Annotated in this window: 192 protein-coding genes, 2 pseudogenes and 6 riboswitches (2 of these 200 cut by a window edge); of the genes and pseudogenes, 53 read left to right on the top strand and 141 right to left on the bottom strand. The window is 45.0% G+C overall.

The window, feature by feature from the left end; genetic code table 11:
• The 3 genes from gerR to RUW00_RS01595 form a co-directional block, all read right to left on the bottom strand.
• A protein-coding gene (gene gerR, locus RUW00_RS01605; RefSeq protein ID WP_014417712.1) for a sporulation-specific transcriptional regulator GerR crosses the window boundary here: on the bottom strand, positions 1-198 show its beginning. Its footprint begins 378 nt before the window's first position; the window shows 198 of its 576 coding nt (coding positions 1-198); its start codon is at positions 196-198; its stop codon lies off the left edge, out of view.
• A gap of 158 nt (positions 199-356) precedes the next feature.
• Positions 357-536 carry a 50S ribosomal protein L32 gene (gene rpmF, locus RUW00_RS01600; protein ID WP_003154457.1) on the bottom strand — a complete coding sequence of 60 codons (180 nt, stop codon included), beginning with the start codon at positions 534-536 and terminating at the stop codon, positions 357-359.
• Positions 537-557: 21 nt separating this feature from the next.
• The gene (locus RUW00_RS01595; protein ID WP_014417711.1) at positions 558-1,076 is read right to left on the bottom strand and encodes a YceD family protein; all 519 of its coding nucleotides are present in this window, start codon (positions 1,074-1,076) and stop codon (positions 558-560) included.
• Between the two features lie 208 nt (positions 1,077-1,284).
• On the opposite strand from RUW00_RS01595, the gene RUW00_RS01590 reads away from it, so the two are divergent.
• Entirely contained in the window at positions 1,285-2,532 is a 1,248-nt protein-coding gene (locus RUW00_RS01590; RefSeq protein WP_280145080.1) for a nucleotidyltransferase, read from the top strand.
• Between the two features lie 18 nt (positions 2,533-2,550).
• Here RUW00_RS01590 and RUW00_RS01585 read toward each other — a convergent pair whose 3' ends face one another.
• Positions 2,551-3,573 (bottom strand): SepM family pheromone-processing serine protease, encoded by a 1,023-nt coding sequence (locus RUW00_RS01585; RefSeq protein ID WP_012117493.1) that lies wholly within the window; start codon positions 3,571-3,573, stop codon positions 2,551-2,553.
• Between the two features lie 5 nt (positions 3,574-3,578).
• Positions 3,579-4,358, bottom strand: coding sequence for a patatin family protein (locus RUW00_RS01580; RefSeq protein WP_014304961.1), 780 nt, complete (start codon positions 4,356-4,358; stop codon positions 3,579-3,581).
• Between the two features lie 179 nt (positions 4,359-4,537).
• Here RUW00_RS01580 and ylbJ point away from each other — a divergent pair, with 179 nt between their 5' ends.
• Complete coding sequence (gene ylbJ, locus RUW00_RS01575; protein ID WP_021493722.1) at positions 4,538-5,764, top strand: sporulation integral membrane protein YlbJ; 1,227 nt, start codon at positions 4,538-4,540, stop codon at positions 5,762-5,764.
• Between the two features lie 18 nt (positions 5,765-5,782).
• Here the strand turns inward: ylbJ and coaD are convergent, their stop codons facing one another.
• The 8 genes from coaD to RUW00_RS01535 form a co-directional block, all read right to left on the bottom strand.
• Complete coding sequence (gene coaD / locus RUW00_RS01570; RefSeq protein ID WP_025649487.1) at positions 5,783-6,265, bottom strand: pantetheine-phosphate adenylyltransferase; 483 nt, start codon at positions 6,263-6,265, stop codon at positions 5,783-5,785.
• A 4-nt stretch (positions 6,266-6,269) separates the two neighbouring features.
• Entirely contained in the window at positions 6,270-6,824 is a 555-nt protein-coding gene (rsmD, locus tag RUW00_RS01565) for a 16S rRNA (guanine(966)-N(2))-methyltransferase RsmD (RefSeq protein ID WP_007409693.1), read from the bottom strand.
• 298 nt (positions 6,825-7,122) lie between these two features.
• On the bottom strand, positions 7,123-7,395 hold the full coding sequence (locus RUW00_RS01560; protein WP_003154470.1) for a YlbG family protein: 273 nt from the start codon (positions 7,393-7,395) through the stop codon (positions 7,123-7,125).
• Between the two features lie 58 nt (positions 7,396-7,453).
• The gene (ricF, locus tag RUW00_RS01555) at positions 7,454-7,903 is read right to left on the bottom strand and encodes a regulatory iron-sulfur-containing complex subunit RicF (protein ID WP_003154472.1); all 450 of its coding nucleotides are present in this window, start codon (positions 7,901-7,903) and stop codon (positions 7,454-7,456) included.
• A 70-nt stretch (positions 7,904-7,973) separates the two neighbouring features.
• Positions 7,974-8,213 (bottom strand): YlbE-like family protein, encoded by a 240-nt coding sequence (locus tag RUW00_RS01550; RefSeq protein ID WP_003154475.1) that lies wholly within the window; start codon positions 8,211-8,213, stop codon positions 7,974-7,976.
• Positions 8,214-8,228: 15 nt separating this feature from the next.
• Positions 8,229-8,639, bottom strand: coding sequence for a YlbD family protein (locus RUW00_RS01545; protein WP_045207344.1), 411 nt, complete (start codon positions 8,637-8,639; stop codon positions 8,229-8,231).
• A gap of 163 nt (positions 8,640-8,802) precedes the next feature.
• The gene (locus RUW00_RS01540) at positions 8,803-9,843 is read right to left on the bottom strand and encodes a CAP domain-containing protein (RefSeq protein ID WP_014417703.1); all 1,041 of its coding nucleotides are present in this window, start codon (positions 9,841-9,843) and stop codon (positions 8,803-8,805) included.
• An 84-nt stretch (positions 9,844-9,927) separates the two neighbouring features.
• Complete coding sequence (locus RUW00_RS01535) at positions 9,928-10,371, bottom strand: CBS domain-containing protein (RefSeq protein WP_014417702.1); 444 nt, start codon at positions 10,369-10,371, stop codon at positions 9,928-9,930.
• A gap of 140 nt (positions 10,372-10,511) precedes the next feature.
• Here RUW00_RS01535 and RUW00_RS01530 point away from each other — a divergent pair, with 140 nt between their 5' ends.
• Complete coding sequence (locus RUW00_RS01530; RefSeq protein WP_204530538.1) at positions 10,512-10,871, top strand: YugN family protein; 360 nt, start codon at positions 10,512-10,514, stop codon at positions 10,869-10,871.
• Positions 10,872-10,904: 33 nt separating this feature from the next.
• Here RUW00_RS01530 and ctaG read toward each other — a convergent pair whose 3' ends face one another.
• The 6 genes from ctaG to cyoE form a co-directional block, all read right to left on the bottom strand.
• Positions 10,905-11,789, bottom strand: a complete 885-nt coding sequence (gene ctaG, locus RUW00_RS01525) for a cytochrome c oxidase assembly factor CtaG (protein ID WP_021493723.1) — start codon at positions 11,787-11,789, stop codon at positions 10,905-10,907.
• A gap of 24 nt (positions 11,790-11,813) precedes the next feature.
• Positions 11,814-12,146, bottom strand: coding sequence for a cytochrome c oxidase subunit IVB (gene ctaF / locus RUW00_RS01520; RefSeq protein ID WP_007409686.1), 333 nt, complete (start codon positions 12,144-12,146; stop codon positions 11,814-11,816).
• 2 nt (positions 12,147-12,148) lie between these two features.
• The gene (gene ctaE / locus RUW00_RS01515; RefSeq protein WP_003154482.1) at positions 12,149-12,772 is read right to left on the bottom strand and encodes a cytochrome c oxidase subunit III; all 624 of its coding nucleotides are present in this window, start codon (positions 12,770-12,772) and stop codon (positions 12,149-12,151) included.
• Positions 12,772-14,640, bottom strand: a complete 1,869-nt coding sequence (gene ctaD / locus RUW00_RS01510; RefSeq protein ID WP_014417700.1) for a cytochrome c oxidase subunit I — start codon at positions 14,638-14,640, stop codon at positions 12,772-12,774. The genes ctaE and ctaD overlap by 1 nt, the downstream gene beginning before the upstream one ends.
• A gap of 31 nt (positions 14,641-14,671) precedes the next feature.
• Positions 14,672-15,742: a cytochrome c oxidase subunit II gene (coxB, locus tag RUW00_RS01505; protein WP_014417699.1), complete on the bottom strand. Its 1,071-nt coding sequence runs from the start codon at positions 15,740-15,742 to the stop codon at positions 14,672-14,674.
• A 217-nt stretch (positions 15,743-15,959) separates the two neighbouring features.
• Positions 15,960-16,877 carry a heme o synthase gene (gene cyoE, locus RUW00_RS01500; RefSeq protein ID WP_003154486.1) on the bottom strand — a complete coding sequence of 306 codons (918 nt, stop codon included), beginning with the start codon at positions 16,875-16,877 and terminating at the stop codon, positions 15,960-15,962.
• Between the two features lie 343 nt (positions 16,878-17,220).
• Between cyoE and ctaA the strand changes: the two genes are divergently transcribed.
• Positions 17,221-18,147 (top strand): heme A synthase CtaA, encoded by a 927-nt coding sequence (gene ctaA, locus RUW00_RS01495; protein ID WP_017417720.1) that lies wholly within the window; start codon positions 17,221-17,223, stop codon positions 18,145-18,147.
• Between the two features lie 95 nt (positions 18,148-18,242).
• On the opposite strand, the gene pyc is transcribed toward ctaA, so the two are convergent.
• The 4 genes from pyc to glsA all read right to left on the bottom strand — a co-directional run bounded on the left by pyc (position 18,243) and on the right by glsA (position 24,500).
• Positions 18,243-21,689, bottom strand: coding sequence for a pyruvate carboxylase (gene pyc / locus RUW00_RS01490; RefSeq protein ID WP_280145079.1), 3,447 nt, complete (start codon positions 21,687-21,689; stop codon positions 18,243-18,245).
• Positions 21,690-21,764: 75 nt separating this feature from the next.
• Positions 21,765-22,976, bottom strand: a complete 1,212-nt coding sequence (locus RUW00_RS01485) for an FtsW/RodA/SpoVE family cell cycle protein (RefSeq protein ID WP_280145078.1) — start codon at positions 22,974-22,976, stop codon at positions 21,765-21,767.
• 205 nt (positions 22,977-23,181) lie between these two features.
• A complete protein-coding gene (locus tag RUW00_RS01480; protein WP_003154494.1) occupies positions 23,182-23,463 on the bottom strand; it encodes an Fpa/YlaN family protein in 282 nt (93 codons plus the stop codon).
• Between the two features lie 107 nt (positions 23,464-23,570).
• Positions 23,571-24,500 carry a glutaminase A gene (gene glsA / locus RUW00_RS01475; RefSeq protein WP_029973703.1) on the bottom strand — a complete coding sequence of 310 codons (930 nt, stop codon included), beginning with the start codon at positions 24,498-24,500 and terminating at the stop codon, positions 23,571-23,573.
• Positions 24,501-24,603: 103 nt separating this feature from the next.
• Between glsA and RUW00_RS01470 the strand changes: the two genes are divergently transcribed.
• The gene (locus RUW00_RS01470) at positions 24,604-25,080 is read left to right on the top strand and encodes a hypothetical protein (RefSeq protein WP_007409680.1); all 477 of its coding nucleotides are present in this window, start codon (positions 24,604-24,606) and stop codon (positions 25,078-25,080) included.
• Here the strand turns inward: RUW00_RS01470 and RUW00_RS01465 are convergent.
• Complete coding sequence (locus RUW00_RS01465) at positions 25,075-26,403, bottom strand: PhoH family protein (protein WP_014417660.1); 1,329 nt, start codon at positions 26,401-26,403, stop codon at positions 25,075-25,077. The genes RUW00_RS01470 and RUW00_RS01465 overlap by 6 nt on opposite strands.
• A 154-nt stretch (positions 26,404-26,557) precedes the next feature.
• On the opposite strand from RUW00_RS01465, the gene RUW00_RS01460 reads away from it, so the two are divergent.
• The gene (locus RUW00_RS01460; protein ID WP_012117484.1) at positions 26,558-27,181 is read left to right on the top strand and encodes a YhcN/YlaJ family sporulation lipoprotein; all 624 of its coding nucleotides are present in this window, start codon (positions 26,558-26,560) and stop codon (positions 27,179-27,181) included.
• A gap of 102 nt (positions 27,182-27,283) precedes the next feature.
• The gene (locus RUW00_RS01455) at positions 27,284-27,493 is read left to right on the top strand and encodes a YlaI family protein (protein WP_007409677.1); all 210 of its coding nucleotides are present in this window, start codon (positions 27,284-27,286) and stop codon (positions 27,491-27,493) included.
• 41 nt (positions 27,494-27,534) lie between these two features.
• Here the strand turns inward: RUW00_RS01455 and RUW00_RS01450 are convergent, their stop codons facing one another.
• On the bottom strand, positions 27,535-27,855 hold the full coding sequence (locus RUW00_RS01450) for a YlaH-like family protein (protein WP_007611192.1): 321 nt from the start codon (positions 27,853-27,855) through the stop codon (positions 27,535-27,537).
• 56 nt (positions 27,856-27,911) lie between these two features.
• Positions 27,912-29,750, bottom strand: a complete 1,839-nt coding sequence (gene typA, locus RUW00_RS01445) for a translational GTPase TypA (protein WP_014417657.1) — start codon at positions 29,748-29,750, stop codon at positions 27,912-27,914.
• A 111-nt stretch (positions 29,751-29,861) separates the two neighbouring features.
• On the opposite strand from typA, the gene RUW00_RS01440 reads away from it, so the two are divergent.
• The gene (locus tag RUW00_RS01440; protein WP_003154504.1) at positions 29,862-30,050 is read left to right on the top strand and encodes a YlaF family protein; all 189 of its coding nucleotides are present in this window, start codon (positions 29,862-29,864) and stop codon (positions 30,048-30,050) included.
• 311 nt (positions 30,051-30,361) lie between these two features.
• Positions 30,362-30,979 (top strand): hypothetical protein, encoded by a 618-nt coding sequence (locus tag RUW00_RS01435; RefSeq protein ID WP_061862160.1) that lies wholly within the window; start codon positions 30,362-30,364, stop codon positions 30,977-30,979.
• 38 nt (positions 30,980-31,017) lie between these two features.
• Here the strand turns inward: RUW00_RS01435 and RUW00_RS01430 are convergent, their stop codons facing one another.
• Genes RUW00_RS01430 through RUW00_RS01415 form a run of 4 tightly spaced genes read right to left on the bottom strand, consistent with a single transcriptional unit; the run spans position 31,018 to position 34,026 of the window.
• Positions 31,018-31,311 carry an anti-sigma factor family protein gene (locus RUW00_RS01430; RefSeq protein ID WP_007409673.1) on the bottom strand — a complete coding sequence of 98 codons (294 nt, stop codon included), beginning with the start codon at positions 31,309-31,311 and terminating at the stop codon, positions 31,018-31,020.
• Positions 31,308-31,829, bottom strand: coding sequence for a sigma-70 family RNA polymerase sigma factor (locus RUW00_RS01425; protein ID WP_280145077.1), 522 nt, complete (start codon positions 31,827-31,829; stop codon positions 31,308-31,310). Before RUW00_RS01425 ends, RUW00_RS01430 begins: the two co-directional genes overlap by 4 nt.
• Positions 31,830-32,099, bottom strand: coding sequence for a hypothetical protein (locus RUW00_RS01420; protein ID WP_280145076.1), 270 nt, complete (start codon positions 32,097-32,099; stop codon positions 31,830-31,832). It abuts the gene before it with no gap.
• On the bottom strand, positions 32,089-34,026 hold the full coding sequence (locus RUW00_RS01415) for a hypothetical protein (RefSeq protein WP_280145075.1): 1,938 nt from the start codon (positions 34,024-34,026) through the stop codon (positions 32,089-32,091). Before RUW00_RS01415 ends, RUW00_RS01420 begins: the two co-directional genes overlap by 11 nt.
• 322 nt (positions 34,027-34,348) lie before the next feature.
• On the opposite strand from RUW00_RS01415, the gene RUW00_RS01410 reads away from it, so the two are divergent.
• Complete coding sequence (locus tag RUW00_RS01410; protein ID WP_280145074.1) at positions 34,349-35,914, top strand: M4 family metallopeptidase; 1,566 nt, start codon at positions 34,349-34,351, stop codon at positions 35,912-35,914.
• 51 nt (positions 35,915-35,965) lie between these two features.
• Here the strand turns inward: RUW00_RS01410 and RUW00_RS01405 are convergent, their stop codons facing one another.
• The 3 genes from RUW00_RS01405 to RUW00_RS01395 form a co-directional block, all read right to left on the bottom strand.
• Positions 35,966-36,418, bottom strand: coding sequence for a GNAT family N-acetyltransferase (locus RUW00_RS01405; protein WP_014417654.1), 453 nt, complete (start codon positions 36,416-36,418; stop codon positions 35,966-35,968).
• Positions 36,405-37,202: an inositol-1-monophosphatase gene (gene suhB / locus RUW00_RS01400; RefSeq protein WP_007611181.1), complete on the bottom strand. Its 798-nt coding sequence runs from the start codon at positions 37,200-37,202 to the stop codon at positions 36,405-36,407. Before suhB ends, RUW00_RS01405 begins: the two co-directional genes overlap by 14 nt.
• Before the next feature lie 133 nt (positions 37,203-37,335).
• Positions 37,336-37,524 carry a hypothetical protein gene (locus tag RUW00_RS01395; protein ID WP_003154513.1) on the bottom strand — a complete coding sequence of 63 codons (189 nt, stop codon included), beginning with the start codon at positions 37,522-37,524 and terminating at the stop codon, positions 37,336-37,338.
• 235 nt (positions 37,525-37,759) lie between these two features.
• Between RUW00_RS01395 and RUW00_RS01390 the strand changes: the two genes are divergently transcribed.
• Positions 37,760-38,392, top strand: a complete 633-nt coding sequence (locus RUW00_RS01390) for a DUF1054 domain-containing protein (RefSeq protein ID WP_007409668.1) — start codon at positions 37,760-37,762, stop codon at positions 38,390-38,392.
• 34 nt (positions 38,393-38,426) lie between these two features.
• Here the strand turns inward: RUW00_RS01390 and RUW00_RS01385 are convergent, their stop codons facing one another.
• On the bottom strand, positions 38,427-38,693 hold the full coding sequence (locus RUW00_RS01385) for a UPF0223 family protein (protein WP_007409667.1): 267 nt from the start codon (positions 38,691-38,693) through the stop codon (positions 38,427-38,429).
• Positions 38,694-38,872: 179 nt separating this feature from the next.
• Here RUW00_RS01385 and RUW00_RS01380 point away from each other — a divergent pair, with 179 nt between their 5' ends.
• Entirely contained in the window at positions 38,873-40,345 is a 1,473-nt protein-coding gene (locus RUW00_RS01380; RefSeq protein WP_032868029.1) for an aminotransferase class I/II-fold pyridoxal phosphate-dependent enzyme, read from the top strand.
• A 47-nt stretch (positions 40,346-40,392) separates the two neighbouring features.
• Here the strand turns inward: RUW00_RS01380 and RUW00_RS01375 are convergent, their stop codons facing one another.
• Together RUW00_RS01375 and RUW00_RS01370 are read right to left on the bottom strand one after the other, a co-directional pair.
• Positions 40,393-40,512 carry a GapA-binding peptide SR1P gene (locus RUW00_RS01375; RefSeq protein WP_003154518.1) on the bottom strand — a complete coding sequence of 40 codons (120 nt, stop codon included), beginning with the start codon at positions 40,510-40,512 and terminating at the stop codon, positions 40,393-40,395.
• 113 nt (positions 40,513-40,625) lie between these two features.
• Positions 40,626-41,426 (bottom strand): polysaccharide deacetylase family protein, encoded by an 801-nt coding sequence (locus tag RUW00_RS01370; protein ID WP_280145073.1) that lies wholly within the window; start codon positions 41,424-41,426, stop codon positions 40,626-40,628.
• A gap of 248 nt (positions 41,427-41,674) precedes the next feature.
• On the opposite strand from RUW00_RS01370, the gene RUW00_RS01365 reads away from it, so the two are divergent.
• On the top strand, positions 41,675-42,049 hold the full coding sequence (locus RUW00_RS01365; protein WP_014417650.1) for a hypothetical protein: 375 nt from the start codon (positions 41,675-41,677) through the stop codon (positions 42,047-42,049).
• 47 nt (positions 42,050-42,096) lie between these two features.
• Here RUW00_RS01365 and lpdA read toward each other — a convergent pair whose 3' ends face one another.
• From lpdA to RUW00_RS01295, 14 genes are all read right to left on the bottom strand, one after another.
• Positions 42,097-43,509 (bottom strand): dihydrolipoyl dehydrogenase, encoded by a 1,413-nt coding sequence (gene lpdA / locus RUW00_RS01360; RefSeq protein WP_007409663.1) that lies wholly within the window; start codon positions 43,507-43,509, stop codon positions 42,097-42,099.
• Positions 43,510-43,513: 4 nt separating this feature from the next.
• Positions 43,514-44,842 carry a pyruvate dehydrogenase complex dihydrolipoyllysine-residue acetyltransferase gene (gene pdhC / locus RUW00_RS01355; protein WP_014417649.1) on the bottom strand — a complete coding sequence of 443 codons (1,329 nt, stop codon included), beginning with the start codon at positions 44,840-44,842 and terminating at the stop codon, positions 43,514-43,516.
• A gap of 123 nt (positions 44,843-44,965) precedes the next feature.
• Positions 44,966-45,943, bottom strand: coding sequence for a pyruvate dehydrogenase complex E1 component subunit beta (gene pdhB, locus RUW00_RS01350; RefSeq protein WP_003154528.1), 978 nt, complete (start codon positions 45,941-45,943; stop codon positions 44,966-44,968).
• Positions 45,944-45,946: 3 nt separating this feature from the next.
• A complete protein-coding gene (pdhA, locus tag RUW00_RS01345; protein ID WP_007611171.1) occupies positions 45,947-47,062 on the bottom strand; it encodes a pyruvate dehydrogenase (acetyl-transferring) E1 component subunit alpha in 1,116 nt (371 codons plus the stop codon).
• 470 nt (positions 47,063-47,532) lie between these two features.
• A complete protein-coding gene (locus RUW00_RS01340) occupies positions 47,533-48,624 on the bottom strand; it encodes a serine hydrolase domain-containing protein (protein WP_280145072.1) in 1,092 nt (363 codons plus the stop codon).
• 32 nt (positions 48,625-48,656) lie between these two features.
• A complete protein-coding gene (locus RUW00_RS01335) occupies positions 48,657-52,508 on the bottom strand; it encodes an alpha/beta fold hydrolase (protein WP_280145071.1) in 3,852 nt (1,283 codons plus the stop codon).
• Between the two features lie 50 nt (positions 52,509-52,558).
• Positions 52,559-59,941 (bottom strand): SDR family NAD(P)-dependent oxidoreductase, encoded by a 7,383-nt coding sequence (locus RUW00_RS01330; protein ID WP_315956445.1) that lies wholly within the window; start codon positions 59,939-59,941, stop codon positions 52,559-52,561.
• A complete protein-coding gene (locus RUW00_RS01325; protein ID WP_315956444.1) occupies positions 59,941-65,649 on the bottom strand; it encodes a type I polyketide synthase in 5,709 nt (1,902 codons plus the stop codon). Before RUW00_RS01325 ends, RUW00_RS01330 begins: the two co-directional genes overlap by 1 nt.
• Before the next feature lie 23 nt (positions 65,650-65,672).
• Entirely contained in the window at positions 65,673-72,677 is a 7,005-nt protein-coding gene (locus RUW00_RS01320; protein WP_095271832.1) for an SDR family NAD(P)-dependent oxidoreductase, read from the bottom strand.
• Positions 72,670-81,381 (bottom strand): type I polyketide synthase, encoded by an 8,712-nt coding sequence (locus RUW00_RS01315; RefSeq protein ID WP_315956443.1) that lies wholly within the window; start codon positions 81,379-81,381, stop codon positions 72,670-72,672. The genes RUW00_RS01320 and RUW00_RS01315 overlap by 8 nt, the downstream gene beginning before the upstream one ends.
• Before the next feature lie 47 nt (positions 81,382-81,428).
• A complete protein-coding gene (locus RUW00_RS01310; protein WP_280145069.1) occupies positions 81,429-86,201 on the bottom strand; it encodes a type I polyketide synthase in 4,773 nt (1,590 codons plus the stop codon).
• Positions 86,201-98,458, bottom strand: coding sequence for an SDR family NAD(P)-dependent oxidoreductase (locus tag RUW00_RS01305; RefSeq protein ID WP_315956442.1), 12,258 nt, complete (start codon positions 98,456-98,458; stop codon positions 86,201-86,203). Before RUW00_RS01305 ends, RUW00_RS01310 begins: the two co-directional genes overlap by 1 nt.
• A gap of 21 nt (positions 98,459-98,479) precedes the next feature.
• Entirely contained in the window at positions 98,480-100,786 is a 2,307-nt protein-coding gene (fabD, locus tag RUW00_RS01300; protein WP_280145068.1) for an ACP S-malonyltransferase, read from the bottom strand.
• Between the two features lie 458 nt (positions 100,787-101,244).
• Entirely contained in the window at positions 101,245-101,883 is a 639-nt protein-coding gene (locus RUW00_RS01295) for a YkyA family protein (protein ID WP_280145439.1), read from the bottom strand.
• Positions 101,884-102,127: 244 nt separating this feature from the next.
• Between RUW00_RS01295 and RUW00_RS01290 the strand changes: the two genes are divergently transcribed.
• The gene (locus tag RUW00_RS01290; RefSeq protein ID WP_315956441.1) at positions 102,128-102,307 is read left to right on the top strand and encodes a YjcZ family sporulation protein; all 180 of its coding nucleotides are present in this window, start codon (positions 102,128-102,130) and stop codon (positions 102,305-102,307) included.
• A 112-nt stretch (positions 102,308-102,419) separates the two neighbouring features.
• Positions 102,420-102,974, top strand: a complete 555-nt coding sequence (gene def, locus RUW00_RS01285; protein WP_003154544.1) for a peptide deformylase — start codon at positions 102,420-102,422, stop codon at positions 102,972-102,974.
• Positions 102,975-103,008: 34 nt separating this feature from the next.
• Here def and RUW00_RS01280 read toward each other — a convergent pair whose 3' ends face one another.
• The gene (locus tag RUW00_RS01280) at positions 103,009-103,782 is read right to left on the bottom strand and encodes a Cof-type HAD-IIB family hydrolase (protein ID WP_280145067.1); all 774 of its coding nucleotides are present in this window, start codon (positions 103,780-103,782) and stop codon (positions 103,009-103,011) included.
• Positions 103,783-104,136: 354 nt separating this feature from the next.
• Between RUW00_RS01280 and RUW00_RS01275 the strand changes: the two genes are divergently transcribed.
• Both RUW00_RS01275 and rnjA read left to right on the top strand, forming a co-directional pair.
• Positions 104,137-104,346, top strand: a complete 210-nt coding sequence (locus tag RUW00_RS01275) for a DNA-dependent RNA polymerase subunit epsilon (RefSeq protein ID WP_003154548.1) — start codon at positions 104,137-104,139, stop codon at positions 104,344-104,346.
• A 5-nt stretch (positions 104,347-104,351) separates the two neighbouring features.
• The gene (gene rnjA, locus RUW00_RS01270; protein WP_003154550.1) at positions 104,352-106,019 is read left to right on the top strand and encodes a ribonuclease J1; all 1,668 of its coding nucleotides are present in this window, start codon (positions 104,352-104,354) and stop codon (positions 106,017-106,019) included.
• Between the two features lie 33 nt (positions 106,020-106,052).
• Here rnjA and ade read toward each other — a convergent pair whose 3' ends face one another.
• The 5 genes from ade to RUW00_RS01245 all read right to left on the bottom strand — a co-directional run bounded on the left by ade (position 106,053) and on the right by RUW00_RS01245 (position 111,231).
• Positions 106,053-107,786 carry an adenine deaminase gene (ade, locus tag RUW00_RS01265; protein ID WP_280145066.1) on the bottom strand — a complete coding sequence of 578 codons (1,734 nt, stop codon included), beginning with the start codon at positions 107,784-107,786 and terminating at the stop codon, positions 106,053-106,055.
• A 148-nt stretch (positions 107,787-107,934) separates the two neighbouring features.
• Positions 107,935-108,600 carry a Ktr system potassium transporter KtrC gene (ktrC, locus tag RUW00_RS01260; RefSeq protein WP_003154554.1) on the bottom strand — a complete coding sequence of 222 codons (666 nt, stop codon included), beginning with the start codon at positions 108,598-108,600 and terminating at the stop codon, positions 107,935-107,937.
• Between the two features lie 40 nt (positions 108,601-108,640).
• Complete coding sequence (locus RUW00_RS01255) at positions 108,641-109,468, bottom strand: gamma-glutamylcyclotransferase family protein (RefSeq protein ID WP_014417635.1); 828 nt, start codon at positions 109,466-109,468, stop codon at positions 108,641-108,643.
• Position 109,469: 1 nt separating this feature from the next.
• Complete coding sequence (locus RUW00_RS01250; RefSeq protein WP_014417634.1) at positions 109,470-110,774, bottom strand: ATP-binding protein; 1,305 nt, start codon at positions 110,772-110,774, stop codon at positions 109,470-109,472.
• 172 nt (positions 110,775-110,946) lie between these two features.
• Positions 110,947-111,231, bottom strand: a complete 285-nt coding sequence (locus RUW00_RS01245) for a transcriptional regulator AbhA (protein ID WP_024085249.1) — start codon at positions 111,229-111,231, stop codon at positions 110,947-110,949.
• Positions 111,232-111,501: 270 nt separating this feature from the next.
• Between RUW00_RS01245 and mreBH the strand changes: the two genes are divergently transcribed.
• The 3 genes from mreBH (at position 111,502) to RUW00_RS01230 (ending at position 114,048) form a co-directional block, all read left to right on the top strand.
• Positions 111,502-112,509, top strand: a complete 1,008-nt coding sequence (gene mreBH, locus RUW00_RS01240) for a cell shape-determining protein MreBH (RefSeq protein WP_014417632.1) — start codon at positions 111,502-111,504, stop codon at positions 112,507-112,509.
• Between the two features lie 71 nt (positions 112,510-112,580).
• The gene (locus tag RUW00_RS01235) at positions 112,581-112,715 is read left to right on the top strand and encodes a protein YkpC (RefSeq protein WP_003154559.1); all 135 of its coding nucleotides are present in this window, start codon (positions 112,581-112,583) and stop codon (positions 112,713-112,715) included.
• Positions 112,716-112,815: 100 nt separating this feature from the next.
• Complete coding sequence (locus RUW00_RS01230) at positions 112,816-114,048, top strand: aminopeptidase (protein WP_007409644.1); 1,233 nt, start codon at positions 112,816-112,818, stop codon at positions 114,046-114,048.
• A gap of 31 nt (positions 114,049-114,079) precedes the next feature.
• Here the strand turns inward: RUW00_RS01230 and RUW00_RS01225 are convergent, their stop codons facing one another.
• A complete protein-coding gene (locus RUW00_RS01225; RefSeq protein ID WP_280145065.1) occupies positions 114,080-114,988 on the bottom strand; it encodes a ketopantoate reductase family protein in 909 nt (302 codons plus the stop codon).
• Between the two features lie 112 nt (positions 114,989-115,100).
• Positions 115,101-116,720, bottom strand: a complete 1,620-nt coding sequence (locus RUW00_RS01220) for an ABC-F family ATP-binding cassette domain-containing protein (protein WP_007409642.1) — start codon at positions 116,718-116,720, stop codon at positions 115,101-115,103.
• A gap of 162 nt (positions 116,721-116,882) precedes the next feature.
• Here RUW00_RS01220 and RUW00_RS01215 point away from each other — a divergent pair, with 162 nt between their 5' ends.
• The gene (locus tag RUW00_RS01215) at positions 116,883-117,152 is read left to right on the top strand and encodes a hypothetical protein (protein ID WP_021493749.1); all 270 of its coding nucleotides are present in this window, start codon (positions 116,883-116,885) and stop codon (positions 117,150-117,152) included.
• 37 nt (positions 117,153-117,189) lie between these two features.
• Here the strand turns inward: RUW00_RS01215 and sipT are convergent, their stop codons facing one another.
• From sipT to RUW00_RS01145, 14 genes are all read right to left on the bottom strand, one after another.
• Entirely contained in the window at positions 117,190-117,771 is a 582-nt protein-coding gene (gene sipT / locus RUW00_RS01210) for a signal peptidase I sipT (RefSeq protein ID WP_003154568.1), read from the bottom strand.
• A 130-nt stretch (positions 117,772-117,901) separates the two neighbouring features.
• The gene (locus RUW00_RS01205) at positions 117,902-119,806 is read right to left on the bottom strand and encodes a PTS fructose transporter subunit IIABC (RefSeq protein WP_063636613.1); all 1,905 of its coding nucleotides are present in this window, start codon (positions 119,804-119,806) and stop codon (positions 117,902-117,904) included.
• Positions 119,807-119,820: 14 nt separating this feature from the next.
• Entirely contained in the window at positions 119,821-120,732 is a 912-nt protein-coding gene (gene pfkB, locus RUW00_RS01200) for a 1-phosphofructokinase (protein WP_003154572.1), read from the bottom strand.
• Complete coding sequence (locus RUW00_RS01195) at positions 120,729-121,484, bottom strand: DeoR/GlpR family DNA-binding transcription regulator (protein WP_014417627.1); 756 nt, start codon at positions 121,482-121,484, stop codon at positions 120,729-120,731. The genes pfkB and RUW00_RS01195 overlap by 4 nt, the downstream gene beginning before the upstream one ends.
• Positions 121,485-121,765: 281 nt before the next feature.
• A complete protein-coding gene (locus RUW00_RS01190) occupies positions 121,766-122,959 on the bottom strand; it encodes an ABC transporter permease (protein WP_014417626.1) in 1,194 nt (397 codons plus the stop codon).
• On the bottom strand, positions 122,956-123,648 hold the full coding sequence (locus RUW00_RS01185; RefSeq protein WP_007409637.1) for an ABC transporter ATP-binding protein: 693 nt from the start codon (positions 123,646-123,648) through the stop codon (positions 122,956-122,958). The genes RUW00_RS01190 and RUW00_RS01185 overlap by 4 nt, the downstream gene beginning before the upstream one ends.
• On the bottom strand, positions 123,649-124,785 hold the full coding sequence (locus RUW00_RS01180) for an efflux RND transporter periplasmic adaptor subunit (RefSeq protein WP_280145064.1): 1,137 nt from the start codon (positions 124,783-124,785) through the stop codon (positions 123,649-123,651).
• Between the two features lies 1 nt (position 124,786).
• The gene (gene yknW / locus RUW00_RS01175) at positions 124,787-125,485 is read right to left on the bottom strand and encodes a YknW family membrane protein (protein WP_014417624.1); all 699 of its coding nucleotides are present in this window, start codon (positions 125,483-125,485) and stop codon (positions 124,787-124,789) included.
• Positions 125,486-125,808: 323 nt separating this feature from the next.
• Positions 125,809-126,042 carry a molybdopterin converting factor subunit 1 gene (gene moaD, locus RUW00_RS01170; RefSeq protein WP_007409633.1) on the bottom strand — a complete coding sequence of 78 codons (234 nt, stop codon included), beginning with the start codon at positions 126,040-126,042 and terminating at the stop codon, positions 125,809-125,811.
• Complete coding sequence (locus RUW00_RS01165) at positions 126,039-126,509, bottom strand: molybdenum cofactor biosynthesis protein MoaE (protein WP_007611116.1); 471 nt, start codon at positions 126,507-126,509, stop codon at positions 126,039-126,041. The genes moaD and RUW00_RS01165 overlap by 4 nt, the downstream gene beginning before the upstream one ends.
• On the bottom strand, positions 126,510-127,031 hold the full coding sequence (mobB, locus tag RUW00_RS01160) for a molybdopterin-guanine dinucleotide biosynthesis protein B (protein ID WP_021493752.1): 522 nt from the start codon (positions 127,029-127,031) through the stop codon (positions 126,510-126,512).
• Positions 126,992-128,284, bottom strand: a complete 1,293-nt coding sequence (locus tag RUW00_RS01155) for a molybdopterin molybdotransferase MoeA (protein ID WP_014417621.1) — start codon at positions 128,282-128,284, stop codon at positions 126,992-126,994. Before RUW00_RS01155 ends, mobB begins: the two co-directional genes overlap by 40 nt.
• A 17-nt stretch (positions 128,285-128,301) precedes the next feature.
• Positions 128,302-129,321 carry a molybdopterin-synthase adenylyltransferase MoeB gene (locus RUW00_RS01150; RefSeq protein ID WP_007611113.1) on the bottom strand — a complete coding sequence of 340 codons (1,020 nt, stop codon included), beginning with the start codon at positions 129,319-129,321 and terminating at the stop codon, positions 128,302-128,304.
• Positions 129,322-129,372: 51 nt separating this feature from the next.
• Positions 129,373-129,975: a molybdenum cofactor guanylyltransferase gene (locus RUW00_RS01145; protein ID WP_025649507.1), complete on the bottom strand. Its 603-nt coding sequence runs from the start codon at positions 129,973-129,975 to the stop codon at positions 129,373-129,375.
• Positions 129,976-130,120: 145 nt separating this feature from the next.
• Between RUW00_RS01145 and RUW00_RS01140 the strand changes: the two genes are divergently transcribed.
• Complete coding sequence (locus tag RUW00_RS01140) at positions 130,121-131,113, top strand: coiled-coil domain-containing protein (protein WP_315956440.1); 993 nt, start codon at positions 130,121-130,123, stop codon at positions 131,111-131,113.
• A 20-nt stretch (positions 131,114-131,133) separates the two neighbouring features.
• On the opposite strand, the gene rok is transcribed toward RUW00_RS01140, so the two are convergent.
• Together rok and RUW00_RS01130 are read right to left on the bottom strand one after the other, a co-directional pair.
• Positions 131,134-131,730: a transcriptional regulator Rok gene (gene rok, locus RUW00_RS01135; protein WP_003154591.1), complete on the bottom strand. Its 597-nt coding sequence runs from the start codon at positions 131,728-131,730 to the stop codon at positions 131,134-131,136.
• 451 nt (positions 131,731-132,181) lie between these two features.
• Complete coding sequence (locus RUW00_RS01130; RefSeq protein WP_014417617.1) at positions 132,182-132,640, bottom strand: TlpA disulfide reductase family protein; 459 nt, start codon at positions 132,638-132,640, stop codon at positions 132,182-132,184.
• A 287-nt stretch (positions 132,641-132,927) separates the two neighbouring features.
• On the opposite strand from RUW00_RS01130, the gene RUW00_RS01125 reads away from it, so the two are divergent.
• On the top strand, positions 132,928-133,734 hold the full coding sequence (locus RUW00_RS01125; protein WP_021493755.1) for a mechanosensitive ion channel family protein: 807 nt from the start codon (positions 132,928-132,930) through the stop codon (positions 133,732-133,734).
• A 33-nt stretch (positions 133,735-133,767) separates the two neighbouring features.
• Here the strand turns inward: RUW00_RS01125 and RUW00_RS01120 are convergent, their stop codons facing one another.
• From RUW00_RS01120 to fadH, 14 genes are all read right to left on the bottom strand, one after another.
• Entirely contained in the window at positions 133,768-134,013 is a 246-nt protein-coding gene (locus RUW00_RS01120) for a YkuS family protein (RefSeq protein WP_003154596.1), read from the bottom strand.
• A gap of 60 nt (positions 134,014-134,073) precedes the next feature.
• Positions 134,074-135,198 carry an N-acetyldiaminopimelate deacetylase gene (locus RUW00_RS01115; protein ID WP_017417680.1) on the bottom strand — a complete coding sequence of 375 codons (1,125 nt, stop codon included), beginning with the start codon at positions 135,196-135,198 and terminating at the stop codon, positions 134,074-134,076.
• Positions 135,199-135,268: 70 nt separating this feature from the next.
• Positions 135,269-135,979, bottom strand: coding sequence for a 2,3,4,5-tetrahydropyridine-2,6-dicarboxylate N-acetyltransferase (dapD, locus tag RUW00_RS01110; protein ID WP_007409623.1), 711 nt, complete (start codon positions 135,977-135,979; stop codon positions 135,269-135,271).
• 81 nt (positions 135,980-136,060) lie between these two features.
• Positions 136,061-136,516 (bottom strand): flavodoxin, encoded by a 456-nt coding sequence (locus RUW00_RS01105; protein ID WP_007409622.1) that lies wholly within the window; start codon positions 136,514-136,516, stop codon positions 136,061-136,063.
• A gap of 26 nt (positions 136,517-136,542) precedes the next feature.
• A complete protein-coding gene (locus tag RUW00_RS01100; RefSeq protein ID WP_191389705.1) occupies positions 136,543-137,436 on the bottom strand; it encodes a WD40/YVTN/BNR-like repeat-containing protein in 894 nt (297 codons plus the stop codon).
• Entirely contained in the window at positions 137,426-137,899 is a 474-nt protein-coding gene (locus RUW00_RS01095) for a flavodoxin (RefSeq protein ID WP_012117440.1), read from the bottom strand. The genes RUW00_RS01100 and RUW00_RS01095 overlap by 11 nt, the downstream gene beginning before the upstream one ends.
• Positions 137,900-138,011: 112 nt before the next feature.
• Positions 138,012-138,893, bottom strand: coding sequence for a transcriptional regulator CcpC (gene ccpC, locus RUW00_RS01090; protein ID WP_007611101.1), 882 nt, complete (start codon positions 138,891-138,893; stop codon positions 138,012-138,014).
• A gap of 140 nt (positions 138,894-139,033) precedes the next feature.
• A complete protein-coding gene (gene cbpB, locus RUW00_RS01085) occupies positions 139,034-139,477 on the bottom strand; it encodes a cyclic-di-AMP-binding protein CbpB (protein ID WP_003154608.1) in 444 nt (147 codons plus the stop codon).
• A gap of 143 nt (positions 139,478-139,620) precedes the next feature.
• Entirely contained in the window at positions 139,621-139,812 is a 192-nt protein-coding gene (abbA, locus tag RUW00_RS01080; RefSeq protein ID WP_003154609.1) for an antirepressor AbbA, read from the bottom strand.
• A gap of 140 nt (positions 139,813-139,952) precedes the next feature.
• Positions 139,953-140,471, bottom strand: a complete 519-nt coding sequence (locus RUW00_RS01075) for a ribonuclease H-like YkuK family protein (protein ID WP_012117439.1) — start codon at positions 140,469-140,471, stop codon at positions 139,953-139,955.
• A gap of 122 nt (positions 140,472-140,593) precedes the next feature.
• Entirely contained in the window at positions 140,594-140,833 is a 240-nt protein-coding gene (locus tag RUW00_RS01070) for a YkuJ family protein (protein ID WP_003154613.1), read from the bottom strand.
• Positions 140,834-141,276: 443 nt separating this feature from the next.
• Positions 141,277-142,497 (bottom strand): EAL domain-containing protein, encoded by a 1,221-nt coding sequence (locus tag RUW00_RS01065; RefSeq protein ID WP_209388182.1) that lies wholly within the window; start codon positions 142,495-142,497, stop codon positions 141,277-141,279.
• A gap of 141 nt (positions 142,498-142,638) precedes the next feature.
• Positions 142,639-143,187 (bottom strand): hypothetical protein, encoded by a 549-nt coding sequence (locus tag RUW00_RS01060; protein WP_021493756.1) that lies wholly within the window; start codon positions 143,185-143,187, stop codon positions 142,639-142,641.
• 113 nt (positions 143,188-143,300) lie between these two features.
• Positions 143,301-144,065 (bottom strand): 2,4-dienoyl-CoA reductase, encoded by a 765-nt coding sequence (fadH, locus tag RUW00_RS01055; RefSeq protein WP_003154618.1) that lies wholly within the window; start codon positions 144,063-144,065, stop codon positions 143,301-143,303.
• A gap of 143 nt (positions 144,066-144,208) precedes the next feature.
• Between fadH and RUW00_RS01050 the strand changes: the two genes are divergently transcribed.
• The 4 genes from RUW00_RS01050 (at position 144,209) to RUW00_RS01035 (ending at position 147,596) form a co-directional block, all read left to right on the top strand.
• Positions 144,209-145,072, top strand: coding sequence for a metallophosphoesterase (locus RUW00_RS01050; RefSeq protein ID WP_021493757.1), 864 nt, complete (start codon positions 144,209-144,211; stop codon positions 145,070-145,072).
• A 74-nt stretch (positions 145,073-145,146) separates the two neighbouring features.
• Positions 145,147-145,641, top strand: coding sequence for a L,D-transpeptidase family protein (locus RUW00_RS01045; protein WP_088056573.1), 495 nt, complete (start codon positions 145,147-145,149; stop codon positions 145,639-145,641).
• A gap of 75 nt (positions 145,642-145,716) precedes the next feature.
• Entirely contained in the window at positions 145,717-147,009 is a 1,293-nt protein-coding gene (locus tag RUW00_RS01040; protein WP_014417606.1) for an MFS transporter, read from the top strand.
• 122 nt (positions 147,010-147,131) lie between these two features.
• The gene (locus RUW00_RS01035) at positions 147,132-147,596 is read left to right on the top strand and encodes a YkyB family protein (RefSeq protein WP_003154622.1); all 465 of its coding nucleotides are present in this window, start codon (positions 147,132-147,134) and stop codon (positions 147,594-147,596) included.
• Between the two features lie 42 nt (positions 147,597-147,638).
• Here the strand turns inward: RUW00_RS01035 and cheV are convergent, their stop codons facing one another.
• Complete coding sequence (gene cheV, locus RUW00_RS01030; protein ID WP_029973673.1) at positions 147,639-148,550, bottom strand: chemotaxis protein CheV; 912 nt, start codon at positions 148,548-148,550, stop codon at positions 147,639-147,641.
• Between the two features lie 188 nt (positions 148,551-148,738).
• Here cheV and RUW00_RS01025 point away from each other — a divergent pair, with 188 nt between their 5' ends.
• On the top strand, positions 148,739-148,900 hold the full coding sequence (locus RUW00_RS01025) for a hypothetical protein (RefSeq protein ID WP_007409608.1): 162 nt from the start codon (positions 148,739-148,741) through the stop codon (positions 148,898-148,900).
• A gap of 200 nt (positions 148,901-149,100) precedes the next feature.
• Positions 149,101-150,314, top strand: a pseudogene (locus RUW00_RS01020) (aminotransferase A).
• Here the strand turns inward: RUW00_RS01020 and RUW00_RS01015 are convergent.
• A complete protein-coding gene (locus RUW00_RS01015; RefSeq protein ID WP_021493759.1) occupies positions 150,295-152,115 on the bottom strand; it encodes a PAS domain-containing protein in 1,821 nt (606 codons plus the stop codon). The pseudogene RUW00_RS01020 and the gene RUW00_RS01015 sit on opposite strands and share 20 nt — an antisense overlap.
• A 177-nt stretch (positions 152,116-152,292) precedes the next feature.
• Positions 152,293-154,425 (bottom strand): peptidoglycan D,D-transpeptidase FtsI family protein, encoded by a 2,133-nt coding sequence (locus RUW00_RS01010; protein ID WP_095271753.1) that lies wholly within the window; start codon positions 154,423-154,425, stop codon positions 152,293-152,295.
• Positions 154,426-154,761: 336 nt separating this feature from the next.
• Here RUW00_RS01010 and RUW00_RS01005 point away from each other — a divergent pair, with 336 nt between their 5' ends.
• Positions 154,762-155,538, top strand: coding sequence for a CAP domain-containing protein (locus RUW00_RS01005; RefSeq protein ID WP_280145061.1), 777 nt, complete (start codon positions 154,762-154,764; stop codon positions 155,536-155,538).
• Between the two features lie 35 nt (positions 155,539-155,573).
• Here RUW00_RS01005 and RUW00_RS01000 read toward each other — a convergent pair whose 3' ends face one another.
• The 9 genes from RUW00_RS01000 to RUW00_RS00960 all read right to left on the bottom strand — a co-directional run bounded on the left by RUW00_RS01000 (position 155,574) and on the right by RUW00_RS00960 (position 166,342).
• Positions 155,574-156,440 carry an NAD(P)-dependent oxidoreductase gene (locus tag RUW00_RS01000; protein ID WP_280145060.1) on the bottom strand — a complete coding sequence of 289 codons (867 nt, stop codon included), beginning with the start codon at positions 156,438-156,440 and terminating at the stop codon, positions 155,574-155,576.
• An 80-nt stretch (positions 156,441-156,520) separates the two neighbouring features.
• Positions 156,521-158,488, bottom strand: coding sequence for a methyl-accepting chemotaxis protein (locus RUW00_RS00995; protein ID WP_280145059.1), 1,968 nt, complete (start codon positions 158,486-158,488; stop codon positions 156,521-156,523).
• A 125-nt stretch (positions 158,489-158,613) separates the two neighbouring features.
• On the bottom strand, positions 158,614-159,642 hold the full coding sequence (splB, locus tag RUW00_RS00990) for a spore photoproduct lyase (protein WP_280145058.1): 1,029 nt from the start codon (positions 159,640-159,642) through the stop codon (positions 158,614-158,616).
• An 84-nt stretch (positions 159,643-159,726) separates the two neighbouring features.
• Complete coding sequence (gene splA, locus RUW00_RS00985) at positions 159,727-159,966, bottom strand: splAB operon transcriptional regulator SplA (RefSeq protein ID WP_003154646.1); 240 nt, start codon at positions 159,964-159,966, stop codon at positions 159,727-159,729.
• Positions 159,967-160,053: 87 nt separating this feature from the next.
• A complete protein-coding gene (gene ptsP / locus RUW00_RS00980) occupies positions 160,054-161,769 on the bottom strand; it encodes a phosphoenolpyruvate--protein phosphotransferase (RefSeq protein WP_159354085.1) in 1,716 nt (571 codons plus the stop codon).
• Positions 161,769-162,035 carry a phosphocarrier protein HPr gene (locus RUW00_RS00975; protein WP_003154654.1) on the bottom strand — a complete coding sequence of 89 codons (267 nt, stop codon included), beginning with the start codon at positions 162,033-162,035 and terminating at the stop codon, positions 161,769-161,771. Before RUW00_RS00975 ends, ptsP begins: the two co-directional genes overlap by 1 nt.
• Before the next feature lie 96 nt (positions 162,036-162,131).
• Positions 162,132-164,228, bottom strand: a complete 2,097-nt coding sequence (gene ptsG / locus RUW00_RS00970; protein WP_007409599.1) for a glucose-specific PTS transporter subunit IIBC — start codon at positions 164,226-164,228, stop codon at positions 162,132-162,134.
• 231 nt (positions 164,229-164,459) lie between these two features.
• Positions 164,460-165,326 (bottom strand): glucose PTS transporter transcription antiterminator GlcT, encoded by an 867-nt coding sequence (gene glcT, locus RUW00_RS00965; protein WP_012117426.1) that lies wholly within the window; start codon positions 165,324-165,326, stop codon positions 164,460-164,462.
• A gap of 50 nt (positions 165,327-165,376) precedes the next feature.
• A complete protein-coding gene (locus tag RUW00_RS00960; protein ID WP_061862138.1) occupies positions 165,377-166,342 on the bottom strand; it encodes a LacI family DNA-binding transcriptional regulator in 966 nt (321 codons plus the stop codon).
• 99 nt (positions 166,343-166,441) lie between these two features.
• On the opposite strand from RUW00_RS00960, the gene RUW00_RS00955 reads away from it, so the two are divergent.
• Entirely contained in the window at positions 166,442-166,567 is a 126-nt protein-coding gene (locus tag RUW00_RS00955) for a hypothetical protein (RefSeq protein ID WP_014721086.1), read from the top strand.
• A 57-nt stretch (positions 166,568-166,624) separates the two neighbouring features.
• On the opposite strand, the gene RUW00_RS00950 is transcribed toward RUW00_RS00955, so the two are convergent.
• From RUW00_RS00950 to RUW00_RS00925, 6 genes are all read right to left on the bottom strand, one after another.
• Positions 166,625-167,719: a M24 family metallopeptidase gene (locus RUW00_RS00950; RefSeq protein ID WP_007611047.1), complete on the bottom strand. Its 1,095-nt coding sequence runs from the start codon at positions 167,717-167,719 to the stop codon at positions 166,625-166,627.
• 112 nt (positions 167,720-167,831) lie between these two features.
• Positions 167,832-169,745: a heavy metal translocating P-type ATPase gene (locus RUW00_RS00945; RefSeq protein ID WP_202331656.1), complete on the bottom strand. Its 1,914-nt coding sequence runs from the start codon at positions 169,743-169,745 to the stop codon at positions 167,832-167,834.
• Positions 169,746-169,987: 242 nt separating this feature from the next.
• Positions 169,988-170,482 (bottom strand): endospore biogenesis thiol-disulfide oxidoreductase StoA, encoded by a 495-nt coding sequence (gene stoA / locus RUW00_RS00940; protein ID WP_021493768.1) that lies wholly within the window; start codon positions 170,480-170,482, stop codon positions 169,988-169,990.
• 62 nt (positions 170,483-170,544) lie between these two features.
• Entirely contained in the window at positions 170,545-171,885 is a 1,341-nt protein-coding gene (locus RUW00_RS00935) for a polysaccharide biosynthesis protein (protein WP_003154663.1), read from the bottom strand.
• A gap of 115 nt (positions 171,886-172,000) precedes the next feature.
• Positions 172,001-172,624 (bottom strand): cell wall hydrolase, encoded by a 624-nt coding sequence (locus tag RUW00_RS00930; RefSeq protein WP_014417591.1) that lies wholly within the window; start codon positions 172,622-172,624, stop codon positions 172,001-172,003.
• Between the two features lie 276 nt (positions 172,625-172,900).
• On the bottom strand, positions 172,901-173,095 hold the full coding sequence (locus tag RUW00_RS00925; protein WP_280145057.1) for a hypothetical protein: 195 nt from the start codon (positions 173,093-173,095) through the stop codon (positions 172,901-172,903).
• A gap of 163 nt (positions 173,096-173,258) precedes the next feature.
• Between RUW00_RS00925 and RUW00_RS00920 the strand changes: the two genes are divergently transcribed.
• Positions 173,259-173,444: a YkvS family protein gene (locus RUW00_RS00920; RefSeq protein ID WP_003154669.1), complete on the top strand. Its 186-nt coding sequence runs from the start codon at positions 173,259-173,261 to the stop codon at positions 173,442-173,444.
• A gap of 71 nt (positions 173,445-173,515) precedes the next feature.
• Here the strand turns inward: RUW00_RS00920 and RUW00_RS00915 are convergent, their stop codons facing one another.
• The gene (locus RUW00_RS00915; RefSeq protein WP_280145056.1) at positions 173,516-173,791 is read right to left on the bottom strand and encodes a DUF3219 family protein; all 276 of its coding nucleotides are present in this window, start codon (positions 173,789-173,791) and stop codon (positions 173,516-173,518) included.
• Between the two features lie 699 nt (positions 173,792-174,490).
• Here RUW00_RS00915 and RUW00_RS00910 point away from each other — a divergent pair.
• Positions 174,491-176,245: an AIPR family protein gene (locus tag RUW00_RS00910; RefSeq protein ID WP_017417662.1), complete on the top strand. Its 1,755-nt coding sequence runs from the start codon at positions 174,491-174,493 to the stop codon at positions 176,243-176,245.
• Between the two features lie 1,187 nt (positions 176,246-177,432).
• Here the strand turns inward: RUW00_RS00910 and RUW00_RS00905 are convergent.
• Positions 177,433-177,645: pseudogene (locus tag RUW00_RS00905) on the bottom strand (tunnelling fold family protein); the annotation flags it as partial.
• Positions 177,646-177,780: 135 nt separating this feature from the next.
• Positions 177,781-178,527: an SDR family NAD(P)-dependent oxidoreductase gene (locus tag RUW00_RS00900; RefSeq protein WP_017417660.1), complete on the bottom strand. Its 747-nt coding sequence runs from the start codon at positions 178,525-178,527 to the stop codon at positions 177,781-177,783.
• Between the two features lie 168 nt (positions 178,528-178,695).
• On the opposite strand from RUW00_RS00900, the gene RUW00_RS00895 reads away from it, so the two are divergent.
• Positions 178,696-179,064, top strand: coding sequence for a winged helix-turn-helix transcriptional regulator (locus RUW00_RS00895; protein WP_017417659.1), 369 nt, complete (start codon positions 178,696-178,698; stop codon positions 179,062-179,064).
• Between the two features lie 494 nt (positions 179,065-179,558).
• Here the strand turns inward: RUW00_RS00895 and queF are convergent, their stop codons facing one another.
• The 6 genes from queF to RUW00_RS00865 form a co-directional block, all read right to left on the bottom strand.
• The gene (gene queF, locus RUW00_RS00890) at positions 179,559-180,053 is read right to left on the bottom strand and encodes a preQ(1) synthase (protein ID WP_003154673.1); all 495 of its coding nucleotides are present in this window, start codon (positions 180,051-180,053) and stop codon (positions 179,559-179,561) included.
• A 17-nt stretch (positions 180,054-180,070) separates the two neighbouring features.
• The gene (queE, locus tag RUW00_RS00885; protein WP_003154676.1) at positions 180,071-180,802 is read right to left on the bottom strand and encodes a 7-carboxy-7-deazaguanine synthase QueE; all 732 of its coding nucleotides are present in this window, start codon (positions 180,800-180,802) and stop codon (positions 180,071-180,073) included.
• Complete coding sequence (queD, locus tag RUW00_RS00880) at positions 180,795-181,235, bottom strand: 6-carboxytetrahydropterin synthase QueD (protein ID WP_014417585.1); 441 nt, start codon at positions 181,233-181,235, stop codon at positions 180,795-180,797. Before queD ends, queE begins: the two co-directional genes overlap by 8 nt.
• On the bottom strand, positions 181,236-181,895 hold the full coding sequence (queC, locus tag RUW00_RS00875) for a 7-cyano-7-deazaguanine synthase QueC (RefSeq protein WP_003154679.1): 660 nt from the start codon (positions 181,893-181,895) through the stop codon (positions 181,236-181,238).
• Between the two features lie 96 nt (positions 181,896-181,991).
• Positions 181,992-182,036: riboswitch (PreQ1 riboswitch) on the bottom strand.
• Positions 182,037-182,144: 108 nt separating this feature from the next.
• Positions 182,145-183,266, bottom strand: coding sequence for a hypothetical protein (locus RUW00_RS00870; protein ID WP_280145055.1), 1,122 nt, complete (start codon positions 183,264-183,266; stop codon positions 182,145-182,147).
• Positions 183,267-183,363: 97 nt separating this feature from the next.
• Positions 183,364-184,401 carry a YkvI family membrane protein gene (locus tag RUW00_RS00865; RefSeq protein ID WP_280145054.1) on the bottom strand — a complete coding sequence of 346 codons (1,038 nt, stop codon included), beginning with the start codon at positions 184,399-184,401 and terminating at the stop codon, positions 183,364-183,366.
• A 401-nt stretch (positions 184,402-184,802) separates the two neighbouring features.
• On the opposite strand from RUW00_RS00865, the gene clpE reads away from it, so the two are divergent.
• From clpE to motB, 3 genes are all read left to right on the top strand, one after another.
• Positions 184,803-186,899, top strand: coding sequence for an ATP-dependent protease ATP-binding subunit ClpE (clpE, locus tag RUW00_RS00860; protein WP_017417653.1), 2,097 nt, complete (start codon positions 184,803-184,805; stop codon positions 186,897-186,899).
• Between the two features lie 169 nt (positions 186,900-187,068).
• Positions 187,069-187,884, top strand: a complete 816-nt coding sequence (gene motA, locus RUW00_RS00855; protein WP_007408461.1) for a flagellar motor stator protein MotA — start codon at positions 187,069-187,071, stop codon at positions 187,882-187,884.
• The gene (motB, locus tag RUW00_RS00850) at positions 187,856-188,641 is read left to right on the top strand and encodes a flagellar motor protein MotB (protein WP_017417652.1); all 786 of its coding nucleotides are present in this window, start codon (positions 187,856-187,858) and stop codon (positions 188,639-188,641) included. The genes motA and motB overlap by 29 nt, the downstream gene beginning before the upstream one ends.
• 35 nt (positions 188,642-188,676) lie before the next feature.
• On the opposite strand, the gene mhqR is transcribed toward motB, so the two are convergent.
• Positions 188,677-189,123, bottom strand: coding sequence for a MarR family transcriptional regulator MhqR (gene mhqR / locus RUW00_RS00845; protein ID WP_003154686.1), 447 nt, complete (start codon positions 189,121-189,123; stop codon positions 188,677-188,679).
• Between the two features lie 198 nt (positions 189,124-189,321).
• Between mhqR and RUW00_RS00840 the strand changes: the two genes are divergently transcribed.
• Complete coding sequence (locus RUW00_RS00840; protein ID WP_029974827.1) at positions 189,322-190,839, top strand: sporulation kinase KinD; 1,518 nt, start codon at positions 189,322-189,324, stop codon at positions 190,837-190,839.
• 210 nt (positions 190,840-191,049) lie between these two features.
• Here the strand turns inward: RUW00_RS00840 and spo0E are convergent, their stop codons facing one another.
• From spo0E to RUW00_RS00810, 6 genes are all read right to left on the bottom strand, one after another.
• Positions 191,050-191,310, bottom strand: coding sequence for an aspartyl-phosphate phosphatase Spo0E (spo0E, locus tag RUW00_RS00835; RefSeq protein WP_003154690.1), 261 nt, complete (start codon positions 191,308-191,310; stop codon positions 191,050-191,052).
• Positions 191,311-191,590: 280 nt separating this feature from the next.
• On the bottom strand, positions 191,591-192,127 hold the full coding sequence (locus RUW00_RS00830) for a 1,2-dihydroxy-3-keto-5-methylthiopentene dioxygenase (protein WP_029974828.1): 537 nt from the start codon (positions 192,125-192,127) through the stop codon (positions 191,591-191,593).
• Between the two features lie 15 nt (positions 192,128-192,142).
• Positions 192,143-192,772: a methylthioribulose 1-phosphate dehydratase gene (locus tag RUW00_RS00825; RefSeq protein ID WP_095061345.1), complete on the bottom strand. Its 630-nt coding sequence runs from the start codon at positions 192,770-192,772 to the stop codon at positions 192,143-192,145.
• The gene (mtnX, locus tag RUW00_RS00820; protein ID WP_022553437.1) at positions 192,730-193,434 is read right to left on the bottom strand and encodes a 2-hydroxy-3-keto-5-methylthiopentenyl-1-phosphate phosphatase; all 705 of its coding nucleotides are present in this window, start codon (positions 193,432-193,434) and stop codon (positions 192,730-192,732) included. The genes RUW00_RS00825 and mtnX overlap by 43 nt, the downstream gene beginning before the upstream one ends.
• Positions 193,431-194,645 carry a 2,3-diketo-5-methylthiopentyl-1-phosphate enolase gene (mtnW, locus tag RUW00_RS00815; RefSeq protein WP_029974834.1) on the bottom strand — a complete coding sequence of 405 codons (1,215 nt, stop codon included), beginning with the start codon at positions 194,643-194,645 and terminating at the stop codon, positions 193,431-193,433. The genes mtnX and mtnW overlap by 4 nt, the downstream gene beginning before the upstream one ends.
• 81 nt (positions 194,646-194,726) lie before the next feature.
• Positions 194,727-194,826: riboswitch (SAM riboswitch) on the bottom strand.
• A 36-nt stretch (positions 194,827-194,862) separates the two neighbouring features.
• Positions 194,863-196,059 carry a pyridoxal phosphate-dependent aminotransferase gene (locus RUW00_RS00810; RefSeq protein ID WP_280145053.1) on the bottom strand — a complete coding sequence of 399 codons (1,197 nt, stop codon included), beginning with the start codon at positions 196,057-196,059 and terminating at the stop codon, positions 194,863-194,865.
• 92 nt (positions 196,060-196,151) lie between these two features.
• On the opposite strand from RUW00_RS00810, the gene RUW00_RS00805 reads away from it, so the two are divergent.
• The 3 genes from RUW00_RS00805 (at position 196,152) to mtnA (ending at position 199,540) form a co-directional block, all read left to right on the top strand.
• A complete protein-coding gene (locus tag RUW00_RS00805; protein WP_060561770.1) occupies positions 196,152-196,931 on the top strand; it encodes a carbon-nitrogen family hydrolase in 780 nt (259 codons plus the stop codon).
• A 92-nt stretch (positions 196,932-197,023) separates the two neighbouring features.
• Positions 197,024-197,178, top strand: a riboswitch (SAM riboswitch).
• Between the two features lie 109 nt (positions 197,179-197,287).
• A complete protein-coding gene (gene mtnK / locus RUW00_RS00800; RefSeq protein WP_021493785.1) occupies positions 197,288-198,472 on the top strand; it encodes an S-methyl-5-thioribose kinase in 1,185 nt (394 codons plus the stop codon).
• Positions 198,473-198,478: 6 nt separating this feature from the next.
• Entirely contained in the window at positions 198,479-199,540 is a 1,062-nt protein-coding gene (gene mtnA / locus RUW00_RS00795) for an S-methyl-5-thioribose-1-phosphate isomerase (protein ID WP_017417644.1), read from the top strand.
• A gap of 241 nt (positions 199,541-199,781) precedes the next feature.
• Here mtnA and RUW00_RS00785 read toward each other — a convergent pair whose 3' ends face one another.
• Positions 199,782-200,279 carry a methylated-DNA--[protein]-cysteine S-methyltransferase gene (locus RUW00_RS00785; RefSeq protein ID WP_007610941.1) on the bottom strand — a complete coding sequence of 166 codons (498 nt, stop codon included), beginning with the start codon at positions 200,277-200,279 and terminating at the stop codon, positions 199,782-199,784.
• The gene (locus RUW00_RS00780; RefSeq protein ID WP_280145052.1) at positions 200,276-202,495 is read right to left on the bottom strand and encodes a PAS domain-containing sensor histidine kinase; all 2,220 of its coding nucleotides are present in this window, start codon (positions 202,493-202,495) and stop codon (positions 200,276-200,278) included. The genes RUW00_RS00785 and RUW00_RS00780 overlap by 4 nt, the downstream gene beginning before the upstream one ends.
• 255 nt (positions 202,496-202,750) lie before the next feature.
• Between RUW00_RS00780 and RUW00_RS00775 the strand changes: the two genes are divergently transcribed.
• Entirely contained in the window at positions 202,751-203,773 is a 1,023-nt protein-coding gene (locus RUW00_RS00775; protein WP_029974694.1) for an acyltransferase family protein, read from the top strand.
• Between the two features lie 41 nt (positions 203,774-203,814).
• Here RUW00_RS00775 and RUW00_RS00770 read toward each other — a convergent pair whose 3' ends face one another.
• The 4 genes from RUW00_RS00770 to htpX form a co-directional block, all read right to left on the bottom strand.
• Positions 203,815-203,985 carry a hypothetical protein gene (locus tag RUW00_RS00770; protein ID WP_007610936.1) on the bottom strand — a complete coding sequence of 57 codons (171 nt, stop codon included), beginning with the start codon at positions 203,983-203,985 and terminating at the stop codon, positions 203,815-203,817.
• Between the two features lies 1 nt (position 203,986).
• Positions 203,987-204,661 carry a DUF421 domain-containing protein gene (locus RUW00_RS00765; RefSeq protein ID WP_072177543.1) on the bottom strand — a complete coding sequence of 225 codons (675 nt, stop codon included), beginning with the start codon at positions 204,659-204,661 and terminating at the stop codon, positions 203,987-203,989.
• A gap of 94 nt (positions 204,662-204,755) precedes the next feature.
• Positions 204,756-206,108 (bottom strand): TrkH family potassium uptake protein, encoded by a 1,353-nt coding sequence (locus RUW00_RS00760; RefSeq protein WP_007408478.1) that lies wholly within the window; start codon positions 206,106-206,108, stop codon positions 204,756-204,758.
• Positions 206,109-206,266: 158 nt separating this feature from the next.
• A complete protein-coding gene (gene htpX / locus RUW00_RS00755; protein ID WP_007407207.1) occupies positions 206,267-207,160 on the bottom strand; it encodes a protease HtpX in 894 nt (297 codons plus the stop codon).
• A gap of 148 nt (positions 207,161-207,308) precedes the next feature.
• Between htpX and RUW00_RS00750 the strand changes: the two genes are divergently transcribed.
• Complete coding sequence (locus tag RUW00_RS00750) at positions 207,309-208,010, top strand: DUF1836 domain-containing protein (protein ID WP_012117404.1); 702 nt, start codon at positions 207,309-207,311, stop codon at positions 208,008-208,010.
• A gap of 135 nt (positions 208,011-208,145) precedes the next feature.
• Positions 208,146-208,340 (top strand): alpha/beta-type small acid-soluble spore protein, encoded by a 195-nt coding sequence (locus RUW00_RS00745; protein ID WP_003154717.1) that lies wholly within the window; start codon positions 208,146-208,148, stop codon positions 208,338-208,340.
• A gap of 6 nt (positions 208,341-208,346) precedes the next feature.
• Here RUW00_RS00745 and RUW00_RS00740 read toward each other — a convergent pair whose 3' ends face one another.
• The 4 genes from RUW00_RS00740 to RUW00_RS00725 form a co-directional block, all read right to left on the bottom strand.
• Complete coding sequence (locus RUW00_RS00740; protein ID WP_103526947.1) at positions 208,347-209,516, bottom strand: anti-sigma factor domain-containing protein; 1,170 nt, start codon at positions 209,514-209,516, stop codon at positions 208,347-208,349.
• Positions 209,513-210,268 (bottom strand): RNA polymerase sigma factor SigI, encoded by a 756-nt coding sequence (gene sigI / locus RUW00_RS00735; protein WP_003154719.1) that lies wholly within the window; start codon positions 210,266-210,268, stop codon positions 209,513-209,515. Before sigI ends, RUW00_RS00740 begins: the two co-directional genes overlap by 4 nt.
• A gap of 277 nt (positions 210,269-210,545) precedes the next feature.
• Positions 210,546-211,328: a TerC family protein gene (locus tag RUW00_RS00730; protein ID WP_017417639.1), complete on the bottom strand. Its 783-nt coding sequence runs from the start codon at positions 211,326-211,328 to the stop codon at positions 210,546-210,548.
• A gap of 245 nt (positions 211,329-211,573) precedes the next feature.
• Positions 211,574-212,209, bottom strand: a complete 636-nt coding sequence (locus RUW00_RS00725) for a DedA family protein (protein ID WP_369878818.1) — start codon at positions 212,207-212,209, stop codon at positions 211,574-211,576.
• Between the two features lie 542 nt (positions 212,210-212,751).
• Between RUW00_RS00725 and ku the strand changes: the two genes are divergently transcribed.
• Positions 212,752-213,633, top strand: a complete 882-nt coding sequence (ku, locus tag RUW00_RS00720; RefSeq protein ID WP_007610913.1) for a non-homologous end joining protein Ku — start codon at positions 212,752-212,754, stop codon at positions 213,631-213,633.
• Between the two features lie 2 nt (positions 213,634-213,635).
• The gene (locus RUW00_RS00715) at positions 213,636-215,471 is read left to right on the top strand and encodes a DNA ligase D (protein WP_109566896.1); all 1,836 of its coding nucleotides are present in this window, start codon (positions 213,636-213,638) and stop codon (positions 215,469-215,471) included.
• A 9-nt stretch (positions 215,472-215,480) separates the two neighbouring features.
• On the opposite strand, the gene RUW00_RS00710 is transcribed toward RUW00_RS00715, so the two are convergent.
• The 4 genes from RUW00_RS00710 to RUW00_RS00695 form a co-directional block, all read right to left on the bottom strand.
• Positions 215,481-216,035 carry a YkoP family protein gene (locus tag RUW00_RS00710; RefSeq protein WP_007407215.1) on the bottom strand — a complete coding sequence of 185 codons (555 nt, stop codon included), beginning with the start codon at positions 216,033-216,035 and terminating at the stop codon, positions 215,481-215,483.
• 178 nt (positions 216,036-216,213) lie between these two features.
• Positions 216,214-216,678, bottom strand: coding sequence for a MarR family winged helix-turn-helix transcriptional regulator (locus tag RUW00_RS00705; protein ID WP_007610911.1), 465 nt, complete (start codon positions 216,676-216,678; stop codon positions 216,214-216,216).
• 142 nt (positions 216,679-216,820) lie between these two features.
• On the bottom strand, positions 216,821-217,003 hold the full coding sequence (fbpA, locus tag RUW00_RS00700) for a Fur-regulated basic protein FbpA (protein ID WP_003154731.1): 183 nt from the start codon (positions 217,001-217,003) through the stop codon (positions 216,821-216,823).
• Between the two features lie 89 nt (positions 217,004-217,092).
• The gene (locus RUW00_RS00695) at positions 217,093-217,248 is read right to left on the bottom strand and encodes a hypothetical protein (protein WP_003154733.1); all 156 of its coding nucleotides are present in this window, start codon (positions 217,246-217,248) and stop codon (positions 217,093-217,095) included.
• A gap of 194 nt (positions 217,249-217,442) precedes the next feature.
• On the opposite strand from RUW00_RS00695, the gene RUW00_RS00690 reads away from it, so the two are divergent.
• Positions 217,443-217,775 carry a MerR family transcriptional regulator gene (locus RUW00_RS00690; RefSeq protein ID WP_014417562.1) on the top strand — a complete coding sequence of 111 codons (333 nt, stop codon included), beginning with the start codon at positions 217,443-217,445 and terminating at the stop codon, positions 217,773-217,775.
• A gap of 35 nt (positions 217,776-217,810) precedes the next feature.
• On the opposite strand, the gene mgtE is transcribed toward RUW00_RS00690, so the two are convergent.
• From mgtE to RUW00_RS00675, 3 genes are all read right to left on the bottom strand, one after another.
• Complete coding sequence (mgtE, locus tag RUW00_RS00685) at positions 217,811-219,166, bottom strand: magnesium transporter (protein WP_012117400.1); 1,356 nt, start codon at positions 219,164-219,166, stop codon at positions 217,811-217,813.
• Positions 219,167-219,400: 234 nt separating this feature from the next.
• Positions 219,401-219,566: riboswitch (M-box (ykoK) riboswitch) on the bottom strand.
• Between the two features lie 106 nt (positions 219,567-219,672).
• On the bottom strand, positions 219,673-219,810 hold the full coding sequence (locus RUW00_RS00680; protein ID WP_003154740.1) for a transcriptional regulator SplA domain-containing protein: 138 nt from the start codon (positions 219,808-219,810) through the stop codon (positions 219,673-219,675).
• 88 nt (positions 219,811-219,898) lie between these two features.
• On the bottom strand, positions 219,899-221,161 hold the full coding sequence (locus RUW00_RS00675) for a glycoside hydrolase family 18 protein (RefSeq protein ID WP_280145051.1): 1,263 nt from the start codon (positions 221,159-221,161) through the stop codon (positions 219,899-219,901).
• Positions 221,162-221,309: 148 nt separating this feature from the next.
• Positions 221,310-221,423, top strand: a riboswitch (TPP riboswitch).
• 179 nt (positions 221,424-221,602) lie between these two features.
• Between RUW00_RS00675 and RUW00_RS00670 the strand changes: the two genes are divergently transcribed.
• The 3 genes from RUW00_RS00670 to RUW00_RS00660 are packed head-to-tail and all read left to right on the top strand — an operon-like array spanning position 221,603 to position 224,562.
• The gene (locus RUW00_RS00670) at positions 221,603-222,202 is read left to right on the top strand and encodes an ECF transporter S component (RefSeq protein WP_014417560.1); all 600 of its coding nucleotides are present in this window, start codon (positions 221,603-221,605) and stop codon (positions 222,200-222,202) included.
• Positions 222,189-223,826 (top strand): ABC transporter ATP-binding protein, encoded by a 1,638-nt coding sequence (locus RUW00_RS00665; protein WP_280145050.1) that lies wholly within the window; start codon positions 222,189-222,191, stop codon positions 223,824-223,826. The genes RUW00_RS00670 and RUW00_RS00665 overlap by 14 nt, the downstream gene beginning before the upstream one ends.
• On the top strand, positions 223,801-224,562 hold the full coding sequence (locus RUW00_RS00660; protein WP_022553447.1) for an energy-coupling factor transporter transmembrane component T family protein: 762 nt from the start codon (positions 223,801-223,803) through the stop codon (positions 224,560-224,562). Before RUW00_RS00665 ends, RUW00_RS00660 begins: the two co-directional genes overlap by 26 nt.
• 45 nt (positions 224,563-224,607) lie before the next feature.
• On the opposite strand, the gene RUW00_RS00655 is transcribed toward RUW00_RS00660, so the two are convergent.
• Positions 224,608-225,441 carry an STAS domain-containing protein gene (locus RUW00_RS00655; RefSeq protein ID WP_103526950.1) on the bottom strand — a complete coding sequence of 278 codons (834 nt, stop codon included), beginning with the start codon at positions 225,439-225,441 and terminating at the stop codon, positions 224,608-224,610.
• A 219-nt stretch (positions 225,442-225,660) separates the two neighbouring features.
• On the opposite strand from RUW00_RS00655, the gene RUW00_RS00650 reads away from it, so the two are divergent.
• A complete protein-coding gene (locus tag RUW00_RS00650) occupies positions 225,661-226,620 on the top strand; it encodes a S8 family peptidase (protein WP_029974679.1) in 960 nt (319 codons plus the stop codon).
• Positions 226,621-226,759: 139 nt separating this feature from the next.
• A riboswitch (SAM riboswitch) is annotated at positions 226,760-226,914 on the top strand.
• 83 nt (positions 226,915-226,997) lie between these two features.
• Positions 226,998-229,286, top strand: a complete 2,289-nt coding sequence (gene metE, locus RUW00_RS00645) for a 5-methyltetrahydropteroyltriglutamate--homocysteine S-methyltransferase (RefSeq protein ID WP_103526951.1) — start codon at positions 226,998-227,000, stop codon at positions 229,284-229,286.
• A gap of 48 nt (positions 229,287-229,334) precedes the next feature.
• Here metE and yeiL read toward each other — a convergent pair whose 3' ends face one another.
• Entirely contained in the window at positions 229,335-230,006 is a 672-nt protein-coding gene (gene yeiL, locus RUW00_RS00640) for a transcriptional regulator YeiL (RefSeq protein WP_029973055.1), read from the bottom strand.
• 81 nt (positions 230,007-230,087) lie between these two features.
• Between yeiL and RUW00_RS00635 the strand changes: the two genes are divergently transcribed.
• Positions 230,088-230,686 carry the 5' portion of an MFS transporter gene (locus RUW00_RS00635; RefSeq protein WP_014417553.1) on the top strand. 586 nt of this gene lie beyond the right edge of the window, so the window shows 599 of its 1,185 coding nt (coding positions 1-599); it begins with the start codon at positions 230,088-230,090; its stop codon lies beyond the right edge, outside the window.

Raw genomic sequence — 230,686 nt, 5'->3', positions numbered from 1 at the left:
TTCTATCCCTGACTGATATTGTTTTCTGACATAAGAATTCCATCTGAACCCGCAGGCGGCAGCCGTTCTCGTCAGCGCTCTGCCGACTTCTTCAAAAGCGGAAAGCTGGGTCCCGCCTTCCCGAATATGCCTGAGCACCACTTCGGCCAGCAGCAAATCTTCATCTTGCGTCCACGCGTCTTGTCTCGTTATCGTCAATCGTATCTCCCTCCATATTTGCTCATTTACCTCATACATATGCCGCTGATAGATTAGATAGACTACTGGGGCTCACAATTTTTTCGGCGGAAGCAGGCCGGAGGGGCAAAAAAAAAGAAAAGCGCAGGAACCGAGATTCCCGCGCTTTTCTTCATACATTAATTGCTTTTAACATTTATGTCTTTGCCGTTGTATGATCCGCATGCTTTACATACACGGTGAGACAATTTCATCTCTCCGCATGACGGGCATTCTGTCATACCAGGTACATTTAGTTTGAAATGTGTACGGCGCAATCTTTTTTTCATTTTAGAAGTTCTTCTAAAAGGTACAGCCATTATTCCCACCTCCTTAAAGAGTTAAGATTCATCATCTTGTGTTAAGAGCTTTTTCAGATCCGCAAGTCTGGGGTCGATTTGATTTTTCTTGTCTTCCTCAGAAATCACTTGCCAATCCTTCCCCACTTGGGGAGCGGCTCCTTCTTTTTGTTCAGTTTCACAAAAGACTTGCATAGGAATTTCTAAAAGAATCTCTTCTTTTACGATCGGAGTTAAGTCGACGGTATCGTCTTCAGCAATATGAACGTCCTCATCTTCTATATCATCCGACTTATGAAATCTAAACAGTTCTTTTGTCGCGATTGTAAATGGATACGGCACATCAACTAAAGTTCTTGAGCACGGCAAAACCATTTCGCCTGAAATCGTAAAGTCAAACGAAACTTGCTTGGATTCAATCTCCGCGCGGCCCTTCACCCGGACGGGAGAAATGCGGCGGATGTCAGAATTCAATTTTGTCAGCTCATTTAACTCAACTGTTTCATCAAATTCAAAGCTCTTTTTCGCCATTTGATGAAGCTGATAAATCGTCCATTTCATTTGTATCACCTCAGGAAAGCAACAAACATGATTATAGCTTTTCAGAATGTTTTTGTCAATATTTTTTCTTTACAGCATAATGCCGCCGTCATGCAATCGTTGACAGCCGGATAGGCTATGCATACACTAAACGAAACGGACTAAAATATGCACTTCATTTGCAAATGTACCACACGAAGCAAAACATAGCAAGAAAGGCGGGACAAATATGAAAGCAGTCGGCCTGGTTGTTGAATATAATCCCTTTCATAACGGACACCGCTATCATGCGGAACAAGCAAAAATCAAAACGGACAGCAGCGTCGCGGCGGCGGTGATGAGCGGCCCTTTTTTGCAGCGCGGGGAACCGGCCGCCGTCTCAAAGTGGGCCCGGACAAAAATGGCGCTGGAAAACGGCGTGGATATCGTCATTGAGCTCCCTTATATATATGCCGTACAAAAAGCGGAATTATTCGCGCGCGGCAGCGTTTCGCTTCTTCATCATTTAGGATGCAGCAGCTTGTTTTTCGGCAGCGAAAACGGGCGGATCGAACCCTTTATTGAAGCGTCTGAAGCGTTCAGCCGAAAGGAAGATGACTGCAGCCTGATTCTGAAAGAGGAGCTGAAAAAGGGTCTCAGCTATCCGGCCGCCGCCTCAAAAGCTTTTTCACACATATTCAAAGGGTGGGACATGCTCGATTTGTCCAAGCCGAACAATATTCTCGGTTTTCACTACGTTAGAGCGATACACACCTCCGGTTCCGCTATGAAGCCTTATACAACAGCCAGAATCGCTTCCCAATATCATGACGCCGAGCTTCCCGGAGATAACAGCCGGATAGCCAGCGCAACAAGCATCCGGAAAGCGCTGATAGAAAAAGGAACGGCGGCCGCAAGGAGCTTTCTCCCGGAAGCGTCTGCGCGTGAGCTAGAGGCATACAGAAATTCATACGGAATATGGCACAGCACGGAAGACTATTTTTCATATGTAAAATACAGCCTCAGCACTCTTTCCGCTGAAGAATTGAGCCGAATCTATGAAGTGGAAGAAGGCCTTGAGCACAGAATTCTGCGCACCATCAGACAAGCCCGATCCTATCGCGAAATGATGGAACGATTGAAAACAAAACGATACACGTGGACGAGGCTGCAGCGGATGAACACGCACATTCTGACACGGACGAAAAAAGAAGACATGCATCGGCTCTTGCAGCCTTCAAGCGCTCCTTATATCCGTCTTCTCGGAATGACGAAAAAAGGACAGGCGTACCTGTCGGCAAAGAAAAAAGAGCTTACCGCACCTCTCGTCAGCAAGCTCTCTTCTTTCTCTCATCCCGCTCTGGATCTGGACATACTGGCGGGACGGGTTTACAGCCTGCCGATAAAAGAACCTGAACGCACATTGTTTGAGAAGCAGGAATTTTCACAAGCCCCGATCCGCTATGATGAAGACGAAAAGCGTTTTTTGAATGCGTAAAAAAAGCACCTGACTGTATCAGGTGCTTTTTACTTTCAGCTGATCCAAATAGTCAAGTGCGTCCTGCATGGTGTCGACAGGGACGATCTTCATATCGGACTTGATTGCTTTCGCCGTTTTTACCGCATTTTTGTAATCAGAATTTTCAGCTCCGTTTTGATTCGGCGCAAAGAAAATATCTTTTCCCGCTTTGTCTGCGGCGACGACTTTCTGATCGATTCCGCCGATCGGTCCGACTTTGCCGTCCACGTCGATTGTCCCCGTTCCGGCTATATTATAGCCTTTTGTTTCGTCAGGTTTTGTCAGCTGGTTGTAAATTTCTAAAGACATCATGAGACCCGCAGAAGGCCCGCCGATGTTTTCAATGCTGAAATGAAGATCCGGCTTCACTTTCACGTTCCGGTCCGTATATAACGCGACGCCGATTCCCGCTCTTTTCGGGTCGTCCGGGAATGATTTCAGCACAATGTCAACGGTCTTTTCTTTCGTGTCCCGTTCAATGTGAAACGTTACTTTTTCCCCCGCTTTTTTGCTGCTGATATAATCAATCAGCTTTTCAGCGGATTCGTATGTTTTCCCGTCCGCGCTGATGATTTTATCACCGACCTCTATTTTTCCTTTTGCCGGCATGTCAGAGACGACTGAGCTGGCATAAATGCCGTTAAATGAGTATTTCACCTGTTTCCCGGCTTTTTGATAAGCGGCAATGACCGCGTTTTCTTGGGAGCTTTTCATCATTTGCAGCTGGCGCTTCATATAATCCGAGTCCGATTCGCCCTCTTCTTTTATGCTTTCGTCAGGGACGATTTCATCGTAAGGATGCACTTTCGCCCAAAGATATGTATACGGATTGGCAGGGCCTACTTTGACAGTCATCAAGGAAAGGCTTCCTTTTTCAGGATAGCCTCCGTCCACCTTAATCAGCGGTCTCAGCTCTGATGCTTCTCCCGGCTGTGTGATGTAATACGGAAGCTTAATAAATGTAACAGCGATTAATAAGATCAGGATGATAAACACCCAGCGAAAATGTTTTGCTTTCATATGAGTTAGCCCTCCCAGTTCTCTATTTCTTGTTTAATCCGGCCGATCATCCGGTCTGCGGCTTCTTCGCCCGCTGTGATCATATGATCAATGTTGGCAAAAGAACTTGAGCTGAATGATTCAAGAGAAGGGCGGATCATGACGTCTGCGGCAATGGTCTGGTGACGGACCAATTCATTTTGCAGTATATCCATACTTTGCATGATTACATCAAAAATATGTGCCGCCTTTTCCGTTTTTTTCACCCGGGATACGTCAGAGGCGATGACGATATCAGCACCCATATCTTTTACGGCGGAAACCGGTATTCTGTCGACCACCGCGCCGTCGACTAACATACGTCCGTTCATTTTTTGCGGGACGAAAACGCCCGGTATGCTGATGCTCGCTCGGACGGCTTCGGATACTGAACCTTTCGTAAAAACAAGCTTTTCGCCGGTCTGAAGGTCGCAGGCCACAATGCCGAGCGGGATCCGCAGTTCTTCTATCGGCTTGCCGTACGTATAGGCATGAACGAGCTGCCTGATGCGGTCTCCTTTTAAAAAACCAAGCCTCGGCATCGTATAATCCGCGTACAGCCGCCGCTTAAATGCTTTAGCGACTTTTTTCATCGTGGCCACGTCATGCCCGGCCGCATAAAAGCTCCCGACTAATGCTCCCATGCTGCTGCCGGCAATCATATCAATTGGAATCTGATGCTTATGTAAACTGGATAACACTCCGAGATGAGCGATGCCTCTTGCCCCTCCCGAACCTAACGCTAACCCGATTGTAGGTTTGGCCAACGCGACGAACCCCCTAATAGACATCCTATACATGAATTCTATGGTCTAAATTGAACCCCTATGCTCGTATATTAGTACAGGATGACAAATAGGTACTTGCCCGGCCGCCTTTAAGGTCTGTTCTATATTTTATCATGATATAAATGTCAGTGTGCAATTTTAGCATCGGGGAGGTAAGAATGAATTTGTCTAAGTTTCATACATTTTTGATTTCATTGTTTTTCATTTTTTTGACGGCGACGGTTATTTCACACCCTCAGGCCTCATTCGAAGCCTCCAAAACCGGTCTTTCCATGTGGTGGGAGGTAGTTTTTCCTTCATTGCTTCCGTTTTTTATTCTATCTGAGCTTTTAATCGGATTCGGCATTGTCAAGTTTGTCGGCCTTTTACTCGAACCCTTTATGCGTCCCATTTTCAGAGTGCCGGGGGTCGGCGGATTTGTACTGGCTATGGGCATGGCTTCAGGCAATCCGGCCGGCGCGAAGCTGACTGCACGGCTGCGCCAGGATAAACAAATCTCCAGAGTAGAGGCTGAACGCCTCGTCTCTTTTACCAATTCATCCAATCCGTTATTTATATTCGCTGCTGTAGCAGTCGGCTTTTTTCATAACGCGTCTCTCGGCATTCTGCTGGCATCGGCTCACTATCTCGGAAACATCGCCGTCGGCCTGACGATGCGTTCATACGGACGGAAAGAAGAAGCGGCGTATACCGGTAAAAAGACGATCGCTCTCCCTTCTCTGAAGGAAGCATTTCTGGCCCTCCACAAGGCGCGGCTTTCGGAAAAGCGGCCGCTCGGAAAAATTTTGGGCGACGCCGTCACCTCTTCTGTACAAACCTTGCTGATGGTGGGCGGTTTTATTATATTGTTTTCGGTTTTCAGCCGGTTATTATCAATCGTACAAGTCATGGATGTGCTTTCTGTATTTACAAACGCGCTGCTTTCGCTTTTTCATCTTCCGGCAAATCTGGACATCCCTCTTATCAGCGGGATGTTTGAAATTACACTTGGGAGCAAACTGGTCAGTGAAGCTGATGCCGACTTGCTGCCGAAAGCCATGATTGTGAGTTTTATTCTCGGGTTCAGCGGCCTTTCCGTACAGGCCCAGGTAGCCGGCATTTTATCGGAAACAGATATCCGCTTTAAACCGTTTTTCGCGGCGCGTATCCTTCAGGGCATTTATGCCGCACTCTTTATTCTCTTACTGTGGAAGCCGCTTTACCTTGCGTTGGACGAACCTTACCAGTCCGTATTCCTCCCTTTCCGCGATCAGGAAGCGGTATCTGCTGCCGTCAGCGGTTGGAATACACTTGTTGAAACCGGTCCCGCCATCACGCTGTCAGCTCTCGCCGTATACGCATTGATTTATTGCTACAGGCTGTCAGCACGGACAAAAAAAGGATGAGACGCCAATCAGCGCTTCTCATCCTTTAAATTTCTGCTTCAGCGCCTGTTCAACTTCCGGAGGAACAAACTCTGAAACAGGCCCGTTATATTTTGCGACTTCTTTTACGATGCTTGAACTTAAAAAAGAGTACTGATTGTTCGTCATCATAAAAAAAGTTTCTATTGATTCGTCGAGCACGCGGTTGACGGAAGTCCCCTGCATCTCATATTCGAAGTCAGAAACGGCTCTGAGCCCCCTGATAATCGCCTTCGCCCGCTTTTTTTTCGCATAGTTGATTAACAGTCCCTGTGACGTCTCGACCGTAACATTCGGTATGTCTTTTGTCACTTCTCTTAACAGCTCACATCGTTCCTCAACTGTAAACAGCGGCTGCTTAGAAGAATTATTGAGCACGCATACGTACACCTGCTCAAACACGTTTGCCCCCCGTCTGATAATGTCCAGATGTCCGTAGGTAACGGGATCAAAACTTCCGGGACATACAGCTATACTTGCCACATCACTACCCCCTATTTCGGTATATCGTCACTCCTGTAAGCCCGTAAATTTCCCTTCTTGTTACGGAAAGCGCGCCGACGGCTTCAGGAAGCGCAACGGCTTTATCATGCTCGGCTACGACAAAACCGTCTTCATTCAGCATGTTCTGCTCATCAATCATTTCGATAAGCGCTTTCAGCTTTTGCTCCTTATACGGAGGATCTAAGAAAATTCCGTCAAAACCTTTTTCCCGTTTCGCCGCGGCATAGAGAGCCCGCTCTGCATCATTGCGGTATACTTCCGCTGAAGACAGCAGATCAAGCGCTTTGATATTCGCTTTTACCGTTTGGATGGCTTTGAAATCACGATCCACAAAGATACAGCGGTCAAATCCGCGCGACAGCGCTTCAATCCCGAGACCGCCGCTCCCCGCAAATAAATCCAGCCCCGTTCCTCCGTCAAAATACGGGCCGATCATATTAAAAATAGACTCTTTTACTTTATCCGTCGTCGGCCTTGTTGATGTGCCCGGCACAGCCTTTAAGGCTCGTCCTTTTCTTGAACCGGAAATTACTCTCATTATTCACACCACTTTTTCTGAAAACTTTGATGTTTCTCATCGGCTGAGCCGTTATGTATCAAAACAATCCTTATCTTATCATAAAGCATTCTTTCAAACAATGAACGTGAAACCGTGTATACATATTCACATTCCTGTCAAGACTACGTGTAACAGCATCAATGAATGATGTTGTTGCCAACCGCGGAGAAGACTTACGTTTCCCCATAAGTTCTTCCTCCGGTTTCTCCTCTCCCTTTTCCTTCTCCTTAACTTGTTAAGGAATAGAAGGACCCCGCAGGTATCTGCGGGGATTTTTTTATATACCGACTTTATAATCGTACTCTTTCGCTTTATCAAGCTTTGATTCAAATTCCAGCTTTAAAAAAGGTTTATAAGAAGGCTCTACCTTCTTCACATAAGAATAAGAAGAAATCTTTTCCATTGTTTTTTCGATTAGATCCATATCGCAATACAGCACAACGTATTTCAGCCGCTTGGAAACATAATGAACGTTGCCGAATTTTCTCAGCATTTTGCTGTGTTTTAAAGAATGCAGATATACGATTATGCCTTGGCGCTTATTTTCCATCATGATCACCCGCCTGACTTTCTGTTCATTTTATGTAAAAGACGAGACGGCCGTCTCGTCAGGAAACTTTGCATCCGCAGCCGCCGCCGGAACCGCACCCGCCGCCGCAGGATGACAGGCCGTCAAAATAAGGATTCCCCGTCGGAACTTTTACATGCTCCGAGACGGCCGTTCCGAGTTCAATGCTGATCTCGTCAAGCAGCGACTGAAGCTCAGTCTCCGCTTTTTTAAATTCGGCCACCTTATCGTTTAAATCCAGTTCCCGCTTCATTTCTCTCATTTTGCGGGAAATCTCTCTATAATCAGGATGGTATTTGCCAAAGCGCTGCACATCCTCATACTGCTCTTTAACGCTCATAAAAGAACGAATGATCCGCCCTGCCTCTTCATCTTCACGGAGACGCTTGTAACAATCGCGGTAATTTTCAGCCGTCTCAGACTGCAGAATCATGCCGGCAAGCTGCTCCGCTTCACTTTGAAGCTTGACGGACTCAATTGTTGCATACATAAATACGCACCTCCAGTTGCTAGTTTACCATGAAACCACCCAATTGGAAAATGCGGCGTTTAAACGCTTTTTAATCCTGTGAACGCATGGCGTGAACCATCTGCATCATCATCTGCGCCATTTGAATCCCGTTTGAGAATTGGCTTACCCGATGCGGTATCGTCTTTTCATAAAAATTCATCATGTCAAGCTGAAAGGAATTGAGATCGTCCGGTTTTCTCGCAAGTCTGCGGTACCAGACGGGACGCTGCCGTATAAACCGTTTCCGTTCCTCATCTGCGGATATGAATTCCTGAACCTCTTTTCGCATACACGATCCCCTTCTTTAATCCTTCCTGAACGAAAAAGGATGTTGTCCGGAGCCTTGCCGGGGCTGCTTCGTGCTGCTCCCCGAAAATTGGCTTAAAAGGCTTTGCAATGATGAAATGGATTGGCTCATTTTATTGATCTGCTCATTCATTTGGTTGATATCCATCTTTTTGACGGCAGTGACCATTTTTGAAACGAAATCGTTTTTTTCAGCTGGTTCCTGTTTGGTTTCCGCGTCGGAAGAAGGCTGAACGGCCTCGTCTTTAAAAGGGGTCCATATCGGATCATCCTCGCCCAGAAGAACCCAGTTTTCATAGACTTCCTGCCAGCTTCTTTGTTCCTTGCGAACATTTTGGATCAGTTTGGGATGCTTTTTTACGAATTGTTTAAAATCATCGATTGATTGCCGTGATTGCTGATTCGCCACAATTCTCACCCCCTCCGAAAAGTTTTGCCTGCTATAATGTATCGGTTCATTCGCCTTAATGTTCGCCTAAATTGCGAAAAAAAGCAGGTATATTTTTTTCAGCAGGAGCGCCGCTCGCGAAAAAACATAAAAAAACCGCGGGGGACGCGCCCCTCTGCGGTTTTTACTGCCAAGGCTTAATGAAGTTTTGCGTATAATACTTCCGGTCCACGCCGACACCGAGGTGCGTATAATCCGGGCTTAACAGCGCCTTTCTGTGGCCTTCGCTGTTCAGCCAGCCCTCCACGGCTGCAGGACCGTCCACATAGTTGTAGGCAATATTTTCACCGGCCTCCCGGTATTTCACATCGCCTTTTTCCAAGCGGTCCTTCAGAGTCCCGTATTTCTTTGAGACGTGAGAGAAATACTTGTTATCCTTCATGTCCTTGCTGTGGCCGAATGCCACTTTTGCGGCGCCTTCGTCCCATTTCAGCCTTGCCAGTCCGTGTTTCACGCGGATGACATTTGTAATGTCGAGAATCTGCTGCTCACTCGCTCGTTCAATGTCGTTCCATTTTTCATCAGAAACTGGCTCGGGTTCTGTCAGCTTTCCTCTGTACATGACTTCATACGGCCTTTGTTTCACAAGTGTTTCCGCATCAAATGCCCTGATGCTTGACAGATTCCCGTCAAATTTGTCCATGTACAGCTGAACATACATCCCGCCTATTTTAACGGTGGGACGGGTATTGATATCTTCTTCAGAAAACTCGAACCGATACGTGTTTCCCTTGTCAGTCACATTGACAAAAGGAGAAACCTGCGTCGTTTTAAAAACTTCGCCCGTCGATTCGCCGATCTTAAACGGTTTTGCGTTGATGCCGCTTCCCGAAGCATATAAAGTCACGGCTTTATCATTCAAAATACCGACTTGTACGTATTGGTCTTTCCCCTGGTTGTACACCCACCACTCGTAATCGTAGGCAGAAGGATCTTTCCGGGACGGTTCCCCAAGTTTCTTTTTCACATCGGCGGCAGATTTCCCCATGAGAGAAAGCAGTCCGGATGACGGCATTTTCAGCCGTTTTCCGCTCTCTTCTTCATTGGAAACCTGAGGCTCCTCCTGATCCGTCTTTTTCTGAGGAGCCGATCCATATTGTATAAACAGAACATACGCTCCGTAAATAAGCAAAAGGATAACGAGAGCCCTTGCGATATTTTTCAACCTCTCACCCCCATATGTTCAAACCGTTCTGTTTTTGTTTACTCTTATACAGTACAGCCTATTTGCATCGTCCGTGATTTATGTTTAATGGATAAACCCCTCCGGACCGCCGTCTTCAGAAATGTCAGACAGCGCCCGGCCTGCTTGCTCATTTGATTGCTCGGCCAACGAAAGATCGCCGAGCGTAACAATGCCGACCAGTTTTTTATCCTTTGTGACGGGAATTCTTCTGAGCTGATGTTCAGCCATCAAATGGAGCACCTCCTCCACAGAGGCGTCTTCTTCTGCACTGATAACCCGCTCTGTCATTGCGTCGGTTATTTTTTGAGAGTTCGGCTTTTTTGAAGCAATTCCCCGTAATACGAGATCTCTGTCTGTCACGATCCCGACAAGTGTGGCGCCGTCTTCATCCACTATCGGAATGGCGCCGACATCCGCGTCTTTCATCTTCACCGCAGCTTCATATACATTATCTAATACTGTACAATATTGCAAGTCTGACGTCATGAGCTTATTGATCTTTGTCATTGCGGAATTCCTCCTTTTTTCTGCTACTATTGTCGTCAAATTTTTCTTTTTGCATACTTTCACCGTATGAATCATTGAAAGTGTAACGCTTTCATACTATGATTGTCAGGAAAGGGCATTTTTAAAAGGAGGGGGAAGGTTTGAAGTTTGAAAACAGCGGTCTTGAAGGGGTAACAGCGGAGCTCAGCCGCTTGAATGATCTGATGGAAGGCAAAGGGCTCATTCTGGCTGGACAATGGGATTATGAAAGAGTGACTTACGACAAAAAGTTTTCAGTACCTGAGGGAACATTTTATCTGCGGATTCAAGGAACGGCAAAAGAGGGCGATGTCGGCGGCAGCCGGGCCGTGATTCAGCTGAAGGCCCCTCTTTTAGGAAAGCATTATTATCCGCACGGCGTAGAATACGGCGGCGCTGAAGAATTTCCGGAACATGTCGTCGCTGAAAGCAAAGCTTTACTGCTTGAATTGGAAGAGTCATTAAAAACAGTGCAAATGTAATAAAAAAGTACAGCATATTCTGCTGTACTTTTTTTATGAGACGGTATGCTCGATATACGGCGGCTCTGACAGCGTATCTTTTTCCCGTTCCGTTCTGACCCACTGAAAAAAGATGACAGCCAAATATGTTCCGTAGACCGCCTCTTGAATGATTTTCATCAGCACTGCCCCAAGCTGCTGATCTTCCAGAGGAGGCAGCGTGTTAAACATCTCCGGTCCGGATAAAGGAATCTCCTCCAGCAAATCTAAAGGAACGCAAAGCTTCATTGCTTCGGCCCAAGCCGCCGGATCTGTATACGTGGCATACATGGGCGCCCCGCTGAACATAATGAGCGCGCAGGCCGGCGTTAACAGAATCCCGTCTGCCATAATATACCCCAGCTTCATTAAACCGCTGAGACGGGGCAGACCGTCCACCTTATGCACGAGCGGCCACCACATAAAAAACGCCGTTACAAAGATGAGTCCGTTCATCAGCGTGTGATACAGCGAATCCGTTTTGACGAAATCAAATATAAACGGGATGTGATACAGTGAAAAAATACCGTTAAACAGCACTAATGCGATAAGCGGCATTGAAAAGAACGAAAACAGCGGCTTTACGACAGGACGGAAGATCAGTTTTTTCCATGCCCAGCCGGGAATTCCGGAAATCAACAGCGGCGGTACGACTAAAAACAGAACCGCCATCTGCGCCATATGGGCGCTGAACATCACATGGCCCAATAAATCAACCGGACTTCCCGCAGCCGCGTAAAAAAACAGCGCAGAAAGCACAAACAGCACCTTCTCCTTAGCGGCCACACGTCCTTTATGCCGGCTGCACCAGTAAAAGTAAACACCTGTTATCACGGCAGTTATGCAAAACAGATACGGGCTCCACATTGCGCGAAACCCGAACATTTCTAAATTAATCAAATCTCTCACTCCCCGCCGCCCCGATTACCACCAAATAATCGTGACAAATGCAAGCACGGTGATAAACGCGACAAATATTCCCGAATACAGAAATAATGACGGCGCTTCATGCCCTTTCTGGCTCATATGCATAAAGTAAAACAGCTGAAAGATGACCTGGATGACCGCAAGCAGGATCAGAAACGGCATCGTAAACCATCCGGCAATGCCGTCTGCAGCCACCGTCAAAAACGCGACAAGCGTAAGACCGATCATCAAACCGAAGGATATGACCTGATATTTCATCTCCTCGGCATTTTTCTTTTTCCGATATTCGAGATCCGTACTGACAGTTCCTCTGTTTTTGTTATCGTCCATCGTTATCCCACCATCCCCATCAAATATACAACGGTAAAGATAAAGACCCACACGACATCGATAAAATGCCAATATAAGCTGGCCACATAATATTTCGGCGCATTATAAAGGCTGAGCCCTCTTTTCGCATTCCGGATCATAAGCGCGCTGATCCACAACAGCCCGAACGCCACGTGTGCTCCGTGTGTGCCGACGAGCGTGTAAAACGCTGAGCCGAGCGCAGAGCTTGTAATGGTAAAGCCGAATTCGTGAGTGTAATGCATAAATTCATAGATTTCTACCCCTAAAAATCCCGCTCCCAATAATACGGTAACCAGAAGCCACACCTGCATTTTTTTAAAAGAGAAATTTTTCATATGATACATCGCATACACACTCGTTAAGCTGCTCGTTAAAAGAAGCATCGTCGCGATAAATACGATCGGCAGCTCAAACATCTCAGCCGTTGACGGCCCTCCGGCTTTAGATTCCCGTAAAGCAAGGAATGTTGCAAATAGCGAGGCGAACAGAACCGTTTCGCCGCCGAGAAACAGCCAAAATCCCAAAAACTTATTTTTCCCCTCCAGCGTTGCTTTTTCAGGAGAAGCCGGAAAGGTTTCAGCCGTCATTTTTTCCTGCAGCTGCATTACGCCTTCACCCCTTTATCATCATTCGGCAGATCTTCTTTGTGAATATGATAGCCGTAATCATCGACCACAGAGCGAAGCAGCATGGTAAAGAATGTGATGCCGAGCCCTATGAAGATAACCGGAAGCCCCCATGAATAATCGGAGTGGTATAAAAACCCAAACGCTGCGACAAACAGCCCGAAAGATATGATAAACGGCATGATGGAGCCGTTCGGCATATGAATGTCCTCTACAGGCTCTGCAGGCGCCATCCCTTCATTTCCGGCCTGCTTTTCAATCCACAGCGGGTCAAGTCCCCGGACAAACGGAAGCTGTTTAAAATTATATTCCGGCGGCGGCGAAGAGACCGCCCATTCAAGCGTACGACCGTCCAGCCACGGGTCGTTCCCGACGTATTTCCCCTTTATTGAGGTATAAATAATATTGACGACGAGTAAAACAGCCGCGCCCGCCATGAAAAACGCGCCGATTGAACTGATCAGGTTGCCGGTATCAAGCCCCTGGCCGGGCAGATATGTGTAAACGCGCCGCGGCATTCCCATCAAGCCGAGGAAATGCTGAATGAAGAAGGTAAGATGAAACCCGATAAAAAATAAGACGAACGAAATTTTCCCCATCGTTTCATGAAGCACCTTCCCGAACATTTTCGGCCACCAGAAATGCACGCCCGCCAGGATGCCGAACACAACGCCGCCGATAATGACATAGTGGAAATGCGCTACGACAAAATACGTATCATGGAACTGATAATCTGCCGCTGCGGCCGCCAGCATGACACCCGTGACTCCTCCGAGTACGAAAGAAGGAATAAAGGCGACGGCATACAGCATAGGCGTCGTGAATTTGACATTTCCTCCCCAGATGGTCAAAAGCCAGTTGAAAATTTTAATGCCCGTAGGCACCGCGATCGCCATCGTCGCAACCGCAAATATCGCATTAGCGATCGGTCCGAGTCCCGTCGTAAACATGTGGTGAACCCAAACCATGAACCCGAGAAAGCCGATCAGCACAATCGCAAAGACCATAGACGAATAACCGAACAGACGTTTCCTCGCAAATACGGGAATGATTTCTGAAAAAATCCCAAAGGCGGGAAGAATTAAAATGTATACTTCCGGATGCCCGAAAATCCAAAACAGATGCTCCCAGATTATCGTATTGCCGCCCAATTCAGGATTAAAGAAATTCGTTCCGAACAAACGATCCAGCATCATTAGCGCCAAACCGACGGTGAGCGGAGGAAATGCGAATAAAATGAGTGCCGACGCCACAAATGTCGTCCACGTAAACAGCGGCAATCTCATATACGTCAAACCCGGCGCCCTCATATTAATAATCGTGGCGAGAAAATTGATCCCCGCAATCAGCGTACCTAAGCCTGATATTTGCAGGCCGAGCACGAAAAAGTCTATGCCGTGCCCTTTCGAATTCAGCGCAAGTGACGCGTACGACGTCCATCCTGCATCAGGAGCGCCCCCTAAAAACCAGCTCAGATTCAAAAAGATGCCTCCGAAGAAAAACAGCCAAAATCCGAGCGCATTCAAAAATGGGAATGATACGTCACGCGCCCCGATCTGCAGCGGCACAACCGCGTTCATCAGCCCGAATAACAGCGGCATCGCCGCCAGGAAGATCATTGTCGTGCCGTGCATCGTCATAATTTCATTAAACTGCTGCGCACCCATAAAATCGTTCCCCGGCCTCAAGAGCTGAATCCTGATAAGCATGGCCTCAAGTCCGCCGACGACGAAGAAAAATCCCCCGGCGATCATATATAAAATCGCGATTTTCTTATGGTCAACCGTCGTCAAATAATCCCAAAGCAAAGAGCTTTTTCTTTGCTGTCCTGTAAGCGTATTCATCATTTGCGACCTCCCCCCTGATATCTCCCTGTCCTCACTTGTTCTCCGCTTTCAGCCCTTTTAAATATTCATACAGCGCATCCGTTTCAGCGTCCGAGAGCTTCGGATAAGTGCCTGTCATTTTATTGCCCGGTTTAATGCTGTCCGGATTTTTCAGCCAGGCTTTTATATTCTCTTTATTCGCATCCTTAATGCCGGCCACTTTGACCCGTTCACCGAAGGTAGCGAGGTTCGGAGCCGTTCTTGCCGCTTCAGCCCGTTTATCATTGGGCTCAACCGCATGACAGCTCAGGCAGTTTTTTTCCTTAAACAGCTCTTCTCCTTGCGCGGCTAAACCGGAATCTGTTGTATGCTTATAATTTTTCATCGCTTTCGTCCATTGTTTAAATTCTTTTGACGGCAGCGGTTTCACTTTGAAATCCATCAGCGCATGTGAAGGTCCGCACAGCTCTGCGCATTTCCCGAAGAAATATTCTCCCGCTTCTTTGCTGCGTTTAGAATCGAAGGTCAGAAAGAAAGTATTGTCATTATCCGTATTCGTATCGATTTTCCCCCCGGCTGACGGAATCCAGAAAGAGTGTTTCACATCTGAGGACTTCAGCTTGAAATAGACGCGTTCATCTGTGGGAACGATCAGCTCCTGACTTGTCACAAACCCGTAATCAGGATACTCGAATTCCCACCAGTATAAATTCGCCCTTACATTAATCACGAGCGCATCCTCTGCTTTACGGTTTTTCTTATCCATCGGCGACGTATCCGCCAGCGCCAATGTGTCGATGACAACCGGAATGACAAGAATAATCAGAAGCAGGATCGGAATAACGGTCCAGGTGATTTCTAAAAAACGGTTCCCCTCCACCTGTTTCGGTATCGTGTCTTCCCCTACACGCGACCGTCTGAATCTCACAATGACGTAAAAGAAAATAACTGCTACGACCGCAACGACGACAACCATGATAAGTGTGCTGAGCACCGTCAGATCATATTGTTTATCAGCCACTTCGCCGGCAGGCTTGAGTGTGGACAGAAACGGTTTTCCACAGCCGCTCAATAAAAGCGGCACTAAGGCTAATAATGATAAAAGACGCCAACGCTTTAACATTTCACCCAACCCCTTTTTTGAATCAGTACGAGATGCACAAGCAGTAAATCTGCTTCCAGCCGAAATACTTCATTTCCTCATTTCTTAAAATATGAGATTTTTTACTTAAAATTCCATCTATGTATAAAAGCAAAGCCGCCTGATTAAACAAAAGGTCAAGGCGGCGTTTACTAGTTGTCATTGTTTGTTTTGGCGATCAAACAAGCTCATTATTCAATTAAAACAGCGTGAAGACCACCATCGCTACAAAATAAATGGTCATGTAATTAAGCGAATAGACAAACATAAGAGTTGCCCACTTCATGATGTTTTTCATGCGGAATCCCATCAGTCCGAGAACAAGCCATCCGACATTCAGCAAAGTGCCGAGAATGACGATCGGAAGACCGAGACTGCCGAGGAAAAACGGAAGAGGCAGCAGGCATGCGACCCAGACGATAATCTGTCTTTTCGTCACTTCAAAGCCGTGCACTACCGGAAGCATCGGAATATTCGCTGCTCTGTAATCTTCCGTCTTTTTAATCGCAAGCGCTAAAAAGTGCGGAATCTGCCAGATGAATAAAATCATGAATAAAACCCACGCGACAACACCGATGTGCCCTTCAACCGCTGTCCAGCCGATTAACGGCGGCACGGCGCCTGATACACTTCCGACAACCGTATTAATCGTATAACGGCGTTTCGTCCACATTGTATAAAGAACAACGTACGTAAACACGCCGATAAAACCGATGACTGCTGCCATCACAGTGGTCATCAAGAGCATGATAAGTCCTAAAGCAATGAGTAAAATTCCTGACCACAGCGCTTGATTCGGCTGAATCTTTCCGGTTACCGTCGGTCTTACTTTCGTGCGTTCCATTAAATGATCAATATCACGATCGTAATAGTTGTTAACCGCACAAGAACCGGCGATGATCAAAGAAGATCCTATTAATGTAAGAAGCACGGTGTTTAAATTGCCTAAAAAACTCAGACCGGATATATGTAACGCAAGCCACATGCCGGTAAAAGTCGTAATTAAATTCGAATTGACGATTCCTATTTTGATAAGCGAAAGGAAATCCTTCCATGCCGTCGTCTCTTCAATCTGTCCGTCTATAGCTGTATCGTTTAAAATTCTGGAATTAGCCATAACGTAAACCTCCCTTACAAACCTAAAGCAGGTTTTTTAAGACCTGCAACTCTATCATACAAGATAATGACCTGTAAAAAAACATCCTCTTAAATATTAAACGAGAAACAGGAATTTATTTGTGAACTTTTTATGAATTTTACCAAATCCGCCGGTTTCTTAATAAAGCGGTTACTTTATTTCTATCAGACCCATCTGGAATAATCAACCCCATTATCTAAGAAGTCCTGATTCTATTATATTTTTGTGAACAAACAGAATTGAGAATTGCCACAAAACACATATTCGCTTACACTTGGTACGTATATCATTTTGTCCAGTTTGTTAAGAAGGTGAATGTAAAATGAATAAAGCTTTGAAAGCGCTCGGCGTACTGACGACATTCGTCATGCTCGTCGTGCTGATCGGCGGCGCTCTTGTCACAAAGACAGGATCGGGTCTCGGTTGCGGAAGGCAGTGGCCGCTTTGCCACGGCCGGTTTTTCCCGGAGCTTAACGCCGCTTCTATCATTGAATGGAGCCACAGACTCGCAAGCGGTGTCTCAATCGTTCTCGTGCTGAGTCTCGCTTTTTGGGCATGGAGAAAAGTCACGCCTGTTTTCCGTGAAACAACCTTTCTCGCCATTATGTCCATTATCTTTTTATTTTTACAGGCGCTTCTCGGCGCATTAGCGGTTGTTTTCGGATCAAATGCGCTCGTTATGGCGCTTCATTTCGGCATATCGCTGATTTCTTTCGCTTCTGTTCTGATTTTGACGCTGCTCATATTTGAAGCTGATAAATCAGACAAAAAGCTCGTCAAGCCGCTCAGAATCGGCAGAAAAATGCAGTTTCATATGATCGGTCTTTCGATTTACACGTATATCGTCGTTTATACGGGGGCTTATGTACGCCATACGAAATCAAGCCTTGCCTGCCCTGACGTTCCGCTTTGCAGCAGGCTGAATCACGGGCTTCCGTCCCATTTTCAGGAATATGTGCAGATGGGCCACAGAACGGCAGCACTGCTTCTGTTCGTATGGATTCTTGTCGCTTTTGCACATGCGGTGCGCTCCTACAAAGATCAAAAACAGATTCTTGGGGGCTGGATAGCGGCTCTTGTCTTTGTTTTATTACAGGCGCTGTCCGGAATCATGGTTGTTTATTCAGAAATGGCCACCGGTTTTGCACTTGCCCATTCGCTCTTTATTGCCGGCCTGTTCGGCGTCTTATGCTATTTCTTATTATTAATCGCCCGCTTCCGCTATGAATCAAAACAGCGGAACATCTGAGGCACATGAAAAGGCCGAAGCATTAGAGCTTCGGCCTTTTTACATATAAAAAACCTGATCGCACACGGGGGCGGATCAGGTTTTTTATATTCATTTTACGCTTTTTCAATTTCGATCAGTAAATCGCCTGTCTGAATCGGTTCACCGTTTTTCACATGAATCTGCTGTATCGTCCCGGAGAACGGCGCCTGTACCGTCGTCTCCATTTTCATCGCTTCATTAATCATCAGATGATCGCCTTTATTCACCTTTGCCCCGGTTTCCGTTAACAATTTAATGACGGTTCCCGGCATGGATGCCGCAATGTGGCTTGGGTTTGTCCGATCTGCTTTTAATTTTTCCTGTACGGACGATTTAATGCTTTCATCTTTAATGACCACCTCGCGCGGCTGGCCGTTCAATTCGAAATAAACGACACGTGTCGCATCTGGCTGCGGTTCACCGATAGATACAAGCTTCACGATCAGCGTTTTTCCGCGCTCGATTTCCACTTCAATTTCTTCACCGAGCGTCATCCCGTAGAAGAAAGTCGGTGTGTCTAATACGGAAATATCACCGAAGCGTTCAGCCGTTTTAACATATTCAGTAAACACCTTCGGATAAAGAGCATACGCGATTGCGTCCTGATCACTCAATTCCATCTGATGTGTTTCTTTCCATTCTTCTTTAATACCTTCAAAAGATACCGGTTCAAGCAGCTCACCCGGTCTTACCGTGATCGGCGTCTGTCCTTTCAGAACGAGCTTTTGCAGTTTTTCCGGAAATCCGCCGTGCGGCTGGCCGATCTGCCCTTTAAAGAGCTCAACGACTGAATCCGGAAAATCAAGCATTTCGCCTTTATCATAAACATCTTGTTCTGTTAAATTGTTTTGCACCATGTAAAGCGCCATATCTCCGACGACTTTGGAAGAAGGTGTTACTTTCACGACGTCGCCGAACATGCGGTTGACGACGCTGTACATGTCTTTCACCTCATTCCAGCGATCACCCAGGCCGACTCCTTTTGCCTGCTGCTGCAGATTGCTGTACTGGCCGCCCGGCATTTCATGATTATAAATCTCAGTATGAGGAGACTTCATCCCGCTTTCAAATTCACTGTAATACTGACGGACGGATTCCCAATATTGCGACAGTCTTTCCACCTGGCGGACATCCATTTCAGGACGGCGGCTGTTCCCTTCAAGGGCATGATAAAATCCGCTTGCGCTCGGCTGTGAAGTCAGACCCGCCATTGAGCTGACGGCGACATCCACGATGTCCACACCCGCTTCAACAGCTTTGGCATAGAGAAAGACGCCATTGCCGCTCGTATCATGCGTGTGAAGATGAACGGGAATATCAATCGTTTCCTTCAGCGCTGAGATAAGTTCGTATGCGGCTTGAGGTTTCAAAAGACCGGCCATGTCTTTAATGCCGAGAATGTGGGCACCAGACGCCTCAAGCTCTTTCGCCATAGAAAGATAATACTTCAAATCATATTTCGTCCGGGTCTTATCAAGAATATCTCCCGTGTAACAAATCGCAGCCTCCGCCACTTTTCCGGTTTCACGGACGGCATCGATGGCCAGCGTCATCCCTTTTACCCAGTTCAGGCTGTCAAAGATCCGGAATACGTCAATACCTGACTCCGCTGACTGCCGGACAAATTTTTGGATGACATTGTCCGGATAGTTTGTATAACCGACGGCATTTGATGAACGAAGCAGCATCTGGAACAATGTGTTCGGCACTTCCTTGCGAAGATCTTCAAGGCGTTTCCAAGGGTCTTCTTTTAAGAAACGGTACGCTACATCAAATGTCGCGCCTCCCCACATTTCAAGGCTGAACAGTTCAGGCCACAGGGCAGCAGTAGGATTCGCGATTTTTTTCAAATCATTGGATCTGATCCGGGTTGCAAGCAGGGACTGATGGGCATCCCTGAACGTTGTATCGGTCAGGAGCACGGATTTTTGCTCTTTCACCCAGTCTGCAAGCCCCTCAGCGCCTCTTTCATCAAGGATCTGTTTCGTACCGCTTGCCGGCTTTTCCCTGATATCTAACGTAACGGTCTGAGGCTTATCAAATGCAGGTTTTTCTTTTTTCCCGATTCCCGGAAAACCGTTCACTGTGACATTGCCGATATAGGAAAGCATTTTTGTTCCGCGGTCCTTCTGTTTTGGGAAAACAAACAGCTCAGGCGTTGTGTCGATAAATGATGTGTCGTATTGGCCCGTCAGGAATTTTTCATGCTTTGCCACGTTTTCAAGAAACGGAATATTGGTCTTAATGCCTCTGATCCTGAATTCCTGCAGGTTGCGGACCATTTTCGCTGATGCCTGTTCAAACGTCAGCGCCCATGTCGACAGCTTGACGAGCAGTGAATCATAATAAGGCGTGATGACGGCGCCCTGGAAGCTGTTTCCCGTATCAAGGCGGACGCCGAAGCCGCCGCCTGAGCGGTAAGCCATAATTTTACCCGTGTCAGGCATAAAGTCATTCAGCGGATCTTCAGTGGTCACACGTGATTGGATCGCATACCCGTTTGTAAAAATGTCTTTCTGCTCAGGGATATTGACGGCACGGCTGTGCAGTCCGTGGCCCTGCGCGACGAGGATTTGCGTCTGAACGATATCAACCCCCGTTATCATTTCCGTAATCGTATGCTCCACTTGTACGCGCGGGTTCACTTCAATAAAGTAAAATTCACCGCCCGCTACGAGAAATTCCACGGTCCCCGCGTTGATATAGCCGACATTTTTCGCAAGCGCCACAGCCGCTTCACAGATTTCGTCCCTTAATTCAGGCTGCAAAGATACACTCGGCGCCACCTCAATGACCTTTTGATGGCGTCTCTGAACGGAACAGTCCCGCTCATACAGATGGACGACATTGCCTTCTTTATCTCCGATCACCTGAACTTCAATATGCTTAGGATTTTCGATCAGTTTTTCAACATACACTTCATCGTTTCCGAATGCAGCTTTCGCTTCTGATTTGGCCCGCTCAAACGATTCTTTCAATTCGCTTTCGCTTCGGACGATTCTCATTCCGCGGCCTCCGCCTCCGAGCGATGCTTTAATAATAAACGGAAATCCGTGGACTTTTGCGAATTGTTCGACATCTTTTAATGTTTCAGCCGGTCCGTCACTCCCCGGAATAACGGGGATGCCGGCTTTTTCTGCCTGCTCCCTCGCCTTTACCTTATCTCCGAACATATCCAAATGCGCTGACGTCGGTCCGATAAATACGATGCCCTCTTCTTCACAGCGCCTCGCAAATTGGATATTTTCAGAGAGAAATCCGTAGCCCGGATGAATGGCATCTACGCCGTTTCTTTTTGCGATCTCAATAATCCCTTCAATATCAAGATACGCGTCAATCGGTTTTTTGCCTTCTCCCACAAGATAAGCTTCATCCGCTTTATAGCGATGATAGGAGCCCGAATCTTCTTTTGAATAAACGGCTACCGTTCTGATGTTCAATTCTGTGCACGCCCGGAAAATCCGGATCGCAATTTCTCCCCTGTTTGCTACTAACACTTTTTGGATGGATTGTTGTGACAAACTTTTCTCCCCCTTGGCCTAATAAATATGTAGTTTATAATAAAGGAATATCCGTCCTGTGTATACACTTGTTTTTTAGAGATACACAGATTTTTCCGTCTGCCGTCTTTTTACCCCCTTAGACGGAAAGGGCTCCCTCTTTTTCTTCTTTTCTGAGTACTTGACATGCATGCTGACATTCACCAATATACCGGCGCTCGTTAATAACAAAAACATTGATGAGCCCCCGTAGCTGATAAACGGCAGCGGAACACCTGTGATCGGAATTAAACCGCTGACACCGCCGAGATTGATAAAGGTCTGAATCGCAATCATGCTGGATATCCCGATTGCCAAAAGGCTCCCGAACGGATCTTCACATTTTCTCGCAATATAAAAACCTTTTAACACGACAAAAGCCAGCAGCACAATGACAAACAGGACGCCGAAAATGCCGAGCTCCTCTGAAATAACCGCCATAATAAAGTCTGTATGCGATTCAGGCAGATAACCGTATTTTTGAATGCTTTCTCCAAGACCGAGACCGAAAAAACCGCCTGAGCCGATCGCATAATACGAATTTATAATCTGCAGGCCTGATGTGCTGGCATATTTAAAGGGATTTTCAAGGCTTTCAAACCGGCTCATACGCCCGGGTGTCAAAATATCGTCCCATTTCAGATAGATGATCGGGCTGACAAGGAGTAATACGATTCCCGCCATGAGAACCAGCTTGAGCAGGGTCCTTCCGCTGAATCCCGAACACATAATAACGCAAAGCGCGATCAGACCGATAATCATCGCCGTTCCGAAGTCAGGCTGAATAGCGATAAGCGCACAAATGACTACGGTGACGATCACCGGCGGCGCAACCCCCGTCAAAAGCTGATCGATATAGCTTTGTTTCTTTGCGTATACCGCGGCAAGGTACAGTATCAGGGTCAGCTTGACAAATTCCCCCGGCTGAATGGCCATTCCGCCGATTTTAAACCAGCTTTGCGCGTTTCCGGCAACATGTCCGAAAACAAACAGCGCGCAAAGCGCAGCCACTGACGCAAGCAGTATGAATTTCTGAATCTTTTGATGGGCGAACACTTTGTACGGAAAAACGGCCGCGATAATAAACAGCACAAACCCCGCGATGACGGCGAACAGCTGCCGTTTAAAGAAATAGTCGCTGCTCACGCCGTAACGCATAACGGCGGTAATCATGCTTGAGCTGTATACCATTACCAATCCGAAACTGCACAGCAGAATGATAGCGCATATCAATGAATAATCGTAAGATTTTAACATTCTTTTAAACATAACATCCTCTTTCCTGCTTAAAGCTTACGTTTAATACCTATTGCGTATTATATTTTACTATAATTCATAAACAATTTACGCAGTTTCTTTATAGTTTTTCGGATGAAATGCAGATTAAGAGACCGTCTTACGAAAAGAAGATGCAAAAAAAACGGTTTACGGTTATAAAAAAACCCAAACCGTTGAATAGTTTGAGTTTGATCATTTATTTTCCTGTAAACGCGTCATGCAAAGCAGACAGTTCTCTTTCAAGTCTGTCCAGCAGCTCTTTGCCGTCGTTTTCGTCAACTAATCCCAGGCGGACAGCAAAATCGATTTCCCTCGACAGTCCGAACATCTGAGTATCCAAGACCTCTTCATACAGAGGACATTGAGGCATCGTTAAGTTATCCATTTGTACTCGGATCAGCTTCAAAATCTTCTCAGCATCTAACTTCAACAGCTCGAATGCTTTCTGCTGATGGTCGACTATAATCTCTGAAGCCAAAAGTATCCCTCCGTTCCCCAGGCGAGTACCTAATTCTTCTATTTATCATAAAGGGTATCAGGTGAAATTGCAAGAGGATTTAAGCAGATGTTATGATAAAAAATGTTTCAAAAAATACTCAGCCTGTATTTCTCAGACATGATTTCCAAAAGCTTCACACCCGCGATGCTGTTGCCTTTTTCATCAAGCGCCGGGCCGAATATACCGATTCCGAAGTTGTACGGCGAAATGCCCATGATTCCTCCCGAAACGCCGCTTTTAGCGGGAATGCCGACCTTGATTGCGAATTCCCCGCTCGCATTGTACATGCCGCATGTCACCATAAACGTCTTGCAGATTCTCGCCACATCTTTTTTAATGACCTGCTCCCCGGTTTCCGGATGCTTGCCGTCAAGGGCGAATACACAGCCGATTTTGGCTAAATCCAGACTGCTCATCTTAATCGCGCACTGTTTTGTATACAAATCCATGACCCCTTCAACATCGCCTTTAAAAATGTCATACTGCTTCATGTAATAACACATGGCCCGATTAATCATGGAAGATTTGAATTCCGATTCCGCGACATGGCTGCAATATGTAATGTCCTGATTATTCGCAAGTCTTCTGATGAATCCGAGCAGGTAATCCAGGCGGTCTTTCGGCGAATGCCCTTTAATTAAACCCGTAACGACGAGGGCTCCCGCATTAATCATCGGATTTAAAGGCTTGCCCGGATTCATTGTTTCAAGCTTAATCATGGAATTAAACGGGTCGCCGGTCGGCTCCTGACCCACGCAGCTGAACACCTTTTCCTTTCCGTAATCCATCAGTACGAGCGCCAGAGAAAGCACTTTCGAAATGCTCTGCAGCGTAAATGTCCGGTCGGCGTCTCCTGCCGACAGACATGTATTTTCCGCATGATAAATCGTGACCGAAAGGCTGTCTTGTTCAGATTCAGCCAGAGCCGGAATATAGTCTGCCACTTTGCCTTCTTCGGTCCTTTTTTTCGCTTCCTGAACTAATGCGTCCAGCTCTTGGTAATGCCGGCATACCATGTCGATCACCCTCACTTCGCTGCCGTTGTATACATCTAATTTGCGACGCAAAGTGACAATTCATGCGAAAACTTTTATACTTTAAGTAAAGGGGGGCTTCACCATGAGCGTTATTCAAGTAAAAGGCAATGTTACATACCCGATTACAATTGATCCGAGTGTCTGGATTTTCGATGACCGTAAGTTTCCGTTTGAAAAAAATCAGCCCGTTCATCCGGACGGCTCTGCAGAAACCCAGGAGCATACGCTTGATCCGGAACGGGTGATCAGAGAAGGGCGCATTTCGCCGCCGACTTTAAAAAGCGAAAAACGTTATGAAAAAGAAAGACTGATGAACGGCAGCTTCGCCATGAAGCTCGGCGCTGTTTTAGCAAATGCCGAGCCGAAAGAAAGCGCTGTCCTGTGCGCATTTATTTCAAAATCAGAAAGAACCGAAGTGCCGCTCGAAAAGGCGATGGACGCAATCGCGCATTTCAGCGATGCGGGGAAACCCCTTCAAGACGGCGGCCCGGTCCATTTTTACGTGGACGGAGACTTTGAAAAACCAATAACGGGCGTCACAGAAATCGAAGTTTTATAACAAATCGGCGGCAAGCTGTGCAAGGCCGGATCTCTCACCTTTCACAAGCTTCACGCTGCCGGAGACGGTTTGTTCTTTAAACCGTTCTACAACATAAGCAAGTCCGTTGTTTAAACTGTCTAAGTATGGGTGATCTATTTGCTCCGGATCGCCCATCAGGACAATTTTGCTGCCCTCTCCCACCCGAGTCAAAAGCGTTTTGACCTCGTGCCTCGTCAGATTCTGAGCCTCATCAATAATAATAAATTGATCCGGAATGCTTCTTCCCCGAATGTATGTCAGCGCCTCCACCTGAATCGATCCGATTCCTGCCAAAATCGCTTCAAGTTCACCCGGCTTTTTCGCATTGAATAAAAATTCAAGATTATCAAAGATCGGCTGCATCCACGGCTTGAGCTTTTCCTCTTTTTCGCCCGGCAAATATCCGATATCCTTTCCCACCGGGACGATGGGACGCGCGACGATCAGTTTTTTATAAATACCGAGATCCTCCGTCTGCAGAAGCCCTGCCGCGAGAGCAAGCAAGGTTTTTCCCGTTCCCGCTTTTCCGATCAGGGTGACAAGCGGGATATCTTCCCTCAGCAGGAGTTCAAGCGCCATTGTCTGCTGGACGTTCTTCGGCCTGATACCCCATACGTGCTCATCATCGAAAACGAGTCTTTTTACGGTCTCGCCTTTCTTATCTGCCATGCCGACCGCAGACGAAGATCCTCCTAATTCATCTTTCATCAGCACAAATTGATTCGGATAAACCTGATGCTGCTGAAGCTCCTTGACTGAAATTTGTTTGTTTTTATAAAACGAGGCAAACCGCTCTTTATTCATAAATATATCTTTGTACCCGCTATATATTTCATCATGGTCAACGACTCTGTCGTTTAAAAAGTCCTCCGCCAAAAGCCCGATGGCATCCGCCTTTACCCTGACAAGCACATCTTTGCTGACCAGGATGACGAGGCGGCCGTTTTCTTTCGTTTCCTCCTCAAGGCTTAAATTTTTTGCCACCGCCAAAATGCGGTTATCATTCGTTTTTTCGATAAAAATTTCTTGGAGCTGGTGAAATGACCGGTGGTTCAGTTCAATTCTGAGCGTTCCTCCGCTTTCAAGCGGAACTTTCTCGTGCAGCCTTCCTTTCTCCCTGAGCCCGTCTATCAGCTTAGATACGTGCCTCGCATTTCTCCCGACCTCGTCCATATACCGCTTTTTTGAATCGACCTCTTCCAGCACGACGGCGGGGATGACAACTTCGTTTTCTTCAAAGGAAAAAATGGCGTTAGGATCCTGCAAAAGTACATTCGTATCTAACACATAAATTTTACTCAAGTCTCAGCCTCCTGAAATAAGGATCAAAGCCCATCGTGTGCTTCTCTTTCCGCGAAAAACGGGGATGCCTGCTAAAATATATGATTTGGTGAATAAAGATAGAAGGTTAATTCAACAATAAAATAAATGAAAGCATTCAAGGAGGAAATCTGACGTGCGAATTCTTTTCATTATCATACAAGCCTTATTTATCCTTACCGGCTGCACTGCTGTACAGGACGGCCGCGGCCGCAATATTCAGAACGAATCAGCCGATCAGCGCGATGCAAAACCGATCCATGTGAAAAATACGGCTCCTGAGACAGCTGAAAATCCCGGCCGGACAGACATCGCTAAGCATCTCGTCGAGGTAACCGAAAAAATCCCCGGCATTTCAGATGCCACCGCGGTTGTACTCGGAAGATACTCCGTTGTCGGTATCGATGTGGATGACAATTTAGAAAGAAGCAAAGTGGAGAGCATTAAATACACGGTTGCCCAGGCGTTAAAAAACGATCCTTACGGTGCCAATGCCGTTGTCGTGGCTGATCCTGATACGGTTTCCCGTCTGAGAGGCATGGGCAGCGACATTAAGGCCGGCCGCCCTGTTTCAGGCATTTTGGACGAACTTGCCGCCATCGTCGGCCGCGTCATGCCGGAAGTCCCGAATGATGTGACCGACAATGAAAAAGAATCACCGACTCAATCGAATGATGATCAGCTGAACCAAAGAGACCAGAACAAGCTGCAGAACGAACAGAACGATCAATCGGATCATCATATGAAAAACCGCCGGTAAAAAGCAGCGCCCGCTCCAAAGGAAGGGCGCTGCTTTCTTTCCCTTTGGCAGGAGGGGCATCCATGATATAATGCTTGTCATAGTGAAAGAGGTGAAAAATCAATGAGAGTAAAATGTTCCATTTGCGACAAAATCGAACAAATTGATGATGAAACACTGACAGCCAAACGCCTCCGCAATCGTCCGATTCATACATATATGTGCCGGGAATGCCATGACCGAATCAAAGTCAAAACGGAGGCGCGGCTGAATACCGGACACTTTTCCTTTCATCCCGGACAAAAAGCGAAAAAAGATAAACTGAAAAAATAAACCGAATAAAAAATGACCCGCCGGAAGGCAAGGTCATTTTTTTATTGCGGTTTAGCTGACTGGCTTTTTTTGGACTGGTGCAGACGGATTTTGTAAACGATCAAAATCAAGGCGGCGACAACAAGCCCTTCTCCGACCGGCAGAAACACACCGAAAAAAGTCAGCACGGTGCAGCCGAGCACGAGAAAGAGATAAACTGCCGCAGCCTTCAAAACCGGCAGCCGTTTGGCAAAGCCGAGTTTAAATACAATCACCGAAAGCACGACGATCGTTCCGTATAACAGCCACATTCCCGTCAGCGGATGCTCATCCACTTGGTAAAGAGCCGCAAAGAACGACAGCCGTTCACTTACTTCATTCAAAAGGATCCCCCTCCCCTTTTCCGTTCGGGTTCTACCTTTTCAAATTCTGCAAGTGATTAAGACATTCCTGCTGTTTTTTTCTTTTTCGCCGCTTTTTCACGTTCGTTTTTATTCAGGATTTTCTTTCTTAAACGGATGGATTCCGGCGTTACTTCACAGTATTCATCTTCGTTTAAGTACTCGAGTGATTCTTCAAGCGACATAATGCGCGCTTTCTTAATCGTAGTCGTTTGATCCTTCGTAGCGGAACGGACGTTTGTCTGCTGTTTCATTTTGCTGACATTGACGACAAGGTCATTGTCACGGTTATGTTCGCCGACAATCATGCCTTCATATACTTCTGTGCCCGGCTCAACGAAGATGACGCCGCGGTCTTCAATACCTTGAATTCCGTAAGATGTCGCTTTTCCGTTTTCCATGGAAACGAGCACACCCTGACGTCGGCCTCCGACTTGGCCTTTTTGCATCGGCTGATAGCTGTCAAACGTGTGGTTCAGGATACCGAAACCGCGTGTCAGTGACAGAAACTCAGTAGAATAGCCGATGAGTCCGCGTGAAGGTACGGTAAAGATCAGGCGGACCTGGCCGTTTCCGTTATTAATCATATCAAGCATTTCGCCTTTTCTCGCACCCATTGATTCCATAACAGAACCGGTATGCTCTTCAGGCACGTCAATCTGCACGCGCTCTACAGGCTCGCAGCTTACGCCGTCGATTTCCTTAATGATAACTTCAGGCTTAGACACTTGAAGCTCATAGCCTTCACGGCGCATGTTTTCAATTAAAATGGACAGGTGAAGCTCACCGCGTCCTGAAACAACCCATGCGTCAGGTGATGCAGTCGGTTCGACACGGAGACTGACATCTGTTTGAAGCTGCGCGTTCAGACGCTCTTCAATTTTACGGGATGTGACATATTTGCCTTCACGGCCTGCAAACGGGCTGTTGTTTACGACAAATGTCATTTGGAGCGTAGGCTCATCAATGCGCAGAACCGGCAGCGGCTCATGGTGTTCAGCCGGACAAACCGTTTCACCGACGTTGATGTCTTCCATGCCCGAAACGGCAACGAGGTCTCCCGCTCTCGCTTCTTCAATTTCCACGCGTTTCAATCCTTGGAAACCGAAGATTTTCGTTACGCGGAATGATTTTACCGTTCCGTCAAGTTTCATCAATGAAACCTGCTGACCCACTTTCATCGTGCCGCGGAAAACGCGTCCGATACCGATACGGCCGACATAATCATTGTAATCAAGCAGCGCCACTTGGAATTGAAGAGGCTCTTCGGCGTTATCAACCGGGGCAGGGACATGTTCAAGAATCGTTTCATACAGTGATTCCATATTTTCGTCCTGCTTTTTCGGATCCAGACTTGCCGTTCCGTTAATCGCAGAAGCGTAGACGACAGGGAACTCAAGCTGTTCTTCGTTTGCGTCAAGCTCGATGAACAAATCAAGCACTTCATCAATGACTTCTTCCGGACGGGCGAAATCACGGTCGATTTTGTTTACGACGACAACCGGATTTAAGTTCTGCTCAAGGGCTTTTTTCAGTACGAAACGGGTTTGCGGCATGCAGCCTTCATATGCGTCAACGACTAACAGAACGCCGTCAACCATTTTCATAATCCGTTCTACCTCTCCGCCGAAGTCGGCGTGTCCCGGAGTGTCCAAAATATTAATGCGTGTATCTTTATAGTTAATCGCAGTATTTTTCGCAAGAATTGTAATACCGCGTTCACGTTCAAGATCGTTTGAATCCATTGCGCGCTCGGCAATATTTTCGTTGGCACGGAATGTTCCGGCTTGGTGAAGCAATTGGTCTACCAAAGTCGTTTTCCCATGGTCAACGTGGGCAATAATCGCGATGTTGCGAAGATCGTTTCGAAGTTTCACATTTTCATCTCCTAAAAAAATTAGATAACTTTCATATTATACCACACATCCTCTTTAAAAGCGTTACGTTTTTCTGTAAACTGAAAGTATGACGTTAAAGGGGATGGAAATATGAAAAAATTGAATTGGCTCTTATTATTATTTGCATTCGCAGCAGTCTTCAGCATGATGCTGATCGGCGTATCAATCGCTGAGAAAAGCGCATGGGGCATCATCGGAAGCATTGTTCTCGTTATCGCCATGATGGGAAGCGGTTTCACCGTAAAGAAAAAAATGCGCGAACAGGGACTGCTTGATTAAAAGCATGGCCCTTTGCAAAATTCGGTAAACATGGAAAGCACAATATCTAATGAAGCCTGAATCAAAGATTCAGGCTTTTTCACATCCTCAAAACAGGCTTTAGATGTAAGGCTTATCTCCCCCGCCGCCTAGTCAGGAAGCCGGAAATGACAGCTCCCATTCTAGTTACATCAGCAGATTCCCTCAGAAGATGCAGTCTGAAATAGTCCGGCATCGTTATGCAGAAAATACCATACCTCCTATATCAATTCCATCATTGTCTTTTTATACTTGTGGCTGTAAGCAAATACACATGACAAGGAGAGAACGAAATGAAAACATCTTTTTTGAAGAAAACCGCTGTAACTGCCGCCGCAACCGCCTCAGCCGCCTTGCTTGCATTCAGTCCGCTTGATTCTGCCGGCGCAAAAACGATCCAGGCAAATGAACCGCATGTCCTGCAGGCTTCCGCAGAGAAAACACCGGAAGACGCGGCAAAACTCATTGACATCATCAGCCAATCGATTTACGAAAAAGACGGTGTCTATTATTTTGACAGCGAAAAAGCGGTGGAATTGGGATTAGATCAAGAACAAGCCCAGATCATTCAAAAGCTGTGGGACAGTTCAACCGAATTTTTAACTGTTCTTTCCCAATGTATTGAGAAAACGGACGGCGAATATACATTTAATAAAGAAAAAGCGGTGGAGCTCGGCTTTACGGAAAAAGAGGCCCTTATCGTTGATCAGCTGTTCACCGCTTTTTCCCAAAGTCTTCATATCCTTCAATCTGCGCTGATTGAAGAAGACGGTGTGTATACGTTTGATCAGAACCTTGCTGAAAAAGCAGGAGCAGGAAAAAAAGAAGCAAAGCTGTGTGCCGGATTCTTTAATTCACTGCCCCAGGAATTGCTTGAAGGCATTTATACAGCCTTTCATCCGGCTGAGTAAACGGATTAAAACGCCCGGTCATTCAGCCGGGCGTTTTTTTAAATCAGCAGTTTAAGGATCAGCATGATAAAGAAAACAGCGCCGAACAAACAGGCTGCTTTTATCAGCAGCTTCCCGTAATACCGTTCCTTAAACCGCCTTTCTTCTTCTGCATAACAGGCTGGCGCCTTCATCTCAGGGCTGCCGAGGTCAAGCGGCTCCTTCATCATATGATATAAACTCCCGCACTTACCGCATGATTCAAGATGGCGGGAAATAAACCGCTCCGTTTCTGTTTCACAATCGCCTTCAATATATAAAGGGAGTAAATCTCTCACTAAACAGCAAGTCATATCTGTCCGTCCTTCCTTTTTTCCGCCAAGTGCTGTTTCAGCTGCATTCTCGCCCTGTACAGGGTGCTCTTCACCTTCGAAAGACTCCAGTCCAAAACATCAGCAATCTCTTCGTAAGACAGCTCTTGAAATTCCCTTAAAATTAAAACGGTCTGCTGATCGCTTTTCAGACGCTGAATCTGCCTGGTCAGCGCATTCTGAGTGTCTGTCCGGGCGACGTAATGCTCCGGCAGTTCATATGTTGTTTGCTGAAGCCCTTCATTCAGGGTGATATCTGAAAATTGATATTTTCTATCACGTCTGTACCAATTGATGAAGGTATGATGGGCAATTGCATAGAGCCACGTTCTGATAGACGAATGGCCCTTAAACGACTTAAGCCCGTTAAATGCTTTCATAAATGTATCCTGAGCGAGGTCTTTAGCGGTCTCAGCATGTTGTGTGCGTCTGTAAAGGTAATACATAATATCTTGATAATGTTCACGGTACAGCTGTTCAATTGACATCTTGTTTTTCATTTAAAAGTAAAACCACACTGTCATCCAGATTGAGAGCACAATGAAGAATCCGTACAATCCATACGTCAGGCATTTCATGTACTTAATCTGGCGGATATCGCCGGACGGCGCATTCAAACCATGTTCATTCTGCCCTTTTCTGTTTTCCGCCTCAGCTCCGAATAAAGGCTCATGTTCTTTCATCCACTGGAGCGTGCCGCCTTCGAGTTCCCCCTCCTTATATAGGTCGTATAAATCGAAGAAGACAGCCTTGTTTTCTTTATTGTTCATAAAGGTTCACCGCCTCGTAAGTATCCGCGTTCACTACATATACGTCATGACGGTTTGAACCGAACGGCTGAATAATGACAAGCCATGCGTTATATGTTACGCCGTCTTTCACCGCTATGACAGGCTTCACCCGCTTTTTGTAAATGATGCCGTTATAAGCTGCCGCCACTTTTTTGAATGCTGTTTGTCCGTCTCTGTATGTATGCGGGAATGTTTTGGCACTTCCCTGTCCGTAGAATGAGGCCTCTTTCATGCCTTCTTCATTCCGGAGCGTATAAACGAATGTGCCTTCAGAGTTTTCAAAAACGAGATTGCCTTCCGATTTATCAATTTGTCTAAGCTTTGAAGTATCCGCGTCCAGCAATGAAAAAAGCTTCTTCTGAAGTTCTGTTTTTGTTAAAACGGTGCTGTCAGGTGAAACTCTGATTTTCATAAGACGTCCGGATACTGCATCAAATATCAGCTCCGTTCCGTTATTCGCAGTTACGGTCAAACTGCTGCCGATCAGGCTGTTTATATCTGTATTTGTGATTTCAAATGTCTGATCAGGCATTTGAAGCGTACGAAAGGCGGCTTTTGATGCTTTGACTATGTCTTTTTCCGTCATATGCACCTGCGGTAGTGACTCAAGCTGATAAATAGACGGATCTTCTGAAAAACCCATAATGGTGTCTTTTTCCCAGTAAAATACTGTGCCCGAATCTTCGTGTTTCGTCCCTTGTGTTTTCGGCGCAATCTCCACGACAAACTGTCCGTTTTCTTTTCTCACTGTTGTCTGAATGCCTTGTGTTTTTATTTTTCGGCCGTGCGCCGACAAGAAATCCAGCGACTTTTTCCGGTATTCCTCTTCTGTTAAAGTGCGGCCTTCCGGTTTTTTAAGATATTGATAATTTGTAATCAATCGGGAAACCTCGTCCACTTCCGCTTCGTAATCTTCCGTTTTAAAACGGTAAAAGTAATGGAGGTCCTGATTGGTTTCTGTTAAATAAATCGGATTCTCAGCCGGAAAAAATGAAGTAAGGATCCGTTCCGCTTGGTCTGAAGTGATATGTTCACCCACATTATCAACAGAATCTTCAGCTATCGGCTTTGAAACCGCAAAAGCTGCATCGCCCGCATTGTATACCGGATTCAAAAAGACAATAAAACCAGCGGCCGTTGCCGCCGCAAGAAAGCTTTTCGTCCGCTGTCTGATCCTGTCTGACCGATGAAATAAATGATGGGTCATCAGAAAACCGGCCATCGTTAAATACACCGTAAATGGGAGAAGTCTGCCGTAATCTTTTGTTACACCGGCCGAGGGCGCAGCGAGCACCCATACCAACAGCCCGATGACCCCGGCATAAAACACGCCGATAAAAACGGGTCTCGGTTTCCAATACATTTTAAAGAATAAAACATTCATAGAAATCAGCAGAAGTAAAACAACCGTAATAAAACATAGCATCGAAACTATATCCTCCCCCGCCATCGCATCGGGACTGATATTCCAGAAAGCGAAAAAGCTGAAGATCAGCTGAATGACGGGCAGTGTCACCACAGTGAGATCAAACGTATAAAACATGCCCTTTCCCCTCTGCTCCTGCGGCATGAGGATATAGTGAAACGCGGTGAGCAGCACATACCCATACATTAAGAGATGAACGATCGGCAGAAGCTCGCTTTCTTCCGATATCAAATAGTGCGCGCTAAAGTGAGTACTCTGCACCTGATGAACCAATTCGACTGTTATGCCCGCTAATAATACGGCCCTGAGCAGAATTCCTGAATAAAACCAAACTCTCTCACGACTGATTTTCGGATGAAAAGTCAGCGCGTATAAAACAGCAAGGCAGACGGATGACCACTGAATGATCAACACGCTCTGTCTGCTTAAAATGAAATATCTGTCGAAATGCTGAATAAAATGACTGAAAATCTCTGACATCTGAAACAATCCTTTTCGTTTATTAAGGCCTCACCCGTTTAGACAAACGGCTATAAAAAAAGTTTTACAAATCGGAACATTTTTCCCCTATCATTTTTCCCGACTTCATTTGTCATTTTTTTCAGAATAAATCGCATCATTCGACTCATGTCTGATTCAACACGTGCCTCTCGGCTTATCCCCCGATGCTGGCCTCCGGAAGCCTTTCCGGGACGATTCTATCAATTCATCAGCGGAGTCTAGTTTTATATTGCAGAATGAGAGAATGCTGGTTTATTATAACAATATAAGTTTTCATTATTTTCAAAAAGGGGGATTTATTGTGGGTTTAGGTAAGAAATTGTCTGTTGCTGTCGCCGCTTCCTTTATGAGTTTAACCATCAGTCTTCCGGGTGTTCAGGCCGCTGAGAATCCTCAGCTTAAAGAAAACCTGACGAACTTTGTGCCGAAGCATTCTTTGGTGCAATCTGAATTGCCTTCAGTCAGTGACAAAGCAATCAAGCAATACTTGAAACAAAACGGCAAAGTCTTCAAAGGCAACCCTTCTGAGAGACTGAAGCTGATTGACCACACGACCGATGATCTCGGCTACAAGCACTTCCGTTATGTGCCTGTCGTTAACGGTGTGCCTGTGAAAGACTCGCAAGTCATTATTCACGTCGATAAATCCAACAATGTCTATGCGATTAACGGAGAATTAAACAACGATGCTTCTGCCAAAACGGGAAACAGCAAAAAATTATCTGCAAATCAAGCGCTGGATCATGCTTTTAAAGCAATCGGCAAATCACCTGAAGCCGTCTCTAACGGCAACGTTGCAAACAAAAACAAAGCCGAGCTGAAAGCAGCGGCCACAAAAGACGGTAAATACCGACTCGCCTATGATGTAACCATCCGCTACATCGAACCGGAACCAGCTAACTGGGAAGTAACCGTTGATGCGGAAACAGGGAAAGTCCTGAAAAAGCAAAACAAAGTGGAGCATGCCGCTGCAACCGGAACAGGTACGACTCTTAAAGGAAAAACGGTCTCATTAAATATTTCTTCTGAAAGCGGCAAGTATGTAATGCGTGATCTTTCTAAACCTACCGGAACGCAAATTATTACGTACGATCTGCAAAACCGACAATATAACCTGCCGGGCACGCTCGTATCAAGCACTACAAACCAGTTCACAACTTCTTCTCAGCGCGCTGCCGTTGATGCGCATTACAATCTCGGCAAAGTGTACGATTATTTCTATCAGACGTTTAAACGCAACAGCTACGACAATAAAGGCGGCAAAATCGTATCTTCCGTTCATTACGGCAGCAAATACAACAACGCGGCGTGGATCGGCGACCAAATGATTTACGGTGACGGTGACGGCTCATTCTTCTCGCCTCTTTCCGGTTCAATGGACGTAACGGCCCATGAAATGACACACGGTGTTACACAGGAAACAGCCAACCTGAACTATGAAAATCAACCGGGTGCTTTAAACGAATCCTTCTCTGATGTATTCGGATACTTCAATGATACTGAGGACTGGGATATCGGTGAAGATATTACGGTCAGCCAGCCGGCTCTCCGCAGTTTATCCAATCCGACAAAATACGGACAGCCCGACCATTACAAAAATTATCGAAACCTTCCGAATACTGATGCCGGCGACTACGGCGGCGTGCATACAAACAGCGGAATTCCGAACAAAGCCGCTTACAACACGATTACAAAAATCGGCGTGAAAAAAGCGGAGCAGATTTACTACCGTGCACTGACGGTATATCTCACTCCGTCATCAAGCTTTAAAGATGCAAAAGCAGCTTTGATTCAATCAGCGCGGGACCTTTACGGCTCTCAAGACGCTGCAAGCGTAGAAGCGGCCTGGAATGCGGTCGGCTTGTAAACAAGAAAAGAGACCGGATTTCTCCGGTCTCTTTTTTATATCTGAAACATTTCACAATGGCTTCACCATGATCATATATGTTTTTTCCCGATCGTCTTTTTCAAGCTTAAGCTGTTCAAAGCCGCATTGGCTTAAAAACAAAACCCATTCCTGCCTGTCCAGGGGAACGGCTGAAAACATCGCTTTATGCTCCCCTCTCAGCCGGCCCGCAATCTCTTCAATGACCGCGCGTCCGATTCCTTTCTCTTTTGCCTCCGGAGCGACGGCCACGGTTCCGAGCCACGGTTTTCCGTTTGAAGGCGCCCATTCCAAATGAAAACTGACGGCGGCAGGAGCGCCGTCAATCTCCCATACGAGCCACGTTCCATTGTACATGGAGTATGCAAGCATAAACTCCGCCGCATTTTTTGTTCCGAACTCTTCGCTTTTCCACACCGGGTGTGATGCCGCCAGCTGCTCCAGAAACCCGAGATCTTCTTCTTCAAAATCTCTACCTGTCAGCATGTAAATAGTCGTCAAAGATAATTTTATGTATTGCCGGATTGCCCGCAAGCACGCTGTGGTTGTCTAAAAACGTAAACGGTTCGCCGTCTGTGGTCGTGTAAATGCCCCCGACTTCGTTCAGCAGCACGCAGCCGGCAGCGTAATCCCACGGCGCGAGCCTCATCGTAATGTATGCGTCAATCCGGCCGGCCGCAACACTGGCCAGCTCAAGTGCCGCCGAACCGTAGGAACGCGTTCCTCTGACCCGTTTTACGAGCGGCGCCAAAATACTCGGGTCAATCCTTCTGTTTTCCGTCACCCATGTGGCATTGATTGCAATAATGGCTTCTTCAATGGAAGCTTCTTTTAAAGGAGCAAGCGGCGTGTCGTTCAGATAAGCCCCTTTTCCGCTGAATGCGTGATACAGTTCGTCCTGCATCACATCATAAATTAAGCCGATTTTGCCTTTTCCGTCTTCAAAGATGCCGATGGAGATCGCGAAATGCCGCTTTTGATGGACAAAATTCATCGTTCCGTCAATCGGATCAATGATCCAGACAATTCCGTCAAGGGAGCGGAGTTTATCCCCCTGCCCTTCTTCTCCGAGAATCCGGTGTCCGGGAAAAGTTCCCTGTATACGGTCAATGAAAAAGCGTTCCGTCTCTTTATCAATATTTGTGACTAAATCATTCGGATTTGATTTTGTTTCAATCGTCAAGCTTTCCTGCATGGATTGTCTGATTCTCGTTCCGGCTTCTTTTACCCATTTTTTTGCGATATCATCAATTTCCGTCCAATTTGTCATACCGTGTACCTCTTTTCTATGTATAGCTTATTCTATAGCATACTGATAAAGGCGATGAAAAAGCAAGGAAAATGAAAAAAATGCCTTCTCACGTAAAAACGAACCATTTCCTGCGGTTCGTTTTTACTATTCTTTATCCGTTAAGCCGAATCCATTCTTTTCTGAGACGTTCCAGTTTTCTTTTGCTGAGATCGATTTGATCTTCATTCTCTTTTTGCATGGCCTCATACAGGGTTGCCAATTCATAATCAACCTCTAGTCTCCAGACAGCTACACGGTTATTTTTTTCCTCCCTGAATCCTTCCTTCACCACTTGCCTCATTGTCTTTCGCCCCTTCCAGAGATCATTTGTTAAAAAAGCATCCCATTTTTCCAATTTATTAATGATACTTCTTATATCGTATGGAAACTTATATTCGGCTGTAACAACATTCTTAAAATTGTGTGTTTACCTATTCGTTTTTTACCCCAATCCTCTCGGCTCAAACGTTCTCAATGTTTTTGCGGCCGGCGGCGGCTGTGGTAAAATATGAATACTTACGATAAGGAGGAAAAAGATGACTCAGATGCGTTTTACAAAAGAAGACTTCGATACATTTACAATAGAAGGTTTAGATCCGCGCATGGAGGTGTTAAAAGAACAAGTCCGTCCGAAGCTGACCTTGTTAGGAGAGCATTTCGCACCGACATTGTCAGCATTGACAGGAGATGAAATGTTCCCGCATGTCGCCAAGCACGCGAGAAGATCTGTCAACCCGCCGGCTGACAGCTGGGTTGCCTTTGCCAACAGCAAACGCGGTTATAAGAAACTCCCTCACTTTCAGATCGGTTTATGGGACACCCATATGTTTGTATGGTTTGCCATCATTTATGAATCTCCGATAAAAGAGGAATACGGCAGATTGCTGGAAGCGAAGCAGGAGGACATCACAAAACAGATTCCCGGTCATTTTGTATGGTCGCCGGATCATACGAAGCCAGGTGCGTACAAGCAGTCCGACATGGATCAGGAGCAGCTGAAAACATTATTTGAACGCCTGCAGACAGTGAAAAAAGCAGAGCTTTTGTGCGGCATTCAGCTGCAAAAAGAAGACGTGATCAACATGAACAACAATGAATTCCTGCAAACCATTGAAGACGCTTTTAGGAAGCTTTCCTTTTTATACACACTGACTCAGAAAGTCTCATAACATAAAAAGCGGGCCGATTGCCGGCTCGCTTTGTCTACATTTTGATAATCGCTTGATCTGATTGTTTCGCCTGTTTCACAGTCCGATACGGGGAATAGGTGCTGTCAGCTTCAAATTGGCTGCAGATTTTCTTTTCTTCCGCTTTCCCGGGAACGATTTCTTTAAAGCGGCGGTACGCATTCAGAAGTCTGTCTCGGTCAGCTCCTTTTTCATAGGCGTTTTCCACCTGCTGAAAAAAAGCAATGACATCCACGGCCTCCTCTGTCGTCCAGTCCTCATTCATCGGATATTGATATTCCAAATGTCTTCACTCCTTTATAATCATGCTCAAAATAAGCATCTTCCATAGATCATAAATTGTTCTTTACTTTCTTTCAAGTTCATAATATAATTCATTTGTTTTACGTTTAAAAAACGGGTAATAAAACTGAATGTAATACAAACTAATCCGTAGGTATTATGATAAAGGTGGGAAAACAATTGCCGCAACATGAAACACCCCTGTACAGCGGACTGAAAAAGCACGCGGACAGACAGCCTGTCCAATTCCACATTCCGGGCCATAAAAAAGGCGCGGGAATGGACCCGGAATTCAGACAATTTATCGGAGAAAACGCGTTAAGCATAGATTTAATTAATATCGAACCTCTGGATGATTTACATGCGCCAAAGGGCATTATTAAAGAAGCCCAGGATCTGGCCGCTCGAGCATTCGGCGCAGACCATACCTTCTTTTCCGTACAAGGGACGAGCGGCGCCATTATGACGATGGTCATGGCCGTATGCGGACCCGGAGATAAAATCATCATCCCGAGAAACGTTCATAAATCCATTATGTCGGCCATTGTATTTTCCGGAGCGGTGCCGATTTTTATACACCCGGAAATTGACGATGAGCTCGGAATTTCTCACGGCATTACGCTTGAGTCCGCCGAGCGGGCTTTGACGGAGCACCCTGACGCAAAAGGCCTGCTTGTCATAAATCCGACGTACTTCGGTGTGGCAGCGGACTTGAGCAGCATTGTAAAGCTCGCGCATTCTTTCGATGTGCCTGTGCTTGTCGATGAAGCGCACGGCGTGCATATTCATTTTCATGATAAGCTTCCTCTGTCCGCCATGCAGGCGGGCGCTGATATGGCAGCCACAAGCGTGCACAAATTGGGAGGCTCCCTGACGCAGAGCTCCATTTTAAATGTGAGAGAAGGCCTTGTTTCCAAAGAAAGAGTACAGTCGATTTTAAGCATGCTGACGACAACGTCAACATCCTATCTGCTTCTCGCTTCACTGGATGTCGCAAGAAAACGCCTCGCTACAGAAGGCCGCGATCTTCTTGAAGATACGATTCTGCTGGCGGATCAGACACGGGAACGCCTCAATCAAATTGAAGGCATCCGCTGTGTCGGCGAAGAAATCACAGGGTCTAAAGCTGCCTTCAGTTATGATCCGACTAAATTAATCATTTCGGTCAAAAACCTCGGCCTGACGGGTCATGACGTTGAAAAATGGCTCCGCGAATCATATAATATCGAAGTCGAGCTGTCCGATTTGTATAATATTTTATGTATTTTCACCCCCGGAGACAGAGCAGGAGATGCCGACCGTCTTGTAAGCGCGCTTACAGACATTTCAAAGCAGGCTTCCGCCAATGACTATGCTCATCAGCAAACCGAAGTTCTGCTTCCTGAAATTCCTCTGTTAGCGATGACGCCAAGAGACGCGTTTTACGCAAATACGGAAGTCATTCCGTTAAAAGAATCCGCGGGACGGATCATCGCAGAGTTTGTCATGGTGTACCCGCCGGGAATTCCGATCTTTATTCCGGGTGAGATTATTACTGAAGAAAATATCAGCTACATTTTTAAAAACTTGGACGCCGGCCTTCCTGTGCAGGGTCCCGAAGATGCAACGCTTGAAATGATCAGAGTCATCAAAGAGCAAAAAGCCATCCAATAAATATAAAGAAGCCCGAAACGAAATCGTTTCGGGCCTTTTTACGCTTTTTACTCTTCTTCAAGATGACACTGGCATTGTCCGCAGCATGTTCCGTATAACGTCGTGACCTTCTCATCCTCAAAGTAATGAATCGCTTCGTTACAGTCTTGGCAAACAATTGTACCCATCTGTCATTCCCCATTTCTCAGAATTTGAAAACGCTTAATTTTTACTTGTTGTTATTATATTATTATGTCACATTTAATATGTCAACTGATAAATTGTATAACACATTTATTTTTTACGGTCTTTTTATAGCTCGAGGGTCAATCACGGTATATCCTTTATGACGCAATCCTTTTACAATGTCCGGCATGGCTTCCGCCGTCCATTTGCGGTCATGCATCAATATGTTGGCCCCGTCCCGCAGATAAGGACTGCTCAGTGTGATATCGGTAAGCGCTTTTTTGGATTGATATTTCTGATCCCAATCATACCCGAAGGTCCAGTTCATTTTCACCATACCTTCTTTTTTTATAAGTCTGTCACTGTAGTCCGTATTGCTTCCGAAAGGCGCCCTGAAAAATGCGGGTTTCTCTCCTATTACCTTTTCAACCTCTTTATTGACGCCAATGATTTCTTCCCGTTGTTTTTGTTCGGAAAGATCTTTTAAGTTTTGATGAGTCATTGTATGATTTCCGATCATAAAACCTAACTCATGAATATGCTTAAGCGCTTTCTTATTTTCATCTTTTTTCAAAAAATGTCCGTTTACAAAAAAGATCGCTGACGCATTGAGATCATGCAGTTTGTCCGCAATCTCAGCGGCATGCTGATCAGGCGCGTCATCGATCGTTACCAATGCGATCGGTTTTTTCTCTTTCTGTTCATCCATTTTTTCCACAGAAAAGGTTTTCGGATTGATATAGTAACGAGGCTCCGCCTTCTGTTTTTTCTGTTTTTCCTCTTTTGTATGGTGGTTTTCCCGTTTGGCATGATTGGCCGCGGCTTGAGAATGGGGTTTGTTTGTTTGCATTTTTTCATTTGATTGGCAGCCGGCGAGTAAGCACATACATACGACGGCTGCAGCGGCTTTATACATGACAATCCCTCCTGATACGGTTTTGCCCCCAGTATAACGAAAAAACAGCGCTCTCACGAAAAACAATGTGCCTTTTTTACACATCGGCTGCGCAAGTTGTCACACGTATTATTTCTTCATTAAAAACGGTTTCAATTATATAACAATTCAGTAACAAGCCTTAGGTTTTTCACCTCTCGTGATACACTTGATATAGTCCTTATAAATGGATGAACCAATATATTATATAAAACAGAGGAGTAAGATAGATGCGCTACCGTACGGTGATTCCCTTTTTTTTAATGCTGTTCGTTCTGTCAAGCTGTTCGGTTTCTACTGTCAGTCCATTCAAAAAAAACCGGATCGACAGCATTCATCACACTCAAATCTTGTTTTTTTCCGATGAAAATCATATAGATAAAGAAGTGCCTTATTACGATGCGATCCTTGATTTAGAAAAGAAATATCCCCATCATGTCGATCAAATGAAGGTTTATGACAACAGAAAGGGATGGGAAGAGGAAATCAACACGTTCCCTGCGCTGATGGTGATCAATCATCGGCATGTGGTCATGAAGATTGAGGGATCCGTAAAGAAAAAAGAGGATATCATCAAACCTATGCAGCATGTGCTTGCACAATAAAAACAGCCCCCGCTTTTACAAACGGGGGCTGTTTCTTTGTTACATTATTATTTTACGATATGGATCGGGCTTCCGATTGCTACTTCGGCAGCTTCCATAGTGATTTCGCCCAATGTCGGGTGAGCGTGAATTGTCATTGCGATATCTTCAGCAGTCATTCCGCCTTCGATCGCCAGGCTCAATTCAGAAATCATGTCAGAAGCGCTTGCGCCGGCAATTTGCGCACCGATTACAAGACCGTCTTCTTTACGAGTGATCAGCTTCATGAAGCCGTCAGTTTCGTTAAGAGACAGCGCACGTCCGTTTGCTGCAAACGGGAACTTAGCTGCAACGACTTCAATGCCTTCTTCTTTCGCCTGTGCTTCAGTGTAACCGACAGAAGCCAGTTCAGGCTCAGAGAATACAACCGCCGGAATACCGAGGTAATCGATTTCAGCCGGCTCTCCTGAAATAGCTTCCGCAGCGATTTTACCTTCGTAAGACGCTTTGTGAGCCAATGGAGGTCCGTCAATGATGTCACCGATTGCGTAAATGTTCGGTACGTTTGTGCGGCACTGCTTGTCTGTTTTAATGACACCGCGGTCAGTCATTTCGATACCGACTTGCTCAAGGCCGAGCTCATCAGTGTTCGGACGGCGTCCGACAGTGATTAATACGTAATCAGCATCAACCGTTTTTTCTTCGCCTTTTACTTCGAATGTAACTGTTACGCCGTCAGGTCTTTCTTCAACGCCTTTAGCCATAGCGCTTGTATGGATTTCAACGTTGCCTTTTTTCTTCAGTCTGCGGGTAACGAGAGAACTCATTTGTTTTTCGAAGCCAGGAAGAATTTCATCTCCGCCTTCTAAAATAACCAATTCAGTTCCGAAGTTCGCATACGCTGTTCCAAGCTCAGTACCGATATATCCGCCGCCGATAACAACGAGCTTTTTCGGAATTTCTTTAAGCGCAAGTGCGCCTGTAGAGTTCAGAACGCGTTCGCTATATTTGAAGTTTGGCAATTCGATAGGGCGAGAACCGGTAGCAATGATTGCGTTTTTAAATGTGTATGTTTGCGCAGAGTTCTCATCCATTACGCGGACAGAGTTGCTGTCTACGAAATAAGCTTCCCCTTTTATAACGTCCACTTTATTTCCTTTTAAAAGACCTGCAACACCGCCGGTAAGCTTATTTACAACAGAAGCTTTCCATTCTTGGACTTTTGTAAAGTCAACCGTTACGTTCTCAGCAGTGATTCCCATGTCATCTGAATGTTTTGCATTCTCGTAACGATGGCCTGCATTGATGAGCGCTTTTGAAGGAATACAGCCGACGTTCAGACAAACGCCTCCAAGAGTTGCTTTTTCAACGACTGTTACTTTTTGTCCAAGCTGAGCAGCGCGGATGGCAGCTACATAGCCGCCAGGTCCCGCACCAATCACAAGAGTATCTGTTTCAATAGGGAAATCTCCTACTACCATAACATTACGCCTCCATTAAAATAAGTTGTGGATCGTTCAGTAAACGCTTGATGTGGTTTAACGCATTTTGTGCAGTTGCTCCGTCAATCATACGGTGGTCAAAGCTGAGAGAAAGAGCTAAGACAGGAGCAGCTACAATTTCACCGTCACGGACGATCGCTTTTTCAGCAATACGGCCGATACCGAGAATCGCAACCTCTGGGTGGTTGATAACCGGTGTGAACCATTGGCCTCCGGCAGAACCGATATTTGTGATCGTGCAAGAAGCGCCTTTCATTTCCGCAGGTGCAAGCTTGCCTTCACGCGCTTTTGTAGCAAGGCTGTTGATTTCATCAGAGATTTCGAAAACGGCTTTACGGTCGGCATTTTTCACTACCGGCACAAGCAGGCCTTTTTCGGTATCCGCTGCAATTCCGATGTTGAAGTAATGTTTTTGGATCACTTCATCTGTTTTATCATCAATAGATGTGTTTAAAACAGGGAATTTTTTCAAAGCGGATGTTAATGCTTTGACGACGTAAGGCAGATAAGTCAGCTTGATGCCTTGATCAGCAGCAACTTGTTTGAACTGTTTGCGGTGAGCAACAAGATTTGTTACGTCAACTTCATCCATAAGAGTTACGTGCGGTGCAGTATGCTTAGAGTTCACCATTGCTTTCGCGATCGCTTTACGGATACCGCTCATTTTTTCGCGTGTTTCAGGGAATTCGCCTTCAGGAGCCTGAGCCGCTGCAGGTTTAGCTGTTTCCTGAGGTGCAGCTGTTTCTTGCGGTGCCGCTTCTTGAGCCGCTCCTCCATTTGCAAAGCTGTCGATATCTTCTTTTACAACACGTCCGTTATTGCCTGAACCTGTTACTTTACGGATATCCACGCCTTTTTCACGGGCATATTTGCGTACGGAAGGCATCGCGATCACGCGTTTGTTCGGATCAGCTTCCGCTTGGTCCTGCTGTCCTGCGCCGGTTTCTTTTGCAGGCTCTTTAGGAGTCTCTTCTTTAGCGATATCCTGCCCTGCTTCAGCAGACGACTGAACTTGAGCTTCAGTTTTCGCATCTCCTGAATCATGGCTTCCTTTAAATTGAAGATCTTCGTAACCAGGTGCGTCAAACGTAATAATCGTTTGTCCAACAGTTGCAACTGTTCCCTCTTCAACTTTTAATTCTAATACTTTTCCTTTAACAGGTGAAGGAATTTCTACCACTGCTTTATCATTTTGCACTTCAGCCAGAACATCGTCTTCTTCTACCTCGTCGTTCGGCTTAACAAACCATTTTACGATTTCGCCTTCGTGGATACCTTCCCCGATATCCGGAAGTTTAAATTCAAATGCCACAGTTTTCGACCTCCTAGTTGATTAAGCAAATTTTAGCTATGCATTCGCAAGCATTGAACCTAGTAAACAGACTCCTTCATATAGAGAAAAGGATCTCTCTTTACCGTCTTTTATGATGCCTGATTAAAATTCAAGAACTTTTTTCGCAGTTTCAAGAACGTCTTTATGGTTTGGAAGCCATACGCTCTCAGCAAGCGAGAAAGGAAATACTGTATCAGGCGCCGCAACACGCAGAACCGGAGCTTCCAGGCTCAGAATCGCGCGGTCATTGATTTCAGCTACAACGTTGGCAGCGATGCCGGCTTGTTTTTGAGCTTCTTGCACGACAATTGCGCGGCCTGTTTTTTCAACAGAAGCAATAATCGTATCAATATCAAGCGGACTTACAGTGCGAAGGTCGATAACTTCAGCAGAAACGCCTTCTTTTTCAAGCTCTTCAGCAGCCTTAAGCGACTCATGAACCATCGCGCCGTATGTGATGATAGAAAGGTCAGTACCTTCGCGTTTCACATCAGCTTTGCCAAGCTCGATTGTGTATTCCTCCTCAGGAACTTCCTGACGGAAAGAACGGTAAAGTTTCATATGCTCTAAGAAAACAACCGGATCATTGTCTCTGATAGAGGCAATCAGCAGTCCTTTTGCATCGTAAGGAGTGGAAGGGATAACAACTTTAATACCCGGCTGCTGAGCGATAAGGCCTTCCAAACTGTCAGCGTGAAGTTCAGGTGTATGAACCCCTCCGCCGAATGGAGAACGGATTGTCACCGGAGAAGTCCAGCGTCCGCCGGAACGGTAGCGGAGACGAGCCATTTGTCCTGAGATTGAATCCATTACTTCATATACGAATCCGAAGAATTGGATTTCCATAACAGGACGGTAATCTTGCAGGCCTAAACCGAGAGCGAGACCGCCGATACCGGATTCAGCAAGCGGCGTGTCAAATACGCGGTCCTCACCGAATTCTTTTTGAAGGCCTTCAGTTGCACGGAATACGCCTCCGGCAACGCCTACATCTTCCCCGAAAAGCAGAACGTTTTCATTGTTTTTCAGTTCTGTGCGTAACGCATCAGTGATCGCTTGAATCATTGTCATTTGCGCCATGGCTTACTTCGACTCCTTCGCTTTGTAAATTTCAAGTTGTTCTTTTAAGTTGAACGTCGGCTCTTCAAACATATTCTCAATCAGCTCTGTTACTTTCGGTTTTGATTCGCCGTCAGCCTTTTTGATAGCTTGTTTGATTTCTTCTTTGGCCTGTTCAATCACTTTGTTCTCTTCTTCTTCAGACCATAGTCCTTTGTTTTCCAAGAACTTGCGGAAACGTACGAGCGGGTCTTTTTGCTCCCATTCATTTTCTATTTCTTTCGTACGGTATTTAGTCGGATCGTCACCGGACATTGTATGAGGTCCGTAACGGAATGTAAGAGTTTCGATCAGAGTCGGACCTTCACCGTTAATTGCGCGCTGGCGTGCTTCTGCGGTTGCAGCGTAAACGGCAAGTGCATCCATTCCGTCTACTTGAACACCTGTAATACCGACGGCAACTGCTTTTTGGGCAATTGTCTGTGCGGATGATTGCTTTTCTACAGGAGTTGAAATCGCATAGCGGTTATTCTGAACAACGAAGATCGCTGGCGCTTTAAATGCTCCGGCAAAGTTCATTCCTTCATAGAAGTCACCTTGAGAAGCTCCGCCGTCACCAGTGTAAGTAATAGCTACCGCTTTTTTACCGCGCTTTTTAAGACCTAAAGCTACACCTGCGGTTTGGATAATTTGAGCACCGATAATAATTTGAGGTGATAAAGCATTTACTCCCTCAGGCATCTGATTACCTTTAAAATGGCCTCTTGAGAACAGGAATGCCTGATGTAAAGGAAGCCCGTGCCAAATCAGCTGAGGAACGTCACGATAACCCGGAAGGATAAAGTCGTCCTGTTCAAGCGCGAAGTGTGATGCAATTTGAGAAGCTTCCTGGCCCGCTGTCGGTGCATAGAAACCTAAACGTCCTTGACGGGAAAGAGAAATTGAACGCTGGTCTAAAATGCGGATATACACCATTCTTCTCATTAATTCCTTTAACTGATCATCTGAAAGATCAGGCATTGCGTCTTTATTTACGACTTCTCCTTCAGCATTTAAAATTTGGAACGTTTCAAACTGCTTATGAATAGCATCAAATTGTTTTTTGCTATCAACAATTGAAGTTTTTGTCTTTGCAGCCATTTTTTAAACCACCTCTTCTTTTGATTTAACAGGGTTAGGATACCGTTTAGCCATCCGTATTAAAAACAGTCTTATCATGCTCTGCAATTCTAAAATTAATCATTCAGAAATTCACATAGCGCTTAAGCAAAGATAATGACGTTTAAACTGTACTAATAAAAAAAGATTTTTTATTAGTACAATATGATCAACAACCATAGTTTACAGTAATTAAACAAAGCCGTCAATTATTTATAACCTTATTTTGAAACCGCTTATAAAACTTAAGATCATATTGCGCCAAACTGTACTATAAAAGACTTTAAACTGTATTATAAAAATGCTCTACTGTACTATAATTAAAAAAAATTACAAAGAGTAAATTAAGTTATTTAACTTAGGGGCAGGCTTTGAAAAGATGCCGCGGGATAAAAACGGGCAGTTAGCAATCGTCCCGCCTGCCGAACAGACGGGACGATGGTTTTGTCTAATTATTCAATACCCGCCCACACGATATTCAGCGGCGTCAGCACGGCATGAGGATGAAACTCGGAAATCGGAGTGAAAAATACATACGTAAAATCTTCGGCTGGATCAGAAAACATGCCGCACCAACCCATTCCAAGATGTGAGAAGGTGCCTTCTGTCATGAAATAATGGTCCCCGGCCGGCCACAAATTAACGCCTAAACCAAAGCCGCCTTCCTCTCTGGGCGCTCCGAAGAAGTAAAAAGGAAGACCGGGCTTTATTTGATTTCTCAGCATAGCTTCGACTGTTTTTCTTCCAAGCAGCTTCTTATCTTTCAATCTGCCTTTATTTCTAAACATTTCAGCCAACTTCCAAATATCCCGCAACGAAGAGTACAGACCGCTTGTCGCTTTATTCGGAAAATACGGGTGATGACTTTTTTCCAGCTGTACGCACTCGTGTTCATTGATCACACAAACTTCTTCTTTTAAAGCATCAGGCACATAAAAATACGTTCTTTCTAATCCGAGCGCTTCAATAATATGCTTTGTTACATACTGTTCGTAGGATACGCCTGTTACTTTTGAAATAATGATGCCAAGTATAACAAAACCGGTTCTGGAATAGTTCCATGCTTCATCCACTCCGTACTCCAAAGGCGTACTGACGAGATAGTTTATCCATTCTTCCTCATTCGTTAAGTCAATGCCTTCAGCCTTTTGAATATCCAGCTCAAAACTTAATCCCGCCGTATGAGTCAAAAGGTGCAAAATTTTAATTTCTCCGAAACCCGATTTATCAAACGCAGGCAAAATGAGCTTGACCGGCATTTTCAGATCGAGCAAACCTTTTTCGACGAGCTGCATGACGGCTACAGCGGTAAACACTTTTGTCAAAGAACCGATTTCTCTGATTGTATCAAGCTGAAATGTTTGCTTTTCGTTTTGTCCGCCGGTAAATTCCCCTAACGACTCAGCTGCAAAAACCTCACCTCCTCTTGACATCATATAACTCGCACATTGCAGATCTCCATTGTCTATCATCGTCTGATAATGGCTGTTAAGAGCGTTAATTTGTTTCATATCAAATGCCGGATTGCTTATTGTTTGTTTCATTGTTTTCTCCCCCTGTACTGTATGTATCGTTTTCATCCTTTACTTACCGATTTCTTGATGAATTCTGACACCGCTTTATTAAATTCTTCCGGATGTGTGATGTTCGGAAGATGCCCCGCTCCCTTAATTTTCTTTAATTCTGCATTGCTCAGCAGTTTCTGCAGCCTTTTTGTTTCTTTCTGATCAACTACGCTTTCCTTCTCACCCGTAAGGATAAGCGTTCTTGTATGAATGTCTTTTAAAAAGCCGATCGTAGAATAGCCTTCTTGTTGATGTATCTTCATAAAACGTTCAATAGAAGCATTTAAGAATTGATTACTGTATAAACTTTCATATTCATGCGACTTTCCTATAGCTATAAAATCATTTTTCAGTTTTTCCTCGACACTGCTTTCAGGGTCTTCTTCGTATTCGGTGTAACTTCCGGAAAGAATGAGCGTTTTTACTTTTTCAGGGTATTCATAGGCTATCCTCTGCCCTATCATGCCTCCCCAAGAAGCTGCCGCAATGTGGATCGGCCAAGCAACCCCTATCTCGTTCAGCACTTCGATAAAAGTCTGAGCCAGCCCGCTCAGTGTAAAATCGGCGCTCCCCTCACTCAGCCCGTAACCCGGTGTGTGTATGACAATTACATTAAATTGATCTGCCCACTCTTTCATTTGTTCTTTCCACATGTAAGCAGTGGTAGCAAAACCGCAAATCAGTAAAATTGTTTCGCCCTTACCGCTCATCAATATCTCCATATGCCGGGCATTTTCTGTGTTTGCCAGAAAATGAACGGTTTCCGTTTCTTCTGTCTGGTAAAAAGCGATGAGTTTTTTTGCGGCATCGCTTTGATTGTGCTGAAGGGCTCCTTTCTTCAGTCTGCTCCAATAATGCAAATAATCATCGAGATGACGATTGGAAGCTGTGCCGAGTATCCGGAAAGGACTTTCAGCTCCTTCCGTAACGATTGACGAAGCATCAAAATCGGCTGCAATCGCTGAATCTCTTACCAGAGGCGGTGCTGAACGGGCGGATAACGGCTTGAAATCGTTTTGTATTTTTTCTTTTTCTCCGTATAACACGATCAGCTGGTGGCCTTGGCCGAGAAGCGAGTGTTCAAAAGCTTTGATTCCGGCAGTATTTTCTAATGGGTGAAGTCCGTACTCCCTTTTCATAATATCTTGGATGCCGGGATCAACTGTCATGCCTCCGTCTTTCCAGAAAGGCCAATTTACAGCGATGGTTTTTCCTGATCTTCCCCCCGCCTTTCTCATACATTCCCTCCACTCGGCAAAATGCTCCAGAAAACGATTGGCGTAGGCATAATCGGCTTGACCCAGACTTCCGATTTCTGAGGAGATGGAAGAAAACAAAACAAAAAAGTCTAAAGGCATATCTCTGAGCGCTTCATCCAAATGAATCACACCATTGACCTTTGATTGCAGCACCGCTTGAGCTTCCGCGTCTGTTTTATTCATAATGAGAGAGTCTTTTAACACGCCTGCACTGTAAATGACCCCGTTGATTTCGGAATAATCAGCACGAATTTTTTCCGCTAACTTGATGACCTGCTGCTTATCTGACATGTCAGCCTGGATATAAGAAATGCTTGCCCCGTCATATCGGATGCTGTCTAATTTTTCTTCCATGTCTGCTGTCATTTTCGATCGCCCGGCAATGATAACGCTGGCTCCGTGATTTGCATAAAGAAACGCTGAAATAATCCAGCCGATGCCGCTTAACCCTCCGATGATGAGATACACCCCGTTTTTTGCAAACTTTGCGGCCTTTTGTCCTGTTTGCAGCGAAGCGTCTCTATATGCTGTCACCCACCTTTTTTGATCGCCGTCATATTTCACAGCCTGATGATGTCCGGCACTTAATTCATTGAGAAGCAAAGGTGCTTTTTCAATGGTTTGTCTTGAAGAAATCTCAACCGTTTTACACTTTATATTCGGCTGCTCCGCATTCAGCGTTTTAAAAAAGCCTCCAATCGCGGCGTAAACCGGATTTGTATATTGATCCTTGTCATGCACGTACAGAATGTTGATGTTTTCTTTTGTTTTTTGACGGATCAAAGCTTTACTTAAATAAAGAATTGAATAAAAGCTGTGAGTCAGGTCTAACGCCGCTTCAGTATAAGCTTTTTTTGACAGGTAATGAATGATTGACGCCGGAAACGCTCCGGACTTTTTCATATCATCTAACAGTCTGGTGTAATGAGCAGACTGCTCCGGGTTAAATTTATAATGCTTTTCATTTACCATTTCATATTCAGCGGCGGCTTCCGCATAAATAACATTTTCACTGCCGGTGTAGTTGCGGATTTCATCACTCAATGAACTGTCGAAATCGAAAATCAAAGTATTTTCCTTAGACACTTCTCCGGACTTTAATGGCGACTCAATCCATTCTTTTTGTAAATACAAAGATTCAAGCATCGGCTTTTCAGACGGCTCTTTCGTTTGCGTTTTTTCTTTAAAAGCTGCAGCCGGTGTATTACGCACATTATATTTTTCTTCTAAATAAGCCGCTAAATCATGAATATTGTTATAATCAAAAAGCAATGTCGGATACAATTGTGTATCCAATCTTTCCTCGAGCATTTTCGATATATGCAGCAGCTGTTTTGAGTCAAGACCCAGTTCGTAAAAAGATTGGTGTTTGTCCGCTTTATTTGGCGGTGTGTCTGTAACCTCTCCAATAATGGATGACAGCTCATCTGTTAATGTTTTTTGACTGTCTTGGTGCAAAACTGTATCAGAGATAGAGTCTGTAATGTCAGCTCCGTATTTCTCCTGCAGATATTCCGTCAATTCACCGATTGTGGAGTAATCAAATAATAAAGTCGGGTACAGCTTTGTATCTAACATCAGTTCTAATTTTTTGGATAAGTCTAATAATTGTTTAGAATCCAAGCCCATCTCGTAAAAGGAAATATCATTCTTCACTGTTTCAGCAGGTTTTTCAATCATGCCGGCTATCTCTTGGATCAAATTATTTCTGATCATTTCTTTATTGTTCGTTGCGCTGCCAACCTCTTTAGCTTTTTGGGAATGCTCCAGCCTTTGTATTGATTTTTCATTTCTGACTCTTTTCACACCGAATCGCTCATAATAAAAAGCGAGCTCTCCATCAGGCCTGTATACTTCTATGTCCGCATATAAAATGTCTTTAGAAGGCGGCTGCGTTATACTGTTTTTATCAATATACACAAAACAAGACCCAGTTGTTTTATGCAGTGCCCGGAATGTCTCAATATATATAGGGATAAACGCATTTGTTCCTTCATCCGGCAAGTCTGATGTAAGGATTCCCAACAAGCTGAGAGACCCATCCAAAAATGCGGGATGCATGTAAAAGTCATCTGTATATTCTTTTGAAAGTCCGCTTAAACTGACCTCTCCCAGAATATAATTTTCACCTTCATATACCGTACCTTCCAATTTCATAAAATCTTTATGAATCAGGCCGCCCCTGCGCAAATTACGATAGGCGGATTCAGCATCCGAAATCCGGACGGCTCCTTTCTTTAATTCTTCGATTGAAATTGTCTTTTCGTTTATCGCATTTTTTCTTATGATTTCCGCCTGCAAGTTGACTGACGCTTCACCTTCCGCCTTTTCAGCGACCCATTTCCTGCTTGTTGTTTCAACAAGCCAGCCGTTTTCTTGTTCCGTAAACTGGAAGGTGACTTTTTTATCAAAATGGACTGACGTCGCAACAGGTTCACGGAATAAAACATGTTTGATTTCAAAACTTCGGGGGGATATCCCTTTCTCAGCTAAAAATCGTGTTATTAAATCCAGATACGTTACGCCGGGTATCGTACGCACTTGATGAAGGACATGGTCTGAAACAATATAATCGTCATGTTTGACTAATACGCTGAACCTCATGCAACTCGACAACCTTTCTTCTTTTACAAAGTAAAGAAACAGAGCAGGTGCTACTCTGTTTCATCAATAATTTCAAGAAGCCGTTTTTTATTCTGTTTGATTTGTTTTTTCCGATTTGAATCCGGCCAGTACTCTTTTCTGACAAACTCGGCAGGCGGCAGCGGAGTTCTGACGGAATGATATGAATCATCCAGGCCGCTTACCAAAAGGTGGGCGTTTGTTCCGCCAAAACCGAAAGCGCTGATGCCCGCCCTCCGTTTTCCATCCTTCCAGCTTCTCAGCTCTGTATTCGGATAAAAAGGCGACTTTTCAAATTCAAAGCGGGGATTTGGCGTTTCACAATTCAATGTAGGCGGAATTTCCTTATGCCATATTGATAAAATCACTTTAATGAAACTTGCCGCTCCGGCAGCGCTTAATAAGTGTCCGATATTGGTTTTTACACTTCCTACTCCGCAAAATTGCGTTTTGTTTGTGTCTCTTCGGAATACTTTTGTCAGAGCCTGTAGCTCAATCGGATCTCCAATCATCGTGCCTGTGCCGTGAGTTTCGACGTAGCTGACTGATCCGGGAGTGATATCGGCTTTTTCAAATGCATCTTGAATAACCTGCTCTTGAAGCTTAGGATTCGGGGTCGTAATTCCCATTGTCGCACCGTCGTTATTAATAGCTGATGCTTCAATGATACCGTATATCCGATCTCCGTCCGCTTTCGCTTTCTCGAGCGGTTTTAACAGAACAGCGCCAAAACCCTCTCCGGGTACAAAGCCGTTTGCCCTTTCATCAAAAGTAAAACACTGACCGTCCGGCGAAAGAGCTCCTCCTTCTGTTAACATCAGGTAAGGAATTTCATCCAAAAGCAGATCCGCCCCTCCTGCCAGCGCCATCTCTGAATCACCGTTTTTTATGCTTTGGCAGGCTAAATGAATGCTGACTAATGAAGAAGAACAAGCGGTATCAGAAACCATGCTTGGACCGTGAAAATTAAAGAAATGCGACACATGTGAAGCAATAAAGTTTTGACTAAGCCCGACGATGTGGCTGCTGCTTTCTTTCGGCAGTTTGTGACCGTAGCCGCCCATTCTGGAACCGACAAATACGCCGACTTTTTTTCCCGATAATTCTGTTTCTTCATAACCGGCATCCCGTACAGTCTGTACACTCGTTTCTAAGAAATGTCTTATCAGCGGGTCCGTTTGGATGGCTTTCTCCTCTTCCATGCGGAAATACTCCGGATCAAAGCTGCCGATTCCATTGATAAATCCTCCCCATTTGCTGATGCTTTTTCCCTTTTGCTGCACCGGAGAGTAATTTTCTTCTATATTCCACCGGGAATCAGGTACTTCTTTAATATGATTCTTCCCTTTTCTCAGATTGTCCCAAAATTCCTCTTTATCAGCCGCTCCAGGGAACTTACATCCGATTCCGATAACAGCTATCTTTGCAGAGGAAGCCGTCTGCGGTTCTGTATTTCGGCTCGTCACAGACTGCATATCATGCTGATTGCTGCTTTGAGAATCAGTCTGTTCGATTTGTTTTTTCAACGGCGGCGCCGTCTTACCGATATATTCCGCAAGACCATGAATCGTGTTGTGTTCAAGAAGCACAGTAGGGTCAATTTTTTTCTGAATCATTGCTTCTATACGATGTATAATGCTGACAAGAAGTATAGAATCCACACCGTATTCCTGAAAATCCGTATTTGGGTTAAGCTTTTCAAGGGGAATGCTCAATTCCTCGGCAAATACGGCAGAAAGTTCACTGACAAGCCCTTCTGAATGATCAAAAGTGTCGGGAGTCTCCTGTCTTCGCACTGGAAATGAAGCCTTGCCGGTTTTATTGATATTCAGGAGACTGTCTGCATGAAACACTGTTCCTTTTTTCACGATAGGAATGATATTGGCCGATTTTCTCTCCAGTGCATGATACAAAATCGCCAGTCCTTCCCGTGTGGAAAGAGAGTCCAATCCCAATTCATCATATAAAGGACTCGTCACAGTACCCATTCCGACTTCTTTCCAGCTCGGCCAATTGATGGACGTGAAATACGTTCTCCCCTTTTGAAAATGATAAGCCGCGAAATAGTCCATATATGCGTTTGCAGACGCGTAATCAGTCATTCCTTTCGACAGTTTGGGTGACTGTGCAGCAATTGATGAAAATAGAATAAAGAAATCCAGCGGCCTATTATTAAAAATCCGCTCCAAATTCTGAAGTCCAGTGACTTTCGGGCCGTACACCGTCTTAAATTCACTCATTCTTTTATGAATAAAGGCCGGATTTCCGCCGCTGTGCAGTCCGGCACAGTGTATGACACCGCTTATATCTTTAAATTCAAGGCTTACTTGGTGAAAGAATGAACGCAGCTTCTCTTCATTTGTGAGAGAACCGCTGTAATACAGATAGTTGACACCTTTCTCTTCAAAACTTTGAAACAGTTTGATATTGCTGACTGTCTTTTCGTCCTGTCTGCCCTCTTTCAGCAAATGATCCCATTCAATTCGCAAAGGTAATGGACGCGTCCCCGTCAGCACGAGTTTTTTCACTCCCCGTTTCACCAAATCTTCAGCTATTGCTCTGCCAATGCCCCCTGTCCCGCCGGTAATCACGATGGCTTTATCCGCAGGAAATGAAACAGGCCCGCCGGTATGGATTCTTTCTTCTTCAAAATACGGAACATATCTGACGCCGCTGCGGTAGCATACTTCATTCTCTCCGGTACATTGCGCCCTTTCATTCTCAAAGATTTGTTTCAGCTCATGCGTTTCTTTCATGCTGTCTATATCTATTGTTTTCACATGAACAAAGCCGTATTCCGCAGAAAGGGCTTTCAGAAAAGCCGCTGATTCCGCCCCCGTCAGCTTTGGTTTTTCCGCTTTAAATACCTGCAAGCCATTGGTGATTTGTAAAATGGATAATGGTGTTTCCTTTTTACTCCGCTTAATTATTTCTTGTATAAATAAGAATTTACCATATGGGATGCCGTTCTGATTTTCACTCTGGTTTCCGATATCTGAGAAATCAAATATATTTTCGACCTGCCGCTCACCGCCCGAGAAGATCTCACGGATAACGTCGTATGCGTGGTTTTCATCTAATAAAGAACACTCAAACATTTGATCAGAGTGTTTTATAAATGAAGAGTGATGTTTTATGACAATCAGATTCTCCTGATCTATATCCGAACAAATGGTGCGGGCAATTGATTCTGTGTCTTGATTTACAAATGCTACTGTCAGTCCGTACTCTTTTGTTTCGGATGGATTTACAAACGGATTCTCCCTCCATTTTTTTTGCAAATGATGTTGAAAAGAATGCTGAGGGATCTCTGCCTTCTCAGTCCTGGACGGAACCCAATAACGTTCTTTCGCAAACGGATAAGTCGGAATTGAGATCCGTTTACCCGGCTGCTGTAAATGTTGATGAACGGATTTCCAGTCGATATCCGCCCCCCAAACCCATAATTGAGCCAGCTTTTCCGCTTCACCGGTCTCAATAATGGTCTTTACAAACAATTCACCTGCTCTGCCTCCCGTTAACGCCTTCATTTTTTCAGCAAATGCATCTGCTGATGGCTGATTAACATATACGCCTGGAACTTGCTTGTCACCGCGGCAAAACTCAAATAATTTATCTTTCATTTCTTTAAGAGAGGTACCGGTAATCGCCGCTCTGGCCTCCATCGCTTCTCTGCCCGATTGTGTAGTGTATGCCAGATCCCGTAAAAAGACGCTTTCCGATTGGCTGCCTTCCATCACTTCATTCGGGAACAGGTTTCTTATCGCTCCGGCATATTCCTTCAATAAGTATTCAGTAACCGCTTGAATGGAGGCGCAATCAGTTAATTCATACATCGTGAGTTCAATATGAAACATTTCGTTAATAAAATCCGCCATCCGGCTTAATTCCAAAGGCCCTACGCCAAATTCACTCAGGTGATCAGCAATATTAATTTCTTCCGGATGGATATGAAGCAATTCCGAAACAAACGGTTTGAGTACTTCATTCACCTTTTCTTTCATATCAGGCTGTTTATCCTTTACTTCAGTACTTAGTGAACGTTGAATAAAATCTTTCATGTTTTCGGCATACTCAAGAAGACGTTCATTGTCTTTGGCAGATAACAGGACAATATGCGGTTCGTTCTCAACATGTTCTGTTGAGACGTTTGTTTCTTCATATTCTTCTATAATGATATGAACATTCGTTCCTCCGGCTCCGAATGAGCTGATCCCCGCTCTTCTCGGAACAGTTACTGTTTTTCCGTTTTCCTGCAGTTTCGGTTTCTTCCAGTCTTGCAATGACCGCTGTACATAAAAGGGAGATGCTTTAAAATCAATATTTGGATTCAACGTCTCCGCATGTATGGAGGGAAACAGTTTTTTCAGTTTCATTTGCAAAAGAACCTTTGTCAAACCGGCAATTCCCGCTGCGGCCTCAAGATGGCCGATATTTGATTTGACAGAACCGATTGAACAATATTGAGTGTGCTCCGTAAATTCCCGAAACGCTTTTGTTAATCCGGTGATCTCAATCGGGTCTCCCAGAGAAGTTCCCGTTCCGTGAGCTTCAATATAACTAATTGTACGAGGGTCAATACAAGCTTTCTGAAGCGCGTCCTGTATCAGTTCAGACTGACCATTTGGATTAGGAACCGTAAAACCGTTTGTTCTCCCTCCGTGATTGACCGCTGTCGCTTTAATCAGCGCATAAATATGATCTCCGTCCCTTACCGCTTCCGCCGCCGGCTTTAAAAGTACGGATCCCACTCCTTCTCCCGGTACATAACCGTCACCGCCCTCGCCGAATGTACGGCATCGGCCATCACTTGCAAAGAAGCGGCTTTGATTTAATAATGTATATTTATTCGGATGAAGCGTAAGATTGACCCCGCCCGCAACAGCAAGTGTGCTTTCTCCTCTTCGTATACTTTCACAGGCTAAGTGAATGGCGTTAAGAGAGGATGAACACATTGTATCAACCGCCATACTCGGCCCCTTAAAATTAAAGAAATATGATATTCTGTTTGCTATTGCAGAAAATGGAGACCCGACGGCCAGTTCATTTCCTTTAAGTGATTCTTCAACGCCGAAAAATTGATAGCTTCCATATGTGACGCCTGCAAATACTCCGACCTTTTTGCGGGTCAGATCTGAAGGTTTATAACCCGCATCCTCTATGGTATTGTACACTGTCTCTAAAAAGAGGCGTTCCTGAGGATCAAGAAAAGCCGCTTCTTTCGGTGATATCCGGAAAAATAAAGGATCAAACCGGTCTGGATTTTTCAGAAAACCTCCCCACTTATAGCAGCTTCCCTCCAGCATTTCCTTCCGGTCATCGGGAATTTCGCTTACGCAATCCCGTCCATTCATCAGCACATTCTGGAACTCCCTGATGTTTTCCGCACCCGGGTATCTGCCGCTGACACCGATAATGGCTATATCAGCAGAAAGGGGGTCGGCCGCAATGTGCTCTTTTGAATCTTCTTCTTCAGAGCGTACCGGCGCTTTTGTTTCCACTGGTTTTCTTTTTTGCTTTTTTTGATATGAAACAAGTTCAGATGTGCCGGCCGGGTTCAGCAGTTTCATCATTCGTTCGCTGTGATGACTCAGGAAATATTCGGCTAACTGCGATATTGAATGATATTCAAAAAATAATGTTTTCGACAATCTGCCGATACTTTGCTCCAGCTTTTTGGTCAGACGCATGATCATCACTGAATCAATGCCGTATTTCTCCAGATATTGTTTTTCATCTATGAGTGAGGCCGGTAATTTCAATTCCTCTGACATTATATTTTTCAGATAACTGATTATATTTTGTCTTAATTCATCGTTTTGCAAATCAGCATCTTCCTGCTGCTCTGAATGAAAGCTGATTGTGCCGGCACGCTTCAGCACATCCTCAATCTTTTCTTTACGGCCTTTCAGGGCAATCAGCTGTTCAGATGATTGACACAAGCTGTTCTCCAGAGCCTGTATTCCGTCACTGTCATCTAACGGGTCAAGACCGAGTTCCTGTTTCATGTAGGATACTCCTTCATCGTCAATATTCATCCCGCCGGAAGTCCATAGCGGCCAATTGACTGACACTACCCTTTCGGCAGACTCTGTCGCGCTCATAACTGCTGCATACTGATCCAGAAAGGCATTGGCGAAAGCATAGTCACATTGGCCGGCTGAGCCGAAGACTGCCGATGTGGATGAAAACAAGACAAGTAATTCAACTTTCATTTTTTTGATTTCTTCCGCCAGCCACAGCGTGCCATAAACTTTCGAACCTGTGACTTGATCAATTTCTTCTTTTGTCTTTCTTAAGATAAAAGAGTCACGGAGTACGCCGGCACTGTGAAATACTCCATGTAAGGTGCCGAACTGCTCTTTTGCAAAAGCAAATATCCGTTCAGCATCACTTTGTTTTGAAACATCAGATCGGATATATTCAACTGTTGAACCTGAACTTCTTAAATATTCGATCTTTTTCTCCTGCTCTTCAGTTAAATCAGAGCGCCCCGTTAATATGAGATTCGCTTTCCATTTTTCCGACAGATGTTTTGCCAGAATATAACCGAGACCGCCCAGGCCTCCTGTAATCAGATAATTCCCATGATGTTTCAGCGGCTGAGTTAAATCGAATGAGCCGGCTTTATTATAGCTTTTCGTAAAACGTCTGCCGTTTTCATAGCGCACTTCAAAACGGATATCCCGTTTTTCGTCACACTCTCTCTGATATATGTCCGCTATTGCTGGAAGAGCGGCTCCCGCACCCTCTGATTGCGTGATATTGATAATCTGATAGTGAAAATTGGGGTGTTCTTGGTGAACGGTTTTCACCAATCCGCCGAGCGCATGATGCAGCGGCAGTTGTTCTTTATTCTCAGTTTGAAAAATATGCGTCAGCTTTATTATCTTTTTCCATTTTAGTTCAATCAGCGCCTGTGTAATATACAGAAGAGAAAACAATCCGTTTTCCAATTGTTTCTGTATACCTCCTTTACTCATGTCAGCCTGAGAATCAGACCACAAGTGAAGAATCTTTTCGGGCAGCTGATAATGATCATGAATGTATCGGAACAGCTTTAGATAATCGTGTTTTTTCACGTGGTTCATACAAATCGTATCATCATGTAAAACAGCAAATTCTTTTCCGCGGATGACAAACAAGAGAGTACAGCCCTTAAACAAACCGCTCAATTCTTGTATTTGCCGTTCATTTTCTGCAAAAATCAGGAGCAATCCCGTCAAGGGTACGCTCTTCTTACTCGGAATGAACGATTCTGTCCATTCCGGCTTGTAATATAAAAGCGGATGGTTCGATGCCCGTGATTTTTGATTCTGAATGGATGTCACACGGGCATAGCCTTCGTCAGCCGACATTTGTCCTGTTTGAATCAGATCAAGAATATCGCTGATTTGTTCACGTTTTCCGTTCATCATTCTTCCCCCATTAATTGTTTCAATACAGCCTTCTGATCAATATCATTGGTTTCCAATTGACGCAGGAGACGAATGAGTTCATCGTCCGTCTGAACAGTATCTTTTTCATGACCATACCTGAATCTCACATCTCTGCACTCTGCCAGAATGCTTCCGTTTCCATCTGTAAATGTCATATGACACGTTACATCACGGCTGTTCTGCCGGTTCTCTTTTTGAGTATAGACATAAAAATTTTGAGCGAGAGGCTGATAGACATCCGCCGCTCCCATTCCGATCAATTCCGGGAAGGTTTCTCCGCTGACAAAAAACGCACTGGCTTGAATCGCGGACTCAAGCGCTTCAGGAGAGATCGTAAAATTCTCTCTTTTTGCATAAAGCTCATCCGGCAATGAATGAAACGACAGCATTCCGTCACTGTTTTTCGCTGATTCAATGACAAAAGGCGATTCAGCAGGATGTTCAGTCATTTCTGATTTGACTTCAGCAATATCAAGCGCTTCAGGAAGCATACCGCTTTCAGGCTTAACAATATGCGCATTTCCCCTGGCAAGACGTACTTTATTCTCATTTTTTGTGTTTGCATATATGTCAAATCGCGCAAAGTCGCGCTCAGGCGTCAGCGTAATCATCAGTTCCCGTACAGTCATTCCGTTCATGCTTTCGGTCCACAATAAATCAGTTAATGTATGAACTGGTTGTCCAAATGCCTCCGCTGCATTGACGATAGCCATTTCAGCCAAAGATGCATAAGGGAAAAAGGACACGTTTCCTTCAGACAGACTTAGTGCAAACGGATGATTACGGCTGATTTTTTTCGTGAAACTGAACTGATTAAAATCGGACGTGTTACTCCCCAAGAAAGGGTGACCCGGCTTACTCACATCCGCTGAAACAAGTGCGTCCCCTTTTTCCGCTATCCAATACCGCTGTTTGATCAGCGGTTGTCCCGGAATAGAAATCCTGCGAGCATTCCGATTCACCTCAAAAGTCTCCCAATCTATCTTTCTTCCATTTACCCATTTGGATGCTGCTTCGGCGTAATCTGAACAAACGTGAGGTATTTCATTGTGAACTTCTGATTCGAATGTATGACCGGTATGGCTCAAGCTGCTTTTTTCACCCCTGATATAAGCTGAAAGCTCTTCAGCAATGACCTGCCCGGAATCTGCCACTATCGCCAGCCGTTCTTCCATATGATCGCGTCCCGTCTGAAGTGTATAGGCAATATCCTGAAGACGCAGTTTATGATTGTTATCCTTCGATTCATTTTCTGATAGAAAATCAGCCATAACCTTTGCATATTTTATCAGCCGTTGTTTGTCTTGGGCCGATAAAACAAAGATCACTCGGCCGCTTTGATGATCAAAAGCTTTTGGCGGCTCATACGCTTCCAATATAAGATGCGCGTTTGTCCCTCCTGCCCCAAAAGCGCTTACCCCGGCTCTCAAAGGATGAACAGCATTGCTGTTTTGCGGAATATTCCATTCAGCCGCTTTCCGCTGCACTTGAAAAGGAACCTGATCAAAATCTATAAACGGATTAACAATATCGGAATGCAGAGAAGGAACAAGCTGCTTATTCTTCATTTGGAGAAGCACTTTCGTTACCGCAGCGATTCCTGCCGCAGATTCTAAATGTCCGATATTTGATTTCACCGAACCGATGGCGCAAGGATGGTTCAATTGATAGGAATCTTTCAGTCCTTGAATTTCAATCGGATCGCCTAATGACGTCCCTGTTCCATGCGCTTCAATATAATTGACGGTGTTCGGATCAATGTCAGCTTTACGAAGCGCTTCTGAAATGACCTCCGCCTGCGCATCCGGATTCGGTATGGAATATCCGCTCGTCTTTCCTCCGTGATTAACGGCGCTTCCCTTAATCACACCGTATATTTGATCTTGATCTTCTATTGCTTTTTTCAATGGTTTTAACAATACGGCTCCGACTCCCTCACCGGGAACATAACCGCTTCCGTCTTTTCCAAAACTCCGGCATCTGCCGTCACTTGATAGAAACTGTCCCATACTGAGGAACTTATATTTATTCGGATGTATTGACAAATTCACTCCGCCGGCTAATGCCATATCGCTCTCTCCGCAATGTATGCTTTGGCATGCGTAATGAATAGAGGTCAGTGATGAAGAGCACATTGTATCCAGAGCCAAACTCGGACCTTTTAAATGAAAATAATAAGACACCCGATTGGCTATTGAAGAATAGACGGACGCCGGCGAGAAAGCCACTCCATTTTCTTCCCCTTCAAATAGTTGATATTGGCCCCACATTGCACCGACAAATACACCGACTTTCATCTTTTCCAGCATGTTTCTCGGGTACCCTGAGTCTTCAAAACAATTTTTGGCCGTTTCTAAAAAGAGCCTTTCCTGGGGATCCATAAGTTCTGCTTCCCTTGGGGAAATATGAAAGAAAAGCGGATCAAATTGATCGGCTCCGCTGATAAAACCTCCCCACTTGCTGTAAGACTTCCCTTTCATATCTCTGTCTTCGCTGAAGAAATCATCCATATTCCAGCGGTCAGGCGGGATTTCTGTAATACAATCTTTTCCGCTCTTTAAATTCTCCCAAAATTGAGATAAGTCTTCAGCCATCGGATACTTCCCGCTTAATCCGATAATGGCAATGTCACCATGCCTTGTATCAGCTTTCTCATTTATTTTGATCTCGCAGTTTTCATCCTCTATGAAGGTATCTTGAAGTGCAGATTCTAATTTTTCTTTGTCACCTTCAAACACTATCAGCTGTGATGCGTTCAGAGAGAGTGAATCTTGAAAAGCTTTGATCCCATTGGTTTTACTAAGGGGAACCATACCGATTTTTTGTTTCATCCATTTTTCAGTTTGTTTATCCACTTTCATGCCGCCGTCTTCCCATAGCGGCCAGCCGATGGCTACTGAGACGCCGGAGCGTTCTTTTTTCCGCCTCATTCCTTCACGCCACTCAGCGAAAAGATCGATGAACCGGTTGGCCAATGCGTAATCCGTCTGTCCGATATTCCCGTACATCGAGCTGCTTGATGAAAACATCACAAAGAAGTCCAAAGGTTCGGTTTGCAGCAAGCTGTCCAATAAGACCGTCCCATTTATTTTCGGGGCGATCACTTCCTGAATTTCATCTTTTGATTTTTGAATCAATAAAGCGTCGTGCGTCACACCGGCACTGTGTATCACACCGTTGATTTCTCCGAATTGCCTTTTAATGGTTTTTATGATTCGCTCTGCATCGCGGCTATCTGAAAAATCACCTCTTATATATTGAACCGAAGAACCGCCTGCTTTCATTCGGCTGATTTTGTTCTTTTTGTCTTCCGTAAGTTCAGAACGGCCCGCTAAAATAATATTGGCTTTCGTTTGGGCTGCGATATGTTCTGCAAATATAAGGCCTAAGCCGCCGGCCCCTCCTGTAATCATGTATACTCCGTTTTCTTTAAAGGAGAAATCTGAGTTTGGAGCCGGTTCTGCTTCCCGTAAGGCACGGACCCAGCGCACATTTCTTTCATAATAAAGATCGGTTTCTCCCGGATGCGCTTCCGTAGATTCGACTCTGATGATTTCAGCTGTAAGTTCCGGCAACGATGACTTGTCTGAAACTGATATCCCGATTGTCTTAAGGGCCAGTTTCGGGTTCTCAAGCAAAATAGACTGCCCTGCGCCATGGACTGAAGCGTAAAGCGGCTGATCATTTTTATGGTCCGCCGGATAAAGGAAAAGCGATACAACCTTTTTTTCCGCCTTGCTGCGCATCAATGCCCGGCTGAAAAAGAATAGCGGGTAAGCCCCCTTAGAAAGCTGTTCACTTATTTTTTCCGGGCCGGCAAATGACCCTTCCGGCCACCCGTAAACCACGGTGTCGGGCATTTGCCCCCTTTTTTTCAGATCAGCTGCAAGCCTGTCAAAGTAAGCTTCCTCCCTGTGATCTATCTCATAAACACCGTCTCCGTGATAGGAGAAACGATTCCCTGATAAAACGAGAATGATCTGTGTATTTTCGAATCCATTTTCAGCATTTTCCCGCATAAAATGAAAAAGTTCTCTGTCATATTGAAACAGCAGGCATGTTCTTTTCTTTTTATTTCCGCAATTCGGGTCCCAAGCGGCAGCCTTTTGTCTCCAATGCGGCGTTAAATAGGTCAGAGCCGTATGATTCTCTCCATGATGAAGAGGGCGGTCTTTTTCAACGGAAGTCTTTTCGCCGCTCTCTGTAAAATAATTTGCAAGTTTTTGAATCGTCGGATACTCAAACAATAAAGTAGGGTACAGTTCCCTGCCTGTTTTCTCTTCCAATGCCTTTACGGCTTGCATAAGTGTTACGGAATCGAGGCCTTGTTCATAAAAACCTTTTACCACAGAGAGTGTTTCAGGGGCAGTCCCTTTGATATCTGCGATCAGCTGCTGAATGTCTCCTTCTGTTATAAGAGCGGAAAGATTTTCGTTCTTACTTTCTTTCATGTCAGGCTTTTCAGCCGGTTGATTTCGCGTTAAGAAATAACTGGACATTTTTTGATTTTCTTTAATATACGCGGCGAGTTCCCGGATCGTTTTCTGCTCAAACAGGAGTGTAGGATACAGCTGTTCCCCTGTTTTGTTTTCAAGTTCTTTGACAATGGCAAGCAAAGAAGCTGAATCCAGGCCCTGTTCATAAAAACCAATGTCTGTCCTTATGTCACGCAGATCTATATTTGAAACCCCGGATATTAATTCTTTAAGGTGTGTCTCGATGCTTTCGCTTCGATTTATGATTGAATCTTCTCTGATCAGGCTGTCTTTTGGCTGAGAAGCCGCTTCAGTTTCCAAACGAGTCTGCTTCAGGTTTTCAATTAAATCTTTTGAGCGAATATGTTTCACAGACAGCCGCGTAAAATAAGCGATCATCTCCCCGTGTGCATCGTACAAACCGTAACTTACTTGGATGACATCCCCTGAATCATGATTTTGGTCTTGCTTCTCTATGTACACATAACACCTGTCTTCCAGGCGCTTCGTCATACGGAAAGATTCAATATGAATGGGAATATACGTTTTCATCCGGCTTGCCGGAGATCCTTGTGTAAAATATTCGGGACATGCCTGATAAAGGATCGATATGATGGTAGACGCATCAAGAAAAGTGGGATGCAATTGAAAATAGCCGGTATATTGATTGGCAATTTGGCTGAGCGTCAACTCTGCAAGTACAGAATGGTCAGACGCATAAACCTTCCCCAGACTCTTCATAAATTCAAAATGCTCTATATCAACCTTTTTTAAATAGTCATAACATATCTCCATTTCGGCTTCACGGACGGAGGCACGTTTGATTTCATCGATATGAATTGAACTCATGCTTTCCGGAATTTTCGGCATGAGCCTGCAGTTCATATTCTCATCCCAGCTTTCATCCAGAATGCGGTCATCTTTTACTTTTCTGCTCTTCGCCTGAATTTCCCATCCCTGTTCCAATCCCTGAAAACGGATGCGGATTTCTCTGTCAAAGGTATCCGATGTTGCTACAGGTTCCAAATACAAAATATTCTGACACTCGAGTTCTTCAATAGGCAAACCTTTGCTCAGCGCCATACGGTATATCATATCTAAAAATGTGACACCGGGTATAATCCGGGTGCCATGCACCCGGTGATCCCTGACAATATAGTCCGTATGTTTAATTGTTAATGTGAACTGATAGTTTTGATTACTGGCCACCTGTCTCATTCCTTTTCTTTTCTTTATAATTCTTTGAAATCAAGTAAAGGAATCAGCAATTCTGACTCTTCCTTTTCTGGAGTTTCTCCATTGTCGATCCAGCATTGTTCCTTATTGAATATAACCGGAGAAAGCGGGTGTCTTTTTGTCTCTCCATATCCTAATGTGAGATGGCTGTCGCTCAATATCATATGTGCGTTCGTGCCCCCGAATCCAAAAGAACTGATTCCGGCTCTCAAAACCCCTTTTCTGGGACGCCATTCTTTTAAAGACGTGTTCGGAAAGAATGGCGACTGATCAAATTTAAAACGCGGATTTGGCGTTTTACAATGTAATGTCGGCGTGAGCATCTGATTTTTTATGGATAAGGCAACCTTTATAATACTCGCTATCCCCGCTGCGCTCATTAAATGTCCGAAATTCGTTTTTACGCTGCCTACTCCGCAAAATTGCGTTTCTTCCGTAACCTCCCGGAACACTTCAGTCAGCGCTTTTAATTCAATCGGATCTCCTATCATCGTACCGGTGCCATGCGTCTCGACATAACTGAGAGTATCTGCATCAATTCCGCCTTTTTTCAGGGCTTTTTTTATCACTGCGCTTTGCGCTTTCGGATTAGGTGTTGTCATTCCCATTGTCTGTCCGTCATTATTAACCGCGGATGAGTCAATTACCGCGTAAATTCTGTCACCTTCGGCAAGAGCGTCATCAAGTCTTTTCAAAAGGACTGCGCCGCATCCCTCTCCCGGTACAAATCCATCTGCCTTCTCATCAAATGTATGACATTTTCCTTCAGGTGAAAGCGCCCGAGCCTCACTCAGCATGACGTAAGGCTTTTGATCCAGCAAAATGTCAACCCCGCCCGCAATCGCCATATCTGACTCTTTTGACATCAGGCTTTGACAAGCGAGATGGACGCTGACCAATGAAGAAGAACAAGCCGTGTCTACAACCAGATTCGGTCCTTTCAGATTAAAAAAATGTGAGATATGCGCGCCTATGAAATTTTGTCCTATACCAACGATCGTATTTTTTGAAGGGGAACCTATTTTGGACATAAACGTCCCGGTACGCGAACCGATGAAGACGCCGACTTCTTTGTTTGATACTTCTTCTTTTGTATAGCCGCCGTCTCTCAATGTCTGGACGCTGACCTCAAGGCATTTTTTGATTAACGGATCAAGCTCTGATGCCTCACTTTTGTTCATATTAAAAAACGCGGGATCGAAAGACTCAATATCTTGAAGAAATCCGCCCCACTTACTGATACTTTTTCCCTTTTCATAGGTGTCAGAGTAGTATGAAGAAATATCCCATCGCGACGCCGGGACTTCGCGGACACTATTTTGTCCTTTCTTCAAATTTGTCCAGAACGTTTCTGTATCCGGAGCATCCGGAAACTCACAGCCCATTCCGATAATAGCGATTTGGTTCAGACTGGTTTGTTGTATTTGTGATCCGTTGTCCCGTATTTCGGAAGCATTTTGATTTATATGTTGCTCTTTTTTCCGAACCTCAATGTTTTCCGAATCAATTTGAGGACTGATCCCCTCACTTGCAAATAACTCGTTCAAATAGACGCCCAGTTGTGAAAAACTCGGATACTCCAGAAAAGCTGAAGGTTCAATTTTTATTTGAAATACATCTTCCGCTTTTTTGACAAGCTGAACCAGTAAGATTGAATCAACTCCGTAATCCGCAAAAGACGTATCCTGATCTAAATTCCCGTAAGGTATTTTCAGCTCCGCGGAAAAGATCTCCATCAACTTCCTGATAATGGATTCATTGTCTCCCTGACCAGAAATCACTTTTTCCTCAGCATCCGGGTTATTTTTAGCAGCTTGAATTCTTGTCTGAAGCAGCTGCTGCAGCATGAATTTCTCCGGATGTGTCTTTGCCGGTATAAGGCAGGGGTATCCGTTTATCGTCATCATTTCATCCAGCATGGCAATACCTGTTTCTGTTGAGTGTGAAAGTAAACCAAGTGCCTGATATGATGGACTTGTCACCTCGCCCATCCCAATGTCCTTCCAGCTCGGCCAGTTAATTGATTGATAATACGTTCTGCCGGCTGCATGCTGATACGCCGCAAAGTAATCCATAAAAGCGTTCGCCGCGGCATAGTCACTTGTTCCGGCGCCTAATAAAGGAAAAGCGCTCGCAACAGATGAAAACAAAATGAAGAAATCAAGTTCGTCATCAATAAAAATGTCATGAAGTACCTGCATCCCCTGCACCTTTGGCTCAAATACTTCTCTTATTTCTTTATCAGATTTATGAATAAAAGCCGGATTCGAATGATTGGCTGCACCAGCGCAATGAATCACCCCGCCGATTTTGCCGAACTTCAGTCTCACCTCTGAAAAGAAGCGATGTAATGTTTCTTTTTCCGTGAGCGGCCCGGAATACACTTCCACCTGAACTCCCTTTTGATCCAACTCATGCAGCAGTTGTAATTTCGAATAAAGAGGTGACTTTTCATCGGTGTCTTTTAACATGCCGGCTATTTTATCAGATTCCGGAAGGTCGGTTACTCCCATCAACACAAGTTTTTTGACTCCCTTGCCGGCATAATGTCTGGCAAGTTCTGCTCCGATCCCTCTTGTTCCCCCTGTAATAACCAGGGTTTGATCCGTACGGCATACTGGCAGACCGGATAGTTTCCGGTTCAATTCTGCTACATATAATTTCTCGACGTATGGAATATAACGTTCACCGTTCCGGTAGCAGATTTCACTATACAGACCGTCAGCGCAAGCTTCATCTGTGATTATCTGTCTCAGTTCCGCCGCAGTCCCGACATACCCGTCTACATCTATTGTTTTTGATTTTATCTTTTGATACTCCGCACTCAGCATTTTATATAGTCCGGCTGTTTCGGCTCCGGCTAACGACGGCTTGTCATTCAGAAATGTCTGCAGCCCTCTGGTCACATGTAAAACGAAAAGCTGTTTACGTGTCTTTATGATTTCCTGCAGCAGTGTCAGCTTCCCGATTGTGCCGGTGCGTGCCCCGTTTTGATCACTCCGCAAATCTGACAGGTCAATCATGCCGATGATTTCCGGATTTTCTTCTATGACCGCTAAAGCCGTTTTTTTGGCTTCCCAATCCGAATGATCCCAGTTATCTGCGCAAATGACAGCGGCTTCAATCATAGGGTCTGAATCAAACAATTCGAATGCAAGCCGCTCACTTTCACTATTAGCCAGGATCATCACCTGTCCTTTCGTAAAAGCGGAAGGCGCAGCCTTTTGTTTTTTCCACGATTTTTTTAATACATCAAATGATAAGTCAGTCGGTGCATGGGGCAAACTCTGCGGTACGCCTGTTTTTTTCTGTTTCTGTGCTGCTTTTGCGGCAGGCACCCAATATCTGTTCCGTTCAAAAGGATATGCAGGAAGAGAGATAAGCTTCGGTAATTCTGAAGTGTACATCTCTTCCCATTGAACGTCTCCTCCGTTCACCCAGTGAATGGCCATTTCTCTTGCACTATTAAAGTGAGCGGCTGACAGGGCATCCTTTTGACCAGTGCCTCGGCGGGCCTTTCCCCTATATAAACCGTTTAACTTATGATCTGACCGCAAATACATCGTCAGCTTATTGCGAAGGTCGTCAATGCTGCTAACCTCAACAGCGAGCCGCTCTTCCATAGCGTTTCTCCCGGTCTGCGAGGTGTACGCAGCATCAGCTAGTGACGTTTTTGGCTCGAGTTCTTTTATATATGCATCAATCAAGAGTCTGAGCCGTTCTTCATTTTTGGCAGAAAGCAGAATAATTTGCGTCTTGTTGCTCTTTACCGTTTCCACCTTTTCTTCATTCTTATACTCTTCGATGATAATGTGGGCATTAGATCCTCCAGCGCCGAAAGAACTGATGCCTGACCTTCTGGCTTGATTTTGCGGCGTCTCCCAATCGGTCAGTTCAGACTGCACGTAAAACGGTGTTTCCTCAAAATCAATATTAGGATTTAAGTGATCGGAATGAAGGGAAGGAGCAAGCTGTTTATATTTCATTTGCATCAGCACTTTTGTAATAGAAGCAATTCCCGCCGCAGCCTCTAGGTGTCCGATATTTGACTTAACCGAACCAATTGCACAACGATAATCGCTTTTCGAGCTGTGCAAAGCTTTGGTTAATCCTGAAATTTCAATCGGGTCTCCCAAAGATGTCCCGGTGCCATGCGCTTCAATATAACTTATGCTGTCTGCATCAATCCCCGCCTTATCAAGAGTTTCACTGATGACGTTTGCCTGCTCGCCCGGATTTGGCACAGTGTATCCGTTTGTTTTTCCGCCGTGATTTACAGATGTTCCCTTAATCACACCGTAAATCCTGTCCCCGTCAGCCTTTGCGGCAGAAAGCGATTTCAAAAGAACGGCCCCGACTCCTTCTCCCGGCACATATCCGTCTCCTCCCGCTCCAAAGCTTCTGCAGCGCCCATCGCTTGAAACAAAATGATTTTGTGAAAGCAAAGTATATTTATCAGGGTGTAAGGATAAATTCACTCCTCCGGCAATAGCGAGGGTGGATTCTCCCCTTTTTATACTTTCACATGCAAAATGAACAGCAGAAAGTGAAGAAGAACACATTGTATCAATTGCAAGGCTGGGTCCGTGCAGGTCAAAGAAATATGACACCCGGTTTGCGATAGACGAATAAGAAGACAAGAGCGCCTGACGTTCCTCATCATCTGAAGCACCGGCTGCAAATAACTGATAGTGGCTGTAGGTGACACCGACAAATACACCTGTCTTATGCCGTTTCAACTTTTTCTTTGTGTAACCCGCATCTTCAAACGTGTGCCACGCTGTCTCTAAAAATAACCGTTCCTGAGGATCAATTAACTCGGCATCACGGGGCGAAATTGAGAAGAACAGCGGATCGAATTTATCAGCGTCTTTTATAAAACCTCCCCATTTGCTGTCATGACGGGCATTGTCACCTGTGTGATAATATTTCCGAAAATCCCAGCGCTCTTTCGGTATTTCCGTTATACAATCTTTTCCGGAAGAAATATTTTCCCAAAACTGTTCCACATCCTTCGCCATCGGGTAGCGGCCGGCTATACCGATAATTGCAATATCTTCCTCGGAAGGTGCGGATGGTATGCGGGAAACGGAAAGCTTCTCCCGTTTCGCCGGCGCCGAATGATCAATTCGCTGTTCGGCTGCCGGTAAAAACGCCTTCTTCAACTCATGATGATAGTGTTCAAGAAAATACTCTGACAGCTCTTCAACACTGCTGTATTCAAAGAAAAGAGTCTTAGACACTCTTCCAAAATATTTTTCCAGACGTGAGTTAAGACCTAAAATCGTTAGAGAATCAATTCCGTAACGGTCAAACGTATCCTCGGGTAAAATACTGTCCGCCGGTCTTCCCGTTTCCGCACCGACAATCTCTGTCAAAAGACGGACCGTTTCCTTTTTCAGATCTTTTTCATTTAATTGCGGCAGATTACTGTTGTTTTCAGGCACAGTCTCTATCTTTTTATGGTCAGTTGAGAGTAATTCACTTATTCTATCTTTGTCTCCGCTGATAACAGCCAGCTGAGAAGCAGAGCGGCTCATACTGTCCTGAAAAGCGGCAAGCCCTGCTTGGGCGGATAAAAGTTCCAGCCCTGCATGTCTTAAAGCTTGCAGCTCTCCCGGCCCGACTGTCATATTGCCCGCATCCCATAACGGCCAATTAATAGAAAGTGTTTTCCCGGGACGTCCTTTAATGCTTCGATACTGAGTGAATCCATCCATACATCCGTTAGCGAAGGCGTAGTCGCTTTGACCCGCATTAGGCAGAACGGCCGAAAGGGACGAAAACATAACGAAGAAATCAAGAGGCTCTTCTTCAGCTGCTTTATCCAGCCAAACGGTTCCGAATACTTTAGGCGCTATAACTTCTTCTATGCTTTCTTTCGTTTTTTTTATGATAAATGCATCCTTAACAAGTCCGGCACTGTGCAAAATTCCGTTTAATTCTCCGAATGTCTGCTTAATGTGCTTAATCAAAGCGTCCGTCTCTTTTTCCTTTGAAATATCTGCCGGGACATATAAGGCTTCAGCGCCAAGATTTTCAAGAGCGCTCAATTTTTGCGCCGTTTCACTGGAGGCCGGGGAACGCCCGGTTAATACCAGCTTGACTTCTGCCTGTTTCGCCAGATATTCAGCAAACAGATACCCAAGACCGCCGGCTCCTCCCGTAATTAAATACACACCGTTCTTTTTTACACTGAAACTATGTTTCTCCCCATCTTCTTTTTTTACTCTTTGAAGCTGCCTTTTATAATAATGCCTCGGCTCATAGCAGGTAAAGTGGTCCGTTTTACATTGATTGTTCCATTCAAAAGAGATGACATCTGCAATATGCTGCTTTGTAAACGGCTCGTCAAACATTGATTTCAGCTCTGCAGCCTTACATGTGAAATTCGGATTTTCGGCCTGTACGGTCTTAAGAAAACTTTCAACCGCGTTATAAATCGGCTGAACCTCGCCCTCGGTATTTTCATACAGGTACAAAATTTCTGCTTTCGGACAAAGTTTGTTCGCCATTAAGGCCTGAAACATTTGAAACAAGGAATACAGACTTTTATTGAGCTGCTTTCTCATTGCATCTTCTGTATTTTTGAAGATCCCGGCAGCCAAAAAATGAATAATATGGCGGGGTCTTATATTTTGAGAACGCAGAACCCCGCATAACGCATCATAATCCTCACCTTTTGTAAAGTTCATTGTAAAACGACCGTTCCGGCAATCTTCGAAACGCTCGCCGGAAGTCACGTAAATGAAAGGTGCCTCATAGCCTTCAAGCTGTCTCTTCATTACGGTATACATGCTGTCGTCTTCGCAAAAAAATAAAATTGGCTCTTTCGTATGCGGGAATTTTTCACTGCCTTTAAATTCATGTCTATCCCATACCATTTCATATAGATGGGTTTTCCCCAAGCTCTTAATGAATTCCAGCCCTTCTTCAGGCGTCAGGCTGCATTCTTTCACCTTTTTCACGATTTGCTCAATTTGCATCGTTTTTTCATTCATGGAAAAGCAACTCCTCTATCAGCTCTGACGTCTCTTTCGTATTCATCTCACCTGTTTGTGCTTTTTCAAGAAGCGACATGATTTCTCCATCTGCTGTATCTTTATTTGAGTTGTGAAGCTCAGTGTTCGAGAAAGCCTCAGCCTTCTGCGCTTCATCTTTATTTAAATGAATCCAATGTCTGTTCTTGCTGAAAGGATAGAGAGGAAGAGACAGTTTAACCGGTTTGAGTTCCTCCTCATACAAGTCTTCCCAGCTGATTTCACAACCGATCGTCCACAACTGAGCCAGTTTGGCTGGCTTGTTTTGCTGAATTAGTGATTGAACATATGCATGACCTTCGGGGCCGCCGAATAAAGGAGCGTACAGACTATCAAAATCCGTTACATTTCCTTCATAAACACCTTGCAGCCTGCTCCCCTGGATGTAACCGTTTAATTTTTCAAGAAGATCTCCGGTATTCGAGCAAGTGATCGCAAGGCGGCATTCAAATGGTTCCCTTCCGGTTTGCAGCGTATATGCTATTTCTTCAAGACCGAATCCGGACTTTTCTCTAAAATTGCCGTTATGCGGTTTATCAGCTGATCGATTCCGGATGCGGCTGATATAGCGGCACAGCTCGCTCAGTGTCTTTAATTCCTGAAATATGTCAAGTGATATTTCTGTGCCGTACATTTGGTTTATAAAAGAGATTAATTCGGAATAAGCCAACGGATCAAATCCGAATTCCGAAAGAGGTGTCTTTGCATCTATATCTGCGGTATCTAAACGCAGGATACCCGCTGCCGCTTCCCGAACCGCCTCTTGTAAATCACGTTCCTGCACCTCTTGCTGACTAAATTGAACTGATCGTTCTTCATGTAAAAACGTTGTTAACTCTTTGGCTTTAACAATCAGCCTTTCCTTTGTTTTGGCCGATAGAACAATGATTTGTTCCCGCTCGGCAGTTACTGCTTTATCTTGGCCGTATTCAAATTCTTCCACGATGACATGAGCATTTGCCCCGCCGAATCCAAAGGAACTGACTCCGGCACGGCGCGGAATTTCATTTCCTTTTCGATCTTTTAATCTGGCCCACTTCATCGTTTTATTGACAATATGAAACGGTGTTCCGCTTAATTGAATGTAAGGGTTCAGCTCCTTGACATGAAGTGTGGCAGGCAATGTTTTATACTTCATGGATAGTAATACTTTAATCAGCCCCGGCATTCCAGAGGCGGGCTCTAAATGACCGATATTCGTTTTTACTGAACCGATGCCGCAATATTGGTCATGATTCTTTCCTGAACGCGGCTCAAAAGATCCAAACGCTTTTTTCAAGCCTTCAATCTCAATCGGATCTCCCAGTTCTGTCCCGGTTCCGTGTGCTTCAATATAAGATATCGTATCAACAGGAATACCGGCATTTTTGTAAACAGACGTTAACAGTTCAGCCTGAGCTTCCGGGTTCGGAGCGGTCAATGAAGCAGATCTTCCTCCGTGATTTTCTCCGGTTCCTCTCAGGACTCCGTAAATATTGTCTCTGTCATTCATTGCCGCCTGCAATGGTTTCAATAACAGAACAGCTGCACCTTCACCGCGGACATAACCGTCGGCAAGTTTATCAAACGTCTTACACCGGCCGTCCCTAGACAAAATACCGAGTTTATCAGTATACATATGCGTGACTGGATCTAAGAGCAGCGAAACCCCGCCTGCTACCGCCAGCTCACTTTCGCCATTTTGAATCGAGCGCACAGCTCTGTGGATTGCTGCAAGACTGCTTGAGCAGGCTGTATCAATGGACTCACTCGGACCTCTGAAATTAAAATAGTGGGATACACGATTGCTGATGAGCGCCTGGCTGTTTCCGGTTCCCGCAAACGCATGCGCCCCGTCCGAATGCCTCATCAGCAGCTGGCGGTAATCATTAAATTGAATGCCCGTAAACACCCCGATATTTTTGCCAGACAGCTTTGAAGCTTTGTAACCCGCATCTTCTATCGCTTTCCAGGTTTCCTGCAAATAAATTCTGTGCTGAGGATCCATGAGTTCTGCTTCCCGCGGATTAATATTGAAAAACGCCTCATCGAATTTATCGGCATCTGTGATAAAGCCGCCCCATTTCGAATGTACTTCGCTGCTTCCTTTGCCTTCGGCGTATTTTTTCCAATCCCAGCGATCCGGGGGAATTTCCTGAATCAAATCTTTTTCATTGATTAAATTGAGCCAAAACTCATCTGCATTTTTTGCTCCCGGAAAAACACAACTCATCCCGATAATGGCAACTGGCTGCTTCTCTGGATGATGGTCAGCCTGTCTTGTTGTCTTTTTTTCAAACGGAAAACTTCGCGGCGGCTTCACGGTTTTCCCGGCGGTTTTCCCAGCGTGCACTACTTTCCTTTTTTCAGAAATGTTTTTTTCTGCATCTGTATTCCCTTTTGCAACAGTACGCAGTTCACTGTTTAGAAATTCTGAAAGAGACTTAATATGGCTGTAAGTAAAGAAAACGGCAGGTGTCAGCTTAAGCTTGTATTTTTTATTCAGCCGGACAGCTAATGTTTTCAAACTGATAGAATCAAAGCCGAGATTGCCGAAATTCTCTGCCGTATCCAGCTGTTCAATGTTAATTTTCAATAATTCCGATACCATTTGCTTCAGTTCTTCCAGGACATTGTCTGTATAAGCCGGTGCTGTATAAGAAATTTCCTCTTGACGAACCGGAAGCGTATTTACTTTTTGATGCGGCAGATCTTTTTTTGCTTGTGTTGTTTCGGCATCCCCGGTAACAACCGAAATTTGCGGACAGTCACTTGCCAAAATCGTCTCAAAAGCCGCTATCCCTTCTTCCGTTTCCAAATAATCAAACCCGGATGCGGAAAGATATGCTTCTTCAGCTTCTTTGTTTAAATGCATTCCGCCTTTACGCCACAACGGCCAGTTAATCGAAATGCTCTTGCCTTGTCTCTCTTGCCGGCGGCTCTGTTCGGATCTCCAATTTATATATTGATCTTGAAAATAATTGCCCAACGCATAATTAACCTGTCCAAAATCTCCGAAGACCGAAGAAATAGAAGAAAATACGATAAAGAAATCAAGCGGCTCATCTTTCGTTAATTCATCTAAGCATACCGTTCCTTCAATTTTAGCAGTCATGCCTTCTGAAAAATCAGTCAGATTCATCTCTGTAAATAACCGATCATCGGCATGACCAGCTGAATGAATAACGCCTTGAATGGAGCCCCAAGTCCGTTTCGTTTCTTCTATGACCCGTCCCATCGTCTTTTGATCTGCGGCATCAGCTTGATAATATACCGCATCTCCTCCAAGCGCCTGCAGCCGGTCAATGTTATGTCGTTTATCAGCTGTTAACGGTGACCTTCCCGTCAATACTAATTTTGCTTGATACTGAGAGGCTAAATATTTTGCAAAAATCAGGCCCAGACCGCCCAAACCGCCCGTTATGAGGTAAATCCCTTTCTGTTTCAGCTGATGAGAGTGCTCTGTATGATTGAATACATACTCCTTTAATGTCTTAACATACCTCTTGTCATTTATATATTTAACTTCTTCCGCCTGCCGTTCCACGCCTGAAACCATTTCGTTAAGACAAAATTCAGCCATTTTTTCAATTGATATACGTTCTGAAAAACCGATTGACTTCACATTCTCTGCGGATGGCACCAACATATTTGCCGTTTTTAAACAGCCTGCAAGAGCGCCCGTATACGGATCATTCACGCCTTCTTTAAAAGAGTGAACAAGAAGCAGAGAATGAAGATAAAGAGAGGCGTCACTGCGGGCGCTCAGCGCTTTTAATAAATAAAAAATTGCTTCCAGGCCGCTGAGAAGGCGGTCACCCGCGTAAAATGTTTCTCCCGTGTGCAAGATGACATCAGGAGAAAACCCCTTTTTCTCCAATTCTTCGAATAAACGAATGTAATCTGACGTCACTTCCGGGTTTATACAGAATGTCAGCAGATTTTGATCGGTCTGCCGCTGATCCGGCGTGACGAGAATGATACGGCTGTCTGATTGATTTTTCAGAGCTCCAGCCAATGCTTCATCTTTTGCAAAGACCAGAATTGTTTTTGGCTCCCTATCTTTCATTTCAATCAGAGGGTTTTTTTGATCCCACTTATGCTCATAAAAACGTACATTTTTATTAGGCTTTCCGCCAAAAACCAGTCCGCTCAGTTCCATCAAAATCCCGCCGGCATTGTCTAATACATACACATCATAAGCCGAATCGCTTTCTTCAGTTTGTTCTGCATATACATAAACGGGTTCAGTCTCATGATCAAAAATCGTACATTCTTTAATATTTTCCGGGAGCTCTCCGGCATTTTCCCCCGCAAGGTATATGACGGCTTGATATACGCTCTCAATAACTACCGGTTTGATTATGCACCCTTTCGGCTCGGCCTTTGCTTTTATCTTTAAAAGTACCTGTCCGTTCCTGCTGACGCAGTGCTCTGCGGCTTTCAGACTGTCACTGCAGCTGTATCCGAATTCGGCAAGCCGCTGATAAAACGCTTCGTACGGTATGCGGTCTGCGCGCTGAGACAGGAACGGCTCAAGATGAATATTTCCGTTCTCGTACGCCCCGCCTTCTAATTCGATCCGCCCTGAGGAATAAATGGATGAGTCGCTCTGTTTTTCTATAGAATACGATGCACCCTGATTATCCGGGGTTAATACAATCCGGATCTGCTCATTGCTTCCGCTTTGTAACATCGGTTCTCTAAAGGAGAGCTCTGTTAATTTAATAATCGGATTCCCTGAAGCCATCGCTCCGGCAGCTCTCGCCATTTCAATCTGGCTGAGAAACGGAAACATTTCCTTGTCTTGATACTTTGTTTTTATATACAAACCGGTATCGCTTACATTGATAAGAAACTTCTGTGCTTTAAAATCAGATATATTGCATGAAATGTAAGGATGCAGATCGTTATTACCGTTCATCCGGCGGCTTCCCGTATTTTGCGCATCTATTCTGCACAGCTCTTTGGCAAATGGATATCCGGGTGCTGATACCCGTCTCAGAGTAGCACCTTTATAAAGTGACGGCCAATCTACCCCGTTTCCGGCAACCCAGTATTCAGCAATCTTCACAAGATCCCTGTTTGCGGCTGCTTCTTCAATCTCAGCTTTGTTCATCCTTTTTGCTTCTGTTGTGTCTTTGCCGCTTGTAAAAATATGATCCATCGCGTTTCCGAGGGTATAGTCTGTCAGTCCTTTAAGCAATTCATCTCTTGTGGAGGCGATAACAGCCAATCTGTGCGGCATTTCTTCTCTGCCGGTTTGTAAAGTAAATGCTGTATTTCTAAGTGTTTCTAATGGATAATCTCTGGCTGCTATATGTTCTTTTGCGCGTTTTGCATATTCTTCCAGCCTGTCGGCATTTTTTGCAGAAAAAACAAATAAAAGCTGTTCAGGTTCTTCAGCCGCGAGAGGAGAGATAGCTTCATCCGCAAATTCTTCTAAAATAACATGGGCATTAGCTCCTCCTGCCCCGAAAGAACTGATTCCGGCACGCCTGGGAACGGATGACTCCCATTTTTCGGCACTGTCCGGTACATAAAAAGGTGTTTTTTGAAACGGTATATTTTCATTCAATTCAGCAGAATGAGTCAGTGACGGAACAATTGTTTTATGTTTCATTTGAAGAATAACTTTCGTAATGCCCGCTATGCCTGCAGCAGCCTCAAGATGTCCGATATTTGATTTAATCGACCCGATCGCGCATGTCTTCTTATCGCGTTCGGCACCTGAAAATGCTTTGGTCAGACCGGTGATTTCAATCGGATCTCCTAACGCGGTGCCTGTTCCGTGAGCCTCTATATAGCTGATGCTGTTTGGATCAATAAATCCTTTTTTTAAGGCTCTCGTAATGACCTCACTTTGAGCTTTGGGATTCGGCACGGTATATCCATTCGTCTTAGCACCGTGGTTGATGGCTGTTGCCTTAATAACTGAATAAATCTGATCACCGTCAGCAATAGCCTTTTTTACGGGTTTCAGCAGCACGGCACCTGTTCCTTCTCCCGGCACATAGCCGTCTCCTCCTGAACCGAAGCTTCTGCACCGGCCATCACTGGATAAAAATCCGCCTTGGGTCAGGAGTTCATATTTATGAGGATGAATGGATAAATTGACGCCTCCTGCAATTGCAATTTCACATTCATTCCTGATTAAACTTTCACAGGCAAAATGAACAGCCGTTAATGATGAGGAACACATCGTGTCCAAAGCAATACTTGGCCCGCTGAAATTAAAGAAGTAGGATACCCGGTTGGCGATTGATGCATATGAGGAAGAAACGGCCGCTTCGTGACCAACGCTGTACAGCTGATATTGGCCGTACATAACCCCTGCAAAAACACCGACGTTTTTTCTTTCAAGCGTTTTCTTTGCGTACCCCGCATCTTCTATGGTGTGCCAAACCGTCTCTAAAAACAGTCTCTCCTGCGGATCAATTAATTCAGCTTCGGCAGGAGAAATATTAAAGAACAACGGATCAAAATGATACACATCGTCAATAAATCCCCCCCATTTGCTTTGGTTTTTTACTTCATCGCCCGCTGCGGGCTGATAGTGCAGCCCCGAATCCCACCGATCCTTAGGTATCTCAGTTATACAGTCTTTACCGTTCAATAAGTTTTCCCACAGAGTATCAAGATCATTTGCCATCGGGTAACGTCCGCTGATACCGATAATCGCGATATCATTGTCATGATACTTCTCCTGCTGCTGCACCTGATTTTTCATCTGGATTTTCTGTTTCCCGTTAACTTCGGCTGTCTGTTTATTGTCTTTTTTCTTCTGAGATGGGGTGCTGCTCCCGTTTTCTCCTAACCGGAGTTTATGAAGAAGAGTATCCCTGTGCTCCTCAACGAAATACTGTGACAATTCTGCCGCAGTCTGATATTCGAATAACAGCGTTTTTGAGAGCGCGCCGAAATGTTTTTCAAGCTCATTCGTCATATTGATAATCATAACGGAATCAAGTCCGTATTTTTCCAATGCCTCTTCTGCATCTATTTTGTCCGCAGGCATCCTGAATTCTGCAGCAATCATTTTTATAATAAAATCAGATGTTTCAGCTGTCAGTTTCTCTGAATCAAATGATTCGATATTTCTCCCTGTTCCTTCATCTGCCGGAATATTGTCTTTTCGTTCATATAATTGATGAACATGATTGTCAATTTGCTCATCTCCGTAAAATACAGTAAATTGCGAAAAACCGGAGGACAATGCGACTGCAAACGCTTCTTTACCTTCTTCTTTTTCTAAAGGATAAAAACCCGCCTTTTTCATTGTCTCTACCGTGCGCTCATCCACTTGCATGCCGACTTCTTTCCACAGCGGCCAGTTCAGAGAGAGAGAAATCGTATCAGAATCCTGGGCAGAACGCATATTCATGAAATGATCCATATAACTGTTTCCGAACGCGTAATCAGATTGCCCGACATTTCCCAACACTGCGGAAGTAGAGGAGAAGCAAATGAAAAAGTCAGGATTTTCTTTCTCAACAGCATCATTCAGCCACATCGTACCCAATACTTTCGGTCTGATTACCTGATCGAATTCCTCTCGTGACTTGTTAAGAAGGAAAGAATCACGGATGATTCCCGCGCCCTGAATGATCCCGTTTACTTTTCCATAAGAAGTTTTGGCTTTTTTGACTACATATTCGGCTTCTTCCTTATTGGTAATATCAGCCTGAACATAAACAGCTGAAGAACCGGCATCCTCCAATCGTCTCAGCTGTTTTCTTATATGATCTGAAAGCGGAGATCTCCCCGTTAAAACAAGGCAGCATTTTGTTTGAAAAGCCAAATATTCTGCAAAGGTAAATCCTAATCCGCCCGCGCCTCCCGCGATAATATATACTCCATTTTCTCTCAGCGGCACATCTCCGCTTCCGGAATTTTTTTCGGGTTCATACGTTTTGAGCTGTTTAACATAACGCTGCATGTCTTTATAACGGATCTCTACATCTGAAGGCTGGAAATCACTCAGCTCATTGCGTATGATATCAGCCGCGTGAACGGCTGCTATTGACTGCTCCAATTCAATGCTTTTTGCTGAGATTAACGGATTTTCCAGCTGCAATGTCCGCAAAAATCCGCTTGCCGCCGCGTAAAGAGGCTGTTCTCCAGAAAGATGCGAAAAATATCCGTATAACAGCTTGATCGGTTTGCGGCAGTTATTTTTGAAGAGCGCCTGTTGCAGTAAAAACAAAGAATAGACTCCGCTGTCGCATTGTTCACGAATCGCTCTCTCAGTCTTTTCAAACGGCATGTCTGACCATAAATGCACCGCTTCCCGTATATCTGACTTCTCTTCTTCTATAAGCCATCCTAACAGGTTTATGTAATCTCTTTCAGAGCGGGGGTCGATTTCAAATACACCGTCCCCGGTTTTTCGAAACTCTTTCCCCGGCTTAACCAAAATAACCCTTGTATCATGCAATGCAGCAAGTTCATTTCTCACAATTTCATTTTTATCAAATAATAAAAGGCTGCCCTCACGTCGGCCGCCTTTTACATGAATGCTGAGATCTGTCCGCTGCCAGACCGTCTGATAATATATCGCCTGTCCGTTACCCCCTGCGGAATGAGAACCAAGCTGCTGTATCCGCTTTACTCCTTCTTCCAAAGAAATAATGCCGCTTTCTATGTCAGAAAGTACTTTTTTTCTAATATGACGGGCTTCTTTCATAAAAATCTTCATCCCCTTTACAAATGGCACTGCCGCAAAATGATAAACTAATCCTGCATACGCTCCAGCGCATAATCTGCTTCCTCCGCAGTCAGTTCGCCCGCTTTTAATTGTCTGAGGAGCTCTTTTACTCTCTCGTTCTTTCCATTGGAATCCGCTGTTGCACGAGTCTGCGCCTCCGCGGAAAACGTTTCTTTTTTACGAATGGTTACATCCTTCAAACCTGCAAGTCTCTCTCCTTGTTCATTAAGCAGCTGAATATCGTAAATAAGCTCGGATTGACCTTTTTGGCCTGTTTTACGCGCATAAGCCCAGCATTCTGCTGAAACTTTTTTCCGAATCGTAATCTCTCCTATTGAAAAAGGAACATAAACAGATGCCTCTTCTCTTCCGTCGGTAATTCCGAACAAAGATTGCAGAGCCCCATCAATTAAAGACGGATGCAATGTATAATTTTCAAGTGCATATGCGGCTTCTTTTGGCAGCAATAAGTGTGCAACCGCTTCCGTTCCGCTGCCCCATAAACGTTGAATCGGCTGAAAAGCGCGCCCATACAGGAACCCGTTTTCCCGAAAATACTCGTAACATTCATCTTGTTCACGGACAAAAGCACTTCTGTTTATCATCTCTTGTCTGTCGATGTTCTCTATATCATCATCACTGTAATGATGATCATAATCTAATTCCCCCATCACAAATCCAGTCCTTACAGCAGCATCCTCGTCAGGTGACATGTTAAATAATATGCTGCCGTCTTTTACGGAAATGTGAGTGTAAATGGTCAGGCTCTCTTGCAAAAGCATGGCCGGTCTGGCAAATATCACGTTTTTTAAACGAGTGACCTTTTTCTTTCGATATGACCGCGTTCCCGCTGCGCATGCCATTTCAAGAAAAGCAGCTGCCGGGAGAATGCTCTTGTTTTTTACAATGTGGTCTTTTAACCAAATCTCTTTTTCTCTTAATGTCGTTTTAAAAAACTGCTGTTCCAGAGTAGATTCATTCGAATCCAGAAGCGGGTGCAGTGAAGACTGCTGCGGCAATGTTTCCGGAAATACTGCACTTTGGCTTCCAGGCACCCAGTAAGACTCCTCAGCAAATGGATATAAAGGAAGCTTGACCTTTTGCGGGGTATATTCTTCATATAACTCTCGCCATTGAATATCAGCCCCGAAAGACCATAATTTTGCAAGAAGATTCAAGTCCTTTGTCTCCATCATCGCCTCGAGGAATTTATCTTTCATCTTTTGATCATGAAAGATAAAGACTTTATCAAAATCTTTCGTAACATTGCCTTTGTATACGCCCTCTCCAATTGTTCCTTCGGTACAGAAAGTTCTCAGCTTCTCCTTAAGCTCCGGCAAATCGGAAGCTACAACAGCAAGTCTGTCTTCCATCGGTTCCCTGCATGTCTGCAATGTAAAAGCGATATCAGCTGCCGAGGCCTTTGTCTCCCGCTCTGTGAATTGCAGAAGGCGCCGAGCGTATTCTTTCAGTCTGTCTTCATTTTTGGCAGAGAGAACTGCGGCAAACGGCCCGCTTATTGTTTGTGTGTCCGCATGGTTTTGATATTCTTCCACAATGACATGGGCATTTGCTCCTCCCGCTCCGAACGAACTGATTGCTGCTCTCCTGTTGGAGGCGCCTGATTCTTTCCGCCACTCTTCTTCTTTCCGCTGAACGTAAAAAGGCGTCTTTTCAAATCGGATATTTTGGTTCAGCTGTTCCGAGTGAATGGATGGCGCCAATTTCTGATGCTTAAATTGTAAAAGAACTTTTGTAAGAGCTGCTATACCTGCAGCAGACTCCAAATGTCCGATATTAGACTTCACTGAACCTATAGCACAAAATTGTTTATCATCCGTAAATTTCTCAAACGCTTTTGTCAATCCTGCGATCTCAATCGGATCTCCGAGCGAGGTACCCGTTCCGTGTGCTTCCAAGTAGCTGACGGATCGCGGACTGATGCCCGATTTCTTAAAATTTTCAGCAATCAGCTCAGCTTGTGCATTCGGATTCGGAACCGTAAATCCATTGGTTTTTCCGCCATGATTTACAGATGTTCCTTTAATCACTCCGTATATATGATCCTGATCAGCAATTGCTTTTTCCAGAGGTTTCAACAGGACGGCTCCCGAACCTTCTCCCGGGACATAGCCGTCTCCGCCCTCTCCGAAACTTCTGCACAATCCTTCGGTGGAAACAAAATTACCTTGACTCAGCCAAAGGTATTTGCTGGGATGTATGGACACATTAACGCCGCCCGCAAGCGCAATTTCACTTTCCCCTCTTTTAATACTCTCACATGCCAAGTGAATGGCCGTCAGCGATGATGAACACATCGTATCCAGTGCAATGCTCGGGCCGGAGAGATTAAAAAAGTATGAAACCCTGTTCGCAATAGATGAAAAGAAGGAACTGAGCGCAATCGGATTGCCCCGCGCAGTTTCTTCTGCGCCGAATAATTGATATTGTCCGTACATGGCTCCGACAAACACACCGGCTTTCATACCGTCAAGCTTCTCTTTTGTATATCCTGAATCTTCAAACGTATGCCAGGAGGTTTCGAGAAAAATTCGCTCCTGAGGGTCCATCAGCTCAGCTTCTTTATGAGAAATGTGGAAAAACAGCGGATCGAATTGATCAACACCGCTGATAAAACCGCCCCACTTACTGTTGATTTTCCCCTTCTCCATTCTGTCGGGACTGTAATTCGATCTGAAATCCCAACGTTCCTCGGGGATTTCAATAATACAGTTTTTCCCTCCGGCAATGTTTTCCCAGAACTCCTCAAGAGTATCGGATTTCGGATATCTTCCGCTCACACCGATAATGGCAATATCCTCACCCGGCGGAACCATGCTCGGTGCAGATGTATCCTTCTGCTGCCGGTGCTGTTTTTCACTCAGATTTTCTCTTTTCTTCGGCACTCTTGTTACCGGAGCTGCCCCTGCGGCCTTAAGCACTTTTTCTTTAAAAGATGTTAGGAAGAAGTTTGAAAGCTCTTCAATGTTCTGATATTCAAAAAAGATTGTTTTTGGAAGATCCCCGAAAGTATCTTCAAGCTTTGAAATAAGTGACATGATCATAAGTGAGTTGATTCCGAATTTCTCAAAAGAGTCTTTCGCATTTATTTTATGAGATTGGATTTTCAAGACACCGCTGATGATCTTGATTAAATAGTCATTGACTTTTTCTTTCGCAGCATATTCCTCTTCTTCATCGTGTTCCGCCGTGAGTGTATCTTGATCTGCTGCAGCTGTATTTCTTTGAATCGAAAGCGCTTTTATCATTTTATCCCGCTCTCCTTCTGCAGGCATTAAGCTGGTAAATGAAGACCGCAGCATTTTCAGAAACGCTTCCAAAACAGAGGAAGTTCGCATCGGAGTCATTCCGTATTTTTCTTTTATTTGAATGATTCCACTGCTGTCGAGACTCATCCCGCCATCTTTCAATAACGGCCAATTGATTGAAAGGGTTTTTCCGTTTCGGGAGAGCTGAGATCGAAGCACTGCAAAACTGTCCATAAAATGATTTGCGTACGCATAGTCACTTTGGCCGGCATTTCCGTAAGCCGAAAAAGAAGAAAAGAGAACAAAAAAATCAAGATCTTCGTCTTTTGTCAGCTCATCCAGCCAGATTGTCCCGTAAACTTTCGGTTTCAGTACGTCCGTAAAATCACTGAGGCTTTTGTTTACAAGAAATGAGTCACGAAGGATGCCGGCAGCATGAATGATCCCGTTTATGCTGCCGTACCGCTGTTTAACGCCGAAAATGAATCGCTCTGTCTCTGTTCGATCTGTTATATCCGTCCGCTGATATTCAACAACAGAGCCGCTCTCATTAAGCTTACTGATCCGTTCTTTTTGATCAGCGGTTAAAAAAGAACGGCCTGTAAGTATAATCACGGCTTGGTTTTCTTTAGCGATGTGTTCCGCAAACAGCAGCCCGAGTTTTCCCGCTCCTCCGGTAATGATATATATGCCGCCTTTTTGATACGTTACAGATCCGTTATCGTGTTCCGGATTATCAATATGCTGCAGCCCTTTCACATAACGGGTATGTGAGTCTATTAAAACCTCACATTCATCGGATTGAAAGTGCTGTATTTCACTGATTGCAGCATCCCACACCTCGGAAACTGGAGGATTTATCTCAGAATGCTCATGGCGAATCTGTATGGTTTTCGCTTTAAGCTTAGAGCTTTCCATGTTTACCGTTTTCATGAACCCTCCGACAGCTTCGTGAAACGGCTGATTCAGACCGCTTGTCCAATAAATATGCAATAACGTAACAGGTTCGTTTCTTCGCATTAAAGCTTTTAATAATAAAAAGAGCGAGTTTATCCCTCTGCGAAGAGTTTCGTTAACGGATTCTTCAGTGAATTCTCTGATTTCTCCGTTCCATAAATATAGCACGACATCAGGTGTAAATCCGTTTTCAGCCAAATCAGACAGCAGCATTTCGACATGATTTTCATCAGAAGGATTGATTGTGCATCTATTCCGCTCAATTCTATAATCAGAATCGGGCGTTACGAGAATGACACGGTTATGTTCTCCATTCATCATCTCGGCATGCTGAAAAAGACGGTTATCCTGATCAAAAATCAGCATATTTCCCGGTGCCTGCTGATTCGGCCTATCAATGTTATTTGTCCTTACCCATTCGTTCTTAAAAAAAATGGTTGGGGACGGAGCTTGTGATTCCGGCTCCGCCTTTTTTTCCATTTGTTCTTTTCTGTAAGTGCGAATTAGCTCCAGTCCTGCATCAGGAGACATTTGCTGTTCTTCAATTAAGGAAAGTATTTGTTTGATCTGCACTATTTTCCCTCCAGCAGCTGATAAACTTGGTCAGCAGAAAGTTCACCGTTTTTCAATCGTTCTAATAAGAAGAGAATTTCCTGATCTTCATTTTTACGTCCTGCGGTTAATTCTCCCCCGGTCACTTTTCTGACAGAAAAGTCTTTCATGCTCACGGCTATTTCGCCGCTCTCGTTAATAAAATCAATGTTATACGTATAAAAACCGGTTTCTTTCACCGAAACATGGCATCGGGCAGTAAGCGCCCTCTTAATGTGAAGCTCTCTAAGTGAATATGGAACAAATAAGCCCTCTTTCTCATTATCTCTTAACAAAAATGCCGCCGCTTGAAAACCGCCGTCAATTAATGAAGGATGAAGTGTAAAATGTGAAAACCCGTTCGCTAAATGAGCAGGAAGCTCCAATTCTGCCATTAACTCCATATCACCGCGATATACGGCTTTCAATGTTTGAAAACTGCTATGATATGTCAGGCCCATACGGCTGAAGCGGTGATAACACTCTTCCCGGCTTATGACCGGCTCACTGCTGCGTATGAACTGATCAATATCGACATACTCAGGATTGCTGTTTATGTCTCCGAATACTGTTTCACTTTGTGTGCAGATTTGCTGCACGCCATCCGGACCCTCTTTACATATCATTACGTTCAACTTATCTTGTTTCATTTCCAAGTCGGTATAAATGTGCAGCGTTTTTCCTTTATATAATATAGGTCTGTTCCACATCACGTCTTTTATTTTATATACTTTACTTTCTCCGCTTATTTCCGCACAAACAAGAGCCATTTCAAGCGAAGCGGCTCCTGGCAGCACATAGTCTCCTGAAACAAGATGATCAGTGACGAAAAATTCAGTTCCGGAAATAACAGTTTTAAATGCTTGTTTCTTTAATGTTGAGACATTCTCGCTGATTAATGGGTGAAGACTTTTACTATTAACCTCGCTTTTGTTCTTTTTCGGAGTAAACCAATAACTCTCTTTTGCAAACGGATAAGTTGGCATCGGCACTCTATTCAATTTCTTATTGCCGATTGTCTTCCATTCAAACTCGGCTCCATTGGCCCACCATTGTGCGAGCAGCTCCTCTTTTCCGCTTTGAAGAGCCTCCTGAATCATATATTCAGAAACAGCTGTGCGCTCTTCAGTGTTTTCGCTTATAAATACGCCTTTTTGCACCTTGCTGTCATCAAGAAAGCTGACGTATTTATCTCTCAGCTCAGTCAGACTCGCTGCACATACGGCAATTCTTTCGTTCATTGCTTCCCGGCCGTTTTGCAATGTAAATTCCATGTCACTGGCATTAACGGTCATGTCACCGGCAATCACGCGATCCAAGTACTGAACCATAAGCCGGATATACTCAAGTAATTGATCTTTGCTTTTCGCAGATAAAACAAAAATATGTGTGTTACCGTTGTTTTCCGGCACTTCTTTTTGAGGTTCCCTATATTCCTCTAATACAATATGCGCGTTCACACCGCCGAATCCGAATGAGCTGACACCTGCTCTCCTCGGCAGATCGTTGTTCTCTTCATCTTTTATCGAATTCCACTTTTGAGCGGTTTCTGTGATATAAAATGGCGTATTTTCCAGTTTGATGTATGGATTGAGTTCTAAAAAATGGGCGAGTCCCGGAAGTTTGCGATATTTAAAAGCCAGTAACACTTTCAGCACTCCGGCTATTCCGGCAGCGGTTTCGAGATGGCCGATGTTTGTTTTCACAGACCCGATTCCGCAGCATTTCTGTTTCGCAAAAGGAATGTCCCATTCTTGATATAACGTTTTAAATGCCTTTATGATGCTGTTCACTTCAATCGGATCACCAAGACTTGTCCCTGTGCCATGCGCTTCTATATATCCCGCAGTGGCAGGGCTGACCCCCGCCTTCCGCCAAGCTTCGGTTAATAAGTCCGCCTGTGCGTTCGGATTCGGAGCTGTCAAAGAATTGGCGCGGCCGCCGTGATTTACAGCTGATCCTTTAATCAAACCATATATATGATCACCGTCTGCCTGTGCTTTGCTGAGCGGCTTGAGCAATACTGCAGCCGCCCCTTCACTCCTTACATAGCCGTCAGCGCTTTTATCAAACGTTTTGCACTTTCCGTCTTTGGAAAGCATCCCTGCTTTATCAAAAGCTATAAACAGAGTAGGGCTTGTCATAATATGCACTCCGCCTGCAATCGCCATTTCAAAATCGCCTCTTTGAATCCCCTCAGCCGCACGATGGAGCGCAACTAACGAACTTGAACAGGCAGTGTCAATCGGTTCGCTCGGACCCGTCAGGTTCAGCTGGTAAGAAATACGATTTGCCAATATACAATGATTTAAACCGGTTGCGGTCTGCGCCTGAACAGAGACGCCATTTTCATTCAGACGTTCAGCATAATCCGTTGTGGCGACCCCTGCAAACACCGCGGTTTTCGTCCCTGCCAAATCAGACGGCTTATAGCCCGCATCTTCTATTGTTTTCCATACAGTCTCCATAAAAATTCTTTGCTGGGGATCCATTAATTCTGCTTCGGCGGGAGAAATCCCGAAAAACAACGGATCAAAACTGTCCGCGCCTTTGATAAATCCGCCTTTTTTTATTTTTGTTCTATTGACGTCCCTGATCGGATCGCCGTCAAACTCTTTCCAGTTCCAACGGTCTTCAGGAATGTCTGTAATCATATCCCGGCCTTTTTCAATTCCTTCCCAAAAGTCTTCCAGCGTATCTGTTTGGGGGAAACGGCCGCTTATTCCCACTATTGCAACCGGCTCATTTATATGTCTTTCCTCTTGCCTAGTTTTATTTTCAGGCTCAGGGGAACGTTCATAAGATTCCGGCGGAGGCGTGCTGTACAATGTTTTTTCGTCAGCTGCAGAAAAAGATTCTGTCTCAGCAAAAAGGATTTCTCCGTATTGCTCGATTACATAATCAGTCATTTCAGCCAGTGAATTGCACTCAAAGAAAATGGACGGCAATAATTCCGTACCATATTGTTGATTGATTTCATTTCCGAGTCTGGTAAACGTAATAGAATCAAATCCGTACTCGCCGAATGAAGTCTCTTCTTCTATTTCCTTTCTGTCAATCTTCAAAATACTTGACATCATCTTTGCGATGCCCTCAATCAGATTTTCTCTCCGGTCTTTCGCCGCAGATTCATCTGAAGAAAAAGAGCCGCAGAGATGAAGCTCCTCGGAATACTCACTCTTTAAAAACTCAAGAAGTTCATTAAAATCAGTAAGACCGAAAAAATCTGACGGCATCATTGATATTCCTAATGACTCGTTTAATTCGCTGCCCAGCATTGTAAACATAATTGAATCAAATCCGTATTCACTTATCGGCAGTTCAAAATCAAATTCCCGTTCTTCAATTTTTAATACGCCGGTGATGATGCGCGTCAAAGTGTTTTTTAAAGATTCAGTTGTTGACAGCTCTTTCGGTTCTTGATTTTCGTCGGCGATTGCCGGGTCACTTTTTCCGCTGTCAATCGTTATCATTCGTTCCAGCTTTAATTCATTACCGCTAAATACCATTATTTGATGTTCACACCCTGTCATTGCTTGATCAAATGCTGCAAGGCCTTCCCGTTTTCCCAGAGGCAGCATTCCGAAACGGTCATAAAGGAACTTCTCTGAATGAATATCAATTTGCATACCGCCTTCTTTCCATAAAGGCCAATTAATCGAGACTGTTTTTCCAGGTTTATTTTCCGCCGCTCTCATTTCCGCAAAATAATCCATAAACCGGTTTGCATAAGCATAATCGGTTTGTCCCGCGTTCCCGATTATTGCGCTGATAGATGAAAACATTACAAAAAAGTCCAGAGGTTCTCTGTCTGTATACCGGTCAAGCCATATCGTTCCGTAAACCTTGCTGGCCACGACTGAATCGAGATCCTCTTCACGCTTATTGATGAGTAATGAATCTTTTATCACACCGGCACTGTGAATAATTCCTTTAACAGGACCTAATTTGTTTTTGACGAGGTTTATCAGGTTATTGACATTTTCCTTATCAGAAATATCGGTTCTTACATAAAAAACCTCTGATCCGTTTTTTTCCAGCTCTTTTACATTGCTTACGGCTTCCTCAGAAAGCTCTGACCTGCCGATAAGGACAAGTTTTATTCTCCCTTTTCGCACAAGATGTCTGGCGAAAATCAGTCCCAGACCGCCCGTTCCTCCTGTAATGAGGTAAACTCCCCCTTCTTTTACTTCCATCTTTTTGGGGGGCTCGGCACTTTCAATTTCTGCAGAGTGTTTCACCTGCCTGATTCCATCTCTGTATCTGATTTCTGAAGTATCATCGCTGATGATTGTTTCTTTCACAAGGTTTTTTAATTCAGGCAGACCGGTGTTCATCTGTAACTGAATTTCATCGCTTTGTATTTCAATATTTTTACCGGACAACATTGGATGTTCTAAATGAAGTGACCTAAAAAAGCCGCTGATTGCCATTTGATAAGGTAAAATTTGATTTTCCCTTGTGAAAAATACATGTGATATCAGGATTTTATGTCTTGGGATTGTTGCTAGCAGAGCTTTCGTTACATTGAAAACCGGCAAAACAGCCTCTTCCAGCTTTTCACGAATGTTATGCTCAATTCCCGTTTCAGGGCTCATCCCGATTAAAATGACGCGGTCAATTGTCACTTGTCTTTCTTTAAGAATCGCCAGCAATTTCTGATAGCCTTCAAGTTTGACGCTGTTCAATTCAAAGGAATCAGCTTCTTTTTCTTGAAAACTGCCGCCATGGCGGACAAAGATCATGTTCAAGCCGATATCTTTATATGCCTGGCGGATCAGCGGTTCTGATATATCCCGACGGAGTGAAATCACAAGGCAGCTGTTTAAACCGCTGGCTTCAGGCTGATGAAGCAGAGGATCCCGCTTCCACATATCAGTGTAGTACTTAACTGAATGCCGCTCATCCTGAGTCTGCGGTACAGCCCTTAACGCCTTTAACGCTAAGTTTTTTATTTTAAGACTTACAGATCCGTTTTCATCCATAAATAATATATGAAACCTTTTGACATCATCATGTTGTCTTTCATCGGCAGCTGTAATGTAAGCATAGCCGTTTGCCGAAGGTGCATGAAGAATCTCCAGCTCACCTAATTCAAAAGGCAAATATGCGGTGTGATCCCCTTCTTGACGGGACGTAAACCCGGTTGTGGATTGAAAAATGCCATCCAATAAACACGGTTCCAGCAGCGTGCCGGATTTTTTATGAATGCTCTCAGGAAGTGATATTCGTGCAAGAACAGCATTTTCATGGATAAACAGCTGTTTTATTACCTGAAAACTGGTTCCATAGTCCAAACCGCTCTGCCGGAAATCCCTGTAACACTCAGCGCCGCTGATTAATCTTTTCTGTCCGGTTAACCAGCTGTCCAATTGAAAACGCTCTGTTTGAGAGGCATCTTGATCTCCGCATGTGATAATGTTTCCTTGGCAATGAACTGCCGCTTCAGGTTGCATATCGGTTTTCACCACAAATCTGCCGTCTTTTTGATTCGGCAGCAGATCTATCATTATCGTCTTTTCTTTTTCAACGTTTATCGGAACCGCCCATACAACCTGACTCAGTTTTATGACTGATTTTCCGTACAGCCTCTCTCCCGCTTCTCTGGCCGCTTCGATGATTGCCGCTCCTGGCAGAACCATATTCCCATGCACAACATGATCTTTTACATAATATTCAGAATCTGAAAGCGTTTTATAAAATCGGCACTCACCTGCAGAAAAATCAAATAAAGGAGCTTTATCAGCTGTTGATTTTGATTGCGCCTTATTTGACACCCACAGTCTGTTTTTTAAGAAAGGGTAAGTCGGCAGGGTAATTTTCGCCGGTTTTCTGCCGGTGCGGAAATCTTCCCAGCTTAAATTGCCTCCTGATACCCAGAATTCAGCCATTTCGGTTAATGTGGTTCTGCCGGATTTGAGCGGAAGTTCCGATTGCTGCTGTCTGCGTTTATGATTCGGTTTTTTCCCTCTAAATATTTCGTGATCGTCAATTCCATTATAAAAGTGATTTAATTTCAACATCAGATCATCGATATTATTTGAAATGACAGCAAGCCTTTCCGCCATGGCTTCACGCCCTTCAAGAAGGGTATACGCAATATCAGAAAGGTGAAGCGGCTTGTTTGTTCCCGCTTGCTGCAAAAACTCGCCCTGTTGTTGACGGACCTTTTGAAGATATTCCACCAGCTGTTTTGCCGATTCCCGTAAACTCAGTGAATGCTTGGCTGAGAGTACGATAAGTTCCTCACTTTCCTCACAATCCGTATGACAGTCAGCAGCAGACTCATACTCTTCCACAAGAATATGAGCATTCGCCCCGCCCGCTCCGAAAGAACTTAATCCCGCACGCCGCGGATATTTGCTGTCAGAATGTTTTTCATTCGCGGGTTTTATCCAGTCGGCGGTTTCCTGCTGAAGGCAAAAAGGTGTCTCTTCCAGATAAAGATCCGGATGCACCCGTTCAGCATGCAGTGTTGCGGCTATTTTTTTATACTTCATTTGTAAGATAATCTTTGTCAGGCCGGCAATACCCGCAGCCGCTTCAAGATGACCGATGTTAGATTTAATCGATCCGAGAGAGCAATATGAAACATCTTCGGTATAAGCTCTAAACGCCTTGGTCAGGCCTCGGACTTCAATCGGGTCACCCAGCGGCGTTCCCGTGCCGTGAGCTTCAATAAAGCTGACACTTCTGGCGCTCCAACCGGCCGCTTTAAGAGCTCCTTGGATTAAATCCGCCTGTGCGGCAGGATTAGGCACCGTATAGCCATTCGTCTTTCCGCCGTGATTAATTGCCGTTCCTTTAATGACGGCGTACACAGTATCATTATCACGTATGGCATCTTTAAGCGGTTTAAGAATTACGGCCCCGACACCTTCCCCGGGTACGAAACCGTCGCCGCCTTCTCCAAAACTTCTGCATTTTCCCGATTTTGAAAGCATCCCCATCTGACATCGGTATAAATAGTCAGAAGGATGAAGATACAAATTTACTCCTCCCGCAACCGCAACCGAGCACTCACCTTTTTTTAAACTTTGGCAAGCCATGTGAATTGCCGTTAAGGATGAAGAGCAAGCCGTATCTACAGGGACACTGGGACCTGTAAAGTCAAATGTGTAAGACACTCTGTTCGCGAGAGACCATGGGAACGAATTTGGAAGTACATCGTTTTTGTCCGTCGGTATTCTTTCGCCGAGCAGCTTGTAGGAATTGGTCGTCACTCCCGCAAATACACCGACATGTTTTTCGGTCTGCTTTCTCAACCCTTCAATGGTATATCCCGAATCTTCAAATGCTTTCCATACGGTTTCGAGAAATATTCGTTCCTGAGGATCCATCGCTTCTGCTTCTCTCGGAGATATTTGGAAAAACAAAGAATCAAATGATTCAGCATTCTTTAAAAATCCGCCCCATTTGCAATAAATTTTCCCCTCATGCGCTTTAGCGGGGTCTGGATCATAGTAGGTCTCATAATTCCATCGTTCTTTCGGAATTTCTGTGATTGCGGTTCTCTCTTTTGATAGAAGCTCCCACAATTCTTCGATATTTTCAGCCCCGGGATAACGGCCGCTGATACCGATCACCGCTATCCCGTCAAGATGTTCTTTTTCCTCCGCCGCAGGTGCAGTGATGTTTTGTTCCGGCCTGGCAGGGGTAATGCTCTGAATCTGTTTTCCTTTTTCCTCCCGTGAAAATAAACGCCCCAGCCGATCCGGATATTCCTTTACAAGATGATCTGCTAAATCTCTGATTGTATGAAATTCAAATAAAAGCGTTTTCGAAATTGCTCCCAGTGACTGCTCCAGCTTTGTGTTGCATTGATGAATCATAACCGAATCCATTCCATATTCAGCCAGATGCACATCTTGATCGATCTCTTCCCGTTCTGCACCGACCTCAGAGGAGATGATATTGGTTAAAAACAAAACTGTCTGATCCAAAATATCGCCTTGAGCCAAAGGGATGGCACTGCCTGTCTCTGTTTCGTCCGTCAAAAATCTCTGCCGCATAAATTGTTCAAAGCGCTCATGATCACCGCAGACTGCAATATTATGCAGCTGACCCGAAGTTACAATCCGCGAAAACCATTGCGTTCCGTCTTCAGCAGGAAGTTCTTCGAGCCCGGAACCATGAAAAAGAGACGTCCGCCCTTGACCTGACAGGTTCGCTCCCATTCCGATGTCTTTCCATAAAGGCCAATTGATTGTCAGCGTGCGGCCGCTGCGCAGAGAATTTTGCCGTTTCCATTCCCGATATTCTGCAAAATGATCTAAAAAGCCGTTTGCATATGCATAATCACACTGGCCTTCGTTCCCTGCAATAGAGACGACTGAAGAAAAAACGGCGAAAAAATCCAATTCCAGCGACTTCGTTGCATGATCAAGATTCAACGCACCATGAACTTTCGGAGCAATCACCTCTGAAAGTTCCTGCTTTGTTTTTTGAAAAAGCAGCGAGTCTCTGATAACTCCTGCGCAATGAATGACGCCATGAAGACCTGCATGCTGATCGGTAATACCGTCAATCATTGTTTTTACCGCTTCTTTATCGGATATATTCGCCTGTATATAATAAACCTTTGCTTTAAAGCTGTTCAGGTATTCTAAATGTTTCTGCTTATCTCCGTTTAAAGCAGATCGCCCCGATAGAATAATGGTGGATCTTTCAGTTTTCGCGCAATATTCAGCGACTTTACTGCCAATCCCCCCAAATCCCCCTGTAATTAAATATACTTTATCTTTTTCAGGGTATTGAATGGCCTTTCTGTTTGTTTCTCCCTGCTTTTCTAACATCCGTGCATATCTTACGCAGCCTCTGTAAGTGATATGAATATGCCGATCAGGTGCTGTGTTTATTTCTTTATAAAGAATGGCAGCCTTCTCTGAAAATGAAACGGCTGCAGAATCATGTTCAAAGCAAACCGTCTTACAATGCAGCTGCGGATATTCTTGTTTTACCGATTTAAAAAAACCGTTCACACCTTCAAAATACGGCAATTTTTCTTTTTGATCTGCGCTGAATGTATAAATGAACGTTACTTTGTTTATAAGGTTCTCGCTGATTAAAGCCTTAGTCAGATAAAACACGGAATAAATTCCTGATTCGAGTGTTTCTTCCAGTTCAGGCTGTTTTTCAGACCACGTATGCAAAATTGCATCAGGCGCTGCGCCTTTTTCTTTTAACAGACGAATGACACTTTGATAATCATCGGGACGCTGCCTGTTGATCGTGAAAACACTATCGCTTATCTGCTCTAAACGGTCACCGGGCATAATAAGATATGCGGACGTATTCTCTCTTTTTTTCATCTCTTCAAAATAGTCTTTATTCTCGGAGAACAGCAAAATAGTACAGGCTTGTCCGCTGTCCGCTTCATTCTCAAGTGCGGTTTCTTTCCATATCGGCGTATAAAGTGCCTGATTCTTCTTTGCTGAAAAAGCCGCGTCTGATTTTACCTGCTGAGGGTTTAAAGAAAATTGACAGCGCTCAAACGGATAAGGCGGAAGCGGGGCTTTTCTTTTATGATAGTCACCTAGTTTCGCCCATTCAATCTCTTCTCCTGAAAGCCACATTTGCATAAATGAATGATAAAGAGCCTCATCAGCTGCTTTGTCCGCTTCAAAAGCAGCCGCTTTGTTTAGTTTTGCTGATGGAGGGAGCGATCCGAATTGAAAAACTGAAAAATCAGAAATATCCACATCCGGCTCCGTTCCCTTTTCTTCCGTGTGAAGCGGCATATGATCAGCTATCTCCTGAGACACGGCATCCATTTGATTGTATTCTGTCATCAACGGAAAACGAGTCTTATCATAAAAATCTGCCGGCTGCTCATTAATACAAGCAACAGCCTGTTTAATTCCGTCTTGCTTTTTCAATAACATGCTCAGAAAAAGTTCTTTAGACAAAATTCCTTCGTCCAGTAAATTTAATATTTCCAGAACATAATCATTATTAAAGAATCCATCATAATCTGTTAAATCCCATCTCTTATACAGTCTTCTCATAGAGGCAAGGATAGCCATGATCGCCGCTTCCTCATCAGCCGGCAGTGCGTTTCTTTTATCCGCCGTGCGATTCACAATATAAGATAAAATCTCGATTTCCTGAGTCTTTCCCGCTTTATCCCACTCTTCTAAGAACCCTTTAAACGTATATTGGTGCTCAAGAAGCAGCCGTGTTTTCCCGTACAGGCGGTCTGTAAAATCAGCCGGGAAGCTCAGACCGTTCAGCAGCATCCTTACATATTCTTCATTTAATCGAACCGGCGGGTACGTTTTTGAAGTGTACGGATTGACAAATGGAATGGACGGCGGCTTACAGGATAAGTGCGAAGGTTTTTCAGCGCCTGTGATGACAGAAATGGCCTTTTCAATTTTGATGATATCCGCTGCTGCAAGAGCGACGTAATATCCGTCTCCGGCGCCTGTTATGAGGCTTGGCTTAAAACCGGATGCCAGGATACTTTTTATGATTTCCGTATTGATAACTAAAGAATACAAGCGGATTTTCTCAGGCGTCCATTTTCTTTTAAATGAACTGTGCAATGTTGGTATACCCTTCAGCACCGGCCTTACGTTCTTTTCCAGATCAGGGAACACGCGTTTCAAAACGGCAAATTGTTTATAGCTTTCCCATTTGAAGTCACCGATGGCAAGCGCCCATTCAGAATCTTGTTTCCTCCGAAAACTTAATCCCTCTTTAAGCTGATTTTTAAATTCCTCCTTGCTGCCTGCCAATAAACCAGCCCTGTAATCAAACGATGTCCTCCCTGTTAAAAGGGTGCTGCTGATCACTTCATTTGATATTTTGCAAAATTCCTCTGAATCGTCAGAAAAGGTTCTCCAATGATGTATCATTTGTTTCATACTTTCTTCACTTTTAGCGGAAAAAAGGAAGGGTACCCTTCCTTTTCTGTCAGATTCGTCTTTGGTATGTATAAATTCTTCGATGATGACGTGAGAGTTGACACCCCCAAAACCGAAGGAGCTGATTCCCGCCCTGAGCGGAGCCCCGTCTGCCGCCTTCCAATCACTTGAATCAAGTGCCGGCCTAAACGGTGTTTTTTCAAACTGTATAATTGGATTTACCGTATGTACATTCAGGCTTTTCGGCACCCTCCGGTGTTTCATCATCATTAGAACTTTTATCAATCCGGCCATTCCCGCCGCTGCTTCTGTATGACCGATATTTGTTTTCACACTTCCGATCCTGCAATATTGAGTATCCTCAGTATATTGCCGATACGCTTTTGTCAATGCTTCTATTTCTATCGGATCGCCCAGAGATGTACCTGTGCCATGTGCTTCTACATAAGAAACCGTCGCAGCATCGACAGCAGCGTTGTGTAAAGCTTCTGAGATGACCAGGCTCTGCGCTTCTGCTCTGGGAGCGGTTATGGAACGGGATTTACCGCCATGATTAACAGCTGTCCCTTTTATGATCCCGTATATATGGTGACCGGCTTTTACTGCATCACCAAGGCGCTGCAGCAATACAACGCCTGCCCCTTCTCCGGGAACGTACCCGTTCGCCGCTGCGTCAAAGGTTTTACATTTGCCGTCAGGACTCAGCATTCTGGCTTTAGAAAAAGAAATATATTTTCCGGGTTGGAAATTCAAGTTTACTCCCGATGCGATTGCATACTCGCTTTCTTTTGTCCGCAATGACTTAACCGCTTCATGTAAAGCAACAAGCGATGATGCACAAGCGGCATTTACAGACATGCTTTTTCCGGTCAAACCGAATGTGTATGAAAGCCGGTTGGAAAGCATAGCTTCGAAACTTCCTAAACAGGCGTAACTGTCGATTTCCGATTCAGCATGACCTGTCTGCCGGTAGTCAGAATTCATAATACCCGCAAAAACAGAAGTGGTTTTACGCTGGAGATCCTGCAAAGAGACCCCGGAATCTTCGATACACCGCCAAGTTTCTTCTAAAAGGATTCTTTGCTCAGGATCCATGTTTTTCGCTTCCCGGGGAGAGATATTAAAAAACTTATGGTCGAAATGGTCAGCTTTATGAATAAAACCTCCCCACTTGCTGATTGTTTTGTTCGGTATACTGATATCGGCTGAATAATAAAGATCGGGATCCCACCGTTCAATCGGCACTTCCCGGATGGAATCTTTGCCGCTATTTATGTTTTCCCAGAATTCATGATAATGATCTGCATCGGGGAATCTGCAAGCAACCCCGATTATCGCGATATCCGCACTCTGTTTATTCAAATGAACCATTGGCCTCCACCCGCCCCTTCTTTAGTGTAGAAATAACGTATCCAATCTGCGCCTCAGCAGACTTTCGGTCTCATTCATCAATTTTTCACCAATGTCATCGACATGTCTGTTTCTCCATGATTCCAAATCCGTGCCCTTTACCCAATGATTAAAAGCGCCTAAAGACGGGCCGCAATGAACTTGGAAATTCACCTTTTGTTCTTCCTGCCCTTCCAAAGCAAGCAGACATCCTCTTTGCAAATACCACTTAAATAGTAACAGCATCTTATATTTTTGATTGCGCTCAGCTTTTCGGGCCAGGTTCGGCTGTTTTTCTATTATGCTTTCGTAGATTTCATCAAAAGTCTTGTTAAAATAATCATTTTCGAGCTGAATCTTTGTCTTTTCATCTATCTCATTCAAAGACTCGTATTGTTGGTAGATTTGAAATAATTTATTTGCCCTGACCGGAAACAGCGTGCCCTTTTTCAGCACCTGAACCTTTGTTCCGAACTCAAACAGAGTCTCCGAAGGCGCATAAGCAGTATCGCATATTCCTGTCTCACTCAGCATTTCTTTAACAAAACCGCTTGTTTCGGCTTCAACTGTACATTGATTAATGGATCCCGCCATAATAAAATCAGCGCCCATTAAAAAAGCAGACGCGGCAGACTCGGGAGTCCCGATTCCTCCCGCAGCCCCGATCCTTATCTTCCTTGCGTATTTGTGTGTTTCCATCATTTCATCCCGCAGGTTAACAAAAAACGGCAGCATCGCCGTCAATGAGCCCTGTTCGGTATTACTTCCGCAATCTGCTTCAATAATGATATCGTCTGCTGCCGGAATACGGCTGAGCCACTTCGCCTGCTCTTCCGTCAGCATACCGTTCTGACACATTCTCTTTACGATACTTTGAGGAGGCGGACTCAGAAATGCGGCCGCAACTTCCGGCCGTGAAACTTTGGCAATGATCCGATTATGAGGTATGACGCTGCCGCTTTTGTCTATCTTCAACTGATGCGCTTTGTAATAAATTAATGGTGCGCTGACGGAAAGATACGAAGACGCTTCTATTACTCGTACGTCATGCTTGATATATAAATCTATCAATTCCTTTTCTCTATCTTGATGATCCGGATCAAATCGCAGATTCATTCCGTAGGGCTGGCCATTTTTGAGTGTCTTCTTAATAGAAATAAGGGCCTGTTCAATTTCCTTTATCGTTAAACCCGCTGTGCCAAAGAACCCCAGCATTCCTTTCTTCCCGAGGCGTATCAGCATTTCAGCGGAAGAGATCCCTCTATGCATCGCACCTGCCAAATACGCGTATGTCAAACCGTAATCTTCTTTGAAAGATTGATCACCCAATCGGGACACCGGTGAAGCTGCACCGCTCTCTATATTTTTGGCCAAGAGGCTATGCTCTTTCCCGCTTTCCGAATTGTCCTTGTTCCCTTCAGAAAAGAAGAGACTGTCTTCCGGCGCACTGATAGTAAGCGGTTCCTCATCTCCTTGTATGGTTTGAATTAATTTAGTCAGAATGTTGCCGGGACCGATCTCTTCAAACACAGTGACGCCTTGTCCCATTAGATACCTGATGCTTTCAGTCCATTTTACCGAGTTTGTTATTTGTTCAATTAAATTCCGTTTGATATCTTCTTGTTTATAAGGTCTTGCCGTGTAGTTAGAAATGACCGGGAAATTCAATTCAGAAAATTGAAACCCCTCGATAAATTCCGCAAATTCACGCTGTGCACTTTCCATGAAACGAGAATGAAAAGCCCCGCCGACTTGCAATACGATATAAGCTTTCGCCCCTTCTTTTTCAAAAAAAGAGGCTGCCCGCTTTATCTCTTCTGCAGCCCCGGCTATCACAATTTGTGAAGATGTATTGTAATTGGCGATATCTATTTGGCCGAATTCATACTTTTGAAGTATTTTTTTTATGTGGTGCTCATCCAGTCCGATCACGGCAGCCATTCCGCCCTCGGAAGCCTCACTCATTAACTCGCCTCTTTTAGCAACCAGCCGGAGACCTGTTTCAAAATTAAAAACGCCGGCCGCAAAAAGCGCAGTATATTCACCCAGACTATGTCCTGCAACAGCATCTGGGCGTGTATGACCTTCTTTTAAACCCTTTAAATATTGCAGTGCGCTCACTGTATAAATTGCAGGTTGTGTATACTTCGTATCAGTCAGCCTCTCTTTTTCGTCTGAAAGGCATAAATCCTTTATGGAGTATCCTAAAATATGATCTGCCTTTGTAATGAGCTCACTGAATTCATCGAATAAGTCTCTGCCCATTCCTTTAAACTGCGCTCCCTGTCCGGGAAAGACGTAAGCAAGCATTTGTTTTCCTCCTGTCCCGTATTTCTGCCGTTTCTTTTCGTTCCGATTTTGATAAACGTTTTTCACTTCAATTTTAAAATTGTCGTTTACTTTCAGCACCCTTACTTAATAAGCATTACTAAGCAAAATAAAAAAACCTTTATGCCGGATAAAGGTTTAAAAGCAAAAAGCATGTACAAATATCATATTACCGTAAATATAAATAGATAGAATTTTCTGATAATTAAAATCGCATTTTCATTCTGTTTTTTATATATATCAATATAATAAAAACATTCCAACGTGCCGAAACAACGATTGGTTTTATGTGAATATTTCCCTAAATAAATACTATACCATGATTTACTTGTTGTCAATGGGAAACACACGTATATACCAATTCTTCAGCCGCCTTTTTACAGGCGGCTGAACTCGGTTGTTATCAGTTCATCAGCCCATGCCGATATGCCTTCACTATACTATTTGCGGAATAATAGTTCTTTCTCTTTGTTGTAGTCTTTAGTAAATTGATTGAACTCATCTGCTTGTTTATGCACCTTTTCGTAAACTGAGTTTACTTTGCTGATTTGCTCTTCCAGCTGCGCTAATGTGAGCTTTTTATCTTTAATCAGTTTATAAAGGTCCTTATCAAGTGAAATGGCTTTTTCGTACTTTTTGTACAAAAGGTCATAAGATGCATACCTTTTCTCCATTAAAGCGACCGCATGCCCGGCTTTTTCTTTTACTTTCTCATCCTTTATTTCTTGAGAAGTTTTTTTTGCGGATTCAAACGCTTGTTTTGAATCATCAATACTGTCTTTTTCTGCTTTCAGATGTTTTTTTCGCTGATTTGCATTGCTCAGAGCCTGATCAGACAGTGTGACAATTTTCTGGTAATCATCCATATTCAGTTTAACCGCGCTGTCATATAGATGATGCTCTTTTTTCTCCAATTTTTCTAATGTTTTCTGCTCTTTTTGAAACGGTTTTTCCGCTTGAACGGCTTTTTCCATCGAGTCATGAAGCGATTCAACCGGATCTTTTCCCCCGCAGCCGGCAAGCAGCATACTTGCGGCGCCGAGCGCTCCGATTCCTGCTAATACCTTTTTTTGAATCATATTCACTTAAAATCCCCCAATCTTGACAATTTCCACTATAGAAGCCCGAACGCTTTTTGACAATAGCTGAGCTGTAATTGGCATGACCGGGTAAAGACGCTTACGGTGCTTTCAAAGAATACTTGCGTAAAAAATTGAGAAAACAGGGCGGATGACCATACATCTTTTTGGCTTTTACATAGTTTATAGTAGACGCCGGCCCTGCTGACAGAGGGTCAGCGTAATTAAAAGAGGAGGTTTTTTTATGTACGGATATGGATTTGGCGGCGGATTTGGCGGCGGTTGTTGCGGCGGCGGATTTGGTTATGGCGGCGGTTACGGTTACGGCTGCGGCGGCGGATACGGCCGCACATTCGCATTAATCGTCGTATTGTTTATCTTATTAATCATCGTCGGTGCCGCTTATTTAGGCTGCGGCTGCTGACCTTATACACCATGAACATCGGCCGGCCTGCTATGGCCGGCCAATTGTTTCGTTGCGCCGCGAGAAAGAAATTCGCTATAATTTACATATTAAGCTTTAGGAGTGAAGTTTCTTGATTACTATGGAAAATATTGTACGCGACGGACATCCCGCGCTCAGAGAGATCGCTGAAGAGGTTCAGCTTCCCGCTTCTGACGAAGAAAAACAGCATCTTGCTGATATGATTGAGTTTGTGAAAAACAGCCAAAATCCTGAATTAGCCGAGAAATACAAGCTTCGTCCGGGCGTCGGTCTTGCCGCTCCGCAAACAGACGTAAAAAAACGGATGATCGCCGTCCATGCAGAAGATGCGAAAGGCACTTTATACAGCTATGCTCTTTTTAACCCTAAGATCGTCAGCCACTCAGTGGAAAAAAGCTACTTGACGAGCGGAGAAGGCTGCCTGTCGGTAGACGAACCCATTCCCGGCTATGTGCCGCGCTACGCACGCATCCGCGTAAAGGCGGTGACGCTTGAAGGAGAACAGATTGACATCCGCCTCAAAGGTTTTCCGGCCATCGTGTTTCAGCACGAAATCGATCATCTGAACGGCGTGATGTTTTACGACCATATCGATAAAGAAAATCCGTTCAAAGAACCTGAAAACGCCATTGCCATTGACCGTTAAAAATAACCGGCACTTCCCAAAGTGCCGGTTTTCTCTATTTCAAAAGGCCCAGTTCTTTGACGGCCCAGCTGATTCCTTCCTCATCCACCGGCTTTGTGACGAAATCAGCGGCAGCTTTTAATTCCGGAACCGCATTTCCCATCGCCACCCCGGTGCCGACAAAACGGATCATCTCAAGGTCATTTAGTCCGTCGCCGAATGCATAAGTGTCACTTACGCCGTACGGAAGCCGCTCAAGCACTCTTTTAATGCCTTCCGCTTTTGAACCGCCTTTCGGAAGCACATCCGTTGACAATTCGTGCCAGCGGACATAATCAAACTCCGGAAAAGCGGCATATGCTTTTTCTTCATGACCGCGGCAGAATAAAAGCAGCTGATAAATTTCTTTTCCTTTATAAAAAGTTTCATCAACTTCGGGATAAGGCGCTTTCAGACTGCCGATACCTTCCGAGACGTGCGGATGTCCGGGGACGGTCGTTTTCATCGTGTCTTCCGCCATAAATACGACGGGGTGCTCCCCTTCTGCCGCCTGCTTTAATAAACGCGCAACCGCATCTTCAGGAAGCGGATTTTTATAAATGACCTCACCTTCAAATACGACATACTGGCCGTTGTATGAAATAAATGATTCAATCTCAAGCTCTTCCAGAATCGGTTTTACCATAAACGGGGACCTTCCGCTGGCGATAAAAACGTGATGGCCAGCCTCTTTAAGCGCCTTCACGGCGTTTCTTGCGCTAGCGGGAATATGTTTATCATGGTCATAGATCGTGCCGTCAATATCAAAAAAAATCAATTTTGGTTTCATGTCAATTTCTCCTTTTTCCCGTTTATCAGTCGTGTCTTTTTCAATATCATCATACATAAAGTTTTTCTTCCGGAAAACCGCATTGATGAAATTCCAGTTTTACCCACGAAAACAAATTCATTTTTTCCGCATACTACTGCTATAAAGGGCTTTAAAGGAGGTATACGATGCTGCGCCGATTACGGAAGAAACTCAGAAGACAGTGGGGCGGAATGCTCCGGAAAAAAGTCATCGCGTAGAAGGGATCTTTCGGTTTTTGAAAGTCCCTTTTTTGCTCGAGACTTTCCTTATAATCCGTTTTCGAATATAATAGAATAAGCGAGTCTAACATACGGCATTTAAGGAGAGATTTGGATGATTTATAAGGTATTTTATCAAGAGAAGGCTGACGAAGTACCTGTTCGGGAAAAAACAGATTCACTTTACATTGAGGGCGTTTCAGAACGGGACGTCAGAACGAAACTGAAAGATCAGAAATACAACATTGAATTTGTTCAGCCTGTGGACGGTGCTTTTTTAGAATATGAGAAGCAGAGCGAAAATTTTAAAGTATTGGAGTTATGAGCGGAATGAAATTTGTAAAAAATGACCAGACTGCCGTTTTCGCCCTCGGCGGATTGGGCGAGATCGGGAAAAATACGTACGGGGTGCAGTTTCAGGATGAAATTGTACTGATTGATGCGGGAATCAAGTTCCCGGAAGATGAACTTCTCGGCATTGATTACGTAATCCCCGATTACACGTATTTAGTAAAAAATGAAGATAAAATTAAAGGTCTGTTTATCACCCACGGTCACGAAGACCATATCGGCGGTATTCCGTACCTGCTCAGACAAGTAAATATTCCCGTTTACGGCGGTAAACTCGCGATCGGATTACTTCGGAATAAACTTGAAGAGCACGGGCTGCTAAGACAGACCAAATTAAACATCATCGGTGAAGACGACATCGTGAAGTTCCGCAAGACGTCTGTATCCTTCTTCAGAACGACACACAGCATTCCGGATTCATACGGAATCGTCGTCAAAACACCGCCGGGCAATATCGTACATACCGGGGACTTTAAGTTCGATTTCACACCGGTAGGCGAACCGGCAAACTTGACAAAGATGGCTGAAATCGGGAAAGAAGGCGTTCTGTGCCTGCTTTCTGACAGTACAAACAGTGAGGTTCCTGATTTCACCATGTCAGAACGCCGCGTAGGCGAAAGCATTCACGATATTTTCCGAAAAGTGGACGGCAGAATTATATTTGCGACATTCGCTTCGAATATACACCGTCTTCAGCAGGTGATTGAAGCAGCCGTTTTAAACGGCAGAAAAGTTGCCGTATTCGGACGCAGTATGGAATCGGCTATTGAAATCGGACAAAATCTCGGTTACATTACCTGTCCTAAAAATACGTTTATTGAGCATAACGAAATCAATCGTATGCCTGCCAATAAGGTAACGATTTTATGTACGGGAAGCCAAGGTGAACCGATGGCGGCGTTATCACGCATCGCTAACGGGACGCACCGGCAGATTTCCATTAATCCCGGAGATACGGTCGTCTTTTCTTCCTCTCCGATTCCCGGAAACACAATCAGCGTAAGCCGCACCATCAACCAGCTGTACCGTGCGGGCGCAGAAGTCATTCACGGTTCATTGAATGACATTCATACATCCGGACACGGCGGACAGGAAGAGCAGAAATTAATGCTCCGCCTGATCAAACCGAAGTTCTTTATGCCGATTCACGGTGAGTACAGAATGCAGAAAATGCACGTCAAACTCGCGACTGATTGCGGCATACCTGAAGAAAACTGCTTTATCATGGATAATGGCGAAGTGCTGGCCCTCAAAGGCGAAGAAGCCGCTGTGGCAGGCAAAATTCCGTCCGGCTCCGTTTACATTGACGGAAGCGGAATCGGTGATATCGGCAATATCGTGCTCCGCGACCGCCGCATTCTTTCAGAAGAAGGCCTTGTTATCGTTGTTGTCAGCATCAATATGGACGACTTTAAGGTTTCAGCGGGACCTGATTTAATCTCAAGAGGTTTTGTATACATGAGAGAATCCGGTGATTTGATCAATGACGCGCAGCAGCTCATTTCGAACCATCTGGAGAAAGTAATGGATCGGAAAACAACGCAGTGGTCCGAAATTAAAAACGAAATTACCGATACGCTTGCTCCGTTCCTATACGAAAAAACAAAACGCCGCCCGATGATCCTTCCGATCATTATGGAGGTCTAAAAAAAACTGCACTCATTACGAGTGCAGTTTTTTTTATTGCAGCGGAATATGCTGAAAGGCTTTGACATCAAACAGACCGGCTGCTGTCATTTTAATATCCGGAATCACCGGAAGCGCTAAAAACGATAATGTGAGAAACGGATTGAAATCACCGGTGAATCCCAGCAGAGGAAGCTTTTCATGAAGCACGCCCAAGCTGTCATTGACCCATTCCGCCGACTTATCAGACAAAAGCCCGGCGATCGGAAGCGGAACGGAATGAAGCAATTCTCCGTTTTTCACGGCTGTTAATCCTCCTCCGGTGTCACGGAGCCTGTTGATTGCTTTTGCCAAATCGGCATCGTTTGTACCGACGGCGATGATATTATGGGAATCGTGAGAAATGGTTGTGGCGATGGCGCCTTCTTTTAACCCGAACCCTTGTACAATCCCGAGTCCTATCATTTTTTCGCCGCTGTGCCGCTCTGCGACGGCGATTTTTAATAAATCATTTTCTGTATCAGGACGAAACGCGTCAGCAGACGGTGCAGGCACTTCTTTTTTTCTCGTCTCCAAATGATTCGGTATCATTTCGATTACATTCATTTTCTTGCCCTCTTGAATCGGTATATGAAAATCCGATTCAGTCAGCGGCGCTTTCAGCCGCACTGTATCCAACAACGCCTGGTCCGGCGAATAGGAACCGGCAGACTGTTCATAAACCGTGCGTCCGTTCTCGGCAACGGTCCGGCCGGCGACCATGGTCTTCGTGACGGCAGCCTCCCGTACATCTGAAATGAACAGCAGATCTGCGTCAAAACCCGGCGCTACCGCCCCTTTTGTTTCAAGACCGTAGCACTCAGCCGCATTTAAGCTGGCGAGCTGATACGCAAGGAATGGATCAAGTCCCGCCTTTATCGCCAATTTGACTTGGTGGTTCACACTTCCTTCTGAAAGCAGATCATCTACATGCTTATCATCCGTGCAAAAGAAAAAGCGCCGCGCGTTTTTTTCATTCACCGCCGGCAGCACATTGAGCGTATTTTTTGCCACCGATCCTTCGCGCAGCATGACATACATTCCCCGTCTGATTCTGTCCAGCGCTTCTTCTTTTGTCGTCACTTCATGATCATTTGACACCATTGCGGTTCTATATATATTGATGATATCTGAAGAGAGTCCGGCTAAATGCCCGTCGATCCGTTTTCCGTGACGCTTGGCATCAAGCAGTTTCTGAAGCATATCCTCTTCACCTTCCGCAACAGACACATAATCCATTACTTCCGCAAGTCCGAGCACCTCTTTCTCCTGATAAAAAGGCTTTAAATCCTCGGCTTTTAATACGGCTCCTGAGCGTTCAAAGCTAGCGGCGGGAACACAGGAAGGAAGCATGAAACGGATGTTCAGCGGCGCCTTTTTCGCCTGCTCTATCATAAATGAAATGCCTTTTGCTCCGGAAACGTTCGCAATTTCGTGAGGATCAGTAATGACAGTAGTCACTCCGTGTGGGAGGACGGCTTTAGCAAATTCAATCGGAGTAACCATAGAGGACTCGATATGAACATGTCCGTCAATAAAGCCCGGAACGATCATTTGACCTTCTGCATCAATGACTTCTTCCCCTTCATATTCGCCCAGCCCGACGATCATTCCGCCCGTAATGGCGATATCTGCAGAAATCCATTCCTGGTTAAATACATCCATGATTTTTCCGTTTTTAATGACGGTATCGGCTTTTTGTCTGCCGGCTGATGCATTCAGCCGTTCAGCCAGTGTTTCTTTGTTCAAAATGAGGCCTCCTCTTTTTCTTTATATGGTACAATATGCTATCGGATCGCCTGATCATAGTCAATAAAAATTTCAGAAAATACCGCTTACACGATAAATGTCTTATTATTCTGACATAATAAAAGACCGTCCTTTTACGGACGGCTTTTCACTTTGTATGAAGCACTCTTTTTTCAAATCGGGAAATGTCCGTAAGAGAGCCGATAACGATGAGAATATCTTCTTTTTGGATCATTTCAGTCGCCAGCGGAGATACGATCACTTCTTTTTCTCTCTTGATGGCCACGATATTAATGCCGTACTTCGCCCGGATGTCCAGATCAAGCAGTGTGTTGCCCGCAAGCCTGCTGTTGGCCACGATCTCCACAATGCTGTGTTCGTCGGACAGCTCCAAATAATCAAGTACATTATTTGATACGATGTTGTGGGCGATGCGTTTTGCCATGTCACGTTCAGGGTGGACGATGTGGTCGGCGCCGATTTTCGCAAGCACTTTCTCATGATAATCGTTCTGCGCTTTTACCGTGATCGTGTTCACGCCGAGTTCCTTTAAGATCAGCGTCGTTAAAATGCTCGCCTGTATATTTTCGCCGATTGCCACAATGACATGGTCAAAGTTGCGCAGCCCTAAGTTTTTCAGCACCGATTCATCGGTTGAATCGCCGATGACCGCGTGTGATGCGATTTTGGCGTATTCATTCACTTTATCTTCATCAATATCCATCGCCATGACCTCAAGGCCTTCTTCACTTAATGCTTTGCAAATACTTCCGCCGAAGCGTCCGAGACCGATAACGGCAAACTCTTTTCTCATAACAGTACTCCTTTAAACAATATCTCTAATAGGAATAGTATCACATTTTCGGCAATGAGTTCATATAGCGTTTAAGCTTTTCTGAAAAGGCGGGCGATAAATACAGGTCCGCTCCGCGTTCGATTTCTTCCTGATAGTGACCCGGAGGCGCAATTTCCTCAGCTTTATCAAGAACGAGAAACGTCAGGACGCCTCTGTATACACGGCCGCCGGCACACACTTCTATGAATGCTGGACGGTATGTGTGGTTATCAACACCTTCTCTTTTGTACAGATAGGTTGCCGCTTCAAACGGGAGCTTGTACAGCACGCCTTCAGTTCGTCCCCCGTCTTCAACAAGATCGGCTCTGGAACCGTCAGGACGCCTTAACGTGAATCTCGTCGAATACCCTTCAACAACCGCCCCTCCGACCGGCTCGGCAAAAAAGTGGTCGACCCCCGCCTGTTTAAACCGGGCATTGTCCATACAGGAGCCGTAAGCGAAATAATAAACCGGACTGTCATCCTCCCGTTTCATAAAACGGTATTCTTTCCAGTCTCCGCTTTTGATACGGCTGAATGAGGCACACTGGCCGGGCTTTACGACATATGCGAAGGCGGTTTTATTCCCGGCATCCGTCGTCACGGCAACCTCTTTCCGATCAAAATCAGCATAATACGCATCCAGCTTACGGATCATCTGATGATCTGTTTCATACAATTCCCCGTACACAAAAGCTGTTTCTGCTAAAGACGCCGCAGGCTGACCTTTATCCGTTTCGTACAGCACGCCGTTTATCGCGGCCTGCTCGCACACACACGGAGCGCCTTTCAGCAGTTCATGGTTTTCTTCACGCTTCCGTAACAAACCGTATACAAAAAGAAGCAAGTTATTTTTCCTCCTTTTGGACAGCAGCCGCTTCTAACGGCAGAATCACCTGAAACGTACTGCCTTCTCCATTTTTGCTCTTAATGTTAAGTTTACCATTATGCTCCTTCAGAATTCGTAAACAAATCGGAAGACCGAGACCCGTTCCCTGATCTTTTGTTGAGAAAAACGGTTTCCCGATGTTTTCAAGCTTTTCTTTCGACATGCCGTTCCCTTCATCCTGTATGCTGATCACCGCGTATTCTTCATCCCGTTTTGTATAAATATGAATATTCCCGCCGTCAGGCATCGCTTCAATCGCATTTTTAATAATATTGATAAATACCTGTTTCAACTGGTTTTCGTCACCGTTGACCATACAGGACTCAGTCTGCCTGAAATCCTTCTCAATCACAGTGTTCGACAGCACCGCGTTCGTGTCAAGAAGCGTCGCCACCTGCCTTAAAATATGGTTGAGATGATGAGCGGTAAACGTCACGGTCTGCGGCTTGGCGAGCAGAAGCAGCTCCCCCAGCACGAGATCAATCCTTTTAATCTCCGAAAAAATAATATCAAAATAATCCGTTCTTTCCGGATACTGGGCTTTCATCAGCTGGAGAAAGCCGCTGACTGACGTTAAAGGATTTCTTACTTCATGGGCGATTCCTGCCGCAAGCTCCCCGGCAATGGCCAGCTTTTGAGATTGCATGGCAAGGCGTTCGTTCGTTTCCAGAAGCTCGTCGACCGCTTTTTTCCGTTCACTGATATCAGACATCGTCCCCAGACTTCCGACAAATTTCTGTCTGCGGTCATAATACAGCTTATAATGGACTTCTCCCCAAAAGATCGAGCCGTCTCTTTTAATATATTTGGCCGTAAACATTCCTGACGGGGACTGCTGCTTGATTTGGGAGATAATATAATCAATGATATGTTTTTCTTTTATAAAATAATCATTATACATCGTGCCCATACATTCGCTGATGGAGTGGCCCGTAATCGCCGTCCAGGCTTGATTCAAATATGTAATATTCCCTTGTGCATCCGTCTGAAAAACGATTTCCTGCAGATTGTCCATGATCCGGTTTTTCTCATCTGAAAGCGCCTTTGCTTTCTGCTCGCTGTCCTTCAGCTCCGCCAGCAGCTGCTTTTTATTGTCCACATAATAAGCCAGCAGCCAGACGCCGATTAATGTGACGGCGGTAAAGGTGATGTCAACTGGCCAGTTAATCGGATTCCGTTCAATCATATAAAATAAATAATCCCAAAACATAATAAAAATCATTGCCAAGATTAAGGAAATGATACGCGCTTGATATTTTCCCATAGTCCCACCTGCCGCTAGCATTTCTACATATATTGTAACATTGTTGACTGCATTATTGACTAAAAAATGATAACTATTCCCAATTAATTGAGCAGGTTCGCTTACTTTTCCCGTGAGTTTTTGCACAAGTTCATAATAAAAGGACGGAATGATGCTCCGCCCTTTTTGCTGATTATGATCTATCTTTTAACGCTTCCTCGATTTCCTCAAGCAGCATTTTCGCTCCTTCAGGACTTAAAATAATTTTGCCGTTGCCGTACTCCTGATTTTCGGAGGTAATTTCCCCCGTCATTAAGCAAATGCCGTGCGGCTTGTATTTTTTTAAGACAATTTTGTCTCCGTCAACGAAAAATTCAATACTATCTTTAATAGCGATATCCAATGCTCTTCTCAATTCAATCGGCATGACAATACGCCCGAGTTCGTCTACTTTTCTTACTACACCAATTGATTTCATAGAAATCCCCTACTTCCTTTAATGTCTCTTCTTTATGTCCAAGGAAAATCCTTCATAAACGTAGACGAAAGGAACGGAGCAAAAGTTTCTCAGCATCCGGAACTGAATGTTTTTTTACAAAAGAAAATCCTTTTGAAATATGGGATACAGACTTTCCCTCCTTTTTTACAAAAACATTTCATTCCCGGCGGAAACCCCCAAAAATCGTGGTTTTTCTCAGAAACTTTAAATGTAGAATCAATTAAATCAGGATAGGGATTGGGTGAAAACATGTTTCAATCAACTGAGATCGGAATCGACTTAGGAACCGCTAATATACTTGTTTACAGTAAAAATAAAGGAATTATTTTAAACGAACCTTCCGTTGTCGCTGTAGATACAACAACGAAAGCGGTGCTTGCCATCGGAACGGATGCCAAAAGCATGATCGGAAAGACGCCGGGGAAAATCGTCGCCGTACGGCCGATGAAAGACGGTGTCATTGCTGATTATGATATGACAACTGACTTATTAAAACACATTATGAAAAAAGCCGGAAAAAAAATCGGAATGACTTTCCGCAAACCGAATGTCGTCGTCTGCACGCCTTCAGGCTCAACAGCCGTTGAACGCCGCGCCATCAGTGACGCTGTCAAAAACTGCGGAGCGAAAAATGTTCACTTGATTGAAGAACCCGTAGCCGCTGCAATCGGGGCCGACCTCCCTGTTGACGAGCCGGTCGCAAACGTCGTCGTAGATATCGGCGGCGGTACGACTGAAGTCGCCATCATCTCATTCGGGGGCGTCGTATCCTGCCATTCGATCAGAATCGGCGGCGACCAGCTTGATGAAGATATCGCCTCGTTCGTCAGAAAAAAATACAACCTGCTGATCGGGGAACGTACAGCAGAACAAGTGAAAATGGAAATCGGTTTTGCATTGATTGAACATGTGCCGGAAACGATGGAAATCCGCGGCCGTGACCTTGTAACCGGTCTGCCGAAGACAATCAGACTGCAGTCTAATGAAATTCAGCACGCGATGCGTGAGTCGCTCTTACATATTCTTGAAGCGATCAGAGCGACACTTGAAGATTGTCCGCCGGAGCTCAGCGGTGATATTGTTGACCGCGGCGTCGTGTTAACCGGCGGAGGCTCCCTTTTAAACGGGATGAAAGAATGGCTGACAGAAGAAATCGTCGTTCCCGTTCATTTGGCGGCAAATCCGCTTGAATCAGTGGCTATCGGCACGGGGCGTTCATTAGACGTCATCGACAAGCTGCAAAAAGCGATTAAATAATAAGATTGTGCTTCTTTTTTCTCCGGCCGGCTCATATTGTGAGAACTGGAGAAACATTAAGGAGGAAGCATATGCTTAGAGATGTGGGAAGACGCGTAGCAGTAGCCGTCATTTTAAGCGGAATTATTTTGGGGGGTATGAGCATTTCACTGGCCAATATGCCCCATTCTCCGGCCGGCGGCGCCGTAAAACTGAATCACCCGTAAAGACGCAGCAAAAGCTGTGTCTTTTTCGTTTGTGCTCCTTTCTTTCCTTTATGAGGCGATATTTGATATGATGAGAAAAACCGATGAGGAGGAATGAACGATGAGTTCGTTTACTGAAAAGTTACATACATATGCTCAGCTGGCGGTAGAAGTCGGCGTCAATGTCCAAAAAGGACAGCATGTCGTAATCAATGCCTCAACTGATGTTAGGGAACTTGTCAGACTGCTTGCCAAACATTCTTATGAAAAAGGCGCAAAAAACGTCACCGTAAATTGGCAGGACGATGAACTGTCCAGATTAAAATACGAGATGGCACCGTTTGAAGCGTTTGAAGAGTATCCTGAATGGGAAGCAAAAGGAAAAGAAGAGCTCGCGAAAAAAGGGGCTGCGTTTATTTCTGTCGTCTCATCCGACCCCGACCTGTTAAAAGGCACTGACGGCAAACGGATTGCAGCGTTCCAAAAAGCCGCCGGAAAAGCATTGCATACATACAGACAATATATTCAATCAGATAAGGTCAGCTGGACGGTGATCGGAGCGGCTTCAACAGGCTGGGCGAAAAAAGTGTTCCCGGATCAGCCGGAAGAAACAGCCGTTCAGCTTTTATGGGAAGAAATTTTCAAAACGACCCGCGTAAATGAAGAAAACCCTGTGGAAGCATGGAAAAAACATGATCAAAATCTTCATGAAAAAGTGGAACACCTGAACAAAAAACATTACAGCGCCCTGCATTATCAGGCTGAAGGAACAGACTTAACCATTGAACTGCCGAAAAAACATGTATGGGCAGGCGCGGGAAGCGTGAATGAGAGCGGGCACGAATTCATGGCCAACATGCCGACAGAAGAGGTTTTCACCCTTCCGCAGCGTGACGGGGTGAACGGCACGGTTTCCAGCACGAAACCGCTGAGCTACGGCGGCAACATTATTGATAACTTCACTCTTACCTTTGAAAACGGCCGCATTGTCGATGTGAAAGCTGAAAAAGGCGAGGAGATTTTAAAAGGCATCGTCGAAACCGATGAAGGCTCACACTATCTCGGAGAAGTGGCCTTAGTGCCGTACGATTCACCGATTTCACAATCAAATATTTTATTTTACAACACACTGTACGATGAAAACGCCTCTAACCACTTGGCGATCGGCAGCGCGTATGCCTTTAATATTGAGGGCGGTAAACAAATGACACGGGAAGAGCTTGTCAAAGAGGGCTTAAATGAAAGCATTACACACGTAGATTTTATGGTCGGTTCCAAAGATATGAATATCGACGGCATTACGGCGGACGGCAAAAGAGAACCGATCTTCAGAAACGGAAACTGGGCATTTTAATAAAAAAGGAGGCGATCAGGCCTCCTTTTTTTTATTTCGCTTCATACATTTGCAAGTTGGCGCAGACGGTTTCCAAAACAGGTGTATCAACTGACAAGCCTTTCGCTTTCTCAAGCAAAAATCCGTGTAAATGATCACCTTCCGTCACCCTGCCCTTTTCCATATCTCTCAGCATCGACGATTTCATATGGTAAGACATGCTTGTCAATGTGCGATAACTCTCTTCTTCCAGACCAGGATCTTTCGGGATGCCGGCAGCCTTGAAAATGGCTCCGATTTCAGCAAAGAGGCGCTTTGCCGTGTTGCGGCCGCCTTCTGTTTCTAAAATCGGTCCGATCGGCTGTTGAAACAGAGTGGTCACTCCCGCCTGCGCGGCAATAAACATATATTTTTTCCAAATGTCCTTTTCAATATCCCGGCTGATGATGACATCCGCTTTCACACCTGCAAATGCGTTTTCCAGCTCGTTCATACGTTCTGTGCGTTCCCCGTTCCATTCACCGAAAACAAAGCGGTGGGCAGCGCTCGTATGAAGAATTTCCCCTTTGTCGTTAAGGGCGCTCTCAATAAAGCAGAGGCCGCCCAGCACCTGCCGTTTTGAAAAAGCTTCAAACAGCTGGTTATAGTGCCTGTATCCGTTTAAAAAAGGAATAATGACCGACGAAGGTTTGACAAACGGTTTGACATCCCGAATGACGTCCTGCAAAGAATACGCTTTTGAAGCGATAATAACGGCGTCAAATGCTCCTTCTTCGCCCGCCATCATTAATTTCGGCTTGATTGAAACATCACCTTTTGCACTTTTGACGGTCAAACCCGTTTCTTGTAATTGTTCCGCCCGTTTCTTGCGGACGAGAAACGTAACGTCATTTCCCTTTTCTGCAAGACGCGCGCCGATATATCCGCCCACTCCTCCAGCTCCGACAATTAAAAACTTCATGATGCATTCCTCCGTATCTTTTCAAGTTATGTATTCATTTATTGTAACGGGAAGTCAGAAGATTGAAAACTTTTTTCATAAATAAAGAAGCAGAGTCTCCCCTGCTTCTTTATTACGCGTATAGCTCTTCAAGCTTTTTCTGTACATCCGCGTTTTCAAGAAATTCGTCATAAGACATTTGTTTGTCAACAATGCCTTTAGGCGTTAATTCAATGATGCGGTTGGCAATTGTCTGTACAAACTGATGGTCATGAGATGAAAACAGCATAGCGCCTTTAAAGCTGATTAAGCCGTTGTTAAGCGCCGTAATGGATTCCAAATCTAAGTGGTTTGTCGGTTCATCCAGAATTAAAATATTCGCGCCGGAAAGCATCGCTTTTGAAAGCATGCAGCGCACTTTTTCTCCTCCGGAAAGAACGTTTGATTTTTTGTTGACTTCTTCTCCTGAGAACAGCATGCGTCCTAAGAAACCGCGCAGAAAACTTTCGCTTTGGTCATGCGGCGAGTATTGGCGGAGCCAGTCAACAAGGTTCGCATCGCTGCCGTCAAAATACTCGCTGTTGTCTTTAGGGAAGTACGCCTGAGAAGTGGTCACGCCCCATTTAAATGTGCCGCTGTCTGCTTCCATTTCCCCGGAAATGATTTTAAACAATGTCGTAACGGCAAGTTCGTTGCGGCCCGTAAAAGCGATTTTATCTTCTCTGTTCATAATAAAGCTGACGTTATCAAGCACTTTTACCCCGTCAATCGTTTTTGTTAAGCCTTCAACCCGCAGCACGTCATTTCCGATCTCGCGTTCCGGCGTGAAATTGACATAAGGATAACGGCGTGATGACGGTTTGATATCATCAAGCGTGATTTTATCAAGGAGTTTCTTTCTTGATGTCGCCTGCTTTGATTTAGAAGCGTTGGCGCTGAATCTGGCCACGAACTCCTGAAGCTGTTTAATCTGCTCTTCTTTTTTCTTGTTGGCTTCCTGAGAAAGCTTTAAAGCAAGCTGGCTGGATTCATACCAGAAATCATAGTTGCCGACGTACACTTGAATTTTATTAAAATCAAGATCGGCGATGTGCGTGCACACTTTATTTAAAAAGTGACGGTCATGGGATACGACGATGACTGTGTTCTCAAAGTTGATTAAAAACTCTTCCAGCCACTGAATCGCTTTCAGATCCAAGTGGTTGGTCGGTTCATCAAGCAGCAGAACGTCCGGCTTGCCGAACAGCGCCTGTGCCAAAAGCACTTTCACCTTTTCTGAACCGCCTAAGTCCGCCATTTTCTTCGTATGCAGGTCTTCAGAGATGCCCAGGCCCTTTAACAAAATAGCGGCTTCACTTTCAGCTTCCCATCCGTTTAATTCCGCAAACTCTCCTTCAAGCTCAGCGGCGCGGATGCCGTCTTCATCTGAAAAATCAGGCTTCATATAAATCGCGTCTTTTTCCTGCATGACTTCGTATAAACGTTTATGTCCCATAATGACGACTTTCAGCACTTCGAAGTCTTCATATTCAAAGTGGTTCTGCTTCAGAATGGCAAGACGTTCACCCGGGCTCATATGGACATCGCCGGTCTGCGGCTCCAGCTCACCGGATAAAATTTTCAAAAATGTTGATTTTCCGGCACCGTTTGCGCCTATTAATCCGTAGCAGTTGCCCGGCGTAAATTTAATATTGACATCTTCAAATAACTTGCGATCCGCAAAACGCAAGCTCACATTATTTACAGCAATCATTTAGAATCCTCCATCGTGTCTATCATCATTAAAAGTATACCATGAATAAAGGGGAAGAGAAATGTTTCCCTGCGAATATACGGGTTTGAAAAGATGCAGGCGTCAAACCCGGAGCGCTGTGATACAATAGATATATATACATATTCATCACGGAGGAACAAGTTGAAGCTTTTAACACTCACAGAATACTGTCTTATGATTTTCTTCACCGGGGTTTTTCTGGCCGTCACAGGCTTTACGGCACGTGACATCGGCTTGTACGTCGGAATCGCCCTCATTTATACGTTTTCGCATCTCTTTTCAAAACGGATGCTTGAAAAACGCGGCAAAGAGAAGAAGCAGGTGAACCTTTTTTTCAGCGTTCTGGCCATTGTCGGATCAGTGCTGGCCACGGTATTGTTCATCGCCGTCGCCGCCTCGTTTGCCAAATAAAAAACGCCTGCTGTCCAAATCGGGCAGCGCGGCGTTTTTATTTTGTCTGACGCATATCATGAAATGGGAAGAACACAAACTTCGAGGTGCCGACGATCCGGTTTTCGGCAATTAAACCGAGTCCGTTCCGGCTGTCCATTGAGTTCAGCCGATTGTCGCCCATGACGAAGTATTTGCCTTTCGGAACCTTTACGGGGCCGAAATCTCCCGTCAGGTTGACTCCCAGTTTTTTCGCTTCTTTTTTATTGCTCGCGAGGTACGGTTCTGCGATTTTTTTGCCGTTTATATAAAGCGTGTCATTTTTCATTTCCACCGTTTCTCCCGGTTTTCCGATGAGCCGCTTTACATAATGGACTTTCGATGTATCGCCGTTAATAATGACGATGTCCCCCCGCTCGATTTCTCCGATATAATTGACGCTTTTGTTGACAAACAGCCTTTCACCGTCATGTAATGTCGGGTACATTGATGATCCTTCCACTAAGTACGGTTCAAACAGGAAATGGCGGATTAACAGCGCAAGTGCGACTGCTATAATGATGGCCTTTCCCCATTCCCAATACGTGTTGGATTTTCTTTTTACCGATTTTTCAGAAGTAGGTTTTTGTTCTTCAGTCAACGTGGTTCCTCCTAGACGATCACTGTTTCAGTTCATGTACCATCTTTACTTTATCATAACTCATCACAAAATACATAACGCTTCTATGCGTACATGATTGAAAAAAGCGCCCGTAAAGGACGCTTTTTGCTTATTTCTCTACAACCGGTTTTTTGACGATTCCCAAGATAACAGCCGTTACAATCGCTCCGATCACGATGCTCATTAAGTAAAGCAGCGGATGGTTCGTAATGAATGCAACGAATATTCCTCCGTGCGGTGCAGGAAGCGTTACCCGGAAAAACTCTGTCAACCCGCCAGCTACCGCAGAACCGACAACGGCTGCAGGGATGACGCGAAGCGGATCAGCCGCTGCAAACGGGATGGCGCCTTCTGTAACGAAAGCTGCTCCCATGAAGTAGCACGTAATACCGGCTTCACGGTCACGTTTAGAGAATTTGTGTTTAAAGAATGTTGTCGCCAGTGCGATTCCAAGCGGCGGAGCCATTCCGCCCGCCATGATGGCCGCATGCGGCGCATAGTTTCCGGCATCGATCATCGCAATTCCGAATGTGAACGCCGCTTTATTGAGCGGGCCGCCCATGTCGATAGCCATCATACCGCCTAAAATAATACCCATTAAAACAAGGTTTCCAGTTCCAAGGCTTTCAAGCCAATTTGTTAAGAAATTCATGAACGCTGCTACAGGTGTGTTAATGACAAATTGCATCAGAACTCCTGTGATAAAAATACCGAGCAGCGGATAAATCAATACAGGTTTTAATCCGTCAAGAGATTGAGGGATAAAGACAAACAGCTTTTTCAGCAGGATTACGACATAACCGGCTAAGAATCCGGCAATCAGTCCGCCCAAGAATCCGGCATTCGCCTGCGTAGCCATAAATCCGCCGACCATACCCGGCGCAAATCCCGGACGGTCCGCAATACTCATTGCAATGAATCCGGCAAGAACTGCAACGATCAGTTTTAACGCATTATCGCTGCCGATAAAGTTCAGCGCTGCGGCAAACGTGTTGTATGTCGGGTCTTTCGGATCAGCTGAATGAATTCCCCAGAAGAATGAGATCGCAACGAGAATTCCGCCGCCGACGACAAATGGCAGCATGTTGCTGACACCGCTCATTAAGTGTTTATAGAAAGTGCTTCCGATACTTGTGCCTGATTTCTGTTTTGGGCCGTCTTCATCTGAAGCGGAAGATCCTCCGCCGCTGCCCTCGTAAATCGGCGCATCTTGGTTAACGGCTTTTTCAATCAGTTCCTGAGGACGTCTGATACCAGCCGTCACAGGCACTTGAAGAACATGTTTGCCTTTAAAGCGTTCCATTTCAACCTGTTTATCAGCCGCCACGATGATCGCAGGCGCGTCTTCAATTTCCTGAGCCGTCAGCTTATGCTTGATTCCGCTTGAGCCGTTTGTCTCGACTTTAATGTCAACGCCGAGCTCTTTCGCTTTTTCCTTCAGTGCGTCAGCTGCCATGAACGTATGGGCGATACCTGTCGGACATGCCGTAACGGCAAGGATTTTGCCTTTTCCTGACGGCGCTGCCTGTTCTTCCTGCTCTTCTTCTTCCTCATCGTCATCTTTGTCATGCTGATTGATGATGTCAATGATCGCATCTTCTGATTCAGCTTCAAGAAGCTGTTTGCGGATTTCCTCACGCATAAGAAGCGTTGAAAGTCTTGATAATGCCTCAAGGTGCGTATTATTCGCTCCTTCGGTTGCCGCAATCATAAAGACCAGGTGTGCAGGCTGACCGTCTAATGATTCATAATCCACACCATCTTTTGAACGGCCGAATGCGATGGCCGGGTTAATGACGCTCGCCGTCTTCGCATGAGGAATGGCAATGCCTTCGCCGATTCCCGTCGAGCTTTGGCTTTCACGATTTAAAATGGCTGCTTTGTAAGCCTCTCTGTCATTTAATCTGCCGGCTTTGTCAAGCACTGTCACCATTTCATCGATAACGTTTTCTTTCTCTTTGCTTTCTATATTGAGATGAATTGTATCTCTTGTTAACAGCTCAGTTATCTTCACTTTTCTTTCCTCCTCTATAGACGTGTGACTTTAACTTCAGGAAGAAGCTGCTGTACAAACTCTTCAGTTCCGAGTTCTTCAGAAAATGCCGTCGCGCTTCCGGAAGCAACTCCTAAACGGAACGCATCTTCCAAAGGCAGCTGTTTTGAAATTCCCGCAAGGAATCCCGCGACGACGGAATCACCCGCGCCTACCGAATTGACAAGCTTTCCTTTAGGAACATTGGCGAGGAAAACCGCCTCTTTCGTAAATAAAAGCGCACCGTCGCCAGCCATCGAAACAATCGCGTGTTCAGCGCCTTGTTCAATTAATTTTTTACCGTAAGGAACGGCAGCTTCGGCTGAATCAATGACCGTATTGAACATTTCCCCAAGCTCATGATGATTCGGCTTCATCAAAAACGGTTTCATTTCTGTCGCTTTCATCAGCGCTTCACCGGAGATGTCCACCACTACCCGGGCATTCTGCTTTCTGCATGCCTCAGCAATTTTTTCATACGTGTTATGCGGCAGGGAAGAAGGAATGCTTCCCGCTAAAACGACGATGTCTCCCTCTTCCAGAGCGGAGAACTGTTCTAAAAAGGCATTGAACACTTCGTCTGAAATCGTCGGGCCCTGTCCGTTAATTTCCGTTTCATCGCCCGTTTTCAGTTTTACATTTATACGCGTGTCTTCATCTACCTCAGAAAAAGCCGTTTCCAGACCTTCCTGCTGCAAAAATGACGTGATATAATTTCCGGTAAATCCGCCGACAAACCCCAATGCTTTTGACGGCACATGGTGTCTTTTCAGTAATCTCGAAACGTTGATGCCTTTTCCGCCGGGATACTTCGTGTCATAGCTGGAACGGTTTAAACCGCCTACGGCAAAATCTTCAACGTGAACGATATAGTCAACAGACGGATTGAGGGTTACAGTGTAAATCATGGTTTCACTACCTTTACGACAGTTTTTTCTTGGTAATTATCGAATGCAAGTTCTTCAGCTTCAGTGGTAATGATAGCGGCATCGCCCAAGGCGGCGAACGCTGCGAAAGAAATCTCGCCGAATTTAGAAGGATCGGCTAAAACATACGCATTTTTCGCCTGTCTCACAGCCTTTGTCTTCAGAAGAGCCTCATCCGGATCGGGTGTTGTAAAGCCGGCTTCAATGTGCACGCCGTTCACCCCGAGAAAGCTTTTGTCAAAACGGTACTGGCTGACCGCCGTTAATGAGGCGCCGCCGATCATCGCACCTGTTCTATGCTTCACATATCCTCCGAGAAGATAAAAAGGAATCCCTTTCCTTATTAAAGCGTCGATATGCATAACTCCGTTTGTGACAACCACAATGTCCTTTGTATGATCTATAAAATCAATCATGTGCAATGTAGTTGTTCCCGCATCGAGGTAAATACAGTCACCTTCTTCTAATAAAGATGCCGCTTCTTCTGCGATCTTCAGTTTATCTTGAAGGTTTTTGGAGGATTTTTCAAGCATATCGGGTTCTTGCCTGCTGTTGGAAAGTTTAGACGCCCCGCCGTGAACGCGCTTTAAAAACCCGCGCTCTTCAAGTGTTGATAAATCTCTTCTGATCGTTGATTCAGAAGCGTTTGTCATGCTTATCAGCTCTTGAATCTTCACCACATCTCGCTTTTCAATCTGATCCATAATCAGCTGATACCTTTCAGGAGTGAGCATATTCCGCCTCCTTTGAAAACGTATTCATTTCGGCTGCAAGATAATTGTAAACGCTTTTTTTACTTCAAGCAACTAAAATCACTCAAATTCATTCAATAACTATCAAAATCTTTCACATTTGTTCATATTAACGTATGTACATAGGGTTTGTAAACTGTAAATTCGACAAAAAGGGGGACAATTGTATGACATTTTCTTTTTATCATAAATGAAAAAAGTCTATTATATTCATTCAATCATTAAAACACAAAAAACCCCATGCAGACTGCATGGGGTGCCGGTTATTCATACCTTAATGCTTCAATCGGATCTAAGCGTGATGCTTTGTTGGCGGGCAGCATGCCGAAAATGACACCGATCAGCATACTGAACAGCACACCGATACAAACCACCTGCCAGGAAACGAGCGACGGCCAGCCTGCGATAAGGGAAACGAGTGATGCTCCCCCGTAGCCGAGACCGATTCCGATTAAGCCGCCGATTAATGTAAGCACAACAGATTCAATTAAGAATTGTGTCAGAATCTGTCCTCTCGTGGCACCGAGCGATTTGCGGATGCCGATTTCTCTTGTCCGTTCCGTCACTGATACGAGCATAATATTCATGACCCCGATCCCGCCGACAATGAGAGAAATACCGGCGATCGAACCGATGATCGTCGTCATGACGGTCGTGACCTGACCGATTCCCGCCGCGATTTCTTCCATATTCATGACTTGATAGGCCTCTTTTGTACCGTGATTGTCATTTAAGAGACGGGCCGCTTCTTTTCCTGTTGTTTTGATTTGATCAGCGGACTCCGTCTGAACGGAAACGTTGCTGTAGTCGTTAGTACCGAAAGACGTTTTCAGCATGTTGAACGGCACATACATTTCACTGAGTCCTAACGATAAAAAACCGCTCTCTTCTTTCAGTACGCCGATTACTTCAACGGGCTGTCCGCCGGCCCAGACGATTTTTCCGAGCGGAGACGTTTTCCCGAACAGCTTTTCAGCCATTTTTTTCGAGATGATTCCCGCTCTTTTCCCGGAAAGAAAATCATTGTCCGTAAATGTCCGTCCATCTTGAACGTCCAGCTTTTTTACGTCCATGTAGCCGCTGTTAATGCCGTTCAGCGTAATATCCGTGTCTTCTTCATGGTAACGGGCCGTCATGGATTTTACCGCGGAAGCGACAACCTGCTTTACGCCGTCCACTCCTTTTAATCCATTAATATCTTCTTCTGTAAAACTCGCTTCCTGTAAGGCGTTCGGATTGGCTGTTAATTCTTCATCACTCGGAAGGTAAAACAATTCAATCGTATTGCCCGGCCCGCTGATGGATTGCTTCAGCATTTGCTCTCCGCCCTGGCCGACAGCCACAACCACGATTACTGAACCGACGCCGATAATGATTCCGAGCATTGTCAGGATCGATCTCAGCTTGTGAGCTCTTACGGAACTGAGGGCCATCCGGAGATTTTCTAACAGGCTCATTCCCCCACTCTCCTCTGCTCAGCATCGCGGGAAACGATCATGCCGTCACGGACGAAAATCACTCTGTTTGTACAGTCCGCCACTTCAGGCTCATGAGTCACAAGCACCACGGTCACGCCCTCTGCATTAAGCTCTGTGAACTGCTCCATAATGGATATGCTTGTTTTCGTATCCAGCGCGCCGGTCGGTTCATCAGCTAAAATGAGCTTCGGTTCGTTCACGATGGCTCTTGCAATCGCGACACGCTGCTTCTGGCCGCCTGACAGCTCATTCGGCATGTGACGCATCCGATCCGCCAAACCGACTTTTTCCAGCGCATGCTCAGCCCGTTCCTCACGCTCTTTTTTGCCGATACCGGCGTAGATCATGGGGAGTTCGACATTTTTTCTTGCATTCAATCGCGGCAGCAGCTGAAATTGCTGAAAGACAAATCCGATTGATTTGTTCCGGACCGCCGCAAGCTCTTTTTCGGTGCATGAAGAAACATCTTCGCCCGCAAGCCTGTAACTGCCGGACGTCGGTCTGTCCAGACAGCCGATGATATTCATGATCGTAGATTTTCCCGATCCCGACGGTCCCATAATTGACACATATTCTCCTTCTTCAATCGTCAGGTCGATTGAACGAAGAACATCAAACGTCTCCTTGCCGATCTGATAACTTTTTTTCACCTTTGAAAGCTGAATCATCTATGCTTTCACATCCGTTCCGTCAGTCAAACCGTCAGCCGGATTCAGAATGACTTTATCATCCTTTGAAAGCCCCTCTTTTATCTCCGTAAGCTGATTTGCGGTATCACCGACTTTAACTTTCACGCGTTTGGCCTTCCCGTCTTTTACCGTAAAGACCCAGTGCTCATCTCCGTCTTTTTTGACCGCGGAGGACGGCAGCGTATCGGCTTTCCGTTTGTCGGTTTCAATGTTCATAATTAATTTAAACCCCGGCTTGCCCTCCGGAAGGTTTCCGATCAGCTTAACCTGAAACGGATACTGCACAGCCTGTTCCGTGCTTTCCCCCGAAGCAGCGCTTGACTTTTGATCAGGAACGAGGCCGACAGCCGCCACTCTCCCTTTCCACGTTTTACCGGGAATGGCGTCTGAGGTAATCGTAACGCTTTGGCCCTTTTTCACTTTCAGCGTGTCGTATTCGGACAAATTGCCGGCAACGATCAGGTGTTCCGGGTCTCCTATATGTAAAACCGGTTCTTGAATATCCGATTTTTTAGAAGCCGCTTCTTGATTTACCGAGATAACCGTCCCGTCCATCTCACTCTTAACATTGAGATTCGCCACTTGATTTTCAAGAGACTGCTTTTGCAAATCAGATTGCTTTAATTCGATTTCCGCCGTTTTTTGCTGAAGCTGCAGATCAGTCCGTTCGGATTCAATTTGTTTTTTGGCTTCAGCTTCTCCAACTTGTTTTGCCAGATCTTGTTCCTTGCTGTTTAATGCTCTGAGTTTTTCTTCAACTTGTTCGATTTGCATCCGTTTTGATTGTTCTGTCAACTCATTTTGTTCTTTATCAAGATTGAGCTGCTCATTTGTATACGTGACTAACGACGACCCTTTTTTTACTTTGTCGCCTTCTTTTACTTTCACTTTATCAAGAGTTCCTTTATCCGCTTCATAAAAAACATACTGTTCTTTAGAGAATTTAAGTGTTCCCGGAACCATAACCGTAGAGGAGATTTCTCTGTTTTCCATGGTTCCGGTTTCGATTTTTTTCCCGGCGCTGCCGCCCGCGGGAGCGGCAGACTTATAAATATTGATACCGATGAATACTGCAACAATTACGGCGATGCCGATTCCGATCCAAATTTTTTTCATGTTATACACCTGCTGTCACTGAACTTAACAGTCCTCCGACTGCCGAAACCAAAAGCATAATAACAAACAGGACAATCGCGGAAGTCCAGGCCGCTTTTTTCGAAATGCCGCCTGTATAGCGAAGTCCCAAAGCGAGCAGAATATAGCTCCAGATGCTGAAAATGTCGAACGCGCTTAAAAAGACCGCAACGCCGTCTCCGGCCGGTATGATACTCGCCAAAGATGTAACGGCGTGCAGGGAGCCCGCTCCGGTAAAATAAGTGACAAGACCGTTAATGACTAAGCCGATATTGGTAATAAATGCCGTGAACAGGCTGAGTGAGAGCATTTTTTTATAAGTTGTCACGCCGCCTGAAATTTTGACGCACAGCCAGTAAATGAGCGGAACGATAAACAGAGCGATAATGCCCCCGAAGATTCCTCCGAACATCGAGCCGAATTTAGCAATGGTTTTGGTCATTTCAATCTGATCATCCGACAATCCGTCAAGAGATGTGCTGTTCAGCACTTCTTCATAATTCATCCCCAGTCCGCGCAAAATACTGCCGGCCGCGATGAGAATGATGACAATCAGGAGAGGAATGCCGATGACCGGCTTTTCTTTTAATCTTTTAAACTGCACAACAGGACTTGTAATGACGCCGAAAATTGACGGCTTTTCCGTTACTGCCGTATTGCTTTTTTCCAGGTTTGGTTCCATATTGCTGATGCCTCCTATGTATTATTCTGTTTATACGTACGCTTTAGGCTGAGAGAAGTTTCAATTTTTTTGCCGTTTGCGTATTTATGCTAAATTGTAACACAAATTCTCAGCTTTACGTTCCATAATTATGTAAAAAAAAGTATTGTCAGACCGGTATGACGGGAGGCTCAAAGCCTTGTGAAGGCACTGTCTTCAGCCTATTCATCTAATCAAAACCGTCTCAATCACAAATTCCTTTAAATCCCATTTAGATATTCTCTGGAATTCAGCTCCTATATACAAAAAAGCCGGATGGCAATGATGCTCATCCGGCTCTTTTTTCACCCTCCGCTTACAGGAGGGATAAAGGCAATGGTATCACCTTCTGTTACGATGCTGTTGTCTTTTACATATGTTTCATTGATTGCGATCATGGCATTGTCAATCGTCTGAAGTCCGTACCGTTCCTTTAACAGTGTTTTTACAGCAGACGCCGCCGTCTCTTTTTCGTCAAGTTCAATGACCGGTGTTCCCGCCTGCTCCGCAAGCCCGGCAAACAATAATACTTTAATCATCGCGATTCCCCTTTATCCAAATCCGGTTTTCCGTTCGGATAGGGCGTTGTTTCCAGCTGATCGCCTATCCATTCTTCGCCGTCTTCCCAGATTTCTTTTTTCCATATCGGCACAATCTGTTTTATCCGTTCAATTGCATATTCATTCGCCTCATATGCCGCCTTTCTGTGCGGAGAAGACACGGCGATTACGACCGCAGCTTCTCCGATATCAAGGACGCCGACACGGTGTGTGATTGCAGCTTCGGCTCCTTCCCATTTCGCGCTGATTTCATCGCCGATTTGAGAAAGCATTTGAACAGCCATCGGTTCATACGCTTCATATTCGAGCCGTACCGTCCGCCGTCCTGCAGTCCACTCTCTGACCGTGCCGATAAACGTTGTGATGGCGCCGGCTTCACGCTTTTCAACTTTTTTTACGATATTTTCCGCAATGATAGGTTCCCTTGTAATTTGAAAACGTTCCATTTATGCAGATTCCCCTTTCAGCTGCGAAAGCACAAACATAATGGCAGCCGGATCATCCGCATGGAATACGGGCATACCTGCATCTGCCGGCATATGCTCCGTATTTCTGCTGACAACCGCGATCACGTGCTCCAAATGCTTCAGCTTTTGCCAATCTTCGCTGTCTTTGATCATAATGATTTTCGGATGCGGCGCATGTTTAAATCCCTCTATGAGAAGACCGTCAATTCCCAGACATTCATACAGACTGATCAAACCCGCCAGATCCCATTTTTTTCGCGCCGTAAGCTGCAGGACGCCGTCCCCTTCTACTGCCGTAACCGCGGCTCCGGCTTTTGAAAAACGCTCCGAGTCTTTTCCGTCAGAAAAAGGTTCCGGTTCTCCGCCATGTCCGTGATGTTTTAAACATCCAATATCGCACTCTTTCGGCGCCGCTTTCAGCACACGTTCAATAAACGTTGTTTTACCGCTGTTTTGAAAACCTACGATCTGGACGATCGGGAAAGAATTGACCACGGCCATTCACTTCCATTCTCATCACGGATGAGGAGCACGTGAACCGTCCGGCCCGCTTCATACCCCCTCGTTCCTCCCGGCAGAAGGATAAACGCGTTTGCTTCGGCTAGAGATGTGACTGAGCTTGATTTGTCGAGACCGACTGGTGACGCCATCATCTTTCCGTCCTTATGATAAACAAATGCCCTCACAAATCTCGTAAACGGATTCGGCTTCGGAAAGTCGTTTGTTAACACGGCTTCCGCCCATCCGGAATGAGGTTTTTCATTCAGAAGCCACGTCTGAATCATCGGTTTGACAAACAGGGTGAATCCGACATAACATGCGGACGGATTGCCTGAAAGGCCGAACAGCAGCATGTCATCGGCCCGGGCGACAGTTGTCACGCTCCCCGGGCGCATTGCCACTTTGTTAAAAAGAACTTCCGCTCCGAGCTTATTATAAATGTCTGGAAGAAAATCAAAATCGCCGACTGACACGCCGCCGGTCGTGATCAGAAAATCAACTTTTTTCATAGCTTCCTTCACCGCAGCATAGCTGTCATCAAAATCATCGGAAATTTTCCCTAAGTTCAGCGGTACCGCGCCCGCTTCAATGACCTGGGCATACACCATGGCAGCGTTGCTGTTGCGGATTTTCCCCGGCTCAAGCGGATCGCTGACATGAAGAAGCTCGGTTCCCGTTGCGATAATGCCGACAACCGGCTTTCTGACCACGGGAACGGAAGCATAGCCGAAGGTTGCTAAAAGAGCGGTTACGCCCGGCGTGATTTTCGTCCCTTTTTTTAATAGCGAGCTGCCCTTTTTCGCATCTTCTCCTTGATATGAAATATTATCACCCGCATGAAAAGGGCGTTTCACTGACATGTAATTCGTCCCGTTTTCAGAAAACGTTTTTGTCAGTTCAAGCATCACTACGGCATCCGCGCCTTTTGGAATCTGCGCCCCCGTCATAATGCGGACCGCTTCATAAGGCCCGAGTTCTTTTTCTGACACGGCGCCGGCTCCGATATGGTCAATGACTTCAAAGGTGACGGCATTGTCACGGGAAGCCGTTTTTGAATCGCTCGCCCTGATGGCAAACCCGTCATACGGGGAACGGTTAAAGGCCGGCACATCATGATCCGCCTTAACATCCTCCGCCAAATAGCGGTGGAGACTGTCCTCAAGCGCCACCCATTCGGTATCCCCCTGTTTTTTATACCGGCTCACCCGGCGGACTGCTTCGTCCACCTGAATCGGCGTTCTTTTTTCAAGCATAGCAATATCTCCCCTTCCTACAGTCCGATCACCCTGGCCAGAACTGAATTTGCTTCTTTTATATCGTTTGTACCGTGAATCAGAGCCCGTCCATCCTGAAAAATAACGATTCTGAAGCGCTCATACGCCATGTGCAGCAGAAATTCATTTGCTTCCACTTTACCGATCTGCTTCAGACGTTTGACAAGCTCTTCTTTATCCAGCCTCTTTAAGGCTTCCGATCTGATTTGAACGGTGTCTCTTCCGCACAGCACGCTTGCTTTCGGCCTGTTTTCAGGCTGCAGATACGGATATACGGGCTCCGCGCCGCAGGAAGGGCAATGATCCCGTTTGATCTGATCCACATTTATGCTCATATTGGTGTTATTCCACACGTCAAACGTGAAAAAGCGCCGATTTACCGCCGCATGATTTCCTGTCAGCAATTTCAGCGCCTCAGCCTGCTGATAAGCGGAAACGATATGAACCGCCGGAGGTATGATGCCTGCTGTATCACATGTCGCTCCGCCCACGGGCATTTGCTCAAACAGGCAGGATAAACACGGCGTAACCCCCGGAATAATCGTCATGCACATTCCCTGACTGCTGACACAGGCACCATAAATCCAAGGTGTTTTCGTTTTCAGCGCCAGATCATTGATGACCATTCTCGTTTCAAAATTATCTGTCGCATCCACGATGCAATCCGCTTGTTCGATCAGCGGTTCGAGCGTTTCCGCCGTACCTTCCGCCGCGTAAGCATCGATATGTATATCACTGTTTACCGCCAAAAGACGCGCCTTGGCCGCCATTGCTTTCGGCAGGCGCTGTCTCGCGTCTTCTTCTGTATACAGCTGCTGTCTTTGTAAATTGCTCCATTCCACATAATCCCGGTCAATAATCGCCATACGGCCCGCTCCGGCTCTTGCCAAGCCCTCTGCCGCGGCTGTTCCGAGGGCTCCGGCTCCGACAATCAGGACACTGCTGTCAGCCAGCGCCTGCTGCCCTTTTTCCCCTATCGGCTTAAATCTTGTCTGCCGCGAATAGCGCTCTTCCATCTGTGTTGTCCCCTTGCATTTTTATTTCCATCATACCATGTTTCTTCCCGATCAGTCCTGATTTGAAGACTCGACATGCGCCAAAAGTCTGGTGTAATCGTCCCGTGTGTTGATATTAGCGAACTCCTCCGGCCCGGCGCCGATGTCTTCAGCCTGCACATAACAGACAGACAGCCGTTTCAGCGTGTCTGTCATTTTCAGTTTGTTTTGTGTCAGCTGATCAAAAAGCACACCCTGCACCCGTTTATGGTAAACCGCCAAGAGGGGATGCTCTCTGTTTTCACAAACCGGTATGACAGCGTCCAGATTTCCGGTCAGCTTCATTTCAAGTGCAGCCATCGTCTTTCTTGTCACGAGCGGCGTGTCACAGGATATGACCGTGTATGTTTCGCCTTCCGTTTGTTTCATTGCCGTATATATGCCGGCCAGCGGGCCCATTCCCCGAAACCGCGGCTCATCGGCAAAAACATGCCGCTCCCTGTTTGATAAGAACTTTTTTATATGCTCAGGGCGGCTGATAATTACCGTTTCTCCGCCGCCGAAGGCTTTTTTCGCCTGTTCATAAAACATGCCGCCCTTCCACTTTGCAAAAGCTTTCGGTTCTCCGAATCTTCGGGAAGCTCCCCCCGCTAATATTACATTCACCCATTTCATGTCATCTCTCTCCCATTCTATATAAAAGCATAGCAAACGCCTCAGCCGAAATACAATATTACGGTGCTTGTCTGTTTAATTAAGAGGAATAGCCGTTGATCCTTTCCCATATTGTAGTGTTAACATCATGAGGGAGATGGTTCTTATGAAAATATCCGGTCCGTTTTTCCACGACACTTCTCAAGAGAACCTTTACTTGAAATCCGAACTTTCCAGATGCAGAAAATTAATTTCAGAATTTGAAGCAAGCTACTTCCATCAGAAAAATAATAAGCTTCAGGAGGAAAACGCCAATATTAAAGAGCGGCTTCACAAGCTTTCTGACGAATTGGAAGCCATGGCTCAAAAACACAAACAGACAAGTGACACGGAACGTTCTTTGCATGAAATCAGAGCCGGGCTGCTCGATAAAATCGTCATTCTGCAAGAACTGCTTCAGCAGGAAACGTTTCGGCGGAAAAATGAGATGGAAGAAAAGCACCGTCTGCATCTTACAAATGTAAAATTTGAAGAAGAAAATAAAAACTTACATACCCGCATCCGCTCACTTGAGACCGCCATTCAAACTGAACGGACTTCTCACGAAGATATGAAACAGCGTTATCATGCCGCTGCAGACGAAAATACCCGGCTCCAAACACAAATGATAGAAAAAGAATACCAGCTCAAACATATTAAAATAGAAATTAATCATATGAGAGATCGAATACTAGAAACAAAAGAACGGCTTGTAGAAATAGAAAAAACGAAAGAAAAGTTATTTCAAGAAACCATTCTTTCGTATAAACGGCAGCTGGACGAAAGTGATGCTTGGATTGCCGGCCATTTTGCTGATATTGACAGCCGCACGGCGGAACCGGCGGAACAAGCTCTGGAAATCCCTTCTGTTTCCAAAGAGACTGTTCAGGCAGAAGACTTGCTTAAAGCCGTTACCGAACAAGTCATCTCCCTGCAAAAACAATTGGTACAATCAGAGTCCCGCGATCAGTCGTTTGATGAAAAACTGGATGCGTTGAAAGAACGTGCTGACGGCGAAAAGCCTTTCCAAAAATATGTCGTCAAGCTTGAAAAAAAGCCGGGAAAAGATGCGTCACTTCCGCAGAATAAGCGGGAAAACGAAAAAAAACTGCTTGAGTAACGCAAGCAGTTTTTACTGTTTTATTCAGCAGCCGTATCATTTGCCGTTTCTGCTGTTTCCTGAGAAATTTCTCCCTCAAGAATATATTGGCCGCGGTATGGTTTTTTCACTTCCGGATACATTTTAATTAAGCTTTGCATAAATGTTGTCATATTAGGAATTTCAAGGCCGCTTTCCTTTTCAATTTCCTTTTGCAGTTCGGAACTTTTGATCGCTGCATTGTGGCGTTTCAACGTTTTAATCGCTGCTTCGCGCAGTTTTGCCGCTTTTGATCCCGGTCTCGCCGTCCCTCTTCTTCTTCTTGTAGAACCGTCTGGAATGCCGGCGGGAAGAGACGTAATAGACTGCATCTGCGGCTGGGAGGATTGAGGCTGTGTCTGCGGCTTTTGATAGCTTCTCATTTCCTGTGCCGCAAGCTCTGCAAGCACCGGGAGAGAGTCACTTTTTTTCTCCGGACGAAACTCTTTTTTTGTATCGGACAGGCTGCCTGTATTGTCTAATTCTCTCAGTTTTGCATATATTTTATCACGTTCTATTTGATATTCACGAATGACTTTTACCTCTGCTTCGTTTAATTGTTCTAAACGTAAGCGCAGCGCTTCTCTTTCATTAAACATGTGTAAAACCCCCTGTCAAAAATTTAAACGCTTTTATTAAGATATTAGATTACAAAAGTAATTTTATCAACTATTATTTTATCATTTTACTATTTTATTTACTCTATGAAAAATTGCTTATTTTCTGAAAATGGTACTTTATATACAAAAATCCTTATCATATAGGGGATTCTGGACAAAGTTCCAATTTATTCAACCATTTCAAAATATAACTTGAAATTACTTGTTTAATGAAAATTAGCGTGATATCTACAATTTTCGACTATAATATGTAAAAGATAATGATATGGATAAAACAAGCGGTACAGCGTGTTTACGGCTGTTTCTCTTATTTTTTAAGCCACACATGTCATATTGGAATTTTTTATCCAATAGGCACAAAAAAACCCTGTTACCTAAACGGCAAAGGGTTTGCGGAACCGAGACAATAGTCCGACGGAGATTGTCCCGATTACTCAGAAGCCTGCTCCGTTTCTGAAAGTACTCGGCTGACGCGTTTTTCAAGCATTTTCATCCCGCTTCCTCCCGCTTGAAAATGGCGGAGCTGTCCGCTTTTATCAAAAACGTAATAAGCCGGCACATATTCATTTTCAAATGCTTCAGTCAGCGTATGATCGCTGTCGACGTAAATCGGCTGAGAGATATCATGTTCAGCCGCTGTTTTCTTGATTTTCTCAAGATCAAGATCATCTTCGGAACGGGGCATGTGAACGGCCACCACATTCAGCTGATCTTTATATTTATCACGAAACCCGTTCACCTCAGGCATCGCTTCTTTACACATGCGGCAGCTGGCGGACCAGAAGTGAATCAGTGCCGGCTTTCCGCCGACCAGCTGTTCCTTCGAGACTTCTCTGTTAATCCATGCTTTAGCGCCTGTCAATTCAGGCATTTGCTGACGTAATTTCATCTTATTTCCCTCCTTACGAAAAAGGTTTTTTGCCGGGGCTTTCAGTCCGCCGGGCAACGTTCTCCTGTTTTCCCTCCAAAGGATATGATTTGGCTGAATCACCATGTTAAAATGAGTGTGGCGATTCCTTAGTTCATATCTTCACAAAAATGATGATATTGAAACCGGGCAATATGAACAAATCATAAATGAAATAACTGATTTCTATTAAAAGGTTTATTTTATTTTAAAAACGGGTATATCACTTTTAGCTTTTTCCGCAATAGACTTGAAAGGAAGACATCACTATGATTGATTTAAAACACTTTGATTGGGCCGGGCTTCTCACATCTGCCGGGATTTTCATCATAAAGCTGGCTCTCATTATTTTAGCGTATTTTATTTTCCGGACGGCAGGAAAAAAGCTGATCAAGCATCTGTTTCAGAAATTCGAGCAACAAAACAACCTCTCTACAGGCCGCGCTTATACTTTGCGAAGCCTCGCGCTTAATGTATATGGATACATCCTGATTTTCGTTTTTATCGTAATGATTTTGGATTTATTTCACTACAATCCGAGCGCTCTCATTGCCGGCGCCGGCGTGGTCGGTCTCGCAGTCGGCTTCGGGGCTCAGGGGCTTGTCAGTGACATCGTCACCGGATTTTTTATCCTTTTGGAAAAACAGATCGACGTCGGTGATTATATTACGGTTGCCGGCTACAGCGGCATTGTCGAGCAGGTCGGTCTCCGTACGACGCAAATCCGGAGCTTTGACGGCACGCTTCACTATCTTCCCAACCGGGGCATTACGAATGTGAGCAACCATTCCCGCGGAACGATGCAGGCGCTTGTCGATATTAAAGTGCCGCTTGAAAAAAATCTTGATGAAACCATTCAAATCCTGCAAACCGCGTGTGACAAAGCAGCCGCTGAGCTCCCGCAGATTAAGGAAGGGCCGGACGTCATCGGGGTTCAGGATTTAAGCTCGTCAGAAATGGTGCTCAGAATCATTGCCAAAACAGAAAATATGGAGCAATGGCGGGTTGAACGCGTACTGCGGAGAGAAATGAAAATCGCGCTCGACCGTTTTAAAAACGCCGCTTCCGCCGAATAGAAAAACCGAAGCGTAAGCTTCGGTTTTTTCTTTTTAATGAAATTTTTTTTCCACTTCGCTGCAGATTTCGTCGGCGGTCATTCCGGAAGCCGTAATGACGGGAGCCTGAGTTGACGTATCGGCAATTCCTTGGACATTGCTGTCAAGTCCGGTTACGACACAGCAGTCACAATTCTTCGCATCCTCAGGAGTCTTCATCATCACTACGTCATATCCTTTTTGTTTTAACGCCTGTTCTACATCCGATAAAGATTGTTCAATTCCAATTTTTTTCGTCATATTGAACACCTCCGTTATGTAGAATGCTCAATTTTTGTTAGATTATTCTTCTTTTCGGATTTAATTGGCATACTTCGAAAAATATCCGACCATGACATTTACCGCGGTTTCCATCGCATCTTCATCCGGATTCAGCTTTGCGTGATGAAGCCCGTGGGATGAATCGGCCCCCAGCCAGAACATAAAGCCGGGATATTTTTTCAGCATATATCCGAAGTCTTCTCCGGTCATCGCTTCTTTCGCCGTTTTCACGTCAGCAAGCTGATGATCGCTGACAAATTGCATAAATTCTTCGGTCAGGCCGCTTGTATTATAAACTTGATGATAAACGGACGGATACGTGACTTTTCCTTTGCATCGGAAGCCGATTTCAATTCCTTTGACAAGCTCTTCAATCCGCTTTTTCACCATACGCATTGATTCCTCGGAAAGCGTCCGGATGGTTCCCTCCAGATGAGCATGCTCTGCGATGATATTTTGCGCCGTGCCCCCGGTAATCGTTCCGACAGTTATCACAGCGCTGTCAAGCGGATCCGTATTTCTGGATATGACCGTTTGCAGCTGCGTGACAAGCGTGCTCGCGGCAACGACCATGTCGTCTGCTGTATGCGGATATGCCGCATGTCCGCCTTTCCCCTCAAGATCGATGACGAGCTCGCTCGTATTGGCAAACAGCAATCCGCTTTTGGTGGAGATTGTGCCTACAGGAAGCTCAGGTGCTATATGGAGAGCGGTAATCAAATCCGGCGTCCATTTTTTCAGCACATCGCTTTCAAGCATCGGTTCCGCTCCGCCCGGTCCTTCTTCAGCCGGCTGGAATAAAAAGAGCAGATCATGTTTGACGGGATGATGGACAAAATGATCAATAATGCCGAGCGCGATGGTCATGTGCATATCGTGGCCGCATGCGTGCATAAAACCGGGGTGTTCAGATGCAAACGGAAGTCCCGTCTGCTCTTCAATCGACAGAGCGTCTATATCCGCTCTGTAGGCGAGCATTTTTTCCGGAGCCGTGCCGTTGACTTTGACAAAGATGCCGGTTCTCCAAGTTTCAATTTCAATTCTTTCCTCCGGATATTGGTTCAATAGATTCAGCAGGTACTGCTGGGTTTTATATTCCTGAAAGCCGATCTCCGGAATGCGGTGCAGATCTCTTCGGATGGCAATGAGCCGCTCTTTTTCCATATGTATTCCTCCTTGAGATAAGAATAAGGCGTGGATTTTATCATCCACGCCCATTCTATCAAACCATTCCTTACAGCTGGCGTAATTCCTGTTTGATTTCTGTTTTGCCTTTTGTTTTTTCATCGATATCTTTGATTTTTTTCGCAGGTGTTCCCGCTACAACGGTATATGGTTCGACATCGTTCACAACGATGGCTCCCGCAGCGACAACCGCGCCTTTACCGATTGTTACGCCTTCAAGCACAACCGCATTTGCGCCGATCACAACGTCGTCTTCCACGACAACAGGCTTAGCGCTAGGCGGCTCAATAACGCCCGCTAATACAGAACCCGCTCCGATGTGGCAGTTTTTGCCGACAGTCGCGCGCCCACCGAGAACAACGTTCATATCAATCATCGTACCTTCGCCGATGACTGAACCGATATTAATAGACGCACCCATCATGATAACGGCATTGTCGCCGATTTCGACTTGGTCGCGGATAATAGCGCCGGGCTCGATTCTCGCTTTAACATCTTTTAAATCAAGCATCGGGATCGCAGAGTTGCGGCGGTCATTCTCAATGACGTAATCCTCAATTTTGTCTTTGTTTTCTTCGATTGCGCTTTTAATTTCAGCCCACTCGCCAAAAACGACGCCGGATTGGCCGTTCAGGAATGTTTTAGCGGAATCGCCAAAGCTGATTCCTTCGAGATCGCCTTTTACATACACTTTTACAGGCGTTGATTTTGTACTATTTTGAATAAATGAAATAATTTCATTTGCATCCATCATTTTCATATGTATTGTCCTCCTCTGATTTTCTACCTCATTACTGTAACAAAGGAAGGATACAAAGACAAGAAAAAAAGGAACAAGCCTTTATTCTGCCGGCTGGCTGCACAGCGCGGCAAACTGTCTTCCGAATTCCCGGAGCTCTTCTTCCTCACTGCCCTCAGGGTTGTTTTCAATTTTGACCGACGGCAGCACCACCCGTCCGCCGCGGGCTGTGATTACTTTTTCCAATTCGTCAACTGCTCCGCAAAAAAACTCATAGGACGTATCTCCGGAACCGAACAAAGCAAATGTTTTTCCCGTAAACTCCAGGTTTTCCATATCTTCAGCAATATCGAGCATTTCATCAGGAAGATCCCCGTCTCCCCACGTATATGTGCCTAATAAAATATACTCGTAATCATTAAAAAGTTCGGCATGAATATCCATCGCTTCATATCTGTCTACGGATGCTTGTGCTTCGATCAGCCCTTTTTCAATTAAATCCGCCATCGCCTCGGTGTTTCCTGACATTGTAGCGTAAACAAGCAATACATTCCCCATCTTCGTCTCTCCTTTATGCATAAAAACTAATGTGCGAGCCGAATCGCCTCATACGGTCTGACAAACTTACTTTCGTAGAGGCCCGCGCAAAAAAAGTTTTCTTCCCTGTTGGCCACCCGCCATCCGTGACCGCGGATCGTATCAAACCACTTTAATTCACCGGCGGCGAGATCAGCTTGATAAATACGCGAAAATCCGTTTTCGTCCTGTGACGATGTAACATAAATAATCCCGTTATCCTCAGAAACGTCGAGAAATGATTTTTCCCGTACGGCGGGCCCGGCTGTAATGGCAAACTCCTCTTGCGTCCGCACGTTTCGGACGGCAACCTCCCCCCGTTCTCCCTTTGCCGCGCCCTTTGCTGCAATGAGCCAGTCATTCTGATACATCATCATTGAAGCCGTCATGCGCTGCCTTTCGCGGCTTATACGCCGGATGCGGTCTTCCGTCAGATCATACGCCCAAATGCCGCCATGATTCATATGAATCCGGGTGCCGATATAAATCGTCTGACCGTGTAAACAAAGCGAACGGATGACAGGCGGCTCCTTTAATTGTGAAAAGGGCTTAGCCACATGCCAAGTGACGCCGAAATCATCAGATAAGTAGAGGCAATATGTGCCGTGCGCACAGACAAACCCGTCATTCCGCCCGGCAACGGCCCATACGGAGGCGCTGGTCGGAAATCGGGAGGCCGTCCAAGTCTTTCCCTGATCGGCTGATCTGAGGACGGCGCCTTTTTCTCCAGCCGCGAATATGTAGGGCCCTATGTAAGTCAGCACATGAATTCTGCTTTTCACTCGGAATAGTCTTTTCCAGCCTTCTTCCGCGGAAAAATGAAAAATACCTTCGTCTTTCACCGCGACAAAATATCCTGAAGTCACTGATGCCATGACAGCCGTCGCGCCTTTATGAAACATGGCACCGGTCTCCGTGGTGAGCGGCCCATGCAAGAAAACCGCGGACAAATTCTTTGCAGCATTCCTGATCCTCAGCCGTCTCGGGCGCCAGCTCGATTTTCAGCGTTTCCGGATATAAATTGGCTCCGGCCTGTTCAAACGCATCGCAAAACAGCGTGACCGCTTCGCAAAACTTCGGGTAGGCGTGATCGCCTGAACCGAAACAGGCCGTTTTCAGTCCGTTGAGCTGGCTGTGCAGAATATCTTCGTAAAAATCTTCCGCTTCGTAAGGAAGATCACCATCCCCCCATGTGTACGTGCCGACAAAAACATAATCATATGCTTCGAGAGAATCCGCATCTGCCTCATCCATGTCGAGACAGTCAACTGCTATCTGATGCCCGCTCAGTGTTTCTTTTATAATGCCGGCAATATCCTCTGTATTCCCCGACATGCTTGCGTATATCATTAATGCTTTCTGCATATGATCACCTCGTAATTGATAATGATTTTCATTAACATATATAACACTTTAAATGATAATGATTTTCATTGTCAATAAAAAATAAAAAAAAGACAGCATGATTGCTGTCTTTCTAAAATGGGCGTTCCTGCTTCAGCATATCTTTAATGACAGAAACAAAAGCCTGCACCTGTTTTAATTCAAATGCCGGCTCATAACCGAGCAGCCATGTGTCACGGCCGATCGGATGATCTTTTGTATCAAGCAGGGGCATTTTATTTACTTTGTCTTCCTCTTCTAAGGTGACTGACGGCAGAATGGCATAACCGATCCCGTGCAGCGCCATCTGCTTGCACGTTTCAATCTGATCGACGAGGATGGTCTGTTTCGGCGAGGTTTTGAATTTTTGATGCCACCAATGCTGAATTTCCTGAAAATATGTACTGTCACTTTTGAATTGGATAAACGGCCGATCGGTATGGGCAATATCATCAATACAGGAAATTTCCGTATCAACCAAATATAAATGATCGGTCATTAAATAATCTTTCCGGCCTTTCCATTCCGGATTTCCCCGGATAATGCCGATATGTACCTGATCTTCATACAGACTTTTCAGCATTTCGCTGCTCCACCCTGTAATGAGAGAGACCTTTGCATTCGGATATCGTTCCACATATGTTTTTAACACTTTCGGAAGCCAGTGCTGCCCGATAATGGAGGCGACGGCAAGCTTTAATGTGCCGTGAATCTCACCCTCAAGTTCATCAATGTTTTCTCTGATTCTTTCTTGCCGATCCGTGACGTCATTTGCAAATTGTATGATTTTTTCTCCTGCCGGCGTTACCGTAAGTCCTTTTTGAGATCTTAGAAAGATCTTTGTTCCCCAGGCTTTTTCAATGGTCTGCAATCGCTGGGACAGAGCCGGCTGTGACACGAATAACCGTTCGGCAGCCTTCCTCATGTTTAATTCCTCAGCCAAAACTACGAGCATATGAAGCTCTTGAAGCTGCATGTCGTCCTCCTTTTCAATGCCTTTTCGTATTTCTTATCTACCATTCTAATAAAATAAAGGCTGCCGAGGCAAGCGCCACTCATATGTATGCGTTTTCTTTTTCCGGCATGCAAAAGAACAAATAGGCTGATCGTGCGAGCCTACTTATTCAATGATCTGATATGGCTGCTCAACTGTTTTAACACGACTCTTCTCGTGAAAATGCCTTCAAAGACGCCTTCATCATTTTCAACGCAGACAAAGCCGTTGTTAATGACCATGCTGAACCCTTTGATAATCGGATCATTGATGTGGAGACGGGGAATGTCTTTCAGCATGACTTCCTCAACCGTAATTTGATCCAGTTTCTCAAACTCGATCCGTTCAAGTCCGAAAATGCTGTTCATAATCATATTTGTCCCGATCAAACCGTGCAGACGGTACGAAGCGTCGAGGACGGGAATGGCGGTATAGCCGGTTTTGGTCAGCACTAAAAGAGCATGCTCAAGGTTGTTACCGACTTGAACGTGCGCCACTTTATCCGCCTCGATCATAAATTGTCCGACTGTTGCATCAAGAAGCTGATCTGATTGTAAGCTAATCATGTCACTTCGACCCCTTTACATTTTTCATCAAAGCATGTATTCCCTATATTGCAATAATATAAACATTATCATTTTTTGTCGAAAAGTTTCCGTCAATAAAAAAGATACTCTTTGCAATCGAGTATCAATTTATAGGCCGCTGATTAATTTTCATTCCGAAAACGGTCATAGAGCGTTACGAGTTTTTTATAAGTGGTTCCATCAACGCTTTTTGACCCTGCTTCTATATCGTTGATTTCGCTGGTCAAAAGCTCAATGGCATATTCTTGATTGATCAGGATATTCAGCAGAAGTTTCTGTTCTTCTTCCGTAAATCGTTCACTGATAAGACTCATACGTAATCAGGCCCCCTATTTTTAACTGAATACCTCTGAAAGCAAGGTGAAATTTGCTTTCAGCTCTACCGCTAGAATAAGTAAACAGAAAAAAATCGTCAACCGCATAATTCGACATTTTGCGGATTCTGTATGAAATATTATTTTGTGTAACGATTGGCATAACTGAATGCTGTGCAGGAATCGGGCTTGATTTTCGCTTCAATGCCCATCGAGGTAATGCGGCCGGTCATTTCTTGTATCAATTCTTTTGTCAGCCCTTTTTGACCGATATCCAGATGCACTTCAAATGAAAGATCCGCCCCTTCATCCGCAAAAGGCAAGAGTAAATCTGTCATTTCCATAAGACGGCCGTCGAGGATATGCGCAGCCATCTCCTGGCTGAACGCGGTTTCCAGCGAAATTTTTTCGCGAAGGCTATGTATCGGTCTTGCAAGATCGTGATTTTTCAAACAGCCCCAAGCTCCCTTGCCTGTACGGTGCAAGTGTATAGCCGTAATAAACTTTGTGAAGTCGCGGTAAACTTGTGAATCAGTCCCTACAGACAGCACGTATGCTGAACGGGGGTCTTTATTGACAAAGCGTTTCAGCCGCTCCGTCACGTCTTGAAAGGTCATCTGTGCCTCAGAAAGATTATAAAACAGAAAAGAATCAGCCATGTACGGACACTCCTCTTTCCAGAGTCTACAACCAAACGAACAAGCACGTTCCTTTGCATAATTTAATAAAGCTCCGCTTGCGGAAGACCGGAAGCTTGGTCAGCCTGAAAAATCAAATCAAATTACTGAAGGAGCTCAAAAATTTCAATAGAAATCATGTCAATGTTATCAAACGGATATGTGTTAGGTTTTTCACCTTTTTGGAAAACCGTCAGTTCAAACGTTTGATTTTTTTCGAAATATTTAACACTGCAAATTTTTTCGCCGTTAACTTCAAAATAACGCTGCATCGGCTCGTTCGCCGCTTCCGCTGTTTCTTGCAGACTTTGCAGCCGCGTGATGATACCCATTAATTGTGACATTCTAAAAAAAGACTCCTTTCAAAAAACAACTTCAAATCAACAAGTATTTATTATAATACAAGTTCTACAGAGCATCATACCATAAAGTAGACCGGGATGGCATTTTCCCGCTGGATTTTCAAAAAGAAATAAACGGGAAAACCATGTTTTCGAATAGTTTGAAGCTTTTTTCGGAATGTCATACACCTTTCAAAAAAATTTTTCGCTTTTTGAGCCGCCATTGTCAGATGTATGTGAGAAGAAGCCTTTTTATGCGCAGACGGCATAAAAAAACTTGGCGGGGGTAGCGCCAAGTTTTTTCGGATCTTGATCTGATAGAGGGGTTGGGGAACAGAGAGTAACTTCTCTCTATAACTAAATGATAATGATTATCAGTATCATTGTCAATCGTTTTTTAAAACTTTTTTCAAATGAACAAAAAAAAGCGGCATACAGCAGCCGCTTTAAAGTAACCCGTCCTGTTCATATAAATAAGAGTAAGGCAGATCGATAAATAAATACATATTGTCATCCATCGGGTATGAAAAGGTTCTGATCATCTCACCCGTCTCAATATCACTGTACAGGTCACTGAAAAAGCCTTTTCTTGAATTCCGCATCTTCATGATGTTTTCTAAAAAGTACGGACGCCAGCTCCAGTTTTTCTCCATATATTCAGGCTGATAAAGCCATTCGCCGGACTGCTTGAACACATTTCCCGTCAGCTGATAGCCTTCTTCATCACACATATAAATTCTGAAGCAGCAGTCGGTCAGGTTTTCCGCCAGTTTTTTAATAAACTCATCGTCCGCCTGATGGGTTTTCTTCAGCTCGGAAACTGCCTGATTGACCCGCTTATAAAAATTCTCAGAGTGTTCATATACCGTTTCCAGCTTCTTTTTTTCTCTCGTGATAAATTGCTGAAACTCTGTTTTTAAGCGTGCTTTTAACAGACTCCGGTCTATAAAATCGCCGCTCGGCGCCTGCAGATAATAGCCTTGAAAAAATCGGCCTCCGTTTCTCCATGCGTACTGGAGCTGGAAATCAGCTTCTATATCTTCATACAGCAGCGCGGCGCCGATTTTTCTTGCCAGCAATGAAATGCTGTACAGCACATGCTCATATGATGGTGACGGCTGAGATACCTTCAGCGCCTGCAAATCTATTTTCAGAAGGTCCGGTGAAAGGAGCGCGATTCTGTCCAGGTTGCTGCTCTCCTTACCTATATTGTCCACCGCGATTTTAATGCCGTATGTACGATAATAGGCAAGCATATGGTACAGCTGTTCAATGTCGCCTTCGAAATTGTGCTCGGTGATCTCAAGCACAATACGGTTCAATTCAATGCCCTGCTCTTCGTATTCTTTCAAAAGCTCAAGAAAGCTTTCGCCGTGGTCAAGCATCAATACATTCGCATCCTGATTGATAAAAATCAACAGATCACGATCAGCTTCTTTAAACCGCTCCAGCGCCTGCCTGATGACTCTGTCATCGACCTCAAGCTTATATTCTTCCGGAATGCCGGAATCTAAGAAAAACGACCCGAGGCTCTCAATCTCCGCATTTGCCAAAATACGCCCAAGCACCTCATAGCCTACGACTCTTTGTTCTTCAGCGTTAAAAATCGCTTGGTAATACGGAATGACATCATCAATATTCGTCAGTATATCAAGTGGGTCCAACATGTTATCACCTGCTTCTCTATCTTTGTCTGATTATACACAATTATATCAGCACCACAAATGTTTAGATTAGGGGAAAAGGAGGCAGTATGGCAGCAGCTTAAAATAAAAGGGGGATATTTTTAAGATCACTCTTCAGACCGGTTAATTAAGGACGTTATTCATTTGTTTCACAATCACAAATAAAAGGATAAATATAAGAGCATTATAACCGGCAGCTGTCCAAAAATAATGGCTCCAATCAGTGCTGTTAAATATCCAATCATCATCATGTTTCAACTGAAAGAAAGTTCCTTTTTTATCTAAAGTGCCAAATGTAAGAGTTGTTAACCCGCCAACACTCTCGGAAACGTCAACTCCATACATTGAACCGGCATGATCAGTATGATTTATTGGCATATACGTATAATCAGATAAAATTGTTTCCGCCAGCTTGGTTGGCAGAGACACATATAATACAGCCGATGTATCGCCTCCGAGCCCACTCAAATACTCCCTGGCTTTAATACATTTCGTTTCATCAGGAAAATCTATGTGATATAGCTTTTCAAATCTGATTATTTCATCAGATGTAAGATTGGTATTTTGATAATACTCCGGAGTAAAAGCACAAATAATAAAGTACCAAATATTAAAGATGATAGCTAAACTGCTTACAAATAGTACAACGAACCATTTTAATAATTTCTTCAATTAACCGCCCCTTAATCTTTCAAAATTATATCATAATTTTGAATAGAAAATAAAACAAGCGAACGGCGGCTTTAACGTTCGCTTGTTTTGCAAAATAATCGATATATGAAAAATTAAAACGGATAAGGATTCAGCCATTGCCCCCCGTCCATTGTGATACAATCCCCGTTTATATAGGACGCTTCATCAGATAGCAAAAACGCTGCCAACGCGGCGATTTCTTCCGGTGTGCCCAGCCGGCCGAGCGGCACACTGTTCATAGTGCGGGACACCGCTTTTTCCGATTCAAACAGCTTCTCCGCACCGCCTGTCCGTTCAATCGGGCCGGGGGCTATCGCGTTTGTGCGGATGCCGTATTTGCTCCCCCATTCAACGGCCAGCGTTCTTGTCAGTGACAATACCCCCGCTTTGGCTGCAGCGGAATGAACGACACCCGCTCCCGCTCCCCATGCGTATGTAGCGGCCATATTTAAGATGACGCCCTTCTGCTCCTGCTCGATCCAATGCCTTGCCGCGGCTTGGCTGCAGAAAAATGTGCCGTTTAAAACAATCTCAATAACAGCTTTCCATCCATTGGGCGTCAGCTTCTCTGCCGGGCAAATAAAGTTGCCGGCCGCATTGTTAATCAGCGCATCGAGCCGGCCAAAGACTTTTTTCGCTTCTGTAATCATGTCTGAAGCGGCGGAATCAGAACGGACATCCATTTGAAAACAGGCGACCTGCCCCTCAAAGGTCTCAATTTCTTTTTTTGTTTCCTCAAGTGCTTCATGGTTCCTCCCTGTCACCATGACGTGCCATCCTAATTCAGCCTGTTTTTTCGCCATTGCTTTTCCCATGCCGCTTGAACCGCCTGTAATGATTACCGCTTTCTTATCCATAACAAACCCACCCCTTTTATTGAATGAATAATCATTCATAATTTTATCACAGATGTCTTTCCGCGTCATTACATGCTGAGAAGGGATTTTTCAGCCAAGCTGATGATATAATAGAAAAACTCTGACAAAGGTTGGTTTTACATATGGAGAAAATGACCAGAAGAACATTTTTAAAAAGAGGATTCGGTGTTTTGGGTGCAGCTCTTGCAACGGCTTGCGGAGGCTACGGCTATGCCCGGTATATTGAACCGCGAATGATTGAAATCACCCGGCATACAATCACCAACCGCCTGATCCCCCGCGGCTTTGACAATTTTAAAATCGTTCAATTCAGCGATACGCATCTCAGTGATGTGTTTACATCCGGTGACTTGAATAAAGCAGCGGAAAAGATCAATCAGCTGAAACCCGATCTGCTCATCTTTACGGGAGATTTAATTGATAAGCCGCATTTATTTAATGATCACCAGCATGCACTCGCCGTGCTGCAAAATCTTGAAGCTCCCTTCGGCAAACTTTGTGTTTACGGAAACCATGACCACGGAGGCTACGGTACGAACACGTACAAGGCTCTGATGGAAGCGGCTGATTTTCAAGTGTTTCGAAACGGCTATCGTCAGGTGCAGCTGACAGACGGAAGCCGGATTGAACTCGCGTTTTTGGATGATGTAATGCTCGGAAAACCCGATTATGAAGGCACCCTGTCCCGCCTTTCCGAAGATGCGTTTTCCATTTTAATCGTCCACGAGCCTGATGCCGCTCTCGAGATAGGCGGATATCCCGTAAACCTCCAGCTGTCGGGACACACTCACGGCGGCCAGGTCCAGCTCCCGTTTTTCGGCCCTCTCATTACGCCTCCTTACGGAAAAACGTATACCGACGGCATGTATACGCTGCATGACACAGCCGTTTACGTCAATCGCGGGCTCGGTACGACAAGACTGCCGTATCGATTTTTAGCCAGACCGGAAATCACGCTGTTCACATTGAAAACTGAGCAAAAATAAGACTTTTATCCTGATGCACAGACACCCCCTCCGTAATATGTATATGGAAAAGAGCAAAAAGGAGGGTGATGAAACTGCTGACATATCAAGTGAAACAAGGAGAAACCATCTCAAGCATTGCGCAAGACTTCAGAATAAGCACTGCTGCTCTCCTTCAGGCAAATCCCTCAATCCAATCGGTCATATACGCGGGACAGCACATTATCATACCGAATCTTCCTGACCCATCCACCATTCCCTACTCCATCATCGTGTATATCGGAGCGAAGAAACTGGAGTTATACCGCCTTGGCAGGCTCATCCGTACGTACCCCATCGCAGTCGGAAAAATATTGACAACCACGCCGACCGGAGAATTTTACATCGTGAACCGCCAGCCTAAGCCCGGAGGCCCGTTCGGCGCTTATTGGCTCAGCCTCTCTAAAATTCATTACGGCATTCACGGAACAAATAATCCTTCCTCCATCGGCAAAGCGGTATCAAAAGGATGCATCCGGATGTATAATCAGGACGTCACTAAACTTGCCGCTGCCGTTCCTAATGGAACAAGGGTGACTATTATAAGATAGAAAGATCTTATTTGTTAATGGAACGAGCTGATGATAATATATTACAGTGGGACCTTTAGGGTAAGGAGCGTGTTTATGGATATATTTAAAAATCGCAATTTTGTCCGTCTCTTTTTCGCAGCACTCGCTTCTCAAATGGGAACGACTGTAGGTAATATGGCTTTCGCTTTTTACTTGCTGGACCATTTTTCAAATCAGCCGGCATACACGACTTTGGCTGAGCTGATGTATTCACTGCCGACAGTTTTCGTATTTCTGATTGTCGGTGTCGCAGCTGACCGGCTTGACAGGAAAAAGGTCGCAGAGAATTGTGACTGGATCAGAGCCGGACTGACGATCGTATTGTTTGCCGCACTATACACCGGGAGCATCCCTCTCGTGTTCTGTATTTTGTTCATCAGAAGCGCCGTGACCAAGTTCTTTTTCCCGGCGGAAGCCAGCCTTGTACAAGCTATTCTGCCAAAGGAGCATTACGCGAAAGCGGCGGGACTTAACCAGATCCTGTTCAGCATCTTCATGGTATTCGGCGTCGGTATAGGCGCGTTTATGTATAAAACGATCGGTATTCACGGAGCCATTATCCTTGATTTTGTCAGCTTTATTGTATCAGGCTTTCTGATCCGCGCCTGCCGCATTCCGAAAGAAGCCCGTCAGCCGAACGGCCCTTTTAAATGGGGAGATTCGTTTCTGAAAGACTCGGTCGCTGATTTTAAGGAAGGGATCGTATATATTGTTAAAAACAAATTGCTTGCTTCCCTTATTTTCGGCTTTTTTATCTTTGGTTTTGTCAACGGCGGCTTTGCCGTACTGCCGATGTTTACGATGAAATACGGACTTGCGCCTGATCATTACGAATCACATACTTCCATCTTCACCGTCGCACTCGGCTTCGGCCTGCTTGCAGGAAGTGTGATCGGAACGATGATCGCGAAAAAAGTCAAACCGCATCATTTGATGTCGATTCCTATTTTGGCAGCCGGACTGCTCATTTTTGTCCTCGGCTATACGGATAAGCTGTGGATTTATTATGCGGCGGCTTTCGTCCTCGGCATGTGCATCGGCCCTGTCAATATCGCCATCGGCGGCTGGATGCCGAAAATTGTTCATCCGAAAATAATGGGCCGGGTCAGCGGCTGGCAGGACCCTTTTATGATGTTTGCCCAATCGATTACACTCGGACTGGTTGCCCTGTTATTTCCGAAATTCGTTTCCAATATTGATTACCTTTATTACGGCATGGGAATCGTGATTTTAGCGGTATTTGTGTTCTATTTTATCGCTCTTCCGAAATACAGCGCCGAGGCAGCAGAGGTCGATGTGCAGCAATCATTAAAGGCTGATTCCGAAAAACATGCGAATCCTGTCTAATAAAGGAAAAAGATGCGCCCTTTTCATCAGAAAAAGGCGTATTTTTATAATCAATATTTGCATTTCAACGCTAAAAAAGTATAATCTATATATGAACTTGATCAATGCAAAGGAGAGAAATAATGGACGACCACGCTTATTCGAAAGAGCTGCAGCCAACCATCGAGAATCTTTCAAAAGCTGTTTATACTGTGAACCGCCATGCAAAAACCGCCCCCAACCCTAAATACCTTTATCTGCTGAAAAAACGGGCATTACAAAAGCTTGTGAAAGAAGGCAAAGGGAAAAAAATAGGGCTTCACTTTTCAAATAATCCCAGGTTTAGCCAACAGCAGTCAGACGTACTTATCTCTATCGGAGACTACTATTTTCACATGCCTCCAACAAAAGAAGACTTCCAGCATCTTCCGCATTTAGGTACGTTAAATCAATCGTACCGCAATCCTAAAGCACAAATGTCTTTGACAAAAGCGAAAAACGTATTGCAAAAATATGTGGGCTTAAAGGAAAAACCGCTTGCCGCCAACAGGCAGCAGCCCGCTTATCATAAACCCGTATTTAAAAAACTTGGTGAGAGTTATTTTTAATTCCGCCGCAAAAAAGCCGATGCGTCATGCATCGGCTTTTTTCTATTCAATCACGTACGTATCCACTTTTTTAATGAGCTCGCTGATTTCAGGCTTGCTGATCTGTTCATCCGCCCCGACTACTTCGCCCCGGTGGCGCAGGTCGTCCGTAATCAGGGACGAGAAAATCATAATCGGCACATCAGAGCTTTGCGGGTTATCCTTAAGGAGCTTCGTCAAACGATGCCCGTCCATTTTCGGCATCTCAATGTCACTGATAATCATGTCAATATGGTCTGACAGGTTTTCTCCTCTATCCGTCAGTTCCACGACGTAATCATACGCTTCTTTTCCGTTTTCAAACGTAACGATTTCACTGTACCCCGCCTCAGTCAGCTCATCCGTCAAAAGACGCATCAGAAGCGGCGAATCTTCAACGATGATCAGTTTTTTACCCGCCCGTCTTTCATCAAATCCTTCCTGATGGACATGATAAGTCTCAACTCCCGATGCCGATTCAATATCGTAAATGATCTTTTCATAATCAGGCAGAAAGATCATCGTGTCTTCCAGTTTGATGATTCCCGTTAAATGCCGCTCCATGCCCTGGTTCAGGGAAGTCGGCTTTTCAATCGCCTCCCAGGACACCCTGTGGATTTGTGAAACGGAACCGACGTGAAAGACGATTTTCCGTTTGTTGAATTCCGTTACGATATATTTATCGTCTTTTGCTCCTTCGGCATCAACGCCGAAAAAGGAATACAGACTGATGACGGGAAGAATTTCGCCTCTCAGCTTAATCATCCCTTCTACGTCTTTATGAGACTGAGGCACTGATGTGACATCTACCGGCTGAATGATTTCCCGGACTTTCATCACATTTATGCCAAATGTATTGACGCCTACTTCAAATTTGACGATTTCTAATTCGTTTGTGCCTGAATCCAATAAAATATCGTATTGTTGTAAAGACAATTCAATCCCTCGCTATCCGCATTCAGTATTGTACTGTATATATCGGCTGGAAACGGAAAAAGTGAATGTATTCGATCCAACTGGCCATGAACTCTTTATAAAAAAATGCTTTTTTCTGATATCCCATTGACTTTTTGACATCGAGTGGTAAAATAGTCAAGGATTTTTCAGGAAGAAGGGTGTAATAAATGGGTACAGTAGTCATATTCGACCAAGATCAAATGACGGTGTTAGAAGATATCAGCAAAACGGCTTACCTGCAAATGAAAAAAGAGGCGAAAGAGCGTCCCGACAAGCCCGCTCCATACATCTTATGGCGGGAAGACGTCAGCTTTGAATACGGGTATTAATGACATTCGCCACATATCACAATAGATAGATCATGATACAATGAAGACAATCATTTCAGCTGGTTGTCTTATTTTTTTCTGAAAGAAGGTATGTTTTCACATATCGGACATATACTCGGGATAGTTCAATAAAAAGATGACAAATGCTCAGCTAGTGGTAAAATAGGATAAACTCAATATATAGTATAAGGTGATGAATTATGGAACATTTGCTTAATCCGAATGTAAAAGAAATTGAAATTTCAGGAATTCGCAAATTCTCAAATCTTGTAGCTCAGCACGACAATGTCATTTCGCTTACGATCGGTCAGCCGGATTTCTTCACGCCGCACCATGTCAAAGCGGCTGCCAAAAAGGCAATCGACGAGAACGCCACGGCATATACTCCGAATGCGGGCGGCCTTGAGCTGAGACAGGCCGTACAGCTTTATATGAAGAAAAAAGCTGATTTGAATTATGAAGCTGAAACTGAAATCATCGTCACAACCGGGGCAAGCCAAGCGATTGACGCGTCTTTGCGGACGATTTTATCTCCGGGCGATGAAGTTATTCTCCCCGGACCGATATATCCGGGCTACGAACCGATCATCCGCATGTCGGGCGCCGTTCCGGTCCATGTGGATACGACGACACACGGATTTAAGCTGACGGCGCGGCTCATTGAAGAATCGCTGACACCAAAAACAAAATGCGTCATTCTTCCTTATCCGTCAAATCCGACCGGAGTGACATTGTCTGAGGAAGAGCTGCAAAACATCGCAGCCGTCCTGAAGGGCAGAAATGTTTTTGTCCTGTCTGATGAAATTTACAGCGAATTAACCTATGACAGACCGCATTATTCGATCGCGTCTTATTTGAGAGACCAGACGATCGTCATCAACGGCCTGTCAAAATCACACAGCATGACGGGCTGGAGAATCGGTTTCATTTTCGCACCGAAAGAAATTGCCAAGCACATCTTAAAAGTTCACCAATACAGTGTGACATGCGCGTCTTCAATCTCTCAGAAAGCGGCTCTTGAAGCGGTGACAAACGGTGTTGATGATGCGCTTATTATGAGAGAACAGTATAAAAAGCGGCTTGACTATGTATATGACCGTCTAGTTTCAATGGGGCTTGACGTCGTAAAGCCGTCAGGCGCATTTTATATCTTCCCTTCCATTAAGTCATTCGGAATGTCATCGTTTGATTTTAGTATGGCTCTTTTAGAGGATGCAGGTGTGGCTCTAGTGCCCGGCAGCTCGTTTTCAAAATTGGGTGAAGGGTATGTGAGGCTGTCATTCGCATATTCACTGGATACATTGAGAGAAGGCTTGGACCGGCTGGAAGCATTTATTTTAAAAACGAGAGAATCCATGCAGACTATTTAAACAACGGCATAACGCCGTTGTTTTTTATTGTTTCGGGAATGTAATATGAAAGGCCGTGCCTCTATCCGGTTTGCTGTCTACTTGGATGGCTCCCTGATGGTTTTTAATAAGGTTGAATGTGACCATAAGCCCCAGGCCGGTTCCTTTTTCTTTCGTTGTCAAAAACGGTTCGCCTATTCGTTTCAGCACGTTTTCCGGTATCCCGTCACCCTCGTCTTTCACCGTCACATTAACGGAATACTCATCTTCTGTCATAAGAATGTGAACCGTTCCCCCATCTGGCATCGACTCAACGGCATTTTTAATCAGATTGATAAACACCTGTTTCAGCTGATTTTGATCACCGTTAATATACATGCTGTCATGTTCGTAATCCGTTTTGATAAAAATTCCTTTCAGATTTGCCTGCGTCTCTAAAAGAGCGGTCACTTCACTTATAATTTTCTTTAAGTTTACACGCTCTTTCACGGCGTTTTGCTGAGGTTTGGCAAGCATTAAAAGCTCACTTAAAATTAATTCGATTCTGCTCAGTTCAGAAAACACAATTTCAAAGTAATGTTCGTTTTCCTCCATCGTCGGCTTCATGAGCTGTAAAAATCCTTTGATCGCCGTCAGCGGATTGCGGATTTCGTGAGCGATTCCCGCCGCCAGCTGCCCTGCGATAGACAGCTTCTCCGACTTCAGCATTAATTCCTCCGTCTGCTTCCGCTCAGAAATATCACGCAGAATGACCTGCACGGCCGTTTCTCCGAAAAACGTCGTCGGAATGCAGACCATTTCCGTGTAGATCAGCCGGTTTTTAAAGGTAAACCACGATTGCTTAATAATTTCTGACTCGGTCTTTCGGTTGATAATATTTTGGATCCGCTGTTTCACGCCGTCATGATCACAGGGATGAAGCTGATCATAGACGTTTTTCCCGATTAAATCTTCATATGTTTCAGCCTCAAACAGCGAAATGCCCGACTCATTCATGAATACCCATTTATCATTGTGAATCACGGCGATCGTATCAATTGAATTCTGAATGAGGAGCTGATAACGCTCTCTGCTTTTTTGCAGAATCGTTTGGAATTTTTTCCGTGAAGAAATATCAATCAGAAGCAGCAATTCCGCCCGCTGATTTTTATATGTCGTCGGTGCCGCCTTTACTTCTAAATGAACGGGCGTGCCGTCGAGCCTTCTCCACGTCTGTTCGATCATTCCGACTTCCATTCCTTTTTGCATCCGCACAATTCGGTTTTTCACAATGTCGTGATACTCTTCTTCAATAAACTCATAAGAGCGCCTGCCGATTACCTCGTCTTTGCTTTCGGCTCCCAGCATGGCAAGCATCGCGTTGTTGGCGTATGCGATTGTGCCGTTGATGCTGACATATAAAGGATTCGGCAGCATTTCGACAAGACGCTCGAATTCGCCGTTTCCAGCCGCATCTTCCGACTGTTGTTCTGCCTTTTGCTTCTTTTGTTCATACATATAAGGCCGGCGGGGCGTCTTCTCTTCAAGCACCTTGATTTTGAGGATGATTTCCCGATCCGTCCCCTCCATTTGCGGTGTGACAATTTCCACACCCGCTTCAAGCCATACGATGGTATGATCTTTTTTAATAAGACGAAAGGTGCAAGGCATCAAATGATGCTCATTATAGAAGTAACTTTCAACCAAAAATTGATCTTCTTCATGCAGGAACGTTTTGAGAAATGACCCGATCATCTCTTCCTGAGAATAACTGAAGTACGATTTGCAGTTTGCAGAAATATACATAATACGCCCGTTAGACGTCAAAACGGCATGAAGATCGGTTTTCGATTGAAACTGTTTGACATGCTGAGTATCCTGTTCCACAGAATCCCTCCTTTGCATTATACTCGCACTGCAGGCTGGACACGGACTGATATAAAAAGAAATTCCACTAGATTGATTCGCTAAAAAATAAGCATTCTCCTTCTATTCTTATTGTGAACGTCAATTTTCCTGAATGAAAGAAAGGGCGCACGAGATGTTCGGCCGCCCTTTCATTTGTTATTTTTTATTGTATTTCTTTTCAAGCTCTTTGTAAGCGTCAATTGCTCCTTTGGCAATGTTTTTACTTACATGATCTTTATCATCTCGAACAGACGGAACGACGACGCTGAATGCCACTCGTGGATGTTCTGATGGATAATAGCCGACAAAGGTCAGGTTATACGTGTCTTTCCCCCACCAGTTTTTGTTCGTGCCGTAATAGTGCGTCTGCGCGGTTCCCGTTTTACCGGAAACATCGGCGCCGGACCCCTGGAATGTTGAATAAGCCGTTCCTTGAGGTGAGCTTGTAACCAATTTCATCCCTTTATGAACTTGGTCAAAATCGCTCGGACTGTTATTTACTTTGTTCAAAATTTTAATATCTCGCTGTTCAATCGCTTTTCCAATCTTGTTTTTGCTGTCCGGTTCATGAATGCTTGTGACGATCCGCGGCTGGACGCGATACCCGCCGTTTGCGATGGCTGAAATATATTGAGCCATTTGAAGCGGCGTATACGTATCAAACTGTCCGATCGCAAAGTCAAGCAGCAATCCCCCGACCATTTGCGGATTTGACTGCATGCCCGCTGATTCCTGCGGAAGATCAATCCCGGTCTTCACACCCAGGCCGAATTGGGCGTAGTAGTTGCGCATTTTCTTAATATCGTCTAATCCGGCAGGCAGCGTACCGTACGGCCTGTAGGTAATACCGGCGATATGCATGGCCACATGAAACATATATACGTTTGAACTTCTTTGCAGCGCAGTCAGCTCAGTAATGGCTCCCATTTGTGTCCACGATTGTTTTCTCGTTTTGCCTTTAAATACAAGCGGTGCATCGACAAACGTTTTATAATGCGGGAGGCCGCTTTGGTAACCCGCGAGAACAGTCGCTCCTTTAACAGAAGAGCCCATCTCATATTGGGTCGTAAATGCTCCGATCGCAAAATCCTGTGTTTTATTTGTTTCGAGATCGATTCGTTTCCCCGCCATTGAGAGAATGTCCCCGTTGTTCGGGTCCATCATGACGGCAAATCCTCTGTCAACCATATAGTTGCCTGCGGCTCGGCTTCTTCTCAGCTCTTTTTCAATGACTTTTTCGACTTTCGACTGTAGTTCCATATCGAGCGAGAGCTGCAGATCGTAGCCTCTGCTGCCTTCATCGACGGGCTTTTGGCTGACGACCTCACCTTTGCTGTTTTCCACATACTCTACTTTTTCTTTATGCGCGTTTAAATAGTCTTCATACTGATATTCGATGTAGCTTTTTCCCACTCGGTCATTCAGTGAATAGCCTCTTGTGACATAGTAATCTTTCCGTTCGCCCAACAATCCCTGTTCCGGTGTCGTCACACCGCCGAACAGAGAGTACAGTGTTTTGTCGTACGGATATTTCCGCGTCCAGTCATTGATTACGTCAATGCCGGGGAGCTCTTTCAGGTGCTCGGATACGACGGAAACTTCTTCATATGTCAGGTCGCTTTTCGGTTTTTGCTTGTTGTTTTCATGCTCGTCAAGCAGTGAACCGCTGTTTCCGTTTCCGTTCAGCTTATTCGGGTCCATTGATTTGACGACTTGCGGCTGATAGGCGTTGCCGCTTGAAAAACGCGTATAAATCGCCGCGATTTCCAGCTCTTTTTTATCTTTTTTGATCGCATCAATCTCCTGCTTCGGGACGCGTTCAATCTGGCGTTTGTACACTTCTTGGGATTTCAGGCTGTTTTCTGAATCCTTCATAAGCTTTTCCGCCTTCTTCGGATGTGCGGCAAGCCAGTAATCAATGATATTTCGATCCTTCATAAATTCAGTATCAATGTGAATCAGTGCGGCGAGATTTTTTGCCGTTTTCAATTTGTCCTTTGCCGAGGTTTTTGAGGTGGATACATATACAATTTCGGGCACGGCCTGGTTATCAACCGCCACTCTGTTCCGCTTGTCATACATCTTTCCCCGCGGTGTCGGATAATAGGCGGTTTTTGCATTTGCCTTCTCCGCATCCTGGCGGTGTTTATCCCCTTCGACAATCTGGACGATGCCGAGTTTAAAAATCAGTGCCGTAAAGAGAAGAAAAACAATCAAAAAATAGAGATTCATTCTCAGCGCTCTGTAACGTTTCGTTTTTTTCTTTGGTTCGCGCGCGACTTCAGCCACTTTCTGTTACACCTCTCAAATCATTGAATATATTTACATAAACAGATTTTAATTGTAACATTTTTGTAAAAGTTGTTACAGCGAAAACGGGTAAAAAAAACTGTCAAGATCAAATTATCTTAAAATATATCTAACACTTCAAATAATTTGAAGAGATGTAACGGATTTTAAAAAATAAATACAGATCGTTTTTCCCGGTATAGAGCCATTTTTCTGCGCTCACTTACAATTATGACAAGGGTTTGTTGTCAAAGGAAATGGCTGCCTGCATTATGACAAAAAAGCTGTGATAAGATTTTTCATGTAGAAAAAAACTTCTCTGGGAGGCTATTAACTATGAAAAAAGCATTTCTCTTATCTGCCGCCGCGGCAGTCAGTTTGATTACATTCGGAGGCATTCAGCAGGCATCTGCAAAAGAGCTGTCATGCCAGCACGTCGTTACTGTGAAAAAAGGAAACACTGTACAGCATCTGACTCTTCAAGAGGCTGTTGAAAAACTACATATGAAAACGAGCGTGAAAAAGCTGAACGTTAAAAATGAGAAAGAACTGACTCAGCTGCTGCAAAAACACGCAAAGCATTATGATATGACAGTTAAAGATGTTCAAAAAGAAACACCGGCAAAAACGGCTCCGGCAGCTGCCGAAAAACCGAAAGCCGATCAAAACCAGACGGCTGACAATGCAAAACAGACAGATAACACAAACAACAGCAGCGAGAAAACTCCTTCTTCTGTCAGTGCGTACGAAAAGAAAGTCGTTGAATTGACAAATGCAGAGAGACAAAAGCAAGGCTTAAAACCTCTGCAGATTGATGAAAAATTAAGCAAATCAGCTCACGCAAAATCACAAGATATGAAAGACAAAAACTATTTCGATCACCAAAGCCCTACTTACGGCTCACCGTTTGATATGATGAAGTCTTTCGGAATCACTTATAAAACTGCCGGTGAAAATATCGCCAAAGGACAGCCGACTCCTGAAGCTGTCGTTAAAGCTTGGATGAACAGTGAAGGCCACAGAAAGAACATCATGAATCCTGAGTTCACTCAAATCGGTGTCGGTTATGTAGAATCAGGAAACATCTGGACACAGCAATTTATCGGAAAATAAATAATAAAAAAGATTGCCCCTGCGGGCAATCTTTTTTATTTCACCCAAAGCTTATAAATGCTTTGAGTTCCGCTGTTTTCTTCACCTTGCGCGGAAAGCTTGTCGTATAATGATTTGGCGAGCGCCAATCCGGGCATCTCTTCTCCCATGAGCTTCGCTTCTTCAAGGGCAATGCCCATGTCTTTAATAAAGTGTTTCACGTAGAATCCGGGCGCAAAATCGCCTTTCAGCATACGGGGAGCGAGGTTGGACAATGACCAGCTGCCAGCCGCTCCGGTTGTAATGCTTTTCAGCACTTGTTCCGGGTTCAGACCGGATTTTTCAGCGTAAGCCATCGCTTCAGCCACTCCGACCATTCCCGCTGCAATCGCGATCTGATTGCACATTTTCGTATGCTGGCCGCTGCCAGCCGGCCCTTGATACTGAATGTTTTCCCCCATAACGGAGAAAAGCGGCAGGCATGCTTCAAACGCTTCTTTTTCTCCTCCGGCCATAATGGCAAGCGTTCCGTTCCTCGCGCCGATGTCTCCGCCGGAAACGGGTGCATCCAGGGCGTGAATGGATTTTTCTTTGGCTTTCTCCGCTATCTTCTTCGCCAGAGACGGTTTTGATGTCGTCATATCAATGACAAACGCCCCTTCTTTTGCGTGCCGGAGAATGCCGTTTTCGCCGAGATAGATTTCCTCGACATCACTCGGATAGCCGACCATGGTAATAATGATGTCTGCTTTCTCTGAAAGGTCTTTGACCGTCTCCTGCCAGACCGCTCCCTTATTCAGAATCTCTTCCGCTTTTTGTTTCGTCCGCGTGTAGACTAAAACAGGATAGCCCGCTTCTAAAATGTGCGATGCCATACTGTTTCCCATGACGCCCAAACCGATAAATCCGACCGTTTTGTTCACTGCGCTTTCCTCCCCTGATGCGATTCATATATCACTCTTTCATGTCTATATTACCATATTATAGGCTGATAGAGTCCGCGTTACAAGGTGAATTTAGAAATGGCGCTGATCAGATCTTTGCTCGCGCTCTTTAACATGTCAGTCGATTGCTTTACTTTTTCAAGCGTAACGAGCTGTTCATCAGTAGAAGCATTCACTTCTTCCGCCGCTGCCGCAGATTCTTGAGAAATGGCGGAGATGCTTTGAATCGCTTCTTGAATCGCGGCTTGTTCTTCACTCATTTTTTGAATGTCATTGTAAATATGATCTATACCTTGAACGAGAGACTGCATTTCCGTCGTAATCAGATTGAGGACCTCACCCGTTTCATGAATGGCGCTGTTTTGTTCATCATTCATTCTGCTTGCCTCAATCATCGCGTGTGACGCTTCTTTTGTCTCAGATTGAATCAGACGGACCGTCTCACTGATATGGCCGGAAGAAAGAGCTGATTGTTCAGCAAGCTTTCGGACTTCTTCCGCGACGACGGCAAAGCCCCGTCCGCTTTCTCCCGCTCTAGCGGCTTCAATACTCGCATTCAGCGCCAAGAGATTCGTCTGGTCTGAAATGGCGGATATTGCCGTCACGACTTCTTCTATGTTTTTCGTTTGTTCTTCCAGGTCATTCAGCATTGCCTCTACTTTTTTCGTTTCTGAATTGGCTTCGTTTGACTTCATCAGCAGCTGCCCGAGCGCGTCCAGTCCTTTGTAGCTGGCATCCTCTGAAGATTTTGAGAGTTGTTTTATGCTGCCCGCGCGATCTGCGATTCCTTTTATTTTGACTGAGAGATTTTCTGATTTTTCGTTGATCGTCTCAACCTCTGACGCTTGCTCTGTCGCTCCGGCGGCGACTTCCTCTATCGCTTTTGCGATTTGTCCGCTCGTTTCATTTGTTTCTTGTGAAATGACGGTTAGCTGGTCAGATGTATCAGACACATTTTCTGAGGAGGCCTTAACCTGTTCGACCATCTCTTTCATATTTTCAACCATTTGATTAAAGTCTTTTGTTAACTCGCCTACTTCATCTTTTGATTTCGTCTGGGCGCGGACGGTTAAATCTCCGGCTGAGACTGAATTTGTTTTGGCGATCAGCTGCTGAATCGGCCCGGTTATCGTTTTTGCTAGTAAATAGCTGAGTCCGATCGTAATCACAAGGGCGATCAGTGACATAAAAATGCTCACCGTGTTCATTTTGTCGGCTACTCCCATCAGCTGATCTTTTTCAAACTGCGTTCCGACTTTCCACCCTGTTTCTTTTACCGTTTGGTAGACGACCATGTTCCCCTGCAGCTCTTTGATGCCTTCTTTATCCGTAGTGATGTCTTTTAACGTCTGATCTTCCGAAATATTTTTTCCCTGTTTTTCCGGATGCGCCAGCAGAGAACCGTTTTCATCCGCTAAAAACGCAAATCCTTTATATGGAACCTTTTGCTCGTTGACCATGCTCTGAATGGAGGACAGCTTCAGATCTAAGCTCGCCACTCCGACGACGGTTCCGCTGTTTTGTATGGCTTTTGACGCCGTCACGATCATGTCTCCCGTTACTGCATCTTTATAAGGGTCAGTCCAGACAACCTTATCGGGTTTTTCGGCCGCCATCTTATACCACGTTCTATTTGTCGGATCATAGTCTTTGGCAAATTCGGCCTTTGGATATGTAAACATTTGTTTGTTTGCGGTTCCGACATACGCAAGCGCGACATATTTGTCATTCTGTCCGATCTGTTTTAACTCATCGTTAAAAAGCCGCGCGGTTTCTTTCTTCCCATCTGATAGAAAAGACCGGGACAATTCACCGGCTGCTAATCTCATTAATACGGTCTCATCATTTTTCAGCTGAAGCTCAATGTTCTGACCGAGTGAATTGGTGACATTCTCTGTCGTACGTTTTGCTTCCTCCGTCATCATCGGCTTTAATGTCAAATATGAAGAAACTGTTAAAAAAACAACCGTTACGATAAGCATTACCGATACAAACACAGCAATTTTAATGTGCATTTTTTTAAACATAACCATCCCCTCCTGAGAGTTATATCGGTCTTTCGGCCAAGAAAATGAATAAACCTTGAAATAAATATCAAAAATTTCCGCCATTTGGCGCAGCAAAAAAAGAGCCGTCGTATTGACAGCTCCCCTTACGTAAAATATTCGATTTTCGCTTTCGGAAAATAGGATTCGATATAAGATTCGAGTGTTTCCCTTAAAGCATGCTCTTCGTCTTTTTGGTATATATACTTGCCGATTCCGTAGCGTCCCCATTTGTATCTGCGCTTTTCTTCATCAAGCTCAAGCTTTGTTTTCGGATAGTTCTTCTCAATCACCCGTTTGGCCGGTTTTGTAAAACGGTGCTGGATCAGTTCAAATGTGATGTCATGCCGAACGTCTTCATCAAGCGCCGCATCAAGTTTCTCAAACAGTTCCTTATAGCCTTCCTCCCAGCCATCGTGAATATAAATCGGCGCCACGATGAAACCGAGCGGATAGCCCGCTTTAGCGACTTTGACGGCGGCTTCTATCCGTTTGTCGAGCGGAGAAGTTCCCGGTTCAAAGTTTTTAATGACATAGTCCGCATTGATGCTGAATCTGAACCTAGTCTTTCCGTTATGTTTTGCATCAAGCAAATGATCGACGTGGTGAAATTTAGTCACGAATCTGAGCTGTCCCAATTCGCTTTGTCCGAAATGTTCAATGGCTCTTTTTAATGTATGTGTCAGATGATCGATTCCTACGATATCAGACGTACAAGAGGCTTCAAATCTTGTAAATTCCGGCGCCCGTTCTTTCATATACTCATCAGCCTGATCCAGAATCTCTTCCACATTGACATATGTCCGGATGTAAGGCTTTGACCCCATCGTCGTCTGCAGGTAGCAATAGTGGCAATGCCCCATACAGCCCGTCGCAAATGGAATGGCATATTCGGCGGACGGCTTTGAAGAATCGAATTTCAGTGTTTTCCGGACGCCGATTACCAATGTTGATTTCGCGTTCCGGTATTGCTGCAAGTGATTTTTTCCCGGAATATTCCGGACTTGATTATGCGATGTCGTTTCTCTGATCTCAAGCCCCATGTTTTCAAACTTATTTTTCAGCTCTTGTCCTAACGGGTATTCGAGCGCTCTCGGTTCTATATAAACAAGCTGGGGAACAAACGGCTTCAGCATAGACAGACACTCCCTTTACATATTCTCATGTTGTTACTTTCCGTCCAAAAGAGAGTGAATATGCGTTGTAAACATTTCCTTTGATCAATGATACCGGTCTTCTTCAAAAAGCTCGCTGTAAAGCGCTTCCGCTTCCTCATATGTCGAAAAGACCGCGTCATCTTCGGCCAGCGGATGATAGGTTTCGTATAAAAACAGAGACAGTTCTCCCTCATGATACGGGTGATGGACGATCTCCGCCTCTTTAATATGGGCAACATTGGCGGCATGCGGATTGCGGTAAATCACATACACCGTATCCCCCGCTGCAAATGATTTTGTCATGATAATCCCTCCTGTTGAAAGTTATTGTTCCCCCCTTTTTTCCGAATATGAAAAAAACCAGACGGCTTACACCGTCTGGCTTTTGTATTACTTATTGAATGTTTCTTTAACGAATGCGACAACCTCTTCTGTCGTGCTCATAGACAAGATTGTTTCTTTGAATGATTCAGCTTCTTTTTTAGAAAGCTTGCTGATCTGCGTTCTTGCCGGAAGGATGGATGTAGCGCTCATTGAGAACTCATCTAAGCCTAAGCCGAGAAGAATCGGAATCGCAATTTCGTCTCCCGCCATTTCTCCGCACATGCCGACCCATTTGCCCTCTTTGTGAGCGGCTTCAATAACAAGGGTGACCAGACGAAGGATCGCCGGATTGTATGGCTGATACAGATAAGCTACGCGCTCGTTCATGCGGTCAGCAGCCATCGTGTATTGGATCAAGTCATTTGTTCCGATACTGAAGAAGTCAACTTCTGCGGCAAACTGATCTGCGATAACGGCTGTAGACGGAATCTCTACCATCATACCGACTTCAATATCGTCAGAAACCGCTACGCCGGCTTCGACGAGTTTTTCTTTTTCTTCGAGAAGAATCGCTTTCGCCTGTTTAAACTCGTTTACTGTCGCAATCATCGGGAACATGATTTTTAAGTTTCCGTATGTACTTGCACGAAGCAGCGCACGAAGCTGAGTTCTGAAGATTTCTTGCTCTTCAAGGCAAAGGCGGATGGCTCTGTAGCCTAAGAACGGGTTCATTTCTTTAGGGAGCTGCAGGTATGGAAGCTCTTTGTCGCCGCCGATATCCAATGTCCGCACGACAACTGATTTTCCTTCCATACGCTCAAGAACCGTTTTATAAGCGTCAAACTGCTCGTCTTCCGTCGGAAGCTGGTCGCGTCCCATGTAAAGGAATTCCGTACGGTAAAGCCCTACAGCTTCTCCTCCGTTTTCAAGAACGCCTTTTACATCGTCAGGTGTGCCGATATTTGCGGCAAGCTCTACATGATGGCCGTCTTTAGAAACAGTCGGTTCATTGACGAGCTTCGCCCACTCAGCTTTTTGCGCCAGGTAAGCACTGTGCTTTTCTTCATATTTCTTTAACGTTTCACTGGAAGGATCGATGATCACATCACCATCGATGCCGTCTACGATTACCGTAACACCGTTTTCAATTGTCCCTGTAGCCGCTTTTGTGCCGACAACAGCCGGAATTTCTAGCGAACGGGCCATGATCGCGGAGTGTGAAGTGCGTCCGCCGATATCAGTTGTAAAACCTTTTACAAACTGGCGGTTTAATTGCGCCGTATCAGACGGTGTTAAATCTTCAGCCACGATAACAACCTCTTCTGAGATCATGCTCGGGTTCGGAATTTCCACGCCCAGCAGGTGCCCCGTCACACGTTTTGTTACGTCACGGATATCCGCCGCACGCTCTTTCATGTACTCGTTATCCATTGATTCAAACATAGTAACGAACATGGAAGCTGTTTCTTTCAGAGCGAATTCAGCATTGACTGAATCTGTGCTGATTTTCTCCTTTACCGGGTTCAACAGCTCAGGATCACTCAGAACTAAAAGGTGCGCGGAGAAAATGTCAGCTTTGTCTTGTCCCAGTTCTTTTAAAGCATGCTCTTTAATTTTTTCAAGCTCTTCTTTAGAACGTACAATCGCTTCATCAAAACGGCTTACTTCAGCCGCAGCATCAGCAATGTTTTTCTTTTCAACCGTTAAGTCCGGCTCTTCAAGCCGGTATGCTTTCGCAATCGCAATTCCGGCTGAAGCGCCTATTCCTTTTAATTCTTGCATTACTCGCCGAGTCCTTCGCTTTTCATTGTTTCTTCTAAAGCGTTAAGAGCATCGTTTTCGTCAGCGCCTGAAGCGGAAATTGTGATTTCAGCGCCTTTAGCGATACCTAGAGACATAACGCCCATGATTGACTTAAGGTTTACTGTTTTGCCGTTATATTCTAAGTTTACGTCAGCATCGTATTTGCTTGCAGTCTGTACAAGAACTGTCGCAGGACGAGCGTGGATTCCGGAATCTGCTGTTACTTTAAATGTTTTTTGTGCCATGATTATCATTCTCCTTTAAATTAAAGCTATTTTACTACACAATATTATATCATACAGCCGTACTTGTCATCTGACAAGCACGGCGTATTTATATGCTTATTTTCCGATTTTCACAATATCTTTTTGTTCCCGTTTTACGGTACCTTCGGCCGAAAGGGAAATCGCTTCACCCTCGGCAAGATTTGTAAAGACAATCGGTGTCATTAATGAAGGAACATGAGGTTTAACCGCTTCAAGATCAACTTCAAGCAGTTTTTGCCCCGGTTCAACCCGGTCACCCTCAGAAACAAACGAAGTGAATCCTTCGCCTTTCAGGCTGACTGTGTCGATCCCGAAATGAATCAGGATCTCTCTTCCGCCGTCAGACTGAAGGCCAATCGCATGTTTTGTCGGGAAAACATTCAGCACTTTTCCGCGGACAGGCGATACGACGATTCCTTCTTCAGGAAGAATCGCAAAACCGTCACCCATCATTTTTCCTGAGAACACCTGGTCAGGCACATCAGTAATCGGATGGATTTCGCCGGTGATCGGAGAAGCGAACACTTCTTCACCCTGCTCGTTTCGGAGCGGATCTGCGATAACCTCTTCAACCTGCTGACTGACTTCTTCTTGCGCGGATACTTTCGGTTCAGGGCGCGGCGTGCGTCCGGCGATAATATCCTGCATCTGTGTTTTTAAACCGTCAGAACGCGGGCCGAAAATGGCCTGAATGTTGTTTCCGACTTCAAGAACGCCTGAGGCGCCAAGCTGTTTCAGACGGGCCTTATCCACTTTCTTCTGGTCGTTGACCGTAACGCGGAGTCTCGTGATACAAGCGTCAAGGTGCTTAATGTTTTCCTGATCACCCATTGCCTGCAGGATTTCATAAGGAAGGTCGCCGGCTTCGCCTGAGGCGCCCGCACCTTCATCCGCAGCCTCTTCTTCACGGCCCGGCGTTTTCAGATTGAACTTTCTGATCGCAAACCGGAAACCGAAGTAGTAAATGACGGCTAATCCTAAGCCGACCGGAATGACAAGCCACCAAGCCGTCCGGTTAGGCAGAATTCCGAACAGGAAGTAGTCAATCAGACCGCCTGAGAAGGTCATACCGATTTTTACATGCAGCAGCTGCATGACCATAAAGGAAAGCCCCGCGAATACGCAGTGAATCGCAAACAGGATAGGAGCCACAAACAAGAATGAGAATTCAAGCGGCTCGGTAATTCCCGTTAAGAAACTTGTCAGAGCGGCAGAACCCATGATTCCGGCTACAAGTTTTTTCTTTTCAGGCTTCGCTTCATGATAGATTGCAAGCGCTGCCGCCGGAAGACCGAACATCATAAACGGATATTTCCCCGTCATAAATGTTCCCGCCGTCAGCTGCACGCCGTCTTTGATCTGAGCCATGAAAATCCGCTGATCTCCGCGGATGATGTCTCCGGCGGCATCTTTATAGCTGAAAAATTCATACCAGAACGGCGAGTAGAAAATGTGATGAAGACCGAACGGAATCAATGACCGCTCAATCATCCCGAAAATAAAGGCCGCCAAGGTTGGATTCGCTTCCACAAGACCCGTGGAGAAGGAATTCAGACCGTGCTGGATCGGAGGCCAGATCACTAACATAATAAGACCGAGAATTAATGCGGAAATTGATGTGATAATCGGGACGAACCGCTTACCCGCAAAGAATCCGAGGTACTGCGGAAGTTCAATTTTATAAAACTTGTTGAACAATAACGCGGCCAGAACCCCGACGATAATACCGCCGAACACGCCCGTCGCCAAAGTGGGTATCCCCAGCATGTTAATATAGGCCGGATGGTTTTCCGCAAAAAACTTTGCCCGTTCAATTTTGTCAGACGGAATACTGCCGTTTGCCATAAGCACGGCGCTCATGGATACGTTCATGACCAAGTATCCGATAATAGCCGCGATTCCGGCAACACCGTCTCCGTTGGCAAGACCGATCGCAACCCCTACTGCAAAAAGAAGCGGCAGGTTGTCAAATACGATTTGGCCGGCGCTTTCCATGACGTTCGCCACAAGCTGAACGTTATCATTGCTTAAGAAATGCATGACTTGAATCATATCTTTGTTCTGCATGGCATTCCCTAACGCAAGCAAGATCCCCGCAGCCGGTAAAATCGCAACCGGAAGCATAAGAGCACGGCCGATTTTCTGGAGAACGCCGAATAATGCTTTAAACATAAAAGATGTACCTCCTCTGTTAGCTAGTGTGACCTTACAGCGAAAATTCATGACAACGAATTCACTGGCGCAAGTCTTCAGTTTAACCGTTTACATTTGCCCTTTTACACAACAAAAAAGGCATGAGTAAAAAGGGTGTGCAAAATAACGGGATCGTTCTTCCCGTTTTTTTACCCTCAATCACTCATGCCTGATCGAATCAGTGACACGTTTTTAAGGTTTCAACTGAAATTATGAAATTTTATTGGTTAATCGGTACAAATGAAGCGTGAGATAAACCGCTTCCGCCTCATGAACTGGTTTTTTCAGTATTTGCTGCAAGATTTTTATCAGTTTCCAAGCAGTATTGTAGCATAGCGGGTATTCATTTTTCAATAATAACATTAACTTTTCTGGTTCTTTTGTCTGCTCTTCCCGATTAATCCTGTCTATGGTAAATCTGATATGCCGGATCAGCCGCAAATAGTGGACGCTTTCTTTATTCACTTTCATCTGGAAAGATTCCTCAATCACCTGAACGAGGCGGGACATCAGCTGTGAATGCTGATTGACCTCTGAAAGGGGCCGATTCGTCAGGGCGGAATGGATATGCAGAGCGATAAAGCCGATCTCTCCTTCCGGAAGACAGATTCCCGTCTTTTCATTAATCATGCCGACGACTTCACGGGCAATTTGGAATTCTTCCGGATAAAGCGTTTCGGTTTCCATAAGAAACGGGTTTTTAATGTCAAAACCCTGCTGCAGCCGCTTTACCGCAAAGGCGATATGGTCAGTCAGCGCAATATGGATATGCTCATTTAACGGTTGGCTTGTCCGCTTCTTGATATGATAAATGACGTCATTGGAGATGTCGACAAGTGTCTCGTCCACATAACCGAGGAGCTTTTTAAATTGTTTTTGTTCTTTTTCATCCTTTAAGATGAACATCTTGTCATACCCTTTATCTTCAATGACATCCGCTTGTTTTTTTCCAAAGCCGATCCCTTTTCCGATTAAGACGACCTCACTGTATCTATCATGTGTTGCGATGAGCACATTGTTATTTAATACCTTTTCAACTGTAAAGGACCCCTTCATGATCCTCAGCTCCTTTGTCATTCAATACCTCATATCGTACAAAACGAACGGAAAGCGCGTCAATTCTTTTTTTAGACGGTTGATCGTTCAATAAGGCGGTAATCAAGAACTTTCCTTGCCGGAGGCCCGCCGCTGATCCGGTTCTCAAGCATGTGAAAAGCCTGCTTTCCCATTTCTTTTGTTTGTATATCTATTGTGGAAATACCTAACATCTTGCTGATATCATGATTGTCGATGCTCAAAATCGCAAGCTCTTCCGGGATGCGCGTCCCGTTTGCCTTGGCTTCAAGGTAAAGACCTGCGGATACTTGATCATTCGCCGCAAACAGCGCAGTCGGTTTGTCATCCCAGCTCTTCCATCTATGAAAAAGGGCTTTCCCGTCAAGCAGCGTCAGCGCCTTTTCCACAACCAGCTCTTCCCTGTAAGGCTGCCCGATCTTCTTCAGCGCCTCTTTGTATGCGGCAATGCGTACTTGACTGTTTTTTCCCTTTTTTCTGGCCAGGCTGATCGCTATTTTCCGGTGTCCCTTTTCTATCAGATAATCCAGACCGTGCCGAAATGCTTCCCGATGCGGATTACTGATGGAGGAAAGCCCCGCCGCGTCAGTGTACTGGCAGAGGATGAGCGGTTCTTTCACGGTAAGCAGATGCTCATCAGGAATTGCTTTGGAGCAGATAATCAGGCCGTCCACTTGGCGCTCCTGTAATTGTGATAAAGCAAAACGTTCTTTTTGCTGCTGATAATCTGTCTGGTATAAAGAAAGATGCACGCCTGACGCTTCGGCAGCCTCGGCAATACCTGCAACAAGGTCTGCAAAATACGGCAGATTCACCGACGGAAGCACAACGCCGATCATATCGGAAAAACCTTTGGATAAATGCACAGCATGAATGTTGCGCGTATATCCGAGCGATTGCATCGCTTTTTTCACTTTTTCTCTTTTGTCCTTACTTACATAAGGATGATCGTTTAACACTCTTGATACCGTGGTAACGGAAACCCCGGCAGCGCCGGCAATGTCTCTGATCGTAGCCATGGCGTCCCCCCTTTCTTTTTTTCCCTTGATCTGGAATGCGTTTCATACAGTAAGCTAGAAACAGATACAGCCTATTCGTTTGAAAGGAGAAGAACAGCGATGGGGATTCTTTGCTTAATCGGTTTGTGTCTGGCCATAGTCGGCGGCAGTTACCTTGCCATGCGGCCCCTGAATGAAAAGCATGACATCAAACCATTTCAGCATTTTGATGATTTTTTCATTTAAAAGGTGATAAAAAAGGACGCTGCGTTCCAGAACCGTCCTTTTTTATCACAAAGCTTTCTATTTCAGAATCGTTAATTCTTTCGGATACTGCGTTAATGCTTCGGCGCCGTCTTTTGTGACGAACACATCGTCTTCAATGCGCACGCCGCCGACATCCGGCACGTAAATCCCCGGTTCTATCGTGTAGACCATGCCTTCTTTGAGGAGTGTGTCGTTCGCGCTGCTCATTGATGGATATTCGTGAACCGAAATCCCGAGTCCGTGGCCGAGGCGGTGCGGGAAATAGTCTCCGTATCCGGCTTTTTCAATAATGCCGCGGGCTTTTAAATCAAGATCGCCGATTCTGACGCCGGGTTTGCTTAATTGAAGCGCCGCCTGTTCAGCTTTAAGCACCGTTTCGTAAATCTCTTCCTGTTTCGGGCTGATTGATTGGTATGCGAATGTTCTCGTAATGTCTGAACAGTAGCCGTCAAGAATAACGCCCAGATCAAACAGAACGAAATCGCCTTTTTTCAACCGGTCTGCACCCGGATTTCCATGGGGCTGGCCTGATTTTTCCCCGAACAGCACCATCGTTGAAAATGACATGCCCTGCACGCCTTTTTTCTTCAGCTCAAACTCAATCTGCGCGAGTACTTCGGTTTCACTCACACCCTCTTTAAGCGCCGCGACACCGACTTCAACTCCGTAATCCGCGAGTTTTGCCGCTTCCCTGAGAATGCTGATTTCCTTCTCATCTTTTACGAGACGGAATTGGTTGAGCGTTTCTTCTGCCGAAACAAATGCCGCGCCCCCTGAAGCTTGTTTGAGCTGTTCTGAGCGGGAAAGAGAGATCGAATCCTTTTCAACCGCTATGGAATCAAGCCGCACATTTCGTTTTGTGAGCTCGGCTTTGATCAGCTCCCACGGGTCTTCGTGATCGCCGTAGCCGATAATACCATGCTCCCACCCGGCGCTGCGGGCTTGTCCGGCTTCCATTCCCGGACAAACGAAAAACGGCTCCTGTTCCTGAAACAGGAACAATCCCATTAACCGCTCATGCGGATCCGTGTAAAAATCAGTTAAATAAAATACGTTTTCCTTTGTATGTATAAACGCCGCATCATGTCCTTCTTTTTTCAGCCAAGATGAAACACGTTCTAATCTGTTCATTTTTTGCTTTTCCTCCTTACCAAAGTGACTCTTTATTCATTCTATCAGTTTTCCGGCGTTTATGCTGTGAACGAACATTAAAAAAACAGCCGCCTGTGTGCGGCTGTCATGTTTATTTTAATAATCTCAGTCCGTTCAGTATGACCAGAATCGTGCTCCCCTCATGCCCGATCACGCCAAACGGCAGTTCCATCACCTGCAGAAAGTTAGCGCAGATCAAAAGGCAGATGACCGAGAGCGAGAAAACAATATTCTGCTTAATAATCCGGTTCATTTTCCTTGAGAGTCTGCACATTTTCACAAGCTTGTGAAGATCATTTTTCATAAGGACTAAGTCAGCCGTTTCAAGAGCCACGTCCGTTCCCCCGCCCATCGCGATACCGACGTCAGCGGTTTTCAGAGCGGGAGCGTCATTAATGCCGTCCCCCACCATGGCGATTGTGCCGTACGTTTCTTTCAGCTTCTTCACTTCTTTTGCCTTTTGGTCCGGCAGACAATCGGCAACAACCGTCGTCATGCCCGCCTCTTTTGCAATGGCAGCCGCAGTTTCAGACTGATCGCCAGTGAGCATGGCTGTTTTAATGCCCAGTGATTCAAGCTCAGCCATCACGGCTTTGGCTTCAGGTCGGATTTGATCCTTTAAGGCAAAGCAGCCCGCAATCCGGTCATCTTTTTTAACAAAGACCAGTGTAAAACCTTTATCCTTTAATTCTTTTCCCGATGTCTGCAAAAAAGCATCTGCCGCATCTTCACCTGCAAACCCCGCTTTTCCGACCATCCATTTGACGCCTTCTATTTCAGCCTGAACACCGAATCCGGACGTCTCGTCAATCGATAGATGTCCTGCGGGCGCGGCGCCCCGGCTTTCGGCAAATTCAGCTATCGCTTTTGCAAGCGGGTGGCTTGATTGCTTTTCTATCCCATACACCGCCTGCATGATCTCATCTTCACTCACATTTTCCGCAGCTTGAAATGCCGCGACTGCCGGCTGTCCCTTAGTGACCGTGCCGGTTTTGTCAAAAGCGATCATCCGTACGCTTCCCAGCTGCTCTAAAAACACACTTCCTTTAACCAATAATCCGTTGCGGGCCCCATTTGAGATAAGGGAAAGCGCAGCGGGCATAATAGAAGCGACAAGCGCGCACGGGGAGGCGACCACCATAAACACCATCGCCCGGTAAAAGGTTTCACTCCAGCTCCAGCCTAAAGCGAAATGAGGAACGAATAAAAGCAAAGCCACGGCTAACAGCACGCCTTTGACATAGACACTTTCGAACCGCTCAATAAATGCCTGAGCCGGTGACACGCTGTTTTGGGCTGATTCCACCAGCCGGATGATTTTTCTGAATAAAGACTGTTCATTTGTTTTCGTCACACGGACCGTTAAGGAGCCGTTTCCGTTTACCGTTCCTGTAAACACAGAATCTCCGGCTGTTTTTTCCGCCGGCATCGCTTCACCCGTAAGCGCCGATTCATCGAGGCTCGTCACGCCAGACTCAATGATCCCGTCTGCCGCTACGCGTTCGCCCGGCTTAATGACGATCATGTCACCGATCTTAAGTTCAGCAGCCGGCACCCGCTTTTCCCGTCCGTCCGCAAGCAGAGTCGCTTCCTCCGGTTCCAGTTTCATCAAAGAGGTTAAATCACGGCTGCTTTTATTCATCGTGTATGTTTCGAGCGCGCCGCTTAACGAAAAAATAAAAATAAGAACAGCGCCTTCCGCCCAATAACCGATCAGGGCGGAGCCGACAGCCGCAAAAATCATCAGCAGTTCCACATTTAACGCCTTCGTCTCAATGGTATCCTCAATTCCCTCTTTCGCTTTTGCAAATCCCCCGATCAGGAAGGCAAGGATATACAAAGTGACGGACAGGCCTTTTGTTTCGGTAAAAAACCAGGCCGCAAGAATAAGGACGCCGGATACGAGCGCCGCAATGAGTTCTGCATGCTGGAGCCACTTTTTTCCGGCCCGCTCTTCTTGTATGTGCTGTTGTGAATGGGTTTGTGTCATCACTTGTTCATTCATTATGAATTCTCCTCTCTAATTGAGAACGCAAATCATCTTCAATTCCCCGATAAAAGCAAAACAGCCGCCTGACAGGCAGCATTTTCACAGTGTTATCGCAGTGTTTTCTTTATTATAGCATGCCGGCGGAAGATTTCAATTATAATTGTTTTAATTTCTTTTTGATAATAATTATCATTAGTGTTTCTTCAGCTGTTCATTATATGCAAAAAAGGTGCGGGAGGAATTCCTCCCGCACCTTTTTATTTCTCTGACCATTCTTTTAATTGTGAGGCGGTCATCGGACCGACGATCTTTTTTTCGATTTCTCCTTTTTCATTCAGCAGAAATGACGTGGGAATCGTCATGACATCGTATTCCTTCATAAGCTCGCCTTTCGTGTCAAGAACAATCGGGAAAGTGAGATGGTGCTGACTGACAAAGTTTTGAACGGTTTTTTTGTTTCGCTCGGCATTCATCAGATTTACCGTTACAAGGCTTACATCATCGGACTGATGCTGTTCATAATACGTTTGGAATTGCGGCAGTTCTTTTTTGCACGGCGGACACCACGATGTCCAAAAATGCAATATCGTTTTCTGCCCTTTATTCGGAATCGATATTTCGTCTCCTTCAATCGTCTTCATCAGAAACACGGCGGGAACTGCCTGTTTTTCTGATGAGGCGTTTGCTTCAGGCATCCAGACGGCGGCAGCTATCAAAAGGACTGCACATACAATTAGGCGGTTTTTATGCATATGATCTTCCTTTCACGCGTTTCGGATAGCTTGCCCTTCCTTATTGAAATGTATCAGCCTTTTCAGCTTTCGATCCGGGGCGCTGTTCTTCCGCCGCCCGTCAAAAACACGGAGACACCGAGGTCTTTGCAGATCGTCGCGTAATGTAAACTTGTCAGAAGAATCATGCCGGTATTCATGCCGAGTATAATGCCGAGCATTTGCAATTCCGGCATAGAACCGAGCACATACATCATCGAAAGCCCTACAATGCTGCTCCATACGTTATGATAAAACGCCGTTTTCACGTGGCCGATGCCGATCAGACAGGCCTGAAGCGGCATCACAAACAGGTGAAAAAGAAAAAACGGCCACAAAAGCTGCAAATAATACTGCGCTTCCGGAGACTGAAAAAACAAATGGGTCAGCGGGCCCGCGAACTGAAACATGACCCAGACTGCCGGAATGCCGTAGCCGAATGTAATAAAAATCGCTTGTCTCAGCCGTTTCAGCACAATATCATATTGGGACAGCGCATACGCTTCTGAAATGCTGGGAATCATGACGACCATCAGCGAATGGGCGATAAATGCGGGAAACGAACCGATTGTCATCGCTACACCGGCTAGCATGCCGTATTGATCAATCGCAGCTGTCCCGGCTGCCCCGGACGCCAGCAGCGCTCCTTTCACTAAAAAGGGTTCAATGGCGTTTGTCACCGCATGAAATATACGAAGTCCCGTTGTCGGGATGGATACGGCCAGGAGGCGTTTCCGCACGTCTTTCCCGCGAAGATGAATGTGCTGATGGCCGGAAAGCGCCCTCCGCGCCAAAATAAACTGCGTATACAAGTAAACGAACACCACAACATCGCTTGCGACCAGCACAAATAACGAAATGAGCACGGCCATATCAATTTCAAAAGAGTACCATTGAAAAAAGATAAACAGACAAAGCACTTGAATGATTTTTTTCAAGACATTCGCAACCGCGATTTTTCCCATTTGCTGCACACCCATAAAATAACCTCTGGCGATGGATGTAAAAGCGACGACTGGAATCAGCCCGATGACAATCCCTTTAATAAACGGGTGATACGTATCGAATACAGGAATGAACGGCAGCGCGATGCTTGCGGCCGCGGTTGAAAACGCGGTAAAAACGGCGGTCATTCTGAAGGCATGCCGGAGCATGCTTTCATGCAGCTTCTGATTGGATTCCGCGATGAATTTTGAAATGGAGATCGGAAGCTCCAGACTGGCGATCACGATAATTAAAAAAATGGTGGGCAGAATGCTCATGTAAAGCCCCATCCCATGCTCGCCAAGCTCCCGCGCCAGTATCATATTCACGACAAATTCCAGACATTCCGCGAAAAAGGCGGCGATGGATAAAAGAATGATCCCTTTCACAAATCGATTCATGGTGTCTCTCCTTGTCTCTCGTTCTTCCATCATCATATGAGACAAGTTCTGAAAATATTTTCGATTTCTCAAAATTGAAAAAAGCATAGCCGGGATATTTTTGATCCCGCTATGCTTACATCGCAAATACGTGTCTGCCGATCCGTTCGATAATTTTTCGGGAACGGATCCAGTGGTCAGATGCCGTTTTCGGATTGTAGAAAAACAACGCGTTCGTTTCTCTGCCCGGATGGTCAAGCGCCTCATTTGCGGCGGCGACGGAATCCTTATCCGGCTTTTGATTAATGCTTCCGTTTGCTACCGGTTCAAATGCATTCCTTTGATAGATCACGCCCCGAATGGTATCCGGGAAGCCGTTTTTTTCAGTGCGGTTCAGCACTACGCTGGCTACGGCAACCTTCCCTTTATAAGATTCACCTTTCGCTTCTGCGTGAACGAGACGTGCCAGAAGTTGTCTGTCAGCGCGGGAATACGTTTTTTTCGGCGGCTGATAAGCCGTCTCTTCCGGTTTGGCTTTCTTCTCTTGGTGAGATGACAGCTTTATCGGTTGGATAGAATGCTTATGATCCGTTTTTGAAAGCTTCGGAACCGAGCTTTTTTTATTTAAATCAGCAACCAGTGTGCTGGGTTCTTGCTTTGGCTTCTTCGCAAAAGTAAACAGAGCTTCTGTATGTTCAATTTTTGATGCAGGCATAAAACATAGAAAAAAGACAGCCAAGGCAGCAAATTTTGTCGTCATACGATTTCCTCCTTAAAATACTTCACTACCTTAACAAGAGCTGTGCGCAAATTCACGGTTAAAGATTTTCCAGTGCTCCCAATCAGCTTTTATGATGGAAGAAGTTCGTTAACAGCCTTGTTATTGGCAGGAAAACAGCCGTCATTTTCACAACATTAACCAAATAGCAGTAAAAGTATCCATCGGAGGGATTTTACATTTTGTTTACTTCTGTTACAGGCAGATGAAATGAGAAACTAAAAAACAAAAAAAAGACTCCTCAAGTGCGAGGAGCCGTCAGCTTCTTGACTGTTCTAAATACTGAAATATAACATCTCCGCCCTGCTGGGCAATACCGCGGAAATGCTTAAAATCTTCCTGCTTCGACAAAACCGCTCGAAATGCAAGAAAATGTTCTTTCTGCACCCTGAATTCTTTGATTTCACCGGTGCGCATTTGGTTGATACGTTCTGAAATTTCCTCAGGCAGCAACGAATACAGCCTCCTTTTCTCGGCTTTTTCCCGAAAAACAATATACCATCTTTCCCCCGCCGGGACAATGATTGAGCGGGCTGATACCCATATCGCTTTACTTCTTAAAGAAAATACTGCAAAATATTTTCAAACAGGATTTATGATAAAGGAGAGGAAGCTCGTGAAAATTGCTAAGGTTGGAAACGTCATTGAATTTAAAAACGGATTAACCGGTATTGTTGAAAAAGTAAATGAAAACTCCGTCATCGTTGATGTAACCATCATGGATAATTATCGTGACCTTGAATTAGATTCCCTCACTGTCGTCAACCATAAGAATTATAAAATCATCAGAGACTCCTATTAAACCCCCCGAACATCCGAACCATTTACATATCCCGCACAAAAGCTGCCGCCCGGCAGCTTTTTCAAATGAATTCAGCTCTCGGTCATTTCTACAAAAAAATCACCTGTCTCATCTTTATTGTAAAGATTTGTGACGGATGTATAGTAGTTGGTTATTTTACCGCGGAATTCAAGCCCACGCTCGGGCGCCTTGATGTCAAATGTTTTTTCATACAAAAGGACGGCAATATCATGATACGTTTCAGAGGTCACCTTCAATACAAATGAAATCATGCGGCCGTTTTTGCCCGCACTTTCTTTACAATCATACATTTTCAGCCTTACACCGTTTAACTCTAACGGCTCCATAACGAACACTCCTTCTTTTTACAGGACATGCTATCATGCTGACCATTCCTTTACAATTGATCCGCTCCGAATGAGAAAAAACAGCGCAGGTCTTTACAAACATACGTTCCCTATTTTATAATGAAACAGACGAGCTGCCATCCAGCCCCCGTCACGTAATGAAGCGGCGAGTACACTCCCCCCGGGTTTACTCGTCTTTTTAATACTGAACTTTCATGTACTATTTATTCTTTGGCAGGAAAATCATGCATGGAAAAGGAAAAGTGGAAACTTAATTTAAATATCGTTTTTGTTATACAATGATTACAACTCACCCACTTTAGAAAAACCGCTAGTCAATTTCAATACTTATCTTTCGATGTCATTACCCAAATTCAATATCACATCAATTTAACTCCAAAAAATCTCCTTTTCGATATCAATATCCCCTTTATAGATATTTAACATTAATAATACTCACAAAACCAAACAAGGGGTATATTATAATAACCCTGATCTACTCTTATTTTCTTAAATAGAAGCGACTTTAAATCACAATACTCTTACATGTGGAATACACTCAACTTATATTTCTAACCAATACATTTCACTCGATATTGTTCAATTCAAACGACCCTCGCAAAAACAAACTTATGGATATAATGTAATTAATTTGATATTGTTATTAACGACTAATTAAAATTGAAAAGAGTGAGAATTTTGAGTAACCAATTGACTTTATTAAATGTTCATTTAGATGATTATATAAATAAAAATGGCAACCAATTTCAAACAAAAGATAAAGCATTTGAGGTGTTCTCAACCGAACAAATATTTAAAAACCAAGACATTGCATTTGACGAAGCATTACTTGGTTTAGTTGGTGATAGTAAGGATTACGGGATTGACGGAGTCTATATTTATTTGAATGATGAATTAATCAATAACCTAGAAGAGGTTGAAATCCAAAGTAAAATGAAACTAGACCTCCATTTTCTTCAATATAAAAATACTAACACCATTAATGAATCTGTGATTGATAAATTTATTGTAGCAACGAACATTATATTTGATTTAGACAAAGATTTAGAATCAATAAAAAAAGCTGTTTCTGAAAATCTTATCGAAAAAATTTATTTAATACATAATATAATTAAGAAAATAGCAATAAAGCATCCAACATTGAACATTAATTTTTATCATGTTTGCAAAGGAGATAAACAAAAGATATATGGCCCCAAGTATAAGAACCATTCATATCTAAATAAAATCAGTATTTTAAGAGAAAAGACACTTCAATCAAATCTAGGCAAAATGAATTTTAATTATAAACTTATTGATGCTGAATACATATTAAACCTTTTACGTAAAGAACCAGACTATTCGCTTGCATTAAAACTAAATGAAAACCCAATTGCTATAGATTACAGAGAATCCGATCAAAGGGGTTATATTGCTTCTGTAAATGTGAAAGAATATTATAAATTTCTATGTGATGGAGATAATACTTTAAGAAAATATCTGTTTGAATCTAACATTCGGGATTTTCAAAACAATACATCTGTAAATAACGACATAGCAGAAACTCTTAGGGAAAAAAATGAATTTGATTTTTGGTGGTTAAATAACGGGATAACTATTATTGCAGAAAATGGGACATTGATTGGAAAAACACTACAATTAGAAAATATCCAGATTGTAAATGGTTTACAGACTTCACATACTCTTTATAACGCCTTCAGCGTTGATCTTCCTAAAAATGATACCCGTTCGATATTATTAAAAATTATAATAACAAATAAAAAAGAAACAATGGACACTATTATCAAGTCAAATAACTCTCATAACCCTGTACCTCCAGCCTTATTAAGAGCTACTCATAAGGTACAAAGAGACATCGAAGATTACTTCTTAGCGAACGGCTACTTTTATGATAGAAGAAAAAATTATTATAGAAATCAAAACAAGCCGATAAAAAAAATAATTTCTATAAATTATCTATCTCAATGTATAACATCAATTGTTGAAAAAAACCCATCAAAAGCAAGATCAAACCCAACAATTCTTACTAAAAAGGAGAGTGATTATAATAGACTTTTCCCAGATAATAGACCGATGGAAACTTACCTTCAATCAATAAAATTGATGAAACGAGTTGAACAATTTATAAAGCAAGTGTTTGCACCAAATGACGATATAGATATTGCTCTATCAACACATTACAATTTCCATATATCTAGGGTGCTTGCTTCTGTAGTATTAGATAAAGCTCGGTTCAATGGCGATAGAGATTTATGTAACATAGACGTAGAACATATAACTGATGAAATAATCTTTACAGCGTATAGCTTTACAAAAGAATTAGTTTTAAAATATTCTGAGGAAATCTCCCAAACAAACTTAACCTACGTTTCAAAACAAATCGCATTAAGTGACTTTATAAATGAAAATATTTCAGACCTAATTACGAAATGAATAACAACATCTTAAGTGTTTTAGGGGGTAACTTGAAATTTTACCCCTTTTTTATCTCTGAGTTTTATCGAAGACTACAAATTAAAAATGACAGTCCCACACTAGATATAGAAGACATGATCTAAAAAAAACCGGTAATTGTGACCCTGTCCAGTCTAAATTGAAAGGTAATTTCTTGGCTAACCTCACCGAATAGTCTCCCTTCTCGTTTATGAACCGATTATCGAATATGTACATCTTCTTTTGAATAGTCTTATTTTTATACAAGTTTAATGGGATTGCTGATTTTAATTGACTCCAGTACCTTCTATCCATTTACCCGTGTTTTAACTTGTATTTTTAGATTTTCATCTCCAATATGCTACAAAATCTTTTTTCAAGCTGGCTGGCTCAAATTCAAAATGACGATCTCTGAAATAGCAAATCTGCTCCGACTGGTCTTTCTGAAGCTTATCCGATCACTCCTCTACTATTTATGCGGACCCCTCTTTTGACACACCTGCTTTTAATCTGCGGAAACTTTCGATAACCATCAAAGAACTGCCGCCCGTTTTCTCCTATGTATCGATTTTCACATTGTGTTTGCGTATACCTTAAAAGCGACTGGATGTGCTTGAATATGCTAGGCCGAATTTAACCATTGGAAATCTTCGGATCGAGCACTCTTCACTTTAATGCAAACAAATTTCCATTTTGAATGACTGCGATATAACACTCCGTATTGCCTATCTTAGGGTACGTAAATCTCTAATCGGCAGGTCGCCTTTTACAAAAAGCTCGACGGCCGCTCGAATTAATTTGCGGTAACCCCGCCCCCTTTTTCTGATCGTTATCTATCGGCTTAGAATCTGTTTGCCTTTGTATAATGTGTAAGTGTTGAATGATTTTTCGACAAGGTCGATGAAACTTTTTTCATCCGTTATTTATTAATTGTGAATATACACTTCGGAAAATGGACAAAAAAATAACCCCGCCTAAAAAGACGAGGTCACTTCAGTCACACTTACGTTCATTATCGACTCTATTTTATTCTAATTACGGGTCACACTGCGCTGTGACTCGGTCACATTTCCGTCTAAAACTGACGCTAAATGTTCGGGTTTTACCGTGACCTCACTCCGTTTCACACTTCGTATCACAACCAGGGGTATTTAAGTTATATTCCGAGACCGTACTCCTTCTGAAAATTAACGGTTGTTAATCGTCTCCGGATACATATCATGATTCATCATCCGATGTTCGGCCATTTTTTCATATTTTGTTCCCGGTCTGCCGTAGTTTGTATACGGGTCAATGGAGGTTCCGCCTCTTGGCGTGAATTTGCCCCATACTTCGATATAACGCGGATCCATTAATTCAATCAAGTCATTCATGATGATGTTCATGCAGTCCTCGTGGAAGAAAAGGCAGGTCAAAGTCTTGTCCCATAAGTACTTGCTCTAGACATTAATCATAAAGTCACACCAATTTCACACCTTACCGAACGATTGATTTTAACCTTTTTGGGGACTATTTGTAATCTCTGCGCAGTGAAATTATACCTGTGCTAGCCCGCCATCTACGAACAATTCAACACCCGTCAAGTAACTGCTTTCGTCTGAAGCAAGGAAAGATACAGCGTTTGCTACTTCTTCAGGTGTCCCAACTTTTCCAGCTGGAACAGTATTTCTGGTATTTTCCATTGCTCCTTCAAGTGCATCACCAAAAAGCTCATCGTATGCAGGTGTAAGAATAGCTCCTGGACTAACCACATTTACACGGATTTCAGTACCTTTTAGGTCAAGAATCCAGTTGCGAACTAGTGCTCTTAATGCTGCTTTAGATGCTCCATATACACTAAACGCTGGGTTGCCAATTGATCCAGCAGTAGAGCCCGTTACAATAATAGAACCTGCTTTGTCCGGGAATAGTGATAACGCTTTTTGAACAGTAAAGATGGTTCCTTTAACGTTAATGTCGAACGTTCTATCAACCTGCTCTTCAGTAATTTCACCTAATGGAAGGAAGTTGCCGGTGCCTGCATTAGCAAAAAGAATGTCCAACTTACCTTTTTCCTGCTTTATAATGTCATATAGTTTGTCTAAGTCTTCAAGCTTAGAAATATCACCTTGAACACCGGTTACGTTCTTGCCAATTTGGTTAACTGCTTTATCAAGTTCGTTTTGTCTGCGTCCCGTGATATAAACATATGCACCTTCGTTTACAAATTTTTGTGCTGCAGCAAGACCAATCCCACTTGTTCCACCCGTTACAAGCGCTATTTTACCTTCAAATTTACCCATACTTAACACTCCTTTAGAATTAATTTTATTTTATGTCTAGTACCTTTAAGTACTTGAAGAACAACTTACAAGATATAGTATCCTTCAGTAAGCACATTATCGGAAGTACCCACTTTTTTGTGATATAGTAACTAAAAAGTAATAAATGTGGAATGGAGAGCTTTAGACATGAAAAAATTTAGCTGTGGGTTTGAAGTGACAAAGGAAGTTATTGGCGGAAAATGGAAAGGCCTTGTATTATACTTTTTAATGAATGGACCAAAGAGAACGAGTGAATTAAAGCGCATTATCCCAAATATAACTCAGAAAATGCTGATTCAAACACTTAGAGAGCTTGAAGCCAGTGGACTTGTAAGCAGAAAGATGTATAATCAAGTACCGCCGAAGGTTGAATATTCATCCACTGAACTTGGAGAATCTCTTAAACCTATCTTGCAGGAGCTCTGTCAATGGGGAAGCCATTATGCGGAGCAAGAGTATGCAGAAGGTGAATATGAAATTGTACAACCAGAACAACTAAAGTTAGGATTGATGTAGCTGCTGAAGTAAATGCTAAACAACTTCAATACCATCACCTAACAGATGAAGAACAGTCAGAAATAAATGAGATATTCAATTTTGAAAGTGAAGTTCTAATAAGAAGTGTCATCGACTATATTCAGGAGAACTTTGATGAAATTCAAAAAAGAGCTGTTTCAAATGTTAAAGAGAAGGTTCAGAAACTTAGCCAAAAAATAAATGAAGATATTGATAATAATATTTAATGCCTATGATCTCTAGATAGGCATTTTTTCTTTCGGATAAAAAAGAAAAGACGTACAAATTGTACGCCTTAATCTGCTTCTGTACTATCAATTTTTCACTGCATAAAAGTCACAGTTCAGGTTGCACCAGGTCACACTTTTATTGAGCTTAGTGCGGGTCACACTTCGCTGTGACTCGGTCACAATTCCGCTGAAAATTAGCACTGAATGTTCGGATTTTACTGTGACTCCACTTCGTTTCACACTCCGTATCACACAACGGAATAATTACCGATTATCAATCGTCTCCGGATACATATCATGATTCATCATCCGATGTTCGGCCATTTTTTCATATTTTGTTCCCGGTCTGCCGTAGTTTGTATACGGGTCAATGGAGATTCCGCCTCTTGGCGTGAATTTGCCCCATACTTCGATGTAGCGGGGGTCCATTAATTCGATCAAATCATTCATGATGATGTTCATGCAGTCCTCGTGGAAATCTCCGTGGTTGCGGAAGCTGAAAAGATACAGCTTCAGCGATTTGCTTTCCACCATTTTTTCGTCCGGAATATAGCTGATGTAGATGGTTGCAAAGTCCGGCTGTCCCGTTTTCGGGCAAAGCGACGTAAATTCCGGGCAGTTGAATTTAACGAAATAATCACGGTTCACGTGTTTATTCGGAAATGATTCCAAAACCTCCGGCGCATATTCAAATAAATAGTTTGTCCCTTGATTCCCCAGGAGCGTAACTCCTTCTAATTCTGATTCTTTTCTTGTCATATAAATCTCCCTTTCTATTAAACTCCCCGTTTATTGCCCCAAAGCAGCGTATGCAGCTGAGGCAGGACTCTGACGAGATTCAGATCCGAATCGGCTGAAACCTTATCAACGAGTGTTTCGTATTTTCCGAGCAGATGTGCGATTAATGCCCGGTCGTCCGTCGTATGGACGTTATCGTTTCCGACCTGAAGATAAAACGGGATATTCGGATACCGCTTGTGCACGGTTTTCGCGAATTGCAGATCTTCATCATTAAAAATGACGACCTTTAAGCTGACCGCGTTAAGCCTTTCTGCCGCATCAAGCGAAGACACAATGTGATCGAGCTTTGCAAAATCGGTTGTCATCCCCGAACTTGGCGGCTTCGGTGAAATCGTCAGGTCGTTAATCATTGTGAACCAATCCTGATAGACCGTTCCCTGCGTTTCTAAAGCGGCGCGCACCCCGTGCTCTTTCAGCAGCAGAATCAGCGCGTCAAGCTGCTTTAACAGCGCCGGGTTTCCTCCTGAGATGGTGACATGGGAAAAGGCGTCTCCGCCGATTTCTCTCAGCTCGCGGTAAATGTCTTCCGCCGTCATCCAGCGGATATCTTTTTTGGCTGAGCCGTCCCATGTAAAAGCGGAGTCGCACCAGCTGCAGGAGTAGTCGCATCCCGCCGTGCGGACGAACATGGTTTTCTGGCCGATAACCATGCCCTCCCCTTGTATCGTCGGTCCGAAAATTTCTAAAACCGGAATTCCTTTAGCCATTCCTATCACCTTTTTTCGGGCGGTATACGCAATAGCTTGTCGGGGTTTCCCTGACAAAAATCTGCACGCAGACCGGCTGATTCTCCAGTGTTTCAAGGTAGGACTGCACCTTATCGTAAATCGTTTTGGCCACGACCTCGGTCGTCGGCAGTGAATATCTGTCATCATCAGAAAATTCCTCATGGTCATTCAGCAATGTATGGTCATAAGCGCCGTGCACCAATTTCTTCAGCACGCTGAAATTCACGAGAAAGCCTGAATCGTCCAGTTCATCCCCCGCAACTGTAATATTTACTGTATACGTGTGCCCGTGGACTCTGCTGCACGCTCCGGCGCTTTCGCGGGGAATAAAGTGCGCGGCTGAAATGTGCATGTCCTTATTCAACTCAAACGAATAAGGATGCTGAACCTGCGGGTAAATTTGAGAAAGCAATTAGTTCCGCTCTCCTTTCATTTTCATATATTCATCATATCCTTTATTGCGGAGCAGGCATGCCGGGCATTCGCCGCATCCGTCCGCAATGATGCCGTTATAGCAAGTCAGTGTGTTATTCTTTACAAAATCAAGCGCGCCGAGCTCATCCGCAAGTTTCCACGTTTCCGCTTTGTTCAGCCACATAAGCGGCGTATGAATGACGAACGGCTTTTCCATCGCCAAGTTGACGGTGACATTGCAGGATTTGACAAACTCGTCACGGCAGTCCGGGTAGCCGCTAAAATCAGTCTCGCAAACACCGGTGATAATGTGGCGCGCGCCGATTTGATATGCAAGAATCGATGCAAAGGATAAAAATACAAGGTTGCGTCCCGGCACAAAGGTTGTCGGCAGTTCCCCGTCCTTCGCTTCAATTTCGATATCATCTCTTGTCAGCGCATTCGGCGCAAGCTGATTTAAAAGAGACATATCAAGCAAGTGGTTTTTGACACCGAGCTTTTCGGCAATCGATTTTGCCACATCGATTTCTTCTTGGTGACGCTGATTATAATGGAATGTAACGGTTTCCACTTCTTCAAAGTTTTGCAAAGCCCATAATAAACAAGTCGTGCTGTCTTGGCCTCCGCTGAACACCACAACTGCTTTTTCTTTTTTCATGTCTTTCTCTCCCTTATCTATCATTCCATAAAAAAAGCGCCTTTTTCGGAGAAGGCGCCCTAAAAAACATAAAAAAACCGTATCCAAGGATACAGCTCGTCCTTAGTTTTTTATAGAGGGTGTAGCTAGAACCTCTCCCGCATCAATACGGATTTTCTTCTTTTTTCACTTTTGCTATCATACCATAATGTTGTTTCCCGTGACAATAAAAAAACAGCCTGAACCCTGTGTCAGGCTGCAAAAGCGGGTTTAAGCCCCGCGTTTTTTCCCCGGAAATACCATCAGCGCAATCCCGATCAGAACAAATAAAGCAGGCCAGAAAACAGAAACCGGAATGATCGGCTGATTCGTCATCATAAAGCAAAGTGCTGTCAAGGTCAGCACCGCAACCGGGATGAGCAGCGCCTTCTCTTTCCCGCCGAACAGCCACAGCTCAAATAAACCGAATGCCGTTGCAAGCAGGTAAACAGGCCATGTCACACCGGAGTAGGACCAATTGGTTGCCGTTTCAAAGACAAACAAGATCCCCGTAATCAACAAGATGCCGCCCGGTACGAGAAGTCCCGCGTTTTTGACAGGTTTCGGGCCGAAAATCGGAATGTGAAAAGCGGCGCCCAGCAAAAGAATGAGAGCGGGCCAGCCGCGTTCGCTGATGACTTCATTTGCATTGGTGAATATGCCGAAAATGCCCGCGGCGCACAGAACCGCAGCAGCGGTCAAAAGCCCCCTTTTCCTTCTGCCGAACAGCCAGGCTTCAAACAGGCCGAACGCAACGGCAAAGAGGTAGACAGGCGATGTCATACTTGCGTATGTCCAATCCGTCAGCGTTTCAAACCATAACAAGCCGCCCGTCACAAGCAAAATGCCTCCCGGAATAAGAAGGCCCGATCTTTTTTTCGGCTGCGTAAAGGCAGCGGCGTGAAACAAAAGCGCGGCTGCGATGATCAAAAGCGGCCACAGCCCCGGCATCAGCATACCGGCAAAGCATAGTGCTCCCACGGCTGTCAGGATGAAAGCAGGAATCAATACACCTAACTTCCTCCCGCCGAAATACCACAGTTCAAACAGACCGAGAGCAGGCGCCCATATATAAACAGGCCACGTCACGTCTGAATACGTCCATCCCGTTGCCGTTTCAAAACAAAACAGGCAGCCCAGCACTAGAAACATACCGCCCGGAACAAGCAGTCCCGCCTGGTCAGGCGTTTTTTTCGCAAAAATAAATCCGGCGTGAAACCCTGCGGACATTATAATGAAAAGAAACGGCCACGCCGAACCTGCGGATATATGTATAACTCCCGCCTTCTGTAAAAAAAACGCAATGCCGATACAAATAAAAATAAATCCCAATAATACACGTCGAGCTTTCATCTCTTACTCCTCCCCATCATTTCCCAATTCATTATACAGAAATGTCAGGAAAAAAGAAGGGGAATTCCCAAAAAATACAGACATTTTCCTTATATCCTTATTTTTCTTTCGGGATTTTTTTGCAAATCAATGCGCCGATGAAAGCGAGGCTCACATATCCAAACACCGGATAAACGGTGGAAATCAGCTGTCCGTAGCCGATTTGGCTGATAATGAAAGCAAACGCCAAAATGCCGCCGTAAATATATGTACTTTTTATATGAAGAAAACTGTTTAATTGTTTTTCCAATCCGTATAGATTGCCGATGACTGACGTAAACACTTCCCCGAAAATAATAAACAAATAAATGATATGAAGCGAACGCGAATACGAATAGACAACTTGAGCCATCGGAATGTCAAACTCCAGCACATCCGGCAGCACCGATAATGATAAAAAGCTCGCGGCAAGCACCAGTGTCAACAGAACGCCGCCTATATAAGCCCCCCTTCTGATCACCTTCTCTGAAGACATTTCGTTCGCAAGCGGCACAAGGACGGCTTGGGCGAGCGATAAATTTAACGCGCCGTAAGAGACGGCGGACAAAAGCCAATTCCACTTGTCAGGCCATACCCATTCGTCCGCGTTTCTCGTGCTTGTAAATACAAATGAATCAGCTGTCACGATAAAAGAGAAAGAAATTAAAAGCGGCACAACCAATATATTGACGCCGAACACACCTTTAACACCGCTTGTCATGACGGCAAAGCTCAGTACGATCGTCAGAAGGATCCCCGCTTGTGCGGACCATCCAAGCTGTTCATGAAACAGCGCCCCCGCTCCGGAGAGCATGACAGAGGTCACTCCCAGCAATATAAACATCATAAACATATTCACGGCGCGGCCGATGGACTGGCCGAATAAATATGTGTTCAATTCCTGATAAGATGCTGCGTGAATCCGTTTGGAAATGATCATGATTTTGGCGCCTAAATATGTAAACATCAGACCGCTTACCACGATACCGAACAGACCGATCCAGCCAAACTTCAGAAAAAACTCAACGATTTCCCGTCCCGTGGCAAAACCGGCTCCTACAACCGTGCCTACGTATACAAATGCAAGCTGACTTGCAGAACCTTTTGTTTGTCCCATTTCACCCTCCGGCTAAGCGCAGATTTGTCCAGGCCTTTATATATGCTTATGAGACAAGTCGCCCGAAAAGACGAACAAATCGTCCTTCCCCGGAGAAAACAGATTCAGCTCTCTCCTTTAAGCAAAAATATTGAAAGAAAAAAAGGGCCGGCGTATACTCTTCATCAAGAAAGGTCAAAGCATTTCATTTCCTTTCTGACTATATTGGTCAAAAATAATCAAACCTCACAAATATCACTTATCATGCTGTAAACATTTATTTTTCGGGGTTTGAAACAAAATACTTGAAAGTCAAAGAAGGTCAGAGTATACTATTAATCAAAGAAGGTCAAAGTTAAGACCTTATTTTCTAATCCATTTGGTCAAAGATGATCAAACATTTTTCAAGGAGGTTTTGGCAAATGCGTTGTCAACATTGTCAGAAAAACGAGGCGACGATTCGCCTGAACATGCAAGTCAATTCCATTCAAAAACAATTCGTTTTATGTGAAACATGTTATACAGAATTAACCCGAAAACCGTCTATGAGCATGGGGCCGCAATCATTCGGATTCCCGTTTGAGCAAGGTTTCGCTCCCAATCAAAATAAACAGCAGGCCGGCCCTGAAAAAGGCCTGCTCGACGAGCTCGCTCAAAACGTCACAAACGGCGCAAAAGCAGGTCTGATTGACCCTGTGATCGGCCGCGATAATGAAGTGGCGCGCGTAATTGAAATTTTGAACCGCCGGAATAAAAACAATCCGGTGCTGATCGGTGAGCCGGGCGTCGGTAAAACGGCTATTGCAGAAGGCCTCGCGCTTAAAATCGCTGAAGGCGATGTGCCGAACAAATTGAAAAACAAAGAGCTTTACCTGCTTGACGTCGCTTCTCTCGTCGCCAATACAGGGATCAGAGGCCAGTTTGAAGAAAGAATGAAACAATTAATGAACGAATTAAAAGAACGGAAAAACGTCATCTTGTTCATTGATGAGATTCATCTTCTTGTAGGCGCCGGCTCTGCCGAGGGATCAATGGATGCCGGGAACATCCTAAAACCGGCGCTTGCCAGAGGCGAGCTGCAGGTCATCGGGGCGACAACGCTGAAAGAGTACCGCCAGATTGAAAAAGATGCGGCGCTTGAAAGACGCTTCCAGCCCGTCATGGTTCACGAGCCTACAATAGAACAAGCCATCAGCATTCTGGAAGGCATTAAAGATAAATATGAGAAATACCACGGCGTCACATTCAGCAATGAAGCGATAAACGCCTGTGTTACGCTTTCATCCCGTTACATTCAGGACCGCCACCTGCCGGATAAAGCGATCGACTTATTAGATGAAGCCGGCTCTAAGGCGAACCTGGAGCTTGATACCGTAAATGAAGAAGATGCGGCTGAGAGACTCAAAGCAATTGACGCGGAGAAAACAAAAGCGCTTCATGAAGAAAATTATGAGCTTGCCGCGAAACTGCGTGATGAAGAAGCGGCGTTGGAAAAACAGCTGGCGCATGAAACACCGGCCTCTTCACCTGAAATCGGGGCGGAGCATATTCAAGCCATCATTGAACAGAAAACAGGCATTCCGGTCGGAAAACTCCAGGCTGATGAACAAGTCAAAATGAAGGAACTTGAAGAGCATCTTCATCAGCGCGTCATCGGTCAGGAAAAAGCCGTGAAAAAAGTGGCGAAAGCGGTCAGACGAAGCCGCGCCGGCTTAAAATCCAAAAACAGACCTGTCGGTTCCTTCCTCTTTGTCGGACCGACCGGAGTCGGAAAAACCGAGTTATCAAAGACACTCGCAGATGAACTGTTCGGTACAAAAGATTCCATTATCCGTCTCGATATGAGTGAATACATGGAAAAACACGCCGTATCAAAAATTATCGGTTCACCGCCGGGATATGTCGGACACGATGAAGCCGGTCAATTAACGGAAAAAGTGCGCCGCAATCCGTACAGCATCGTGCTGCTCGATGAGATTGAAAAAGCCCACCCTGATGTCCAGCATATGTTTCTGCAGATTATGGAGGACGGCCGTCTGACAGACAGCCAGGGCAGAACGGTCAGCTTCAAAGATACCGTTTTGATTATGACAAGCAACGCTGGAACCGGCGAAAAACAGGTGAAAGTCGGATTCCAATCTGAAGAGAGCGTCCTGGAAGAACAAACGCTGATTGATTCACTGAGCGCGTTCTTCAAACCGGAGTTTTTAAACCGGTTTGACAGCATTATTGAATTCCAATCCCTGAAAAAAGAACATCTCGTGAAAATCGTCAGCCTGCTTCTCACAGAGCTTGAAGACACATTAAAAGAGCGCGGCATCAGCCTGAGCGTCACCGATGATGCGAAAGAAAAAATCGCTGAAATCGGCTACCACCCCGCTTTCGGAGCACGCCCGCTCAGAAGAACCATCCAAGAATTGATCGAGGACGAAATGACAGATCTCTTATTGGATGACAACGAAATAAAAGCCTTCCATGTCGTAATGGAAGAGGACGGCATCAAAGTCCGGGCACAATAAGAAAAAAGCGGTCCCCTCCTTTCGGGGAGCCGCTTTTTTGTTTCTTTCTCCATGCCGGAAGGGAGAAACTGTGAAGAATTCGGGAACAATTTCTCAATCACCCTAAAGTTCCATGCACTGCCACCGATATTAACCATAGAAAGCTAGTATAAAGGATTTGGTGAAAACTATGGATAAAACATCGATTATCGGTATCATCCTCGCCTTGATTGCTTTAAGCGTGGGCATGGTGCTGAAAGGGGTCAGCTTAAGCGCACTCGCTAACCCGGCAGCTATTCTGATTATTTTGTTCGGTACGATTTCTGCGGTGATCATCGCATTCCCCGGAAAAGAAATCAAAAAAGTGCCTGCCCTTTTTAAAGTGCTGTTTAAAGAAAACAAACAGCTGACAATTGCGCAATTAATTCCTATGTTCTCTCAATGGGCGCAAATCGCCAGACGTGAAGGTCTGCTCGCATTGGAAGCAAGCATTGAAGACGTGGATGACGCATTTTTGAAAAACGGCCTGAGCATGGCGGTTGACGGACAAAGCGCAGAATTTATCAGAGATATTATGACTGAGGAAGTTGAAGCGATGGAAGACAGACACCAGGCCGGCGCAGCCATCTTTACACAAGCCGGCACATATGCGCCGACACTCGGCGTTTTGGGTGCGGTCATCGGCCTTATCGCCGCTCTTTCCAACATGAACAATACCGAGGCGCTCGGACATGCCATCAGTGCGGCGTTTGTCGCCACCCTTCTCGGGATTTTCACAGGATATGTACTATGGCATCCCTTCGCCAACAAACTGAAACGCAAATCAAAGCAGGAAGTCAAACTGCGTGAAATCATGATCGAAGGCGTTCTGTCAGTGCTTGAAGGACAGGCTCCGAAAGTGATCGAACAAAAACTTCTCATGTATCTTCCTGCGAATGAACGCGCAAAAGTCGCTGAACAAGAAGGAGAGGCAAACAATGGCGAGAAAAAAGAAGAAGAAGCATGATGACGAGCATGTGGATGAGTCTTGGCTGATCCCGTACGCGGATTTGCTCACCCTTCTTTTGGCTCTGTTCATTGTATTGTTCGCCATGAGCTCGGTCGATGCGGCGAAATTCCAAATGCTGTCTAAATCATTTAACGCCGTGTTTACCGGAGGCACGGGTGTTCTTGAATATTCAAGCCTCACCCCTCCTGAAAACGAAAAAGACGGCGTTGATCAGTTAAAAAAAGACAAGGAAAAAGATAAAGAACAGAAAAAGAAAGAAAGAGAAGCAGCCGACCGCGAAGAACTTGAAGGCGTGCAAAAGCAAGTCAATCAATTTATAAAAAATAAAAAGCTTGAAACTCAGCTTGAAACAAAGCTGACTAAAGAAGGACTCTTAATTACGATTAAAGACAGTATCTTTTTTGATTCCGGACGGGCGGATATCCGTCAGGAAGATATTCCGCTTGCCAAGGAAATCTCGAATCTCCTTGTGCTGAATCCGCCGAGGAACATTATCATCAGCGGACATACGGACAATGTACCGATTAAAAACTCACAATATCAATCTAACTGGCATTTAAGCGTCATGCGGGCCGTCAACTTCATGGCTATTCTGACAGAAAACCCGAAACTTGACGCAAAAGTTTTCAGCGCCAAAGGTTTCGGAGAGTATAAACCGGCCGTGTCGAACAAAACCGCTGAAGGGCGCAGCAAAAACAGGCGCGTCGAGGTATTGATACAGCCTAGAAACGCCGCGACTGACCAAAATCAGTAATATAAAAAAGGAAGCCTTTCAAATGGCTTCCTTTTTTATTTCTGATGAAAATGTTTAGCGTTTAATCCCACTCTTTTCAGCATTTCCGTACACATTTCTATCTCTTCATCACTCAGCACACTGATCATTTCTTTAATTTCTTCAGCATGATCAGGGAAAATATCGTCCAAAAGACGGATTCCCTTTTCGGAAATCTGTGCGAAAGTCACTCTTCTGTCAGTCGGCGAAGCTTTTCTGATGAGAAGTTCTTTTTTCTCTAATTTGTCAACAACGTATGTAATACTTCCGCTCGCTAATAAAATTTTGTCGCCGATCTGCTGAAGCGGCTGGTTGCCTTTGTGGTACAGCAGCTCAAGCACCGCAAATTCCGTCGGGTTCAGGCCGTGCTTATGAATATGTTTATTCATATGGTCGTTAATAGATCGGTACGCACGTGACAGTACAATAAATAATTTCAATGAGTTTTCTGTTTTATCCGTCATACATTCAATCATCCTTTTACAAAAGAAACCGTTACAGAGAAACATTAATAAACAAAATGAAAAATGTCAACAAAAATGTTTCCAAAATTTCTCTTCTTTTTGTCTGACCTTAATAAAATAATTTGTTTTTCTATCATTTTGGTTATTTTTTCTTATTAAAGAAGTATAAAAATGATATAATACCTCTATTCAAGTGTAATGTTGGAGCGATGCAGAGTGAATACATTTAAAGGTGCCCGGGGAAAGATCAAGCTTTATCTCATATTGGTGATCATCCCGGCACTTATTATCAGCTTTTTCATTTATGAAAAAGAAAAGCAGAAAATAGCCGATAAACACATACAGGAAGCCAGTATGATGCTCAACCTTCACCGCAATAAGCTCAATTATTTAATCGGTGAAACAAAAGCCCGGATGACAACACTTGCGATCGCTGTCGATAAGCCTGTCAATGAAGAAAAGATCATTGACATTCTTGATCAGGCTTTTGAGGATGAACCCAGATTCAGCGGTCTGTATATGCTGAATTCCAAAGGTGATGTCATCGCAAGCACGACTGATCTGAAATCAAAGGTGAACTTGGCCGACAGACCGTATTTTACGAAGGCGAAAAAGACGAAAAAAACGGTCATCACAAATGACTACTCCAGCAGAATTACAGGCCAGCGCATCTTCACGATCTGCGTGCCGGTGTTAGACGCAAAACGGGAAGTCACGGATTATTTAGTAGCCGCCATACAAGTCGATTATTTGAGAAATATGATCAATATGCTGAGCCCTGACGTTTATGTCAAGGCAACCAATCAGAATAAAGTGATATTTGCCAGCGGACGGGCTGATCAATCAGAAGGTGTGAAACCGGTCAGCGGCTATCTGGATGATATTAATTGGAATATCAATGTTTATCCGAAACCGGTTGAGCTGAATGAGCTGACCAAAAGCGTGCTGCTGCCGATGTCCAGTATTGCCGTGCTGCTGAATATTCTGTTCATCCTCGTTCAATATTATCTGCTTAAGCGCAAGACCCAGCTGGAGCGTGCTCAAAATGAAGCGCAGAAATTGGAGCTGATCGGAACGCTTGCCGCCAGCACCGCCCATGAAATCCGCAACCCGCTTACAGGGATCAGCGGCTTCATTCAGCTTTTGCAGAAAAAATACAAATCGGAGGAAGATCAGCTGTATTTCTCAATTATTGAGCAGGAGATTAAACGGATCAATCAGATTGTCAGTGAGTTTTTAGTGCTCGGTAAACCCACTGCTGAACGGTTGGAAGTGAACTCGCTGCAGGATATTCTTGATGAGATTATGCCGATTATTTATTCTGAAGGGAATCTGTATAATGTGGAAGTGAATGTGGAGATTCTCGTCAATCGGCCGCTCAAGGTCAACTGCACGAAAGACCATATTAAACAGGTGATTTTAAATGTCGCGAAAAACGCGCTGGAATCCATGCAGGAAGGCGGCCGGCTGTCCATCTATTTAGAAGCCCGCGATCATAAAGCAGTCATTAAGGTGGCCGACAACGGAATGGGCATTTCTGAAGATATGCTTGAACACATTTTTCTTCCGTTTGTAACGTCAAAGGAAAAAGGCACCGGCCTCGGCCTTGTCGTATGTAAACGAATCATGCTGATGTACGGCGGTTCGATTGACATTCAAAGCGAAGTCGATAAGGGCACAGAGGTCACCATTGCCCTCCCTGCCGCTTCTCGATGAAAAAAACACCCTGGATCGGGGTGTTTTTTATTTAAAGAAGAATATGTGTAAGAGGATATACCAGAGGAACGGCATCATAGCCGGCAGATAGTACGAGGCGCTTCGTGAGCCGTGCCAGCGGAAAAATCTGCTGACTGTACGCGGTCATCTTTCGGATGCGGCGCTTGATCAGGAAGCGCATTCAGTCTTCGTTATCTGTTTTATCATCAATCATTTGTTTGCTTCATATGCAGGCATGACGTCACCGCGGGAGAACAAGCCTATTTTCTTCACAAGGCCCTGTATTCCTTGGTGATGTGTACGATCACGGTTTACCAGCTGCTGATACGCGTTCATCAGACAGTCCAGTTCCTGGCTGTGCCTGATCGTGTCATATCCTGTAAACCCTTGCCTGTTAGCTGCATCTATCATCATTTTTCTTTTTTTATCAATAGATACAAGCAATTTTTCTTGTTCAGAATAACTGCCCATTCACTTCACCCCTCACCGCTAAAAGAATAGGAAACAAGTTTGATTGGGTTATTGAGCATTATTACAGATTATACTTTATTTGTAAACATTTTTTTACTAAATAACTTATTTTTTCATTTCATATTGGAATCTTTAGCATGAATACGAGAATAATACCCATTCGGGTAATGATATAAACAGAATGCGGCATATTCAGGAATTAAAAAACAGACACAGCTGACTTTATATTACAATAAAAAACCTCTCATGCCGGTGGGTGCATGAGAGGTTCGGGCGTCTATCAGTTTTGCACACTTTCATTTTCGTAAATCGGCACCCAGCCCTCAGTCGTCACAAAGATTCGGATTGCGACGACCCGGCGGTCTTCCTGAAGCGTAAAGTAGTGGCGGATGTTCTCCGGAACTGAAATCAAATCTCCCGGATTTAAACGGACGTCGAAAAATGTGCCGTCTTTGCCTTGAATGACGAAGATGCCGTGTCCGCTGACGATAAAGCGGACTTCATCATCCGTGTGGTGATGTTCTCTTTGGAAATTTTTTAATAATTCATCAAGGTTCGGCGTGGTATCTGATAAAGAAATGACATCCTGAGACTGATATCCGCGCCGGGCTGAAATGTCCTGAATCTCCGTGTCAAACGCCGCGAGAATCCGTTCTTTTTCATCTTCGGTTAGATCGTATTTTTCCGAAAGCTCAGACGGAAGTTTTTCAATGTTCCACTGCTCATAGATCACCTCTTGCTCGTCTAAGAAGCGCGCTACTTCTTCCTGATGTTCAATGATCGTATTCTTTTCGTCATGAATTCTGATGGTCGCCATTTTCTATTCCTCCTTTTATTTTACCAGCTGCGGACGAAGTGACAGAAGCTTGAGGTGACAGCTGAATAAAAATTCATAGGCTTCCAGCACCCTTTTCGCTTCAAATGCGGTCCGTCCCCATGCCGTAATGCCGTGATTGCGGATTAACACCGCGCCTGATCCGGCGTCCGCATGGTGCGCGAAATTTTCGGCCAATGCCGGGATGTGCGCCGGATTGTCAATGATCGGAACGGTCACGGACGCGTTTTCCTCCCATAATCCGAGCGCCTTAATCATCTCCTGCCCCTGAAAAGTGATTTGTTTTTCATCCCCGTAAAGCTCTGAGATGACATTATTATTGACGGTATGGACATGCAGACAGCAGCCGGCGTCTGTCTTTTGGTATAAGTAAGTATGGAGAAGCGTTTCTGCTGAAGGTTTTAAAGAATGGCCGGTCTCAGCGGGCTTCCCGTACTCATCGATCAAGAGAAAATCTTCGTCTGTTTCTTTTCGTTTGTCTTTTCCGCTCGCCGTAACGAGAAAAGTCAGCGGCCCGTCGGATACTTTGATGGAAAGATTCCCGCTCGTTCCCGGGAACCAGTCTCTTTCGGCCAGCTCGCGTTTTACCTCGGCAAGTTCGCGCCAGCGTTCTTCTTTTGCAGCCATGCCTGCACCTCCCCGATGTTTTCAATGCCTGTTTTCACCTCATGAAAATCTTGAAAAGGCAGATGCCGGAGGCCGAGTTCTTTGCATTCAGTCAAAAGATAATCTCTCGCAAAACACATATCGGATAACTTTGCAGCCTCGACATCCGTGACCGAATCACCGATCATAACGAGAAATTTCTGCTGATCGGATAGCTTCCGGATGACTGACGGTTTGCAGCAGCCGCATTGATTGGTACAGTCTCCGTCACAGGCATGCGGCCAGTCTATATGAATATATTCATTGTCAAAGGATGCATGATTGCAGAAAATCCGCTCCTTTTCTACGATCCCTTCCAAAAGCGGATGCACAAAAAAGTCCATTCCTCCGCTTACGATATAAAACGGGAGGTCGTTTGAGCGGACAAACGAGACAAAATCCAAAAAGCCGTCCCGTATTTTCGCATCCTTCAGGATAAAGCCGGTCAGTTCTTCTTTTAAGCTGCTCGGCAGCAGTCCGAACATCCGGCCGACTCCTTCTTGGATTGATATGCTTTTAGACAGAACATCGTCTTTTAATTCAAGCCACTCAGGAGGCGCGAATTCTTTCATCATGCTGACAATGTTGTCGTTCATGGTGACCGTTCCGTCGAAATCACAAATAATCAGCGGTGTGCGGGTCATACGGCTTCCACCCTTCCCCATTTGTCTAATGCGAGCTGAAGATCTTTGCACGACGCGGCTTTTTCTTCAATCGGCTGCGCTTCAAGCACCGCATCAATGACGGCGCGGAACGCTTTTCCGCCGCCCTCGGCTCCTTTCGGGTGGCCGTGAATGCCTCCGCCGGCATTGATGATGTGGTCGATGCCGAAATCGCGCATCAATAATGGCACCATACCGGGATGAATGCCTGCTGACGGGACGGCAAACGACGGATGAAAGACATCGTCTTTTACACATTCATCATGGATTGCAAGCGCGGACTCCTTCGGAAGAGCAACGGTTCCGTAAGGTGACGGAAATAAGCTGAAATCAGCGCCGCAATAGCGGTTCAGCTTGCCGAGCAAAAGCGCATGCGACAAGCCGTAAACGGGAGATGATGTGAAAGCGCCGCTGACTGCCGGATGCGCCATGATCGGAAGCGGGATTTCCCTGTCTTCAGCAAGGCTCTGCATCACATCTAAACCGTAAGCGAACACATTCAATAAAAGCGCGTCCGCCCCGAGTTCTGCCGCGCGCCTCGCTTTATCCCGCAATTCGGCGGTCCTTCCCGTAAGGTTTACGGCATACAGCGTTTTATGCCCCGTCTCCTCCCGGGTTTCCTTCAGGACTTGTTTTCCTTCGATAATGCGGGTTTCAAACGGAGCCAGTTCATTTTCAAAGAAAATTTCGTCATCTTTAATAAGATCCACGCCGCCGAGCGCCTGCTGTCTGAGCTGTTCTTTAATGTCGGCGAGATCCCGTCCGATCACGCCTTTAAATATGCTCATCAGAAGCGGTCTTTCAAATTCGCCCAGCAGTTTGCGGATGCCGTATATACCGAATTTCGGCCCGGGAAGGGAGCGTTTAAACCCTTCGGAAAATTCAAGATCAGTCAATTTTATTTTTCCGTCCAGTGACAGCTTTCCGAATACCGTCGTCAGGACGGCCGGAATATCTCTTGAAAAGTTCGCCTCGGGATAGGCGATGGTGATGACGGATTGTGTTTCGTTTTCTGAGGTTCCTTCTTTCTCCTCAACTTTTACGACCCGCCCTTTATGTTTTCTGAGCTGTTCCTGCTTCACCAGGGGCAGGTCAGTCCAGGAGCCTACCGTCAGCCCCGCCGCAATCTGTTCCGCCCGCTTTTCACTGTCCGTTGTGTCTGTCAGAAGATATGTTGCCAATACTTCGCTCATGCGTGAACGCCTCTCTTTCTTTCGCAAAACATAAAAAAACCTCTTCCGTATGAGCAGAAAGAGGCTTCGTGTTATGTCCGAATCTTATCTCTCAGCTCCTGCTGCAAGAATTAGCACCGTGCTTTATCAGTCGGTTGCCGGGCTTCATCGGGCTCGTCCCTCTGCCTGCTCTTGATAAGAATAATGATTTTATAAAGTATTTTGAATTATCGCATTGTTATCCTGATATGTCAATGCTTTTTCGGGTGAAAAGATTCAGTTTCCCGATCCGTTCCGCAGCTTCTTTAAGTCTTTCTTCACTTGTCAGAAGACCGACTCTTATATAGCCTTCCCCCCATTTTCCGAACCCGTTTCCGGCAGCGACCGCGACATCCGCTTTCTCGAGCAGCAGGTCTGAAAACGACTGTGACGTATAACCGTCAGGCACAGGGAGCCATGCAAAAAAGGAGCCCGCCGGAGCCGTCACATCCCAGCCGATATCGCGGCAGGCTTCAATCCATGCATTGCGTCTCGATTCATATCTGTCATTTTGCGCTGCGACGCATGCCTGATCCGCTAAAAGAGCGGCTGCCGCCGCCTGCTGCGCCGCGGGAAACAAACTGACAAACATATGATCCTGATAAAGGTTGATCGCTTCGATGACAGAAGCGTTTCCGACGGCAAATCCGACCCGCCAGCCCGCCATATTATAGGTTTTAGACAAGGTATAGATTTCGATTCCCGTCTCTTTTGCGCCTTCGGTCTGCAAAAAGCTCAGCGGTTTATGCCCGTCAAAGCCGACGGCTCCGTACGCGAAATCATGAACGACACAAATGCCGTTTTGCTCCGCAAAACCGACCGTTTCCTCGAAAAACGCCTCTGTCGCCACAGCGCCGGTCGGATTATTCGGATAATTGAGATACAGCAGCTTCGCCTCGCTCCGCACCTTTTCAGGAATTACGCTGTAATCAGGGAGAAACCCTCTTTCTTCCGACAGCGGCATCATTTCCATTTTCGCTTTTGCAAGGGCGACGCCTGACCAGTAATCAGGATATCCGGGATCAGGCACCAGAATGGTATCTCCAGGGTTTAAAAGACATTGCGGAAGCTCAACAAGTCCCGCCTTGCCTCCGAACAGCACAGCGACTTCCGTTTCCGGATCAAGCGTAACCCCGTACTCCCTTTCATAAAATGCAGCGGCTGCTTTTTTGAAGCTGTAAGCGCCCCGGAATGATGAATATTTATGATTTTCCGGCCTTTCGACGGCGCGCTTCATTTCTTCAACGATATGCTGAGGCGTCGGCTGATCAGGGTTTCCCTGCCCTAAATTGATGACGTCTCTGCCTTCTTTCAGCTTTTGATTCACTTTTTGCACCAATGATGCGAAAAATTGTTCCGGCAGCTGTTTGAGTACATCTGAGATTTCAAAGTTCATATTTTTCACCTTCTAAAAATGTCTTGAAATGATAGTCCATCATCATATATGGTTAAATAAAAAAAGTAAAGAGAAACTTGAGGTGTTAAAAAATGAAATGGACCGTTTCCTGTTTGCAATTTGATATTTCATACGGAAATCCTTCAGAAAACTTTAAAAAAGCAGAATCTTTGATTGAGCAAGAAAGCCGCCATGCGGATGTAATCGTGCTTCCTGAGTTGTGGACGACCGGCTATGATCTCACACGGCTAGATCAGCTGGCGGATGAAAACGGCAAAGTTTCGGAACAATGGCTTAAAGAAACGGCAAAAACATACAACGTACACCTCGTTGCCGGATCTTTTGCGGTCAAAGAAGGCGAAAATGTCTATAACACCATGTACATCGCCGATAACAGCGGACAGATCGTGAAGCGGTATCAGAAAGCACATCTGTTTCAGCTGATGGATGAACACCTTTACTTGTCAGCAGGAAACAGTGACGGTTCCTTTGAGCTTGACGGTGTCAAGTGCGCCGGGCTGATCTGCTATGATATCCGTTTCCCCGAATGGATCAGAAAGCATACGTCCCAGGGCGCGAATGTCCTGTTTATCTCTGCTGAATGGCCTCTGCCCCGCCTTGATCATTGGCGAAGCCTGCTTATCGCCAGAGCAATTGAAAACCAATGTTTTGTCGCAGCCTCTAACTGCACGGGGTCCAATCCCGATAATGAATTTGCCGGCCACAGCCTGATTATTGACCCGTGGGGCCGGATTTTAGCCGAAGGAGACCGGACGGAAGGCGCAGTCCGGGCGGAAATTGATGTGTCAGAAAGCGCGGACGTGCGGGGAACCATTCCGGTTTTCCAAGACTTGCGGCGTGATTTATATTAATTTTCAAAAAAACGTTGACAAGAATATCCGGCACCTGCTAATATTTTCATCAACTGATTAATCCGAATTGTGATACAAATCAATATATTTTTCTCTTATCGAGAGTTGGGCGAGGGATTGGCCTTTTGACCCCAACAGCAACCGACCGTAATTCCATTGTGAAATGGGGCGCGTACATTTTGCGCCGAGACGATTGTCTCATAAGGCACGGTGCTAATTCCATCAGATGTTATCTGAGAGATAAGAGGCGGACTGCACTGTTTCAGCCTCCTTCTCTTTCAGAGAAGGAGGCTTTTTTTCGGGCGTATTCTCCGTCACGATCTCTTACTGCCACTACATAATTGGAGGGTAAATCCATGTCAGCAACTAAAACAAGTCTTTATGAACAATTAACAGAAAGCTCCGCCGCCGCGTTAGCCGTCAAGCTCGGCTTATTCCAAAGCAAAAGCACTCTGACATGCCGTGAAATCGGCGACGGCAATTTAAATTACGTCTTTCATGTTTACGATAAAGAAAACAAAAAAGGACTGATTATTAAACAGGCAATCCCTTACGCGAAAGTCGTCGGTGAAAGCTGGCCGCTTACCATTGACCGGGCGAGAATCGAAAGCAGCGCCCTCATCCGCCAGGGCGAACACGTGCCGCACCTCGTTCCGGCCGTTTACTATTCCGATACTGAAATGGCCGTCACGGTAATGGAAGACCTCTCCCATTTGCGGATTTCAAGAAAAGGGCTGCTGGAAGGGCAGCATTATCCGAACTTATCGGTTCATATCGGTGAATTTTTAGGGAAAACGCTTTTTTACTCATCCGATTATGCGCTTGATGCGAAAGTAAAGCAGCAGCTCGCAAAGCAGTTTACAAATCCTGAGCTTTGCAATATTACAGAAAGGCTTGTGTTTACAGAACCGTTTCTCGACCATGAGACAAACGATTTTGAAGAGGAGCTGCGCCCATACGCAGAAAAAGTTTGGAACAATTCCCGGCTGAAAGAAGGCGCTGACGAATTGAAAGCCATCTTTCTGAATTCCGCGGAAACATTGGTTCACGGCGATCTGCACACGGGAAGCATCTTCGCCGATGAACATGAAACAAAGGTGATTGATCCCGAGTTTGCTTTCTTCGGACCGATCGGGTTTGACATCGGCCAATTTATCGCCAATCTGCTGTTAAACGCCCTCAGCCGCGACGGTGACGACAGACAGCCGTTATATGACCACACCGCTGCCGTATGGGATACATTTGTGAAAACATTCAGTGAAGCATGGGAGAAAGACTGCCTGCCTTCCCGCAGACACCTGCTGGAAGACACACTGAAAAACGCGTTTGAGGAAGCGGTCGGTTTTGCGGGATGCGAATTGATCCGGCGCACGATCGGACTCGCCCATGTGGCTGACTTAGATGAAATCACTCCGTTTGACAAACGAATCGAACGGAAGAAGCTGGCGCTTGACATCGGCGCCTATTATATCGAAAACAGAAAAGAACTGAAGCATATCACCGAGGTTCTGGACCAATTTAAGCTCCGTGTAAAGGAATGATGCAGCATGACCAATGAATTTGCCATCCCCCGTTCTGTAGAATGGAAAGAAACCTACATCCGCATTTTAAATCAGCAAAAGCTTCCCGACGTCACTGAATATGCGGAACTTGAAACAAAGGAAGATGTATTCGACGCGATTGTCACGCTGAAAGTAAGGGGCGCCCCGGCCATCGGTATAACCGCGGCGTTCGGACTCGCGCTCTCCGCCAAGTCATTTGAAGCCCGCGACCTTTCAGATTTCCGACGTCAATTCGCGGATGTCAAAGCGTATTTAAACAGTTCGAGGCCCACTGCCGTCAACCTTGCGTGGGCGCTTGACAGACTTACGGATTCGATCAGGGATGCGATCTCAATCAATGAAGCGAAGACAACGCTCGTTCATGAAGCCATTCAAATTCAGATTGAGGATGAAGAAACATGCCGAATGATCGGCCAAAATGCTCTGCACCTTTTTAATAAAGGCGACCAGATCATGACCATCTGCAATGCGGGCTCGATTGCCACAAGCCGGTACGGTACGGCGCTTGCTCCCTTTTACTTAGCGAAACAAAAAGACCTCGGCCTTCATATCTACGCATGTGAAACAAGACCCGTTCTTCAAGGATCACGGCTGACGGCGTGGGAGCTGATGCAGGGCGGAATTGATGTCACGCTCATTACGGACAGCATGGCCGCCCATACAATGAAGGAAAAACATATTTCTGCGGTCATTGTCGGCGCTGACAGAATTGCAAAAAACGGTGATACGGCCAACAAAATCGGAACGTACGGCCTCGCTATTTTGGCAAACGCCTTTCAAATTCCGTTTTTTGTGGCCGCACCGCTTTCGACATTTGACTTGCAGATTGAAAACGGCGATCAGATTCCGATTGAAGAAAGAGATCCGGATGAAGTCAGACAGATCTCCGGCATACGCACCGCTCCCGAGGATGTTCCGGTCTTCAATCCGGCCTTTGACATCACACCGGGCAGCCTGATTTCCGGCATAATAACCGAGAAAGGAATTGTGACCGGTTCTTACACGGAAGAAATTGAACAATTATTCGCTGACTGCCAGCTGAGCTGAAAAACCGCTGATGATATTGCCTCAGGCAATGTCAGCGGTTTTTTTGTCTGCACAATGTAATCACTTCATCTTTTTGGGCGGCTGTAATGAGATGCATTTTAAAAAACAGCTCTGCATAACCGGCTATCTTTTGCGGACGGCTCACTTTCATCAGGCTTCGTCCTCCTTTTTCATCAGGGCAACTTTTTTCACTTAATAAAATGATATGTCGGACGCGAAAAAACGGAACGTGCCATACGCTTTATTTTTCTTTATAGGATATTTGTTCGATGTTCAGCAGCACCGCTTTTACATCCGTCTTCGTGCCCGCGTATCCCGTTAAGGCGCTGTTTTTGCCGATTACCCTATGGCACGGGATCAAAATCGGCAGCCGGTTTCGTTTATTGGCTTGTCCGATGGCGCGCACCGCTTTCGGTTTTCCGATCGCTTCAGCCATATCGCCGTAGCTTCGGGATTCCCCGTAAGGAATCATCGTCAGCGCGTTCCACACCCTTTCCTGAAAGGGTGTGCCTTTTTGTCTCAGAGGCAGAGAGAATTGCTTTCTTTCTCCTGAAAAATATGATGCCAGCTGCTGTTTCGCCTCCGACAGCAAAGCGGTTTCGCACGGCTTTACGCCGGGCGCGTCTTTCCGCCATTCCTCAAAATCTTCCCCGGTGAGAAACAGGCCGGTAATAAAGCTCTCTTCCTCTGTTACGATGACGGTTCCAAACGGCGCTCTTACACTTGTAAAACAGATCATTCCCCGCTCCTTCTTTCTTCCGTATTCTGCCGGATCGGAAGCGTCAAATGAAAAACGGTGCCCTTCCCTTCTTCACTTTCCACATGAATGCGGCCCTGATGCTCTTCGATGATTTTATAACTGACCATGAGGCCGAGGCCCGTTCCCCTGTCTTTTGTCGTGTAAAATGGTTCACCCAGACGTTTTAATTTGTCTTCGGAAATGCCCGTTCCTTCATCTTGAATAGAAATCAAAATGTGGTCTTGATCAGAAGACTGAATGGTCACGTAGATATTGCCGCCGCCCGGCATGACTTCAATGGCGTTTTTTAAAATATTGATAAACACCTGTTTTAATTGATTCGGTTCACAGTAAATCGGCGGGATGTTTCCGGTCAGGTTCAGATGGATCTGCACATTGACAAGATTGGCCTGGGCATTCAAAAGATCAGCCGTGTCTTTCATAATCTGCGTCACGTCTTTTTCTTCATATAGTATCGCTTGGGGTTTCGCTAAAATTAAAAATTCAGTGATGATAGACTCGATGCGTTTTAATTCTGAGGTAATGACGTTAAAGTACAGAGAATATTCGCCTTCAATGCTTCCTTGAAGAAGCTGAATGAACCCTTTCAGCGCCGTCATCGGGTTTCTGATTTCGTGGGCGATGCCCGCCGCCAGCTCCCCTACAACATGAAGAGTATCGGATTTCCGCAGCCTCTCTTCAAGCTCTTTGGCCTCTGTGACATCTTTAAAGATGGCCAGATTCATATTTTGAATGATATTTCTTTTGAAGGAGAATTCCAGTTTGCGGCTGTCGCTGCTGCTTAACAGGAAGGGGATTTCATTATCCATTCCTTCTAAATCAATCTTTCTGGCGGGAACACCCGCGTTTTCAATATCAAATAAAGAAAGAATATCCGGAACGGTGTACGCTCTCAGCTCCTCATCCGGCATACCGAGTATACGGCTTGCGAGAGGATTCGCGTCAATAATGCGGAATTGGTTGTCAAATAAGACCTTGCCGTCCATTGAGCCGTTGAATACTTTTCTGAATTTCAGCTCGCTTTCCCGCAATTCTTTTTCCATGCGCTTACGATCGCTGACATTTCTTAAAATGGTTAAATGCTGACCTTCAAGTATGGTTCGTTTTGATGTGAATTCCAGCTCTTTAAATTGGCCGTTTGCCATCTGAAACAGCATTTCTTCACGGATTTCCCCGTATTTTTCATATTTTTTCTTAATCTGCTTGTATTTTTTCTGCGGATCAACGATAAACGTACATAAATTCGTCTCCACCAGCTTATCCATCGGCAGTTCGAAAATGCGGCACGCCGATTCGTTTGCTTTGGCAATCTTTCCGTCATCAGACCAAATGATAATCGCGTCCATGGCGTTTTCAAAAATTTCGCGGAATCGCTCTTCGCTTTTAAAGAGTTTCAATTCCATCAGCCGTTTCTCTGTTATGTCTCTCATAATGGACATGTAGAACCCGCTGATTAAGTTGGACGTAATCGTAAATTCAAACAGCTTCTCTTCGCCGGACCGAAGCTTGACGGGCAGTTCTCCTTTGGCGTTTCCTTTTCTGCGGAGGGTTTCCCAGATTTCTTTCAGATGCTTTTTGTTTTCTCCGTCGGTAAAATGGCGGAGCGACAGATGGGACAATTCATTCTGGCCGATCTCAAAGCTTTTGCAAAAAGAGAGGTTCGCATCAATAAACCCGCCGTCCTTATCAAACAGCACGATGCCGTCGACAGCCCTGTCAAACAAATCTTTAAACAGCTGCTCGTTCATGGAGAATTCGCGCTCTAATATTTTTTTAGAGGAGATATCCCTCATCACCACAAAAAAATAATCCTCCCCAATTCCGTCTCTGGCGAGGAATTCAATGTATTTCGTCGCGCCGCTGTCAAGCTTAATCGGCACCTCTTTCCACAGATGGCCTTTTTTTAAAAACTTTTTCACGGCCTTATTCAGTTCTTCCTGAGGCACGGAATATAAAAAATCCAGGACGGAGCGGTTAATGAGGTTCTCTGCCTCAATCTGCATCATCCGGGCCGCAGCCTCGTTCGCCTGGACGATTTTCATTTCCTTACGGCATATAAAAATGGCATCAAGCGTGTTATTCATAATCACGTGATACCGGTTCAAATCACTCTTCAGGCGGTCATTTTCCTCTTTCATCCGCTTCAGCTGCTCTTTCAGCGACTCGTTTGTTTGCAAATCCAGAGTTTCAGCCATTCAGTACACTCCTTCTTCAAAAACCTATCCTTCAATATTTCTACAAAATACCTCATCTTCCTTCATTCGCCCTATACATTTCAGAAAATTTCAATGATATGACAAGTTAAAGTCTTTTTCTACGATCCTTACCTCCCCGTTACATCATCCTAACAATCCCTTTTGTCCTCCTTCAATTTTTTGTTTTTTATTTTAAAATGAACACCAACAGGAAATAATCATGCAGTGGATGATTTTTGAAGAGAAGGTGATGCTATGACAAAATCGCGAGACAGTTACTTTGACAACGCCAAGTTTATCTTGATTTTTCTGGTGGTGTTCGGCCATATCCTCCGGTCATTTATTAACGGAAATGAGTTTATGCTCCATCTCTACAAATTCATTTATACTTTTCATATGCCGGCCTTTATCCTGGTTTCCGGCTATTTCGCAAAAAACTTTAAGCGGACAGGTTATGTGAAGAAGCTGGCTGTGAAGCTGATTATTCCGTACCTGATTTTTCAGGGCATTTACTCAGTTTTTTACTATTTGATTCAGGATGAAAGCATGGCAAGCGTCAATCCGATTGATCCGCAGTGGTCTCTCTGGTTTTTAGTCAGCTTATTCTTTTGGAATCTGCTGCTTTATCCCTTTACGAAGCTGCCGAAAATGTGGGCGCTTGGGGCGAGCTGCGGGCTTGCCGTCATGATCGGGTATCTTGATTTTATCAGCAGCACGCTGAGTCTTTCACGGACGTTTGTTTTTCTTCCGATGTTTCTCGTCGGGTTTTATTTAAAGAAACAGCACTTTGATTTGCTTCGGGCTAAAAGAGGCAGACAGATTGCCGCGGGCGTGCTGGGGATTGTTTTCCTGTTATGCTGGTGCATTGACTTTGATTACTCGTGGCTGTTCGGATCGGAGCCTTATTCCACATTCGGCTCAGTGTCGCTGTTGAGCGGTCTGTCGCGCATCGGCTGGTATGTTTTGGCCTTTGCCGCCACTTTCAGCTTTTTGGCGCTCGTTCCGCAAAAGCGTTATTTCTTTACGAAATGGGGGACGAGAACGTTTTACGTGTATCTGCTGCATGGATTCATTATAAAAACGCTGCGGCAGATCGGGCTTGAAGATCACTTGTCTGATTATCAGAATTTAGTCATACTCTTAATGTTAACGGCCGCTCTTACGTCCATTCTCTCCAGCAATGCGGTGAAAACGGCCGCACAGCCGTTTATTGAGCTGCGGATAACCGGCTTGCTTGAAGCGGTGAAAGGAACAAGAAACGGTGCTTATTCGAAATAATGCAAAATACCTCTTAAGCGTTGCCGCCTAAGAGGTATTTTTTATTGTTTGCCGTCTTCTTTTTTCTTTGGCTTCGTCTGTTCAAGCGTTTCAATCCATTTTCCGGCGTTATAATCACCGAGCTCGCTTGCAAACTCTTCTTCAAGCAATTTAGGGTCCATCGGCTTTTTATGGTTTTGCATGTCTTTGCTGTGGCGGTTTTTTTTCGTCATGTTACTCGCCTCCTTGTTTGCCGTGTTTTGATTTGCGGTTTGCGCCTCTCAGTCCGGGATCACCGTCATATTGTGTTTTGTATGCATCTTTGTCCATGCTCTCAGTCGGTGTGTTGTTGTTGGTCAAAGCTTCATTCTTTGCTGCTTTGCGTTTCATTTGATTTCCTCCTTCTGTCAGCAAATCTGTTTTGAATTCATCAAGCATTTTTTTCAAGTCGCGCACTGTCACGTTTTTGGCCTCATCAATGAGTTCATAGCCGATCTGTCCGTTCGGCTCAAGCAGCACATATTTAAAATCTTGAATGTCTCCGAGGCCTTCCTGCCTGATCCTCATTGACAGCTGATCTTCGGTAAAACGCATTTTTTTTAAGTTTTCCGGGATGATTTTTCCGTTTCTGACAACGGCGACGGTTTTTCCTGAAAATAAAAACTCAAAAAAGCTTGATTTGATTTCTAAATATTCCATCAGGATTAACACCGCAATAAAAATCGCCGCCGCGAAAATAGTTTCCCATAAATTATGTTCAATAAACGGCTGAATAATAATCGAGCCGATCGAAATCATGATGACTGTCTGGGTCACCGACAGCTGGCTGATTGATTTCCGTCCGGCAATCCGCAATAAAAAGGTACCGACCGCTATCATAACTACCGACTTCCAAAATACGGCAAACAATGACGTCACCTCTTTACAAGTAGAATCTCCAAAGAAACTGTTTCCACACATCCATTTTACGGCAATAAAAAACACCGCTTTCTGAAAAGCGGTGTCAGCCGATAATCATTCTTTCCTTCGGATAGTGATAATTTGCTTCGATTTCTTTTCGGCCGATCAAATAAAGGAACGTCAAAATGCCGATCCGGCCGATAAACATGACAATCATGATCACGCATTTTCCGATATCGCTTAAATGCGGAGTAATCCCGAGCGACAGGCCGGTCGTTCCGAAAGCGGAACACACTTCAAAAAGCAGTCCGAGCAGCGTCTGATTTTTCTCCGTCACGGCCAGAATCAGCGTCGATCCGAACACGAGCAGAATCGCCATCATCGTAACGACCAGCGACTTCATGACATCAGCCTGGTGAAGCTCGCGTTTAAAGACCTTGACCGCTTTATTCCCCCGTGCAAAATGAAACAGAGCAAGAAGGTTAAGCGCAAACGTCGTCGTACGGATTCCGCCGCCGACCGAGCTCGGTGATGCGCCGATAAACATGAGGGCACAGATGAAAAATAATGTCGGTGCCGACAGCTGGCTGATATCAATTGTCGCAAGCCCGCCGCTTCGCGTAGCGGTTGATTGAAAGAGACATAAAAATAAAACATCATGCCAGCTTTTCCCCTTCATGACATGGCTTGCTTCAAGCGCATAAATGCCCACGGCTCCGAACAAAACGAGCATTCCGAACGTAACGGTCGTAATTTTCGTAAACAGCGTGAATGAATATCTGCGCTGTTTTGAAAACAAAAAGTCCTTTACTTCTACGAGCACCGGAAAACCGATCGCACCGAAAATAATCAGAAGCATCGTAATAAACTGCACGAAATAGTCATGTCTGAACGGGACGAGTGAATTTCCCGTAATATCAAAACCGCCGTTTGTCGTGGCGCTGACGCTCGCAAAGAATCCGTGCAAGTACGCCTGTTCAAACGAATCATAATACGTTAAAAAATATGTTCCTAAGATGATGCCGCCTAAAAACTCGATTAATAAAATCAAAAACAGCACTTGCTTCATCAGGTTGACGATACCGGAAAACTGCGATTGATTCTGATCCACCATGATGAGCTTCCGTTCCCGCAGACCGATCCGTTTGCCCATAATGAGCCAGACGAATGTTCCGAGCGTCATGATGCCGATTCCGCCGAATTGAAGCACGAAAGCCAAAATGACAATCCCGGCCGTGCTGAATGTATCAGCCGTGTTGACGACCGTTAAACCGGTGACACTGACTGAGCTGACAGCCGTAAACAGCGCGTCTATAAACGACCAGCTGGCCCCTTGTTTGTGGGCGGCCGGCAGACTTAGCAAAATAAATGCCACCGTCACAGCAAGAAAATAATATAATGCAATCAGCTGTGCTGGCGACAAGATCTGTATGAATTTCTTCAGTTTTAATTTCATAAGATAGTTCCTTCTGCCTCTCAAATGTAGTACGTAATTATTCTAATGATATTGGGAGAATTTTTAAAGGTCTTTTTAGAAAGATTTTTCATTACCTTATGTAATTTGCCGATCTTTAAACAAAAAACCTCTGAAACGATTGTCAGAGGTTTTGTTGATTATTTTGCTTCCAGCCTGCGAATGCGCTCATCGAGATCAGGGTGTGTGGAGAACAATGACGAATGCTTTTTGCCGTTAATTTTTAACGTCTGCACTGCCGTCTGGTCTTCTTCATTCACATGTCCTGTATAAGACTTCAGCGTACGCAGGGCGTGAATCATTTTATCCTTGCCGGCAAGGTCTGCACCGCCGCGGTCAGCGTGAAACTCTCTGTGGCGCGAGTAGGCGAAGACGACAAGACTGCCGAGAATGGAAAAGATAATCTGAAACACGATCATCGCGATAAAATGAACGACCGGCGCGAGGTCTTCTTTGACGAAGCGGCTTGCAACCCATGCCGCGATTCGGGAAAGGAATACGACGAACGTATTGACGATTCCCTGCAGCAGCGTCATCGTGACCATATCACCGTTTGTGATGTGTGCGACTTCATGGGCAAGAACCCCTTCCACCGCAGCATCATCCATCTGCTGCAATAAACCTGAAGAAACCGCGACAAGCGAACGGCGCTTAGAAGGTCCGGTCGCAAAAGCATTGACCTCCGGGGAATGATAAATGCCGACTTCAGGCATTTTCGTCATCCCTGCGGCACGTGACAATCTGTGCACACGGTCAACCAATTGCTGCTCTTCATAGCTGAGCGACTGTTTCTTCGGATTTAACACCCGGACGCCCATCATCGTTTTGGCCATCCATCTGGACATTCCGAGAGAAATAAAAGAACCGACAAAACCGACGACAAGACTGAACACGAGCAATGCCATCAGATCAATGCGGCCATTTTGTATATACGAGCCGACACCGGTAACGCTTGTAATAATCGTAAGCACAATTCCGATTGTCGTAATGACCAAAAGGTTCGTTAAAATAAACAGAAATATTCTTTTCGCCATAATTACCTCCGTCTTTTTTAAGATCAAAAGAACTTATTTACTTAAATTATAAATGATCTGTTTGAAAATGCAACAATTTCGACGTATGATGTTAATGTAATTCTCAGTGATATTAAAAAGTGAACACGTAATCAATCAGAGGTGAACCATGAACACGTTTAAACTGACCCGAACTGATATGGTCCGGCTTCTTTACGCGTTAAAAGGCCAAGGAGACGCAACTCCTCTCCAAATCTTATTGCAATCAGCGGATATGACCTTGGATGAAGCGGAAAGCCGTCTGCATATCCCTGAATTTCTGACGAGATTCGAACGAAAAAAAGAGAAAAAGGAATACGGGCTTTCAACTAACGAGATTGTCGAGCTGGGAAATCTGTGCGAGCTGACGTCTTTAAAATCAACCGCCGTCCAAAACTGGGTGAAGCGCGATATTAAAGATTTGATCGGCCACCCCTTACTCGGCAAAAAATATACAATTGAACAAGCTGTCATCCTTCTCATTGTACGTGATTTAAAATCAATTTATGACTTCGAACATATACGCGGCATATTAAAAATCGCTTTTAACACGATCACAGACAGATCAGACGACGTCATCAGCCCGATCAGCTACTATGAAAGCTGCGCCCAAGTGATTGATTATCTTCATCATAAGGCAAACCCGCCGATGAAGGAAACGAGCCTGCAGGAGCTCGTCGAAGAGCAGACGGACAAGCTCAAAGGCTGCTTTAAAGAACTCGGAAGCGGACAATGGAACAATATCAGATCCATAATCGCCGTCACGGTGCTCTCCGTTTTGACTTTCCATATTCAAGCCTCAGCCTACAAAATGATCAGCCATTTATTATAATTCATAACGCTTCTTCGCCCCGGTGTCTGCGCCGGGGTTTTTTTGCTGTACAACAATTGCCAGCATAATCAATACCGTTCCGTTTGAAACTAAAATGCGAAAACACATCTTGCCAGAGAAAAGGAGATGAAAAAGATGGCGAGCAGAAATAAACTCTTAGTTCCAGGGGCTGAGCAGGCACTTGACCAATTTAAATACGAAGTGGCTCAAGAATTCGGCGTGAACCTTAGCTCTGATACAGCAGCACGCGCAAACGGCTCTGTAGGCGGGGAAATGACAAAACGTCTTGTACAGCAGGCTCAATCACAATTAAACGGGAAAAATCAATAATGCAGCTTATTCGCCGGGACTTCTCGGCGAATTTTGATATTTATCGGCATTCTCCTTTCCGTGCCGGTAGCCGTTCGGATTCCTTCGGTCTGACGAATCTTCATGATGCCGATAGGATTCCCAATGTTCATTGCGATCATGATTCCAGTAATGATTGTAATACTTTTGCTTAGGCTCTTTGTCATTTCCGTTTTCCTGAGGATTTTGTGTTGGGGGCTGCTCTGTTTCCCCATCTTGTTCCTTCTGTGTGTTTTCCTCTGATCCGGAAGCTGCATTTTTTTCGGTTTGCTGATTGCCGTCCTGACTGTCCGGCTTCGCTTCTTCCGTACCGGGCGTTGTTTCATTGTTTCCCGGCTTCTCTGCTGCCTTGTCTTCATCAGGAGCTGTCTTTTCATCAGCCGCCGGCTTGTCTGTGTCCGGCTGCTCGCTTTGATCAGCGTCTGTTTCGGTATCTTTTTGATCTGTTTCATTGCCGTCGGTTTGCTTTTCAGGCTGTTTTTCTTCTGTTTTCTTTTCGTTTCTTCTTATGTAGCTGCCTGTTGACATCCCTTCCTGTTTTGCTTTTTCTCTTGTTTCCATATCAGATTCAAGCGATTGGACCTGGTAGGTGCCCTTATATTTTTCAGTCATGTCGGCCAGCTGTTTTTTAACGCCTTTTTTATATGTATTGTCATCTGTATTTTCATAAACCGTGGAAATTAAAATCTCTTTTGATTCCTTTACATATCCATGCTTGCTGCAATCGGTAATAATATTACTGATGACTTCCTTAAAATCGCTGCTTTTCCAATCTCCGATGTCACTGATGACCTGTTTGGCGTCATGGTTCAGCGGTGTCAGTTCAATGACTTCATATTTGCTGTTTAAAGCCATTTCAATACTGGGATTAATGTCAAGCGTCATATACGCGTAAGCTTTGTTATCAGAAAAAACCGGGAGCAAAATTAAAATAAACAAAATAATAGCAGTCATCGTAAACACTCCCAATTTAAAAGGGCGCAGTTTCAGAAAATCAAAAAAGCTGGCCCTTCTTCCCATACGCGTTTCGCCTTCGAACGTAATTTCCTCTCCGATTTCACAAGTGCGGTGATCATTTTTTGTTTTTAAAAATTGTCCGTCAGGGGTTAGCAACGTGACGAATTTTTTATTTTTCTCTACTATGATCCCTCTTCTCATGAGTGCAACACCCCTTTAAGATAATCTTTTAAATAAATATAATCACCGGTAATAATAATACTCATGGCGATGATATATTTTCGGTTCCGTTCGATCGTTTTTCTGCTGACCGACACGAGCTGCTCCAGCTGTTTGACAGGAAGCTGTTTTTTCTGGTGCAAAATGGACGCCAGCTCTTCATTTTCAACAAGCGTGTAGGCTACCTTAATCGCATTCTGCCTCGCATCTGTATGCTTCGGCGATTGTTCCAGCAGCTCTTTAAAAGACAGCCCGTATTCTTTGAGCTGCTTCTGAAAAAAAAGAATTTCTTCCCGGCGCTGTTCCTGTTCTATCTGTTTGCGGTATTCATCAATGGAAAGCTCCGCTTCGATAAGGCTCTGCGAAGATTCCTGGTCGTCGCCTTCCTGCACATCCATATTGATATGCTGAGCGGTTCTTGCTTCTTTTCTGATATAGTCTATCACTTTTCTTTTTATAATCAGCTCTGCAAATGCAAGCAGCGAATTACCTTTTTCAGCCGAATACTTTTCAATGGCTTCGTTAAACGCGATCAGCCCGATGCTGAATTCGTCGTCTTTTTCATCTATATATCGTTTACAAACGGATGAAACCGTCTTCGCGATAAAAGGCTTATATTGCTGTATTAAATCGTTCTGCAGATCTTTGTCGCCTTTTTGTATTTTTTCAACAGATGTTTCAAGCGTTTGCTTCTTTTTTCCCAATTTAAACAAAAGGCTAAGCACTGGTTTCACCTCAGTTCCTCCCTATAACTACTCATAATCATAGCTAATTTAGTAGGGATTCGCAAAGGAAGAAAAAGAGAAATCGATTTCATTTGTCTCAATTATGACAAGCCAATAAGACGTACTATACATGATTTCGTGCCCCCATGCAGAATTAAGGGGGTTTTCTCTGTGTTTTTTGTAACAATGCTGTTATAAAATTGTTATCATATGTCTTAAATGTAAGCGTTTCAAACAAAAAAAGGGAACCTGCTTTTTAAAAAGCCAGACTCCCTTTTTGATCATTTTACGCGTGTTCCCTTTTTTCCGATTCCGCGCCAGACTCTATTTGTTTTGCTCCTGACATAAACCATCCGCAAACCGCGATGGCAGCCAGAACCGCCCAGAAAATGATTTTCCAGGCCGCCGAATGGATGACATCTGCCGGAATTATACCGAGTTCCTCATGGGCCAATGTATAAAGAGCGAGCTTTACGCCTACCCATCCGACAATCACAAATGCCGCCGTTTCAAGGCCCGGCCTGGTTTTCAGTAAGGATACGAACATTGATGCCGCAAAACGCATAATGATTAAACCGATTACGCCGCCGGCTAAAATAACGAGAAACTGACCGCCGTCCAAGCCGCCGATGGCAGGAAGCTCTGTTCCCGGGAGCGTTACGGCAAGCGCGACCGCAGCTAAAATGGAGTCAACGGCAAAAGCGATGTCCGCGAGCTCCACTTTCAAGACAGTCTGCCAAAACCCGCTTTCTTTCTGCGTTTTCTGACCGGCGTTATCTTTAAATACATACCGCTTCAGCAAATGGCTGACCGCAATGTAAAACAGATATAAAGCGCCGACGGCCTGGACCTGCCAAACATTCACCAGAAAAGAAATGGCGAACAGCGACCCGAAACGCAAAATAAATGCGCCCGCCAATCCGTAAAATAAAGCCTTCTTCCTTTGTTTTTCAGGAAGATGCTTCACCATCACAGCCATCACCAGCGCGTTATCCGCCGCCAAAATCCCTTCCAGCCCGATTAAAACGAGAAGAACCCATCCATACTCCAATAATAATGCAAAGTCCAATCCATTCCCTCCGTTTCTTTTTTCTATCATCCGAGCTTATACCGGCGGTTTTTTACGCAAAAAAGACCTTTGCCGATATAAGGCAAAGGTCTTGCTAGACATGAATGATTGGCATGCCAACAAAGCCGATGGATATGATCCATGAATTGACGACTTTGTTTCCGGAATATCCGGACGCTACTCCCCTTTGGGATTTCAAGAAATATTTGTTTATACGCTCATGATAAAGCCTGTTTCATCATTTGTCAACGCTTAACTTTTTTAACAAATTGAGAAATTTTTTCTGTTTTGGCCCGCTGTTTTCTTCTCTTTAAAAACATCCAAAGAATGAGAAGCAACACAATGAATATACCGAGCGGCAGCATATATTGATCGAGAATGGAACCGACGCTTTTCCAATTTTCCCCGAGTTTCATTCCGAGGTATACGTAAGCAAATGTAATCGGCAGCATCGCCGCATATGTATATAGAGAGAACACCCAGACATTCATCTTCGCAATGCCGCACGGCAAAGAAATCAGCGTCCTGACCCCCGGTATAAAACGGCCGCTGAACGCGACCAAACCTCCGTGCTTCTGAAAGAAATCATCTGATTTCTGCAGGGATTCGGGTTTTATCCATATATACTTTCCATATTTCAGCAAAAACGGCCGACCGCCCAGCCTGCCGATTCCATATAAGACAAGCGGACCTGAAACACCGCCGAGCGAACCGGCAAACACGGTCCCGGCAAGCGTCATATCCCCTTTTGAGACCCAATAGCCCGCAAGCGGAAGAACAATTTCCGCCGGGATGAATTCTATACTGAGCGCCAAAAAAATCCCGGCGTAAGATAAGCTTTTAAACGCCTCTATTATTGATATGATGAAATCTTCGATGATCTATCACTCCCGGCTTACGTCTATATTCCGAAACTTAAGAATGATTTTAACACAAAACCTTGAGGCTGAAATATCTTTTAGACATGCCCGTTATAAATGTGAGTCGTTTCAGATCGGTATAGCGGGAGGGAATAAGCGCAATACAACGTCCCGCCTGTCTCCTGATTGCTTGTCTGGCGGCGGTTACATCACTTAAGTTCTCGGAAAAGTTACCCTTCGCGGTAAGCGGCGGCTGACCGCGGATTCAGTTCATATGGGAGCGGGAAATTCTCTCAGTCACTACATGGGAATGCGTGGGCATTTCCCGGGGAATGATTTTGTATAATCTTTTTGATTACCACTGATGATTTTCAGGGACTTCAGCGCTTTAAAGAACTTACCGATTCACTGATTGTAAATAGAGAATTCATTTGCTTTTCAGCCGACCATTGCCGCCTGAGGAAATGGAACAGCCGCTCCATGAAGCGCCGCAACACCCATAAGTTGCTACACATGGAACGGACCCGTTTATCCACAATAAAGACAAAAAGGAGTTTTTATTCATGCACACGATGTGGAAGGGTTCGATCAGTTTCGGTCTCGTCAATATCCCGGTCAAGCTCTTTGCGGCCACTGAAGATAAAGATATAAAATTCCGCAGTCTTCATAAAGAAGACCATGCGCCGATTAAATACGAAAAAATCTGCACCGGATGTGAAAAAAGTCTGGAACCTGATGAAATCGTGAAAGGCTATGAGTATGTAAAAGGGAAATACGTCATTATGACAGACGAAGACTTGAAAGACGTAAAACAGGAACATGAAGAAAAAGCGGTTGAGATTGTTGACTTTGTCCAGCTGCAGGAAATTGATCCGATTTATTTTAACCGGTCGTATTATGTCGGGCCGGGAGATAACGGCACAAAAGCCTATACACTTTTGCGGGAAGCGCTGAGGACGACGGGTAAAATCGGGATTGCCTCCATTACGATCCGCTCTAAACAGCAGCTTGCAATTCTTCGCGTGTATGACAACTGCATCGTGATGGAATCCATTCATTATCCGGATGAAGTCAGAAATGCCGGACATGTGCCGGGCGTTCCCGAGCAGACAGCCGTTAATGAAAAAGAGCTGCAGACGGCGATTACGTTAATTAATGAACTGACAACCGAGTTTGACCCGGAACAATACGAAGACACATACCGGAAAGCCCTTCTCGCTAAAATTAACGATAAGCTCGAACATGAAGAAGCGGGCGTGACACCGGCTGCTGCCGGTCCGCGCGAAGATGTCATCGATCTTGTCAGCGCGCTTCAGGCCAGCATTGACCGGACGAAGCGGCCGGATCGCGAACAGGCTGCACCGGCGCGGACAAAAGACGCCGCGTCAGCAGGCGGCGGAGGCAAAAAGCAAAAGACGACCAGACAAAAAGCCGGAACGTCTTAATCATGGTGCTGACGATGCAGCCGATTTTGACCTCTGTACCGCCTGAAGGCAGTGAGTGGCGCTATGAGGTAAAGTATGACGGATTCCGCTGTCTTCTCCGCATAGACGAAAGCGGCGTTACATTAACCAGCAGAAACGGACAGACGCTGACGAATCAATTTCCGGAAATCACGGCTTTTGCGGCCCGGTGTTTTCAGCACATGAAAGACAGGTTCCCCATTACGCTTGACGGAGAGCTTGTCTATTTAATCAATCCGTACAGAGCGGACTTTGAGCATCTTCAAATCCGCGGACGTTTAAAACGGACGGAAGCAATTGAAAGCACCGCTGATAGACGGCCGTGCCGCTTTCTGGCATTTGATCTCCTCGTTCTGGAAGGCGCCGGCACCGTCTCATTACCGTATGTGAAACGGAAGCGCGCCCTTTCCAAACTGTTTAAAGAAGCAAATCTTCCCGCCTGCCCTCATCACTTAGCGGAAGAAGCGATTCAATACATTCCGGAGCACACTGATTTTGATGCGCTTTGGGACAAGGTCGTCCGCCATGACGGAGAAGGTATCGTAGCAAAAAGAGCATCAAGCGGCTGGGCGGAAAATAAACGCTCTCCCGACTGGCAAAAGTATAAACATATGAAAACGGCACATGTGCTATTAACCGGGTTTAATCCGAAGAACGGGTATGTAACAGCCTCTGTTTTAAAAGACGGCACCGCCGTCCCGATCGCTTCCGTTTCCCACGGCATGCAGGCGGAAGAAAAAAACGCCGTCAGAACCATTATGGAGACCCACGGAAAAAAACTGCCAAGCGGCGAGTATACACTTGAGCCTTCTATCTGCATGACCGTGCAGTATTTAACCATATTGCAGGACACGCTGCGTGAAGTATCTTTTGTGTCTTTTCAGTTTGAAATGGATTGGACGGAATGCACGTATCAGCAGCTTATCCTCCGCTCTAAAACGCTGCCGCCGAAGCTGCAGTTCACAAGCCTGGATAAGATCGTTTTTAAAAAACGTGAAAAAACGAAAGCAGATTTCCTTAGTTATATGGTGAAAATGAGCGATTTTCTTATGCCCTTTCTTAAAGATCGGGCCGTCACGGTGATCCGTTATCCGCACGGCGCGCCTGGCGAATCTTTTTTTCAAAAAAACAAACCGGACTACACGCCGGACTTTGTCTCAAGCGTGTTTGACGGGAGCCACGAGCACATCGTATGCAGCAGCATACCGTCACTTCTATGGCTGGCCAATCAGCTGGCGCTTGAATTTCACGTTCCGTTTCAGACAGTGCATTCTGAAAGACCCGCAGAGATTGTCATTGACCTTGATCCTCCGTCAAGGAATGATTTTCCCATGGCAGTGGAGGCTGCGCATGTGCTGAAACAGCTGTTTGACTCATTCAGCATTACGTCATTCCCGAAGCTCTCCGGAAATAAAGGCATTCAGCTCTACATCCCGCTTTCACCGGAAGCATTCACCTATGAAGAAACCCGTGCGTTCACAATGCTCATCGCCGATTATTGCGTCAGGACGCGCCCGGATCTTTTTACGACAGAGCGGTTTATCAAAAACCGAAACGGCAGGCTCTACCTAGATTATTTGCAGCATGCCGAAGGGAAAACCATTATCGCCCCCTATTCGACCCGGGGCAACGAATTGGGAACGGTTGCGGCTCCCCTTTATTGGAGCGAAGTCAACTCCTCTTTAACACCTGATGATTATACGATCGATACAGTAGTGAACCGCGTCAGGACAGAGGGAGATCCGTTTTATGATTTTTACCGGAATCCGCAGGACGTTCCGCTTTCAATCGTGCTTGAGCAAATCAAGAGAAAGAGCTGACGCTTTTTGTCAGCTCTTTTCAGTCTGATACGTGCACATCAATTTTTCTTTGGAAATAAATAAATAGCAGGAGTAAGGAATGTTTTTGAGGGTGAGCTGTTTTGCAGTAAAGTATAAAATCGGAATATGGGCCGCTTTCTTAAACAGCCTGTAGCAGCCGCTGGACGGTTTTATCACATCAAAACCGAGTCTCGCCGCTCCTTTATGAAGCATTGTAATGCCGACGACTCCCTTAATCTCGTCTTTCCGTTTATGCTGGTTAATATAATCCGCTAAATGAGGCATGGATTGATATACCTTCTGATATAGCATAATCCCCCTTCTGACCGCGCTTTCAATAGGCTGCAGCTCTTTCAGGAGTTTGACATTATGAAGATGAATCTTAACTAACACGTCGTTTTTTTTAATTCTGGTTCCGTCGCTCAGGATGACTTCTTTTCCTTTATATCTTGTCAAACGGACGCGGAATACATTCGATTGCCGTTTATCAATCAGCGTCAGCCGGGTAAAGAAGAAATAAAGCGGATCAAGTAAGTACCATATAGACAGCAGACAGCTTCTCACATGTTCACCTTCTTTATATTCAAAGCACCCTCATATTTTGGCATGGGGCATGTCACATTATGATTGGTAAATAATGATGCCGACCTGTATCAGCTTATGCAAAAACCGCTTCAGGCTCTACTGTCCGGAACAGAAAAAAACACTCTTCGTGAAGAAGAGTGTTTGTATCCGCTTTCTTTTAACGGAAAAGCAAATGCTGGCTGTGAATTCCCGCTTTTTTCAGTAAGGCTATCAGCTGTTCCTGTTCTTCAGGCATAAGTCCTGAAAACGCTCTCGCAATTCTCAATGAATGAATCGGATAAATTTTATCCAAATACTCGTTTCCTTTATCAGTTAAATGGGCGTAAACAGACCGTTTGTCCTTCGGGTCTTGTTCTCTGACCAAAAACCCGTTTCTTTCAAGCTTGTCGATGACATAGGTGACATTCCCGCTGACAAGCAAAAGACGCGACCCGATTTGCTGAAGCTTTTGCGGTCCTCTCGTATAGAGCAGCTCCAAAACGGCAAATTCAGTCGGATTAAAACCGTGTTCTTTACTGTCGCGGATGCTGTGTTCAGACACACTCTTGAAAGCCCTTGCAAAAACTTTGTACAAATTCATCGAACGCATCACTTCTTCTTCGTTAAATGATAATCTCATCATATCTACCCCGTATTTAAGATTTTTATAAAAAAATAATGTAAACCCTTACAATTCATAAGAGTCGTTCTTTGTTTTATATTCTATTCGTGCCGTTTTTCAGAATTCCTTCTTTTTTATATAAAAAAATACCCTTATACATCATTTAATTTGTATAAGGGTTCCGTTCTTTATAGGGAATGTTCCGAAAAAAATACGCGTATTCCTTTCTCAGCTCCGTAATTGTCATGGAATTGAGTATTTCTTTCGTATAGACTCCGATCTGCAGAAGCTTTTTGGAATAATGGTTTCTCTCTTTGTCCAATGCATTTTGAAGCAAACGACTCATGGCGGCCTCCTTTGTTTTCCGTTATTCTATGATCAGAATAACGCTTTTATATCAAAGACGTATAAAGCCATTGTAAAACTTCTGTAGGATTATGATGTTTTTCGGTAAAGTCCGTTCTGGACGGCTCTGAGCAGCGGAAAAGCATGTTCCCCGGCAAGCTGCATGAACGCCTCCAGCATTTCATCGCGTTTCATATCTAATTCAATGATTTCTTTTGCCAGCGAAACCGCTTTTTCTTTCTCCATTCCTATCCTTCCTCCTCATTGTGTCTGTACAGTAAGCATAAAACGGGGCACAGGACCATGCATTAACCTTGTCAATTTTTCTGCCGCTTTTTTTCAAAAATTTTCTATTTCGCGTCAGAAAACCTGACAAGCGTCAGGTTTTTTCTCTTTTTTTCTTATATAATATGAGTAAAAGACATCCAGGGGTGGGGAAAATGACGGCAGACGAACAATCTTACAAAGATAAAAAAGTAATCTCGATCGGCATTGTAAGCGAATTAACCGGATTGTCAGTCAGACAGATCAGATACTATGAAGAACGGAAATTAATCTACCCGCAGCGTTCATCACGGGGAACGAGAAAGTATTCCTTCGCGGACGTTGAGCGGCTGATGGATATTGCCAACAAGCGGGAAGACGGCGTGCAGACGGCTGAGATTTTAAAAGACATGCGAAAAAAAGAACAGGCTCTCAAAAACGACCCGCAGCTCCGCAAAAAAATGCTGGAAGGACAGCTTAATGCTCATTTTAAGTATAAAAACCGCTGATCAAAAAAGTCCGCCTCCTGTGAGACGGACTTTTTTTATAAAGCATGAAGAAATGCAGTTGCAATGCCGAAATAAATTAATAAGGACAAAATATCGTTCAGCGTCGTAATCAGCGGACCTGATGCAATCGCCGGGTCAATGTTCAGTTTATGAAGAATAATAGGGACGATCGTTCCGGCCATCGTACCGATAATCAACGTTGCAAGCAGCGATGAACCGACGACAAAACCGAGCGTTAAGTCTTTCTGCCAGACGGTTGCGACAATCGTAATCGCGATCGCACAGACGATGCCGATATAGATACCGGTTCTTAATTCACGGAAAATCAGTTTAAAGATGGTTTTTTTATTCATTTCTTCTTTAGCCAGTCCTCTGATGACGACGGCGAGTGACTGTGTGCCTGTATTACCCGTCGTTCCCGCAATCATCGGCATGAAAAATGCGAGGGCGACTACTTTTTGCAATGTATCTTCAAAATAATTCAGAATGCTTCCGGAAATCAATCCGATAAACAAAAGCAGAATGAGCCACGGCAAACGGCGGTACGCCGCAACGTACGCTTTCGTATCAAATGTAATCGCCTTACCGGAGGCTGCGAATTTTTCGTAATCTTCATCGGCTTCTTTAATCACGACGTCAATAATATCATCGACAGTGACAATACCGACAAGCACATGATTTTCTTCCACGATCGGAATGGCTAAAAAGTCATACCGCTGGATCAGCCGGGCGACTTCTTCCTGGTCTTGGAGCACCCCGGCCGAGATGACACGTGTAAACATGAGATCCTGCACTTTATCCTCAGGCTCGCCGAGAATTAAATCTCTGTAAGAGAGCACTCCGACAAGCTGCTTGCTGTCATTAATCACGTACAAATAATTTATTGATTCTGCGATTTCTGCAAAGCTTTTCAGCTTCACGACCGCATCTTTTACTGTATAATGCTGCGGAATCCAGACGAAGCGGTTCGTCATCATCCGGCCCGCCGATTCTTGCGGATAGTTCATCAAAAGCTGTACGGCCTTTGATTCCTCAGCTTCCATGCTGGATAAAAGCTGTTCTTTCAGTTCTTCATCCATCTCTTCCAGCAATGCGGCGAGATCGTCGTTATCCATTTTATTCATTGCGAGAGTGGCTTTCGTTTTACCGACTTTATGCAAAACGGCAAGCTGAAATTCCCGCTCAAGCTCTCCGATCATGTCGGTGATGTCATCAACCGTCATATATGACAGATAGCGGGCCCGGTGCTTTTCCGGCATTTCTTTAAACAAAAATGCCATGTCATAGGGCTGAAGCTCATCTATCATGTTTCGGAATTCTTTTATTTTTCCGTCCCGCAATAAAATGATAATGCGTAATATGAGTTCGTCATAGGTCATGTTTTGGACCATCGGGACTCGTACCTCCTTTACGGAGACGCGCCGTCCGTCAAGGGAAGTGCGGCGGTTTGTCTCCTCATCATGTCGTCACTGGTTATCTGGCTGTATATGGGTACTTCTTCTGACATACTCGAATGGGGAGAATCCATACTCCGCACCTCCTTATCATGCTCAGTCGTGTACGTTTTGAGGCATAAAAAAAACCTTCCGATATGAAGGCGAAAACAAGCACGGCAAATAAACGTGCGGGGCCTCCAATCGTAGAGCTTTAGCACTGTATGGCATAGGACAGCCATCCAGCTGCGTTAAGAATCACCTTATGTCGATGATTCCTGTTGACCCATTGGCGTCTTTGGACATTTTTGGGCAGCAGCGTATCTCCATACAGGAGCCTCACCTAACGAAGTTCTTATTTGAATTGACACACTGAGATTACAGAAAAAAAAGGAATGTGTCAACCTTAAATTTGTGATTTCAGCACATGCCTATAAAATAAACGGAATAAAGGCATAAAGCCCTTATTCCGGCAAATCGCTTTCATCCTCTTCTGAAAGGAAATGATAGGATTCATGCAGCATGAGCGCGTACTCCCCTTCTTTTGTCGGATGCGGTACATACTCAGCCTCGTTGATATACTGCTCTTCCCTTTTCTTCATATGACAGACCTCCTGTTCAATTTTAGATTGTCCAAAAGAAGACCCGTTATCATAGGAAAAAAAATCACTTGCGGAGGGGGACATGCAGCTATATCTTTCGGATCGTGAAAAAGTTCCTAAGCAGCCACGGGCCCGGTTTGAAACCGAGCGTTAACTGCCACGCGCCGATCGCCTGCAGTCCGAACTCCCGAACGAGAACCATTTTTTCACTCATGCTCCGCACATCCTCAAACCACACTTCATGCGTTCTTCCATTTTCATCAGTATACCGGAAGTAAGGGGAACGCTCCTGCTGGGAATAACGGATCACTGATTGATGCTTCATGGCCGTTTCCATGGCGCGCTGATTGGAGATGGCGGATCCGATCGTTCCGGGACGGTACGGAATCACCCAATCATACCCGTACAGCGGAACACCGAGAATCACTTTTCTTCTCGGCACCCTGCTGATGGCAAAATTGATCGTTTGCCTGACCTCTGTCAAAGGCGCCACGGGTCCCGGCTCACTGCCGGCGTGGTGCCAGTCGTACGCCATAATGAACATATAATCGACGACGGCTCCGATTCCGCCGTAATCATATCCCCTCAGCCACGGCACTGCATCACTTGTTTTTGCCGGAACCGATATCGTTAACGCGAGCTGATGCTCTGAAAGCCGGGTTTTTAACTGCCGGAGAAATCCTGTGAAGAGGTCCCTGTCAGCTTCTCTGACCCGTTCAAAATCGATATTTACACCGCCGTATCCCTTTCTTACGGTTAAGGAGACGATATTGTTGACGAGATTCGTTCGTGCCGTCGGATTTTGCAGCACTTGATGGGCTAATTCCGGACTGAATCCCCCTTCTGTCAGATTTGTAATAACGGCAAGCGGGCGCACTCTGTTCTGCCATGTGGTTTCTATTGCGGTTCTGTCGTTTAAATCGTTAATGATATCTCCGTTCGGGCCAAAATGATATTCAAACAAAGAAATCGCCGAAGAATACGGCGCAAAATCATTAATTAAGTCTCTATCCGCTTCAGGCGTCCGAATGACATAAAATTGCAGGGTTCCCGCAAGATAGTTAGAGATATCAGGGATCTTCACTTTCATACCCGCCCGCAGCCGGTTCGGCGGAATATCCGGGTTTGCCTGCATCAGCTGCATCTGCGGCACATAAGCCTTACCTGCGATAACGGCATACGTATCATTCGGCTGAACCGTATATTCATTAAGAGGGATTAAAAGCGCCTGCCCCGGAACGATATTCGTTTCCTCAAGCCCGTTGACGCTTCTGATGCTGTCAACAGGGTATCCGTACTTTCTGCTGATGGAAAATAACGAGTCGCCAGACTGCACTGTATGAACAAACATAGATGTCCTCCGTTTCCTTTTGATCAAAAGGGCTCTTCTTATCTTTATGAATGATCATCCGGTCCGATTCCAAACTCTGTTTGGAGAAAGGCTGTTTACAAATCAGACATGATCAACTATGATGATGTCATCATAAAAAACTGTATAGGAAACGCACTAGGGGTGCTGTTATCGGCTGAGATAAAACATGCGGCAGGCGTGTTTTGATCCCTTATAACCCGATCTGGATAATACCAGCGTGGGGAAGTGCAGATTGACCGGAGCGCAGGGTTTTTCCCCATGCGTTTTCGTTCTGCTGCTGCATATTCCCTCGGATATGCAGTTTTTTATTTTTCATTAAAAAACGGGGGAGGACACCGCAATATGAAACTGAATATAAACCGCCTGTAAAATCATCTCTTTCATACATACGACTATCCGATAAGAAAGCAGGAGATCACAATGAAAAATTGGAAAATGAGAGAAATTGTCGTCATGTCCGTCATCAGTGTAGTATTTGCTGTCATTTATTTAGTATCAACTCATGCAAGCAATATAGCGGCAGGGTTTTTCGGCCGAATGAGCTACGAACCGATTTACGGTATCTGGTTTATCGTCTCGGTAATTGCCGCGTACATTATTCAAAAACCGGGAGCGGCTCTTGTTTCTGAAATCATCGCCGCGTTTGTGGAGTGCTTACTCGGAAATCCGTCAGGACCGATGGTGATTCTGATCGGGATCGCACAGGGAATCGGTGCGGAAGCGGTCTTTTTTGCGACACGCTGGCGGATTTATACCCTGCCCGTGCTTCTTTTATCCGGTATGGGGTCTTCTGTGACGAGCTTCATTTATGACTTGTTCGTTTCCGGATACTCTGTTTTGAATCCGGGTTTATTAGCCGTCATGCTTCTTGTCCGTCTGATCTCAGGTGCGCTTCTTGCCGGCCTTCTCGGCAAAGCAATCAGTGATGCGCTGGCTTACACAGGGGTGCTGAACGGCATGGCGCTCGGAAAACAATTCAAGAAGAAAAAGAAACAGGTGAACCAAGATGCAGGCATCTGAGCCCCTTCTATCGGCCGGCTGTCTTACCTTTTCTTATGATCAGGATGAAAAGCCGATTCTTCAAAACGTGTCCTTTCAGCTCCGCAAAGGAGAGCGGGCTTTATTGCTCGGGCCGAGCGGATGCGGCAAAAGCTCGCTCGCTCTTTGTTTAAACGGTCTGTACCCGGAAGCATGCGATGGGGTTCAATCGGGCACCGTTTCTTTATACGGAACACCTCTTTCACACCTGACAGAACCCGCCGCCAGATCCATCGGCGTCGTGTTTCAAGATCCGGACCAGCAGTTTTGCATGCTGACGGTTGAAGATGAAATCGCCTTCGGCTTGGAAAATTTGCAATATACAAAAGAAGATATGGACGCAATCATCAATGACGTTTTAGAAAAATTAGAGATCACTCATTTGAAAACGCGAACGATCGCTTCGCTGTCAGGCGGTTCAAAACAAAAAGTGGCGCTTGCCTGTATCATTGCGATGGAACCGGAACTCATTATTTTGGACGAACCGACGGCACAGCTTGATCCATATTCCGCACGTGAATTAGTGCGGCTGATCAAAGATCTTCAAGCAAAAAAAGGCTTCGGCCTTCTCGTTATCGAACATCAGCTTGATCATTGGGCGCCGTGGATGGACAGGACGATTGTCCTTGACGAAATGGGTCAGAAGGTGATGGACGGAGAGACGGACGTTATCTTTGAAACAAAGATTGAAGAGCTGATGCAGCTCGGCATTCCGATTCCGCGTGTGATCTCATTGCAGGAGCACGTCAGCATTCCTTTTACATTGTGTAAAGAAAAGCTGTTTCACGAACCTGTACCATCTCTGCCCGAACCCCGGCCCGCCGCGCTTTCGGCAGAAGACGCGCTGAGCGTTCACGAGCTGTCATTCTCAAGAGGAGCAGACGTCATTTTTCAGGATGTGAACTTTTCCGTAAAAAAAGGTTCAATCACCGCGATTGCCGGCCCTAACGGAACAGGAAAATCCACGCTCCTTTCTGCCGCGGCCAAGCTCATCCGTCCGCTGAGCGGAGACATCAAAATAGACGGCAGACCGATTGATTCCTATTCTGAAAAAGAGCTGCGGCGGCTGACCGGATATGTTTTCCAAAATCCTGAACACCAGTTTGTCACAGATTCCGTCATTCAAGAGCTGATGTTCGGTTTTGAAAGCAGCAGAGCCGCAAAGGAGAAAGCTCTTCAGCTGTTAACCCGATTCGGCCTGAGACGCCATGCCTCACAGCATCCGTTTTCTTTAAGCCAAGGACAAAAACGCCGGCTCAGCGTTGCGACAATGCTTATGCACAATGTGAACGTTTTGATGCTTGATGAACCGACTTTCGGACAGGATGCCAAAACGGCGCGGGAGTGTATGCAAATGCTCCGTGAGATTCAAAAGGAAGGAACGGCTGTTTTGATGGTGACACACGATATGGAACTCGTCTCAGATTATGCCGACACGATCCTTGTGCTCTGCGGCACGAAACTGGTATTCCGGGGAACTCCCGACGCTTTATTTTCTGATAACACCGGGATCGCCGAGCAAGCGCATTTGGCTTTGCCGCTGCGGTATGAATGGATGAAACACGACAGGAGGCGGAGAAATGAACTTGCGGCTGGAGGCTGTTAACCCGTCAATAAAGGCGGCGGCTGTATTGTTATGCGTCATTATGCTGTCGTTTATTTATAATCCGTACACCCCTGCTTTGTTTTATATCATCATTGCGGGAGGCGTCCTCTCGGCGGGGCGTGTGCCGCTGAAAAAATGGCTGCTGTTCACGATTCCGTTTGTCATTCTGGCCTTCGGTTCTTTATGGACAGCCGCCGTATTCGGAAACGTCCCGACAACCGGAAGCAACCTGCTGTTTAAGCTCGGGCCGATTGCCGTCAACAGTGATAACGCGGCGCTCGGGATTTCTATCGCGTTTCGTATTTTATGTTTTTCCGCTTTGTCGATGATGTTTCTTTTCACAACCGATCCGATTCTGTTCATGCTCAGTCTGATTCAGCAGTGTAAGCTGCCGCCCAAGCTTGCATACGGCGTTATCGCGGGGTTCCGGTTTCTCCCTCTTCTGAAAGATGAAATCCTGATCATCCGGCAGGCGCACAGAATCAGGGGCGCGGCGTCTGATTCCGGGCTGAAAGGAAAGCTCTCCGCCTTCAGGCGCTTCACCATTCCACTATTGGCAGGCGCAATCAGAAAGGCGGAACGCACGGCGATCGCGATGGAATCTAAAGGCTTTACGGGGAGCCGAAACCGCACGTTTTACAGAACTGTTACCGTGCGCCGCGCCGACTGGTGCTTTTTCCTGCTCGTGCTTCTGTTATTCGGCGCAAGCTGGCTCATTTCATTGTTGTTTGTATAAAAACAGGCCGCCGGAGTGATTCGGCAGCCTGTTTTGTTATGTATGTTATTGATGATAATTGAGAGCCTGAGCGAGATTGGACTTGATCGTAATATCTGAGAAATTAATGCCGAGCTGTACGGCGGTTTGAGCCATTTCCGGCCTGATTCCGGATAAAGTGGACGTGACGCCGATCAGGTTCAGCGCCTCAATTAATTTAAAAATCTGATGCGCCACCATCGTATCGACAACCACTACACCCGACAGGTCAATAAACAGATGTTCAATCAGCCGTTTTGCACATGTGCTCAGCGTATTTTCAAGAATGAATTTGGCGCGCTCCGTGTCAATATCGCCGACAAGCGGCAGCAGCGCCGTCCGTTTGCTCAGCGTGATAACCGGCGAGCTTAACTCCAAAATCATTTCTCTTTGCGCGTTCAGCTGCATTTTCGAGTTATGCTCGGCATGATCGACAAACGTGTAAATCGTAAAATCAAATACTCGTACAATTAAATTCTCCCATTTCTTCCTTTCTCCCCGTGCAAACGAAGATTCATGTTTATCGGCAAACGCATCATAATAAGTGATGTATAGTCTCCGGTTTCTCATGAATTCACGGACCACATACTGGACGGGAGTATCCAGATGCTTCTGGTCTTTCGCAAGCTCAATCACCCACCGCTCGAACTCTTCTAAAAATTCTTTTTCCGGCATGATATACATTTTATTAATATGCCGGTAAAATTCTTTATCCTGCTCCGTCAGTTCTTCTGTGATGACGGGGTTTGTCAAAGAATAAATCGAATTCGGGTCCGAATCTTCCATCGTTTCGATCCACTCTTTCGCAATTTGATCCGCTTGTTCTGTAAAATAGTCGTATAATGCTTCATTTATCTTCATATCTCTTCTCCTTTCCCATTTCCAATTATAGCGTCAGCGGGTCATGAATGAAAATAAAAGCTGTTAAACTATCCATTTATTTGAAATTTTTTAGTGCAATAGATTACGCCTTTTTTATGAAAATGCTTCAAATGACTCTTTCCGGCCGGCATGCTCTGCCATAAAATAGTAGCAACACCCTTGTATCCACTCGCAAGCATAAAAAAGGAGGGCTTTTTTATGAATGGTGAAATGCATTTGATTCCTTATGTCACGGACGAACAGATCATGGATGTGAACGAGCTTCCGGAGGGGATTAAAGTGATTAAGGCGCCAGAGTTGTGGGCAAAAGGGTTTAAAGGCAAGGATATTAAAATCGCGGTGCTTGACACAGGCTGCGACATCAATCATCCTGATTTGAAAGACCGGATTGTCGGCGGGAAAAACTTCACCGATGATGACGGAGGCAAAGAAGACGCGATTTCCGATTATAACGGACACGGGACACACGTTTCCGGAACGATTGCCGCCAATGATTCAAACGGCGGAATTTCGGGTGTCGCGCCGGAAGCAAGCCTCTTAATTGTTAAAGTTCTCGGCGGGAAAAACGGCAGCGGCAAATACGAATGGATCATTAACGGCATCAACTACGCCGTTGAACAAAAGGCCGATATCATTTCCATGTCACTCGGCGGGCCAAGCGATGTGCCTGAATTGAAAGAAGCCGTCGCAAATGCGGTAAAAAGCGGTGTTCTGGTCGTTTGCGCGGCAGGAAACGAAGGCGACGGAGACGAGCGTACAGAGGAACTGTCGTATCCGGCCGCTTACAACGAAGTGATCGCAGTCGGATCAGTCTCAATCGCCCGTAAATCGTCTGAATTTTCAAACGCCAATAAAGAGATTGACCTGGTGGCTCCGGGAGAAAATATTCTCTCCACCCTTCCCAACCATAAATACGGGAAGCTGACGGGCACTTCAATGGCCGCCCCGCATGTGAGCGGAGCGCTTGCCTTAATAAAAGGGCTTGAACAGGACGCGTTTCAGCGGACGCTTTCTGAGGCTGAAGTCTACGCCCAGCTCGTGCGGCGGACCCTTCCTTTGGACATCGCCAAAACATTGGCCGGGAACGGGTTTCTGTATTTAGACGCGCCTGAAGTGCTGATGGAAAGAGCCGAACAGGCACAGCTGCTGTCTTTCTGATATTTTTCTCATATAATGATTGGTCAGCTTGTCACATCACCAATTTTTAAAATGTGAGATTTTCTATTGACAGTGATCTGAATAAGCTGATAAGATAACCAACAAATGATGTAACTTTTCAAAAAAATTGAAATACTTTCTCTTATCGAGAGTTGGGCGAGGGATTGGCCTTTTGACCCCAACAGCAACCGACCGTAATTCCATTGTGAAATGGGGCGCGTGATTTTTGCGCCGAGACGACTGTCTCATAAGGCACGGTGCTAATTCCATCAGACGTGATCTGAGAGATGAGAGAGGCTTACATTTTGAAGTTAAAGCCTCTTTCTCTCATGAGAAAGGGGCTTTTTTGTTACATCTCACTTAAAGGAGGAAACTTAATGACAACAATCAAAACTTCGAACCTCGGTTTTCCGAGAATCGGCTTGAACAGAGAATGGAAAAAAGCGCTTGAGGCATATTGGAAAGGTAACACTGACAAAGAAACGTTTCTTAAAGAACTTGACGGTTTATTCTTATCAGCTGTCAAAACACAGCTTGACCAACATATCGATATCGTGCCGGTCTCTGATTTCACCCATTATGACCATGTGCTTGATACAGCCGTCAGCTTTAACTGGATTCCGGAAAGATTCCGCAGCATCACGGATCCCGTTGATACATACTTTGCGATTGCCCGCGGTGTAAAAGACGCCGTTTCCAGTGAAATGACGAAATGGTTTAATACCAACTACCATTACATCGTTCCTGAATATGACGAAAGCATTGAATTCCGTCTGACGAGAAACAAACAGCTTGATGACTACCGCCGGATCAAAGAAGAATTCGGAGCGGAAACGAAACCTGTCATCGTCGGTCCGTACACATTCGTCACGCTTGCGAAAGGATACGAAGAATCAGAAGCGAAAGCGATTCAAAAACGCCTTGTTCCTCTTTATGTTCAGCTGCTGAAAGAGCTTGAAGCAGAAGGCGTCAAATGGGTTCAGATTGATGAGCCTGCCCTTGTGACAGCTTCTTCTGAAGACGTCCGTGCCGCCAAAGACCTCTATGAAGCGATCACAAAAGAGCTTTCAGGACTGAATGTTCTCCTGCAGACATACTTTGATTCGGTTGATGCATATGAAGAACTCGTTTCTTATCCCGTACAGGGAATCGGGCTTGACTTTGTGCATGATAAAGGCAGAAACCTTGAGCAGCTGAAAAAGCACGGCTTCCCGAAAGATAAAGTGCTGGCAGCCGGTGTGATCGACGGGCGCAACATTTGGAAAATCGATGTTGAAGAACGCCTTGATGCAGCTCTGGATATCCTCAGCCACGCTGACGTTGAGGAATTATGGATTCAGCCTTCAAGCAGCCTTCTGCACGTGCCGGTGGCAAAACACACTGACGAGCACCTCGAAAAGGATTTGCTGAACGGCCTGTCATACGCTAAAGAAAAACTGGCGGAACTCGGCGTCTTAAAAGAAGGGCTTCTGTCCGGCAAAGCGGCCGTCAGTGAGCAGATCGAAGAGTCAAAAGCGGCACTTAAGGCTTTAAAAGCATTCGCAACAGGAGCGAACTCAGCTCAAAAAGAAGAGCTGAATCAGCTGACGGAAAAAGATTTCTCCCGTCCGGCAAGCTTTGAAGAACGATTGGCGCTGCAAAATGAATCACTCGGTCTTCCCCTTCTGCCGACGACGACAATCGGAAGCTTCCCTCAATCTGCCGAGGTGCGGAGCGCACGGCAAAAATGGCGGAAAAAAGATTGGACGGATGAACAGTACCAAGCCTTTATTAATGCGGAAACGAAGCGCTGGGTTGACATTCAGGAAGAAATCGGCTTAGACGTGCTCGTTCACGGAGAATTTGAGCGGACGGACATGGTCGAATACTTCGGTGAAAAACTGGCCGGATTCGCCTTTACGAAATATGCATGGGTGCAGTCTTACGGTTCACGCTGCGTACGTCCGCCTGTCATTTTCGGAGATGTCGAATTTATCGAACCGATGACGGTAAAAGATACGGTCTACGCCCAATCGCTGACGGAAAAACACATGAAAGGCATGCTGACGGGACCTGTCACCATCTTAAACTGGTCATTCCCGCGTGTGGATATTTCAAGAAAAGAAATCGCCTTCCAGATCGGGCTTGCCCTCAGAAAAGAAGTAAAAGCGCTTGAAGATGCCGGTATTCAGATTATCCAAGTGGATGAACCCGCGCTCCGCGAAGGACTGCCGTTAAAAACGCAGGATTGGGATGAATATTTAACTTGGGCCGCAGAAGCATTCCGATTAACGACGTCTTCTGTGCAAAATGAGACGCAGATTCATACGCATATGTGTTACAGCAACTTTGAAGATATCGTAGATACGATCAATGATCTTGACGCGGATGTCATTACAATCGAACACAGCAGAAGCCACGGAGGATTTTTAGAATACTTGAAAGAACATCCTTACGTGAAAGGCCTCGGACTCGGTGTATACGACATTCACAGCCCGCGTGTGCCGGCAACTGAAGAAATCTATCAAATTATTGATGACGCGCTTGAAGTGTGTCCGACTGACCGCTTCTGGGTAAACCCGGACTGCGGACTGAAAACAAGACAGCAGGAAGAAACCGTTGCGGCATTAAAAAATATGGTCGACGCCGCGAAACAGGCACGAAAAAAACAAGCTCAGCTTGTATAATGAAAACAGCCATCCGCAAATCGCGGGTGGCTGTTTTTTCTGGGCGTGCTACTTATTCTTCAGCGCTTCTGCAAGTTCATATAATGAATCATGCTGCTTAATTTGATAGCCCCGCCCTTCTTTTTGCAAATACCCTTTTTGGCAGAATTGCGTCAGCACATGCAAGAGATGACGGTAAGATACACCCAAATAATCACAGACCGTTACGTGCTTCTCTTTATAAACCCCTTCATAAGCCGTCTGCAAAATAAAATCAGCAAGCCGGTTTTCAAGCGGGAACGCCAGACTTTGTGAATATTTCGAAGCCATAAGCGTTGCCTTAGCACTTAAAAACTTAGCCAACTCACGCAGGAATTTCGCATCCTGCAGCAATTGCGCGCGGCAGCGGTAAATAGGCAGAGCAAAACAAACAGTCTTCGCTGAGGCTTGAATTCCTTTTGTGTAATACACTTCATGTAATAGTTCCATCTCTCCGATGTAATCATTTTTGTTGATAAAATTAATTAAAGAAACTTTCCCGTTTTGATGGGTTACATATATTTTCGCTTTTCCTTCAATCACGTAAAACAGGAAGTCAGGCCTCCTGCCCTCTTGAATCATCCATTCGTCCCGCTCATATTCGCGCACTTCCATAAACTTTTCAGCGGGGAAAGAGAATAAATGCGCGATTGAGTGTTTTTCTAACTGATGCCGCTTTTTCTCGCCTTTATAAATTTCCATCGTCCACCCCAAAAATATGAGATATCTCATATTGTCTTTATGTCTTTACATGATAACATGCCAATTAAAGGAGGAACGGGAATGAAAGCATATCGCTGGATGAGTCTGCATTTTTTTAGTTTTTTTATGACATGGGGTGTTTTTCTGCCCTATTGGACGGGATGGATGGTGCATATAAAAGGGGTTTCCGTATCCGAAGCCAGTTTCATTATGAGCCTGGGCTTGGCGGCAAGAGGGATTTCCACATTATTTTTCTTCCCTTATTTATCAGGAAAATTCAGCAGCAAAGCCTTATTAAACGGCGCCAGAATCGGGACGCTTCTCGCACTTTTATGTTATATTCCCGCTGATTCTTTTCAAAGCCTGCTTCTTGTCACATTAGTGCTGCATGTGTTTTACCCTGCTTTAATGCCTGCTTTAGACAGCGCTTGCGGCGTCCTTGTACAGCATAACGAATTAAAGGCTTATGGGACAAGCCGCCAGTGGGGGTCCGCGGGTTTTGTTTCAGCCGGCGTCATCCTGTCCGTCTTTACAGGTATATTCGGAGATCAAGCGATTTTATGGGCACTGCTTTTGGGCACCCTGATATTCGCATGTCTCAGCTTTATGCATGCGCCAGCTGTTCTTTCAAAACGGCCGGAAACAGACCGCGCAAGAAAAGAGGGTATGTTTGCCTTATT

This window comes from Bacillus sp. IS1, from assembly GCF_032461585.1.
Lineage (GTDB): Bacteria > Bacillota > Bacilli > Bacillales > Bacillaceae > Bacillus > Bacillus velezensis.
Note: the sequence above shows the minus strand (reverse complement) of the source record. Positions and strands in the feature narration are given on the sequence as shown.

Coding starts and splice junctions, on each gene's coding strand:
- rpmF (WP_003154457.1), bottom strand. CDS start 536: ATGGCTGTACCTTTTAGAAGAACTTCTAAAATGAAAAAAAGATTGCGC.
- RUW00_RS01595 (WP_014417711.1), bottom strand. CDS start 1,076: ATGAAATGGACGATTTATCAGCTTCATCAAATGGCGAAAAAGAGCTTT.
- RUW00_RS01590 (WP_280145080.1), top strand. CDS start 1,285: ATGAAAGCAGTCGGCCTGGTTGTTGAATATAATCCCTTTCATAACGGA.
- RUW00_RS01585 (WP_012117493.1), bottom strand. CDS start 3,573: ATGAAAGCAAAACATTTTCGCTGGGTGTTTATCATCCTGATCTTATTA.
- ylbJ (WP_021493722.1), top strand. CDS start 4,538: ATGAATTTGTCTAAGTTTCATACATTTTTGATTTCATTGTTTTTCATT.
- rsmD (WP_007409693.1), bottom strand. CDS start 6,824: ATGAGAGTAATTTCCGGTTCAAGAAAAGGACGAGCCTTAAAGGCTGTG.
- RUW00_RS01560 (WP_003154470.1), bottom strand. CDS start 7,395: ATGGAAAATAAGCGCCAAGGCATAATCGTATATCTGCATTCTTTAAAA.
- ricF (WP_003154472.1), bottom strand. CDS start 7,903: ATGTATGCAACAATTGAGTCCGTCAAGCTTCAAAGTGAAGCGGAGCAG.
- RUW00_RS01550 (WP_003154475.1), bottom strand. CDS start 8,213: ATGCGAAAAGAGGTTCAGGAATTCATATCCGCAGATGAGGAACGGAAA.
- RUW00_RS01535 (WP_014417702.1), bottom strand. CDS start 10,371: ATGACAAAGATCAATAAGCTCATGACGTCAGACTTGCAATATTGTACA.
- ctaF (WP_007409686.1), bottom strand. CDS start 12,146: ATGGACGATAACAAAAACAGAGGAACTGTCAGTACGGATCTCGAATAT.
- ctaE (WP_003154482.1), bottom strand. CDS start 12,772: ATGCAGCTGCAGGAAAAAATGACGGCTGAAACCTTTCCGGCTTCTCCT.
- ctaD (WP_014417700.1), bottom strand. CDS start 14,640: ATGATGAATACGCTTACAGGACAGCAAAGAAAAAGCTCTTTGCTTTGG.
- coxB (WP_014417699.1), bottom strand. CDS start 15,742: ATGTTAAAGCGTTGGCGTCTTTTATCATTATTAGCCTTAGTGCCGCTT.
- cyoE (WP_003154486.1), bottom strand. CDS start 16,877: ATGGCTAATTCCAGAATTTTAAACGATACAGCTATAGACGGACAGATT.
- ctaA (WP_017417720.1), top strand. CDS start 17,221: ATGAATAAAGCTTTGAAAGCGCTCGGCGTACTGACGACATTCGTCATG.
- RUW00_RS01485 (WP_280145078.1), bottom strand. CDS start 22,976: ATGTTTAAAAGAATGTTAAAATCTTACGATTATTCATTGATATGCGCT.
- glsA (WP_029973703.1), bottom strand. CDS start 24,500: ATGGTATGCCGGCATTACCAAGAGCTGGACGCATTAGTTCAGGAAGCG.
- RUW00_RS01470 (WP_007409680.1), top strand. CDS start 24,604: ATGAGCGTTATTCAAGTAAAAGGCAATGTTACATACCCGATTACAATT.
- RUW00_RS01455 (WP_007409677.1), top strand. CDS start 27,284: ATGAGAGTAAAATGTTCCATTTGCGACAAAATCGAACAAATTGATGAT.
- RUW00_RS01440 (WP_003154504.1), top strand. CDS start 29,862: ATGAAAAAATTGAATTGGCTCTTATTATTATTTGCATTCGCAGCAGTC.
- RUW00_RS01435 (WP_061862160.1), top strand. CDS start 30,362: ATGAAAACATCTTTTTTGAAGAAAACCGCTGTAACTGCCGCCGCAACC.
- RUW00_RS01430 (WP_007409673.1), bottom strand. CDS start 31,311: ATGACTTGCTGTTTAGTGAGAGATTTACTCCCTTTATATATTGAAGGC.
- RUW00_RS01425 (WP_280145077.1), bottom strand. CDS start 31,829: ATGAAAAACAAGATGTCAATTGAACAGCTGTACCGTGAACATTATCAA.
- RUW00_RS01420 (WP_280145076.1), bottom strand. CDS start 32,099: ATGAACAATAAAGAAAACAAGGCTGTCTTCTTCGATTTATACGACCTA.
- RUW00_RS01415 (WP_280145075.1), bottom strand. CDS start 34,026: ATGTCAGAGATTTTCAGTCATTTTATTCAGCATTTCGACAGATATTTC.
- RUW00_RS01405 (WP_014417654.1), bottom strand. CDS start 36,418: ATGCTGACAGGTAGAGATTTTGAAGAAGAAGATCTCGGGTTTCTGGAG.
- suhB (WP_007611181.1), bottom strand. CDS start 37,202: ATGACAAATTGGACGGAAATTGATGATATCGCAAAAAAATGGGTAAAA.
- RUW00_RS01395 (WP_003154513.1), bottom strand. CDS start 37,524: ATGAGGCAAGTGGTGAAGGAAGGATTCAGGGAGGAAAAAAATAACCGT.
- RUW00_RS01390 (WP_007409668.1), top strand. CDS start 37,760: ATGACTCAGATGCGTTTTACAAAAGAAGACTTCGATACATTTACAATA.
- RUW00_RS01375 (WP_003154518.1), bottom strand. CDS start 40,512: ATGGGTACAATTGTTTGCCAAGACTGTAACGAAGCGATTCATTACTTT.
- RUW00_RS01370 (WP_280145073.1), bottom strand. CDS start 41,426: ATGTATAAAGCCGCTGCAGCCGTCGTATGTATGTGCTTACTCGCCGGC.
- RUW00_RS01365 (WP_014417650.1), top strand. CDS start 41,675: ATGCGCTACCGTACGGTGATTCCCTTTTTTTTAATGCTGTTCGTTCTG.
- lpdA (WP_007409663.1), bottom strand. CDS start 43,509: ATGGTAGTAGGAGATTTCCCTATTGAAACAGATACTCTTGTGATTGGT.
- pdhB (WP_003154528.1), bottom strand. CDS start 45,943: ATGGCGCAAATGACAATGATTCAAGCGATCACTGATGCGTTACGCACA.
- pdhA (WP_007611171.1), bottom strand. CDS start 47,062: ATGGCTGCAAAGACAAAAACTTCAATTGTTGATAGCAAAAAACAATTT.
- RUW00_RS01340 (WP_280145072.1), bottom strand. CDS start 48,624: ATGAAACAAACAATAAGCAATCCGGCATTTGATATGAAACAAATTAAC.
- RUW00_RS01335 (WP_280145071.1), bottom strand. CDS start 52,508: ATGAGGTTCAGCGTATTAGTCAAACATGACGATTATATTGTTTCAGAC.
- RUW00_RS01330 (WP_315956445.1), bottom strand. CDS start 59,941: ATGAACGGAAAACGTGAACAAATCAGCGATATTCTTGATCTGATTCAA.
- RUW00_RS01320 (WP_095271832.1), bottom strand. CDS start 72,677: ATGAATGAAAAAACGATGCAAATTGAGCAAATCGTGAAAAAGGTGAAA.
- RUW00_RS01315 (WP_315956443.1), bottom strand. CDS start 81,381: ATGAAAGAAGCCCGTCATATTAGAAAAAAAGTACTTTCTGACATAGAA.
- RUW00_RS01305 (WP_315956442.1), bottom strand. CDS start 98,458: ATGGTTCATTTGAATAAACAGAGTGCGGATATCGCGATAATCGGGGTT.
- fabD (WP_280145068.1), bottom strand. CDS start 100,786: ATGCTTGCTTACGTCTTTCCCGGACAGGGAGCGCAGTTTAAAGGAATG.
- RUW00_RS01295 (WP_280145439.1), bottom strand. CDS start 101,883: ATGATTCAAAAAAAGGTATTAGCAGGAATCGGAGCGCTCGGCGCCGCA.
- RUW00_RS01290 (WP_315956441.1), top strand. CDS start 102,128: ATGTACGGATATGGATTTGGCGGCGGATTTGGCGGCGGTTGTTGCGGC.
- RUW00_RS01280 (WP_280145067.1), bottom strand. CDS start 103,782: ATGAAACCAAAATTGATTTTTTTTGATATTGACGGCACGATCTATGAC.
- RUW00_RS01275 (WP_003154548.1), top strand. CDS start 104,137: ATGATTTATAAGGTATTTTATCAAGAGAAGGCTGACGAAGTACCTGTT.
- rnjA (WP_003154550.1), top strand. CDS start 104,352: ATGAAATTTGTAAAAAATGACCAGACTGCCGTTTTCGCCCTCGGCGGA.
- ktrC (WP_003154554.1), bottom strand. CDS start 108,600: ATGAGAAAAGAGTTTGCCGTTATCGGTCTCGGACGCTTCGGCGGAAGT.
- RUW00_RS01250 (WP_014417634.1), bottom strand. CDS start 110,774: ATGGGAAAATATCAAGCGCGTATCATTTCCTTAATCTTGGCAATGATT.
- RUW00_RS01245 (WP_024085249.1), bottom strand. CDS start 111,231: ATGAAATCAATTGGTGTAGTAAGAAAAGTAGACGAACTCGGGCGTATT.
- mreBH (WP_014417632.1), top strand. CDS start 111,502: ATGTTTCAATCAACTGAGATCGGAATCGACTTAGGAACCGCTAATATA.
- RUW00_RS01235 (WP_003154559.1), top strand. CDS start 112,581: ATGCTTAGAGATGTGGGAAGACGCGTAGCAGTAGCCGTCATTTTAAGC.
- RUW00_RS01230 (WP_007409644.1), top strand. CDS start 112,816: ATGAGTTCGTTTACTGAAAAGTTACATACATATGCTCAGCTGGCGGTA.
- RUW00_RS01225 (WP_280145065.1), bottom strand. CDS start 114,988: ATGAAGTTTTTAATTGTCGGAGCTGGAGGAGTGGGCGGATATATCGGC.
- RUW00_RS01220 (WP_007409642.1), bottom strand. CDS start 116,720: ATGATTGCTGTAAATAATGTGAGCTTGCGTTTTGCGGATCGCAAGTTA.
- pfkB (WP_003154572.1), bottom strand. CDS start 120,732: ATGATTTACACTGTAACCCTCAATCCGTCTGTTGACTATATCGTTCAC.
- RUW00_RS01195 (WP_014417627.1), bottom strand. CDS start 121,484: ATGCTCACTCCTGAAAGGTATCAGCTGATTATGGATCAGATTGAAAAG.
- RUW00_RS01190 (WP_014417626.1), bottom strand. CDS start 122,959: ATGAGCCTGTTAGAAAATCTCCGGATGGCCCTCAGTTCCGTAAGAGCT.
- RUW00_RS01185 (WP_007409637.1), bottom strand. CDS start 123,648: ATGATTCAGCTTTCAAAGGTGAAAAAAAGTTATCAGATCGGCAAGGAG.
- RUW00_RS01180 (WP_280145064.1), bottom strand. CDS start 124,785: ATGAAAAAAATTTGGATCGGAATCGGCATCGCCGTAATTGTTGCAGTA.
- yknW (WP_014417624.1), bottom strand. CDS start 125,485: ATGGAACCAAACCTGGAAAAAAGCAATACGGCAGTAACGGAAAAGCCG.
- moaD (WP_007409633.1), bottom strand. CDS start 126,042: ATGATTAAAGTATTATTGTTTGCCGGGCTTGCGGAGCAGGCGGGAACA.
- RUW00_RS01165 (WP_007611116.1), bottom strand. CDS start 126,509: ATGGAACGTTTTCAAATTACAAGGGAACCTATCATTGCGGAAAATATC.
- mobB (WP_021493752.1), bottom strand. CDS start 127,031: ATGGCCGTGGTCAATTCTTTCCCGATCGTCCAGATCGTAGGTTTTCAA.
- RUW00_RS01155 (WP_014417621.1), bottom strand. CDS start 128,284: ATGCTTGAAAAAAGAACGCCGATTCAGGTGGACGAAGCAGTCCGCCGG.
- RUW00_RS01150 (WP_007611113.1), bottom strand. CDS start 129,321: ATGGAAGAGCGCTATTCGCGGCAGACAAGATTTAAGCCGATAGGGGAA.
- RUW00_RS01145 (WP_025649507.1), bottom strand. CDS start 129,975: ATGAAATGGGTGAATGTAATATTAGCGGGGGGAGCTTCCCGAAGATTC.
- RUW00_RS01140 (WP_315956440.1), top strand. CDS start 130,121: ATGAAAATATCCGGTCCGTTTTTCCACGACACTTCTCAAGAGAACCTT.
- rok (WP_003154591.1), bottom strand. CDS start 131,730: ATGTTTAATGAAAGAGAAGCGCTGCGCTTACGTTTAGAACAATTAAAC.
- RUW00_RS01130 (WP_014417617.1), bottom strand. CDS start 132,640: ATGAAATTACGTCAGCAAATGCCTGAATTGACAGGCGCTAAAGCATGG.
- RUW00_RS01125 (WP_021493755.1), top strand. CDS start 132,928: ATGATTGATTTAAAACACTTTGATTGGGCCGGGCTTCTCACATCTGCC.
- RUW00_RS01120 (WP_003154596.1), bottom strand. CDS start 134,013: ATGACGAAAAAAATTGGAATTGAACAATCTTTATCGGATGTAGAACAG.
- RUW00_RS01115 (WP_017417680.1), bottom strand. CDS start 135,198: ATGGAAAAAGAGCGGCTCATTGCCATCCGAAGAGATCTGCACCGCATT.
- dapD (WP_007409623.1), bottom strand. CDS start 135,979: ATGAAAATGATGGATGCAAATGAAATTATTTCATTTATTCAAAATAGT.
- RUW00_RS01105 (WP_007409622.1), bottom strand. CDS start 136,516: ATGGGGAATGTATTGCTTGTTTACGCTACAATGTCAGGAAACACCGAG.
- RUW00_RS01100 (WP_191389705.1), bottom strand. CDS start 137,436: ATGTTTCATAAAGGCGCGACGGCTGTCATGGCATCAGTGACTTCAGGA.
- RUW00_RS01095 (WP_012117440.1), bottom strand. CDS start 137,899: ATGCAGAAAGCATTAATGATATACGCAAGCATGTCGGGGAATACAGAG.
- ccpC (WP_007611101.1), bottom strand. CDS start 138,893: ATGCAGCTTCAAGAGCTTCATATGCTCGTAGTTTTGGCTGAGGAATTA.
- cbpB (WP_003154608.1), bottom strand. CDS start 139,477: ATGATTAGCTTACAATCAGATCAGCTTCTTGATGCAACAGTCGGACAA.
- abbA (WP_003154609.1), bottom strand. CDS start 139,812: ATGAGTCTTATCAGTGAACGATTTACGGAAGAAGAACAGAAACTTCTG.
- RUW00_RS01075 (WP_012117439.1), bottom strand. CDS start 140,471: ATGGCTGATTCTTTTCTGTTTTATAATCTTTCTGAGGCACAGATGACC.
- RUW00_RS01070 (WP_003154613.1), bottom strand. CDS start 140,833: ATGTCACAATTAATGGGTATCATCACGCGGCTGCAAAGTCTGCAAGAA.
- RUW00_RS01065 (WP_209388182.1), bottom strand. CDS start 142,497: ATGTTGGACCCACTTGATATACTGACGAATATTGATGATGTCATTCCG.
- fadH (WP_003154618.1), bottom strand. CDS start 144,065: ATGGATAAGAAAGCGGTAATCATTACAGGCGGTTCAAGCGGCATGGGA.
- RUW00_RS01050 (WP_021493757.1), top strand. CDS start 144,209: ATGGAGAAAATGACCAGAAGAACATTTTTAAAAAGAGGATTCGGTGTT.
- RUW00_RS01040 (WP_014417606.1), top strand. CDS start 145,717: ATGGATATATTTAAAAATCGCAATTTTGTCCGTCTCTTTTTCGCAGCA.
- RUW00_RS01035 (WP_003154622.1), top strand. CDS start 147,132: ATGGACGACCACGCTTATTCGAAAGAGCTGCAGCCAACCATCGAGAAT.
- RUW00_RS01025 (WP_007409608.1), top strand. CDS start 148,739: ATGGGTACAGTAGTCATATTCGACCAAGATCAAATGACGGTGTTAGAA.
- RUW00_RS01005 (WP_280145061.1), top strand. CDS start 154,762: ATGAAAAAAGCATTTCTCTTATCTGCCGCCGCGGCAGTCAGTTTGATT.
- RUW00_RS00995 (WP_280145059.1), bottom strand. CDS start 158,488: ATGTTTAAAAAAATGCACATTAAAATTGCTGTGTTTGTATCGGTAATG.
- splB (WP_280145058.1), bottom strand. CDS start 159,642: ATGCTGAAGCCGTTTGTTCCCCAGCTTGTTTATATAGAACCGAGAGCG.
- splA (WP_003154646.1), bottom strand. CDS start 159,966: ATGACAAAATCATTTGCAGCGGGGGATACGGTGTATGTGATTTACCGC.
- ptsP (WP_159354085.1), bottom strand. CDS start 161,769: ATGCAAGAATTAAAAGGAATAGGCGCTTCAGCCGGAATTGCGATTGCG.
- RUW00_RS00975 (WP_003154654.1), bottom strand. CDS start 162,035: ATGGCACAAAAAACATTTAAAGTAACAGCAGATTCCGGAATCCACGCT.
- ptsG (WP_007409599.1), bottom strand. CDS start 164,228: ATGTTTAAAGCATTATTCGGCGTTCTCCAGAAAATCGGCCGTGCTCTT.
- glcT (WP_012117426.1), bottom strand. CDS start 165,326: ATGACAAAGGAGCTGAGGATCATGAAGGGGTCCTTTACAGTTGAAAAG.
- RUW00_RS00960 (WP_061862138.1), bottom strand. CDS start 166,342: ATGGCTACGATCAGAGACATTGCCGGCGCTGCCGGGGTTTCCGTTACC.
- RUW00_RS00955 (WP_014721086.1), top strand. CDS start 166,442: ATGGGGATTCTTTGCTTAATCGGTTTGTGTCTGGCCATAGTCGGCGGC.
- RUW00_RS00950 (WP_007611047.1), bottom strand. CDS start 167,719: ATGAACAGATTAGAACGTGTTTCATCTTGGCTGAAAAAAGAAGGACAT.
- RUW00_RS00945 (WP_202331656.1), bottom strand. CDS start 169,745: ATGAATGAACAAGTGATGACACAAACCCATTCACAACAGCACATACAA.
- stoA (WP_021493768.1), bottom strand. CDS start 170,482: ATGCATAAAAACCGCCTAATTGTATGTGCAGTCCTTTTGATAGCTGCC.
- RUW00_RS00935 (WP_003154663.1), bottom strand. CDS start 171,885: ATGAATCGATTTGTGAAAGGGATCATTCTTTTATCCATCGCCGCCTTT.
- RUW00_RS00930 (WP_014417591.1), bottom strand. CDS start 172,624: ATGACGACAAAATTTGCTGCCTTGGCTGTCTTTTTTCTATGTTTTATG.
- RUW00_RS00915 (WP_280145056.1), bottom strand. CDS start 173,791: ATGGAGCCGTTAGAGTTAAACGGTGTAAGGCTGAAAATGTATGATTGT.
- RUW00_RS00900 (WP_017417660.1), bottom strand. CDS start 178,527: ATGGGTAAATTTGAAGGTAAAATAGCGCTTGTAACGGGTGGAACAAGT.
- RUW00_RS00895 (WP_017417659.1), top strand. CDS start 178,696: ATGAAAAAATTTAGCTGTGGGTTTGAAGTGACAAAGGAAGTTATTGGC.
- queF (WP_003154673.1), bottom strand. CDS start 180,053: ATGACAAGAAAAGAATCAGAATTAGAAGGAGTTACGCTCCTGGGGAAT.
- queE (WP_003154676.1), bottom strand. CDS start 180,802: ATGGCTAAAGGAATTCCGGTTTTAGAAATTTTCGGACCGACGATACAA.
- queC (WP_003154679.1), bottom strand. CDS start 181,895: ATGAAAAAAGAAAAAGCAGTTGTGGTGTTCAGCGGAGGCCAAGACAGC.
- RUW00_RS00870 (WP_280145055.1), bottom strand. CDS start 183,266: ATGAAAGCTCGACGTGTATTATTGGGATTTATTTTTATTTGTATCGGC.
- RUW00_RS00865 (WP_280145054.1), bottom strand. CDS start 184,401: ATGGGACAAACAAAAGGTTCTGCAAGTCAGCTTGCATTTGTATACGTA.
- clpE (WP_017417653.1), top strand. CDS start 184,803: ATGCGTTGTCAACATTGTCAGAAAAACGAGGCGACGATTCGCCTGAAC.
- motA (WP_007408461.1), top strand. CDS start 187,069: ATGGATAAAACATCGATTATCGGTATCATCCTCGCCTTGATTGCTTTA.
- motB (WP_017417652.1), top strand. CDS start 187,856: ATGGCGAGAAAAAAGAAGAAGAAGCATGATGACGAGCATGTGGATGAG.
- mhqR (WP_003154686.1), bottom strand. CDS start 189,123: ATGACGGATAAAACAGAAAACTCATTGAAATTATTTATTGTACTGTCA.
- RUW00_RS00840 (WP_029974827.1), top strand. CDS start 189,322: ATGTTGGAGCGATGCAGAGTGAATACATTTAAAGGTGCCCGGGGAAAG.
- spo0E (WP_003154690.1), bottom strand. CDS start 191,310: ATGGGCAGTTATTCTGAACAAGAAAAATTGCTTGTATCTATTGATAAA.
- RUW00_RS00830 (WP_029974828.1), bottom strand. CDS start 192,127: ATGGCGACCATCAGAATTCATGACGAAAAGAATACGATCATTGAACAT.
- RUW00_RS00825 (WP_095061345.1), bottom strand. CDS start 192,772: ATGGCTGCAAAAGAAGAACGCTGGCGCGAACTTGCCGAGGTAAAACGC.
- mtnX (WP_022553437.1), bottom strand. CDS start 193,434: ATGACCCGCACACCGCTGATTATTTGTGATTTCGACGGAACGGTCACC.
- mtnW (WP_029974834.1), bottom strand. CDS start 194,645: ATGAGCGAAGTATTGGCAACATATCTTCTGACAGACACAACGGACAGT.
- RUW00_RS00810 (WP_280145053.1), bottom strand. CDS start 196,059: ATGAACTTTGAAATCTCAGATGTACTCAAACAGCTGCCGGAACAATTT.
- RUW00_RS00805 (WP_060561770.1), top strand. CDS start 196,152: ATGAAATGGACCGTTTCCTGTTTGCAATTTGATATTTCATACGGAAAT.
- mtnK (WP_021493785.1), top strand. CDS start 197,288: ATGTCAGCAACTAAAACAAGTCTTTATGAACAATTAACAGAAAGCTCC.
- mtnA (WP_017417644.1), top strand. CDS start 198,479: ATGACCAATGAATTTGCCATCCCCCGTTCTGTAGAATGGAAAGAAACC.
- RUW00_RS00785 (WP_007610941.1), bottom strand. CDS start 200,279: ATGATCTGTTTTACAAGTGTAAGAGCGCCGTTTGGAACCGTCATCGTA.
- RUW00_RS00780 (WP_280145052.1), bottom strand. CDS start 202,495: ATGGCTGAAACTCTGGATTTGCAAACAAACGAGTCGCTGAAAGAGCAG.
- RUW00_RS00775 (WP_029974694.1), top strand. CDS start 202,751: ATGACAAAATCGCGAGACAGTTACTTTGACAACGCCAAGTTTATCTTG.
- RUW00_RS00770 (WP_007610936.1), bottom strand. CDS start 203,985: ATGACGAAAAAAAACCGCCACAGCAAAGACATGCAAAACCATAAAAAG.
- RUW00_RS00760 (WP_007408478.1), bottom strand. CDS start 206,108: ATGAAATTAAAACTGAAGAAATTCATACAGATCTTGTCGCCAGCACAG.
- htpX (WP_007407207.1), bottom strand. CDS start 207,160: ATGGCGAAAAGAATATTTCTGTTTATTTTAACGAACCTTTTGGTCATT.
- RUW00_RS00750 (WP_012117404.1), top strand. CDS start 207,309: ATGAACACGTTTAAACTGACCCGAACTGATATGGTCCGGCTTCTTTAC.
- RUW00_RS00745 (WP_003154717.1), top strand. CDS start 208,146: ATGGCGAGCAGAAATAAACTCTTAGTTCCAGGGGCTGAGCAGGCACTT.
- RUW00_RS00740 (WP_103526947.1), bottom strand. CDS start 209,516: ATGAGAAGAGGGATCATAGTAGAGAAAAATAAAAAATTCGTCACGTTG.
- ku (WP_007610913.1), top strand. CDS start 212,752: ATGCACACGATGTGGAAGGGTTCGATCAGTTTCGGTCTCGTCAATATC.
- RUW00_RS00715 (WP_109566896.1), top strand. CDS start 213,636: ATGGTGCTGACGATGCAGCCGATTTTGACCTCTGTACCGCCTGAAGGC.
- RUW00_RS00705 (WP_007610911.1), bottom strand. CDS start 216,678: ATGATGAGATTATCATTTAACGAAGAAGAAGTGATGCGTTCGATGAAT.
- fbpA (WP_003154731.1), bottom strand. CDS start 217,003: ATGAGTCGTTTGCTTCAAAATGCATTGGACAAAGAGAGAAACCATTAT.
- RUW00_RS00695 (WP_003154733.1), bottom strand. CDS start 217,248: ATGGAGAAAGAAAAAGCGGTTTCGCTGGCAAAAGAAATCATTGAATTA.
- RUW00_RS00690 (WP_014417562.1), top strand. CDS start 217,443: ATGACGGCAGACGAACAATCTTACAAAGATAAAAAAGTAATCTCGATC.
- mgtE (WP_012117400.1), bottom strand. CDS start 219,166: ATGGTCCAAAACATGACCTATGACGAACTCATATTACGCATTATCATT.
- RUW00_RS00680 (WP_003154740.1), bottom strand. CDS start 219,810: ATGAAGAAAAGGGAAGAGCAGTATATCAACGAGGCTGAGTATGTACCG.
- RUW00_RS00675 (WP_280145051.1), bottom strand. CDS start 221,161: ATGTTTGTTCATACAGTGCAGTCTGGCGACTCGTTATTTTCCATCAGC.
- RUW00_RS00670 (WP_014417560.1), top strand. CDS start 221,603: ATGAAAAATTGGAAAATGAGAGAAATTGTCGTCATGTCCGTCATCAGT.
- RUW00_RS00665 (WP_280145050.1), top strand. CDS start 222,189: ATGCAGGCATCTGAGCCCCTTCTATCGGCCGGCTGTCTTACCTTTTCT.
- RUW00_RS00660 (WP_022553447.1), top strand. CDS start 223,801: ATGAACTTGCGGCTGGAGGCTGTTAACCCGTCAATAAAGGCGGCGGCT.
- RUW00_RS00655 (WP_103526950.1), bottom strand. CDS start 225,441: ATGAAGATAAATGAAGCATTATACGACTATTTTACAGAACAAGCGGAT.
- RUW00_RS00650 (WP_029974679.1), top strand. CDS start 225,661: ATGAATGGTGAAATGCATTTGATTCCTTATGTCACGGACGAACAGATC.
- metE (WP_103526951.1), top strand. CDS start 226,998: ATGACAACAATCAAAACTTCGAACCTCGGTTTTCCGAGAATCGGCTTG.
- yeiL (WP_029973055.1), bottom strand. CDS start 230,006: ATGGAAATTTATAAAGGCGAGAAAAAGCGGCATCAGTTAGAAAAACAC.